The sequence below is a fragment of the Anaerobacillus sp. 63XJN7_5_ISO-PGPR-S23-430 genome (assembly GCF_056173695.1).
In genome coordinates, this window is record NZ_CM149686.1 from 922,747 (window position 1) to 1,148,580 (window position 225,834).

Below are 225,834 nucleotides of genomic sequence, written 5' to 3' on the forward strand. Positions count from 1 at the left end.
GCCAGAGAGAGATTAGGGCTCTTGTCATTGGCATCTCGTGGTATCGTTCTGGCCACATTGTTTTAATATGCTCTTTCACAAGTGGATAATATTTCGGATTCATCCCTGGAAACAGATGATGCTCTGTGTGATACGAGAAGTTGAAATGTAGGATGTCCACTATTTTTGGTACTGTAACGGTGAGACTGTTCGCAAGCGGATCATTGATAGGTGTTAATGGATTTAATCTGTGATTTGTTGAGATATAAGCCATTACGATAAAGTTTGCGATGAGAAGTGGAATAAAATAAGCAAATATCCAATTCCTTATCCCGATCACGAAGATAAGACTGATCCATGTTACCCAGGGCAAAATCATTTGTAGAAAAACGTCACGTTGCTTTTTTGGCGCAAATTCTTTTACATAAGTAAAAAACATTTTAATCGAATGGGCGGTAAATTGAACCGTTAATGAAATAAAAGCAAAGAACGAACGGATAAATAACGGGAGTCCGTAAATCCATTTGAACATTTTCATTCTCGAAATACGTTCTAGGGTTGGCCATGCATCTGGATCATTAGCATCATGCTGAGTATGTACATGGTGATTTAGGTTGTGCCATTTTCTCCAAAGTTTTGGGCCAGTACTTAATGGCCAAAACGCAATCGCGCCTAGAATATCACGTAGCAAGGCATTTCTTACAACTGTTCCATGTAGAATTTCATGGCCAAGAAAACCAAGTCCGGCAAAGCAAGCGCCTATCATAAATGAAAAGACAAGTGCTATGAGGGTAGGTAAAGGATTGGAGGCAATGATTAAGAAACAGGTCAATGTGATGACGAGATATGTAAATCCCCCGAAGAGTCGTACTGGAACAGGCTTAAAAGCTTCAGGTGGAAGGTGTTTCTTAATCCGAGCAGCATACCAGCTGAATGAGTGTAGATCGTTCATCATAATCTCCTTTCGAAATGCGAGAATGCTATAGAGCAACTGTTATTTAAGTGAAGAAATAAGCATATAAGTCAATCATGTACCTGAGTAAGAAGAAATATTCAAATGAAAATCAGGAAATGTATTGATTTCAAATAAGCGTCACGATAGAATAAGAAAAAATAACTAGGCAATGAAGAAGAAGAGTAGTCTTGAGCGGCACTTTAGAGAGCTGGTGGTAGGTGAAAACCAGTGTGCGCAACAGATGAATGGGCTTCTGAGCTACCGAACTGAACAGTAAAGTAGGATTCGGCGGAACGTCTTACCGATACAAGAGACACCTTATTGAAATAGGTTTCATTCTGTAAGGGGTAAGCGCGTTTACGTTTGTAAACGAATAAAGGTGGCACCACGGGTCTCTCGTCCTTTTTAGAGGATGAGGGGCTTTTTGTGTTGTCTAAAATGATGGAGGGACATATGAAAAAGACGATCTTAACAGGTATTAAGCCGACTGGAAGAGTTCATTTAGGCAATTACATTGGAGCGATTAAACCAGCTTTAAAACAAGCGATGAATGAGGAACTTGACCCTGTTTATTTTGTCGCAGATTACCACGGATTGACGAAAATTCGAGATCAGCAGCAGATGGAAGAATTATCGTACGGGATTGCAGCTACGTGGCTTGCACTTGGACTTGATCCAACAAAGGTGATTCTCTATCGTCAATCGGATGTACCAGAAATCTTTGAATTATCGTGGATTTTGGCTTGTTTTAGCCCTAAAGGATTAATGAATCGGGCGCATGCCTACAAAGCAATTGTGGAGAAAAATCGTGAGGGAGATCGCGAAGAGGATGAAGGGGTGAATATGGGGTTATTCACTTATCCCATTTTAATGGCGTCTGATATTCTAATGTTTCAAACCGATTTCGTCCCTGTAGGCAAAGACCAGATTCAGCATGTGGAAATCGCAAGGGATATAGCCGCTGCTTTTAATTTTCAATTTGGAGAAACGTTCACGTTGCCAAGCTATATTGTCGATAAAAACACGTCCGTACTTCCTGGGCTTGATGGTAGGAAAATGAGTAAAAGCTATCACAATACGATTTCATTGTTTGAAGAGCCAGATAAGCTTAAAAAGTTAGTTAATCGTATTACAACGGATTCTTCTGACCCAACAGAACCAAAGGATCCTGATACATCAACGGTATTTGCACTTTATAAAGAATTTGCTAGTGATGCCGAAACGATTGAAATGAGAAAAAAATTCAAAGAAGGGATCGGATGGGGAGAAGCGAAAAAAGAACTTTTTCATGTTATGGATGATTTCTTAGCTGAACCTCGAGAGAAGTACCGTTACTATATGGCTCATAGAGATGAGCTTGACCAAATTCTTGAAGAGGGAGCAAGGAAAGCAAGAGCTAAAGCGCAGCCGTTCTTGAAAGATGTGAAAAGGAAGCTAGGCATTCGACGATAGCAAGCTAGAAAACTTAACGTATTGTTCCTATATGCCGATAAAGATCATATATAGATTTCTTATGATAACTTCGGAGGCACAACACTATGATTGAAATGATAGGAGAATATAATTGGTGGATCGTCTTACTGTCAGTAGTCATCGCGGTCTTTGCTTCATATAGTGCGCTAGATCTCGCAGGTAGAGTTTCTTATTCGAAAGGGATTCGCAAATGGGTATGGGTCATTGGTGGGGCTGGCGCAATGGGAGTTGGAATATGGTCGATGCACTTTATCGGCATGCTTGCTTTTTCAATGTCGATGCCAATGACCTATGATGTTCCCCTTGTTGCTCTATCTACTTGCGCGTCTTTCTTTGGATCTTTCATTGCTCTTGTCGCAGTTGGAGGGAAGGAGCTAACGATTAAAAGGTTAGTTGTTGGAACGATCTTTATGTCTGGGGCTATTATCGCTATGCATTATATAGGTATGGAAGCGATGGAAAATGTTAAGATCGTTTACAATGATTGGTTGCTCGTTCTTTCAACACTTATCGCTATGTGTGCTTCATTTACAGCGCTAAAACTAGCCTTTACCCTTTCTAGATCCCAAAAATACCGTCACTTAATTTTACTAAAGATAGGCAGTGCGGGAATTATGGGAATTGCTATTGCGGGGATGCATTACGTTGGACTTGAAGCTGCGACCTTCTATATGTCTAAAGTACATCATCAACCAGTTATAGAAGGATTAGACACGTCCGCTCTTTCCATTGCTATTGCCGTCGGTACGTTGTGCGTTCAAACGATTTTGATTTTTGGTGTTGTGACTGAACGGAAATTGATTAAGCAGTCAATTGAGATGAAGGGTAATGACTATCGTTTACGATCACTGCTTACATATAGCATTGATGCGATCCTCACTTTGACAGTAGATGGAAAAATCCGTTCGCTCAATCCGGCAGGTGAAAAACTATTCCGTGTGAAAAAAGATGAATTAAGTCATGTAAATCCAATGGATTTTTTCGAAAGTGAAGAATTAGAGAGAGTGAGTCACTATTTTCTTTCGGTGCATGACACAAGGCAGGCTGTCAGTTTCAATACGAAGGTCTTTACGTTTGACGGAGGGGTAAACGATTTAAATGTGACGTTCGTTCCCATTTATTTAAATGATCGTCTTGATCGGATCTATGCTATTACAAAAGATATAACGAAGCAAAGAGCAGCAGAGCAAAAAACCCATCAAATGGCTTATTTTGATGCCTTAACGTCATTACCAAATCGTCGCTCATTTGTTGAATACCTAGAAAACTGCCTTAGGAAAGTAGATGAACCAGCAGATCTTGCTGTTATGATGCTCGATCTTGATCGTTTTAAAGTTATTAATGATGCTCTTGGTCATAACACAGGTGATCTTTTTCTATGCGCAGTTTCCGTGCGTCTGCAAGAATGCGTGGACCCATTTGGTTTTCTCGCACGCCTTGGAGGGGATGAATTTGTGATTGTCCTCGACGGATTTAAGCACATTTATCCTGATGAGCTTGCGAATCAAATTATTGAAGCATTTGAGAAGCCATTTCAGGTTAGTAGCCACGAGCTGTCCACTTCGGTAAGTATTGGCATAGCAGCAGCACCTGGTGACGGAACAAACGTTGAATCATTGATGAAGCATGCCGATATTGCGATGTATTCTGCAAAAGGACGTAATCGCAAGAAATATCAATTCTACTCGACATCCATGGGACAAAAAAGTGAATTGAGATTAATAGAAGAAAGTTCGCTTCGAGCGGGACTTATCAACAAAGAATTTATTCTACATTATCAACCTCAGGTGAAATGCACTGATGGTTCACTGTCAGGAGTTGAAGCCCTCGTTCGCTGGAAAGCAGGAAAGGAAGAACTCCGCTACCCAGGCAATTTCATTTCACTAGCGGAAGAGACAGGTCTTATCGTTGAACTCGGCCGTCAAGTGCTTGATATGGCTTGTGAACAGGCGAAGAAATGGTGTGAGAGCGGTTATCCTCTTCGTGTTTCAGTGAATCTTTCTGCTAAGCAATTTCAGAGTGATGAACTAATTACAACGATTAAAGAAACGCTAACCAAGTATTCTCTTGATCCAACATTGTTAGAGCTTGAGGTGACAGAGAGTATGACAATGGAAAACTCTACTCGCTCATCGTGGATGATTACTTCTCTTAGAGAACTCGGGGTGAGTATTTCTATTGATGACTTTGGTACAGGTCATAGTTCGTTAAGCTATCTCAAAGACTTTTCGATCAATCAGGTGAAAATTGATAAATCCTTTATTGATGAGTTAACACAAAATGTGAAGTCCGATCAAATTACGAGTGCGATTATTGCCATGAGCAAGCAATTAAAACTACACGTTATTGCAGAAGGGGTAGAAACGATTGAACAAGCTGATTTTCTATCATCAAAAGGGTGTGATAGTATTCAAGGCTATTACTACAGCAAGCCGGTTCCACCTCAACAAATTGAAGATACCTATTTGAACTTGGAACCATCACCAGCTTAATCGTTTTATTTTAGCTAATGCTGTGGATTCTCGATTCTTGGCTCAGGCGATTGGTTTTCAATTCTTTTGATACGGGCTTTATAATAATGAAGAGTCATTCGAACATGGCCAAAATGTATGCAGCAGGATGTTTACAAAGATAGAATAAGTTTCTTATTCAAGAAATTCAACATAAAAAACAAAGACTACCAACTGGCAGTCTTTGTTTTTTATTTTTTAATTAAGCTGTATCCGATCCAATGCAAAGCCTGTTGAAGATTTGATTTTACAACAATTTGGTCAAAGTCACTTGAGGCTTGAACCGCTTTTATCGCGAGATCCGGACGAATACCTGTTACGATCATTTGAACTCCGACAAGTTTAAGAGACTCTCCTATTTTAAGAAGATTGGTCGCACTTTGGCTGTGAATATTAACAAGTCCTGATAAATCGAAAATGAGATAATCAAGGTTGTTCTTTGCACTTTCAGCGAGAGCACGTTCCATTAATCGTTCTGTTCGAATTTCATTAACGTCTCCAATGATCGGAAGAATGGCTACTTCTTCTGAAATGGGAACAATAGGCACAGATAGTGATTCGATCTCAGTATTTGCCCTTTCTAATTCAAGGACATTTCCAAGAAGGTTAGCCATCGCTTTAAATAAATCAACGTGATCTTGATTGTAGTGAAATGGTTTAAGATCAAGTCCACATAAAGTACCGTAGTTATCACCGTTACGATAATAAATAGGTACACCAATTAATGAGCCACCACCGAGATTTTTGGTAACTTCCATATTTTTTGTTGAATCATGGGCTGCCAAATCATCAATAATAAGGGGTTCACGACCGCCTTTTACGATGAATTGTCAGTAGGAATCGCGATATAATGTTTCAAAACCTGACTCCAGGATAATTTCATCACGATTGAATGAAGAAATAATATCTACATCTGTCTTATCGTTTTTGGCTACAAAAAATGTATTTACGCCTACGAATTTACTAATAACCTCTAAGACATCTTGAGATGCATCTTCAATGGAAGTATAGGTAGGGATATTAGAATGAATCATATCATACACCTCGTTTCTAATTCATCTAAACAAATCTTATATTTCTATACTATCTTATCATTAAGCTGATAGATAGAAAAATCACTATGAAATATTATTGGAAGTCGAATGATTACTAACGGTGGAGGAGTAAGAAGAGAAGTTATGAAATAAATTTTCATTCATTTCACAATTTCTGGATTAGATTTTGATGATTAGGGTATCAGTAAAATTGGGACATTGAAACTGCAGAAAAGACACTACCCTAAATAGATAGATAAAAGTGTGGATTGTCTCATTCTCCTTTTTAAATGTTTCGATCAATAATGGTAAAGCGTTTAGTTTTCTAGTAGGATAGGGATTTTTTACATAGAAAATATCAGTACGAGAGGTGAGTTAATGAAAAATGCTACATTAGTTTTTTGGTATAGTCTCATTGTATGTTTGCTCGTTGTTTTGTGGGGAGCGATTTGGCCTGAGCATTTACAGGAGGTAACATCTACCGCAACTACTTACATATCTAGTCGATTTGGATGGTACTATCTTCTGATTGTTGTGGCTATTCTAATCTTCTGTATTTATTTGATTTTCTCTAGATTTAAAGACATTAAGCTTGGTGGAAAAGACGACAAGCCAGAGTTCAGCTTGCCAACTTGGTTTGCTATGTTGTTTAGTGCAGGAATGGGAATGGGCATGGTGTTTTGGACAACCGCAGAGCCAATTTCTCACGCCTTCAAAAGCAGCCCGAGTGGTGAATTAGGAACAGAACGAGCTATTGAGGAATCTCTACAGTTTTCTTTTTTTCACTGGGGTGTACACGCATGGGCTGTCTACGCGCTCGTTGCTCTCGTGCTAGCTTATTTTAAGTTTCATAAAGGATATCCTGGATTGATTAGCGCTACGTTAACCCCTTTGTTTGGAGAAAAGAGGATGCAGGGGACGCTAGGGTATATGATCGATACTCTTGCTGTTGTCGCAACAGTAGTAGGCGTTGCAGCTACACTAGGATTCGGATCTGCCCAAATTAATCAGGGTCTTAAATTCTTGTTTAACACACCAGCAAACTTCTCTGTACAGTTGCTTATTCTCGTTATTTCAACAGCACTATTTATTGCCTCTGCATGGTCGGGATTAAAAAGAGGAATCAAATATTTGAGTAACATTAATATGATACTTGGATTTGCGCTTATGATTCTCCTCCTTATTGTAGGGCCAACGCTCTACATTATGAACATGTTTACGGGCTCCTTAGGCGGTTATATCTCAAACTTTTTCGATATGAGTTTTCACATTGAGCCGATCAACAATGATCAACGTTCTTGGGTCGATAGCTGGACGATTTTTTACTGGGCATGGTGGATTTCTTGGTCTCCATTTGTGGGGATATTTATTGCAAGAATTTCAAGAGGTCGAACGATAAAAGAGTTTATGCTTGGGGTTTTATTTGTTCCATCTATTGTCTGTTTTATTTTCTTTGCGGTGTTTGGAGTCTCAGCGCTCGATCTTCAGCAGAGTGGAATTGCAACGATTTCGGATTATTCGATTGAGACGGCAACATTTGCGGTTTTACAAGAGTATCCTCTTGGCACGCTAATGTCCTTTATCACGATTTTCGTGATTGCCATTTTCTTTATTACATCAGCTGATTCAGCAACGTTTGTATTAGGAATGCTCAGTACGACGGGTTCATTAAACCCATCCGCGATGATTAAGATTGTCTGGGGTTTAACTCTTTCCAGTATGGCTGCCATTATTGTGTACTTCGGTGGAACACAAGGATTGCAAAACATGCTTATTCTTGCGGCATTGCCATTTTCCATCGTCGTTCTCCTCATGGGGTATTCCTTCTTTAAGGCAGCAAGCAAGGAAGTATTATCAAAGAGAAAACGAGAAAAGATGCAACAAAAAGCAGTGTAATTGGATGAAGAGCTGTGTACCTGATGAGGGTGCACAGCTTTTTTTTGCAGGGATCAAGTCATTGGATCGGGAATTAGGAACACAGTAAGTCAGATTGTTCGTATAGAAAGGAAGAGGGAAACGTGAAGCAAATTATAGCCATGGGAGGCGGCGGTTTTTCGATGGAACAGGATAACCCACTCTTAGATGCATACATTCTTAATCAAGCAAAGTGTACGAAACCTAAGATATGTTTTATACCAACAGCAAGCGGTGATGCGGAAGGATACATAGCGAAATTCTATGCCTTCTTTGAAAATCAGCTCTGTATTCCTTCTCATTTGTCTCTATTTAATCCGCGTGCAAATATTGAAAAATTTCTATTAAATCAAGACATAATATACGTTGGTGGTGGAAATACCAAAAACTTATTGGTGCTCTGGAAAGAATGGGGCTTAGATCATATATTGAAGAAAGCCTGGGAGCAAGGCGTCATTTTAGCTGGAATTAGTGCAGGGGCGATCTGTTGGTTTGAGGAAGGACTCACGGATTCCTATGGAGATAAGCTCGAGTCACTGAAGTGTCTTGGGTTTTTAAAGGGGAGTTGCTGTCCTCACTATGATGGAGAAGAAGAACGTAAACCAGCCTATCATCAAATGATTAATAATGCGCAAATGCAACCAGGAATCGCCCTTGATGATGGAGTAGCCGCTCATTTTATTGACCAATCGCTTAAAGTAGCTGTCAGTTCAAGAAAAGAAGCGAGTGCATATAAGGTTAATAAAAATGAGTCAACTGAAGAAAAGATTGAAACCATATACCTTGGTGCAGACGGACAATGATAAAACAAGGAAATGATTCTCAGAAAAGCCCCATCTCTTTGCGTGAGATGGGGCTTTTCTGAATTCTTTTTTTACAGTCGGGAGCTTAACCCTCCAACATTCCTAAAGACTTTAATGCACCTTCTAGGTTCTGCTTGATTGTAAGAGATTGCAAATCAAGTCCAAGTGATACTACACCTATAGCGACATCAGAACTTACACCTGTCACAATAATTTCAACACCCATCACTTCAAGAGAATCAACGATTTTAAAGAGATGCTGGGTCATCATCGTATCAAGTGTGGCTACGCCTGATAAATCAAGAATCAGAGAGCGGATTTTCTTCGCACTTGATTCCATTAACGTGCGTTCAAGAATGAGATTCGCGCGTTTTTCATCTATTTCACCAATGATCGGGCAAATGGCTACTTTAGAAGAGATTTTAATGATTGGGACAGTTAGTGCATCGTCTTGAATATACTGTTTCTGAAGGCTACGAGTTTTCTTATCAAGGTAGCTTTCGGTAAAAAGGTTAATGGAATGATCAATCAAGGGATCTATTAATTTCGATATAGTAATAACGTCAGACACTGTTAAAGAAAATGTATGTTGGTGACCTTCCATATAAGTCAGTAACGACTTTTTCATCGCTGTAATGCTCATTAAGATCGTATCTAAATAAGCAGGGAAGTTTTCTTCCTCTTCAAATCTTTGGAGATCTTCAGAGGGATAAGAAATTTCTCCTGCTTCAATGGACTCACCTAGTGAAACTAGAATTTGTTCAGTGAAAGTATATGACTCACCTGGTAGGCTCTGTACTTGAGTGTTCATATCAATTAAATGTCTAGTGTTGGCTGTGATATCATCTATGTTTTGTAGAATAGATTGTCCTAGGCGATGGATAGAGTGAGAAAATTGTTCGGACATAGAAACTCCCTTCTAGCATTACGGTCTACTTGTGGTAAAATAAATTTAATATATGCTTATCTTACTACAATGCACTGTTTTGTGAAGAAGTATATTACTATATACCTGGAGGTGCAGCTTAAATTTGAACAGGTCTGTAGAAGATATGAAAACGACACTTGATGTTGTCTGTGGGAAGTGGAAAGCCGTTTTGCTGCTAGAATTAGTGGAGAAGCCTCTTAGATTTAGTGAGATCAAAAAGGTGATTCCGCGCATACCTCATCAAACGCTTATTAAACATTTGAAAGAGCTTGAAATGGATGGGCTACTTAATCGTAAAGAATCAAAAGATGTCCCTCCCAAGGTAGAGTACTCTTTGACATCATATGGGTATGAGCTTGAACCACTGCTTCACGAAATGGAGAAGTGGGGAAAGATTCATCGCACTCGTTCAGAAGAAACGATTGCAAACTAAAAGGAGCGTGCAGATGCACGCTCCTTTTTGGATATTACGGTTTATCTTGATTCTCTTAATGGAATATCGGGATTTTTATCCTGGAACCATCTTAGAGCAAAGTCGTTTTGGAACAGAAGAACCGGGCGCTTTAGCTGATCATAGACAAGCATATTACGAATGCTATCTACCTTGTCTTCCGGATTATCTGTTTCAATCCAACGTGCATGCTGGTGAGGCATTGTATCGAATTGAATATCAACATTGTACTCACCTTTCATGCGGTATTCAAAAATCTCAAATTGGAGACGTCCGACAACGCCAATAACAATTTCGTCCCAGTGTGCGGTCCGATAAACTTGAATGGCACCTTCTTCAGAAAGCTGTTGCACACCTTTGTAGAAGTGCTTTTGCTTCATCGCTTTTTGTGCCCGTACTTTCGCGAAATGCTCAGGTGGGAATGTTGGTAAAGCTCCGAACGAATAAACGTTTTTAGAGCCTACGAGCGTGTCGCCAATTTGATATGTTCCTGAATCATATAGACCGACAATATCTCCAGGGTACGCTTTTTCAACATTACCTCGGGAGGAGGCAAAGAAAAGTTGGCCTTGAGAGAGCTTCAAACTTTTACCTGTGCGCTCAAGCCATGCTTCCATTCCTTTTTCAAAAGTACCCGATACAATTCGTAAAAACGCAACGCGGTCACGGTGAGCAGGGTTCATGTTCGCCTGGATTTTAAAGATAAAGCCTGAGAATGTTTCTTCATCGGGCTTTACTTCGCCTTCAGAGCTCTCGCGAGGAGCTGGGGAAGGAGCAAGATCAAGAAAGTGATTTAAGAATGTTGGAACACCGAAGCTTGAAATCGCACTTCCGAAGAAAACTGGTGTCTGCTTCCCTGATTGCATTGCTTCTTCACTATAAGTTGCACCTGCTTCATCAAGTAGCATGACGTCTTCTTGAAGTTGATTAACAAGATCTTCGCCAGCTTTTTCTTTAAGGACGGGATCATCTAAATCTGAGATTTGGATCGCCTGTTTATTGTCGCCTTCTGTATCGTAGAATTCAACGGCTTTCTGATGACGATCGTAAACGCCCTGGAACGATTGACCAATACCGATTGGCCAGTTCATAGGGTAAGATTCGATGCCAAGAACTTCTTCAATTTCTTCAAGTAGCTCTAAAGGCTCACGGCCCTGACGATCCATTTTGTTTATGAACGTGAAAATTGGAATACCATGCTCACTAACAACTTTAAAAAGTTTCTTTGTTTGAGACTCAACACCTTTTGCAGCATCGATAATCATTACAACGCTGTCAACGGCTAGAAGCGTACGATACGTATCTTCACTGAAGTCTTCGTGTCCTGGTGTATCCAGAATATTAATCGTGTGTCCCTTGTAGTTAAAGTTCATCACACTCGATGTAACAGATATACCACGCTGTTTCTCGATTTCCATCCAGTCAGACGTCGCGTACTTGGATGATTTTCTTGATTTAACTGTTCCTGTTGAACGGATCTGACCGCCTAGGAACAATAGTTTTTCAGTCAAAGTCGTTTTACCAGCATCGGGGTGAGAGATGATCGCAAAGGTCCGTCTCTTCTTTATTTCTTCTTGTAATTCTTTATGGTTACTCATTATGTCAATTAGTCCTTTCAATATCACTTCTTATGTAATATAACATATTCTTACGGTTGTTCCTATTGCGTGAAGGGTACGAAAATAGTGAGAAAGGATTCGATGAAAATAGATCGAAATGAATAGCGAAAGGGGAATGAGCGATATGAGTGGATTTGAAGGATTTTTAGATGATTTCCTATCAAGCTGGCGGAACTCTTCGTTAGATGAAATAAAGTATAAAATAAGCGATACGTATCAGGCGAGAGAAATCTCAAGCCAATCTGAGCTATATGATTTTGGGTATGAGGAGTCGATTCAAGGCTGGGATCAAGCTTTTTCGGCTTTTCAAAAAGACAGAACGAAGTGGGTACTAAAGAAGCTCGCTGTCACTCCAATTCGACGAAATGAAATGCTTGCGATTATTTTTGCTTCTATTGAGGTAGATGGCAAACAAAGTGAAACTGGGAGTGTCTTTTTTGATACTTTTCGAAAAGGGGTACAAGGGAATTGGAAGCTTGTGAGAAGTTACATTGAAGCTGGGGTTCCGATTGAACACATCGCAGCGTTTCAGACGGAAGAAAAATAGTTAATACATTTGAAGCTCCTGATAAACGGATCCGTTTATCAGGAGCTTTTTTGTGTAGAGAGCTTGTTATGACTCATTAGGCACTTGCAGGTACCTATATTACACCAAAGTGCGTACTTACATAAAGACTTGGAAGGTTGCATAATCAGTTGTACAGCTGAGAGAGAAGACGTCTTTCTACTCGGCACTTAAAAAATTTCAAGGAGGAATTCGCTTTATGAGTTCTCAAACACATACAATGTCACACTCGAAAGAAAAATCTAGTGGTACTCTAGCCCTTTTAGCGCTCGCGATTAGTGCATTTGGAATTGGAACAACCGAATTTGTTCCTGTTGGCCTTCTTTCTTCTATTGCAGATGACTTATCGATTTCGATTACACTTGCTGGCTTATTGATTTCAGGTTACGCCATTGGAGTAGCAATTGGTGCTCCGGTTTTAACGGCTTTAACTGGTAAAATGAATCGGAAAACACTCCTCATGTCATTAATGGTCGTTTTTATCATTGGTAACCTTGTAGCGGGAATATCCACATCCTTCGGTTTACTACTCGTTGCCCGGTTTATTACAGCATTTTCACACGGGATTTTCTTCTCAATCGGTTCAACGATTGCAGCAGATCTCGTTCCAGAAAATAAGCGGGCAAGTGCGATTGCCTTTATGTTTACAGGATTAACCGTTGCAACCGTAACCGGTGTTCCGCTTGGTACATTCATTGGCCAAGCGTTTGGGTGGAGAGCAACGTTCCTTGGTGTCGCTCTTCTTGGTGTGATTGGGATTATCGCAAGTGCGATTCTCGTACCGAAGGATTTAAAAGAAGCACCGCCAGCGAAATTTAGTGAACAGGTGAAGATCTTAACGAATGGAAAATTACTCTTAGCTTTTGCGATTACAGCACTAGGTTACGGTGGTACGTTCGTTGCCTTTACGTATTTAGCTCCGCTACTTGAAGATGTAACAGGACTTAGCGCGAAATTTGTTAGTGTGATTTTACTAGTTTATGGTGTTGCCGTAGCGATTGGAAATGTCATTGGTGGGAAAGCGTCGGATAAGAACCCATTAAAAGCACTGTTTTGGATGTTCTTGATGCAAGCAATCATTCTCTTTATCATGACATTTGCCCTTCCATTTAAAGTGGCTGGAATAATTTCGATTTTCTTCATGGGTTTGTTTGCCTTTATGAATGTTCCTGGTTTGCAAGTACTTGTAGTGAATCTTGCTGAAAAATATGTACCATCTGCCGTTAACGTGGCATCCGCGCTTAATATCGCTGCGTTTAACGTTGGTATAGCGATTGGCTCATTTGTAGGTGGCATCATCGTTGATTCCATTGGTCTGATTCACACTCCGTGGATTGGCGGCATTATGGTTGTCGGAGCGGTTGCGCTTACGGGATGGCTACGAGCTATGGAGAGAAAAGCATAGGAGAATGATGTAGAAAGTTCTTTAGTATTCAAACCTATCTATTTAGCGTCTAAAAAATTTAAGTCAATCTTCATCCAATTTCCGCATTTCGTATTACATTAGTTTGCTAGTGAAGGAACAATTGAATGATTGCTGAACAAAGCGATCCCTACCAGTAGGGATCGTTTATTCATTCATACTGACTTAAGCCTTTTTTAAACGCAGCAAGATGATTTTTTGAGGCATCACCAAGCCTTGTCATAACGGTTTTGACATCCTGCGGCAGGTCGGGTAGATCCGCTAATTTCTCATACATGGCTATGTTGTCAACTTCTCCTTGAACGCCAGATTCGAACGCTTTTTTTAACGTTTTGGGGGTGGTTGTATACTGGCTAGCATTATTTTCGGGCGCGGTTATGTTATACCTTGTAAATAAGGGGAGAAGAGCTGTAATGTGCCTTTGCTCAGCCATTTTAATTTGAGAGAAAGGTCTTATGTCACCGAATTCTTTGATGATAGCATCATATCTTGCCTGTGCCAGATACTCATCCTGAATCGCATACGTTAAGGCTTCCTTCAATGTAATGGAAGAGTCTTGTAGTGCTCCTTTTGCACCGTAGTCTTCTGGAAGAGCTTCTGCATTCGCTTCAATAAGATTGAAGTTGAAGAAAATGAAGCTGATGATCGCAATAATCGCTACTTTTTTCAATTTGCTCACCTTGCCTTTTTGTTGATTAACCTTCCTACAAAAGAGGAGTTTTATGTAATTTTTAATTGGTGAAGTCATTTTGTTTGATTTCCCTTAAAGAACAGCATATGATCTTAACTGTAAAGTGTTAAATTACAGTAGGAGGAACAGTCGTGAGCAAACGTATATTAATGGTTGTTACAACCGCAGATACAATGAAAGAAGGACATAAGACAGGTCTCTGGTTATCAGAGTTTGGGGAAGCGTATATCGAATTTGAAAAGCTTGGCTATCAAATCACAGTAGCTAGTCCGCTAGGCGGAAAAGCGCCTGTTGATGATCGCAGTCTTGAAGGTGGAGAAACGCCTCAAGAAATTCTCGATACTGCCAAATACCTTGAAGATACAGTGAAGCTCGAGAAAATCGTTGGCGCGTCTACTTTTGATGCGATCTTTATGCCTGGTGGGCACGGAACAATGTTTGACCTTCCGGAAAACGATAAGCTTCAGCACTTGATTCGTGAGTTCTATGAATCAAACAAAATTGTTGCTTCTGTCTGCCATGGTCCCGCTGGACTCGTTGGCGTAACTCTTTCAGATGGTAAGCCACTTGTTTCAGGTAAAACGATTACGGCGTTTACAGACGATGAAGAAAGAGAAACAACGCTTGATCAATTCATGCCTTTCTTACTGGAAACTCGTCTTCGCGAACTTGGTGCTGACTTTGTTACAGAAGATAACTGGTCAGATCACATGCAAATAGACGGTAATTTAATTACTGGTCAAAATCCGCAATCAACTACTAGTGTTGCGAAAGAAGTAGTCGAGAAACTTAGCTAATGATTAAGATCCCTAGGAGATAGATAATATAAACGAAAAGGACTCCGAGTTTCGTAGTCCTTTTCGTTTATATTTTTTACTCTTTATCTTTGTCTTTTTTCTTACCGAAAACCTTTTTAGTAGCACCTTTAAATACATTAGAGGCCGTATCAACTGACTTACCAACGACTTTGTTCCCTGTTTTACTCACATTTTTAACAAAGTCTGTTGAAGCGTCAGCGGCTTTCCCTACAAGACCGCCTTCTCCGCTAACTGACTTGACAATATCGTTCGCTGTGTCAGCGGATTTATTCACAAGATCACTTGCGGTTTTTGATGTCTTCTTCACAATATTATCTTCTTTCGTTGAATTTCTCTCAGACATCTCAATCCCCTCCTTCGCGAATTTTGATACAACACTATGCTATGAACGGAATGGTATAAATATGATTTTCAAGTAAAACGTCATTTGAATTTGGAATTTTCTCCACCTAACTGCGAAAAGAGGAGGTGTTCGATAGGAAGAAGTGGAAGAATTATTGAACGACCATTTCTATAAGGAAGTGAAAGGATATATGAATCATCAGTTGGATGTACGTGGGTTATTAAAGGGCATTGCCATATGGGAAGTAGTATTGTTTCTTCCGGCTATTTTGTTGTTTTCTTATCTGCCTGATGATCGACTGATCGACATCTTTATTAACGTATTTATTTTCTTTGGTTGTACAATTGGTCTGTTTACGATATCAAGGTATGTTCAGCGGTTTGTGAAGAGAGGATAATAAATTACTAAAAAGGAGGATGCGCATAGTGCACATCCTTCTTTTTAGTAGTCTATTCGATTCTTATGCTTTTCCCAGCTTTGAAAAGGTTCGTTCTTCTCATCCATTTCAATATGGTGAAACGGAATGGTTCTTTGTTCAGGTTTTTTCTCAATTTCGTTATAAATCACGGCATCATCAAAACCAGCGTCAGCAGCTTCATTTCTCGATGCAGCAAAATATACACGGTCTGGGCGAGACCAGTAGATTGCTCCAAGGCACATCGGGCAGGGCTCGCAGCTTGCGTAAACAACACAGCCTTCAAGCTGATGCGTCCCGAGTTTTTGACAGGCGTTTCGTATTGCGACAACTTCTGCATGGGCAGTAGGATCATGATCCGTTGTCACTTGATTGAATCCTTCGCCTATAACAACGCCATCTTTGACGACGATTGCACCAAATGGCCCGCCGTTATGTTCAGTTACGCTTATAGATGCTAGCTGGATTGCATGTGTTAACCAATCTTTCTCCGTCATTTCATCACACTCCTGTACACTAATAATTAGACATATTCCACAGCATTCCCTATCTGATCAAATAAATTTCCTTACAGGAGATTGGAATGTTAAGGCGAAGTGTTTTCTTAACGACTAAAGAGCGAGGGGAGGTATTTTTGATTAGTGTTATAACAAAATAAGGAGGGAATGAGAATGGAGCTATTAATCCTTGGTGGAACACGTTTTATTGGAAAATATGTAACAGAGAGAGCTTTAGAGAATGGACATACGGTTACGCTATTTAATAGAGGGACTAATAAGCAGCAATTTTCAGAGGTTGAAACGATTATCGGAGATCGTGATGGAGATTTATCCAGTCTAGCGGGAAGAAAGTGGGATGCCGTAATTGATACGTCAGGGTTTATTCCGAGAACAGTGAATAAATCGACGAAGCTATTACAGGATAGGGTTAACCATTATACATATATATCGAGTGTTTCAGCTTATCAAGATTTCGGAGAAAAGCCATGTACAGAAAGTTCGCCTCTTCAGGAAATCTCAGATACGGAAGCGGAACGTATCACGGCAGGAACAGCTGGACCGATTTACAACGAGCATTATGGTGCACTAAAAGCGAAGTGTGAAGCTGTTGCAGAAAAGAATTTGAGTGGCCGGGTTCTTCATATTCGACCTGGACTCGTCGTAGGGCCGTATGATTATTCAGATCGCTTTACTTACTGGGTTAAGCGAATTCACGAGGGTGGTGAAGTTCTAGCGCCAGGAAACCCTGAGCGTCCGGTACAATTCATAGATGTGCGAGACCTTGCTGATTGGGTATTGCGAATGACGGAACAAAGGGTCGCAGGCGCGTACAATGTGACCGGGAGAGAAAGAATGAATACAATGGGGGAAGTGCTTGCGTCATGTAAAAAGGTGAGCGGAAGTAATGCGGTTTTTCGTTGGGTAAACGAAGAGTTTCTTCTTGAAAATGAAATAGCGCCGTGGACTGAATTACCGCTCTGGCTTCCTGAATCAATGAGCGCAGCTGAGACGAATATTGATCGGGCGCTTCGTGAGGGACTGAGCCTTCGTCCTCTTGAAGAAACGATTCACGATGTTTTAAACTGGCTACCCATTCGAAATGATGAGAACCCATTCAAAGCTGGACTTACAAGAGAGAAGGAGAAAGCCCTTTTACGTATGGCAGAATCACGATGAGTTTTCCCCTCCGAAAATGAGGCGATCTTAACCGAGTGAGTTAAAAGGACAGAGCCTGGCGGCGATCCGTCAGGTTTTTGTTGTTATGCTAGAATAATCTATTGTATGTAGTTGAACGATGTGAGGGAAGAATACTCGGTTTCATCAACGAAACAGAAGGAGGTCAAGATGATATCATTTCTTCTTACTTTAAAGAGGATGTTGTCAGCATTATGGAAAGCGATAAAGGATAAAGAATTTCAAGTTCTTTTCTTTCTTACAACGATTACACTCGTCTCAGGAACAATTTTCTATCACACTGTCGAAAGCTGGTCCGTGTTAGATTCGCTTTACTTTAGTGTTGTTACGCTAACAACTGTAGGGTTTGGGGATTTTAGTCCACAAACCGATTTTGGGAAAATTTTCACGATCATTTATTTATTCACAGGAGTTGGTCTAATTCTTGGATTTATTAATAAGCTTGCTTTACATATGGGAAGAAGTAAAAGGAAACAAGATTAATAGATAGTGATGATAAAGGGAGGGCTCAACTGGAAATGAAGTTGGGCTTTTTTTATCATTCATTAGGACGCACTCAATGCGGAGTTTGATTCCTTGCGTTATAACGAATACAAGCATATAATACAAAACGTAATGTTTACGATTTATAAAAAGCGAGCTATTGGTATAGGTTGTGGATAAGTGCTCTATGCACGGTGCCAAAACGAATAGCATAAATTAGAATAGATGAAGGGATGAATTAGGTTGGCTAAGAAATCGAAAGTAGTAAAAGAACAAAAGCGGCAGGAGCTCGTCATGAAGTATGCTGAGCTACGAAATGAATTGAAGGCAAAAGGAGATTTTGAAGCGTTACGAAAGCTCCCACGTGATTCATCACCAACACGCTTGAATAATCGGTGTGAAGTAACTGGTCGTCCGAAGGGGTATTTAAGGAAATTTAAAATGTCTAGAATTGCGTTTCGTGAATATGCTCATAAGGGGCAGATTCCTGGGGTGAAGAAGTCAAGCTGGTAAAAGGGTAGGGGAAGATATGGAGTGCAATGAACATTTGTTGAAGATGCTCGTTCGTGATATCGTGGCGAAGCTCCCTGAGAAGGAGAAAGCCCTCTATCAGTTCATCGATGAACTGGAAGTTAGGTTAATACAATCAGCGGCTACACCGGATCAATACCTTAACCTTCTGAAAAAGTATTCCCCATATCATGAAGCAGCTAATGAGTTTGGTATCTCAGCTTATAAGGCGAGAACAATGATGCATCGGATTGAATGGAAGATTGCCGCAAGATTGGATGAAAAGCTTCAGCGTATGAAATGGTTGGAGCAACCTTCAAGTGGAAAAAGAGTCATAAAAGGTTATCTCACGTTCTAAATGAAGAGAGGCAGCTCGCAATCGAGCCGCCTCTCTTTTTCATTAGGAACTACAGTGATTTGAAGTAGGTACAAACCGTTTCAATTCCTTTTGTGAAATTATCAATGTGAAAATGTTCATTTGGAGCATGCAAGTTTTCTGATGGTAAGCCGAAGCCCATAAGGACGACGGGTGCTTCGAGAACGCGAGCGAACACTTCTACGATTGGTATTGATCCCCCTTCTTTAGGGAAGAGAGCGCGCTCGCCGTATACTTCTTCATAAGCATCGGCCGCTTTTTGAATCATAGGATCATTCGAATCAAGCGAGACTGGGCGTGCTTGAATAAATTGATTAACGGTCATCGTAGTACCTGCAGGTTGATGCTCGAGCAGGTGTTTTTCAATTAATTCGTAGATATGCTGAGGATCCTGCTTCCCAACGAGACGACAGCTAATTTTACCAGTTGCTTCTGATGGAACAATCGTCTTAATTCCATCACCCTGGTAGCCACCTGAAATGCCGTTCAATTCGAGCGTCGGACGAATGCCTGTCCGTTCCTTGAAGGAGAATCCTTTCTCACCAAATAAGGAAGTTAGTCCGAGCTCTTGCTTCATCGCTTCATCATCAGATGGAATACGAGCAATCTCTTCTCTTAATTCTTCTGTTAGTTCTGGTACCCCTTCGTAAAATCCTTCAACAGCAATGGATCCATCTTCGCTATGAAGACTATCGAGTAGCCGAACAAGGGAATGAACCGCGTTTGGAACGCCGCCACCATAAACTCCTGAATGCAAATCAGTATTCGCTGTTTTCACCTTCACCTCCATCGCAAGGGCGCCGCGTAGAGACGTACAAATGGCAGGTAATCCTTCTTTAATAAAAGAAGTATCTGAAATCACAACCGCGTCAGCAGCGAGCTTATCAGTGTTTTCTTCAATAAAAGGTCCAAGATGTGGACTTGCGATTTCTTCCTCACCTTCTATGCAGAACTTCACATTGACGGGTAGCTTGCCATCTTCTTGCATCAGCAGTTCCATCGCTTTGATATGAATAAACAGCTGCCCTTTGTCATCCGTTGCACCGCGGGCATATATCTTATTATCACGAATAACGGGTTCAAATGGCGGTGTTTCCCAAAGTTCGAGTGGGTCAGCAGGCTGTACATCATAATGGCCATAGATAAGAATTGTCGGTTGATCTTCCGCATAAAGCCAGTCGGCGTAAACGATCGGATGGCCGTCTGTTTCGATGACTTCAATGTTTTCCATGCCAGCTTTTTCTAAAGAATTTGCGACCCACTCAGCCCCTTTTTGAACGTCTGACTCATGGGTGGGAACGGCTGAAATACTTTGGATTTTTAGAAATTCTTCTAGTTCGTTAAGAAACGCATTTTTATGTTGTTCGATGGCTTTTTGCATATAGGTTTTCCTCCTCTATTATGTTGTCCTTATTATAGTCGAGTGTGGCTTATTTTTACATTGAAGCGTATTATAATGATGGATAAAAAAGGTAAACTGATAACAGTGCTTTGAATTTGAGATTAAAATTATTACATTCACATTAATCAGTTGTCATATTGAGTGAGTCTAAATACCTCCGTGTGGAATCGATTCCTGATACGAAAGAACTATTTATTTTTGGTTTGGAAACCTTTTCAATACACGATTGCAAACCGCTTTCTTTTCTGTGAGAGTAGGGTTTACGTATCAAAAGTTGTGTATGAAATGTGACTTTTCGAGCTTGTTGACGTGTTCACATATTTTCCATACAGTTATGGCGAACGAAACAATCAACTAAAATTTTGAGGAGTGTGGCAGATGGGGAACGTGAAAAAGTCTTCTGTTTTTAAGGGGATTGCACTATCGACAATTATGCTAGTAAGTGGATTTGCAGGTACACCATTAACAACGAATGCAGCTGAAAATGAAGCTGAAACAGCTGTATGGTCACGTCAAGATGCGCAGGATTATGACTTATCAAAAGATAACACTGCACCTAACATTGACAATGTAGATGAAGTCGCTCCAGACTATTGGGTTTGGGATACATGGCCGCTACGTAACCGTGATGGATCAATTGCTCAGATAAACGGTTACCAGGTTGTTTTTGCACTTACAGCATCTAGAGAATATACATGGGGTGGCCGACATGACGAAGCTCAAATTCGCTACTTCTACTCGAAGAACGGGAAAGATTGGAAGATGGGCGGACTTGCTTATGATTCAGAAGATGCACTAGGTGCTCGCCAATGGGCAGGATCAGCTATGATGGATGACGATGGAAAGGTACACCTTTTCTATACAGCAACTGGACGTAAAGGCGAAGAACAAACAACATTTGAACAGCGTCTTGCGAAAACAACGTTTGATATCGAAGCAGATAAGAAATCAAAATCTGTTGAACTAAGCAACTTTGGCGAACACGAAATTCTTGCTGAAGCAGACGGCGAGTATTACGAAACGCAAGAACAAAAAACAGGTAATATCATTTATTCATTCCGTGACCCATGGTTCTTCCAGGACCCTAAGACAGGAAAAGAATACTTAATCTTTGAAGGTAATACAGCTGGAGATGACAAGTCACTTGATCCAGAAAACATTGGCGATGCTGATTTCCGTTCTTCTCACGATGTACCAGCTGGCGCTGAAGATTACAACGGGAACGTTGGGATTGCTGAAGCACAGAATGAAGATCTAACAGACTTTGAATTGCTTCCACCACTACTTGAAGCAAACGGTGTTAACCAGCAGCTTGAACGTCCTCATCTTCTTGTTAAAGGCGGAGACTACTACCTCTTCACAATCACACATAAATTTACGTTTGCTCCTGGATTAACTGGTCCTGATGGTCTTTATGGCTTTACGAATGATTCTCTTCGAGGAGACTACGAGCCGCTTAACGGCAACGGTCTTGTTGTAGCAAACCCTGAAGATGATCCTTTCATGACATACTCTCATGCAGTTATGCCGAACGGTACAGTTATTAGCTTTGTAAATGAGTATCGTGATGAAAATGGTGAGCTTCAATATGGCGGTACATTTGCACCAACGCTTAAACTTTCGATCCATGGTAACGAAACAAAAGTAAACGGCGCACTTAAGCCAGGGCAAATCATGCCATCACACTAAAACTGGGAAACCAGACTAAAGGAGACTTACAAACATGAATAAGTTTTCAAAAACAGTAGCGACTTCCGTACTCGGATTCGCTACCCTGTTTTCAAGCTTTGCTCCGGCAACAGGCTTTGCGGCTGAGAGCGAAACGTCGAACTGGACAAGAGAAGATGCAGCAAAGATTGTGCAAAACAAGGATAATACAGCACCTGAAATTAATACAAAAGATCTTGAGCAGATTGCGCCAGATTATCATATCTGGGATACGTGGCCTCTTCGAAAAAAGGATGGCTCCATCGCAACTGTGAACGGATATAAAGTGATCTTCTCACTGACAGCACCAAGTGATGTATTGCCTGGTAAGCGTCATGATATCGCTGAAATCCGCTATTTCGTTTCAAAGAATGGTAAGGACTGGGAGCTTGGTGGAACTGTTTTCAATGAAGAACAGGCACTAGGTTCACGTCAATGGGCAGGTTCTGCCATGATTGAAGACGGCGAAATCAATTTCTTCTATACGGCAACTGGTCGTAAAGGCGAAGAGCAATTGACTTATGAACAGCGTCTTGTAAAAGCTTCTGCTGATGTGGATGCATCGAAAAAAGGAGTCGAATTTACAAACTGGTCTGATCATGAAGTGATTCTTGAGCCAGATGGCGAATACTACCAGACAATGGAACAAAGTAAGCAGGGCGACATCGCTTATGCATTCCGTGATCCATGGTTCTTCGAAGATCCTAAAACAGGCGAAGATTATATTTTGTTTGAAGGAAATTCCGGAGGCACGCCTGCAGAGCGCTCGGTTGAACAAGAACACATTGGTTCTGAAGACTTCGCTACTGTAGACGAAGTACCAGAAGTATCAAAGCTCTTTAACGGTAGCATTGGTATCGCAAAAGCAGAGAACGATGACTACACTGAGTTTGAAATCATGCCTCCGTTGATGGAAGCGAACAGCCTGAATCAGGAACTTGAGCGTCCGCATATCGTGACAAAAGGGAATAAATATTACCTTTTCACTGATACGCACAAGAACAAATTCGCTCCTGGAACGAATGGTCCAGATGGTCTCTATGGCTTCGTATCAAACTCTCTAACAGCAGACTATGAACCTCTTAACGGTAGTGGTCTTGTTGTAGCGAATCCAGAGAATGAACCATATCAAACGTACTCATGGATGGTAATGCCGAATGGCACAGTGGTTAGCTTTGCGAACTTCTATGACCTAAATGGCTTAACGATCGATGAACTTGGAGCGCAATCAGAGCAGTACCAATTTGACCACTTTGGTGGCACACTAGCACCATCTCTTAAACTTTCCATTCATAATGATGAAACGAAGATTGTGAAAGAAATGGATGCTGGCGTATTTAAATAATCTTTTATGGTAACTGTCGGGGGACACACTTCGGCAGTTACTTTTTTATTCAGAGATATCCTATTCGTAAACTCGATGGACAGGAGAGCTTGATACGATGAGAAAATGGTTGCTAGCTGTCGGAGCTATCTTAGTAATCGGCATAATTATACTCATAATGAGCTGGAATGAAAACAATGAATCTTCCAGGCAAGACGAAGTAAAAGAAGCGGGGATCCTAGAAGACTACAATCAATCGTATCGACCCCAATTTCACTATACGCCGATGCAAAACTGGATGAATGATCCAAATGGAATGGTCTTTTTTGAAGGACAATACCATTTATTTTATCAACATAATCCTTCTGGAAATGAATTTGGCAACATGGGCTGGGGCCATGCGGTTAGTGAGGACCTTTATAACTGGGAAGAGAAGCCAATGGCGCTAGAGGCGGATGATCAGGGAATGATTTTCTCGGGTGGTGCGGTCTATGACGAGAACAATACGAGCGGTCTTTTTAAAGAAGGAAAAGGGGGTCTCGTAGCGTTCTATACAATCGCTGGTGAAGAACAAACCCAGGCGCTTGCTTATAGTGAAGATGGTGGCGAAACATGGAAAAAGTACGGTGGTAACCCAATACTTCCGAATCCAGGAATCAAAGATTTTCGAGATCCAAAAGTGATCTGGCACGAGGAGTCTGAAAAGTGGATCATGCTTCTCGCTGCTGGAGATAAAGTTATCTTTTACGGTTCGGATAATTTGATCGATTGGCAGCAGCTTAGTGAATTTGGTGTCGATCAGGGAGCGCAGGGTGGCGTTTGGGAAACACCAGAGTTATTTAAACTACCTGTCGATGAGGATTCGGAGAATGAAAAATGGGTGCTACAGGTGGATATGAATCCAGGCAGCATCGCCGGCGGATCCGGTGGACAGTATTTTATCGGTGATTTTGATGGAGAGACGTTCACGAGAGAAGGCGCAAAAGAAGACATTAACTGGGTCGATTATGGAACTGATTTCTATGCGGCTCAAGCCTTCAGCAATCATGAAGGTAATCCGATTTGGATGGCGTGGATGAGCAATTGGAAGTATGCGACTGATTTGCCAACGGATCCGTGGAAAGGGGCGATGTCTTTACCACGTCAGGTTTCTTTGAAAGAAGTGAACGGAGAAACGCGTCTTATCCAAGAGCCTGCGGGTGAGATTGAGTCAAATCGTTCTAAGAAGTTAGTGGATTTATCGGATAAAGAAGTGGAAGGTCGAATGCCGCTTGATGATTTTAAAGCAGATACGTATGAGGTGATCGCTGAATTTGATTTAGACACGTCAGGTGAATTCGGCTTCCGCGTTCGAAAGGGAGATGAAGAGGAAACGATGGTAGGTTATGACTCCAAGAATAATCTCGCGTTTGTTGATCGGCAAAATAGTGGCGATACAGGATTTCATGAACAGTTTCCTGGTGTGTATCGAGCTCCGCTTGAACCAACGGAAGATGGCAAAGTGAAGCTCCATCTTTTTGTTGATCGCTCTTCCGTTGAATTGTTTGTGAACGATGGAAAGCGTGTTATGACAAATCGGATCTTCCCATCTGAGGAAAGTGATGGTTTTGAGATCTATGCGATGAATGGCAAAGTGACACTTGATTCTTTAGAAGTGTATAAGCTTGATTCTTCGTGGAAAACGGGTGGGGAAGAGTAAAGGTTACATGTTGAGAGCGGTCATCTGCGATAAAGATGACCGCTTTTTCGTATTGGAGACTTCTTGTTGAGAGGTGAATCTCGTTATTTCCGCGAATTCTGGAATATATCCGCGATATTTTATTTTATTCCGCGAAATGCTCGATAATCGAAAATAAATAGGTCCATAGAAGGGGTTTCCTTTTCTTGGATTGGGGTACAAATAGCTATCTTGTAAATAATGGGGGATGTATGGAAATGGAATCATCATTTTCAAATTCAGAACAGCAAAAGTTTGTCAGTACTCTTCAGTCATTCAAGGAAAACCGTCAGAATCCAGTTGTGTTAGAAGAACTATTATCAGACGCTGCCGTTCTCATTGACCAGAATAATCTCGAATCCCTTTATCAACTCGCTAGTGACTATGATAAGGCGGGCGTTTTTGAAGGTGGACCATGGGAAGAACCTCGTAAATTACAACCGCCTCTTGTAGGGGGATCTTTTAAAATAGACGGAAACTATTCGATTTTTGAAGTACTAAGTGAGCTTCGTATGCTTGCGATTGCGAAAGAGGAATATACTCATCCAGATGTTTCGAGCGAACAGGCTCGCACTTTTCTAAACAAAGTCATGGCGCTAAATCTCCAAATGATTTTCCCAGCTGAGACGGAGGAAGCAAGAATCAATCAAGGTCAAGAACAAAAGAGGGGCATGAACCTTTTTCAATTTTTAGCTGAAAAGATGTCGCTCGGATCGCTGTCGGCTACGTTTGTGGATGAAATTGATCGACTAACCGCACAGCGCCCGATCATGGTAAAGCGAATTAAAGAAATGATCGGTTACGCTGAAAATCTCTTGTCTTCAGAGGACTTAAGCACAGAAGGACGCGCGAGCATTCAGCGCTATCTCGATAGCGTGCATGCTCCGACGGAACTGAGTCAATCCTATCCGGACTTTATGGACTATCGCGATCAATTCAATGCGTTATCTGAAATGGAGAAAGAGTTAGAAGCGGAACGGTTCGCTGATGTCATGCGTGATACAGGTCTCGTTTCTCCCATTCACGCACAGCTTGCTCGTACCCTTGCTGAGGAGGACGCTTCTCATCTACTCGTCCTCACGCTTGGATTAACTGAAAAAGGTGAAGCTAATTTAAATGAGCATTTTTCTTTGGTAAAAGAGCTCATTTTACTATCCATCTATCCTGTCACAGCTCAGTCCCTCTATGGACTTGCGCGCATGCTTGAGCGTGGGGTTTTATCTTCTCCTCCGGTAATCCCAGGGCTTGAAAGGATCATTGAAATCGATATGCTAGCAGAAGTAGAAAAGGATTTAATGGCTTCACGGAATCATCCTGATGATGTGACGCCTGTAGGGATTTTACTTTCAGGTCTACTGAGTGTGCTAGGGCAACCGCTTGGCATTGGTCAGGGGATGAATCCTACATGTCAATCTGCGCGAGGAATCAGCCTTTGGTCACAGCATGACCCTGGATTCCTTCTAGAACTTGTCGCAAGAGCGTGTCGTGATGGTGAGGTTGATATTTCGTTTGAAGGGGCTGAAATCAATTCTTCTCTCATCTTAGGAGGTCTAGCTCCGGATCTTCACAAAGAACTTGATGCCGTTTCACTTATACTCGTTCCGCATCTTGATCGCGTTTACGATGAAATGATGAAGCGCAGTGCCCTTCGTGGGGAAGATGGTCATAAATTTGTGAATCCAGAATTTTACGGTCAGTGGATATCCAAAGAGTTTTCTTCTGTTATCAATCCGGTTACTGGTGGCGTGTCAGATTATGAGCAGTTTGCTCGGCTTTTTTACGCGACGCATCATCCAGACTACAACGCAGGACATCAGCTCATTTATCCAAACCCGGTCGGAATTTTCGTTACGACGGCTAATGCGGACTTACTCGGGTTGCATGCCATTTCGATTCAACGTATTGCTGCGGATTCATCCGGACAAATGAGAGTTTATTTCTATAATCCGAACAATGATAGCGGTCAAGATTGGGGGCAGGGAATTAAGTCAACGGTTCGGAATCACGGCGAAGAGGAAGGGGAAGCGAGCCTTCCATTTGATCAATTCCTTTCACGTGTTTATGCCTATCACTATAACCCAAACGAGATGGGCGATTTAGCGGTCGTTCCAGATGAATTGATTGATCGGGTGACAACTCTCGCAAAAGAAAGCTGGGGACAGAAATATCAGTGGGCAGATTTAACGAATCCGTTTTTAATTTAAAAGGTTGATGGGTTCCCTTCTTCTTCATAGAAGGTGGACCCTTTTCTTATTAAGGGGTAGAGTAGAGAGAATAGATGATTCACTAATTAGGAGGTACATAATATGGAAGCAAAACTAGTGATTGATGCACGCGCGATACTTGGAGAAGGTCCTTGCTGGGATGATCAAAGCCAGCTTCTCTATTGGGTGGATATTGAAGGGAAGAAGGTTCACGCCTACAATCCAATGACCGCAGGCAATATTGAGACGCAACAGGAGCAAATGGTTGGCACAATTGCTCCGCGAGAATCAGGCGGACTTGTGATGGCGATGGCCGGTGGCTTTTATGCGATGAACCTTTCTACGGAGAGCGTTGAAGCAATCACCGATCCAGAAAGTCATTTACCAGATAACCGATTTAATGATGGCAAGTGTGATCCTGCAGGCAGGTTTTGGGCAGGTACGATGCACTTAGAAGGGTTAAAAGGAGAAGGAGCGCTTTATTGCCTTGATGAAAACCTTGAGGTGACGAAGAAAGTTGATCATGTGAGTACATCAAATGGTTTGGCATGGTCACCTGATACGCGCTACATGTACTTTATTGATACCCCAACGAAAAAAGTTGTCCGCTATGATTATGATTTTTCTACAGGTGATATTCGTAATCCCGTTGAGGTGATCACCATTCCAGACGGAGAAGGCATGCCGGATGGGATGACGAGCGATGAAGAAGGGAATCTATGGATTGCCCACTGGGGTGGGTCCAAGGTAACGAGATGGAATCCTGATACCGGTGAGCGACTGCTAGAAGTAAGCGTCCCTGCACTGAATGTAACATCATGTGTATTTGGTGGAAAAGAGCGGAATGAGCTCTACATTACTACCGCTAGAACAAATACGAGTGAAGAAGAGCTAAAGCAGTTTCCGTATGCAGGCGGAGTGTTTCGAGTGAAAACAAATGTGATAGGCAGTCGAACCTACTCGTTTAAAGGTTAATCCTTTTCCCTTCCTTCTTGTTTAAAAGTCTTCTATAATAGTAGGAAAATAATAGAAAATGAATAAAAAAAGAAGGGGAGGCTGAGTGTGAAACTAAAATCACTCATCGCAATGGGGCTTTTTTTATTGCTGCTTGCGGGTTGTTCGGATCAACCATCAGCGGTTGATGCGTTCGATACATATGTTAAGGACTGGAATAAACAAGAATTTAGCAGCATGTATAAGAAGTTATCACCTGCTATGCAAAAGGAAATATCAGAAGAAGACTTTGTTGATCGCTACAAATCTATTTATGGCGATGTAGAAGTCGAGGATTTGAAAGTTACTTTTAAGAAACCGGAAGAAGAGCCTGAGCCAAATGATGAAGGAGAAGTGACGTTTCCTTTTTCAGTGTCGATGCAGACACTAGCTGGCGAAGTTTCGTTTGATAACGAAGCAACGCTAGTCCTGACTGAAGGAGACGACGCTGATTCTTACGGTGTGAACTGGAATCCTTCGTTTATTTTTAAAGAATTGAAGGAAGGCGATGAGGTCGCCATTCGTTCTTCAGTTCCGGTTCGTGGTGAATTGACCGATCGGAATGGAGAGGGCTTAGCGATCAATGGTACGGTTAAGCAAATTGGCGTTGTGCCGCAGGCCATTGAATCCGATCAAGAAAAGATTGTGAATGAGCTTAGTGATGCGTTGAAGGTGAGCGTAGCGGATATTGAGAAAGAGCTTAATCAGGGCTGGGTACAGTCTGATCCAACACAGTTCGTTCCGCTAAAAAGCGTGATGGAATCAGAGGAAGAGTTACTTGCGGAAGCAAATGAGATTACTGGCGTTCAGATAAACAATACGATTGAAAGAATCTATCCTTTTGGTGAAAGCGCCGCCCACTTAACAGGTTACATTCGACAGATGCAAAAGGAAGATCTAGAGAAGTATGCAGGAAAAGGGTATTCCAGCTATGAAAGCATTGGAAAGGCTGGCCTCGAGCAAGTGTATGAAGACGAGCTTCATGGTGTAACGGGCTGGTCGATTGAAGTAAAGGGAGCAGATCCTGAGAAAGTGATTGCCAGTAAGGAAAAGGTTGATGGCGAGAACATTCAAGTTACGATCGATGGCACTGTCCAACAGAAGTTGTTTGAAGAGCTTGGAAAAGATCCGGGAACTGCGGTAGCGCTCCATCCAACAACAGGTGAGACGCTTGCATTAACAAGCTCCCCTGCCTATAATCCAAATGATTTTACACTTGGGTTTGACGAAGGCGAGTATGCGAAGTTAACTGATAATAAGGATCTTCCTTTTTCAGCGAAGTTTAACAAAACGTATTCACCAGGCTCGACGATTAAGCCGCTTACTGCCTCGATCGCACTACGAGATGGGGAATTAGATCCGAATGCAGTTGAGAAAATTGATGGTTTGAAGTGGCAGCCAGACTCAAGCTGGGGTGGATATAAAGTGACGCGCGTGAAGCCTGCAGATCCGGAAGTAAACCTTGCAGAAGCGCTTATGCATTCGGACAATATTTATTTTGCACGTAAAGCGCTGGATCTTGGCGCAGATAAGTTCCAGAAAGGATTGGAGTCGTTCCAGGTTGGTCAGGAAGTTGAGTTTCCTTTTCCAACTGAAAACTCTTCGATCTCGAACGGTGGGCTCGATGATAATGACATTCTTTTAGCTGACTCTGCCTATGGACAGGGGGAGCTACAGATTTCTCCTTATCAGTTAGCGATGACCTATACGACGTTTGCGAATGATGGCGTGATGCTGAAACCGACGCTTCGAACGGGAGAAGACGAGTCAGCGGAGGAGTATGAAGTGATTTCTCCTCAAATCGCCTCGATTGTGAGCGATGATCTTGCGAAGGTGGTTTCTGATCCTGAGGGTACCGCTTATGATCCAGTGGTTAAAGGCATTTCGCTCGCTGGTAAGACAGGAACGGCTGAGTTAAAAGCGGCAGGCGAAGAAGAAGGCCCAGAAAATGGACTGTTTGTCGCGTATAATACGGACAAGAACGACTTACTTGTCGCGATGATGGTCGAAGGTGCCTCAAGTCACGATATTACAGGCAAAGTAAAAGACGTTTTCGCTGAAATGCAGTGATGTTGGATGGACTTTGGCTGGCTGATCGCGGTTTATTGGCCAAATTCCTGATATATTGGCTAAACTGAGATTTTATTGTCCAAAACGCGAATATATTGTCCAAAATCAACTTTTATTGGCCAAACATACTAAAGCCTCGATTCTCACACAGAATCGAGGTTTTTTTCTGGAAAAGTAAGGAATCTTAAAAGGAATTCTCGGCACTCTCATGGAAAGTAATAAGGATAAGCTAGATTCAATCGAAAGGGGGGGGGGTCGAACGATGCAGCATAATGATCTTTGTATGATAGATCGATTAGAAGGGTTCACGCCTGAGGTTAGTAGATTGGTTTCGATGATGAATTACGCTAGATATACGACGGAAGAGACGATAAAAGGATTAACTACCGAACAGCTCGATTTTCACCTTGATGAAAAGAGCAATTCAATCGGCATGCTGCTACAGCACATGGCTTCGGTTGAAAAGGCGTTTCAAATTATGACATTTCAAGAGCGAGAGTTAAATGACGAGGAATGGGAGGAGTTTGGGACAGGGATTGAGCTTGGAGAAAAGGCAAGATCAGTCATTCGAGGGCGCGATCTGGATGATTATTGGAGTGAGCTCAGTCTTGTGCGTGCTCATACGCTGGATCATCTGCGAAAGAAGGACGACAAATGGCTTGAAAAAGTCACACCGTTTGGTTGGGATGAAAAGGCTAACCATTATTTCAAATGGTTTCACGTGATGGAAGATGAAATTAGTCATCGCGGGCAAATACTCTTAATTAAAAGAAGAATAAAGAGTTAGAGGTGAAACAAAGTGCATAATGGAACACTGATGACAATACGAGACAAAGCATTATATGTAGAAGTGCATGGTTCAAAAAATAACCCGCCTCTTCTTTATCTACACGGAGGACCAGGAGAGAGCTGCTTTGATTTCTCTTACCATCAGACGGATCGACTGAAAGAGAATTTCAGAGTGATTGCGATTGATCAGCGTGGCGTTTGCCGTTCAGAAGCGGTGATTAATGATGAAGAATTTGGCTTGATGGATTTAATCGAAGACTGCGAAGCGATTAGGAAGCAATTTGAATTAGAATCGTGGTCAGTGCTCGGTCATTCGTTTGGTGGCTATCTTGGTGTCCTCTATGCCAGTCTTTATCCTGAATCAATTGATCATTTACTGCTTGAATGTCCGACGTTTGATTTTACGTTAACATCGAGAAGCTTGTTGAAAAAAACGAGTGCGCTCTTAGACAAATATGGGGAGCATCAGAAAGCAAAAGAGAGCTTAGAAATCGCCAAGGATTCTGATATTAAGAATCGAGAACTTGCAGAGCTTTATGGAACATACAGTGATTACCTTGAAGAGAATCGAATGGAAATATACATTTACAATTCGAACGAGCCTACAGACTATAGCTATTATAGTGAGGCGAAATGGGATGAGCTTTATGATAAATCAGAAGTTCACTATAACCTGTTAAGAGAAGAAGGAGAAATCTTTCATTCACTCATTCCACATCTATCAAAGCTTACGATGCCAACTCTCTTATTAACAGGAGAGCACGATCCTGTGACATCTGAAGAACAGATCGACGCTTTCAAGAAGTACGTCGAAAATGGGGAAATCTATCATTTTGCAAACAGCGGCCATACTCCCCATGATGAGGAAGCCGATCACTTTGCTCACGTTATAACTCAATACATAGGTGATAAAAGAGGAGAATAGACACATGTTTACATATCAAATTAATGACGATCTTTACCTAAGAATGTATTCGCTAGAAGATGCAGAAGCACTTTATCATTTAATCGATGAATCAAGAGATTACTTGAAAGAATGGTTAGCGTGGGTTGATTACAATACAGATATTGAGGCTTCACGAGAGTTTATTCAAAGTACGCTAAAAGGCGTTAGTGAAACAGGAGGATATCCGAAAACGCTCGGCATGTTTTATAAAGGTGAGCTTGCTGGAACGATTGGGTTTAATGAAGTGAATCGAACTCATCAGTACGCGACAATTGGATACTGGCTAAGCGAAAAGTTTCAGAAGAAAGGCATCGTAACGGAGGCGTGCCGTGGGATTATTAATCTAGGATTTAATGAAATCGGGCTCAATCGGATTGAGATTCGTGCGGCCTCAGGAAATAAGAAAAGCCAGGCGGTTCCAGAACGACTAGGTTTTACGAAAGAAGCGGTGGTACGGGAGGCGGAGCTCGTTAATGGACAATTCTATGATCACATTGTGTACGGAATGCTAGCGAGAGAGTGGTTAACAAAATAAAAAGAGGCATAAAAAAACTCCAGGGGAGAGAATCCTCTGGAGAAATTAAGGTAGATCAACTTTCCTCATTAAATACTCTAGTTCTTCCATTGTGCACTCATAGAGCTGTTTATCTTTTAATTTATAAATTCCACGGTCTAATAGACGTTGAATGAAGGACTGTTTTTGTTTAGGATCTTGCTCGGCAGTGCTTAGGTGTGACACGTTTCATTCCTCCTGTTAAGTATATCCAGGTAATATGTTCCACTTTGGGTCCATGCTCAAACCTTTATGAGCACATTTCTAAAAAAAGGATAAAGCGCTTTCGTGACGAATGCTAGATGATAACGATTAGGGGGGATACGATATGGCGAAATATGACGTACTACAAGGGGCAGAGCCTTTTTACTTTGAAGGGAATCACATTGGTGTACTTGTTCTCCACGGTTTTACAGGTTCGACGCAAAGCATGCGTTATCTTGGGGAGCAATTGGCTTCAGAAGGGTATACGGTTTGTGGTCCGAGATTGAGAGGTCACGGTACTCACTATGAAGACATGGAGCAGAGTACATATGAAGAATGGATCCAGTCTGTTGAAGAAGGCTACCAATGGCTGAAAGAACGTTGTGATGCATTGTTCATTACGGGTCTGTCGATGGGCGGCACGCTAACGCTTTATTTAGCTGAAAAACATCCTGAAGTGAAAGGGATCATGCCGATTAATGCTGCGATCGATTTACCAGGTCTTGAACAAATGAGAGGAAAAACAGAGCCGCGTTTCCTTGATGCAATTGGATCAGATATTAAAGCGGAAGGTGTCGATGAGCTCGCATACGAGAAAACGCCTACGAAGTCGATTCAAGAGATTCTTGTTTTAACCGAGATTACACGAAAGAGGCTTGAAACAATATCGGCGCCGACATTAATTTTTAAATCACTAGAAGATCATGTTGTGCCGCCAGAGAATTCGACTACGATTTATAATGAAATAGCTTCATCGAATAAAGAAGTGATCGAACTAAAAGATAGTTATCACGTAGCGACGCTCGATCATGATAAAGAGCTGATTGCAGAAAAGTGTAAAGCATTTGTGAAAGCTCTTCTATAAAGGAGGTTTTAAGATGGAAGTCAGACAGCTAACAGCGGATGACGCTGAAGCTTATTGGGAACTTCGGTTAGAAGCGTTAAAGAAAAATCCAGAAGCATTTGCCTCAAGCTATGAAGAGACGATTCAAAAAGATGATCCGATTAAAAGTACAGCGAGAAACATGGAATCTGGTGCCACTTTTGGAGCTTTTGATCAAGAAAAACTAATTGGTGTGATCACTTTTGTCAGAGGCAGCGGCATCAAGGTTCGTCATAAAGCTGATTTATTTGCTGTTTACGTGACGCCAGAATATCGTGGCAAAGGGGCAGGGAGAGCACTTCTATCCCGCGTGATGGATTATGCGAAAAGTCAGGATGCTCTCATTAAATTAAGCGTTTCAGTTGTATCTACGAATGAACGGGCTAAACATCTGTACAAAAGCTATGGCTTTAAAACCGTTTACATTGAAGAGAAGGCCCTTTATGTTCAGGGAAGGTTTCTAAACGAAGAACATATGGTGCAATACTTTTAAGAACTAGCAGACGTCACGATGACGTCTGCTTTGTTGTGAAATCTTCATTATAAAGAGCAACGCTGTAGGGAAAGAGCTCAGCTGTCATCATTCCATCTCGAACAGCGGGATCACTTTTCATAAGCGCTTCTGCTTCTTTTTCAGAAGAAACCTGAATGACAACAATTCCAAAAGAAGAAGGGTCGTTGTTTAACGTTCTGCCAGCCATAATGAGCATATTATTCTTCAACAGCTGCTGAAGGGCATGGAAGTGCTCTGATACAATACTGTTCTCTTTGTCAGTCCAGTTGCTTTCTTCTAGTAGTTCGGGAATGAGCGTTAGCTTGTATAGAAATTGTTTCATTTGTAACCTCCATAACTGGCAAATCAGAGGCACAAGGCTCTTCTGATTAAAAAGTCACCATGTATAGTTTGTTTCTCCATTAAAGAAAGAAATCCTCTATTTTGGGGAAGGTTGTGCTCGCAATTACTAGAAATATGAACAGAAAAATAGCTAGAAACGCTTCATAGCTTAAATTTTTTAAGTCGAACCACTGTTTCCTCTTTCAGAGCAGTGGTTTTTTTTGTGCTTCGGTAACGAAATAAAGCAAAAAAGTGCATAACTTTCTGTTTTTTTTACCGTTGAAACGCTTACAGAACACAGTATAGAATATTAAACAGACATTAAAACGCATACATAACTGTGCGGATCACTTTGATTCCGCTTACAAAAAGGAGAGGCAGCAATGAGTTTATTTACAGTCGGTTCATTTCTATTTTTTACAGGTATGGTAGCCGTAATCTCCTACCTAGTAACGAGAAAGGAAGATTTAGCAACACAGGATGGATATTTTCTAGGAGGAAGAAGCCTAGGCGCATGGGTCATTGCAGGTTCATTGATGCTGACGAATCTATCAACTGAACAATTAATAGGTTTGAATGCTCAAGGGTATTCAGACACTATTGCGGTTATGGGGTGGGAAGTTGGTTCAGCCATCTCACTTGTGATCGTCGCTTTCTTCTTATTGCCACGGTATCTTAAAGGTGGTATTACGACGATTCCAGATTTCCTAGAGGAACGGTATGATTTTGGGACTAAGCAAATTGTTACCATTCTCTTTCTTTTTGGATATGTTTTCAATTTGCTCCCACCTATTCTTTATTCAGGGGCGGTGGCGCTAAATGGACTTTTCAATATTCCGGAAGTTTTAGGTCTTGGTCGAATGGCAAGTCTTTATGTAACCGTTTTTGCAATCGGAATTATTGGTGCGATTTATGCGATCTTCGGTGGTCTTAAAGCCGTTGCTGTATCAGATACGATTAATGGTATTGGTCTTTTAATCGGCGGGTTAATGATCCCGATTATCGGACTGTATGTGCTTGGAGATGGTTCGGTTCTTGGAGGATTTAGCACGATTGTTGAGGACTCTCCTGAGAAATTAAATTCGGTTGGTGATAAAAACAGTCCAGTTCCGTTTGGGACGATGTTTACGGGTATGCTTCTTGTTAATCTATTTTACTGGGGCACGGCTCAGCACATTATGCAGCGAGCGATTGCAGCTAAGAATTTGAAGGAAGGTCAGAAGGGCGTCTTGATTGCTGCCTTCTTAAAACTACTTGGACCTGTGTTTCTTATTTTACCTGGAATTATTGCCTTTAATATGTTTGGACCTGGTCTTGAACCAACGGATGCTTACCCGATGCTAGTGAATGAAGTATTACCAAAGCCGCTTGTTGGCTTCTTTGCAGCAGTGTTGTTCGGTGCAATTCTATCATCTTTTAACTCTGCTCTAAATTCATCGGTGACGCTCATTGCTCTTAACATTTATAAACCTTATTTTAATCCAAAAGCGCCGGACAATATAGTTGTACGAAAAGGAAAATTCGTTGGAATTATTCTCGCTATTTTTGCAATGTGTATCGCTCCAATGATTGATAAAGTTCCTCAAGGATTCTTTCAATATTTACAAATCGTAAACGGTTTCTATAACGTGCCGATCTTTACGATTCTCATTGTTGGGTATTTAACGAAACGTGTCCCTTCGATCGCAGCGAAGGTTTCTCTGTTTGTTTTCATAGCGGTCTATGCGACAACTCAACTTATTTGGGATACAGGAATTCACTTCTTGCATATTCTTGGTATTTTGTTTGTGGCTTGTACGATTCTGATGCTCGTGATTGGAAAAATTGCGCCACGTGATAAGGACTTTGTACTTGAAGAGAATGCGCAGGTAGAAATGTCTCCATGGAAGCTTCTTTATCCTGTAGGTATTGCAGCGACAGTAGCGATGATTATTATTTATACGTTGCTTTCACCAATTGGCATCATTTCGTAATGTTCCATTGGATTTCCATTTGATATAATAGGAACAATGTCAAATGGAATGAAGGATGATGTGGGATGAGTAAGGCGAATGAGCCAATCGAATCGCTATATCACAGCGTTTACGAATCATTAGAAAAGCTACAAAAGGAAGTAACTGAGCAAGAAGAGAAGCTGGATCTTGTGGACCCAGCTGATATAGAGAAGCTTGATCGCACACAGTTTGCACTGCAATTGTCCAAGGATGTTCTTGAGAATTTCGTAGCTTCAGGGAAAAGCATGACCATTAATTATGACAAACGCTCGATTACAATTGAAGTAGCGAAATAGAACAGGACCGCGCTTAGGCGGTCCTGTTTTTCATTTCTGTAACGAGACATTTGTGTTCGTTCGGTATTTTCCTGGTGAAGTGCCTGTCACTTTTTTGAACACTTTATTAAAGTAATTGGCATTTTTGTACCCAATGAGAATAGCGATATCCTCTGAAGAATATTTGGTGTTCAATAGGAGCTCTTTTGCTTTTTTGATGCGAATATCTGTTAAATACTGAATAGGTGTTTGGTTCGTATATTCCTTGAATTGCCTAGTGAAATGATAACGAGACATGCCGGATGAAGCCGCCATTTCATCTGGGCCGATTTCTTCACTATAATGATTCATTGCATACATCGAAGATTCCACGATTGCCTCAGGCCACTCAGACAGTCGCTTTTCTAGGTTTGAACAGTACGTATAAAGCATCATTGTGAATTGATAAGCCTTACCGGAAGCTTGATGAGCATTAGAAATCTGTCGGTTTGAAGCCATACTTAATAGATTAAGTAAGTAGTGAACCGGCTCTGAATTTGGTTGGAAATGGATGATGTGTCCGATTTCATTTTGAATTTCATCCCAATACTTTTTCACGACATCTCCGTAGAGTGTAAGGTATATAAACTCCCAGCGATTACTATCTTCAGGTAAATAGTAGCGGTAATCACCTGGAATATTTACGATAAATCCCTGACCAGGTGTTAATTCATGACTATGTCCATCAATGTCGATGCAGCCCTTACCAGAGATCGTATATTGAAATATGTATTTTCCTGTATCGCGTCGATTTGTCCCGTCCCAATCGTAGAGAGAAGTGGTTTGTTCATCCCATCCGAGTGACCAGATTTGGGCGATGTTCTGAAGTGTAGGATCTGAAAAACGATAGCCGTAAGATCCGTATTGTAATGATTTTTCTTCCATATGATCCCTCCTTAACAAGCAAAATAGTACTATTTATATAACGAGAACGTACAGGTGAATCATACTCTAAATAGCATTTTAGCTTATATAGGAAAATAAGTCTAAGCAATAAAAGGCATTATTTTTAAATTTATTTACCATTGATCAGATATAGGGATTTTTTTAAACTAGATGTGGATACGAAAACGAGGATGTGAAAACGTTTTCGATTAGAAGACGGAGGTACGTTTATGCCAGTAATGATTAATGATCAAACACTTCAGTTTCACTTACAAGGAAAAGAAGTCAGCTATGTATTTCATGTTATGAAAAATGGGCAGCTCGGACAGCTGTATTTTGGGAAAAAAATCCGAAATCGATCAGATTTCAGCCATTTATCTAAACGAGAATCTAGAGTGACATCCTCTTACATTTACGATGATGACTCAACCTTTTCACTAGATTTAATAAAACAGGAATATCCAGGGTATGGAACGTCAGACTATCGAGAGCCTGCTTTTCAAATCGAACATCCAGATGGAAGTCGCATTTCAGATTTCACCTATCAATCATATGAACTAGTAAAAGGAAAGCCTCGTTTATCAGGTTTGCCCGCTACATATGTTGAGGACGAAGAGGAGGCAGATACGTTAGTGATTCATTTGTACGATAAAGTGATGAATCTTTCTCTTTCGCTGATGTATTCTATTTACCATGGAAGAAATGTCATCACTCGCTCAGCGTTGTTTACAAATCATGGAGAAGAGCCTCACGTAATCAAACGAGCACATAGTGCCTCAGTTGATTTTCCAGATGCGGACTATGAAATGATTCAGCTATCAGGTTCGTGGTCGAGAGAGCGTCATATGTCCCAACGGAAGCTTAGCCCAGGTATTCAAAGCATTCAAAGTACTCGTGGAACTAGTAGTGCACAGCACAATCCGTTTCTTGCATTAAAAAGACCAATGACAACGGAACATACTGGAGAAGTCTACGGATTTAGCTTCGTCTATAGTGGGAACTTCCAGGCGCAGGTTGAAGTGGATCACTATCAAACTGCAAGAATGACAATGGGAATTAATCCATTTGATTTCTCATGGACGTTAGGAAGTAGCGCTAGTTTTCAAACACCTGAAGTGGTGATGGCTTATTCCAAACATGGGTTAAATGAGCTCAGCCAAACATATCATGATCTCTATCAATCTCGCCTTGCGCGTGGAAAGTGGCGGGATGCGGAACGTCCTGTTTTACTAAACAATTGGGAAGCGACGTATTTCGATTTCGATGAGAATAAACTACTTAGCATTGCTGAAAAAGCGAAGGAAACAGGGGTCGAACTGTTTGTATTAGATGATGGATGGTTTGGTAAGCGAAATGACGATCGGACCTCTCTTGGTGATTGGTTTGTGGATTCTAAGAAGCTTCCTGAAGGATTATCAAATCTTGCTTCAAAGATGAATGATATGGGGCTACTGTTTGGACTCTGGTTTGAACCTGAAATGGTATCAAAAGAAAGTGAACTCTATCAGAAACATCCAGATTGGGTCATTCAAGTGCCGGGACGCTTAAAGTCTATTGGGCGGCACCAGCTTGTACTTGATTTTGCGAATCAGGAAGTGGTGGATTACATCTATGAACAGATGGCTACGATTTTAAATGAAGCGAACATTGACTATGTGAAGTGGGATATGAATCGCTACATGACGGAGATCGGTTCGCTATCGCTTCTGAAAAATCAGCAGGCGGAAGTACCACACCGCTATATTTTAGGTGTTTATGAGCTGTATGAACGTTTAATCGAAGCTTTTCCACACGTCCTGTTTGAATCATGTGCAAGCGGAGGGGCAAGATTTGATCCCGGTATGCTTTATTACGCCCCACAGGCGTGGACGAGTGATGACACAGATGCAATGGAGCGACTTAGCATTCAATATGGAACATCGTTGGTTTATCCGCTGAGCAGTATGGGAGCGCATGTATCAGCTGTGCCGAATCATCAGGTGAAACGAATTACGTCGCTTGAGACAAGAGCGAATGTCGCTTACTTTGGCGCGTTTGGGTATGAGCTCGACGTGACGAAGATGAATAAAGATGAGTTGAATAAAATGACCGAGCAAATCCGCTGGTATAAAGAGAACCGCCAACTCCTTCAATACGGAACATTCTATCGATTAAAAAGTCCGTTTGAACAGAAAGGAAATGTCACAAGTTGGATGAGTGTATCAGGCGATCGAACGAAAGCTATCGTTGGATATTATCAAGTACTTGCGGAGCCTAACCCGTCATTTAAACGTTTGTACTTAAAGGGGCTTGCTGCAGAGAAAGAATACGAAGTAAGCGGCTATGAAGGAACTTACTTTGGGGATGAATTAATGAGCGCTGGAATTCAATTATCAAGCGGTTATGATGGATCACAAACAGGTGGTTTGGAAGAATCAGGAGATTTTTCTTCTCACGTATTTGTATTAGTCGAGACGGATCAGAATAATAGAGGTGGAGAAGTATGAAGCAACTTGAACAGGAATTTATTAAACAATTCGGAGCGGAAGAAGAGCGGGCTCTCTTTTTTGCTCCTGGGAGAGTGAATTTAATTGGCGAGCATACGGATTATAACGGGGGACACGTCTTTCCATGTGCCTTAAGCGTTGGTACGTATGCCGTTGCAAGAAAACGTGAGGATCAGAAGGTCAGGTTTTATTCCATGAACTTTCCAAGTCATGGAATCATAGAATCTTCATTGGACTCGCTCGTTTATAACGACGAGGATGATTGGGCGAATTATCCGAAGGGAGTCATCGCTCTTTTTCAACAGGACTATTCGATTCCGCATGGCATCGATATTGCCTATTACGGCAATATTCCAAATGGAGCCGGTCTATCATCTTCTGCATCAATCGAGCTAGCCACGTCTGTCGTACTGAGGGATCTTTTTCATGTTCCAATTGAAATGGTTGAAATGGTAAAGCTTTCTCAAAAAGCAGAGAATGAGTTTGTTGGAGTCAATTGTGGAATTATGGATCAGTTTGCAATTGGTATGGGGAAAAAGGATCATGCAGTTCTTCTGAATTGTGACACGCTTACGTATAAGCACACCCCGATCCGTCTAGAAGATCATTCATTGGTTATTGCGAATACGAATAAGCGTAGAGGACTAGCCGATTCCAAATACAATGAACGCCGATTGCAGTGTGAACAGGCTCTCAAAGCTTTGCAAGAAGAGCTTGACGTTAACTCGCTAGGTGATGTGACAGAAGAGCAATTCGAAGCTTATAAGCACTTGATTCTAGATACTAAAACTCGTAAGCGTGCGCGTCATGCGGTTTATGAGAATCGTCGCACGATGAAAGCTGTTGATTTTCTGAACGAAGGCGATGTTGAGGCGTTTGGAAAGCTCATGAATGAATCGCATGTCTCATTACGTGATGATTACGAAGTAACAGGGAATGAATTAGATGCGATGGTGGAAGCTTCTTGGAAGGAAGGGGTCGTTGGGTCACGAATGACAGGCGCTGGTTTTGGAGGCTGTACGATCAGTATTGTGGAGAAGGAAAAGGTCGAGGCCTTCATTAAAAACGTTGGTGAAAGCTACAAACATCAAACAGGTCTTGAAGGAGACTTCTATGTTGTTGAAATCGGTGACGGCGCTCACAAGGTGGTGGAAGGAATATGAGGCATCAAAAGAGACCGAATATTTATTTAGAGATTGAGCGACTTCTACAATACGGTTTGCAAAAACAGCTGATCGAAAGTATGGATGCCGATTACGCTCGAAACGCTCTTCTACACCTTTTTGAATTAAATGGAATTGAATCGTTTCCGCATCCACACGAAGAGCAGCTCGACACACCAACATCTATCCTTGAGAACATGCTTGATTATGCAGTGATGACAGGTTTAATAAAAGAAGACACCGTTACTGAGCGTGATCTGTTCGATCCTAAAATTATGAATACAATCGTTCCACGACCGTCAGAGACCATACGTCAATTTTATGAAGATTACATGTACAGTCCAATTAAAGCGACAGATACTTTCTATCAGCTTTCGAAGGATTCGCAATACATTCGAACGAACAGAATTGCGAAGAATGTGCATTGGTATAGTAAGACAGAGTATGGTGACCTTGAAATCACGATAAACTTATCAAAGCCTGAGAAAGATCCTAAAGCGATCGCAGCAGCAAAAGCCAATCCATCTTCAGCCTATCCGAAATGCTTGCTTTGCAAAGAAAATGTCGGGTATGCCGGAAGACTTGATCATCCAGCGCGCGATCAGCATCGAATCATTCCAGTGAACCTTGAGGGAGAAAATTGGTACATTCAGTATTCTCCTTACGTTTATTACAATGAGCATGCGATCATTTTATCTGAGTACCATCGTCCGATGACGATCTCTAAAGAAGGCTTTGATCGTTTGCTTCATTTTACTGAACAGTTCCCTCATTACTTTATCGGTTCCAATGCGGACCTTCCGATTGTCGGTGGATCGATCTTAAGTCACGATCATTTCCAAGGAGGGCATCATGAATTCCCAATGGCGAAAGCGGAGATTCAGGAAGAAGTTCACATTAACGGCTATCGGGATGTGACGATTGGGATTGTAAACTGGCCGATGTCCGTGCTTCGCTTACGAGGAAGGAATCGGAAGCGTCTAACGGAGCTTGCGAATACAATTCTAACGTCGTGGAGAGGATATACTGATCATGATGTCGATTTAGTATATGAAACAGATGGAGAACCCCATAGTACGATCACCCCAATCGCAAGAATGCGCGGAGATCAATTCGAGCTAGATCTTGTGTTACGAAATAATCGAACGAGCGCGAAACATCCAATGGGGATTTTTCATCCACATGAAGAAGTGCATCATATTAAGAAAGAAAACATTGGCTTGATTGAAGTCATGGGTCTTGCGGTTCTGCCCGGGCGTCTTATAGAAGAAATGGAAAAGCTCGCTTCTTATATAGAAGATCGTCTTCTTGATCGCGCATTTCATGATGAAGTGGTAGCGAAGCATGTACCTTGGGCAAAAAAGGTGATGAAGAAACATGGATCTCTATCGAAGGATCAGTTACGTGACACGCTTAGACATGAAATTGGTGTCACCTTCTCGACTGTTCTAGAACATGCGGGAGTATTTAAACAAGATGAAGCAGGTCAGCAAGCGTTTAGACGTTTCATAAACCAGGTGACTAACTAAATAGATCAAAAAAGTCGTTACCAAAAGGTAGCGGCCTTTTTTGTAGTTCGAACCCCATCATTCCTTCGTTTCTGGTGTCTCAACGTTATGTTGTATATAATGAAACCTGAAACAAATGAGCTATTTTACGCTAAGGCATCCATAGATTTACAACGTTTGAAGGGAGGAGCTAAATGGATGAATTACTTTATCTAGGTGTTTTCCTCATCTACACCATTGCTATTCTTATCTTTGGGAAACACGGTTTCGATAAAACGGATGAGCTGAAAGGTTACTTTCTAGCGGGAAGAAATCTGCCTTTGTTTCCGAGTATTGCGTCCTTTTGCGCGACATGGTTTAGTGCAGCATCGCTTCTTGGTCTACCAGGTTTGATTTATGAAGGGGGTATGTCCGTTATTTGGACAACGGCAATCGCCTGGTTGCTTGGATTAATCGGCTTGTTTTTTATTTCAACAAAACTCTATACATATAACGTTGTAACGGTTCCAGAGTTTTTCTTAGTACGTTATGATTCAAAGCTACTGCAAGTTTGGGTTGGAATTATTCTTAGTGTTAGTTATCTCTTATACGTTGTGATCCAAATCCGAGGGTTTGGTATTGTGGTTAGTCAAATGCTTGAAGTGCCTTATACGGTAAGTGTGTTTTTGATCTATATTTTTGTTCTGTACACGACGTTTGGTGGTCTTCATTCTGTTGCCCGTACGGATATTTTTCATTTCTGTTTAATACTGTTTGGAACGATGCTAGGAGCTCTATTTATTGTGGGTGAAATAGGAGGGCTATCTGAATTGATGACGGGCCTATCAGCGATTGCGGATCGAAGGGATGATTCTTATTTGGCTCTGTTTCCTGAGGGGGGCTTATCGTTCTGGGCGCTAGTGAGTGCGTTCTTATCACTCGGCATTGGTGTTGCGGCAAATCCTCAATACGCCGTGCGGATCCTTTCGTCTCGATCAAAAGAAGTGGCGTTAAAGATGGTCATCTCGAGTACGGTCTTTTTAGTTCTTATCTATTTTTCTATTTTTGTCATTGGGATAGGTTCAAGAGTATTGGATCCTAACGTCTCGTTTAGTAGTACAGATGAAATTTATCCTTTTATTATTACGTATTTACTCCAAACGCCTTTGAAGGGGATTTTGCTTATTAGCGTTGTCGCTGCTGCCATTTCTACGGCTAATTCTCAGCTTCTTATTATGGCGACGAGCTTTGTGTATGATATCACGCTTCCGATCCGCAGGAAAAAAGCGATTGATCTAAAGGTGATTTCATGGACGCGCTGGATGATTTTTATATTTGCGACGTTTTCGCTCATTATTGCATTCACTCCGCCGGAGGGAATCGTTCCATTTAGCGGACATATATGGGGGGTCATTGCCGTTTCGTTGTTTTTCCCTTTATACGGGGGGCTGTACACGAAAGTGGCGAAACGAAATGCCCTTCGTTCATCTTTCGGAGGCTTAATCACCTATCTTATTGCCTTTCTTCTTATTCCGCAGGAAGTTCAGGCAACTTATCATCCCGTTCTACCGTCCCTTGCGATAGCAGGATTTTTCTTCTTTTGGAAAGGGGGGAGATCTTCCTAATGCGTCATTCTATTGAACGTAAAATATTAGTCCCTTTCTTAATTATCGTTCTGCTACCGATCTTTATCATTGGTGCTGTCTCGATGTGGTCGAGCTATCAGTCTGAGAAACAATTAAAACAGGCAACAGCTCAAGAGCAGTTGATTAGTCTTAATCGCTATGCGGATAAGCTGGATGAACGTGTTCAGAACGGAGATATGAGTGAAGAAGATGCGAAGTCATTGATCAAAATCATGATTAATGAAACGAAAGGTTTGTATGTAGAAGAAGAAGATGGCACCCTATCTTCAGAGGGGGAAGTCGTTCAACCGAATGAAATAGATTGGTACAACGGAGAAGCTAGGTCCAATTTATGGACAGAAAACACCGTGCTAACAGAGCAGCTAGAGCAGTGGAACTGGACACTTTATCATCCGCTGACATTCTCTTTCTATTCCGGATCACTCCCGAATATTCAAAAATATACGCTGTTAATTAGCATTTTTACAGGTGTCATTGCCGTTCAGTTTACAATTATTCTTTCGTATCACCTTTCAAAACCAATCAAAAACCTTGCTGCTTTTTGCAAAAGGATTGCTCTTGGTGAGAGAGAGGACGATCTTCATATGAAAGAGAATCGTAAAGATGAAATTGGCGTGCTTTCAACCTCTTTAAAAGAAATGGTGCAAACACTTGATGAAAGAAACGTCCAAATTGAGAAAATAAAGAAGTTGAATGAAACGATTTTGGATAGTGTTCACGTAGGCATCGTTCTTGTAATAGAAGGAGCTAGCTCTGTCTACAATGAAGCGGCTCAGACGATGATGAAGGAAGACCCTCTTTTAAGAGAGCGGTTTGAGAAATTAACGATTCACGAAACGAAAAAAAGAAGTGAAGAAATTTGGAATCATAAACGACATGAAGAGAAAGTGTTTTATGCGGTGAGTTATAAAGTCTTAAACACAACAGAAAAGCAGCGGTCCATTATTACGTTTGAAGACATTACACATAGAAGAAAATTAGAGCAGCGCGTGGAGCGAATGTCTCGCCTTGCTTCATTAGGTGAAATGGCGTCCGGAATTGCTCATGAAATTCGGAATCCACTAGCTGGCATTAAAACGACGACAGAGCTATTAACACGAAGACTTGAGTTGTCAGATAATCAGCTTGCGTTGACAGAGAACATGATGTTAGACATTGATCGTGTGAATAAAATCATCACCAATATTCTCCAATTCTCAAGACCAATGGATACGAATCCTTCTGTCATTCATGTAGATGATGTCTTTCATTCACTCGTCTTACTGATGAAGACAATGGCGAGCGAAAAGAATGTCACGCTAGAGATTGAACGAAACGAAGATGAAATCATCGTAGACCGCGATCATCTTCGTCAAATTCTATTGAATTTAATTCTAAATGGGATCAACGCCATGCCTGATGGCGGCAAACTGACGCTTTCAAGTTACCGAAGCGGAGCGAATGTAACGATGACGGTGTCAGATAATGGCGTAGGTATGGAAGATTCTGTGATGGAGAAGATCTTTGATCCATTCTTTACTACACGTTCTGAAGGAACAGGGCTTGGTTTGTCGATCGTCCATCAGCTAGTCGTTCAGAATAACGGGGAAATGGATGTAAGAAGTACCCTTGGAAAAGGCACAACGTTCTTTATTACATTTCCAACGAGGAAGGGGGAGGTTTAGATGGCTGTGAAAGTAGGGATTATTGACGACGAAACAACGCTTCGTCTTACACTCCAGATGTTTCTTGAAGATGAAGGCTATGAAGTGCGAGTCGCCTCAACGCTTGAAGATGGCTGGAAGCTAGTGGATGAATTTAGTCCTCAAGTGCTGCTATTAGATATTCGTTTACCTGATGGGAATGGTCTTGATTCCCTCCACAAGTGGAAAGAGCAATACCCCGAAATGGCTGTGATGATGCTGACGGCGTATGGTGATGCAAAAACGGCCGTTCGTGCGATCAAGGAAGGGGCTTTTGATTATTTAACAAAGCCCTTTGAACTCGAAGAACTGAAAATCACCCTGGAAAAATGGATGAAGCAGCACCATCTTGAAAAAGAAGTGGAGCGCTATAGAGAAGAGGAGAGGAGAACCAAACTCGTTCGAATGATCGGCGAAAGTGACCAAATGAACGAGTTGAAAGACAAAATTTCTCTTATTGCAGAGAGCAATGATACGACTGTGCTCGTTAGAGGAGAGACGGGGACAGGTAAGGAGCTTGTGGCAAGAAGCATCCATCAACAAAGCCATCGTCATGAGGGACCTTTTGTTGCAGTGAACTGTGCGAGTATACCTTCAGATCTCATTGAAATGGAACTTTTCGGTCGAGAAAAAAATAGTGCACCAGATCAATCTCAACCGAAGATCGGGTTAATGGAATGGGCAGATGGCGGAACACTATTTCTTGATGAAATCGGTGATTTATCACTCGATATTCAGGTAAAGCTTTTGCGCTTTTTAGAAGATAAGAAGATTAAGCGAATTGGCAGTGTGCACGATATTGAAATGGACGTGCGTGTGATTGCTGCAACGAACCGTTCCCTTGAAAAGATGATACAGGAGAAGGAGTTCAGGTCAGATCTTTATTATCGATTGAACGTCGTACCGGTGAAGCTACCTCCCTTACGTGAACGTGAGAATGATATCGTCATGCTAACAGACTATTTCCTAAATGAATTTTGTCAGCAAATGAGGAAAGAAACGCCAATGCTTCGAGCCGATGCGAAAAAGCGACTGTTGAACTATGATTGGCCGGGGAATGTTAGAGAGCTCAAAAACACGATCGAGCGCATTGCCATTTTACACCGAGAAGATGAGCTTGCCGCTCATCATTTTGATTTCTTAAACCCAGTTGAAGGACAAGTAGAAGGATCGAAATCAATTGAAGAGGTCGTCTTCGATAAGGAATTTTCATTAGAAGATCATATTGAATCAATCGAAAAGAAATATATTGAGAAAGCGATTCAAGATGCGAAGTGGAATATTACGCAGGCAAGTAAGCTACTAGGCATTAGTCGGTATGCCCTGCAGCGTCGAATTGATAAATACGATATAACATGAGCGAAATCGCCCGATATGGGCGGTTTTTTTGTGCGGAATCTTATAAAATTATCTGAAAATTAGGTGATATCGTAGAGATAAGAGAAAAAACGCATCGATTCATGTAACGGATGAATCATATAAAAAAGGGGGAATTTGATGGCTTCGAAAAATAAAGACCCATTATCAATAGAGAATGGCCCAACGAAAAGTAAATGGGGTGTCATTCTTGGTGCTGCTTTCTTAATGGGCTCGTCAGCTATTGGACCAGGTTTTCTAACCCAGACGGCTGTCTTTACGGAACAGCTTCTTGCGAGTTTCGGGTTTGTTATTCTTATATCCATTATTCTAGACATTGGGGTTCAAGCAAATATTTGGAGAATCATCGCTGTTTCTAAGAAAAAAGGACAGGACATCGCAAATATGGTTGTTCCTGGACTTGGCTATTTCCTTGCCTTCGCCGTAGCGCTTGGTGGACTTGCCTTTAATATCGGTAACGTCGGTGGTGCTGGACTTGGAATGAATGTTCTATTTGGCATTGATCCACGTATCGGTGCAGCCATTACAGGTGTGATTACGATTGGGATTTTCCTATCGAAGGAAGCTGGCGTTGCGATGGATAAAATCGCACGAATCCTCGGTGGGCTTATGATTTTACTAACATTGTACGTAGCGTTCCAAAGTAATCCACCGGTCGGAGATGCGATTACACATACATTTGCGCCAGACAAAATTGATGTGTTTGCGATTATTACATTAGTCGGTGGAACAGTTGGCGGATACATTACGTTTGCAGGGGGACATCGCCTGCTTGATGCGGGGATTTCAGGTAAAGAAAACCTCCACCAGGTAACGAAAAGTTCCGTTTCAGGAATTTTAATTGCGTCGATCATGCGCGTCTTTCTATTTCTTGCGGTGTTAGGTGTTGTTACAACAGGATTTAAACTAGATCCAGCCAACCCGCCTGCGTCTGTGTTCCAACAAGCAGCAGGGGCCATTGGTTATAAAATGTTTGGTATCGTTCTTTGGGCAGCAGGGATTACGTCAGTCGTTGGCGCGGCTTATACATCTGTATCGTTTCTAAGAACGCTATCGAAGAAAGTGGATCGTCATCATTCAGGAGTAACGATTGGATTTATTGCCGTATCGACGATCATTTTCACCTTCATCGGAAAGCCGGTTCTGTTACTGATCCTTGCTGGAGCTTTTAACGGATTGATTTTACCTGTTGCTCTTGGAACACTCCTTGTAGCTGCTTATAAGAAATCGATCGTAGGGGATTACAAACATCCGCTATGGCTAACGATCTTTGGTGGGTTCGTCTTTCTTATTACAGCCTACTTAGCCATCGTTACGCTTATTGATAAAGTGCCACAGCTTTTTTCTTAATTGTTAGGAGGAACATGTGTGAAACTTGATTATTTTCCGCTTGGTGATACGGGCATTCAGCTTGTATTTGGCACCGAGATATCAGAAGAAACGAATCAGAAAATAAGAATGTTTGCGGACGAACTTGCGCAGCACCCTATTAATGGAGTGGAAGAATGGGTGCCAGCTTATACAACGTTAACGATCTATTATCTTCCAAGCAAAATTTCTTACAGTACACTGAAAGAAAAGCTTGAGGAAATGAACGAACAACAACATGGAAGAGAAGCAGAATCTGCTTCTCTTGTTTATATCATCCCAACCTATTATGGGGATGAAGTAGGATCCGATTTAGAGTTTGTAGCGGAGCATAACGGATTAAGTAAAGAAGAAGTGATTTCAATTCACGCTGATAAAGATTACCTCATTTACATGATGGGCTTTGTCCCTGGATTTCCTTATCTAGGAGGAATGTCTGAAGAAATCGCAACGCCAAGACGTGAAAATCCACGTGCTGAAATAGAGCCTGGATCTGTTGGTATTGCTGGAGCTCAAACGGGCGTCTATCCGCTAGAATCACCAGGTGGCTGGCAGCTTATTGGACAAACGCCGGTTAAGCTGTATGACCCGACAAGTGAGTCACCGATCTTATTAGAATCAGGTCATTACTTACGTTTTGTTTCTGTTAGTAAAACAGAATTTCTAGAAATCAAAGAAGCGATTAAGCGTGGAGACTATGTTGTTGAAACCGAAGAGAAGAAGGTGGGATATCATGAAGTCAGTTGATTTAAATAGTGATTTAGGAGAAAGCTTTGGGGCGTACAAAATCGGTAATGATGAGAATGTTCTTCCTTTTATTTCATCAGCCAATATCGCGTGCGGTTATCATGCGGGAGATCATAATGTCATGATGAAAACAGTCGAGTTAGCCAAGTCTCTAGGGGTATCCATTGGTGCACATCCGGGATTTCCTGATCTTGGAGGGTTTGGCAGGCGAGATATGAACATGTCACCTGATGAAGTATATAACCTCGTCGCATATCAAGTTGGTGCCATTCAGGGTGTTGCGAATGTCCATCAAGCCACTGTTTATCACGTGAAGCCTCACGGTGCGCTTTATAACAAAGCATCGAAAGACGCTGCTATTGCCAAAGCGATTGCAAACGCTATCTATGCCGTTAACCCGAACCTCGTTTTATACGGATTAGCAGGAAGCGAATTAGTGAAGGCAGGAAGAGCATGCGGGTTAACCGTTGCGGAAGAAGTTTTCGCTGATCGCACGTACCAGCAAGATGGTACGTTGACTCCAAGAACGGAGCCGAATGCGATGATTCACGATGCGGATGAAGCTGTGGAACGAGTCATTCGCATGATAACAGAAGGAAAAGTAACCGCCGTCAATGGCAGCGATATTAGCATTCAAGCTGATACGATTTGCGTGCACGGAGATGAGCCTGAGGCGCTGCTTTTTGTTCGAAAATTGAGAGAACGTATCGAGGAAAATGGAATAGAGATCAAGCGTGTTGGAGTGAATGCCAGTGTCTAACTCACTATTTAAAGTAAAGAAATCAGGTCTTTTATCCACCATTCAGGACGAGGGGAGAAAAGGGTATCAGCAGTATGGCATTGTTGTATCAGGAGCCATGGATCCTTTTTCAATGAATATCGCTAATTTTCTTGTTGGTAACAAAGGGAATGAAGCGGTTCTTGAAGTAACAGTTATGGGACCTGTATTAGAAATATTAAATCAGGCTGTTATAGCGATCTGTGGCGGTAACCTTTCCCCAAAAGTGAACGGTGAAGAGGTTCAAATGTGGAAGAGCTTCGAAGTAAAAGAAGGAGATCGGCTTGAATTTGGGCAGCCGCTTTCAGGAGCAAGGTCGTATATCAGTGTAGCAGGCGGCTACGATGTTCCATTCGTTATGGGCAGTAAATCAACCTACTTAAAAGCAGGGATTGGCGGTATTGAAGGACGAGCTCTTGAAAAAGGTGACGTGCTTTGTCGTGCGGAAGAAATCAAGGGAGTTAGCGGACGTGCCCTTCACCATGAAGAAATTCCTGACTACCATAAAGAGCTCGATATACGCGTTGTCATGGGACCTCATGCTTTTACTGAAAAAGGGACCGATACCTTTCTATCTACCCCTTATGAAGTGACGCCGCAATCAGATCGAATGGGCTTTCGTTTGAAAGGTGAGAAAATCGAGCACGCGGGCTCGGCCGATATTATTTCTGAAGCGATTCCGCTTGGCGGGATTCAGGTGCCTGCTAGTGGCGATCCAATCATTCTTATGTCTGATCGTCAGACAACCGGCGGTTATACACGAATCGCCACTGTTATCTCAAGTGACATTCCATATCTTGCTCAAGCGATGCCAGGTAGCACGATTCGTTTTCGTGAAGTAACTGTAGAAGAAGCGCAAGAAGCTTATGAAGAGAATGATCGTTTTATGCGTACGTTAGGTAAAGTGTCTAATCCCCGTCGATAAAGGAGAATACAACATGTTAAGTTCAAAAGAAATTATTGAAATGATTAAATATGTGGATGGTTCAACTGTAGATGAGGTTCATTATGAACATGATAGCTTCGTAGTAAAAGTGAAAAACCAGAATCCTTACGGAGAAGGCCAAGTTAAAAGAGAAGAGCAGTCTGCTCCTGTCACGCCGACGGCCGTAGAGGAGCGCGGTCAGGGTAAAGTTATCCCGAGTCCAGACGAGGAAGAGACCTCAGAAAGCACTCATACTGTTACTTCACCAATGGTAGGGATGTTCTACTCCTCACCTTCTCCTGATGATCCCGCCTTTATCCAAGTAGGGGATGCTGTTCAGGAAGAAACCGTTGTTTGTGTACTAGAAGCGATGAAGATGTTCAATGATGTGCAAGCAGAAGTGAATGGAGAAATCATCGAAATTCTTGTCGAGAATGGTGACCTTGTGGAATTTGGTCAACCGCTATTCTTAGTAAAGCCAGAATAGGAGGGATCAGATGGGTATTCAGAAAGTACTAATTGCAAATCGAGGCGAGATCGCTGTTCGCATTATTCGCGCCTGCCACGAGCTAAACCTTACTGCTGTAGCGGTATATTCAGATGCGGATCGGGACGCGCTTCATGTTCAATTAGCAGATGAGAGCTACTGTATTGGACCAACATCATCAAGTGAAAGCTACTTAAATGTTGGGAATATCATGACGGTTTCCGTAAATAGCGGCGTAGATGCTATTCATCCGGGATATGGTTTTCTTGCAGAAAATGATAGTTTTGCAGAGATCTGCGAAGACTGTGACATTGCGTTTATTGGCCCTAGTAAAGAGGCCATCAATCGCATGGGAACGAAAGATGTTGCACGAGCAACGATGGAAGACGCGGGCGTTCCAGTTGTTCCTGGCTCGGACGGCATTATTGAAACGAAAGAAGAAGCGCTTGAGCTTGCGAATGAAATGGGCTATCCCATTATTATTAAAGCAACCGCAGGCGGTGGCGGCAAAGGAATTCGCGTCGTACATGAGGAAGAAGAACTGATTAAAGCGATTAACATGACACAGCAGGAAGCAGAGAAAGCGTTTGGTAATCCGGGTGTCTATATTGAAAAGTTCATTGAGGATTTTCGCCATATCGAAATTCAAATTATCGCGGATTTGTATGGTAATGTGATTCATCTCGGTGAGCGAGACTGCTCGATTCAAAGACGTATGCAGAAGCTCGTTGAAGAAACGCCATCACCAGCTTTAGATCAATCGATTCGTGAAGCGATGGGAGATGCAGCTGTTCGGGCAGCTAAAGCTGTGAACTACGCTGGGGCAGGAACGGTCGAGTTTATTTATGACGTTAATGGAAACTACTATTTTATGGAGATGAACACTAGAATTCAAGTGGAGCATCCCGTAACAGAGATGGTCACTGGCGTTGATTTGATTAAAGAACAAATTAAAGTGGCCGATGGTGAAAGACTTTCCCTCACACAGGATGAAGTGAGTTTGGAGGGATGGTCAATCGAATGTCGTATCAATGCGGAAGATCCTAAGAACGGATTTATGCCATCACCTGGGAAAGTAGAAACGTATTTACCTCCAGGCGGTTTTGGCGTGAGAGTTGATTCAGCCGTTTATCCAGGTTACGTGATTCCACCGTTCTATGATTCGATGGTGGCGAAGCTTATTACATACGGTGCTACTCGTGAGGAAGCGATGCAGCGGATGAAGCGGGCACTCAGTGAATTTATGATCAAAGGTGTGAAAACAACGATTCCCTTTCATCAAAAATTACTAAGGCATGAGAAGTTCGTTGAAGGTGATTTTAATACAAAGTTTCTTGAGATTTATAAAGAGCTATAAAGGAGATGACGTGTTGGAAACCCCTCATACACAGCGACAGCAGTATCATGAGAATCTAGATAGTGGAACGACCTCAGGTAAATGTGATGGCTACTTACAGGCAAATATGATTACGCTTCCGGCTGAGTATGCGTTCGAGTTTCTTTTATTTTGTCAGCGCAACCCAAAGCCATGCCCTGTCGTGGATGTTCTTGAGGCAGGTCAGGTTACACCTCGTATTGCTGATGCCGACATTCGAACAGATCTGCCCAAGTATCGCATTTATAAAAATGGCGAGCTAGAAAGGGAAGTACTTGATTTAAAAGACGTCTGGCAAGATGATTTCGTTACATTTCTGTTAGGGTGTAGCTTTACGTTTGAGCGAGCGCTCGTTGAAAAAGGGATCAGCTTGTTGCATCAGGAAATGAACCGCGTTGTTCCGATGTATCAAACGACGATTCCTTGTGAAGACGCGGGTCGCTTCAATGGGGAAATGGTTGTAAGCATGAGAGCGATTAAGAAAGAAGAGCTCGATGAAACGATATGCATCACATCGAAGTTTCCGCTTGCGCACGGAGCGCCGATTCATGTGGGCCATCCATCAGAAATAGGCATTGAAAACATTGAGAATCCGGATTACGGGGAATTTACCCCTTTTGACGAAGAAGAGCGAATCCCAGTTTTCTGGGCGTGTGGCGTTACACCTCAGTATGTCGGGTTAAATGTGAAGCCTGAGATTATGATCACGCATGCACCAGGACACATGCTGATTACGGATCAAAAAGAATAGCAGCCAGTATTTTGATGAAAGAAGTTCGATTCGTTAGCGCAGTTAGTAAGCTGTGCTAGCGATTGAACTTTTTTTGATTGTCTTCGTTATGAGAGAGTAGGTCATTTAGATCATATGATAAAATAAAAGAGATCAATTGAACGTTTCGCCAAAAGTGGGAGGGATGTGAATCATGACAATTGTTAGCTTCTTACTTATTGGTTGGATCTTAAGCTGGTTTAAATTTGAGCAACTATTTATTCAAGCCTTTCAAGAGCTTTTTAATAAAACGATTACGAAAGCAAGCTACTACTTTATTTTTTTCTGTATCGGTTTGATCGGAGATATTGTGCTGTTATTGAATGGAACTTTTCTTGAAATGATGTAGTTCTAGATAAAGGGGAAAGCACGAAATGGTGAGAAGATCAATTGTGGACGTAGCTGGGTTATACAATCTATTAATAGCACTCGGAGCCATTTCGACAGGCGTTTATATGTTAGCTGGCATGGGCTTTTTTGCTAGTTATCCACCGGAATGGCAGGGGATTCTTCTTTTTTAAAATTGAGGAGTGCTCGCCCTTATTACGATCGTATTGTTTAGGTTTGGCAATGTTACGGCATTGATAACCAGCTTTACCAGGAAGCATAGTAAATCCTATCAATTCTCTCTTCTAAGAATCATCTAAATGACATTAGGTTCTTTTGTCTTCGCTTTTCAAAAGAATAAATCTTAGTAAAAAGTCACTTCCAAAATAGGAATGGCTTTTTTTATTTTATAACATTACGAATGACAAAATGACGTAAAAGTGAAAAAATGGAAAGAGGAGGTGTTAACTATAATGACAAAAGCTAATCGGCTTTCTGTTGTGATGTTTTGTCTCATTTTGATCAGTTTAGGAACAGTGATGATCTTTTATTGGCGAGATGGATACGCGTATTCAAGCGAAATTGTGCTCGGGTGTTTAGGTGTCTTTTTTCTTTCTATTTTGTACTTTGTAGTTTTAACTATTTGGAAAATGAGACTGCTAAACAAGTACGAATTAAAAGAGAGGGCAGGCACATTTCTCAAATGGTTTGCGGGTCTAAGCGTTATGAATCTATTGTTCTCATATTTTACTTCATCGGATATAACCGGATATGAATTTTTCACCTCATTTGGACTAGCGATGGGCATCGCGTTTAGTGATGTGATGTTTCTCAAAAAGAAATCTTATTAGATAAACATTGAAATTCATTTTAAAAGGAGAATACATAATGAGTGTTACCCTTCGATTGGTTAATAAAGAAGATCTTCCGTTGATTCAAAAGTACGTCTCCTCTGAAGCCGTTTCTAGGATGACAAATGTTCCTGATCCCTACCCTCCGAATGGCGCAGAAGAGTGGTTTGCGATCGTATCAGAAGAACATAATGCAGGAAAGCATTACCCATTCGCCATCGTCGTTGATGGTGAATTTGCTGGAAGTATTTCAGTCAGACGTGAAAGGGAGGGCGTCGGTGCGATCGATTATTGGGTGGCACCACCTTTTTGGAGGCGGGGCATTGGTACAAAAGCAGCTGAGCATGCAATTGAGTTTGGGAAAAAGGAACTTGGCTTGACGATGTTTGAAACGGTTTGTCTTGTTGAGAATAGAGGATCCGCTCGAGTGCTTGAAAAGGTTGGATTTCAGAGAGTAAATGAATTTGAAATTGCGAACGGGGAAAAGCATGAAGGTAAAGTGGCTATAGTCTATCAATGGGTGTAGGATATACTAATGTTTTTCTTATACTAGGAGTAGTTAACTACATATAAAAGCAGAACTTATGAGAATGGGTAACTAAAAAGACGCCAGAAGCAGCTTGCTTCTGGCGTCATCTTTTTTAATATACTTTATCCCCATTAAAAATGGAGTTCTTCACTACGACATAATCTACCGTACGAATTGATTCTAGCTTGTCTCCGCCTGAATAAGAAATCGCCGATTGAAGATCCTGCTCCATCTCTGTAAGCGTGTCTTGAAGATCTCCTTTATGCTCAACGAACATTTTCTTACCTTCAACGTTTTTCTTCTCGCCTTTTTGAAATTCAGAGGCAGAACCGAAGTATTCTTTGTATAGCTTGCCATCTCGTTCGAACGTTTCACCAGGTGATTCTTCGTGTCCTGCAAAGAGAGAACCGATCATCACCATCGAAGCACCAAAACGAACGGATTTAGCGATATCGCCATGCGTACGAATACCGCCATCTGCAATGATTGGTTTTGTTGCTGCTTTTGCACACCAGCGTAGAGCTGCGAGCTGCCAGCCACCAGTACCAAAGCCGGTTTTAATCTTCGTAATGCACACCTTACCAGGTCCGATGCCGACTTTCGTAGCGTCAGCACCTGCGTGCTCTAACTCTCTGACAGCTTCAGGCGTGCCAACATTTCCAGCAATCACAAAGCTTTCTGGGAGGTGCTTCTTAATATGACCGATCATTTCAATGACCGCATTTGAATGCCCGTGGGCGATATCAATCGTAATATAGTCAGGTGCTAGGCCCTGCTCTTTAAGCTGTTCAATAAACGTGTATTCTTCCTCTTTGACGCCCACGCTAATAGAGGTGATGAGCTCACGAGCGTTCATGTCTCGAATAAAAGAGATACGCTTTTCCGGTTCAAAACGGTGCATCACATAGAAATATCCTTTTTCAGCCAGAGTAACGGCGATTGTTTCATCAATAATCGTCTGCATGTTTGCAGGTACGACCGGTAATTTAAATGTATGCTTGCCAAGCTTAATGGAAGTATCACATTCTGATCGACTGTTTACGACACACTTAGCGGGAATTAGTTGAATATCTTCATAATCGAATACGTTTTCCATGAGATTCACTCCTAAAAACGAATAATACGTTTTAATTTAATTTAAATGTTCGTCCATTTGATAATTTACAGGAATTCATTGTAATTGTCAAAGATTTTCTTGAAATCCTTTACATATGAGGAGGAAAAGAAAGGGATTCGAACGAAGAATATGGAAAATTAGAAGAGGAATCAAAAGAAATACGTCTAGTGGAACAGTATAGTAAAAAGTGTTTTCTAGAAAGAGTGAGCATAAAAAGGAGTTGGTCTTATGATACGAGTTGGCAGTATTTTTATACCAGTCACGGATCTTGAAAAATCAGTGAAATGGTATGAAAAGCATCTAGGTATTCATAAAATTCAAGAGTGGGGAGAAGGATTGGCTGAAGGTGTCGGCTTCTATTTTCCAAATGATTCGACTCAGCTTGCGTTAGTGAAAGTGGAGAACGTTCAGCCAACTGAATTTCACATCAAAGCAGAACGTCGGAATAGCTATTTCAATTTTCTTGTTGATGATATTGAAGCTTTTTATGAGAAGCTCAATAAGAGCGGTGTTAAAACGAATGAGCTTGAACAATTCGGGGGCATGACATGTTTTGATTTCTTTGACCTCGATGATAATTCTTTTAGCGTAGTTAGTGAAGTGGTAGATTCCCCGTTTCATGCTGATCAAGTCAAAAAGATGCAGGGTATGAAACGATGAAGGAAAATGAAAAAAGTTGCCCTGAGTGTGGCGAAAAAGAAACGAGAACAGGAGAATTTACTGGGTACGGCTCATTATTTAAGAAAAAAGGATTTGCGAAAAGTTCTCCGGTTGATGCTTGTTTCTGTGTTAATTGCGGTACAATCCTTTCTCTTAAGGTGAGGAACCCAAAGAAGTTTATTTAGTAAAGCTTTTAAGGAGGAGTAAAGATGGCGACTGATTTGTGGATGAACCTTCCTGTGCAAAATGTAGAAAAGTCGAAAGCTTTTTTTACAAAGATCGGATTTGCTGCTCAGGCCATTGGAGAAGGTGTTCAAGTAGCGATCGGTGATCAAGGAACGAAGGTTATGCTGTTTCCTGCTTCAAAATTTGAAACGTTTACCCATCACAGAGTAGCGGATTCTATGAAAGCGACGGAAGTGCTTTTTTCAATTGGAGCGGAAGATCGAGAAGAAGTAGATGCAATGATAAAGAACGTGGAAAAGGCAGGGGGAGCAATCTATGCCAAACCCGGCTTAACAGATGGATGGCTCTATGGAGCAGGGTTCATTGATTTAGATGGTCATCGATGGAATGTGTTGTATATGGACATGGAGAAAATGCCGTAATCAAATGTGCGGGCTTTAAAGGTAACTCTCATCACAGTAGAGTTACCTTTTTGGTTAATTATTGAAACTTCCAAGTAGTTTCCATCGTAAATAAAGTAGGATAAAAGAATATCAGTAAGGAGAATAAGATGTACTTTAAACAGACGAAATGGTTGTCGATCATACTCGTTATTCTGTTAGTGACTGGATGCTCCAGTGGAAATGCGTCGTCGGATAAACAGAGTGTGAAAACGATTGGTGGAATCGATCAGGTGGAATTGCTGAAATTTAGCGGGACATATGTTGGGGACAATTCAGCTGTTCTAGCCATTCTAGCGCAACTTCCGGGAAGCGGAACAGTTAATAAATTTGATTTATCTGATCAAAAGATAAGCGTGACATATGACGAGGAGCGAGCAAGTTCTGAATTAGACTTCAATTCTACCTGGTTTGATGGAGCAAACAGCGCTCAGAGGATTTTCCATTATAACGCGATTTACTTAACGATCTTAGTGCCGAACGCCAAAGAATATGAATTTCGAGTGCAGGATGAGAGCTTCCGTATAACGAGAGATGAAATGGTAGCCACATTAACGAGCAAATTTGGTGAATTTCCAAGCGAGGAGCAGCTTATGGAGGAAACATTCGCCGAGGAATATGTGAAAAAGCATGAAGAAGAATTAGAGAAAATGGCAAATCATTATGAGGACTATTTTAATTGATTAGTGATGTAAAAGTAGGTGTTAAGTAAATGAAGAAAGTTCGTTACATTTTGGTCCTTCCGCTAGCATTTATCCTATTGATAATTGGATTGGCGTCTTATAATAACAACCGAGCTATGGATATGGCGGTTGAAGGATGTAAAGAAGTAGGAGGAAAAGTCAATTTAGAAAAAGATCTTTTGGGCATAAATTGGCGTTTTTCTTGTGAGAAATAAAAGAAATAAGGGAGAAGAGATCATGCCAACTTGTCAGACTTGTGGCTATACATGGAAATGGAAGGAAGCATTAAGATTAATTTATCGCGCAAAGGCCAGGTGTCCAAACTGTGACGCAAACCAATATCTATCTGCAAAATCGAGAAAACGATCGAGTTATACATCAATGCTAGTCGTTATTCCTCTTGCGATTACTTCAATTTATAGGCTTTCCTTATGGTTCTATTTGAGTTTTTCCTTTGCTTTACTAGTACTCATTCTTCTTCTTTCTCCTTTGTATTACCAGTTAAGTAACGAAGAGGAACCACTTTGGTGAATGAGAGGAAGTCAATTGGATTTTCATCAGTTGATGATGCTGCTCACGAGGGTAGATGGAATGTAGTAGGTATAGAAAGGGCATTTAAGAGAGGGTACATATATTAATCAATAAAGGATTAGTAGGTTGTTGTAGTCTTCAAGATAAGGGCAGGTTTATTGAAGACTCAGTTTCGAGATATTCCTTACTCTTCACATCACGCTCCAGTTTGTTTAATATTGTAAATTTTGAAATAATGGGAGAAGAGAGGAAGGTGGATAGATGAAAGTCGAAAAAATTTTCGGTCTTCTTAGTCTAGCTTTTATAATCTTTGCTTTTATTACTCACTCAACTGAACTCTTACCTTATGCTCTCATTGTCGGAGGTATGAATTTTCTTATTGTAGGCTGGAATAGTTTATCGAAGGATAAAGACAAGTGGGGGTACTTCTATCTATTTGTTTCATTATTTTTCGCTGCTTATGGTGGCTTTAAGTTATTTGTATAATATTGTAACGGAGGCGTTTGTGCAATAAAAAGTTAGCGTCCAATGTAGGATTGTGAAGTTATGCTTATTCAAAGGATTAATTTATGAAAAGTAAGGATTACAGCAAACGAAATATCATTCAATGGATTGCATTTGGGATTGTAATGTTTTCTATGGTTATAAGAGTAGTTTTATTTCTATCAGGAATAGCTCGGGAGTTAGAATACAGTACAATTAATGCCATAACTTGGACAGGGCTTACGATTGGTATTATTTTATTATTGGTTTCTTACTTGTTTCCAAAAGAGACCTAAACTATCATTACGTATTTCAACTAAATCGGAGCTTTACTCTAAAACGATTATGCTCTATTTTTTGCTAGTAACTGGGCAGTGTAATGAAAGGATTGAATTCGACATAATTGAGAGTCTTGGAACTAAAACCAAACTTTTACCTATATGGAATCAGAAGGGATTAATATGACCAAAGATAATAAAAGTAAATTGTTAGTTATATTGGCATTTCCGTTTTTTTTCTCTTTTTTTATTTATGATATAAAGGATATCGAGTTTTGGTATTACAATGGTTTCACATTAGTTCTTTTTTTGACTATATTTAATTTAGTTGCAATCAAAGTTTTTTATCCAAGAACTTCTTTTGTAATAGGTGTAATAATTTGGACAACTCTGTGTGCACTTTTATATAATGACACTTTCGTGAGCATAGGAATATCTTTATTTTCATTACTTACTATATTGACTTTCGTGTTTATGTATCAACGACCTAAAGGATTGAATAACGAAAACTAATATATCATTTTTATTCTAGTTCCGTAAAATCGGAGCTATTCAAAAGTAAGCGTTACCTATTTTTTATTCAATACCGAAACTTTATTACAGATTCATCGTAATAACAGTAAACTAAGCTTTTATGGGGAGTGAAAGAGATGTTTGGAAATACACCAAAATGTTCAAATTGCGGGGGAGAAATAAAAGGAAATGATGTTGTTTACATAAAGATGCGATATCCTGAGAGAAAAGGTATGACAGAGATAAAAGCATACTTGAATAATGAAGGTAAGTTCATTTGCGAGGAATGTTTTAACCAAAAGTAATCCATTGATGTTATTCAATATAATCGGAGCTTATCTATAATAAGGTAGCCTCCCATTCTATATGATTATTATTGCCACCCTTAGAATCTTTTGAAATAATCGACGTTGAGCGACTCGGCAACGTACATAAGAAAAAGGTTTTAAGGGAGGTACATATGAATCGTTATATAGGGATATTTATTGAATCGGCTACACTGAGTTAGACAAATAAATTAAGGTCAGATAGACTTGTTTAAAACCTTTATTGAGGAGCGTCTACTATGACCAAACGAACACGCCGTACGTTTACAAAAGAATTCAAGCAACAAATGGTTCAATTACATGAGAACGGTAAGCCCAGAAGTGAGATTATTAAAGAGTATGAACTAACCCCATCATCATTGGATCGGTGGATCAGTCAGTTTACGAAGAGTGGCTCATTCAAAGAAAAAAATAATCGATCATCGGAAGAAACAGAGCTCATGAAGCTGCATAAAGAAAACCAACGCCTGGCCATGGAGAATGATGTTTTAAAGCAAGCCGCGCTGATCATGGGACGAAAGTAAATGTGATTCACAATAACCGTCACAAATACTCGGTATCAGCAATGTGCGACGTCCTACAACTTCCACGAAGCACCTTCTATTATGAGGCGAGAGCAGTCGAATCAAATGACGATGAACTGAAAGAAGTCATCCGAGAAATCTTTTATGAAAACCGTCAAAACTATGGAACACGTAAAATCAAAATTGAACTTAGAAAGCGTGACTGGATTGTATCCAGAAGAAAGATTGGCCGTATCATGAACAAGCTTGGCCTTGTTTCAAAATATACAATCGCTCAATTCAAACCTACGAAAAGCTCGTGCAATGAGTCTGAACAGACGAACGAATTGAACCGAGAATTTCATCAGGATCAAGAGTTGAAAGTCGTTGTCAGTGATTTGACGTATGTCCGTGTGAATCAAAAATGGCACTACATCTGTGTTTTTGTCGATCTCTTTAATCGCGAAATAATTGGTTACAGTGCTGGCCCTCGAAAGGATGCGAAGCTTGTCTATCGGGCTTTTTCTTCTATTAAAGGGAACCTGAATGATATTGAATTATTCCATACAGACCGTGGCAATGAGTTTAAGAACAAATTGATAGATGAGGCCTTAGAAACCTTCCAAATCAAACGATCCTTAAGCTTCAAAGGGTCACCTTATGATAATGCCGTCGCTGAAGCGATGTTTAAGGTTATTAAAACGGAATTTGTGAATCATGCCCATTTTGAAAAACAAGCACAACTAGATATTGAACTTTTTGATTATGTTCACTGGTACAACCACATCAGAATCCATGGAACATTGGGCTATTTAAGTCCAATTGAATACAAGTCTAGGAACCTTAAAATAGCTGTCTAGTTTAGTGTTGACAATCCATAGTCTACTCAACGATATCCTTCTTAATAATAATTTAAGGAGGTGGATACGTCCTCTATGTCTAGTCATACATATTAATTATGGGAGGTTTATGACATGAAGACTGCATTGTTTAGCAAAAAAGTATCTCTTTCTCTTCTTTTCGCAATGTCATTGTTACTACTTATGATTTCTCCCGGGGCCAATGCAGCCAAGGAAGACAATTTGTTGTTTACTTATGCCTCTTTAAGTCCTAACTCTCAAACTGTTAGCTATACAGCTGATTTTAATGCAAGTTGGGGTGGCGGATCTTCAGGAGACTATTACACAGTCCGATTGTATTGTAATGGTGGCAATACACCAAATTGGTATCAAACCACAAGTACGACCTCAGAAAGTTCCTGGTATTGTAAATATCCTACTAATGGAACGTATTACCCAACATTAGCAGTTACTAATCAAAGAACAGGCCAAACTTCTTCAGATAGCGTTAAGGTGACAGTTAATTAAATAAAAAAACAGGCTGTAAAATTTATTACAGCCTGTTTTTTTATTTAGATTTTAAAGAATTTTCTAATTGTTCACTTAGTATGTCGATAGCAATTTGCATTTCTTCGGTTGTACTCTCTTTACTTCCAATACCTATATTTATTTTAATGGAAGAATCATCATCATTATTTATTTCGCTTGCTAAAACCCCTCTTGATAGACCAGGAAAATCTTGTTCTACCCCGTCAGATAAGTCCTTTGCTATAAGCAGGTTGGTTTCAGTTCCATTTCTCTGTACTTCAAAAAGCATTCTCGCAATTTCCCTTCCATTATGAGAGTAAGTTGCATCTTTTTTTCGAACATTAACATCGGAATATATTGAAATAGAATACTCGCTATTAGTTCTTTCATCATCACTTTCATTATAGTTTACATTTATTCCTCTTTCTAATAATTTCTTTTCTAGGTATTTACTATAGTTTATATTCTCAGATTCCTCAAATTCTGTATTTTCGACAATGGATACCGACTTGGCTAAAGAAGTGTTTACTGGCTCCTCAGTTTTTTTGGAAATATCACAACCTACTAGAATTAGTCCAAGTGTTAGAGAGCAAACAAAGGAAATAAATAAATTATATTTCATTTTGGCCTCCTAAAAGAGATTTTAATCAACTGTATGTATTATTCTACCTTATATTACTAGCTTCCTTTAATAAATTTTGAAAAGGGTATTTGGCACGAGTCTATTCAAAGTATTTATAGGTAAAATGTCTGTTATATAATATATTCTTACAAGATAACTTGCACTATATTGTTTATTTTGGGGAGAGTCGTATCTTTAATAAGTTAGGCTCCATTATTAAACGCTGTGCGAAAGAAAGATCAATCCTCTGTCGCAGAAGATCTCAAACCCATTTATCAACCCAATACCCATGAGGAAGCTAGAGAGAGGTTTGAAGCATTCAAGGAAAACTGGCAGAAGAAATATCCGAAGGTCGTGAAATCCTGGGAACAGGATCTAAGCGTTCTCTTAACATTTTTGAGCTATCCTTCCTCCATTCGTCCGATGATTTATACGACGAATATCATCGAACGGACGATTAAAGAGATCAAGAAGCGCACAAAAACGATGAATAGTCTGCCAGGAGAAAAAGCTGCCGAGAAAATCGTTTACCTCCAATCCAAGGACTACAATCAGCGCTGGAGCGAGCGAAAGCTACGTGGTTTTATCACGGCCTTTCCTACTTTACAGGGGATGTTTCTGGAACGGTATGGGGTCATGGAAGAATAAAGTCAAAAGCGACTTTTCTGGCAGGGCTCCTCGGGGCCCTGCCAGAACTTCCCACCTCAATGAAGGCTAGAGGATATCCCTATCTTTTGAATTACACAAACTTATTGACACTACCATTGATAGGGGTCATAAGTATTGCGTTCTCAATATTTATGTTTCAACCAGGAAGTGACGAAATCATTTCAGAACTACTTAATTTTTTTGGAATAGATATATGAGTAATATCCTACTAGGTATTTTCACTAACGGTTGCTAAAGCAAAAGAAAGAACAGTAATCGAGTATTGGAAGTAAAATGGCAATCTTCCACAAACTCGGAGCTTATCATTAATAAGATAGGCTCCTTTTTGTGAAATAAACGATGGATTTATTAGAACTGTTTTGAAATAATTGGTATTGACGAGTAGAGCAGGATTATTGAAGAAGATGATGGGCGGGTATTGGTTTGAAAGCTATTTATGAAGAAACAATAAGAGAGCTTTATCCCGATTTAGAGATAAATCAAATTGAAATGAATGATATCGGTCAAAATAATGATGTGTTAATTGTTAATAATACGCTAGTTTTTAGGTTTCCAAAGTACATAGAAGGTATTAAAAAATTAGAAAAAGAAACTAAAGTTTTGGATCATATAAAGGAAGAAGTTAGTTTATCAATTCCTTATCCTCACTATAGATCTTTTGAATCTAACGAAGTAGGAAAGGTCTTCACAGGCTATAAACTAATTCAAGGTACTCCCTTCTGGTCCAGTGCTATGGAAAAAATTGATGATGAAGACCATATACAAGAGATTGCTACCCAGTTGGTTCAATTTCTAACTGAATTACACTCTCAACCTATCAATAACTTAAATATTAAGAAGCAGAGCGTTGAAAATATCCGTGAATCTATAGAAGAACTATACGATAATTTTAAAGAGAAGCTATTCCCATATATGAATGAGGAATCACAGGCAGAAGTCGCTCAAAACTTTGAAAGTTTTTTATCTAAAAATGACCTTTTGAATTTTAATACAGTTCTTATCCATGGAGATTTTGGATCATCAAATATTTTGTGGGATTCCAAATGTAAAGAGATAACCGGAGTTATTGATTTTGGAGAAACGGAAATTGGTGACGCTGCGTATGACTTTGCAGGTCTTTTAGCGAGTTACGGAAATCCTTTTATCAAAAGGTGTCTAAATTTATATCCGGAAGGCGATAAAGTTTTAGAAAGAATGAACTTTTATAAAAGCACATTTGCTTTACAAGAAGCTCTACATGGAATTGAGAATAATGATAAAGAGGCATTTGAAAATGGAATAAAAGAATATAAATAACTCGTAATAATAAGAGCGATTACAACAGGAATTTTTGAATATTAACTAGGTGTCTTTTTAAAGGAAATACGATTATTCAAACGTGAAATTGTGGAGGTCTAAGATGGATTTATTACAACAATCAATTGATATGGCAGCGGTGTATAATGAAAACCCAAAGATAGAAGCCATCATTCTTGCTGGTTCAGTATCTAAAAACCTACAAGATGAACATTCAGATATTGAGTTACATATTTTATGGTCAAGCCCTCCAACAGATCAGGAGAGACGGTATCCCATTAAGCAAATTGATGGAACTATTCTATCGTATCATCCTTATGAAGATGAAGAGTGGTCGGAGGCTTACTTAAATCAGAATGGCATTAAGTTTGAAATTAGCAGCTTTTTGTTTAAATCAGTAGAACGCTTTATTTCCGATGTGGTGGAAAATCACGAAACTGATTATGACAAGCAATGTATTTTAGCTTCCATTCATAGTGGTGTAGGCCTCTTTGGTAAAGAAAAAATCAATGAATTAAAAAATAGGGTTGCTACATATCCATTACAACTTTCTAAACATATGATTTCTGAAAATCTTTGGTTGAGTAACCGATGGAATAACCGCGAAGCACTTTTAAAACGTAAGGACTGGTTGATGCTCTACGATGTCATTTGTGGGGTGCAAAAGAATTTGTTTGGAGTTTTGTTTGGCCTAAATCATATGTATGTTCATCACCCTGTTTTTAAATGGATGGGGAATAATATTGAACTTATGCAGATTAAACCAGAAAATCTCCATAATCGAATGAACGAAATATTAATAAGGGATCCAAAAAAAGGTGTAATAGAGTTAGAGGGATTAATTGAAGAGGTTATGAGATTGGTTAGAGAATACCATCCTGAATTGGATATAAGCGAACAAGAGAAAAATATAGGGTATGTTAAATAAGCATGAAATCTACCATGTAAACATAAACAAGGCATAACCAGGAAGTATTATATATCTTGAAATTGAGTCTTCCACAATCTCGGAGCGCTTGCTGAATAAAAGGTAAGCGCTCTATGAATGTTTTGAACAGTTTTATGGAATAAAGGGTTATGTTATACTCTGTCTAAATTTTTAAAAAAGGGGAAATCTGTAATGGATTCATTAAGTGTTAAAGAACTACACTCAAAGGCTCAAATTATTGAAGCATTTCCTGTTATGAAACAATTACGAGCTCACTTAGATGAAGATACATTTCTTGACCTAGTATTAGAGGCAAAAGAAATAGAAAGGTATAAAATGTTTGCCTTATTTCATGGGAAAGAAATCGTTGCAGTAACTGGATTTAAACCTATGACCACTCTATATTACGGTAGATTTGTATGGGTTTGTGATTTAGTTACCGACACTAATATGCGGTCAAGAGGATATGGTGAAAAACTACTTACCTACGTTCATAATTGGGCAAAAGAAAATAAATATGAAAGTGTTGCATTATCTTCAGGGTTACAGCGTAAAGACGCACACAGTTTCTATGAAAATAAAATGGATTATGCCAAAGTAAGTTATGTATTCAAAACAAATTTAAAGTAAACCTTATATGTTGCAATCACCCCGAGGATAAAAACCGGAATAAAAAACAGTTATCGTTTTAATGTGACTAAAGCGATTCAAAATGAAAGAGGAGACATTTATAATGATTGAATTGAAACCTTTTGAACGTGCTGACTTTGAAAAACTTATAAATTGGATTGAAACTCCTGAGTTCCTACTACAATGGGGAGGTCCTAATTTCACTTTTCCATTGGATGAAGATCAGCTTGGTGTTTATTTGAAGGATGCTAACAATGATGATTCTGATGTATTGATTTATAGTGTCTTTGATAGAGAGACTGACACAGTAATCGGACATATCTCATTAGGTAAAATCGATAGAGGAAATAAGTCTGCGAGAGTAGGGAAAGTGTTAGTCGGCGATAAGAATGTAAGAGGAAAAGGGATCGGCAAACATATGATGACCGAAATTCTTAAAGTAGCATTTGATGAACTATATTTACATAGAGTCAGTCTTGGTGTGTTTGACTTTAATTCATCAGCAATTGCTTGTTATGAAAAGGCTGGATTTATCAAAGAAGGTTTACTAAGAGATTCGAGAAAAATTGGTGAAGAATACTGGAGTTTGTGGGAGATGAGTATTTTAGAGAGAGAATGGTCCCAACGAAAAATAGATTAGAGAATACGAAAAAACGTTAAAAAAACCATTCCTGTTATCTTGATTTCAAGTCTTCCAGTTAATCGGAGCGTTGATCGACCAAGGATAATGCTCCTTTTTGTTTAACCCATCGACCTGGCAGGAAAAACCTTGAGTAGGGTTCTGTAATTTATGTTAATATCAGAATAGTTTTAAAATAAGGAAGGGGAAATTTTATTGGCATATGAAGAAACCTGTCCTTTTTGTAACCCAGATAAGGACAAGGATCAAAACATATTATTTGAGAATGAATCTTGTTATTTCTTACAACATAACGAACAACAAGATGTATTAGAAGGATGTGGAGTCATTGTTCCTAAGAACCACCACGCTAATGCATTTGAATTAACGAAAGAAGAGTGGAACGATACATATGACCTTTTACAGGATGCTAAGAAATTCTTAGATGAAGAGTTTTCTCCAGATGGTTATACACTTGGTTGGAATGTCGGCGAAGTATCAAATCAATTTATTTTCCATAGTCACCTTCACGTGATACCAAGATATAATGACGAACCATTGTCTGGTAGAGGATTACGTTATTGGCTAAAGCAACCTGAAAATAGAAGAGAAAAACTAAAGGCACTTAAGTAGTAATCTTCCACAAACTCGGAGCTTATCTGTAATAAGATAGGCTCCTTTTAACTAGAATTAAAGATTGAGTAATACAGTTTTATTTGAAATAATTGGTATTAGAGATTTGAGCAGGATTGTTGAATAAATGTTTCTATAAAATAGGAGGGAAACATTTGCGAAATAGGGGTTCAGTAGTTTTGATTAAAGATAAAAAAGTCGGACTGATTAAGAGAGAACGAGAAGGTTCTGTTTATTATGTGTTTCCTGGCGGAGGAATAGAAGATGGAGAGACTCCTGAAGATGGAGCTAAAAGAGAAGCGTTAGAAGAATTAGGTGTTACGGTTAAAGTCGGTGAGTGCTTAGCAACAGTTGATTTTAATGGAACTCAATACTTTTTCCTTGCTGAGATAATGAATGGTGATTTTGGTACAGGGAAAGGAGAAGAGTATACAGATAAGAAAAGGCAAAGAGGAACATATTTACCGATGTGGATAGAAATAACCAAGTTATCCACTATGGACGTTAGACCAAAAGAATTAGCGATAAAAATACAATCTTTATAAAATTAAATCGGAGCAAATCAGGAATAATGGTTTGTTCCTTATTGATCTAACTGAGCACAATATTTATACAAGAAGGGGAAAAGTAAATTGAATAAATAGGTAATGGAGCGGTTTTTATTATGGACAATGAATTTTTGGTCTTTTTATTGTTTTTTATTTTTATTAATCTAATTTCTATTCTATGTTCCACTTTTTTTGTGAAACGAAGAGGATTAAATGAAAAAAAGGTATGGGTTACCTTTGCAACCATTACTGGAGTTATTGCGGGGGGAACGTTGGGCATTTGGTTATCATGGTTTAACCCTAATCTGAATTCTGACATGACTTTATCAGAAAAAATTCTTTCGACAATTATTATGATTGTATTGTTTGCCTTAATGTTTTCTGGCAGTATGTTAGGTTTTTTTCGGCAAAGGGAACTATTTAAACCGATTCGAAAAAATATATTATCCAATTTTATTAAACGTAAAAAATAGAGGGTAATTAAATAAAGTTATTCCTGAAACGGGTACTAAAGAATAGAGCAGTCAGAGATATCTCGAACTCAAGTCTTCACGTAAAGGGGGCAAATCAAGAATATTGAATAGAGTTCATTATTCCGTTAAATCGGAGCGATTATTTAATAATCTACACGATAGAGCATAAAGAAAGAGGAAATTGCATTTGAAAAATAAAAAAACCCAACGAATAATAAGAACCATAATTTTGGTGGTTTCTTTGTACTTTTTACTAATAGAAAACGAGCTTTCATTCTTTATTGGAGGAATAGTAATAGGGACTATTTTTGAAGTCGCTTTTAAAAGTACCAATAAAAGAAGACCATGACCATAATCATGATATTGAAGTTTGGATAAGGAAAAAAGGAGTAGAGAAATTGAAAGATGAAAAAGTGTTCGTAAATAAATGATCTTCCGTAATTTCGGAGCGATTCCCACATAACAATAGAAATTTCACGAAGCTTCTTTGAAGGAGAATCGCGAAAGGAATAATGAACTAGATATGCTAAATTGATGGGAGTTGTGTTATGAAAAAGACGACGTTTTTCTTTCTGATCGTTATTGGAATTGCTATCTTCGTAACAACGTATTTTGCATCAGCGATAGTTGGTAGTTACATAATAAATGATCCACACATAGAAGATCATTTATTTTTCACCGAAGTTCCTTTAGACACCAGTAACATCTCAGATGTTGATAAGATTTTGTACTCTTTTAAGATTTCAGTGTACCCATATTTAAGCGCTTTCTCTCTGATCTTTCTAGTTTTCATTACAATTCATTTTATAAGAACCAAGAATAGAGAAAATATCTTACATTAATGAAATCATTGTTTCTTCTAGAAAATCGGAGCGATAGCTACACAGTGGTTATCGCTTAGCAATCTGGTGCAAGATTTGACGAAACGTTATTCTATTAAGGGGTGAGGTTATGGGGATTTGGTATTTCTTAATATTATTTGTAGGAATATTTTTAGTTGTTAAGGGGCTACTTGGGAATAAAAGAAATGGCTTGGTATTGATAGGGGTCATAAGTATTGCGTTCTCAATATTTATGTTTCAACCAGGAAGTGATGAAATCATTTCAGAACTACTTAATTTTTTTGGAATAGATATATGAGTAATCTCATACTAGGTATTTTCACTAACGGTTGCTAAAGCAAAAGAAAGAACAGTAATCGAGTATTGGAAGTAAAATGACAATCTTCCACAAACTCGGAGCGATTGTTTAGTTTGTGTTCATTCCTTAGTTACATTAAAAAGCTTCTTCTATGAACCAATAGAAGAAGCTTTCACCTTAGAGTATTAAATTTCTGTTTTATAGGGTCTGCCCAGTCAGGTATCTCATCAGTTTCGAAGGTTAATTGGTTATTAGATATTTCTAAAATCAATTCTCCATCTGATTTGCTGTTATCGATAACGACGAGGTTGTTAATGAGTGACAAGTGTTGAAGCAGGTTTTCTTTGGAAGTGATATCTCTTTTCAGGATGTCCTTTGTTGGGATATGATGGCCACCATTCCTCACTCGTAATGCGACTCGCTCAATGTTTTGCGTGACGTGGCTTAATCCAACATAAAACATTGTAATTTCAAATCCTTTTTCCTTGGCTTTGGTCATTTGGTGAATCGCATTTTTTCCAGCGAGCGTCGTTTCAATTGAAAAACTCTTTTCTTCTTCAATGCACTCGTAAATCAGTCTTACGGCTGCTTTACCTGCTGCTAATTGTTTCGTCTCAGGTGATTGTGGATCCAATCTACGCGCAATGGAATCAGGATCAATATTAATGTCTATGCCTAACTTATCAATTAGAAGGTTACGTAGCGTGCTTTTTCCACTCCCATTGTTACCAGCAAAAACATACATCATGGGAGGGAGCTTTGGCTTTGTCATTCAATATCACCATTTGGTTTTTGGTCAAACTTTACAACGGTTCCATCAGGATACTCTTTCACAAGGCCATTTTCTGTATCATAAACGATATAGGTGTTATTTACCTTGGCATCAATTTTTGCACGATCACCAGTCATTTTTGCCCATTTACCTACCCAAGCAAACTTTCTTCCTTGTGATTCACTTTCACGTTCTAACACATAAACCACCACCTTTATTTTGTAATTTAATTATATCAGATGAAATGAATATTTTCATAAGGCTCCACAATAGCTGACTACTGAGGTGCCAGAAATGGAACGACAATCACTTGAGGAAGAAATGTCTTTGAAATAACAGTTATTAAACAATCTCGGAGCGAGATTCTTTAACAAAGAATTGGCTCTCTTTTTTTGTTTAGAGTATTTATATAGAAGGATCAGTTATCAAATAATAGACAGGTTGAAACAAAGTAGGACCTTCTTTCGTAAATGTATTGGAAACGAAATGAAAATATTGAAGTCTGTGTATCAAATCTTAGTGTGAAAAATAGAGGTGGTGAAAGTGTTAAGTTATTTTAAGTTCTTCTTATTCATGATTGTTGGCCTATCAATATGGAATGTGTTGTTCTTATCACATAAGCAGACAGTTGTAAGTATAATTGGCATCTCTTTTTTTGCAACATTTTTTAAATGGTTATATGAGTGGGCTTTTGAAAAATCTTAAAATCAAGATCTTTTTAATCATCATATAGTGGAGCTTATGAAAATGGTTCGAGGTTTCAAAGAAGACTTATTTTAAGTACCGAAGATATCTTGAAGTCTAGTCTTCCATTTAATCGGAGCTTATCTGTAATAAGATAGGCTCCTTTTTAATTTGAAGTAAAAGATTGAGTTATCCGCACTAATTTGAAATAATTGGTATTAAGGGATTAGTCGTATTATAGAAAAATTAATTTTAAGTAAATTGGAAATCTATTCAGAAGGGGGGATGAAATCTTGAGGATAAGATTTTTTATGCTTGTATTGTTGATAGCTATTAGTTTAGCAGGTTGTATTCAGTGGGAAGAAGAAGGTGAAAACAGTCCAGAAAAGGCAATAGATGAGTACGATAAATTTAAAGATGTGAAGATTTATGGTTCTCATCAAGTAGCCGATGATTTAACTTTGGTGGTACTAGAAGGGACATATACACAAAAGGGAATTTGGGTTGCGGAAGTTCATTTCATAGAAAAAGATAATAGGTGGAAAGTGAACAACATTACACACCTAATGGAACCAAATGAAAATTGGAGCCCTTTTGAAATAATGTTAGAGAGCGATGAAGGATATCGTGTAGGCTTTTTAAAGAGTGATTCAAAAAACAAGGAGATTGAAAAAGTTGATAAAGTAATCAACATAGAAGGTTACGATAATTGGAAGGTTTGGATACAAAAAAATTGATCGGTTGAAAGTAGAGATTGATTATAAACTGTTTGGTGACTGATATTCACTGTTCAGCAATCTCGGAGCGTTTGGGGAGTAAGCGCGGCATAAATGAGGGCAGGATTCTGGAGCAAGTAGTTTTGAAATTTCATAAACGGCTTTTAGAAAGGGGCTGACATAATGAAGAGTTTCATTCCTTTACTTCTCATCATTACTATCATACTAGCCTCTTGTAGCAAGGAGCCGTTAATAACAAAACAGTATACTGAAGCTAAAGTGATTAACATTGACTCGGGTGAGACGTTGTATGAAACGAGCGATCAGAACCGAGTTGGAGAAATAGTTGATCAGATAAACACTTCTAAGAGAACTGACACCTGGGATGCCATCGGTTCAAGTTATATGCTTGTTTTAAAAGATGGTGAAGATACTTTAGAAGTTACGTACTATAATGGAAAAACACAGAATGGTGAGGTCACAGTAAAGGATTACTACGTATATACGAAGTTCAGGTTAATTGATTGATTCTAGCTATTGAACAATCTCGGAGCTTATCTGTAATAAGATAGGGTCTTTTTAGTGAAAAAGATGGATTTATTAGCTCTGATTTGAAATAATTGGTATTAAGCATTTTGATTAAAATTAGATGTTAATCGAACTACTTTATGCTCTAGGAGGATTATTATTTGAATACCAAAAAACTTGATTTGATCATCTTATTAACCCTGACCGTTGCAGTTCCGTTATGTATAATTCTACCTTACCTGGGAATAGTTCCGGACCTTTTACTATTCATCATCTTGCCAGTAGGAATTATCTTTTGCCTCATAGGGGTAATGGCTTCTGTTCTAAGGATACAAACCAGTGGTTGGAAACAATCATAACAAATATTAATGTTCCATAATCTCGGAGCTTTTTCTGAAACATCTATGAAAACATTTATTTTGATCTAGAACGATATTCCAGCTTCGGGGAGATTAGCCTATTAGTAAGAGTTGTATATGTCAATTGAGGTGATGTTGTGAGTAATAAAAGCAATAAAGAAAATAATACATCGTTGAAAATTGTTTCATATTGGTTTTCTATACCCAGGATATGGCGTAGAAGTCTATTTTGGGTCATTATGTTCTTTTTAGCAATATTGGGATGGATAAAAATAATAAATAAATATTTCTAAGCAGGCTTTATTTATTCAATTAAATCGGAGCTTATCTTTAATAAGATAGGCTCCTTATTGTGAAATGAAATATGGATTTATTAGAAGTGTTTTGAAATAATTGGTATTGCAGATGTTTGGCGCTTGCTAAATAGAATTTTGAATCTCCATTAAATTTATTAACTTTGTGAAAGGGAAAATACTTATTTAGGAGGAGTGAAAATGACGAATAGAATAGTTGTTGCACTAATAGGTAGCTTTCTTATTTTTGTGGTTGGTTTGTTTAGATTATTTACTGAAACGCTATCCTCAACACCGTTGTTTATTGCCTATGTATTTATTATTACAGGGGCAATTGGTGTTGTTGCTAATGGGTTAAGGTTAGGAAAAACACATAATACCTAATTATCACAGGATTATAGTATCTTGAAGTTTTCCGGAATCTCGGAGCGTTTCCGTAATAAAAAGGAAGCGCTCTATGTAGTTTTGTATAAGAATTATTGAAGATAATACTGAAGAGCCATTAAGGACATAGAGTGTAAAAAGGGGTTGGTCTATGATGAAAACTTGGTTTTCTTTATTAGGCGGTTTAATAATCGCATTTACGCTTTCGTATTTTTTTCTGGGCTACAATGGCTGGACAATTCACCAAACCGGAAAGAACGGTGAAATTACTAAAACAATTAATGAATTAGATTTTAATTTAATTACTAATGCGTTCTTAATAATGATGGCTGCTTCCATATTGATTTATGGAGTTTGGACATTAATTGAAAAGAAAAGAGCTTAATTATAAAAAACAGGAGGATGAGGAAAGAATAGGTTATCTAGAGTTTGTAAAATCAATCTAAATTCATAGATGTCACTAATTCCAACTTTTCAAATGCCACCTAATTGAATATTGAACATTATCAGATTTATGTTTCATTTATTAATTTTTTTATTTTCATTTCAAGCTCTTCTTTTGAGGCTTCACCTAGAATTTTATCAACTATAACTCCATTTTGATCAATAAAGTAGGTAGTCGGTAACGCTATGACTCCATATTCTTTGGATACACTACCTTCAGTATCTAATAATACAGGGAAATTAATGTTGAATTTCTCCATAAATCCTTTGGCATCTTTGATTTTTAGTTCTCCATCAGTGGTGTTAATGCCGTAAAACTCAATATTTTCTCCATATTGTTCGTATAAATCAACGAGAAGTGGTGCTCCATTATTGCACGGTCCACACCAGGATGCCCAAAAATTAATTATCAACGGTTTTTCTTGAAGAACTTCTAATGAGTAGTTTTCACCATTAAAATTACTTAAGTTGAAATCCGCTGCCTGTAAGTTAGAATTTGATACTTCCAATGCTTTCTTCTCTTCAAAATCTGAGGCAGAAAGATGATTTACAATAACTATTATGAATATTAATAGTGCACCTGAAAGTAGAGTTTTTTTCATCCTATACTCCTTAAACTTGATTGTTGTAGATCTGAAATTGAAATCTTTTGAATGAATTATTTCATAGCTCTAAGATAAACGATATATTATTTTTTGTTTCACTAAACATATTGTACCCTTTTTGATTTATCTATATAGAATGTTTTCTGGGTTTTAATTATCTTGATATCGAGTCTTCAACAATCTCGGAGCAACTCAAGAAGATCCATTGATCTATTAAATCGGAGCGATTGTTTAGTTTGTGTTCATTCCTTAGTTACATTAAAAAGCTTCTTCTATGAACCAATAGAAGAAGCTTTCACCTTAGAGTATTAAATTTCTGTTTTATAGGGTCTGCCCAGTCAGGTATCTCATCAGTTTCGAAGGTTAATTGGTTATTAGATATTTCTAAAATCAATTCTCCATCTGATTTGCTGTTATCGATAACGACGAGGTTGTTAATGAGTGACAAGTGTTGAAGTAGGTTTTCTTTGGAAGTGATATCTCTTTTCAGGATGTCCTTTGTTGGGATATGATGGCCACCATTCCTCACTCGTAATGCGACTCGCTCAATGTTTTGCGTGACGTGGCTTAATCCAACATAAAACATTGTAATTTCAAATCCTTTTTCCTTGGCTTTGGTCATTTGGTGAATCGCATTTTTTCCAGCGAGCGTCGTTTCAATTGAAAAACTCTTTTCTTCTTCAATGCACTCGTAAATCAGTCTTACGGCTGCTTTACCTGCTGCTAATTGTTTCGTCTCAGGTGATTGTGGATCCAATCTACGCGCAATGGAATCAGGATCAAGATTAATGTCTATGCCTAACTTATCAATTAGAAGGTTACGTAGCGTGCTTTTTCCACTCCCATTGTTACCAGCAAAAACATACATCATGGGAGGGAGCTTTGGCTTTGTCATTCAATATCACCATCTGGTTTTTGGTCAAACTTTACAACGGTTCCATCAGGATACTCTTTCACAAGGCCATTTTCTGTATCATAAACGATATAGGTGTTATTTACCTTGGCATCAATTTTTGCACGATCACCAGTCATTTTTGCCCATTTACCCACCCAAGCAAACTTTCTTCCTTGTGATTCACTTTCACGTTCTAACACATAAACCACCACCTTTATTTTGTAATTTAATTATATCAGATGAAATGAATATTTTCATAAGGCTCCACAATAGCTGACTACTGAGGTGCCAGAAATGGAACGACAATCACTTGAGGAAGAAATGTCTTTGAAATAACAGTTATTAAACAATCTCTGAGCTTATCTGTAATAGATAGGCTCCTTTTAACTGTAAATAAAGATTGAGTTATGGGGAATTTTTTTGAAATGATTAGTATGAAAATTTGTACGGCATTCTAGAAAACTTGGATTTGAGATAATTTGCGTAGATTTGTTTAATTGTTTGATGTCTGGACCTTAATTTATACTTACTTAAATCCAGATATAGTTTTGAAGGGGAATTAGTCCTGTGTTAGTATAAATGGATTATAGATAGGAGGGATGTTGATGGAAAGTAAATCGGCATGGCTACTGATTGCAATCGGAGCTTCACTATGGGGAGTAATAGGGATTTTCGTAACGTACCTTTATGAGATAGGATTTACGCCGCTTGAAGTCGTAGCAATGCGAGTGTTAACGGCTTCCATCTTCATGGTCCCTTATGTTTTTATAAAGAATCGTCATCTGTTCAAAATAAAGGTGGGGGACTCCGGGTATTTCATAGGTACCGGTATTATTAGTATTGTTCTTTTTAATTGGTGTTTGTTCAGTTCTATGAAAGAGTCTTCTATTTCGATTGCATTCATCTTACTTTATACAGCACCGGCGTTTGTTACGATTCTATCTCGAATTCTCTTCAAAGAATCACTGACCGCTCGCAAGGTCACTGCCCTAATGATTACGTTGATAGGGTGTTCCCTTGTAATTGGAATCTTTTCTAGCTCCACCGCATCCATTTCGCTATATGGATTAATCGTTGGACTAGGATCAGGATTTTTCTATGCCCTTTACAGCATATTCGGAAAAGCAGCACTTTCGAAATATGACTCACTAACCGTTACGGTGTACACGTTTCTTTTCGCTTCATTCGCAATTGTCCCTTTCAGTGGATTAGGTTCGAGAGTTTCTACTTTGACCGATCTAAAAGTGGTAGGACTCGTAATCGGACTTGGCTTTCTTTCTACGATGCTCCCATTCATTTTCTACACGAAAGGTCTTCAATATGTGGAATCAAGCCGTGCCTCGATTATAGCAACGATTGAGCCAGTCGTCGCGTCTGTCATCGGGTTCTTCATTTTCAACGAAACCTTATCGACGTGGCAATATATCGGAATGATCATGGTGATCAGCTCTGTGATCATCGTGCAGGAATCAAAGAACCAAAAAATAAATCGCCCACAGCAATATAACCGTATCGAAGCGTGATTCATTTGACGGTGCCTGTCACGACTCGTTACCAAATGCAGTAAAGCCTATTTGGTGCGTTAGTTGAAAATCTTGAGGATATCTCGAGATCAAGTCTTCAGTAATTTCGGAGCAAGTTTTTAAGAACTAGAAGTACATTTTTTGTGAAATAAGTGTTCAAAATAAAGATTACTGCTGTAAAATAAGGTGTATTATATTGTTGAATAGATTCTCTTGTAAGAGAAGAAAAGTGGTGAGCAAAGTGGGAAGATATCAATTGGATCACAAAAGTAAGGTAGCTGTGACAAAGTTTCATGAGAAACAGCCGTCTGCTAAATTTGATAAAAAGAGTCATCTTGAAAAAATACGTGCGGAGTATTTAAAAAAGAAGCAAAAACAGACAGATAAATAATGTTGTGGAAAACAGAGGGAGATTAAATTCGTCCTATGTTTTTCTTATGACAAGTTATATTTCGATATTTTTTGCAAAGTTGGAGCTTTAATTGAATGAAAAAAAGGGGAACTCCATTCTCATTGGAGTTCCCCTTTTACAATTTAACGGTTTAAGCATGCGTGCCAAGCAAAGCATCGTTTGCTGAAACATAGTCATAACCAAGGTCACGTGCAACGGCTTCGTAAGTAATCGCTCCGTTTGCTACGTTCAATCCTTTTTCAAGTGCCGGGTTGCTTTGGATCGCAGCCGTTACGCCTTTATTTGCGATTTGGATCGCGTAAGGAATCGTTACGTTTGTTAGTGCGATCGTTGATGTTCTTGGAACTGCACCAGGCATGTTCGCTACGGCATAATGAACAACGCCGTGCTTTTCGTAAGTTGGGTTATCGTGCGTAGTAATGTGATCAACTGTTTCAATGATTCCGCCCTGGTCAATCGCAACATCGACAAGAACAGATCCAGGTGTCATGCTTTTCACCATTTCTTCGGTTACAAGCTTCGGAGCTTTTGCTCCTGGAATGAGTACGGCTCCAACAACAAGGTCCGCTTCTTTAACAGCTTGTGCGATGTTGAGTGGATTAGACATAAGCGTATTAATCGCATTTCCGAAAATATCATCAAGCTGACGAAGGCGCTCAGCGCTTAAGTCAAGAATCGTCACATCTGCGCCAAGACCCATCGCGATTTTCGCTGCGTTTGTACCTACAACGCCACCGCCGATAATGGTTACCTTGCCACGCTTCACTCCTGGAACGCCGCCAAGCAAAATGCCTTTTCCGCCTTTAGGCTTTTCAAGAATTTGTGCACCGATTTGAGAAGCCATGCGTCCTGCCACTTCACTCATTGGTGTTAGAAGTGGTAATGTTCCACGATCGACAACTGTTTCGTACGCGATCGCTGTTACGCCGCTATCTTTAAGAGCTTTCGTTAGTTCAGGCTCAGCTGCTAAATGTAGATAAGTGAAGAGAATGAGTCCTTCACGGAAATAAGTATATTCAGAAGGAAGTGGTTCTTTTACTTTCATCACCATTTCTTGATTCCAAACAACGGCTACATCTGTCGCAATTGTGGCGCCAGCTTCTCGATAGTCGATATCCTCGAAACCGCTTCCAATTCCTGCTTCAGTTTCAACTGTTACGTGATGACCAGCCTTTGTTAGTGCGATGACGCCTGCTGGAGTAATCGCTACACGATTTTCATTATTTTTAATTTCCTTTGGAATACCAATATACATCATTTCATCCCCTTAGCCTTAATTAATGATCAATTACCTACGATTATAGACGCCCTATTTGGATTTCACATTGTGTAAATAAAAGAAAATAAAAGGGGGTGTTTGTGTAATTACACAAACACCCTATAATTTCATTTGTTCTATTTTTAAATCGAGATAGATTGTGACTTTTTGGTTAGCGTCTTTTAAATCAAGATTTGCTACATCAGTGATGCGTTTTAACCGATAGTTTAACGTATTCGTATGAACATGGAGAACCTGAGCCGCGGCCTTCACGTTGCTATCGTGCTGCAAATATACTTCTAGCGTTTCAAGTAGCTGTGTGTGATTAATGGCATCGTACTGCTTGAGCTTCTCAATATAATTGTTTTGATAATGCTTGCGCTCTTTATAGAGAAGATCAATAAATTGATAGATCCCAAGATTTTGATAGCTATAAATTGACATCACTTCACGCTTGAATCGTTCTTTAATGGATAACACATGAAGTGCTTCACGGTAGCTATCTTTAATCGAAAGAGGACTTTGGTAAAGCGTACCAGCTCCGCCTTTTAGTGTATCAACACCAAGGCGATTACTAATTTTCTCAACAAACACCTGTACAAATTCTGATAGCTGCTCGGCCGTGTTTTTTTGATCAGTTGGTCGAACGAGCAGAATGAGCTGATTCTGATCCAACGTACTATAGATTAATTCGATTTGGTGAGAAGCCTGAATGTAATAGTTCATATGGCGTTCGAGCGATTGTTGAATTTCATCATTAAACTCAAAGACTACGATCGCCATTTCACCCTTTATCTTAATTTGGTAGGTGGAGGCTTGATCTAGTATATTTGCTTCTTTCGTATAATGTCCCGTAAGCAGTTTCCAGAAAAACTCGCGATGACCTTCTTCTGAATGTCGCTTCTTTATTTCAAGTTTAAGAATTTGATTTTTAACGACTTTAGCCGCTTTTTTTAGAAGCGCTAATTCTTCTTGCTTTACTTCCCAATTAAGTTGAGCCCAAATAAAGCCGAGAAGCTCTTCGTTTTTTCGAACCGATATCGCCACTCTTTGTCCTAGCCCTACTTCTGGGATCGCCGGGATAATAACCGGATCATCACTCTCAAATAGCTGAGGGATAATGCCTTTTTTCCATAGGCTTTTGATCACATCTTCTGGAACTTTTCGTTTCATGATAGTAGCAATACGAGCAGGGTCCACATTTTCATCGTGTGAACTATACGCTAGAATGCGATGATCTGAATCTTCAATCGTGACGGGGCAGCCAAGGTTTTCTCGAATGCAGTCAGCTAAATCTTCTAACGAACGGAATGGCCCCTGAAAAGGGTTATGACGTTCTTGATCGGTATGCATTTTCTACCACTCCTTTCTTATGACTCGTAAACGATGTCCTTACATTCATTACTTCTGATTAAGAGTATACAAGAAAATGAACACCTTTGTGGGATTTCACAAAGAGAAGTTAAGAAATTGTTAGGATTCACAAAGGAAAGTGGGCACGTATCATGGCCGAGGTGAGAAAAAATGACGAAAATAATAACCTATCAACCTATAAGTTCATCATTATTAAACTTTTAAAATAAATAGTATGACATAATTAAATTAATGTGTTATTCTAATAATCGAATCTAGTAGGGAGGCGTTGGATAAATGGTGGAGCAAAGTGCGATTCGATGGTTTCATGAAATAAGAAAGGAAGATATTGCTCTTGTCGGTGGTAAGGGAGCAAATCTTGGAGAGCTTACGCAGAGTGGTGTACACGTACCGCCTGGTTTTTGTGTAACAGCTGAAGCGTATGCCACGTTTATCTCTGAACGAGAACTTGATCAGTCGATTCTTCAAAAAATGAAGACGCTTGATTATGAAAATAATGATCAGCTTAATGAGGTGAGTGCTGAGATCAGGGAATGGATCCTACAGACAGATATGCTTGAATCTCTTGAAGTAGAGATCCGAAATGCTTATGCAGCGTTTAGTGAGGATCTTAACGTAACGGACCCGTTCGTTGCCGTTCGAAGCTCGGCAACGGCTGAAGATCTTCCGGAAGCCTCTTTTGCAGGTCAGCAAGATACATATCTTGAGATTTCTGGGATTACAGCACTTCTTTATCACATCAAGAAATGCTGGGCGTCGCTCTGGACATCACGAGCTATTTACTATCGCGAAAAACAGCAGTTCAACCATTTCGATGTCTCTCTTTGTGCGGTCGTACAACTAATGGTGAATAGTGAAAAATCAGGTGTTATTTTTACAGCGAATCCAATTACGGGTGAACGAGAGCAGATGATGATTAATGCGAGCTGGGGACTTGGCGAAGCGGTTGTCTCAGGGATGGTTTCACCAGATGAGTACATCGTCGATAAGAGAACGTTTAAATTAATCGAAAAGCACGTAGCCGAAAAGAAAGTGCTTGTCGTAAAGAAAGCCAACGCAATCGGAACGGATACGGTTGCCGTGAAAGAATATTTAAGTGAGAAGCACGTCAATCAACAATGCTTAACGCAAGCTGAAATCGCTCAGCTTTCACGTGACGCTGTTCGAATTGAAGAACTTTATCAAACGCCTCAGGATATTGAGTGGGGCCTTGATTGCCAAACAAATGAACTTTACATTCTGCAAGCTCGTCCAATAACAACACTAAAAGAGGAGGAAACAAAAGTGGTTGAAAAGGTTGAAACGCCAAAGAAGATGCTCGTTCGAGGATTAGCTGCCTCACCTGGTTCTGCAAGCGGAAAGGTTCGTAAAATCAAAGATATTAGTGAAGTTTCTCTTGTAGAAGAAGGCGACATTCTAGTGACCATTATGACGAATCCAGATATGATTCCTGCTATGAAAAAAGCGGCAGCGCTCGTTACAGATGAAGGCGGACGGACGTGTCACGCCGCTATTGTTTCACGTGAATTCGGAATCCCGTGTATTGTTGGATCTTCGATTGCAACAGATGTGTTAATGGATGGAATGGAAGTAACGGTTGATGCGACGCGTGGAGTTGTATATGAAGGAATTCTAAATGACGCTGATCCAGCGAGTAAGAAAGAATCGGCTACTGAAGCGACGAACACCAACGAAGGGTTTAACGAAGCACTTCTTCATCAGCTTGCACCGATTACAGGAACAAAGATTTATATGAATCTCGGTGAGCCTGATCTAATCAATAAATACAAACACTTGCCGTTTGACGGCATTGGGTTAATGCGAACGGAATTTATTTTTTCAAATATCGGTATTCACCCGATGCATTTGCTTAAAACCGGACAAGAAGAGATGTTTATTGAAAAAATGAGCGAAGGAATCACGAAGGTGGCGCAGGATATTTACCCGAAGCCGATGGTTGTCCGTCTAAGCGACTTCCGCTCGAATGAATTTCGTGGCCTCATCGGGGGAGATGAAGTGGAACCAGTTGAAGCAAACCCGATGATCGGCTGGCGAGGTGTTTCACGCTATATTTCTCCTCAGTATGAAGAAGGATTCCGTTTGGAGTGTCGAGCGATTAAAAAAGTTCGTGATGAGTACGGCCTAATCAACGTTTGGACAATGCTTCCATTTGTTCGGACAACGTGGGAAGTGGAGAAAGTGAAGAAGATTATGGCAGAAGAAGGACTAGTTCAAAATCAGGAATTCAAGATTTGGATTATGGCGGAAGTGCCGTCTGTCATTTTTGAAGCGGAGGAATTCGCGCAGCTTGTGGATGGCTTCAGCATCGGAAGCAATGATTTAACACAGCTTATTCTTGGATCGGACCGTGACTCTGGCATTCTGAACAGCATGGGTTATTTCGATGAGCGAAATCCTTCCGTAAAACGAGCGATTAAACAGCTGATCCACGGAGCTCATAAGTATGGTAAAACCGTTTCTATTTGTGGACAGGGGCCGTCGACTTACCCTGAATTCACAGAGTTCCTCATTCAAGAAGGAATTGATAGCGTGAGCATTAATCCAGATACGGTGGCAGCGACTAGAAGGTCAGTTGCGTCTGTTGAGCAGCGTATGATTTTAAATAAAATAAGAGGCTTGTAAATAAGCATTTACAAGGTGTAGCCGTACTGGTATTATATAACAAAATCAAGTGCGATGATGAGAAGAGTAGATGATGCGACCTTACACAGAGAGCTCCGGTAGCTGAAAAGGAGTGAAGGTAACATGATTGAACCAAACCTCTGAGCTGTACATCGGAACCGAACGTGGGGATGGTGTAACGGGAGCTCCCGTTAACGAGCTATGGTATAAGCAGCTTCTGCCGTACCTGATAAGAGTGATGTGGCGACACATGACTGAACCGGGGTGGCACCGCGATAAGCAATCTCGCCCCCGGGACTATACGTCCTGGGGGTGAGATTTTTTTATTGGTTAAAACTTATCGCGATCGGAGCTGATGTAAATGAAGAAAGGGAAACGAAACAAAAAGAGTCAAATCATCTTCCTTGCCAGTACGGGTATGGCGAATATTGGGGAATGGGTCTATCACATTGCTATTAATTTAATGATCTTTAATCAAACTGGATCAGCTCTTGCGGTAACAGGTCTTTATTTACTAAAACCGCTCGCAACGCTTCTCACAAACGGATGGTCAGGTAGCATCGTTGACCGGGTAAATAAACGAAAGTTCATGACCTCGTTGCTCTTGTTTCAAGCGATGATTCTTTCGCTACTACCTTTAGTTACTTCGCTGTGGTGGGTTTACTGTCTCGTTCTAGTTGTGAATATGGGGCATGCCCTGTACCATCCGGCATCAATTATTTACATGACAAAGCTTGTTCCTATTCATGAAAGAAAACAATTCAATTCATTTCGAAGTTTAATGGATTCAGGCGCTTTTGTCATAGGGCCTGCGATTGCTGGATTTCTTTTTATCATTAGTACACCTGTGACAGCAATTTATGTTAATGCGATTGCTTTGATGCTCGCTGGATTTCTGATTCTTTTATTACCAAACCTTGAGTCATTCAAAGCAAAAGAAACCACAACTTTTACATTCAAGCAATTAAGAGAAGACTGGCGAATTGTTTATGAGTTTAGTAAAAAGTTTCGTTCCGTCGTTATCATTTACTTTCTGTTTAGTGCCGTTATCGTGATGACCGCGGGTGTGGATTCTCTTGAAGCAGCGTTTTCGAAAGGCGTGCTGAATTTATCGAACACCGAGTATGGGTTTCTCGTTAGTATTGCTGGAGGTGGCATACTGGTAGGTGCCGTTATGAATACGTTCCTTGTAAAAAGGCTTTCTACATCGATGTTGATGGGAGCAGGATCTCTTTTATTAGCTTTAGGTTATGTGGTATTTGCGACTTCTTCTGGTATGACAATGGCGGCAGTTGGCTGCTTTATTCTCTCGTTCTCACTCGCATTTGCAAATACAGGCTTTCTTACGTTTTATCAAGAGCATATTCCTGTTGAGGTGATGGGACGAATTGTGAGTTTGTTTGGGGTTGCGGAGGCCATTGTCATTATCATTGTGACGGTCGCATGTGGAGCTATGGCAGAGTTTGTTTCCATTCGCTTTAGTGTTATTGCGGGTGTTCTGGTGATGGTAGTAATTGCGATCGTTGTTTTTGTGCATTTACTCATTCCGATGAAAGCCTGGAAAACACCTAGACTGAAAAGTGCGCGTTGAACCAAACGATGGTTCAATGCGCTACAAGGGAAACTTTCTAAATCTTAAAATGCTGGTTCTCGAGTAGGAGCACTTTTTCCGTCATTTGGTGAGCTTGTTTTTTCGTATGCTCAACGAGATCATAAATGAGCGGACTGCACTTTTTAGCCCCATTGATGAGAAGCGGTACTCCGAGAGTATCGATGCCAAGCCCTCGAGAAAGACCTCCTCCTATTGACATAACAAACGGGACGGTTGGTGACGTGTTTGAGAGGATAATCTGATCATCTACTTGAAAATGGTCAAATAGCATTAAAGTCATATCATATAAAGCGGGCACGATCAGTTTCGACGATTTTTTACCAATTGTGTAGACTTTATGGCCATCTGAATCCCGACCGTGGAAAAGGAGTCGTCCGGCGTCCTTTTTCGTTAATTTGTTAAAAAAGGGCACGGCAAGAACTTCTTCACTTGTTAAAGGAAGAGAAGAGGGCTTTAAAAGATGTAAATGAAAGGCTGCAGCTATTGATGTGGTGTGTGTCCCACCGTAGTCATGATAAATGTAAATCATATGCTCATCCCTGTAATTGAATTTACTAACAAGTATTACCTGATTAGCGGGAAACAATCCTGTGATCAACCTTTCAATTATAAAAACCGCTCAGTCAAATGACTGAACGGTTGAATGAAAAATGTTCGTTTAAGCATTAACAGACTTAGGCTGATTCCGGTTGTTTGCAACTGGAGCCTCATTCGATTGCTCGTATTCTTGTTGAGGCGCTGTCTTTTTCACAAAAAACGAAAGCACAAGCGCCACAATCGTGAGAGCAAGAATGACGAGAAATGCGATATTTACGCCATAAATATCTGGTCTTGAGATAGATGGCTGCTGCTGAGCTGTTTGAGCGGTCGTTGTCATGACCGTCACTAAAATCGCCGTTCCGACTGAAGCCGCAATCTGTCGCATTGTATTATTCATGGCAGCCCCGTGTGGAATAAGGTGTTTCGGCATTTGATTCAATCCAGCCGTTGTGACCGGCATCATGACCATCGATAAACCAAACATACGAATCGCATACATTACTGTTAAGAACGTAATGGTTGTCGATGTATCGAGAAATGAGAAGCCGAGCGTTGCGCCAGTTACAATTGTTAAACCAACAATTGCAAGGAGACGCGCACCGATTTTATCAAAAATCCGTCCTGTAATCGGGGACATAAATGCTGTAATAACGGCCCCAGGAAGTAGGACAAGTCCGGACTCAAATGCGGTAAAGTCTCTCATGTTTTGCATATATAGTGGGATCAACGTTTCTGAACCAATTAATCCAAGAAACATCATCATCCCGATGATCGTCGTAATGGTGAAAATCTTATCTTTAAACACTCGAAACTCGAGCATCGGCTGTGAAAGACGTAGCTGTCTTAATATGAAAATCGTCAGCGTGACGACACCAACGATAAGAACGACGATCGTTCTCATGCTGCCCCAGCCTATGTTCCCTGCACTCGTGAACGCATAAAGCAATCCGCCGAAACCGATCGATGAAAGAATAATGGAGATCGGATCGACTTTTGGAAACGTGAGCTCTGTCACATTTTTCATAACGAAATAGGCAACTGCAATAATCATTATCGCGAGTGGCAGCATTGACCAAAAGAGTAAGCGCCATGAATAGGCAGCTGTAATCCAACCGGACAACGCGGGACCGATGGCGGGTGCAAATGAAATCACGAGCCCGATGTAACCCATCGCAGCGCCGCGTTTGTTCACTGGAAAAATCATCAGAAAGACGGTTTGCATAAGGGGCATCATAACCCCAGCACCGGCGGATTGAATAACACGCCCAATTAACAACACGCCAAAGTTCGGCGCGAATCCGCCAATCACCGTTCCCACTGAGAAAATACTCATCGCGGAAATAAAAAGCTGTCTCGTTGTAAATCGTTCAAGAAGAAAAGCACTGATCGGTATCATGATTCCATTCACAAGCATAAAGACTGTCGTCAGCCATTGTGCTGTATTCGCGGTAATGTTCATTTCCTCCATGATCGGTGGAATCGCCGTAATCATAAGAGTTTGGTTTAAAATTGTAATAAACGCTCCAGCTAGCAGAAGCGTCGCAATTAACACTTTATTATAAGGTTTGGTGCTCACGATAGGACTCCTCTCGCAATTTTTTATCATTTTCATTAGTAGTAGTTAAGTAGTTTTCCCCTCAATCAATTATCAAATTATACTCTCATCATCGTCTCGTTACAAACGTCTTGATTGTAAAAATTTCATTAAGGTGGAGAGGTATTTGTTCCATATAATGGTATAATTAGGTGTAATGATTCTAGTTAGCCGATAAACTTGGATTTTGGCCAATATATTTCAATTTTGGCCAATAAAACCGCAATATGGCCAATAAATCTTGAATTTAGCCAATAAAACTCCCGTGGGCAAGCTCTCGCATGTTTTTTGGAGGTTCCTCCCTCTCCGATCTAGAAGTCTACAGGAGTGGCTTATGCTTATGGAAGAGAGTTACTAACTATTTTCCAGGATTTCGAGCCCATCGTAATTAAGAGAGCGTATCCTTCTAGTGGAACTTTTAGCGTAGAAGGTCTGTGGGCAGCGTTATTTAGAATACGAGATTAAATTAAAACTAATTGAGGTGACCACAATGAGGAAAGTAGAAGTTCAGGAGTTCAATGAAATTTGGCGTGAGTTGTTTTTGTTAGAAGCTCAGAAGCTTGAACGCGTATATGGCGATAATATGATTGAGGTTCATCATATTGGCAGTACGGCAGTTGAAGGGTTGAAGGCGAAGCCAGTGATCGATATCATGCCAGTTGTAAAAGATCTTAGTCTAGTGGATCAAAAAAATGAGTATATGAAAGAACTTGGATATGAAGCGCTAGGTGAAAATGGGCTGACTGGCCGCCGTTTCTTTCGGAAGGGTGGAGATCAGCGCTCTCATCATGTGCATCTATATGAATTAGGAAATCCGGACATTGATCGCCACCTGGCATTTCGAGACTACTTAATGGAACATCGGAGTGATCGCCTGAAATATGGACAGACAAAGGCTGAGCTAGCAATGCGTTATCCTGAGGATATGGAAGCTTATATCGATGGTAAGAATACACTTGTAAAAGATATAGAAGAGAAAGCACTCGATTGGTATGTATCAAAATAAATAGGTTATTGAAAGAAAGAGAGAAAGCGAGCTAGAAAATTGGCTGCTATTCTCTCTTTTTTATGTTTATTTATTTCTAATGAAAAGACATAAATAGGTTGCGTGACAAAGTGATAATGATTATCATTATAAATTAGATGCGTATGGTAATAGAATTTAGCCAAATCTAGTAAAGGGAAGAGTGAGATGAAGAAAAGATACTTAATCAGTTTATTTATTTTATTATCCTTTATATCCCTGTTTATCGGGGTGAAAAGCATGTCACCTCTCGAGGTGTTTAATTTTACGGATGAGCAGAGTCAGGTGTTCTGGATTAGTCGGGTTCCTCGTCTCGTTAGTATTATTATTGCCGGGGCAAGTATGAGTATTTGTGGACTTATTATGCAGCAGCTTAGTCGTAATAAGTTTGTCTCTCCAACAACGGCGGGTACGATGGATGCTGCTAGACTTGGGATTCTCGTTTCCCTTATCTTATTTTCCTCCGCTAGCTTAATGCAAAAAATGATGATTTCGTTTCTGTTCGCTTTAGCGGGTACGTTCCTTTTTATGAAGGTGCTCGATCGAGTGAAATATAAGGATGCGATCTTCATTCCACTAGTAGGGTTGATGTTTGGGAATGTTCTCGGGTCAATTACTACGTTTTTCGCGTATAAGTATGATTTAATGCAGAGCATCGGTTCATGGCTGCAGGGAGATTTCTCAGTCGTATTAAAAGGACAGTATGAACTATTATACATAAGCGTTCCAGGACTTATCATCGCCTACATTTACGCCAATCGATTTACGATTGCTGGAATGGGTGAAGACTTCTCAGTTAATCTTGGCTTAAAGTATAAACAGATTGTTAACATCGGACTCGTTATCGTTGCTTTGGTGACAACCGTTGTCATGTTAACAGTAGGAGCCATTCCATTTCTCGGTTTGATTATCCCTAATATCGTCTCGATCATGATGGGGGATAATCTGAAAGCGAATCTGTTTCCAACTGCCATGTTGGGCGCAGTATTTGTGTTAATTTGTGATATTCTTGGGCGATTGATTATTTATCCATATGAGATATCGATTGGTTTGATGGTTGGTGTAATCGGAAGTATTCTATTCATTTACTTGTTGTTAAGGAGAAGAGCTTATGTCTAAACGTATGAAAAACAGTCTCCTTTTTGTGCTCAGTCTCCTGCTCATTAGCGCGTTTCTATTGATCGACCTGGGAGGAAATGTAGGCTATATTTTGCCGAGGCGTGCAATCAAAATTGTGGCTATTATTGTAACAGGAAGTGCCATTGCATTCTCTACGGTTATCTTTCAAACAATCACAAATAATCGAATTCTAACACCTAGCATTATTGGGCTTGATTCTCTCTATATGCTCATTCAAACCGTCATTGTCTTCTTATTTGGATCAATGAACATTTTAATCTTAAATAAAAATATTAATTTTCTCTTGTCAGTTGTCTTAATGATGGTGTTTGCAAGTCTATTATTTAAGCTCCTATTTCGAAAAGAAGGACAGAATATCTACTTCCTGCTTTTAATTGGATTAATCTTCGGTACCCTATTTGGAAGTCTCTCATCGTTCATGGAAATGTTGATCGATCCGAATGAATTTCAGGTTGTACAGGATCGGATGTTTGCGAGCTTCAATAATGTGAACACAGATGTCTTACTTGTATCGATTGCTGCTTTCGTCATTGTATTGGTTTATGCCTGGAAATACATAAAGTACTTGGACGTGCTATCACTAGGGCGTGATCATGCCGTGAATCTAGGCGTCGATTATGATCACATCGTGAAACGATTGTTAATTGTCATTTCGATTCTTGTATCAATTTCCACCGCACTAGTTGGCCCAATTACGTTTCTCGGACTACTCGTAGTCAATGTAGCACATGAGTTTCTTAAGACGTATCAACATAGCTATCTCATATCAGGATCAATTTTTATGAGCGTGATTGCTTTAGTCGGAGGACAGCTTATCGTCGAACGCGTTTTTACGTTCTCAACATCGATCAGCGTCATTATTAATTTTATTGGCGGCGTGTACTTTATTTATCTTCTACTGAAGGAGAGGAAATCATGATTGAAATCAAAAATGTCTCAAAATCATATGGTAAGAAAAAAGTTGTTCAGAACGTCTCTCTCACTGTTCAAAAAGGGACGATCACTTCCTTCATCGGTCCAAACGGAGCAGGAAAAAGTACGCTAATCTCAATGGTGAGTCGCTTGCTTTCATGTGATGAAGGAGAAGTTTACATCGATGGGAGTAACGTTACAAAAACGAAAAGCAATGAGCTTGCAAAGAAAATCTCGATATTGAAACAATCTAATGAGCTAAACGTTCGGTTAAAAGTACGTGAATTGGTTTCATTTGGTCGTTTTCCTTATTCACAGGGACGACTAACGAAAGAGGACTGGGCGTATGTAGATGAAGCGATTCGCTATATGGAGTTGGAAGAAATCCAAGATCAATTTATTGATCATTTAAGCGGTGGTCAGAAGCAGCGGGCTTTTATTGCCATGGTTATTGCACAGAATACGGAATACATCATTCTTGATGAGCCGTTAAATAATCTTGATATGAAGCATTCTGTTCAAATTATGAAGGTGTTAAGACGCCTGGCTGATGAATTGGGAAAAACCGTCTTAATTGTGATTCACGATATTAACTTTGCATCGGTTTACTCAGACCAAATCGTTGCGCTTAAAAATGGATCGCTAATAAGAGAAGGGCGAACCGAAGAGATGATTACGACAGAAGTACTGCAAGAAATTTATGATATGCATATTCCTATTGAACAATATGGTGATCACCGTATTGGAATTTATTTCTCATAAAATTCAAAATCTATATTGACAAATGATACTGATAATCATTATCATTAAGTTAAATGATTCTGGTCATTCTTTTTTATTGTAAATGATTGAGAATTGATATCAATTCTATCAACACTTCAAAAAAGAGATAAGGGGAGAAGAATAATGAGGAAATGGATTTTGGTTTTAGCTCTATCAGCTCTAGCACTGATCGTATCTGCATGCGGTACGAATAATTCTGAAGCAACAGAAGCAAATGCAGAAGCGAAGGGATCATCAGAAACAGAAGAAGTAACCGTGAAGCACGACCTTGGAGAAACAACGGTTCAAAAAAATCCAGAGAATGTTGTTGTCTTTGATTTTGGTACACTAGATACTCTCGATAAACTGGGTGTAGAGGTAGCGGGTGTTCCACAAGCTAATATTCCATCTTACCTTTCAAAATATGAATCAGATACATACGAAAACGCTGGCGGTTTGAAGGAACCAGATTTTGAACAAATCGCAGAAATGAACCCAGGGTTAATTATCATTTCAGGCAGACAGTCGGATGCCTATGAAGAATTAAGTAAGATTGCACCAACGATTTATATGGGAGTCGATACAACAGACTATATCCCTTCATTCAAAAAGAATGTCACAACGCTTGGTGAGATTTTTGGGAAAGAAGTAGAAGCGGAAGAAGAATTAGCGAAAATCGATGAAGAAATTTCATCTGTTCAGGAGCTTACATCTTCTTTAGATGAGAAAGGATTAATAACACTCGTGACTGGTGGTAAGGTAAGTGCTTACGGAGCTGGGTCAAGGTTTGGACTCATTCATGATGTGTTAGGGTTACCTGAAGCGGATGGTGATCTTGAAGCATCGACGCATGGCCAAAGCATTTCATTTGAATATATCGCAGAAAAAAATCCAGCTTACCTCTTCGTTGTTGATCGTGACGCTGTTGTAGATGGAGCAGAAACATCGGCGAAAGAAGTAATAGAAAATGAACTTGTGAAAAATACAGACGCTTATAAAAATGATCACATTGTTTATTTAGATCCAAACTTCTGGTACTTATCTGGTGGCGGACTGGAGTCAGTGACAGAAATGATTAGCGAGGTTAAAAAAGGAATCGAGTAACATGAAAGCCCCCTTCGAACGTTCGAAGGGGGTTTTTTGATTAAGGCTGATACACCTTACCATCCGCATCAATGTAAACCGTATGAAGAATGGTTCGCTCAAATGAAGCGCCTTTTTTAGTATCACCGTTCACATCAAGCATGATGTGATAAACGCCTTCACCAGCATTTTTAATAGGAAAGGACTTTTGAGCACTCAATTTTTCCTGTGACACTTTCTTTTGTTTCGTTTTTCCATTTTTACTATATTGAATCACAATATCTCCTTCGATTGAATCTTTCACTACATTGTTTTCGTCGATATTAAGCTTCACTACTTTTGCAGAGCTTTTCAGTTGGAGCTCTTGATTTAGTTCACTTTCATAAGCAACTTGCATCACGTAACTTTCTTTCTTTGATTGCTTTACTTTTAGTTTCCATGTGCCAGATTTAGGGAGGTCTACCTTCAGTTGGTGATGAAACGCTCCTTCAAACATCGCCTCATCTTGAGATGTTTCTGTCACCGCATACGTTTTCTGATCAGGCCCTTGAAGAGTGATCACCGAATCCTCGTTTTGACTCATCCAATCGAGCGTAATGCTTTTCGTATCTTCTTCTACATCAAACTTTTCCACTTGCGTTCCCTTAAATTCACCGCCCCGAATGAGGACATTAGCTTGATCAGAAGCAGCCGTTTCATTGATAGAAGTGCGCGGGGCAAAGGCAGGGATCGACTGTGTTAAGTAAGGTTCAAATAAGTTAAGCGTAGCGCTCCCAGTTCGAATGGACGAGTGATCCCAATTCCCGATGCGAATCTCATTTCCATAGGGAAGTCTCGAACTGTTCACCGTAACGGCGCCATCATTTGAGCCATATTGTCGTAAATACAAACCGCCCCAATAGAGCGCGCCACCGAAACTCCCCCAACTAGTGCCCCCAAACGTGTAGTAAGGTGTGGATGAAATGTTCGGTTTTGCATCAGTAACGGATCGGAAATAGCTCATATAGCCGGTCTGTAGTGAATAGGTGGCGTCATTTCGATTTCCGATAATTGCAGCTAACCACCCGGCCCAGCTGCTGTGGGCAAGATCAGCTAGCTGTGAACCTTTGTGTGGGGTGGAGAGCATAATGACTTTATCAACATATTGCTGCGCATTTGCATGAACGATGGCAGCCTGTGCATCAACCCCACCTTTACTGTGGGTAACAAGAATCACTTTCTTCCCAAAGTACGCGTTGATCTCTGCTAGTTTGCTAGCAAGCAGCTGCCCGTTGTCCCACATGTTTTTCGTAGGGTATAAATCAATGAAAGCCGTTTGGTAGTTCTTGCTGTATGTAAGTTCATCCATATCGTTTTGATCAATCCAGGTGTTTGACGAGCTGTTCAATCCGTGTACAAATACGAGTGGAAGAGAGCCAGGCTTGACGGTCGTGGGTTCATCTCCAATGTACCATTCGCCGGGTGTACCAGTTGCATCACCTTTTCCTATAATGCCGGCTTGTGCGTCGTGAGCGAAAGGGGGAGCGAGCAAGAAGATCATCACCAATAGTGACACCAACCATTTCTTCATAAAACCCTCCTATTTGAAATGAGTCTTATACCACTTCAACTATAAGAATATTCAGTTTATTAAACAAGGAGCGTTTTCACTAACTTACTTAGTTGGAGTATAGGTCAATAGAACGGCAATGGCTGTTCATTCGACGAGTTTCTATGAAGTTCTTACAAGTGTTTCCTCTCTCATTGAAAAGCTGTGTCAAAGGTACTATAACAACCTTCCAGAAAAAACGATCCAGACCTTTAAAGGTCTGAACCGTCAATTCTTAGTTTCTATTCGTTTTCTTTTTCAAGACCATTCTTTTCTATAATCGCATCAGAAAGGCGGAGTTGCTCTGTTACCTTTTCGATTTGACTATCACAATTATCAAGCGATACTTTTTCTTCCGTAGAAACGTTATAGCACGTTCCGTTTCCAGCATCTTTTGTTAAATCAGCTTCGTAATAATAATCACGATATCGGAAAGACCCATCTCGAAATGCAGTGAGGTTTGGCTGATCATCAAGAAGAGAATTTCCCATCATATACGGCATTTCCATATTTAACATGTCGACAATTGTTGGAGCTATATCGATTTGCCCGCCGTTTTCTTTGATCACCTGGCCACCACCATCATTTGGTTTCTTAATGAAAAGGGGGACTTGATGATCGAGTTCAAAAGCATCTACGGCGCTTTCAACATTGGCTTCCTTTCTCATCTCGCTGCCTTCGTTCGTCAGTCCGCTATCATGGTCACCATAGAAGATCACGAGGGAGTCTTCCCACATCCCTTTCTGCTTCAACTCATCAACCATTAACCCAACGGCCTGATCGACATAATAAACAGTTTGATAGTACCGTTTTAACATCGGATCATCATATCCCGATAAATCCAGCTCTCTTTCTTCTTCCGGAATTTCATATGGCGTGTGGCTCGTTAATGCCACCATGAACGCAAAGTAAGGTTCTTTTAACGTTTCCATATGTTCAATAGAGGTGGTCAGAAAGTTTTTATCATTTAAAGCCATACCGATTTTTTTCTGATTAGGGTAATCTTTGTTGCTGAAGAATTGATTAAATCCGATATTCTCATACACTTTGTCGCGATTCCAAAATCCTTTGTCATACGCATGCATGGCTGCTGTGTCATAGCCATTTTCTTCTAGTAGCTCCGGTAATGATCCAAATTCATTTTCCGGAAAACGTGTATAAACGGATCCCGACTTCAAGGGATAGAGGGACGTATTAGTTATAAATTCAGCATCAGAAGTCCTTCCTTCATGTGTTTGATGATAAAACGAAGAGAAGTACAGCGTTTCTTCTTTTAGCTGATTTAAGTTGGGGGTCAGTTCTTTCCCGTTGATTTTCTGCCCAATGAGCGATCCTTGAAACGATTCCAATTGAACCAAAAGGATATTAGGTTTCTTAACGGAACCATCTTTGTTTTCTGCAGCGTTTTTCTCTAGCATTCTTTGTTGCGTTGCGGTTAGATCCTCTTCAGAGTTAAGCACCGCCATTACACCTCTCCAAAGATCAACACCGTGATAGCCCCAGAAACCAAGGTGATAGTAGTCCCGCATATCTGAGACGGATTGATTTGGCGACTGATCTTCTTTAACAGCGCTAAAAATTAACGGTGTCGCAAACAGAACGACTCCGATTAGAAATGTGGCACTTGCTGTTACTCTTCGTTTTTTCTTCGTTACTTCAAATGGTTTCTTTCTCGTGAAAAAGAGTACCAATAGAAAGATCACAACATCAGCGAAAAGGAAAAAGTCTTGAAAGCGAATCAGCGCCATTAAACCACCGCCGACATCACTCATTTGAAGCATTTGTGAAAAGAGTGAGACGGACAGCATATCTTCAAAGTATCGGTAGTACCAGAGATCGGATATAAGAAGAAGACTATGTAAAAACAACAGTGTCAGCCATATCCATCGGCGTTTCTTCCATTGAATCAGAAGTGTCCAGCTAGATAAAAGTAACATGCCGGCAAGATTCATAAGGAGAAAATCCAATGGAAAAGCTGTATTTGTATAGAAGCTAAATAGTACAAATTTTAGAACGGCGAGAAATAAATAGAAAGCATAGCCGAAAAATATCATGGGATCCTCCTAACGTCTGTCATCATTGTCGACTAATCTTTACCCAAAAATGCATGAGGAGGAACGTTAGAATGTGCTATAAGTGTATTTTTTCCATCGAGTGTAAGGAGCATGCGTCTTTTGAGGAGATTTTGAATCTGAATGTAGAGCTTTAATATGCCCTGGCTTGTTTACCCTCTGCCTCATACTGGGAATACCCTTCAAAAAGGAGTGGTACCGATGGCATTTGACTATGATCTTGATTTTGACAATATTAATTTTCGAGAGCAGCCTGAAAAATACCGCGTTGGACGCGGTGAACAGGGGGTTCTGATGATAGAACCTTATAAAAGTGAGATCCTTCCACACTGGCGCTTTAAAACGCCTGATATTGCGAAGAAGTCTTCTGAAAAAATCTATCAAATGTTTCGAGACTACCAGGAAAATGATGATTTCGTAGGGATGGATATGGCGCGCAAATTTATTCAGATGGGCTATACAAGAGCTCGTCGCTATGCGAATTATAAAGGCGGCAAGAAATACGACAGCGACGGTGAGGTGAACGAGCGGGATATTGATGAGGAAAAAGCCGAATCAGCGAGGATTTTTGAAGAGAAGTGGAAGGTTGTCCGTACAGATGAAGCTTATTTAGAGAAGAAGAAGGAGCATCAGAAGAAGTACGGCTGATCCGCGCGATTGCAGTGGTTTCGCGGAATTAATTTAAATATCGCGGAAAAACCGGTGTAATTCGCGGAATTAATGAGAAAAGCGCGGAATAAATTTGATTTTCGCGGAAATCTCCACCAATAGGGTGCTTTATTATGATCTCTCTACTTATTAAGTATTGATAGAGGTAATTGCTGAATGCAATGATAATAAGAAAGCCACGTCCTCAGGACGTGGCTTTTTGGTCGTTATCGTCTTAATTTCTGTAGTAAATGAAGAATCTCAATATATAACCATACGAGCGTAACCATTAGCCCGAATGCGCCATACCATTCCAGGTGCTTTGGTGCACCGCGGTTTGCGCCGTTTTCGATAAAATCAAAATCAAGTACGAGGTTGAGCGCAGCGATGGCAACAATGAATAAACTAATGCCAATTCCAACGACGCCGTTTGAGTGTAAATAAGGAACGTTGGCGTTTAAGAAGAGATTCAGTCCAAGGTCAATCATATATACAACAAAGATCGCGAGCGTTGCGGATACGATCATCAACCGGAAGTTCTTTGTAACCTTTATAATGCGAGCAGCATAAAGGAAAAGCAGAACGCCCATGACTGAGAAAGTTAAAGCTGCGGCTTGAATAACGATTCCGGGATATCTGGCTTCAAGAATCGCGGATAAACCACCAATCGCAAACCCTTCAAGCGTGGCGTAGATTGGACCAGTGATCGGTGCGGCACGATGAAAGAATGCTGTAATCAGTGCAAAGATCAGTCCACCGATCGCACCAATGACCATCATTGTATACACATCTTCTCCTTGAGCATAGCGGTACCAGGTATAGATGGATGAACCGAGTAAAAAGAGGAATAAGAAGAAAGTCTTCGCTACCGTTCCTCCAATTGTCATCGCTTCACCTTGATCACGTGTTTTGTTAAAGGTATTATTTTTTAAAACGGGATTTCCGCTTCGCATCATGTATACTTCATCCTTTTCGTAAGAGTAGATTCATTCTAATAGATATGTTCCCAATTTTAATTCTAATCTAACTTACGATTAAAGAGCTGAGAAAGTTTCAGGTAGTATTTTCCTCATGAGAATGTGAGGGATGCCATCTTCCATAAAAACATCTGACTTTGTTTCGTAACCAAGCTTATGATAAAAGCCCTCTGCCTGTACCTGGCCATGTAGCTTTACATTCGTAATGCTTTTCTTGATGGCAAGTTCTTCAAGTTTATGTACGATTAAATTACCAATCCCAAGCTTGCGGTGTGACTGTAAAATACAAATACGTTCAAATTTCCCCACGCCGTCAACGATGCGCCATCTAGCCGTGCCCACTGCTTTTTCTTCATCAAGAACGAGAATATGTTCGGCTGTATCGAGTGAATCAAATTCGTCATACTCTTCATCCTCTGGCGTTCCTTGTTCGTCGATAAAAACTTCTTTACGTATCTTAAAGGCTTCCTTTAATGCTTCTTCTGTTTCTATTCTTACTGCAATCATTCGTTAATAGCCTCCTCATTCCAACCTATTGTATAGATTGAGTATAATCATTTTCTACGATATCTGTAAATGAAGACGATATGTTGATTTCTCGATTTTTGTTCAAACCGATCGATGATTTGAACCAGGTAGAGCAAACTATAAGAATAGGTATAAATCTAATCAAATTCGTGCATTCCTTATATGAGGAGTGAGCGAAAATGCTATTTAACATTGTTGCTGCGTTTGTAATTCCCTGGATCGCTGGAATTTATCTTGTGAGAAAAGATTTTACGCTTTTTCTTCTGATTGCCCCTTTTGCAGCCTTTGTAGCGATTATTTTTGATGTGCTTGGAATACATTTTGATTTCTGGCGCATTGACCCTGAATATGAAATGGAAACCATTGCAGCGATGCCGATGTATTTTGGTGTTTATCCGATTCTAGCAGGCTTTTTGTTTCTAACTATTAAACGAACTTCCTTTCATCCTCTCGTCATTATCCTACTTTTTTCTCTGATCACCACGATCATTGAGGGGATTGGCGTATGGATTAATCTCGTTCACTATTCTAATGGGTGGACGATCTACTGGACATATGTTTCATACTTGCTTGCCTATCTCGTATGCTATGGATACTTTTTATTATTAAAAAGGCACGTGCCGATATAATGAAACCAAAAGCCCTTCCTACAAAATAGGAGGGGCTTTTGATTTAAGCTAGAGGTTACAACAATTAGAGCTGAACTTTAAGTTCTTCTAGTCCACGTAATAAGAACATATTGCGCCATTTAGCATCCTCAGGAGCTCCTGCTAATTGAATCGAAGGGAAAGCAGAAAGTAATTTTTGATAAGCAATCTTTCCTTCTAACCTTGCTAGTGGAGCACCAAGGCAGAAGTGGATGCCATAGCCAAATGCGATGTGAGGATTTGGTTTACGCGTAATATCAAACTTATTCGGATTGTCGAACTTCTTCTCATCGCGGTTAGCAGATGAGATGGAGGCGAGGATCATATCTCCTTTTGTTAATTGAACGCCTTTGAATTCAAAATCTTCTTCTGCCCAGCGAGCGGTCGAGAAATCGACGGGACTATAATAACGAAGCGCTTCTTCAATGGCGCTCTCTGTTAAAGAAAAGTCGCTTTGTAACAGCTCGAGCTGATCTGGATGTTCGAAAAGAGCGAGCATACCGTTGCCAATTAAGTTAACAGTCGTTTCATGACCGGCAATAATGAGTAGAAAAACCATTGAATAGAGCTCATCCGAACTTAACTTTTCTCCATCTTCTTCATGTTTAATAAGGTTTGAAATCAAGTCATCTTGTGGATCAGCTTTTCTTTTGTTAAAGAGAATTGTAAGATATTCGGTAAACTCCTGAACATCCTTCATGAATTCGCCTTCCATATTGTCGGAAGCGGAGACGATGGAGTTGGACCATTTTCTGAACTTATCTCGATCTTCCGTTGGTACACCAAGCAATTCCGAGATGACGATAATTGGTAGAGGAAAAGCAAAATCGTCAATTAAGTCCACGACATCATTCTTTTGCTTCATTTCTTCAATTAATTGATCAGCAATGGTTTCTATACGGAGAGCTAGTTGTTTAATCGCTTTAGGGTTAAAACCAGGCTGAACAAGTTTTCGTAACCGCGTGTGATCTGGTGGATCAACATCTAGCATCATATGATGAAAAATCTTCGTTTCCATTGGCTCGTCTTCCATACGAGCGCTTTTTGAGAAGAGTTTTGATTGGTCTTTAATAAAGGAAGGACGTTTTAGCAGCTCAAGAACATCATCATAAGATGTGACGATCCACGTATTGTTACCATTGGAGTTTCCAATGGACGTAATCGGCTCATTTTGGCGCAAGTTTTCGTAGAAAGCATATGCCCCTTTTTTAAAGTTGGATTGATAGACAGATTCAACGGATTGCATACAATGTTCCTCCTTTATTGTTTTAAACCATTAGACTGACTGGTCAGTCAATATGGTTAGTATAGATGAAAAACTAAGAATTCTCAATAAACAGTAATAAGTGTCACACGATCCTCAGATTTCATAGAGAAGACGTTTTCATTATGGCGAATTAGGAACAAGTAGAACCAGGAACTGGTTGAGGGATAAAACCAGTCTTACAATTTACCTATATTGTGAAACAATGACCATTAGATTTGAATTGAGAACTATGGAAAAAGAAACATTTGTAGGATTGCTCATTTCCTTTCAAAATGAACCTATAAAAGGAAGTAAACCCAAAGAAAACCAATTATTATGTCGACTACAAAAGTTTCTAATCAAAAATTGTAAAAATTCAGTTTTTCTTATTGGAACAAAGGCGTAAGAGTGGTAGGTTAAAGGATAAGGGAGTGATGCTCCTCTCTTCTCTCATCCAAGAGAGGAAGTGGCCGAAGCTCGATGAGTCAACAGCTATTAAGCAAGTATACAAAGATTATGTATCAAGCAATGGTAGCCATTCAATTCATTAGGCAGCATCAGAAAAAGACATGTGACATAAGACAAATCTCCATATTAACCGGCTTTTCAGAAGAGGCCATATTGGAGGCGATGGAGTTTGGGGATCTTGATCAGCAAAATCGGCACGAGGAAGCTCTTTAACAAACGATCAGGATGAGGAAGAGAATGAGCGTCCTCCTATTATGGGAATGAATGTTTTATTTCATCACAGTATAAGATAATGATAAAAAGAGTTACAATCAAGTTTTGATTGTAACTTTTTTACTGCCATAGAGGTGAGTTATATGACAGCACAAGTTCTTTCCACGAATCGACTGATCTTAAGAAAAATGAGGGAGAAGGATGTTGATTACCTTTTAGAGATTTTTTCTGATAAGGAAGCAATGAGGTACTATCCTGCATGTAAAAGTAGAGAAGATACGATGAAATGGGTGGAATGGACGCTGCATCAATACAGTGTTTATGGTTTTGGCATGTGGATCGTTGAAGAGAAAAGAAGTGGTTGTTTTCTTGGGCAATGTGGGCTTGTACTTCAAAAAATGGACGGCTGTGTTGAAGTTGAGATCGGTTATCTTTTTGCTAGAAGGAATTGGGGAAATGGTTATGCAACGGAAGCCGCGATGGCTTGTAAGAAATATGGTTTTGAGCAAATAGGTCTTTCGAAGCTAATTTCATTAATTGATCCTGAGAACAAAGCTTCTATCAAAGTGGCGAAACGGATTGGGATGTCCTATGAGAAAACGATTCGTAAATGGGATAAAAAGCTTGATCTATATGCCTGTATTCCGAAAGTGGAAGAAAGGTGAGTCATCTATAACAAAGAAAATGCTTCATTATCAATAGAAAAGAATAAGATTACACATTTTGTAAAGAGGAATTAGAAGGAAAGATAAAGAATATTTACTATGACAACCTTACTAATCATTAGAAAAGTGGTGGCAATGACGATGATCCTAACTGCAAAGAGCTTCCTACTAAACTTATTACTCGTTTTTGCACCGTTAAGTATTATTCAGATTCTTTATCTACTGAAGCAAACTTCCTTTTTAAAACGATCATCAGGTTGGTTGCTTGCGATATTTCCCCTCCTTTCCGTTATTCTCTGTATGATGTATCCCATTGTGATTAACGAAAATTTTATATTAGATTTTAGAAGGATCCCTTTTATTCTTGGTGCTTTGTATGGCGGGAAATGGGTGTCGCTTATCTATTTATTCGTTTTATTAAGCTATCGTTTTATGCTTGGAGGTAGCGGTTTTTATCCTACATTGCTTTCATTTTCACTCGTTGCGATATTCACTTCACTAGTATCAAAACACTTTCTTAAATTGGACCTCAAATGGAAGTTAGCGGTTGCTGCTGGGTTAGATGCCTGTCTTGGGAGTATTTCAACTGGAGTGTCGCTTGTTTTTTTTGAGTCGCAAATAAACATAGAAACTTGGATATTATTCAATTTCGTTAGTTTAACTGGTGTCGTTCTAGCAACGCTTATTTATGAAGTATTTATGAACCAATTTAAATTGCTTCATTCGGTAATGGAAAGCCAGAAGTTAGAGGTGGCGAGTCACCTTGCCGCAAGCATCTCACACGAAGTGCGCAACCCCTTAACCGTTAGTCGCGGTTTTCTCCAAATGATCAACAGTGACTTAGAAGATAAGAAAACGAAGGGGTACATGGAGCTTGCTATTGATGAGCTTGATCGAGCAACAGAAATTATTAATGATTATTTAACCTTCGCCAAACCTTTTCCAGAAAAGGTAGAGAAAATAAATGTAAAAAGTGAACTTGAGCAAAGCCTTAGCGTCATTCAGCCTCTTGCTACAATGTCGGATGTGACCATTAACTCAAAAATTGATATATCCCCCACTTATATTCAATCAGAAAAGCGTAAATTTCAGCAGTGTCTGCTAAATATTTTAAAAAATGCCATTGAAGCGATGCCGGATGGAGGAGAATTAACTGTTGATGCTTTACATAAAGGTTTTGAATTAAAAGTTAGCATATCTGACACTGGCATTGGTATGTCGGAAGAGCAGGTAGTAAGAATGGGGGAGCCTTTTTTCACTACTAAAGAAAAAGGGACAGGGTTAGGGATGATGGTCTCGCATAGCATTATGAAGGCCATGAACGGGGAGATCATTTATGAAAGCTCCCCTAATAAAGGGACAACCGTTATCCTTCTTTTTAAAATAGAAAAATGAAGGGGCATAATTGATGAGTCTTCATTCTTTTGGTGGCAAATAGGAAGGTTTCGTTAATGAACAAGAAGGCGCTGGAATCGATGGAGCATAGTGGCTAAGATGAGCTAGGAAATAACAGCTTTCAGGAAAATGATGTTCAAGAAATCGTAATGTCGTATTGTTAAGAACTTCATCGATTTTATAAAGAGACATCACTTCTTCAACAAGAGCGTTTAAATCTTGAATCGAATGAGCGACTTCATCTGCAAATCGTTGCTGAGCTCGAAAGCCAGATGGTGTAAAGCGAAGAAAACCGCGCATGGCTCTGTTTTTTGAGATATACACACGAAATTGGTTTTGAATAGTTTGGGCTTTCGTGATGAATTCGACTTCAATCGGATCGAGAATATCAATTAATAGCGAGGCGTGGCCAACTTGATCAGTTAACCATAAGTCCATTAAGTCGAGAAGAGAAAGAGGGGGCGGCACCTTTCCTTCGATGTAGAAAGTAAGCAGACGCAAATATTCTTCATTCTCATCTAGCGTTCCATTAAAGTAAGATGGACTTAGGTTAATGTTGATTTCGTTCCGAATTCTAAGCCGTTGTATCGTGCCTTCGAAATTGAAATAGGCCCTTGCCAGGTGATAAGCTTTACGTGAAAAGGAAATCATAGCGTCAGAGCTTGCAGGTTCGTCACGCTTAAGAGGTGTGAGTTGCTCGCAAAGCTCTTCGAAGGCCATAGCAAACTGATTCGCTTCATTCACAAATTTATGTTCCGACGGGGATAAGTAATCACGTACAAAGATCGCGTGATCAGCAAGAATTTCAATCCAGAAATGATGTTCTTGCCATGGAGTAAGTGATGTCTGGACCAAGTGGGGTGCCTCCTTTGGGCGTAGTCTTTTAGTTTAAAGTATGAAGCATAGCTCAGGTTATACCAATGAACGCTCTTTCTGATTCATCATTTAACGAATGATTTTGTTGTAATTGAAACTAATTCGCTTTGAATACGTAAAGAATAGTAAGAAACAAAATGAATGGAGAGTGCCGTATGAAGAAAATCTACAAATCAACGACGAATAAAAAATTAGCGGGTGTTTTAGGCGGATTAAGTGAGGTAATGAATGTAGACGCTAATATATTAAGGATTGCTTACATCGCACTAACGCTCTTAACATCTGGAATCTTTGTGCTAGTTTACTTTGGAGCTGCTCTTATGCTCCCTTCAGATCAGGATGTTAAGTTTAAAGATTAACAAGAAGGATGCTTACGTTAGTCTTTCTGTTGGAGGTTTAAATGAAGAAAAACGGTTTTTATTACATCGTGGGAATGATTAGTTCTTTCTTGATATTCTGTTCTGGACTCTTTTCCTTGTTTGGATGGATCGACTTAGTCTCAATCTTTCTTTCTGTGATTTTTGCAGTGATGGGATTCCTCGGGGTTCTTACAAATAGTATGCAGCTGAAGATGGCTTTGAAAGAAAGCTATACAAATCAGCAATAAGGAAAATTGGTTTTGTAATAACGATCATATTTCCTTCATTGTGTAAGATAAGAAAAAGGGCTTAGCGATTATGCTAAGCCTTTTTTAAGTTGAAGATTGCTTGTGAAATGAACATAATGAAGAGAATGAATGATAACTAATTCTGGTTCATTTAATTCATCACAACACGTTAACGATTAGGAGGGAATGGAGCATGGATCATAAGTTTACAATTGGCCAGATGTCAAAACTCCATGATATTCCTGTAAAAACACTTAGATATTACGATGAAATTGGGCTTTTCAAGCCATTTCAAGTCGATGATCAGACAGGTTATCGCTACTATTGTTTAGAACAATTTAAAAAATTGGACATGATTTGGTATTTGAAAAAGATGGGCATTCCGTTAAAAGAAATAAAGAAAAAAGTAGAGCATAGCACCGTTGATGAATTTATTGAAATACTATCTGAATATGAACGAATTAATGATGAGAAAATCAATGAATTAGTAAAGATGAAGAAGCATTTGAAAACGAAGATATTGGATTTAAAGCAATCGAGGGATATTCATTTCATTGGTGAACCGCAAATTCGTACACTCCCTCATCGCTATCTATTAGCCATTCAGGGGCAGTTCCATACGCTAGATGATATTGAAAGCGTGCTTCGCGGTTTAAAGAAGGAAATTGATCATGTTACTCCGATTATGGTTGGGAAAGTAGGGTTTATTCTATCAGTGGATCATATGAAAACACGAGAAACGATGGAATATGACGGATTGTTTATTTTAATTGAAGATGATAGTGAAATAGATCAACAAAAGATTATGACACTTGAAGAGGGGGAGTATGCGAGTGTTTATATGAGAGAAGGGAGAGAGAAAGATAATGCTTATTATCATACCCTATTGAACTTCGTATCTGAACAGGGTTATGAGCCAGATGGACCTTTTTTCATTCGACAAATTGTTGACTCGTTTATCTCACATAAAGAGAATGAACGTTTGCGAGAGATTCAAATAAAAGTACGAGCTGTAGGAGAGAAGAAGTCCTTCCTAAAATAGAAGACACCTCTTATTTTTTTCTTTTGTCCACCTATCCTTAATATATATGTTCGGAAAATATAGCTTGTATAACTAATGGTGTTAGTTATACTTAAACTAACACCATTAGTTTAAGGGGGAGAATAAGACATGAGAATAATAAAGGAACAAACCGTCTATCAGCTTTCTTTCATGGCCAATTGGTTCCCTGTTAATTGTTATTTCGTTGAAGAAGAGGAGAGCTTAACGTTAATCGATGCAGCCCTTTCTTTTAGTAAAAACGCTATTCTAAAGGCGGCCGCTCAAATTGGGAAGCCGATCAACCGCATCATTATTACACATGCACATACGGATCATATGGGAGCACTTGATGGGTTAAAGGCAAGTCTTCCTCATGCGGAAATTCATCTTCCTCAAAGAGAGTTAAAATTGTTAAACGGTGATTCATCACTCGAGCCTGGTGAAGGAGATCTTCCAGTGAAGGGTGGCGTACCTAGAAACAGTAAGACGCAGCCAGATGTTCTTCTTAAAGAAGGAGATATGGTTGGCTCACTGATCGCGATTGAGGCTCCGGGACACACGCCTGGCATGATGGCTTTTATAGATAAACGAAATCAAATACTAATAGCCGCAGATGCGCTCCAAACGAAGGGAGGCATAGCGATAGCTGGTGATTTGCGCTGGCGGTTTCCATTTCCTGCTCTGGCTACGTGGGACAAGGAGCGTGCGATTGCCACAGTGGAAAAGCTAGCTTCGTTTAACCCATCCGTTATTGGTGTGGGGCATGGAGATTTTCTATATGAACCAGAAGCGTTGAAAAACGCTATCCTTCAAGCAAAAAAGCGGGTGAAGGGATAAGTGAAAATCACAAAGGATATCGTGATTCAAGAAGCACTCGCCATTGCAGAGCGAGAAAATTATTCAAAGGTAACGATGGCAACCATTGCCCGTCGTCTATCGATAAAACCTCCTTCACTTTATAACCATTTCGATGGCTTAGATGACATCAAAAATGGTATGGCTGTTTCAGCGTTGAACCAGTTCTTCAATTGGTTGTCAGAGAAGACTGAACACCAGACGGAAGGGAGAGAAACCATTCTAGCCTTAACAGAGGCGTACATAACCTTTGCACTTCAGCACCCAGGTTTGTATGAAGCTACTTTAATGGCGGCGAATCCTCTTCAGTCTGATGTCCAAGAAGCTGGAGAAGCGATTGTCACCTTAACGATGGAGGCGTTTGAGCCATATCACTTGTCAGAAATGGAAAAAATCCATATCGTCCGAGGGCTTCGGAGCTTTCTACATGGCATGGTTGATTTGTATCGTAAAGGCGGTTTTCAGCGACCCATTGCGTTGGAAGAATCTTACCGGATAATTGTTGAGACCTATTTGAGTGGATTAGTAAATCAGAGAACAATAGAATGAGAAAGCATCATAAAAGGAGAAGACCGTGAGGCGGCTTTCTCCTTTTTAGTATGATTTAATTGTTTTAAGAAGGTGTTGCCTCAGCTGAAATGGCCTGCGCCAGGTTTGAAGTGATGCGAATTTCACCGAAGTCGATGCCTAGTTGAACGGCTGTTTGAGCAATTTCGGGACGAATACCAGACAGTGTAGCAGTAACACCAATTAATTTAAGCCCAGTAATCAGCTGGAAAATTTGTTGAGCTACCCGTGTATCGACGAGATACACGCCAGATAAGTCTATGAAAAGGTGATCGACTCGTTTACTTGTACACCCTTCAAGCGTGTTCTCGAAAATGGCCGATGCTCGATCGGAGTCAATGTCACCGACTAGCGGCAGGAGAGCTTTTCCGTTAGGCAGGTCAATCAAGGGGGAGCTTAGTTCATTAATCGTTTGTTGTTGTTCTTCAATACGGGCGTTCAAATGATTTGATTTTTCTTCAACGACGCGGGTCATGAGCACATCAATGGCTTCAATCACAGCATACTTCCAGATATCAATACTTTTCTGTGAGACAAGATCTTCTGCTTCTTTTATATACAGATCAATGAAGTCCATATATTGCTCGCGTACGCGCAGAAATTCCCTCATAATCAGATGAGTGGGAGTGTTCAAATGTTCAGGATCACGTCCAATTTCTCGTACCCAGTCTTCGAATTCCTCAAAGAATTCGTCTTTCTTCATAATGAAGATTTTGCACAAATGTAGGTGGAATTCAAAATTCTGAGCTTTAAGTCCTTTAATGACTTCTGGATCAGTAGAAGAATAAACACCAGTTCCACTTTTATCAAGTGATGCATACCAATCTTCTGTTAATTGTTCTGCTTTATTTAATAAAAATTGATAAAGTTCTTTGTTTCTTTGCATGAATAAGTGCTCCTCTCGATCCTTTATAATTATTTCGATTATTTGGAAGGTAAAGTCGTTGTGCTCACTCTATCTGTAGCAAAATGAGAAATTTCCTTCTTTGTATTCATTATACCAAGCTTTCACCTAATCAACGATTGGATTTACTTATCTAGTTTAAACTATTTCTTAGATTGTCTCAGGAAATAGAAAGATACTCTCTTATAATAGAACATAAAAGGAGTACCTTTTGATGAAGCTCTGTTTTTATTTAATAGTAATTGTTGAATTATGAGACGCTAGAACGATGAGTATTGGTAAGCTTGAGGCAAAGTTTGGTTATGGCTATGGAGAGGTGCTTTTCATTACTAAGTAGTCTAGGCGAGGTCCAAATCTGAGTGAAAAGCTTCGTGATTATTTCTTCGTGATCAGATCGAGGAGTGTCACTATTGCATAGGATGCGAGAGACGTGGTGAATATATGTATCATACAATTCATTCAATGAACTTCTGTCTTTGGAAATAAGCTTTTGAATGAGTTGATTTTGGCTCTGCATGTTTTAGCTCCTTAAAATAATAGTCATAATTTTGTAATTCCACTGCAACAATTATTTCAAACTCTAAATTCTTGAATTCGAGATATATAATGTGCGATTTATGTTTAATAGAGAGTTTATTTTACGGAATTTTCTTGAAATTACAGACAACTATTTGATATAGTGAATGCGGAGATGTATGGAGAGGGGATCATGAACATGTGTGGACAAATCCTGTAATGGTTTAGATTTATTGATAATCCTATTTAAGTAGGGATAGGTATGTCAATGGAACCTATACAGGGGACACCGCGTTCATGATTGATAAATGATCAGGACAGGGCCTTAGGCTGCTGTCCTTTTTCGAATCATCTCCTTTCACATTGGTCAGGTGTTCCTCATAAGGAGGAAATTAAATGAATAACCAAAGGAATCGCATTGCCATTGTTACAGGCGTTAGCCGTCCGAACGGGATTGGTGCTAGCATATGTCGTGAGCTTGCTAGGAAGGGCCATGATATTTTCTTTACTCATTATTTGAAGTATGACGTTAGCACAGGTTATAAGGATGCTACCGAGACGTTCCCAGTCATCTTTAAAAAAGAGCTGCAGGAAATGGGCGTTATAGCTGAAGAAATGGAACTGGATTTAAGTGAGCCTAATGCATCAGAGGACCTTATAGCACAAGTGAAGAAAATGACCGGAGAGCTAGCGATTCTAGTGAACAATGCGACCCATTGTGTAGAAGTGGATCATGATGAATTATCAGCGGAAATCATTGATCAGCACTGTGCTGTTAACGTAAGAGGAACGTGCATGCTGGCTGTTACTTTTGCGAAGCAGTTAAAGAAGCAACAAGCGGAAGGGAGAATCATTAACTTTGTTTCTGGGCAGGATAAAAGCCCACAGCCTGGTAATCTTGCCTATATTACGACAAAAGGAGCGATCTCAGCTTTCACGACATCGCTCTCAACTGAGCTTGCTCCTTACAACATCACGGTTAATGCCATTGATCCTGGACCAACTGATTCAGGGTGGATGGATGATGAACTTCAAACTTTTCTAAAGCCGAAGTTTCCGACAGGACGTATCGGCACGCCTGATGATGCGGCGAGACTGGTTGGTTTTCTAGCGAGTCATGAAGCAAGGTGGATTACAGGACCAATTATTCATTCAGATGGCGGCTTTCGAGACTAACGTTTTTGAGATTATCAAAAAGCGTGCTGACAACAAGTCAGCACGCTTTTCATTAGAACAATACATAGGATACAACAACATATAATAACGCCATTACAAGCGAAGGAGCAGCATAGCGCCACTGACTTCGGAGTGTTTGTGGACGTAGAAGCAAGTACATAATCACGATCGTCATTAACAAACCAAGTCCTGCAATGAAGATGTGAGACAGATCAACTGCAGCTAGAATCGGTCCTTTTCGATAGAGAACATCAGTCAGGGCTAATAGCTGAATGTTAAAGAGATTGCTTCCAAGAATCGAGCCAATCGCCATATTGTAGTTTGCTAGTTTGAAAGCAGCAAGCACTGTGACAAGTTCTGGTAAAGAGGTTGAAGCAGCAATGAGAAAGCTACCGACAAAGCTTGCATTCATACCCGTTGCCTCAGCTAGTCTGTCTCCAGCAATCGATAAAATACTTCCTGATACGAATACAATGAGTGCTGCGACGATAAAGCCAATGACGGCAGTGCGAAGAGAGTAATCTTTTGTAGGGACGTCATCTTGCTCCCCATCGTCGCTTGAAATGTATCTCATTGATAAGACATACAATAATACAATGACAATCATTTCAACCCCGACACCAAATATGGAAATCGTTCCTGGAATTAACAGAGAGACGATTAAAATGACGAGGAAAAGGAGACCGACGAGGGCAGATGGGACATTTGCCTTCGTGTTTACCTTCTGAAACAATCTTCGTCGTCTATAAATTAAGTCTACTACAGCTAAAATTAAAAGGTTAAAAACGTTACTTCCAAGCATGTTACCGACTGCGATATCAGGATTATCGATATACACAGCTGTTAAACTTGTTGTTAATTCTGGAAGTGACGTGGCTCCCGCAATTAAGAATGTCCCTACAACAGCTCCACTTAATGAAGACTTCTTACTAATAACATCACCGAACTGATTCAGGTAAATAGCGGCACCGACAACTACGGCAGCTGCAAGAAGAAAGATAAGAATGATCATGTGTAACTCCTCTCCGCCAGCGCATACAAAAAAACCTGGCACAACAAAATTGTACCAAGGTCTTGCGTACTAAATAGCTTAGCCCGATGAACCAGGTATCGTAATACCGTATTGATGATTCATCAGCCGTTACCGGTCGCTACTCCCCTTGTTACTTTAACTATAGCTCGGTTTAAATTTAAAGTCAACGAGAAGGATTGAACATTGTGTGAGTTTAATAGTAAAAGAAGGGAGGCAGTTTGGATGAATCTAAATTTGTTAGTGATTGGTATTTTAATTCTGATTGTTTCTTATTTGGTAGGCGTAATGAAACAAACGTGGTTATTAGCTGGATTTAATGAAAAAGCGATTCGTGATAAAGCTAGGTTAGGAAGGGTGGTTGGCGGGGGATTTTTACTCCCTTTAGGGGTGATACTTATTCTTCATAGTTTCATTGCTTATCCATATGATCAATGGGTTCTTGCCTTTGCTATGATTAGTTTATTACTGATCGTTTCTGTGTATATCAATCAAAAATTAGTTGAGAAATAGCGGTTAATAGAGAATGGAACTTCCCTCTTCTCCAAAAAAATGAATGAAACTTCTTTCTCATCTCAGTCGTAAAAGAAGAAAGCGATTTATTGAGAGAGGAGGTAGAGAGATGATCGAAGTAATCGTAACGATTATTTTCTCAATCGTCTTTTTAATAGGGATCTATGTACAAGTAACGAGAAGAAAACGGATGGGTTTAACGGGCTTTAAATCAGCTATTTCCCCGAGTTGTTTCTTGATCAGTGCTGCGCTCAATCCTTTAGGCTACTGGTTTGGTTTCCTCGGATTATATAGTTTACTAGGATCAATGCTTTTTCTATTAATAGGAGCTTACTTTGTAAAAGAGATGCAGATGCCAAAAGCACATGAAAGAAGGGAGAACGTATGAAGGGGAAGGCTATACTATTTACAGCATTACTTATGTGCATTACGATGATGAGTTTGCTATCCATTTACTACATACATAAACCTTCCGATGGTATTGCCATTGAAGTAATGATCTCTATGGCTGTTGGTGGAACGTTCATACTACTACAGTGTAAGGGGAGAAGTCGTAGTGGGGAGGACAAAGAATGAAGTTGCTAAGAGTTTTCTTGTTGGTTGTTATCATTGGCGCTGCTAGCAGCATCGCTTGGCTCGGTTTTTCTGGTGGGAACGAAAACCTGTTTCGATTAGTCATCAGCATCACCGTATTCGCATCTCTTTGTTTCTTTTATATAGAAGAAACAAAGAAAAAGCAGCGAAGAGTGACGCTGATTTTCATAGGACTTAGTCTTTTTTCAGTAGTAGCTGGAATTGTTCAATTAATGAATAGCTAACAAGCGCAATAGGTCAACAGAGTCCCTAATGGATTCTGTTGTTGTCTACTTCTCCATCAGATCGATAAATTGTTGCAGCGGTGGTGAAATCCATTTTCGTTTTTTGTATACAATCTGCGTGTAGAGAGTGATGTCATTCGAATGAAATGGAAGCACGGCAACAAGCCCATTTTGAATTTCTCGTTCAACCGCTATTCTTGGTAGAAGCGCAATTCCGAGTTGATCCGCGACACATTGCTTAATGGCTTCAAGACTACTGAATGAAATGATCGACTTCGCTTGTACGTTTGCATCTTTTAGCCATTTTTCTAGAAGAACTCGATAGGCGCAGCCTTCTTCGGTCAGAATGAGCGTTTCCTCCTCTAATTTCTTTAAATCCAATTCATCAAGTTTTGTGAAGTGATGTTGGGGAGGGGCAATTATGACCATTTCTTCCTGACGAATGGGGATCGTTTTTAGATCAGGATGATGTTGTAATTGGTCTAACAAAATAGTGATATCGTACGTGCCATCTACTGTGCCACCAATTAAATTTTGACACTGACCCGATTCAAGTCGGATGCGTAATTCAGGATGCTTTTCTTTGAGCGCTTTAATATAAGGCGTAATATAATACGCCGCAAGTGTTTCGCCAGTTCCAATGCGAATGGTCCCTTTTAAATTGGCATCCGTTCGAAGATGAGCTTCTGCTTCATCTGCAAGCTTGATGATTTCCTTCACGTAATCATGAAGCTGTTCTCCTGATGGCGTTAATCTCATTTTCCTTCCAACACGCTCAAACAGTTTCACGTGATAAAAGTCTTCAAGCTTCTTGATTTGCGTCGTTACACTGGACTGAGCATAACCGAGTTCTTCTGCTGTTTGTGTGTAGCTTCCTGATCGAACGACTTCATTAAAAGTATAAAAGTAATTTAAATCCATCAGACCCTCCATTAATAATTTCGATAGTTAGTATCAATTATTATAGATAACGTTGATGTTTGTTGCAATGATATACTTCTAATGAATAGACGCTTCACTGTAAAAGGAGAGTGTAGTATGAAGATTTTGGCACTATTAGGGAGTACTCGTGAAAATGGTAACTCAGAGTACCTGACAAAAAGAATGCTCGAAGGTACGAACCATACGATCGTTTCTCTTGCAGATAAACACATCAATTCCATTGTCGATGAGAGACATTCAGAAGAAGGGTTCTCACCAGTAGAGGATGATTATGAGGAGTTGCTTGAACTAGTGTTAACGCATGATGTTCTCGTTTTCTCAACACCTCTATACTGGTATGGGATGAGCGGTCCAATGAAGAATTTCTTTGATCGCTGGTCGCAATATTTACGTGATGAACAATTAAATTTAAAAGAAGAGCTAACAAAGAAAAAAGCATATGTGATCGTAACAGGCGGAAGCAGTGCGAAAATGAAAGGACTTCCTCTTATTCAGCAATTTAGCTATATCTTTGAGTTCGTGAAAATGGAGTTCGTCGATTACGTCATCGGTAGCGGTGTGAAGCCGGGGGAAGTAAAGGAAGATCAGTTAGCGCTGGATAAGATAGCGAAGTGGAGAAGTGAGTTTTAGAGAAAGCACGGAAAAGGACGAGATCACTGAGATCTCGTCCTTTTCCGTGTTTTTTTATTGTCCGTTTTGAAACTGCTGATCGAGTTCCCTTAATTTATCGTACGACTCGACTAGGTCATCAGGAACCAATTTCCGCCCAAAATCCCAGGCATTTCGTTCGATTTCAGCAAGAAACTTTTGCTGCTCCTCTTCTTCCTCATACATTAAAATCCTGAGGTCATGTCTGTGCTTCTTAAAATCTAAGTAGTACCCGATCTCATGATATAAAAGGATTTTCGCGATATTTTCTTCGGTTTCTTTTAGTTTGAAATTTACTTTGGCTTGATAGCCGTTCAATTGTAAGTAGTTAAACTTAATTGTATTCGTCGATACGTTATAGCTCATAGGAGCGTTTAGCTCATTGTTAAATTCATAGTTGATTGGTAATTGGTGAAATGCCAATGTGTCTTTAACCAATTCTTCAATATCCCATATATATAGCATGTTTTTAATCACTACCTTTTTTGTAAAGCTTTTCTCGTTAATGCCTTATTTTAAACTATCCACCGCAATACTACCACTATTTTTTCAAGTTGAAACAGTGTGGATTAAAAAAAGGGACATTTCAGCTGAAATGTCCCTTTGTAACGTTATAGAAAGATAAAGTAAAGAATGAACAAAGCACCGAGTGTATACATGATCGGATGAACCTGCTTCCATTCTTTTTTCGCGATCATTGCAAATGGATAAAGAATGAAACCGAGGGCGATCCCTGTTGCCACGCTAAACGTGAGTGGCATCATGATGATGGTGACAAAAGCAGGGATCACTACTTCTAATCTGCTCCAATCAATTTGCTTCACTTCTGTTGCCATAAGGGCACCAACGATAATTAAGGCTGGGGCCGTTACTTCAGGTGTTATCACGCCAAGAATGGGTGAGAAGAAGAGAGCAATAAAGAAGCAAATCGATATTACGACAGATGTGAATCCAGTTCGGCCACCAACGGCAACGCCAGCAGATGATTCTACGAATGAGGCAGTCGTTGATGTACCGAAGATCGCTCCAACAACTCCAGATGTAGAATCAGCAAGTAGCGCGCGTCCCGCATTCGGAATTTCGTTGTTTTTCATAAGTCCGGCCTGACTTGCCACGGCGATAAGAGCACCCGCCGTGTCGAAGAAGGCAACGAATAAGAATGTGAAAATAACTGCTAGAATTTCAGGCGAGAAAATATCTCCTAAATGTTGAAAGACAACACCAAAAGTTGGTTCAAGACTTGGTACCTGTCCAACAACCGAGCCTGGTACCTGCACAAGACCAATAATCATTCCAATAATCGTAGTGATGACAATTCCGTAAAAAATACCACCGCGAATGCCGCGTATCAACATCATTAAGGTAATAACAAACCCAAAAGCAGCTAAAGCCGTCGTAGGATTTGTAAGCTGTCCGATCGAAATAAACGTTTCTTCGTTTCCAACGACGATCCCTGCATTCTTAAGTCCAACAAAAGCGATAAAGAAACCAATTCCAGCTGCAATGGCGTGCTTTAAGTCTTTTGGTATGACGTTAATAATTTTCTCTCGTATTTTAAGTAAGCTAAGAATCATAAAGATAATCCCGGCTATAAAGACGCCTGTGAGTGCAATTTCCCAATCAATTCCCATCCCAATTACAACGGAGAAGGTGAAGAAAGAGTTTAATCCCATACTCGGAGCAATGCCGACAGGGAAGTTTGCGAGTAGGCCAATTAGTAAGGACCCGACGATTGCAGATAGAGCAGTTGCTGTGAAGAGTGCGCCTTTATCAATGCCTGCTTCACTAAGGATAATGGGGTTAACAACTAATATATATGCCATGGATAGAAACGTTGTAACCCCAGCTAACGTTTCTTTTCGGTAATTCGTTTCCCGCTCAGTGAACTGGAAGAAGTTTTTCATGATGGACCCTCCTGATCAATAAAAAAACTCTGGCCAGCAACCAGAGTCAAATCACAAGGAATATGAATGTATTCATTATTCCTTGTAGACAAGCCATTTTCGGTAGCTGGTAGAAACGTTCAGGCCGTATTCCTGAACTTATACAAGGTTTATTTAGATGAAATTTATAACGAGAATCATAACAATGAAAAAAAGGAGGGTCAATCATTTTAATGAATGTTCCAGTATTCAATGTTTTCGCACTTGTATTACAAATGTGTTAATGATTAGCGAAATGTTAAAAATTATGTAATTTGTAAGAATATGAAACAGTCAAGCTTTTTTTGTGGTAATGTAATAAAAAGACAAATTATAAGGGAGAGCGCTATGTTGCTACAAAGCCTTGAAGATGAAATTCATACGCTGCGAATGGTGCTTTATGATCTAGGACAAGAAGCTGACGATTATTCAAGTGGGAAAATACTTCTCTTAAGTAAACGATTAGATGAGAAAATAGTGAAGTATCAAAAGCTGAAAAAATACACACGCAACCATTAAGCTTACATCATATAACAAAAAACAAGCTACCTCATCGAGAGGTAGCTTGTTTTTTGTTTACTTACTACTTATTCATGTAACGGTCAACTTCCCACTGACTTACGTTAAGGGAGTATTCGATCCACTCTTTTTGTTTCTCTTCAATATATACTTTTGAAGTATGATCTCCTAATGCTTCCATAACTACCTTATCTTCACGAAGTGACTTGATTGCTTCTTTCAAGTTAGTTGGAAGTGTTGGAACGTCATCTGTGCTTACTTCATACAGGTTACGCGTTTCTGGTGCGCCAGCATCAAGATCATGACGAATACCTTCAAGTCCAGCGTGGATAACAGCAGCTAGCGTTAGGTAAGGGTTAGCTGTTGGATCTGGGTTACGAATTTCAAAACGAGTACCCATGCCACGAGTTGTTGGTACGCGAATCATACAGCTTCGGTTAGAGTGAGACCATGCCACACTTACTGGTGCTTCATAACCAGGAACGAGACGCTTGTATGAGTTAACGTTCGGGTTCGTAATGGCAGCAAGACCATTTGCATGTGAAAGAATACCAGCCATAAATTGCTTCATTGTTTTAGAAATGCCCTCTGGATCGTTCTCATCATAAAATGCGCTTTCGCCTTCAGTGAAGAGGGAAAGGTGACAGTGCATACCAGAGCCGTTCTCACCTGCGATTGGCTTCGGCATGAAAGTAGCATGATAATCGTGACTTGTCGCAACGTCTTTTACAACGTTTTTGAACGTCTGGATGTTATCAGCTGCTTTAATGACGCTATCGAAACGGAAGTTGATTTCATGCTGTCCCTGAGCTACTTCGTGGTGGGAAGCTTCCATTTCAAATCCAAATTTCTTAAGTGTACGGACGATGTCACGACGTACCTGGTCACCTTTATCTTTTGGTGAAGCATCAAAATAACCTGCGCGGTCATTCATCTTACGAATTGGATAACCGTCTTTATCTAGCTTGAAAAGGAAGAATTCTGGTTCAGGGCCAACGTTTACTGTATAACCCATATCCTCAGCTTCCTTCATCGCTCTTTTCAAAATGTAGCGCGGATCCCCTTCGAAAGGTTCGCCGTCTGGTGTATGAATATCACAGATAAAGCGAGCGATACAATCCTGATCAACAGCGTCCGGTAGGACTTTGAATGTTTCAAGGTCAGGGAAGAGATACATATCACTTTCCTGAATATCAGAAAAACCTGCAATGGAAGAGCTGTCAAACATTGCTTCATTATTCATAACGCTTTCCAGTTCTTCAATTGGAAGTTCAACGTTTTTTGTTTCACCAAGCATGTCCGTAAATTCAAGACGAATAAATTCGACTTTCTTTTCTTTTGCTTCCTTCATGATGTCCTGTTGAATACTATTCTTTGTTAGTGTCATGGATTAAATAACCTCACCTTTAATTTTTTTGTTAGTGTCCATTCTAATGATATTTACAGATAATTGTGTTTTTATGTAAGGATTCCTAACATAAAAGTTAAAACACAACAATTTATTTGAATATGTCAGTAATAATAACCTTAGATAAGAGGGGATAAACCACTTTTTTTCTCACAAAAATTTCATAAAGAGACAGAAAGCGCATACAAAACCTTCTATGAAGACATTTTGAAGAATTAAAATTGTTCGTTGATATCTAGACACATGTATTGAGAAGTGTTATCATTCTAAATGATAATGAATCTCAATATCACCAAAGGGGAGAGGTACATATAATGAAAGTTACAAAAAAGAAGGTTACTTTTATCTTGATGCTTGTGCTCGTTCTTATGTTAGCAGCGTGTGGGAACGAGAATGAGAAAAGCGAATCAAGTGAAGGTGAGAAAACCAATGAGATGAAAACTTTTACGTTGCCTGATGGGCAAGAATTTGATATTCCAGCTAATCCTGAACGAATTGTTGCAACCGATTACGTTGGCTACTTCCTGGCGCTTGGAATTACTCCAGTAGGAGCTCCAGATCAATTTGTTCTTGATAATCCTTATTTTACAGAAGAACAAATTGCGGATATTGAAGATATTGGTACGCCGCCATCTGTTGAGAAAGTAACGTCGCTTGACCCGGATTTAATCATTGTGACGGACCAAGAACAATACGATCTCCTTTCTAAAATTGCCCCAACTGTCCTAGTTCCATTCGGAGCATATGATTCACTAGATGAAGAAGTAACGGCTATGGGAGAAATCGCTGGTAAAGAAGATGCAGCGAAAGAGTGGATTGAACAGTTTGATGAAAAGGCAGCCGCAGCGCGTGAAGAACTAGACGGTGTGATTGGGGAAGACGAGACGGTTGGCATATACGAAGTACAAACAAAAGATTTCTATGTTTTTGGAGATAACTTTGGTCGTGGTGGTCAGGTCATCTACGACGCTCTTGAGTTAAAAGCACCTGAGAAGATTCAAAAAGAAGTGATTGAAGGAGACAACTGGAAACAAATTTCACTAGAGGTATTGCCTGAATATGCAGCGGATCACATGTTTTATACCGAGTATGCCGCTGAGGATAATCAAGATGTACTAAAGGAAACGAAGGAAAGTGCTCTTTGGCAGAACCTCGATGCTGTGAAGAATGGTCATCTCTATGAAATGAACTTTGAAGAAATGTATTACTATGATCCAATTGCAGTAGAAGGTCAGCTAGACCAAATCGTGAAAACATTTAAAGAAAACAATGAATAATGAAGAAATCCTGGTGCCTGGCACCGGGGTTCTTTACTACATAAAGCAAGGAGTTATCACATGTCAAAGAAAGTTGAGCCGACTGCAAAAATAGAAGATCAGCTAGCTGTTCAGTCGCGACCTGTTACGGCTATGCTTATTTTAGTTGCTGGTAGTGCGGCCCTCATTCTGAGTCTTGGACTATCAATCGCGCTTGGAGCAGCGGATATAAAGTTAATGACAGTGTGGCAGGCGATTTTTCAATTTGATCCAACCTCAACAGAACATTCGATCATTCGGGAATTTCGAATGCCGCGTTCAGTTGCAGACATATTAATTGGAGCAAGTTTTGCCGTTGCTGGTGCTATCATGCAAGGGGTAACGCGAAATCCTCTTGCTGACTCAGGGTTACTAGGTTTAAATGCAGGAGCAACTTTGATGATTGCGCTTAGCTTTGCCTTTTTCCCGGGTTTATCTTATAACAATTTGATGCTATTTTCGTTTATAGGTGCTGGTATTGGGGCTGGACTAGTGTTTGGTATCGGTTCCTTATCAAGAAATGGTCTGTCGCCTGTTCGGCTTGTGCTTGCAGGGGCTGCTGTGAGTGCTCTCTTTACTGCCGTGAGTGAAGGAGTCGCCATTCATTTTCAGCTATCACAGGACCTTGCCTTTTGGTTTGCCGGAGGAACAGCTGGTTTGAAGTGGCCACAAATTCAGATTCTATTGCCGTGGATCATTGTAGCCCTCATAGTGGCGCTGTTTCTTTCCAAATCGATTTCGTTACTTAGTCTTGGAGAAGATGTGGCTGTTGGTCTAGGTCAACGTACGAAATTAATAAAAGCGCTAGCAGCAGTTGTTGTACTAGTGTTAGCAGGTGCTGCCGTGTCAGCTGTTGGTCCAATAGGGTTCGTGGGCCTAGTAATACCACATATAGCAAGATTTCTTGTTGGTGTTGATTATCGCTGGATTGTCCCATGCTCAGCCGTTCTTGGAGGACTCTTGATGATTGTTGCCGATATGGGAGCAAGAATGGTTAATGCGCCATACGAAACGCCAATCGGAGCGATATTTGCTCTTATCGGTGTTCCTTTCTTCCTCTTTGTAGCGAGACGTGAAGGGAGGGAGTTATAGTGGATCTAGATTCTTTATTTGACGCACAGCGGAAACGGAATCGCCGCCGGTATTTCATTATGGCGACTTTTCTCTTATTGATCGTTATCACCTTTTTAATTAGCTTGAATACAGGATTAACGAAATTAAGTCCTCTTGAAGTATTGAACACGCTAGTTGGAAATGGAACAGAGCAACAATCGTTGATTCTATTTGAATTTCGCTTACCCAGAATTGTGATTGCTGTTCTCGTCGGTGCTGGTCTTGCCATTTCAGGCTGTATCCTCCAAGGCATCTCCCGAAACGCCCTTGCAGATCCGGGGATCCTTGGAATCAATAGCGGAGCAGCCTTAATGGTCGTGATTTTCATTTCTTTCTTCCCAAAAACAACGGATGCACCCATTCTACTCATGCCGTTTCTTGCATTAATTGGTGGATGTGCAACGGCCATCATCATTTATGCCCTTTCTTATAGTAAAAGAGAAGGGTTGATGCCCCAGCGGTTAATTCTAAATGGAATTGCCATCGCCGCGGGTATTGGTGCCCTTATTACAATCTTAACGCTGCGAATGGATCCATTCGATTACCAGTTCATTGCCATTTGGCTTGCCGGTAAGATCTGGGGAACGACGTGGGTTCATGTTCTAACGTTACTGCCGTGGATTATCGTTTTATTTACGTTCATATTCTATAAAGCGAGGACTCTAGATGGATTAACTTTTGGTGAAAAGCTTGCGACCGGAATGGGTGTGAAAGTAGAGAAAGAGCGTTTCTTGCTCCTAGGTGCTTCTGTTGCCCTTGCATCTGCTTGCGTGTCAGTTAGTGGCGGAATTGGTTTCGTTGGTCTTGTTGGCCCACATCTTGCTCGACAGTTAGTCGGCAATGATCACCGATTCCTATTGCCGTTGTCGGCTCTTGCTGGTGGACTTGTCCTTTTAGTAGCTGATACGATTGGTCGAACGATTCTCGCACCATCTGAGATTCATGCCGGTATTATGGTTGCGATTATAGGAGCTCCATACTTTTTATATTTACTTGCTAGAGCAAAAGCTTAGGAGGCGAACGATGTGAAGAATGAAATATATGACGTGACGATCATTGGCGGAGGACCTATTGGCTTATTTACAGCTTTTTATAGCGGTATGCGCGAGCTTAAGACGAAAGTCATTGAATACCTTCCGCAAGTTGGTGGGAAAGTGACCTACTTCTATCCAGAGAAAATTCTACGAGATATTGGAGCAATTCCTGGCGTCTCCGGAGCTGATTTGATTAAGCAGCTTGAAGAACAGGCGAGCACATTTGATCCAACAATGGTGTTTGGGGAACGAGTAGACGATCTTGAGCGAGCAGAGGACGGAACCTATATCTTAACGAGTCATAATGGAGAAAAGCATTACACACGGACCGTTATTTTAGCGATAGGACATGGGACGCTTGGAGTGAAAAAGCTTCCAGTTGATGGCGCGGAGCATTTTGAAGGGAAGAACCTTTATTATGCCGTCGATCGTGTGGAAAGCTTCAGAGGTAAGCACGTTCTGATTTCTGGAGGAGGCGATTCGGCGATCGACTGGGCGAATCGGCTTGAACCAATTGCAGATAAAGTAACGATTGTTCATCGCAGAGAGGCTTTTAGTGGTCACGAAAGTAGTATCACAGAGATGAACAACTCGGAAACGCACATCAAATGTTCGTGCTACGTATCTGACGTGATTGGTAAGGAGCGTATTGATCAGGTTGTTCTTACTCATGTCGACACAGGTGAAAAAGAAGTAGTTGAAATCGATGCCCTCCTTGTTAATCATGGATTTAATCTCGACTTAGGCGGCATTCAAAATTGGGGAATGACGATGAACGAAGGAAAAGTCGTTACGGATGCAAAAATGGAAACGAGTATACCAGGTGTTTTCGCAGTAGGAGATATCGTCACATATCCCCATCGTTTAACGCTCATAGCAGGCGGTCTTGCGGAAGGACCTAAGGCGTTAAATAGCGCGAAAGCCTTTCTTGATCCTGAGGCTGAAACGATGGCGATGTATTCTACACACCATAAAGATTTTGTAGAAGTATAAGCGGAGGGAGTGAGTGTGGTGATTCAAGCAGAAGATCTTAAAATCGGTTATCAGGAAAACATCATTGTAGATCAGCTGAATTTATCCATACCTGAAGGAGAGATTACGGCTCTTGTTGGAGCGAATGGATCAGGAAAGTCGACCATTCTCAAAACGCTATCTCGATTAATGAAGCCAAAAAGTGGAACGGTTTACCTTGATGGATGTGCCATTCATGAGCAGAAAACGCGCGACCTTGCGAAGGAGTTAGCGATCCTTCCTCAAAACCCCACGGCACCAGAAGGGCTAACGGTTCTAGAACTTGTCACATACGGGCGCTTTCCACATCAGAAAGGACTAAAAGCTCTTACGATAGAAGATAAAGAAAAAATTGCCTGGGCGATCGAAATGACGGGCATCGGAGAGTTTGCCAACCGTCCGATTGACCAGCTTTCTGGTGGTCAGCGCCAGCGCGCCTGGATTGCGATGGCGCTCGCTCAGGATACGAAGATTCTTTTTCTAGATGAGCCAACCACTTTTCTCGATATGGCCCACCAGCTTGAAGTGCTTGAGCTTCTTCAAAAGTTAAATATTCAAGAAAACCGGACGATTGTCATGGTCGTTCATGATCTAAATCATGCCAGCCGCTACGCTGGTCATATGGTGGCGATCAAAAAAGGGAAAGTGAAGAAAACGGGCACTCCGCTTGAAGTGATGAAATCTGATGTATTAGAAGATGTGTTTGGTGTTCGAAGTGATATCATTTACGATCCTCGTTCTGGCCAACCGCTTTGTTTACCTTATGGATTATGTAACGAACTAAGTTATGCTGCTGTGAATGAATGAGCCTGTCCTATTATGGGGCAGGTTTTTTTGATGAGAGACGGAAGGTTATTCTGATAAGAAGGATCAGTTTCTTGTCTGGCGAATGCCTATAGTCATGGAGTTGGGCTGGGGAATACTTTGGTTTCATTATCCATTATTTTTATTCACCGGAGGGATATTCTTGATTAAAGAAATGAAAACGAAGGAACAGTGGCTTGATGTCTATCAGATTATGAAGGAGCTTAGGTCGCATTTGGATGAGAAAGAGTATCTCGCTTTAGTGGAAGAAGCTCAACGTAAGGATATGTACCGACTTTTCGCTCTTTACAAAGGAAAAGAAATCGTGGCGGTGACTGGATTCAAGCCGATGATTACACTTTACTACGGACGGTTTGTTTGGGTATGTGATCTTGTCACTAGTGAACAACATCGTTCGAAAGGGCACGGTGAAAAGCTGCTATCGTTTGTTGAAGAGTGGGCAATTGAAAGTGGGTATGGTGCAGTGGCTCTTTCTTCAGGCATTGCTAAAAAAGAGGCTCATCGCTTTTATCAAGAAAAGATGTCGTATGATCAGGTAAGCTATGTGTTTAAAAAGGTATTGAAGTCATAAACTCTGATCTTAGTAGATTTGTTTCACTGAATGCTATACTTGGTTATAAGACTAATGAAGGATGTGGCAAAGACGTGAGAAGACTAGGACAGACAAATTATGAGATTTCTCCGATCGGCCTCGGAACGTGGCAATTTAGTCAAGGTAGCGGCTTAATTGGAAGCTATTTCTCTACGATTTCTGAAGCCGATATGGACGCAATTGTGAAAATGAGCTTAGACGGCGGGATTAACTGGTTCGATACAGCGGAAGCTTACGGAAAGGGAAAGTCAGAAGAAGCCCTTGCTGGAGCGTTAAATCGTCTTGAAATAAAAGAAGAAGATGCGCTCATCGCGACTAAATGGTGGCCGCTTTTGCGTACAGCAGGATCGATTACAGGAACGATTCAAAAACGAAAAGACGCATTAAAGGGTCGGCGTATTGACCTTTATCAAGTGCACCAACCGTTTTCCTTCTCCTCGCCAGAAAAGGAGATGAATCAAATGGCCTCGCTCGTGAAAGAGGGTCATATTGGCGCTGTTGGTGTAAGTAACTTCAATCGCGATAAAATGGATCGTGCGATTCAAGAGTTGAACCGTCACGAAGCAAGCCTTGCTTCTAACCAGATGAAGTATAGCTTACTCGATAGAAGAATTGAGACAAACGGTGTACTCGATCTTGCGAAGCAAAACGGTGTGACGATCATTGCCTATTCTCCACTTGAACAGGGGATTTTAACTGGAAAATTCCATGATCATCCCGACTTAGCAGCAAACCTTTCTGGACCGAGAAAGCATATGTCTCAGTTCAAACCACAGGGATTAGCTAGAACGCTGCCACTTATTAATGTGTTAAAAGAGATTGGGAATGCTTATGGCGTGGGAGCAGGACAGGTGGCATTAAACTGGCTCGTTCATTTCCATGGAGACACGGTTGTAGCCATCCCAGGAGCTTCGAAATTAAAGCATGCAGAAGATAATGTGAAAGTGTTAGGATTTAAGCTGACACAAGACGAGATGAAGAAAATTGATGAAGAGTCAAGAAAAGTTGCGAAGATGTAATGGAAAGTATGTGTTCTAGCCCGCTCACTTTTATTTTGAGAGCGGGCTATATTTTTAGCATGCTTGTTCTGAAACTAGAGTTACCCTAGTAACGTAAGTAATGAAAAGGGGGGGTTAAATGACTGATCGTCCGATAATTAAAATTGAAAAGTCGATACTTCAGAAACTGTTTGATATAGCTGGATTGGTTTTCTTATGTCTTTCTCTTGGTTATCTTTTGTTAAATTGGTCAGGTCTCCCATCAGAAGTTCCCATTCATTTTGATGTAGCGGGTCAAGCAGATCATTGGGGAAGTAAACTGGTGCTGTTCTTTCTACCTATTTTTGGCATTTTACTGTGGGGTGGATTATCTATGTTAGAGCGCTATCCGCACGTATTTAATTATGTAGTTCACATTACAAAAGGCAATGCTGAGCTACAGTATCGAACGGCAGTTGCTCTTATTCATTTTTTAAAGAACACAATCGCTCTCATGTTTTCAGTTATAACAATCGAAACCATATCAATGGCAAATGGTTCACAGGTTGGCTTAACACCATGGATTCTTCCTGTATTCCTCACGCTTATATTTGGCTCAATTATCATATGTATCATTCAATCAATTAGGTGGAGGTAAAGGGGAAAGTTCCCATCTGATTTGGAGTGAACGAAATGAAGCGTATACATATGAAGAAGAGTAATAAATATGTGGTTTTTGATAGAAATTCCAAAAAAAATCTGCAGAAATTGAGCTTCCGTGTATGGTATAGTGGAGGAGAAGTTTAAACTAAATACATATGTAAATGCTTCATACACAGTTGTATTGTGAATGGAACATTCGTGGGATAAACGAAAGATAAAGGAGCTACGCTATGCTACGCCATGAAGAAGATGTGAAAGTGTTCGCTTTGAACTCAAATCCGGAGTTGGCTCAAGAAATTGTAGAGACACTTGGGGTTAAAGTTGGAAATTGTTCCGTTAAACGCTTTAGTGACGGTGAAATCCACATGAACGTTGAGGAAAGCATCCGTGGTTGCGATACATACCTTGTACAATCGATCGCAGGCTCAGGAAACGACTATTTGATGGAGCTCTTGATTATGATTGATGCATTAAAACGAGCATCAGCTAAAACCATTAATGTTGTGCTACCGTATTATGGATATGCAAGACAGGATCGAAAGACGGGACCAAGACAGCCGATCACAGCAAAATTGATTGCGAATATGCTAGAACGTTCGGGCGCAACGCGCGTGTTAACAATTGATTTGCATGCCAATCAAATTGAGGGATTTTTCAATATCCCAGTTGACCAAGTTTCTGGTATTCCGATCCTTGCTGAATATTTTGAGAACAAAAATTTAGAAAATGTTGTTGTTGTGGCACCCGACAATAGCAGTGCGCTTCGTGCACGTAAATTAGGGTCAATGCTAGACGCGCCAATCGCTTTGATTGATCGTCGCTCTTATGACACAGGAGAACCATCCACTGTGAATGTTATTGGTGATGTTCAAGGGAAAACAGCGATTATTATTGATGATATGATTGATACTGGTAGAAACGTTACGTTTACGTCACGCATTCTTGAAGAGAACGGTGTGAAAGACGTCTACGCGACATTTACCCACGCTGTTCTTTCTGGTCACGCAACGGAAGAAATTGCTGAATCGAACATTAAAGAAGTGGTTGTAACGAATACCATCTCTCTTCCAGATTCAGAAGATCTTGATAAAATTAAAGTCCTATCGATTGCTCCGCTACTTGCTGAAGCGATTCGAATCGTTCAGGAAAAGCTTTCGATTAGTCAAATACGCTAACATGATGAAGGGAACTGATGACTCAGTTCTCTTTTTTTATATGGAATTGTTAATGAATGTTGTTGATCTTGGTCATCAGAGAGCTGAAAGGCGAGTGAAACTATGATTTCACTCGAATGAGCCAAAATCGAGGTATCAACAATATAAGCTAACATAGCTATTTTGTTGCGGCATTTCGAATTAGGGGTAACTCAGGATTGCGAGTCACTCCCGTCATCGACTTGTATTAAACTTGCCTGAATGATGTAACGATCTGGTGCGGAGCCGAGGTAATCAAACGGATAGCACGTGGTGAGTGTGAGAGTGGGGGAATTCTTATCCACAATAACGCTACGATCATGCTCGTCTGTAATCCACGTTTTGCGGATTTGATATTCATATGTTGTATCGTCTAATGTGAGGTAAAGACGATCACCTTTTTTTAGTTGATCAAGGCCGTCAAAAACGGTATCGCGGTGTCCTGCAAGTGCAGTGTGGCCTGCTTGACTTGGTAAAGTTGTGAAATCTGTGTCATACATACCAACTCCCTGTTTCAACGTTTGTTCATCGGTTCCCCAATAGATCGGGTAGAGATATCCTAATTGAGGGATTGTTAATTCACCGATTTTTTCCCCTGTTTTCGCATGAAATGCTTCACTTGATGGTGTAGCATCACTTGTCTGAATCACTTCTCGATTAACTGTCTTTTGATAACCAGTTTCCTCCCAATTCCTTGAAATGGCCTGGGCTTTTTCAGGTTGAAAGGTTGTGACACTCTTCTGACTCCACCATTCATATCCGCTCCAGCCGGTTAAAATCAGACCGATTAAAATGAGTAGAATACTGAGCTTGTTTACCACCATTGATCACCTTCTTTAGAAATCGAGATAGGCGTTCGCCTATCTCGATGGGATGGTATGTGCATTAAGAGTGGACGCGTCTTTTTAATAGTAGAAGAGAGCCGAATGCTGCGATAGCAAGTCCAAGCAACATATAAACAGGATAGCTAGTTGCTGTATCGGCCATTTCAGCGCCTTCGCTGTCAGCTGCTTCTGAGCTTTCTTCACTAGTCATTTCTTCATCGGAAGATTCGCCGCCTGATGTTGCTTCTTCATCAGATGAAGTAGATCCACTATAGGAATGAGTTTCACAAGCTTCTCCATCATTGTCACGGTCAAGGCCGCTTGGGTCCGCATCAGGGTCATTGCTTTCATAATAATTTTGCGCTTCTTCTTGAGAAGAGAAGTCATCACAATTCTTATCATCCGCTGCATACCCTACGTTCGTAAATCCAAATACCAATAAGAAAGTTGCTAACAAAGAAACGAGTTTTTTCATCTTCTTCCTCCCCGGATTAAGTATTTTTTTGCCATCCCTTGTTATATGGTAACAGTTTCCAGTGGATAGTTCATGTAATATGTCAGAATAAATAGAATAAAGAGAATATTTTACTACGGTTAGAAAATGAGTTTCAGTAATGAGGGAATACCTGGGGAATTTAATTTTTCGAGTGAAGAGTGATCTATGCTGATCTTTTTTCCGTTAGCTTTGTATAAAGAGAAACTTCTCTAGGCAGGGAAGTTAGGCGGAAAAGGAGATGGATCGAGTGAAGAGACTATCACTTACTATAGGGATTACCTGTTTGTTAGCGCTAGGCGCATGTTCAGGAGCTGGGGATGAGGCTGGCGGAGGAAATGACGCCACTAATTCTAGTGAAGAGGCGAGCCAATCTAGTATGAACAGTGAAGAGGCTGGTAGTATGTCGAAGAATGAGGAGACTGAGTCTTCAGAAGAAGAACAAATGGATGAGTCTTCCTTTAAGGTTATGATCTCTGAAGAGAAGACAGATGAGCACGAAGGTCATGGTGCACACGTTAGCATCTCTCTTGAGAATGATGAGATGAATCCAGGTGTTCTGATGACAACAATTACTGAAGAGGAAGAGCTCCTTACAGAAGCTAATGTGCGTTTTGAATACTGGAAAGAAGGAGAAGAAAAGCATACCTACACAGAAACAGAAGAGAACGGTGAAGGCATGTATGAGGGGACATCAGAAATCTCCGATCCAGGAACGTACAAGCTGAAAGTTCATGTTGAGAAGGGGGAAGAGCTTCATACACATAAACCTTATGTGCTTGAAGTCACGGAGAAATAAGTGTGGAACGGAAAAGGCGCAGTGGAGAAAATCCACTGCGCTTTTTTCGACATTTATTGAGTTTATTCGGGCGGTGACAGGCACCATTATCCCTTCAATACTTGATCTATAGCGTAAGCAACGCCGTGCTCAGTATAGTCTTTAGTCACCCAGTTTGCGGCTTCTTTGACGCGGTCTTGAGCGTTACCCATTGCGACACCAAAGCCAGCTTCGCGTATCATCGCAATGTCATTCATGCTATCGCCAACGGCCATGACATTCTCCATTGAAAGGTCAAGCCAGTCGCAAACTTTCATGAGTGCTGCAGCTTTATTAACGCCAGATGGATTGATTTCAAGGTTTGTTGGGCTTGAATTCGTTACTTCAAACGCCTCATTCGCTGTGACTTCATCAGTAATGATTTTGCGAATATCATCGTCTTTAATATCAAAGCCAAATTTCAACCATGTGTAGTCATTGATTTCTCGGTCAAACGGCTTTTGTGTATTAAATACGCCTTCTGTTGTAGATGACCAGAAATACACATCATGCTTCACTTTTAGTTCCCACAAACGTTCAACAAGTTCATAATCCAGGTGAGAGCTATCAACTAGGTTTAGTTCTTTATCAAAAATCTGTCCGCCGTTTACTGTAACTAAGTAAGCGGAGTGTCCAAGTTGTTCTGCGATATCTCGGCAGAAAGGCAGTGAGCGTCCCGTGCTTAACACGACGTGAATGCCTTTCTCTTTCGCGCGCTGAACAGCCGCTTCATTTTCTTCTGACACGTCTCCGTCATGATTGACAAGAGTGCCATCCATATCTAATGCAATTAGTTTGATTTCTTTTTCCATCTCTACCACTCCTATTTTTCGCTATCTCTATTTTAATACACTTTTTTGTCGAACTGTAGTCGTGATCCCTAAGACCTGATATTGCATTTAACGATTATAACATGATTGTGCCTAAGAGGTTAGAAAGCAGGGATATTAAAGCTTTATCTCATTTGTTAGGAGGGTGCGTAGCCATAATCTCGTTTTTTCATCGGAAAATAGATGAAAAATTTTAAATTTTCACAACGTATTTCTACAAAAAAACCTATAACTAATTTCCAAAAATAAGTTTTATCGTTTCTTTTTCGAGGAACTGAAAAAGTGGACTGTTCGTATCACCAATTTGGTGAAGCAGCTGCCTCATTAGCTGAGGAATCATAAAAACCAAAGAGGTGAAAGAAATGAATCCGGAACAAATTGGATTCGCGTTGTTGTATATCGGTGTTTTTCTTCTAATAGGGAAGATCATTCGTTTGAAAGTAAAGGTCTTACAGAACTTATTCTTACCTTCCTCCATTATCGGTGGATTTATCGCATTGCTTCTCGGGCCACAAGTGCTTGGGAAAATTATGCTGAACTTCGTTTCTGAAGATCATTTTCTCGCAAATGGAATTATGACGGGCACAATTATAGAAGTATGGTCAGCATTACCAGGTTTAATGATTAATGTTGTCTTTGCATCACTATTTCTTGGAGCAACAATGCCAAAGCTCCGAGATATTTGGACATTTGGTGGTCCACAACTAGCATTCGGTTGGGCGATTGGCTGGGGACAATATGTGATCGGTTTACTCGTCGCCATTCTAATCTTAACCCCATTCTTCGATATACCGGCTATGGCTGGGGCGCTGATTGAAGTAGCGTTCGAAGGTGGTCACGGTACGGCTGCAGGTATGGCAAGTACATTTGAAGAGCTCGGATTTGAAGAAGCATTTGACCTCGCTATCGGTCTTGCGACGGTAGGTGTGCTTTCAGGTGTTATCTTCGGTATTATTCTAATTAACTGGGCCGTTCGTAGAGGTAAAACCAAAGTGATCAAAGACGTGAATGGCTTCTCTGATCTACGTAAGCAGGGCATTATGGAATATCAAAATCGTGAACCAGCGGGTAAAATGACGACTCGCCCTGAATCAATTGAACCTCTATCGTTTCACTTATCAATTGTGATGCTTGCGATTCTGATCGGTTGGTTAATTCTTCAGGGGTTAATTGGTCTAGAAAGTATTACGATTACAAATTGGACAGGCTCAAGCTTCATGAAGTATATACCGCTATTCCCGATCGCGATGTTCGGTGGTATTATTCTTCAAGTCTTCTTCAGCAAGAAAGATAAATACAATCTTGTTGATCGTCGTATGATCAATCGTATTCAAGGACTTGCGCTTGATGTGTTAATCATCACAGCCATCGCAACAGTTTCCCTTGATGTCATTGGTGAGTATCTCGTGCCATTCTTAATATTGGCTGTAGCAGGAATTTCATGGAACTTATTTGGTTTCCTTACCCTTGCTCCAAAAATCATTCCAGACTACTGGTTTGAACGAGGTATCGGTGATTTCGGTCAATCAATGGGTGTTACAGCAACTGGATTGCTACTAATGCGCATCGTTGACCCTGATAATGAATCTCCAGCATTTGAAGCATTTGGTTACAAGCAGCTCGTCTATGAGCCGTTCCTTGGCGGTGGACTAGTAACGGCGCTATCTGTACCATTCATCGTTCAATTTGGTGCGGTAGCTGGCCTGATTTTCTCGATCATTATGGTGATCGTAGGGATCTTATCAGGTATCTTCTATTTTGGTAAAGGAAAGCATATTAAGAATAAATAAAAGCAAGCGCCATTCCTATTTTTGGGAATGGCGTTTTTTTCGTGAGAAAAGTGAGCAACAGTTGGGATCGTGTGAACCTTATGAAACGATCTCCCTTTTGAGAAATGAAGTTCTAGTAAATTAGAAACTTTTCCCTAATTGCGATATAATTAACAGAATATATCGAATTTGCAACATATCATTTAAACTCTCCCAAAGGAGGCATCATTGCATATGGTCACTTCCCATAATCGCCTTCAACCAATAACCGTAACCCCGCCTTCGCTCCAAGATATTTGGATCGCTAAGAAGCGCATTGCATCATTTATTAAAACAACCCCTCTCGTTCAATCAGAAAGACTTTCAAGTGTAAGTGATACAGCGGCTTATCTTAAATTAGAGAACCTTCAGGAAACGGGTTCGTTTAAATTGCGGGGAGCAGCCAATAAGATTCTGAGTTTGTCAGAGGAAGAACGGAAGAAAGGTGTTACGACGTTCTCTACCGGTAATCACGGATTAGCGGTGGCTTATGTAGCAAGGCTGCTTGGAGTGAGAGCACATATTTGCATCTCGAATCGCGTTCCTATAAATAAAGTGAAGAAGCTTAGTGAGATGGGAGCGGAAGTTCGAAAAGCTGGTCAAAATCAAGATGATGCTGAGGCGTTTAGCTATGAACTGCGAGATCGGGAAGGGATGACGGTTATTAAACCATTCGATGATCCTGAAGTCATCGCTGGACAAGGAACGATTGCACTTGAACTACTTGAAGAACTTCCGAACCTCGATACGTGCGTGATCCCTTTGTCAGGAGGAGGCCTTCTATCAGGAATTGCACTCGGATTGAAAGCGACGAATCCGAACATTCAGGTAATCGGAGTTTCAATGAAGCGTGCAGCTGTGATGTACGAAAGTGTTCGCGCGAATCGTCCCGTGATTATACCTGAAGAAACAACGCTAGCTGATAGTTTACTAGGTGGGATAGGGACGGATAATCGATACACGTTCACGATGGTGAAGAATTACGTGGATGATATCGTGTTGCTTTCAGAAGAAGAGATTGCGCGTGGCATGTCCTTTCTATTCCGACACCATCAGATTGGAGTTGAAGGAGCTGCAGCAACAGCTGTTTCAGTCCTTTTACATAAAAAAACGAGAAAAATAGGGTTGAGAACAGCGGCGCTTGTAAGCGGGAGTAATGTGGATGTTGACCGTTTGCTTGAGATCATTTCCGCACACAAGGATGATGAAGATGGCTGTTAATCTTTGGGAAATCACAACGTTACCAATGCTTGCGGATGCAAGAGTCCTTTCTGGAAAGTCTCATCTCGAACAAAAACAAGTCGAGTGGGTCTCAGTAATTGAAACACCTGTTGAAAATTTTGTGCGTCAGTATGAGTTCGTTCTTTCCACTGGCGTGGGTCTTGGCAACGATTCAGATGCTTTGCTTCGTTTTGTCCAGGATGTTTATGAATCAGGCGCTTCAGCCCTTGCCCTTGCAACAGGTCGACATTTATATGATATTCCAAAACGGGTGATTTCCTTCGCAGAACAGAGGGGTTTTGTTCTTATTGAAATGACCTGGGAAATTCGGTTTTCCGATGTGATTCATTCTTGTATGGAGAAAATTAATCACTATCAGCAGGAAGAGCTGAAGCGATCAGAAGAGGTACAGCAACGTCTCTTAGAAATGGTTCTTCAAGGCGGGAGCTTTTCAGATATAGCTCGTTATGTTCATAAACATCTCAGCTCTCCTGTCCTGATCACTGACCCTTTAGGAAGAGTGAAAGGCAAAGCAGGGTGTACCACTGAACATGTTATTCATTGGCAACGCCACTGTGAGTGCCATGTGACCGTTGTTCATGATGGAAATCTTCATCCTCTTCATAAAAAAATGGAGAAAATCGTCATTGGTGATACTCCTGGACTGTTGATGAGAATTCAGTCTGCAGGTAAGGAACAGGGTCAAATGGTGATATTTTCCGTTAATCATCCGAACAATTTGGATACGAATCTTCTTGAGCATGCCACAACTGCTGCGGCCCTTTCTTTTCTAAAAGATAGCGCGATTGAAGAGACGGAAATACGATTAAAGGATGATTTTATTCTTAGTTTAGCAAATGGAGAATTTGTATCGAAAGAGCGTCTTCTTTCAAGAGGAAAACTCCTCGGATATAACCTCACGCTACCCTATGTTTGTGTTGTAGGGGAACTTGATAATCTTGAGGAGCTATTCAGAAAAAATCAAGATGGATTTGCTTCTTACCAACACTGGTTTGAAAGTATGATCTATTATGTGAGCGAGGAAATTCTTCTTGCTGGAGAAACGATTCAGAAGAGAGTTCTGACAACCGTTCAAGAATCGAAGCTACTTATCTTTCTAGAAACGACCCCTGGAACGAATGAACTTGTGAATCAATACCTCGACTTATTGGAGAGGAGGTTGAGCCGATTGCTTCCTGGGGTCTTGCTTACTTGGGGGATCGCGCAGCATGGTGATGGCGTGATTGTTTTCGAAGACAGCTACAGTAAAGCATGCGTAGCTCTAGAGCTTGGAAGAAAACAAAAAGGCGCGGGCAGTCGAATTGATTATGAAGATACGAAAATCAATCGTTTGTTGCAACGTCTCTCGTATGATAAGGATGTGCAGGAGGTTACGATGTCAACGATCACCCCGCTCGTTGATTACGATGAGAAGCGAAAGATGGATCTTATCGGTACGTTCACTGCCTATCATTTAAATAATGGGAACGTAAGTCAAACCGCTCGAAAGCTCAATCTTCATAGGCAGTCTCTTCTGTATCGACTAAGAAAAATTGAATCGTTGACAAGGCTATCTTTAGTGAATCCTGATGACGTGTTTTTACTTGATTTAAGCATCAAAATTTGGTCGGTTGGGTTAAGAGATTCCGACGTTTTAAAGGAGGGACGCTTTTGACTTCAACGGAATTAAGTCATGATCATTTGAAGCTGAATGAATTAAGCTATATTAAGATAAATGCGCTTCTCCTACTAGCTATTCTTCCGTTATCAATTATTGGATACTTTCTAGCGGTATCGAACGAATCGTTGTTTTTTGTTTACGAATGGTCCCTTGTCGTCCTACTTTCTTGTACTTTCCTATTGTCGATTGTTACTGCATTGGTGTACAAAAGTTCCTTACTATGGCTATCATTCTCTTTTTTAGCTTTCATTCTTCAGTTTGCAGTGTTCTGTCTGTTTATAGGCCCTTATACATTTTATCCGCTGTTCTTTGCTTACTATGCAATGGCTACTATTTCGTTTATTGTTTCGATTATCACTTTTAAAAAAGGTCTACCTTATAGGTTTATTACGGTGATTTTCATGATTGTAACGGTCATTATGACATTTTATATGATTCTATTGCACAGTCTATGGGGAGTGAACTGGATTTAGGAGCTGTCTTATTTGAACATACTTTAAACGTAATGGAGGCGAATGAGTGATGGCGACTGCGAAAGGCAAATTACTTCAGGAGTTTAACGAAGCATTTATACGAGGGAATAAGGAAATTGTTTTAAATAGTGTGACAGATGATATTAAGTGGAATATGGTAGGCGAAGATGAAATTAGTGGAATAGATGCATTCGAGAGAGCGTTTCAGGAGATGCCTCGAGAAGGAAAGATTGAATTAACCATTAAGACGATTATTACGCATGGCATCACTGCCGCTGTCGAAGGAACAATTCATACAACGAATGACTTAGAAGAGAAGAAAGTCTATGCTTTCTGTGAAACCTATCGATTTAATAAGTTCAAGGATGGAAGAATTAAAGAAATAACAACTTATATTATTGAAGTAAAATCGTAATGTTCAGAAGGTGGTACCCGGGTGGGGGTACTGCCTTTTTTGTTTACAAGAGAACTCTCATGATTAAAATTGTCTAAACCGAAAAGGTAAACTTCATACAATTTAGCGGATGTCTTAAAAACCTCCTGTTAGGTATGATGAATGTAATTAATTAACTAAATATTCAGAAATAAAATAGCGGGAGGGGGAATGATCTCGATGCAATCATTTGAGATGAGTGAATTTCAGGAGCGGATTCAGCGCACGAAGAGACGGATGGAAGCGGAAGGGCTTGAAGTGTTGTTGATCACTGATCCAGCAAATATGAATTATCTCTCTGGTTATGACGGTTGGTCCTTCTATGTTGATCAGATGGTCGTTGTCATCATTGATGAAGAGCATCCGCTCTGGATCGGCAGAAAAATGGATGCGAATGGTGCGAAAGCGACGACGTGGCTCTATCGTGAGAACATCATTTCCTATACGGATGACTATGTTCATTCAGACGTCAAGCATCCAATGGATTTTGTAGCAGATATTCTGCGACAAATTGGTCAGGGAAATCGCGTCATTGGTGTGGAGATGGGGGCTTATTATTTCTCGGCCCTTGCGTTCGAACATCTAAAAAAAGGACTACCGAATGCGGTTTGGAAAAACGCGACGCTGCTCGTCAATCATGTGAGGATGATCAAGTCAGATCAGGAAATTGCGTATATTCGCAATGCGGCAAGACTTGTTGAAGGTGGCATGACAAAGGCGATTCAGTCCATTGCAGAAGGGGTTCGTGAATGTGATGTGGTTGGCGATATTTATCAAAGTTTGATTCGTGGTACGCCTGAGTTCGGCGGTGATTATCCTGCTATTGTGCCCATGCTCCCTTCTGGTGAAAACACATGTACACCGCATCTAACTTGGTCTGATAAAAAGTACCGAGATAAAGATCTCGTTATTATTGAGCTGGCTGGCTGTTATAAACGATACCACTGTCCAATGGCTCGAACGGTATCGATCGGTCCTCAGGAAGATCGAGTGAACGACATCGCAAGTGTTGTCGTTGAAGGATTGAATGAAGCTCTTGCATTTGCGAAGCCAGGCGTCACGTGCGAGGAATTGGAGGAAGTTTGGCGCAGAACAATTGCGAAGTACGGTGTTATCAAGGATTCGCGGATTGGGTATTCCATGGGGTTGAATTATCCGCCAGATTGGGGTGAACATACGGCGAGCATCAGACAGGGGGATCGAACAGTATTGAAGCCGAATATGGCTTTTCATATGATTCCAGGAATCTGGTATGACGATTTTGGTATTGAAATTAGTGAGTCTTTTTACGTCACTAATTCAGGCATTGAGGTGCTGGCAAACATGCCGCGAAAACTAATTACCGCAACAAATCTTTTTGCGATGGATAATGATGCGGTGTAGGAGTGATGTGATGATTCTTTTAACAGAGGAAGAGATTCGAAAGCATGTTGGTCTGAATGCGGAGACCATTCAAGTAGTGGAGGATGCGTTCACGAGTCTTGCTACAAAGCGAGTAGAGATGCCTCCGATTATGCGGATCGATATTCCTTCTTACAACGGAGAAGTTGATGTGAAATCAGCTTATGTGGAAGGACTAGATTATTTCGCGATCAAAGTATCAACGGGTTTTTTTGATAATGACAAACGAGGATTACCTAGTGGAAATGGTCTCATGATGCTTTTTGACTCACAAACAGGAAAGCCTGAGGCGCTCCTTCTCGATAATGGATATTTAACGGATATTCGAACTGCAGCCGCAGGGGCAGTGGCGGCGAAGCATCTTTCAAGAGAAGACGCACGAACGGCAGGAGTTATTGGATCAGGAAGTCAGGCGCGCTATCAGCTTGAGACGATTTCACGCGTACGTCCAATTGAAAGACTACTAGTGTATGGGCGGAAGGAAGAGAACGTTGCGCGCTATATGAAAGACATGGAGGCTGGGCTTGGGATAAAGGTTGAGGCAGCGAGCGCGGAAGACGTTGTACGGAATAGCGATATTGTGGTGACAACCACCCCTGCGACAACCCCGATTATCAAAGAGGAATGGCTGCACAGCGGCCTTCATATTACCGCGATGGGATCAGATGCCGAAGCGAAGCAGGAGCTTGAAGCGGGAGTTCTAGAAAGGGCGGACCTTCTTGTATGTGATGTGAAAAATCAGTCTCGTATACTAGGAGAAATTCACCATGCGGTTAATAAGGAACAAATGATGAAGAAGGCAATTGAAATTGGTGAGATTACGGCGGGGCGTATGAAAGGCAGAGTGACTAACGAGCAAGTAACGGTATGCGATTTAACTGGAACGGGTGTCCAGGACACAGCGATCGCTCTGTATACGTACAACTTGCTTAAGGAAAAGAAAGCATGGGCATCCATTCACTAGTTAGAAAAAGGAGATGATGAAGATGAAGAAAACAAACAATGGGACAAAAGCGGTATGGGCAGGGGAAAAGGATTATCTTGTACATGGGGCCACTCAGGTTCCGGTCGTTCTTAGTGTAGCTTATGGGTATGACGATATGGACGAATGGTATGAAGTTGCGGTTGGAAACAAGAAGGGACATATTTACGGACGAAATACGAATCCAACTGTTCAGGCTTTTGAAGACAAAGTGAAAGCTCTTGAAGGGGCTGAGTCAGCTACTAGTTTCTCGACGGGGATGGCCGCCATCAGCAACACTCTCTCGACTTTTCTTTTGCCTGGCGACCGTATCGTATCCATTAAGGATACATATGGAGGTACGAATAAAATCTTCACCGAGTTTCTGCCAAGGTTGAACATCGAAGTCGTGTTATGTGAAACAGGAGATCACGAGATGATTGAGGAGGAAGTAGCAAAGGGATGTAAGATTCTCTATCTCGAGACGCCAACAAATCCAACGGTAAAAATTACGGACATCAAGCGCATGGCGAAAGCAGGTCACGATGTTGGTGCACTTGTCGTGGTAGATAATACGTTCGCTACGCCAATTAATCAAAATCCGCTCGAGCTCGGTGTTGATCTTGTGCTTCATAGCGCAACGAAGTTTCTCGGTGGCCATGCCGATGCACTTGGAGGCGTTATTTGTGGAAGAAAAGAACTGATCGAGAAAATCTACCACTACCGAGAAATCAATGGAGCGACAATGGATCCGATGGCCGCATATCTCCTTTTAAGAGGTATGAAAACATTGCATCTAAGGGTGAAGAAACAGTGTGAAAACGCGATGAAGGTTGCGAGATATCTCCAAACTCAGGAGCTTGTAGAAGCCGTTTTTTACCCGGGGCTTGAAACGCACCCAGGCCATGAGATTGCGAAGAAACAGATGAAGGATTTCGGAGGAATGTTCAGCTTCTCTGTGAAAGGCGGCGTTGAAACGATGCGTCAGTTACTTCCAAAATTAAAATATGCCAACCGAGCGGCGAATCTCGGGGCGGTGGAAACGACAGTAGGACCTTCTCGTACAACGAGCCATGTTGAATGTACGCCAGAAGAGCGGGCACTTATGGGCATTCCAGAAGGTCTCGTCAGATATTCAGCGGGAATTGAGGATGTTGAGGATTTGATTGCTGATCTTGAACAGGCGTTCCAATCCGTATCCAGCGAGGCGAAGGTGTAGACAGAAGGCAAAGGAGGGACGGTCATGGCGCCGAAGCATACGGAAATGGAGCGAGCGGAGGCGATGAAGGAGGAGTTAGTAAGGTTTCGGCGAACGCTTCATGCGCATCCTGAACTGAGCTTTCAAGAGAAGCAAACGGCTGAATTCGTTGCTACAACTTTACGGGAAATCGGTGTGCCTCACATTCACGCGTGTGGGGGGCATGGAGTAGTTGGAACAATTAGTGGAGGAACAGGACCAACCATTGCCATTAGAGCTGACATGGATGCCCTCCCTATTCACGAATCAGGTACTCACGCCTATTGTTCGAAGCACGATGGCGTGATGCACGCCTGTGGTCATGATGCTCACACGGCGATGTTACTTGGCGTTGCGAAGCTGCTAGTTGAGGATCTGCGTAATGGAAGTCTTCAAGGTACGGTGAAGCTCATTTTCCAACCTGCTGAAGAAGCAACGGATGAGAGCGGCCTTTCAGGTGCTTCTTATATGATTTTGGATGGGGTGTTAGACGACGTGGAAGCAGCTGTTGCGCTTCATGTATGTCCATGGCAGCCGGTAGGTGTTATTCAAGTAAATGATGGAGATAGCATGGCGAATGTCGACATATTTGAAGGAGTGATAACTGGCTCAGGGGGGCACGGAGGGTATCCTCATTTGGGATCGGATCCGATCTGGATGTTATGTTCTGTGCTTCCAGCGCTCTATAGCATTGTGAATCGTCGCATTTCGCCCCTTGAGACAGCAGTGGCAAGCATTGGTGAGATTCACGCTGGCAGTGCTAGCAACGTTATTCCAGATGAAGTGAGGATAGTTGGAACATTTCGGTCTTATTCTTCAGAAGCGAGAGAGAAATTAACCATAGAGCTTGAAAAAGCATTTAAGATAGCGGAGGCACTTGGCGGGACATATGAGTTTCATGTTGAGCATGGCGAGCCTGCTCTCAGAAATTCACCGCGCGTGAATCGCATCATTGAAAAGGTTGTGACTGAGTTAGATCCAGAAATGGAAATTGCGCATGGACCATTTGGCCTGGGCGGTGAAGATTTTGCCTATATGGCAGAGCGAGTGCCGGCAGCGATGTTTTTCCTTGGTAGTGCAATAAGAGACGGGATTAGTAGGGAGCTTCATACACCTATATTTGATATTGATGAACGCTGTCTTCCGATTGGAACAGCGATTCTAACGAAAACAGCGCACGAAATGCTTCAATCAATCTAAACGGAGGTGTCACAAGTGGCGCATCGCATCGCCTTCATAGGCTTTGGGGGAGTTGGTCAGGGACTCGCCGACATTATTTTGAATTAAGGTCGATTATCAGGGTTTTATAGTAGAGCGCTATTTATTTCCCTTAGAAGGCACCATAAGGAAAAGGAGCGCTCTCTGATCGAAACGACTTCTGCACAAATTGCTGCTTCCAAGCAGGAAGATGATCACTAAGACTTTCTAAGCTCTAGTCTAGTAAAATAGTACAAAATTCGACTCCATTTATTAGAATCTTCTAAACTATTGTTTAAATTTCGTAAAAATCGGTTAAACTGTAATTAATCGCATAGAAAACGTTAACACGTTTCTATAAATATGAATGGAGGATTGGATGATGGAGAATCGAAACGTCTACCAAAATCAGATTTCGGAAAAGAGACAGGAAATGGTCGAACAGCTCATCGCACACATCAATGCTTCCAGTATCGAACAAAAACAGGACATTCTAAAGAAAGAAATTGACCAGGCCCTTGATTCTCGTGACCGCGAGTCATTCATGCAGCTAACCGATCGCCTTAATTCACTCACATAATGAAAAAGTTGGTATATATTCCAAACCGCTTGCTTATAATCTAGTAATCAAACACTCTGGAGGAGATGTGGATGCTAGATTTGGCAGCGGTTTTTTATGTTGTGATGGACTGGATGACCGAAAACAAAGGGTACAAACTTCAATCAGTCTTTCTCTTCGGTGGGCTAGGTCTATCTTTTGTAACTTATTTCTTATGGTACTTAAAAAAGGGATATAAAACGGTATGAAGTAGGAAGATGAACTGAATCTGATAGGGAACTTAACAGCTTATTTCCGCGGAAATTGAAATAATTCCGCGATAATCGGTTTTTTTCCGCGAAAACATCACTTAATTCCGCGAAACGCTCTTTTTATCCGCGAAATATAAAAAGACACCCCGTAGGGCATCTTTAAAAAGGAATCGTGATCTCCTTACTATTCGTGATCGTTTCTTTCTGGTCATCGAATACGTTGCTCGTGTGAATCGTAAGCGACTGGAGATTCTCAACGTCAGTTTCGTTCAATACGAAACCGAGCTGACCGATCCGTTCTTCACCCGGAGCAAAATCTCCGTAAAGACTCTCCAAGTAAAAATCATCGTCGTATCCTTTTTTCTCTCCATCACTCGTTTCAAGTAAGGAAACAGGAGCGAAGTTAACCGTTTCATCCGATGTGTTTTTCATATTGACCCGAACCTTCACATAGTTGAATTTCTCTTCATTCGTAGAATATCCGTGGAAGAAATCAATCAAGTCAGGGGAGGGCTCGTATTTCATTACTTTAACATCTGAAATGGTTAACTCAACATCACCAATTTCTGTTTTCTCGTTATAATCAGAAACAGCTTTTAACTTAATGGAACCGTCTGCATCCTGGAATGTTTGACCAACTTCTGTTAGCGAGCTGTCATCAGGCGCCTGAGGGCTGTCGATTACAATAGTATTCTCTTTTTGTTCACTCTTCGTTTCAGACTTTTCGGTAGTTGTAGAATTCTCTGTTTGTGATTCCGCACCCTTTTCAGTATTGTTCGCTGCACACCCTCCGAGAAAAAGGGATGCTGATAAAAGCGCAACAAGTACATAATTCACTTGAACCAAACTCCTTCATCAGTAAGAAAAGTCCCGATGCATTTAAAGCAACGGGAGTTTCTTCCTTATTTGTCTTTCTTGTGGTGATCGTTGTCATGGTCACGATCGTCATCTTCATCATGATCGTCGTCTTTCTCGTGATCGCCTTTCTGTTTCGCATTTAGAAGATCCATCACCAATTGCCCTGTTTCACTATTGTCGTGAAGACCTGCGAACTTTTCAGATTGTGGACCGTAAGCATAGACGTTCACGTCAACACCAGTATGTCCGGCAGTTGTCCAGCCAGTACCTGAACGGAGATCAAAGATTTTTTCAATGGCATTGTCAATTTCTACAACGTCATTCGTTTCAGTGGCTTTTTTGACAGAAGTGATTTCTTCAGATGTTAAGTCAAGATCGATGTTTTCGGTAAGTGTTTTCTCAACATCAGCGCCATCAGCGATCTGTGCTGCCATGTAGTCAGGTGTCTTTTTCGCTGCTTTTAGTGGGGCAGGATCCCATTTGTATTCACCGTCACGTCCCATTGCGAAGCCACCAGTAGAGTGGTCAGCCGTTGTAACGACGAGCGTATGCTTGTCCTTTTTCGCAAATTCAATCGCTGCTGCGTAAGCTTTCTCGAAGTCTTCCATTTCACTCATCGCTGCCACAGCGTCGTTATCATGACCAGCCCAGTCAATTTGACTACCTTCTACCATAAGGAAGAAGCCATCCTTATCTTCACTTAAGCGGTTAAGCGCGGCATCAGTCATTTCTTCAAGAGATGGTGTATCTTCTGTACGGTCGATCGCTTTATCCATTCCTTTTGGAGCGAAAAGGCCAAGGATTTGTTCGTTATGATCTTGATTAAGCTCATCCTTCGATGTTACATAGCTGTAGCCATCTTCTTGAAATTCTTCTGTTAGGTTGCGATCTGAGCGCTCGAAGTAAGATGTTCCTCCGCCAAGTAGTACATCTACTTTATGCTCACCGTTAATCATCTCATCATAATAATCGTCAGCGATGTCGTTGTAGTTATTGCGATCTTCATCATGCGCACCGAACGATGCTGGCGTTGCATGGTTAATTTGAGAAGTAGAGACAAGACCAGTTGCTTTCTTATTTTCCTTAGCTTCTTCTAGAACGGTCTTTACTTCGTTTTTGTCCACGTCAACTGATATCGCGCCGTTATAAGTTTTTACCCCTGCAGCCATTGCCGTTCCTGCTGCAGCAGAGTCCGTTACGCTTTCTTCAGGATCCCATGAATACGTTTCTTGAGCGCCTACTAGATACTCATCAAAAGCTGTTTTTTCCATATAAGGTGTTGTTTTATCATCCATAAATGAGCGGTAAGCCGTTGTATAGCCCGGCCCCATACCGTCACCGATTAAGAAAATGACATTCTCGATTTCATTCTTATTTTTTTTGATGTTATCGGATTTCGCTTCTGTATCTGTAGATACACCAGCATATCCTGCAACGGCTAATGATGAAATCACAGCGAATGGAATGAGTTTCTTTTTAACATTTTTAGTAAACATGTGTAGGTTCCCCCTGAATCATTTTTTCTCACAGCCCATAGTCTACGTGATAGATTTGAAGTGAATGTTAATAGATTGTAAGGATGCTATTAAGAAAATCGGGATTAAATAACTAGTCGTAATAAGATAGTGACCTGCGAATGACCGAATAAACTTGCGGTTTCGAGACTATTTTCACAGAACTAGTTATTTGAAGAGTACTTAGGAGTTAAGCGAATAAAGTAGTCAAGGACGGTTTCAAACTGTTAAAATTATCTTAATAATGAAACAGTTGGAGGAATGCTAAATGGATTTACTTATGAACGATTCTGTTATTTATGATTTTAATAAGTCTCATAAGCCAGTAAAAGTTGTTCCATCAGGCGCGACGATAGAAATTGTGACGTATGACTGTTTTGAAAATCAGCTTCAAACCGAAGAAGATGAGATTAGCGGGATTGATTGGAACCGAGTGAATCCAGCGACTGGGCCAATCTATGTGAATGAAGCAAAACCTGGAGATGTGTTAAAAGTGACGATTGAAAAGCTCGAGATTGGAGATCAGGGTGTTATGGTCGTTGGACCGGAGCTTGGTATTATGGGGCACCGTTTGAAAGAGATGGAGTCTAAGATTATTCCTATTCAAGATGGCGTAGCCCACTTCAATGGCCTTATGATTCCGCTCAATCCGATGATCGGAGTGATTGGAGTTGCGCCTGAAGGAGAAGGCATTTCATGCGGCACCCCTGGGGCTCACGGTGGAAACATGGATAACAAGATGGTAACAGTAGGAGCCGTGCTGTATTTCCCAGTATTTGCGGAAGGAGCACTGTTTGGATTAGGTGATTTCCACGCGGCAATGGGGGATGGAGAAGTCAGTGTATCGGGCATTGAAGTGCCTGGAAGAGCGACCGTTAAGCTTGAAGTGTTAGAGGGAGAGCCACTGGTTCAACCAATGTTAGAAAACAAAGAGGTTGTGACACAGATTGCCTCGGCCGAAACGCTTGATGATGCCGTGAAGCTTGCGACAGAGCTAATGGTTGAGAGGGTTGCTGAAAAAACAGGCATGTCCATTGGGGAAGCAACAATGCTGATGAGTGCCGTTGGTCAAGTGGAAGTCTGTCAGGTAGTGGATCCATTAATGACAGCTAGGTTCGCTGTACCGAAATGGCTAGAGAAGCAGCTTGGGGTGCGCTTGATTTGATTCGACAGCATTCGAGGGGATTCGGGTGGTGCCTGTCACTCGTAATGTCACGTAAAACAAAGCTTGCGATCTTATCTCTCATTGGCGCGCTGGTGCTTTTCTTCGCTATCATCACCTGGTTTTACCCTTATTCTTCTCTTAGTTTGCATCGATCGATCTCCTACAGCCCGGATCCTTATCTTGTAGAAGATTATACCGAGAAGATGAATGGATTAAGCAAGAAGTATGCTGAAGGCTCAGGGGATGATCTAACAATGGATCGTCTTCAATATATACTGCAGATGTATGACCAAGAATGGCTTATGAGTGAGAAGGCGTTCGTCTTGACGAAAGAGGATCTTGATAATGTAGCATTTGATGTCAAGCAAGCGAGAAATGTATTAATCGATTTGTCTTTTGAAGAGACGTATTCTGCTGATGTCGAGAAACAATTGCGTCTTTCCATTGAGAACTGTCTTGCGATTGAAGAAAGTGTAGAAGAGCTGAAAGATACGAATTTCTTAACTCGAGAATTGCTACAAATTCAATACGGTAATCTTCATGGTACATTTGATAGTAGCTTGAGGACACTGGAAACGATGTATGATAGGTATGAAAGGGAAATAGAACAAAGCGAATAAACTAACGCAATGCTTATGCAGCATTGCGTTTGTTTGATTCATTTCCATTGAAACGATGCACGGACAGCGTTAAACTAAATCTAATTACATAATGTGACACATTTCGGCGTAAGGCGGGCGGTGCCTGTCACCTGTCGAACAAAATAGGAGGAATACGATGGTACGTTTTGGTGTGGTTGGCACGAATAAGATTACGGATAATTTTCTCGCTGGGGCAAATGAGCTTAGCGAATTTAAGCTAACGGCAGTTTACTCTAGAACTGAAGAGAAGGCGCAAGCTTTTGCTGAGAAGCATGGAGCAGAAGCGACGTTTACGAGTCTCGAGGAGATGGCTAACAGCGATGTGATCGACGCGGTCTATATCGCGAGTCCGAATTCGCTTCATGCAGAGCAGTCGGTTATTTTCATGAATGCTGGGAAGCACGTGCTTTGTGAGAAGCCGATGGCGTCAAATAAGCGCGAGGTTACACAGATGGTTGAGGCTGCTTCTCGGAACGGGGTTCTTCTAATGGAAGCAATGAAGTCTACTGTTATGCCAAACATGCAAATGGTGCGAGAGAACTTGCATAAGATTGGACAGGTACGTCGCTTTGTTGCAAATTACGGTCAGTATTCATCTCGCTACGATGCTTATAAAGAAGGAACGGTGTTAAATGCCTTTAACCCGAAATTCTCCAATGGTTCACTGATGGATATCGGTGTATATGGTGTGTACCCCGTTGTCTCAATGTTAGGAATGCCACAGTCGATTAAAGCAGAAGGCGTTATGCTTGAGTCTGGTGTTGATGGAGAAGGTAGTATTTTGCTTAGTTATGAAGACAAAGAAGCGGTGATCATGTATTCCAAAATCACAGATTCTCATCTTCCGTCCGAAATTCAAGGAGAGAATGGTAGCATTCTAATCGATAAAATAGGTTCACCGTTTGATGTGAAAATCCACTATCGAGATGGATCAATTGAAGATCTCACACAGAACCAGTCTCATACGATGATGTATGAAGCGAAGGAGTTTATTGAGCTCATTCAGTCTGGTCAATTGGAGTCTTCGATTAATTCACATGAAAATTCTCTTCGGTCAGTGGAAGTCATGGATGAAGCACGTAAGCAAATCGGCGTCGTCTTTCCGGCGGATCAACGTTAAAAGAATCAGATCTTTAAATTCCAAGCCTGGCATGAGCGTTTTCCGCCTCATGCCAGGCTTTTTTTTATCAAGCGTTGCTAGGTAGTACGGTGGATTTTTTGATTGTGTTAAAAAAATTAGTAAGCCTTTTCATCCAGCCCGTTTGAACTAGTTTCAAAAGGGTACGATATTAATAGACTAGAAAATAATGGAGGGATGAAATTGGCTAGTAAATATGGAGAAGTTGTTCAAGAATCATTAAATGCACTACTCGAAGATGAATCGTTTTTACCAAATTTCAAGGACGAAGATCGTGAGAATGCGTTCAAGTCGCTTGAATCGATTCTCTCTACACCGAACCAAATTCAAAAATCATTTCTTCGCGTTCCTCTTGAGAACGGCAAGATTTTACGAATTCCCGCTTTCCGCGTACAGCATAATAATGCTGTCGGCCCGTATAAAGGTGGTATTCGATTCCATGAAACAGTTGAAGAGGATGAAGTGATTAACCTCGCGACGCTGATGACGCTTAAGAATGCGCTTCACGATGTACCATTTGGTGGAGGAAAAGGCGGCGTAGTGATCAATCCTCGTGAATTCTCTGAAAAAGAATTACATACGATTTCGAAAACGTACGTTCAAAATTTTTGCGATATATTAGGTCCGGATAAAGATATCCCTGCGCCAGATGTGGGAACAGGTGAACGAGAAATGGACTGGATGATGGGCGAATACAAAAACATTCATCAAGGTCGTCCTTATCGCGGAAGCTTTACTGGAAAAAGTCAGGTGAACGGTGGGTCGCTTGGTCGAAGAGAAGCGACTGGAAAAGGGGTTTACTATACGCTTCGTTACATGCTTCATAATTTTGTGAAGGAGAATGAAGAGTGGTTTAAGAAAAATGAGAACCGATTTGCGAAGACGGCGCTTGAGCATTCGAAACGCCCTCTCACGATTGGTATTCAAGGGTTCGGTAACGTTGGGTCTGTTGCGGCACTTGAATCCTACAGCTGTAACTATTTAGATACTAAAGTTGTAGCGGTAAGTGATCGTAACGTTACGCTTTATAATGAAGATGGACTTGATGTGAAGGCGCTTATTGAGTTCACTTCTAATCATGATGGAGATTTGCCGACAACGGATGAAGCGTTGAGCCAAAATAATATTAAAGCTGACATTCAAGATCGGGAGGATGTGCTTTATCTTGATACAGATATTCTGATTTTAGCTGCACTTGAAGACCAAATCCATGAAGACAACGTCGATAAAGTGAAAGCGCGTATGATCGTAGAAGGAGCGAATGGTCCGATTACCCTTGGCGCCGACCGAAAGCTTAGTGAAGATGGTGTGCTCGTTATTCCAGATATCCTGGCGAATGCCGGCGGTGTTATCGTATCGTATTTTGAATGGCTACAAGGAAGAGAAACACAGTTCTACAGTGAGGAAGAAGTATTCTCGCTTCTCTTTAAGAAAATGAAGGAAACGATGGACGAAATTTATCCGCAGTTCTTTAGTGATCCATTTGCCCTTAGACAGAATTGTTATATTCACACCGTGATGAAGCTTTCGAATATTCTTTATCGTCATGGGAAGCTCTATTAATTTAGGAAGAGAGCCCTCTGTTATTTTCGACGGAGGGCTTTTTTTGTTTTGTGATGCCTTCATTCGCGAGTAGATCGTGTCTTCTTTCTCACAAAAAAATACGAAATGAAAATAATCGCCATTATCCCAATGCTAATAAATAGTCCAATCCGTTCACTTTCTTGAAAAGCAGCCCCTGCTATAACGATGAAAATGAGAACAATGCCGAGGACGGAGGTGAAGGGCGCTCCAATCATTTTAAAGTATCTTTTCTTCGTTGGTGTTTCAATGTAATGACGGCGGTTTTTGATTTGGGAAGAGAGGATGACCACCCAGTTTAGAATCAACATAATCCCTGCTGCTGTTGTTAAGTATTCATACACTTTATCGGGTAACACGTAAGATACGAAAATCATGATGCCGAGTGCGATAGCATTCAAGGCCAATGCCCGTGTGGCAACGCCCTTTTTCGTGTGTTGATCAAGTAATTTAGGAGCATCTCCAGCGTGACTAAGAGAGACAAGCACCTTCGTAATGGAAAATAAGGCTCCAACCATAGTGGAAAAAGCTGCGGTGATTAAAATGATCGTAAATATCGATCCGATAAAAGGAATTTGAAACTGCGAAAGGGCGGTGACGAATGGGCTTTCCTCTTCGCTAATCACCGTCCATGAAACCATATAGAGAATAAAGAAAATCGATAACAAATAAAGAACGGTCAGAATCACAACGGTAGCGAGTCCGGCTTTGGGTGTTTCATCTTTATGTTTAAGCTCGCTCGACATTAACCCTACGACCGCAATCCCACCAAATGAGAAAAGAACGAAGATCATCGCAGACCATGTACCCATTAAGCCGTTTGGAAAAAGGGAGATCATCTTCACTGTGTCGGTTTGAACAGAGGACGCTGGTGCAACTACATCAAATAAAAAGAGTAAGCTAAAGCCAATAAATCCGATGAGTGTGGCTAGTTTTACTACAGCAAACAGTGATTCTAGCGTACTGAAATTGTTCACCCCTAAGAGATTAATCCCTATCCCAAGTGCTGTATAGAGGATCATCAATAGCCAGAGCGGTGCAGACGGGAACCAATACTGGGTGAAAAGCCCTAGCGCTGTAATTTCACTCGCCATAATGAGCAAGCCTGACACCCAGTACATCCATCCGCTCATGAATCCCATTGAATGACCGAAAGCCATTTGAGCATACTTTCTAAAAGAACCCGTCTCTTTGTCATGGACAGACATCTCAGCGAGTGCGCTAAACACGAGAAAGGCGATAACACCGGCAATTAAGTAGTCGATAAGAACAGAAGGACCTGCTCGTTCAATGGATAGACCGGTACCAAGAAAAAATCCAGCTCCGATAATAGAGCCTATTCCAATGAGCGTTAATTGCCACCAGTGAAGCTGATGGTCATCGCCTTTGTTCGCTTTCTTTTCCTGAGCACGCTGAACGGTTTGCTGAACAATGTGTTCATTTCTCATACGGACTACCTACTTTCTCAATCAAATGAATCACCCTATTACTACTATCTTGAGAAAGAAACTGATAAAATATCCAACAAGACATAATGTGACAAATATCGGGTGGTGACAGGCACCGCCCTCTGCTGAATGGAGGAAATAAATGAATGAAAGCAGTTCAAGTAATGGGGTACGGTGATGTGGATCAATTAGAGGTGGTGGAGCAAGCGATACCTGAACCAAAAGCGGATGAGGTGCTCGTTAAGGTGAAAGCATGCGCCATCAATAACACGGAAATTTGGATGAGAGAAGGAGCTTATGGAACAGGTAAGAAATCTGGATGGCGTCCAGAAGGAGTTCAGTTTCCAAGAACGCCAGGGTCTGATATTACCGGAACAATCATAAAAGCCGGCAATGAACATAACGAGAAGATGATCGGAAAAGATGTTGTGCTTTTTCCATTTACCTCTAGTGGAGAAGAAGGATTGGAGCATATTTCTGAAGATATGTCATTCATTGGCTCTGAATACGACGGTGGCTATGCTGAATACGTCGTTTGGCCGGCGGAATTATGCTTTGATATGCCTCTTCCAGACTTTACAGAAAGCGCTGTTTTCTCTGTAAGTGGAATGACGGCCTGGCACATGGTTGAACAAATTCAAGCCAAGCCAGGTGAAACGATCATGGTAACTGGGGCGAACGGTGGCGTTGGATCGCTCAATGTTCAAATCGCTTCTCGCGTATTCGGAGCTAAGGTGATTGCGATCGTTGGCGACCTTGCCCTAGAAGATCAGCTTAAAGAACTCGGTGCCACTCATGTGCTTTCCTATAAATCGAAGCAGCTCGCTGAAGAAATCATCGAAGCAAACGGTGGTCCGATTGATTCGGTATTAGACGTAGTAGGAGACGCTCTGTTTGCAACGTCGCTTCAAGTATTAAAGAAAGGCGGCAAGTTTTGTACATCAGGATCAGCTGGTGGCCAGAAGACAGAACTTGATTTTAGAACAATGTACTTAAAGCACATTACTCTTTACGGCTCTGTTCTTGGGAAGAGAGACGAATTCAAACGCATGCTTGAAGCGATAGCGGAAGGTAAAATCAAACCCGTTATAGATCGAACTTTTCCGTTAGAAAAGGCGAGAGATGCGCAGGTATATTTTAAAAAGGCGGGTAAATTAGGCAAGATTGTTCTACTTCCAGAAGAATAGAGCGTTTGAAACACCTATTTCCAATTTGGAAATAGGTGTTTTCTTGAATTGAAGGGAAACGCTTTGTACGAGCACACCAATTTCAGGAAAATACAGGAATATTCACCTTAGTCATCGAATAAATACAGTATAAAATCATAGAGGTGATGGTGTGAAAAAAAGGGGTTTCTTAAAACTTTACTCGATGCTTTGTCTCGTTACTGTCTTTGGGTATTCGTACTGGGCTACCTCCTGGACGGCAAGTCAATTATCGACTCTGTCAGATTGGAAAAGCCATCTCATTTTCACGCCAGGCACAGTCGTCGCTTCGAAAGATATTTATGAAATTGACATGTTTCTCTATGCTTTTAAAGTGGCTCCACTCATGACTGGGGTTTGTCTGCTGTCGTTCTGTTTGATCGTCGGCCTACTAGTTTACTTTGTGAAAAAGCAGCTTTCTTATGTAGAGAGAAAGAATATAGCGAGTTCATAACGGATGAATAGGTAAAAGCATGCCTGCGATGGGCATGCTTTTTGATTCGCCGAGTTCTCTAAACCCATCCCATTCCTCTTACTAATTGAGCAACAGCAAATGTAACGCCTAGCGCAATAACGGTTGGAATGATGAAGGCAACAAACGTCCATTTGTAGCTTTTTGTTTCTTTATAAATGTTAATCAACGTTGTGCCACATGGATAGTGAAGCAAGGAAAATAACATCATGTTAAGAGCCGTTAACCAAGTCCAGCCTTGATCAAGAAAAATGTTCTTTAAGTCGGCCAAATTATCAACTTCTAGCATCGATCCAGTGTCAATGGTTATTACTAAAGAAAGCGGGAATGTTTCGATATTTTTTACTTTTTTGAATTTCGTTGAATAGGAGATAAAAGTGATAAATAGCGTTTTACATTGAAAATTAACGGGTAACATCATTCGAGTGAATTCGAGTAAATGCGGGTGGTGACAGGCACGCGCAAGTCGGCTTATGTCGATTTAGATTTGCCTGGATTGGACATAGTAAAACAGACAGAAGATTTTTGAGGAGGCAAATCAGCTATGATTAGTATTCTTGTAGGGCTCGCTCTTTTGATGCTCTTAGCTTACCTCGGATGGTCGATTATTTGGATCGCCCCGTTGGTATCAGGTATTGTAGCAATTTTGAGCGGTATGAACATTCTCGAAGCCTACACTGGAACATACATGCAGGGCTTCGTTGATTTTGCGAAAGCATATTTCCCGATTTTCTTATTTGGTGCCATTTTTGGGAAATTAATGGAGGACACAGGAGCAGCACAGTCTGTTGCTTATAAAATTTCAAACTTGATTGGTGAGAAACGTGCGATTCTCGGTATGCTTATCTCAGCAGCGATTCTTACATACGGAGGCGTAAGTCTTTTCGTTGTTGTATTCGCCGTTTACCCACTAGCCGTAGCGATGTTCCGTCAGGCCAACGTCTCACGTAAATTACTTCCATCAACATTCGTTCTTGGGGCCTTTACGTTTACGATGACAGCACTGCCAGGAACGCCGCAGATCCAAAACATTATCCCAATTAATACGTTCAAAACGTCTACAATGGCCGCGCCTATTCTTGGGATTATAGCTGGCTTAATTATGGCAGTTGGCGGTTATTTCTATTTGAAGTTCCGCGAGAAACAACTCACGAAAAATGGTGAGGAATTTACAGAGCCTAAGGGCTCGAACGAAGTAAAAAGCATTAACGAAGATGAGCTTCCAAACTGGATTCTTTCCGTTATTCCGTTAATTGCTGTAGTTGTAACATTAAACGCTTTTGAAAACTTAAGTATACTCGTTGCGTTAGGTATCGGAATTCTACTCATCATGCTCTTTAATATTAAAAATTACAAGCAATTTATAAAAGCGATCAACGGAGGCGCATCTGGTTCCGTTATGGCGACGATTAATACAAGTGCTGCTGTTGGTTTCGGCTCTGTCGTGACAGCATCACCTGGGTTTGAAGCAGTGAAAGACCTCATTTTCGCTATTCCACTCAGTCCGTATTTCTCAGAGGCCTTTGCAGTACAGCTCCTGGCCATGATTACTGGATCAGCTTCTGGTGGTATGGGAATCGCACTTGAAGCCCTCGGGCCGGAATATTACGATATTGCGATTAATAACAATCTTAGCTTAGAAGCTTTCCACCGGATCACGGCAGTAGCTTCAGGAGCGTCGATTCTCCCGCATAACGGTGCACTGTTAACATTGTTCACTGTTACTGGACTAACACATAAAGACTCTTACAAAGACGTATTTGTCGTTGGGTTGATCATCCCGATGATAGCGACCATTGCGATTATCTTCCTTGCAATGATGGGTGTTAACTAATTGTCTCAAATGTAAAAAGTGAAAACCCCCGGTCTCCTTATCAAAAAAGGAGACCGGGGGTTTTTTGTGATATTTTATTGTGCTGTATATCCACCATCAATAACAGCTGCTTGACCTGTAATGCTCTTCGCTTTTTCACTCACTAGAAAAATCGAATAGTCGGCTACTTCTTGAACTTGAATTAACCTCTTCTGAGGGACGAGTGGATAAATCACTTGCTCAAGAGCTTTCTCTTTCTCGATGTTACGAGTTTTGGCAAGATCCTCAAGCTGATTCTGAACGAGTGGTGTATCAACGTACCCAGGACAGATCGCATTAACAGTAACCCCATAATCAGCGCCTTCAAGGGCTGCAACCTTCGTTAACCCTATCACGCCGTGCTTCGCGCTATTGTAGCCAGCTTTACCAGCAAAACCAATTAGCCCATTAATCGAAGCCATATTAAGAATGCGGCCATATCCCTGTTCCTTCATTATAGGGAAGGCATGCTTGATACCGTAAAAAGGTCCTTTGAGCATAATATCAAGAATTAAGCTATATTTCTCACTAGGGAATTCTTCGATAGGGGCAACATGCTGGATGCCAGCATTGTTCACGAGAATATCGATGCGACCAAACTTCTTAACTGTTTCATCAATCGCATTCTTCACATCTTCTTCTTTCGCAACGTTAGCTACGACACCTTCAACGGTAAACCCTTGAGACGTTAAACTTTCAACGGACTCTTTAAGCGTATCCTCGTTAATATCATTTAACATCACTTTCGCTCCGGCCTTCGCAAACTCTGTTGCAATCTCTAGTCCAATACCTTGACCAGAACCAGTAATTAACGCACATTTACCTTCAAGCATAGTCATATCCTCCTTAAATATCATAACTCAGCTCTTAGGATACCCAATTTCACCGCATATATTTCGACTTTATTCGAGCTAAAGCGGGCGGTGACAGGCACCACAACACCAAAAAGGCGCACTATCGTAAGATAGTGCGCCTTCTCAATTCTTCTCTTATTTTATGATGTTCTGATCTCTCGCCATTTCTCTGGCTACTTTAGGAGCGAGCCAAACCATCGGCAGGAGAATGAGAGAGACGGGAACAGCTGTTACAACAATGAAGTTCTGTAGCTGTGTAATACCGCTGTCTCCAGTAATGAGTAGGATAACGGCAACAGTTCCCATAAGAATAGCCCAGAATACGCGAAGCCATCTTTGTGGATCGCCTTCGCCTGTAACGGCCATCGCAATCGTATAAGACATAGAATCACTTGTTGTGACAACGAAAAGAATCGTTAGAATCAAGAACAGTGGTGAAACAATGCTTGCAAGTGGGAATTGTTCTGTAATGGCAAACATCGCCGCTGGGTTACCAGCAGCATTCAATGCTTCTGAAATGGAACCTGGGTTAGAAATTTCAAAGAAAATCCCTGATCCGCCAAGTACCGTGAACCAGAACGTTGAAATAACTGGTGCAAAAATAGAAACGGCAATAATGATGTCGCGGATCGTACGTCCTCTTGAAATACGACTCACAAGAATGGCCATCATTGGACCGTATCCGATAAACCAGCCCCAGAAGAAGACTGTCCAGAATGAAAGCCAGCCAGTATCAGCACGGAATGTGCTCATTGTGACAAATTGATCGACATAAACACCAAATCCAGAGATAAAGTGGTTAAAGATAAAGCCACCAGGTCCGAAAATGACGATAAACACCATTAATCCAATAGCGAGTCGAACGTTAAAGCTACTTAAATATTGAATTCCTTTGTAAAGTCCAGTTACCGCTGAGATCGTGGAAACCACGACAACCGCTAAAATAATCGAGAACTGCGTGCTGAACTGATTTGGAATTCCGAAGATTTCTTGCAATCCATAGCTTGCTTGTAATCCCAAGAATCCAATTGGTCCAATCGTTCCTGCTGCAACTGCGATAACAGAAAACGCATCAATAAGCGTTCCAAACCAGCTGTGGCGAAGTCTTTCACCAAAAATAGGATAGAGAAGCGTACGTGGCTTCATCGGCATCCCTTTATGATAGTGACCATACATCATAACAACAGCACTGATCGTTCCAAGGATTGCCCATGCGAGAAAGCCCCAATGCATGAAGCTTTGTGCAAGTGCCGTATCAATCGCGCCCTGTGTACCTGCTTCAATGCCTTTCCCATCTTGAGAAGGGGGAACAGTTAAGAAGTGATACATCGGCTCAGCCGCTGCCCAGAACACACCGCCACCCGCAAGTAGCGTCGCCATAATAATGGATAACCATTTATAGAGGCTTAGTTCAGGCTTGTCCATACCGCCAAGTTTTATCTTTCCATATTTTGAGAAAGCCAATCCAATACCTACGAAGAACGTCGCTAGCATTAATACTTGCCAAAAACCTCCGAAAAATCTCGCAGACCAGGCAAAGCTTGAGCTAACAATGTTTTCTACCAATGAAATATCAAAAAGTGCAAGAATAACGAAGAGAATTAACACTCCACCGCTTATTCCAAAGACGGGCCAATCAATACGCCCATTTTCTTTATTGTTCATAGAAGACTCCTTTAATCGCTTTTTAAACACAATTACTTACTCTATCACTACCGTTAGTATGGTGTAAAGAGAGAAGTTTTAATCTGATTAGTTACTTTATTAATGTAAGGTGAATTTTCAGGTAATCGATTCCATTAACCCCCTTTTCTGTAAAATAAAATCGAATTCAGTCGAAATTGTGTTTTCAATTCATAAATACCCCATGGAAATAAAATAAAACCGGAAAGAAACAGCTATTTCTTCCGGTTTTACAACTCCTATTTTCAGTTATTTAGACCAATGACCATCCTTCAATCGATATCCGTAATTTTTCATTTTAAAATAGTAGACGCCGAGCACCACCACAAAGCTAAAGAAAAAGTTAATGAGCGTTATAATTAGAGCAGTGATGAGGCTATCATCATAGCGAACATAGTTTCCGACGAAAAAAAGAATAAAGAGAGGAATGCCGACAAACCATGGGTGTTTCTTCATATTGAATTTGCGATCAGTTGGTGTAAGAAAGTTTTCGTCAGATTGTTTAATGACTCGCCTTGATATGTAAGCGATAAGAATCAGTAGAGCGAGGGCAATGGGAAACCCAATGTTAAAACCCAAATAATAAAAGGCAAGAAATCCGCCACCGAAAAGAACCCCAAACAGTGAGAACATACCGAGAAACTCTTTAAAAGGTGATAACACTTTTTTCTTCAGCATTTTCAGCCCTCCAAATAGATTAATTTATGATCGTTAGTGACGTAACCATCTCCAAAGAAATATGCAGACGTTGAAAGTTAGAATACCAAGAAAAAGGGAGATGTTTTTTGAGGAGAAAATCGGTTCATTGTTCAAAACAGTCAAGATGGGAATGAAGAGCATCCCAATTAACAGCAATTCTAAAACTTTACGCCAAGAGGATTGCATCATCTATCATCCTTTTCATATGTAAATAAATACCTTTTAAAACGAGAAAGTAAACCAATTTTGCCCATATAAAAACCGCCTCTCGATTAAGTGGCGGTTTAGTGATTATTAAAAAGCGACACAAAAAGGATGCTGCGCTTCATTTAAACAGTATTCAATTCGCTGTCTAAAGTTTTTCCACGTTACCATTTCGAGCGCTGTAGGAATGGGAAAGAAGCCAACTTCAAGACTTTCGGGTGTAGTTGTGAGTTCCCCGCCAACAAACCTGGCTAAGAACATATTATTTGAGATCGAGGACTTTACATTTTGGAACACACCACAGAATTTAACGACTTCAATATCTGCGCCGGATTCTTCCTTCGCTTCACGTACAGCCGCATCGATCAAGGATTCTCCTTCTTCAACCTGACCTCCAGGCATCTCCCATCCTCTACGCGGGCCTTTGATTAAAAGCATTTCATTCTCTTCATTTAAAATAACAGAAGCTGCGGACACGATATGTTTTGGCGGGTGATACGTATAAGGTTCAGCTGTTGAAGTTAGCATTTCCTCTCGGCTATCGAGGTAAAGTTCTCCTAATTCGGCTCTTCGTTCTTGTGCTTTTGTATGTAAAGAGCTTTGTCTAATGCTACGTTCGATCTCCTTATATTGCTCGATGCTATCATACTGCCATGTGGCTGTAATTTCATTTTCGCTTTCATTAACCCATCGCCCAATGAGCTTTGCACCATGCTTCAGTTGATTAGGGTAGAGGTAAGTATGAAAAAACTCATTGAACTCGTTAAGCTTTTCGGGTTGTATAGCATACGTTTTTCTTCTGTAAATCAATGGAATGACCCCTCGTTTCATATAAAATAGTTAATGTAATTATTTTACTGTTCACTATATTATTTCAAATAGTAGCTATTTTCGCAATATTAATAGAGGTTTCTTACTCCGCTCCGTAGTAGTAATGAAGATGTATAGCTATATCGAATGTAAGTGGAGGCTTTTATATATATATTAAGTAAAAGTTGATTCATTTTCTTGAGAAGCCTAAATGCTGTGAAAAGAAACTTTTCATCATTTCGATGCGTACTTGTAATTGGATAGAAGACAGTAGTCTTTATGATCTTGAGAGGAGGGAGTTTGGCGAATGATTGATGTGATAAACGTAAGTAAACAATACGGTCCCATTCGGGCGCTAGATGACATTAGTTTTAGCATAAAGGAAGGAACGTGCTTTGGTCTTGTTGGTCCCAATGGAGCTGGGAAATCCACGTTAATGAAAATACTTTCGGGCATTTTAATGCAGTTTGAAGGAGAAATGTCGGTGAATGACCATTATGTATCGAAAGACCGGCAGGCGATCAAGAAGGAAATCGGCTACGTGCCACAGGAAATTTGTTTAGAAGAAACCCTCACAGCAAGAGAAAATCTGAGTTTATTCGGTCATCTTTATGGGTTGAAAGGGAGAAATCTTCAGGCTCGGATCGATGAGGTGCTTGATCAGATTGGTTTGAAAGATCGGGGAAAAGATAAGGTGCTTACTTATTCTGGGGGAATGAAGCGCCGATTGAACATTGGATGTGCTTTGCTTCATAAACCGTCCATTGTGATTATGGATGAACCCACAGTCGGTATTGATCCTCAATCGAGAAATTCAATTTTTTCGATTATCCATCATTTAAAGTTAGAAGGAAGCACGATTATTTATTCGAGTCATTATATGGAAGAAGTGGAACAGCTGTGTGATAGCATCGGCTTAATCGATAAAGGTAAGCTGATGGAATACGGAGAACTGGCTGAATTACTTGAGAGACATAGTAAGCCTTCGCTATTCATTTCTGGAGAAGGCATTGCAGAAGAAAGCTTATCTCCTTTCGGACACCCTGAAAGAAAAGGAAATGGCTACTTATTAACATCAGAGAATCCACTTGCTACGCTTGAACAAGTTATTGGACGTTTTCGAGAAGAGGGGATTGAGCCTCGAAGATTGGAATTATATCAACCGAGATTAGAAGATATTTTCTTTCATTTAACAGGAACTCAGCTGCGTGATGTCTGAAGGAAAGGAGGAATGCTCATGTGGGCTATTGTTAGAACTGAACTAAAGAAGACAGTGCAGGATAAAGGGTTATGGTTTTGGACGTTTATCTTACCGATTGTGTTTATTGTGGCGTTTGTCGGCATCTTCTCTGGTAGCGGAAACTATAAAGAAGTGGTTACACAAATTATTCCAGGATATACGATCATGTTTGCTTTCTATATTATGATATCGATGGTCATCACTTTTGTTAAAGATAGGGAGAGGGGCATGGTTGCTCGAATTGCGAGTACGCCGATTTCGATCATCCATTATTTTATTGGAAAATGGATACCGTTCGTTATTATTGTCTTGATTCAGATTACGGTATTGTTCGGGTTTGGAATTCTTGTTTATGACCTTTCGTTAGGAGATCCGTTTGCCATCATTATTTTATCTCTCGCCCTTTCCTTCATCGTCACGTGTTGGGGAATGGCGATGGCCGTGCTAGTGAAAACGGAAAACATGGGGATTGCTCTCACGCAAATCATTGCACTCGGCGGAGCTTTGCTCGGAGGACTGTGGATGCCAGTTGAAACGATGCCAGAATTTATGCAGAACATCAGTAAAGGATTTCCCCAATACTGGGCGCTTGATGGGTATAAGGAAATCATTCTTCAGAACGGTGTAGTAAGCGATGTTTGGTTTAATCTGCTTATCCTGTTTCTAGCTGGTACCGTAGGCGCAGCTATCGCTTTCTCAGGCTATCCACGGTTTTTGAAAAATTCTCGAAGCTAACATAAAGCTATGGCGGGCGATTTTCGTTCTGTCGTAGCTTTTTCCATGTGCCTTTGTATGAATTGTAGAGTTATTTCGTGTAAACTTTAGTTAAAATGCTGAAGGAGAGAGAGAAATGCCAGAGTTGAACGGCGAAGTCATTTTAATTACAGGCGGTAATCGCGGGCAAGGAAAGGCCATTGCCGAGCATCTCGCTTCATTAGGAGCACGTGTTGTTATTGGAGCTCGTCAGTATGAAAGCGCAAAGGATGTGGCTAGTTCTATTGGGGAAAGCGCCTACCCTGTGCAATTAGATGTTACGAAGCAAGCGGATTGGGAAGCAGTGATGGATGAGATTGATGAGGAATTTGGGCGCTTAGACTCGCTCGTTAATAATGCCGGTATATTAAAAAGAAAACCATTTACCAACTTAACGATCGACGATTATCAGGAAATGGTTAACGTAAACCAGTTCGGAGTATTCCTTGGAATGCAGTCTGTCGTTCCTTTCATGGAAAAGCAGCAAAAAGGTTCAATCGTAAACAACGTTTCAATATCAGCTTTTGCTCCGATTGGGCAATCTACTGCCTATGCGGCCACAAAAGCAGCTGTTGTCGCTATGTCGAAAGCAGCGGCGATTGAGTTAGGCCCAAAAGGGATTCGGGTTAATATGATCCATCCCGGAGGCGTTGAGACGGAAATGGCTACCCAAGGGGAAGGGGTTCCTGATTTTTATCAGTCCATACCACTTGGTCGGATCGGTCAGCCGGTGGAAATTGCCAGAGCCGTCGCATTTTTTGCTTCGAACGAGAGCTCCTATTGTACAGGAACCGAAATGGTAATCGATGGGGGGATGACGCTCGGTTCTGCTGATGTATAAGGTTTTGTAGAGAGGGTTTTGATCCCTCTCTTTTTTAATGAATTTCACAGGCAATTGTCTGCAAATCCGTCGTAACATCGTCATATAGAGCGATTTTTTTTGAGATTCTTTTTAAATATTTTTGTTGCAGCTTCACTTCTTCTGCAACTTTTTGCTGATGATCGTGAAGAAGCTTTCTTCTTTCTTCTATCGTTTCCTCCCCTTGATGATAGAGATTTACATACCATTTAATTTCAGCGATAGACATATTCGTTGAGCGAAGAGCTAGGATAAAGTGAATCCATTCAAGGTTTTGATCATTGTATCTTCTTACACCTTTCTGATTTCGTTCAATGAAAGGTAAGATTTTTTCTTTTTCATAGTAGCGAAGGGCTGATGCGGTAATTCCGGTTTTCGATGTTATTTGCTTCATAGAGTAGTGATTATTCATTAGAACCTCCTGTCTCGAGCCAAATCATTTGTGTTAAACCGCACTTTAACCTATAGAGTGTGAAATATCAATTGTACTGATTGATGAATATAATGTATGGAGGTTCTACCAATGGCACAAGAGAAAGTTGTTATCATTACTGGAGCATCCAGTGGAATTGGTGAAGAAACGGCGAAGCTACTATCTGGAAAAGGTGCAAAGCTTGTTCTAGCTGCTCGTCGTGAAGAACGTTTGAAAGAGCTTAAGCAACAAATTGAAACGAGCGGTGGTGAAGCGATCTATCAGGTCACAGACGTGACGTCTTCTGAAGAGATGGAGTCATTAGCCAAATATGCGTATGATACATTTGGTAAGATTGATGTTATTGTGAATAACGCTGGTTTAATGCCACTCTCTCTCCTACACAAGAAAAAGTATGATGAGTGGGACAAAATGATTGATGTAAACATCAAGGGTGTACTTTACGGTATTGGGGCAGTTCTTCCTTATATGAGAGAGAAAAAGGAAGGGCATGTTATTAACATTTCATCCGTGGCTGGTCATGAGATTTCCCCAGGTAGCTCTGTATACAGTGCAACGAAATTTGCTGTAAGAGCCATTACGGAAGGGCTTAGAATGGAAGAATCCGTTGGAAATAACATTCGAGCAACGATTATTTCTCCAGGTGCAGTTAGCACTGAGCTAACTGAAACGATCACAGATGATGATGTGAAGTCCTCGATCGATGCAGTATATAGCGGTGCGATTAAAGCAGACAGCATTGCACGTACGATTGTGTTTGCAATTGAAGAGCCTGCTGAAGTAGCGATCAATGAAATCCTAGTTCGTCCTACTAATCAAGAGTGGTAAGGAAAGAAGGAGAAGCTGAATGTGGCTTCTCCTTTTTCCTTGCATTTTTTTAACTTGTGCCGTTACAATGGATAACTGAGACTGAAATAAAATGTTTGGTCTTTTAAAGCACGACTTTTACAGCAAACTCATCTCGGTGATGTGGTGCACAACTTGTATCTTCATACTCATGCTTAAATCACCAGGTTGAGCAATTTGATATACTGACAACCAAACTCAAAGAGAAACAAACATATATGTAAGGTAGCAATGATCTGGACAATTAGCATCAGACATAAGCCGAAAAGGAGAACGACTCCTTTTCGGCTTTTTTTATGCCTTAAAAACGAAGAGATGGTCAGTTTTGTGGAAGTCATTTTGAGCCAACATCATGTAAAAGCGTATTTGCAAGATTACTAAAATGGGCTAACATAGGCCGAAATTAATGGAGGTTATACATGTTTACGTTAAGCGACATCCCGATGTTTTTTGTGAATTTCTTTATTATTTTGCCAATCGTTACATTGGTCCACGAAGCTGGTCACGTACTAGTAGCGAGAATCTTTGGTGGGAGAATTAAATTTTGTATCGGAACTGGTAAGAAATTATTTGATATAGGGCCTCTAGAGGTCAGGAAGAAATATTTTATGGAAGGCTGGTGTCAATACGATAAGTTAACTTACAACCAAACATGGGCACACGTAGCCATTTATCTTGGTGGTAGCCTCTTTAACGTTTTACTCATACTGATTATTAATTATCTCATTCTCATAGAAGTGCTACCGAAAGCTCTCGTATTTAGACAGTTTGTTTACTTTTCTTTCTATTTTGTCTTTTTCTCTTTAATGCCTTATAAAAACGATGATGGAAAACCAAGTGATGGCATGGCGATCTACGATGTTATTCGCTATGGCAAAGCAGAAGATCCAATTGACTAACTAAAGGCGCGCCGACAGCGTTCGACAAGAAGCGGGAGGTGACAGGCACCCGCTCCGAGCTACTTCTCTTCATAGAACGTAATCCGGTTTAAGAAAGGATCGGTGACGGTCATTTCGATTGTTTTCCAGGGAGTGTGTTTCATGCCAGGGTTGGCATAGGCGTATTCTTTTTGAGTAAGGGTGTGATGATAGTCTTCGACGTTGGTTAATTTCACCCTTATTGAACTTCCTGGAGAAGCATCTCCATGGTGTTCTGTAAGGTGAATAAGGGCGTCATGGAAGGAAACCTGAATGTATTCGGGCATATTATCTTCGTATCGATGCCTCCAATCAACGTTGAAGCCGAGGAAATCTCGATAAAAGTCAGTGGCCTTTTCAGTATCAAAGATTCGGAAAATCGGTGTAATCATAAGTAGAAAGAACCTGCCTTTCTTCGTAGTTTACAACATATTCCATTATCTAAATAAGGTTATCCACCAAAATAACTGAGTGGGATGTCTAACCTTATTCTTATCATATAACGAATGAGGAACTATAAAAAGGGGATGTCAAAAAAAGGGTGAAGAAGTTATGAAAGCCTCCCTGTTGGGCAATCTTCAAATTTCTAACGAAAAGATAGTGATGGGCGCATAAGTAAAGAGCCCGGCTGAGTGTATACACCGGACTCTGAAATTTCGCTATTAACCTACTGCTTCTTCTTTTTTAGATTCCTCTTCATCTTCTTCCTCATCTTCGATCCAAGCATCTGCATCCTTGATGCCAAGCTTAGTTGGGTTGAAGTCTGGGTTTTTGCCTTGCTTGCGCTGATTTTCATAGTCTTTCAATACTTTGAATGCAATCTTACCTAGTAACCCGATTGCAATTAAGTTAATGACTGTCATCAATGCCATGAATAAATCGGCCATTTTCCAAACAAGACTTAAGCTAGAAACGGAACCAATAAGCACAAATGCCATCGTTGCGAGACGGAAAATAAATAGCGCAGGCTTGCTTTCTTTAATAAACTCAATGTTAGTTTCACCATAGTAGTAAGAGCCGATGATTGAGCTGAAAGCAAATAGAAAGATAGCTACTGAAATAAAGATGCCTGACCAACCGCCAACGTGGCTGTTTAGTGAGTTCTGAAGCAATTCAATACCCGTTACATCACCCGTTTGGAAAACAGGGGCAAGTAAGATGATAAACGCTGTTGACGAACAAACTAAGATTGTATCGACAAATACACCTAATGATTGAATCAAACCTTGTTTAGCCGGGTGTGAAGTCGTTGACGTAGCCGCTGCGTTCGGGGCACTACCCATACCAGCTTCGTTCGAGAATAGTCCTCGTTTCACACCGTTCATAATGGCTGCACCAATGGCCCCACCTAAAGCTTGTTCAAATCCGAATGCACTCTTAACAATTAAAGCAATAACTGACGGTAATTCAGCTACATTCATAATGAGAACAATCATCGCAATAACAATGTAAAGAATCGCCATAACAGGAACAATCACACTAGATAAATTCGCGATGCGATGAACGCCGCCGAAGATCACAAGACCTGTAATCGCTGTAATGATTAATCCGATCACAAGACGATTAATACCAAAGGCATTCTCAAATGCTAGTGAGATTGTGTTACTTTGTACTGAATTGAAGATTAGTCCGAAAGTAATCGCGATTAGAACGGCAAAGATAATGCCAAGCCATCTTGCTTTAAGTCCCTTTTCAATATAGTAAGCTGGTCCACCGCGAAACGCGTTTTTCCCTTTCACTTTATATACCTGAGCGAGTGTGCTTTCAATAAAGGCAGTCGCCCCACCTAGAAGTGCCACAATCCACATCCAGAAAACAGCACCAGGACCACCGAGCGTAATGGCCACTGCCACACCTGCTAAGTTACCTGTTCCAATACGCGTTGCTGCACCGACGCAAAATGACTTAAAAGGGGAGATGTTTTTGGAGTCATCTTTGTAATCGGGTTTTTCTCCTAATACGCGGAACATTTCTCCGAAAAATCGAAATTGAACAAATCGTGAAGCAACTGTAAAATAAATTCCGATTCCTAGTAATCCTGCAATTAATACATAACTCCATAGAATGTTATTTGAAAAATCAATAATACCGGATAGAAATTCAGCCATAGTTGTGTCGCTCCTCTAGTTGTTTGTTATTTTCTGAAAATTCAAATCTATTTTTAATTATACAGTAAATCGACAAATTATCAATAAATTCCGACAAATTACAACATTTATACAATATGTAGTAATCGTTACCAGTAACTTGGCTTGAAGGGGAAGTCTCCTTATTTATTAGGTTTATTAAAAGTACACAAAAAAACCGTTAAGAAGCCACCTGACTTATTTAAGGTGGTTCTTAACGGATGATCCATTAGGCTTACTCATCCATGTTCACTTCATAAGCTGCCCGCAGGCCAGATTCGATGGCGCCTTCCATCCAACCGTGAAAAGAGGATGTGTGCTCTCCGGCAAAATGGAGCTTTCCCTCAGGCTGCTTAATAATGTCACCGAGGTTGTTTTCTTGACCGGGGGTAAAAAGGGTGAAGCACCCAGCAGAGTAAGGGTTTTGACTCCAATTAAAAGGAACGACTTTGATGAATTCTGTGTACACTTCGTCGCCGTATATTTTGGCGAGGTCCTTTAGCAAGATACGCGTCAGTTCTTCATGCGGTAAACTTCCCCACAGAACAGCATCTTCTCCCCAGGAATAGCTTGCTAATAAGACAGCAGGTCCTTTTGAACCAATCCCTTCACTCGGCACATAACTAAATCTTGTCGGTAAATCCGCTATAGCATTTCCAACGTTGTTTTTCTCCCAAAAGCGATGACGAAATTCAATTCCAATTTTCACTGCAGGAACATTGACGAGTTCACGTATAGCCTGCCATTTTTTAAAGGAGACGGAGTTGTAGGGAACAATGTCAATAAATTGAAGAACGGAAAAAGGAACGGTAACGATAGCGAGATCGCCTTTCACCCGGTACCGTTCATTCGTTTCTGGATTGAGTGTTGTAACAGTAACGCCTCGCTTTGATTGTTTGATCTTAATTACTTTTTGATTAAGGTAGATTTGATTTTGCAACTCGTTTGCGAATGAGTAAGGTAGGCGATCATTGCCACCATCAATTTGAAAGAACTGAATTTCTTTACTGAAAATCGGATAGATGATGTCCGTTAGAATATCTGTGAAAGAAAACTCTGGAAAGCCTTCAATCCCAAGCATCACACCAATGTAACGAATGGCGTTAAGTGATAATGGTTTACCTAGTGGATTGTACTGGAGAAATTCGCCCATTGAATATTCTCCGTATTCCGCTACGAGCTTTTCTTGCTCTTCAGGTGTACTTTGCTTGTAAAGGTCGATGAAGGGCTTTGTTGCTTCAAGAAACAGAGCAGCAGCTGTCTTTCCTTTCTCGCTTTCTTCTACAGGAAACCTGAGAATATCGGGATTTTTTTCGTATTCCGCTCGCGTTGTTAGCACATTGTTCATGAAAATTAAGTCTTCTGGTGTGGCATTAATAAATGAATGAGTAGGGAGCTGAAAACGTCGGATGTATTCATGTGCAAGAGCATGATTATCTGGAATTCTCATTGCACCGGCGTCCATGTATTGTCCCGGTGTAAAGGGTTCTCGTAATGTATAAACCCTTCCCCCAATGCGATCATTCCCTTCTAAAATGGTCACATGATGTCCTTGTCTCTGTAGCAATGAACCTGCGACTAATCCGGACAGTCCAGCTCCAATTATGATGACGTGTTTTGGACTGCTTTTTCCCGGTAGACCATGTTGAATGAGAGACAGCAAGTCTTCTGGGTAGCGTAATGAAGAGAACGGTTGATCCATACTTTAGCCAAGCCTCCTCTTGAATGCTATGAATCCCTCTAATATTTTCCTTTCTTAATGTATGTGATAGAAAAATAGGTTATGAAAAATAGGGCATTCGTTGAAAGAATTAGGTGGATTGCGGCAAGACTGATCACTAAGAAGCACCGTTTACTGGGCGCTTACATAGACTACGGAATAGAGCGTTAAGGGTTATTTGAAGGAGGAACGGAATTATGAGGAAAGATCATTCGAAGCCTCGCACCTCTCTTTTTACAAAACGGTGTAAAAAGCCGAATTTTCTTATATTAATGGTGGATGAGCAACGCTATCCCTCTATTTATGAAAATGAGGATATAAAGAAGTGGAGCAAGGAAAATCTGTTGGTGCAAGAGTTGCTGCGAGAAAATGGATTCGAATTTAAAAATCACTACGCTGGAAGTACGGCTTGTTCACCAAGTAGAACGACATTATATACAGGACAGTATCCTTCTCTTCACGGAGTCACGCAAACGAGTGGTGCAGCAAAGACGCCGTTTGATCCAGATATGTTTTGGCTCGATCCCAATACTGTTCCAACAATGGGAGACTATTTGCGTAAAGCGGGATACCGTACGTACTGGAAAGGGAAATGGCACGCTTCTGAAGTGGATATTATTATTCCGGGGACAAACAATGCCCTACCAAGCTATACTTCTACGGGCGTGCCTGATAAAGAAAATGTTCAGGAGTACCTTGAAGCAAGTCGGTTAGATGGATTTGGCTTTAACGGATGGATTGGACCTGAACCACATGGTGCGAATCCTCGTAATTCCGGTTCATCGGCTGCCATCGGGGTCAGCGGACGAGACGTAGTGTATGCTGCTGAAGTGGTGGACTTAATTCAGTGCCTTGAGCAGGAAGAAAAAGAGGAAACGCCTCCGTGGATGATCATGAGCTCGTTCATTAATCCACATGATATTGCTCTCTTTGGCGTGATCGCTGAGCAACTTCCTCTTTATAACTTTGAAATCGATCCCTCTGTTCCGTTCATCCCTAAAGCTCCTACATCTTTAGAATCTCTTCACACAAAACCTCGTGCACAAAGGAGCTATCGCGACGTGTATCCTAAAGCCTTACAGCCTTTGATCGATACGCCTTTTTATAGAAAGCTCTATTATTCCCTACAGAAACAGGCAGATAACGAGATGATGAAAGTTTTTCAAGCGTTGAAAAAATCGATATTCTATGAAGATACGATTGTTCTATTCCTTTCAGACCACGGCGATCTCCTTGGCGCGCACGGAGAACTTTATCAAAAATGGTATAACATGTATGAGGAATCGATTCATGTTCCACTGATTATTCATAGTCCGTCTCTTTTCTCAGGTAAAGAGAGCACAACGATGCTAACGAGTCACGTGGACGTTCTGCCAACTATGTTAGGGCTTGCGGGAATCGATGAGGAAGAGGTTCAAGAGATGCTAAGTCTTGATCATACAGAAGTTCACCCTCTTGTTGGAAGAGACCTCACCCCATTATTGTCAGGTAGGAAACGATTTTATCGTGCTAATGAACCACTATACTTTATGACGGATGATGACGTGACGAGGGGTCCGAATCAAGTGACCGTAACTGGTGAGTCTTATGAGTCCGTTATTCAACCGAATCATATTGAAGCCGTTATTACTACGCTTCCTACTGGAAGCGATAAAAAGAAGGAAATCTGGAAATATGGAAGGTATTATGATAATCCGCAGTTTTGGAGTAACCCTGGAGTCTCGGACGTTACGGTCACTCAATCCGACCCTGTTCCACCAAATGCAGATGAACAGTTTTCGGAGTGCATCACGACAACGAAAACAACGCCGGTGCCAGATGAATTCGAATTGTATAACTTAACACTTGACCCGCTAGAGGAGAAAAACCTCGCTCACCCTGACTTTGAAACACCGAAATCAAAAGAAGTACAGAAAATCTTAAATCTCGTATTAGAAGAACAATGTCGCCAAAAACGCCTCTCCCCGTCGAGTGGAGCAGTACCGGGGATGCCGCCATGTGAGTTTACTTAAGAAAGAGCTTTAATGTTGCTATGTACTAGAAAACGAAGGAGGAAGAGCAAATGCTCTTCCTCCTTCGACATGAAACGCCAAATAACGGGTGGTGACAGGCACCCTCCACTTCTAAAATGCGTTTAACGTGATTTTCTCGATGAGAAGATTTAAAATTACATTTACGGGTAAACCAATGAATGGAGTATTGAAAGGAGTTAATTATAATGTCTGTTCAAACAAAAACACTAAACAACAATATTGAAATGCCGGAACTAGGTTACGGCGTATTTAGAGTAGAGGAAGGCCAAGAATTAGTCGAATCAGTGAAGACGGCTATTAAGAAAGGCTACCGCAGCATTGATACAGCAGCGATCTACGGCAACGAGGAAAGTGTAGGTCGCGGTGTGAATCAGGCGATTGAAGAAGGTCTCGTAACAAGAGATGAGCTCTTTATTACTTCGAAAGTATGGAACGACGGGCTATCTTACGATGAAACGATTCAAGCTTATGAAACAAGCCTATCTAAGCTAGGTCTTGAGTATTTAGATCTTTACCTCATTCACTGGCCAGGAGATAACAAATACCAGGAGCCTTGGAAAGCACTTGAGACGCTATACAAAGAAAAGCGTGTTCGTTCAATTGGTGTTAGTAACTTCCACGTGAATCATCTTGAAGATCTTCGTAAAAACTTCGAGATTACACCGGTGATTAACCAAATCGAATTCCACCCTCGTCTGACACAGCTAGAAGTCAGAACGTATTGCGAAGAGCACAACATTCAAGTGGAAGCATGGTCTCCGCTAATGGCTGGTGAGTTGTTAAACAATGAAACAATCTCAGGTATTGCTGAGAAGTACAACAAGTCTGTAGCGCAAGTCATTCTTCGCTGGGATCTGCAACATAACGTGATTACAATTCCAAAATCAATGAACGAGAAGCGCATCGAAGCGAACATCGATCTCTTTGATTTTGAACTCACTTCAGAGGAAATGAAGCAGCTTGATGCATTGAATGACAATGCTCGTAGCGGCCCACACCCTGATGAATTTGATTTTAAAATGTAATAGCGATGATAAAAGAAGGACCGCATTTTTGATGCGGTCCTTTTGTTTGGACGTATTCACAGATTCCTAATAGCATCTTTTAACGAAGCCGGTCCCATTGTGGGGTCGGCTTTTTCTCGTTCTAGAAAATTTTATTTCCTCCCAATGTCCCTTTTTCCACTTTCCAAACGATATATAAGGTGAAAGGAGGTGATCGACATGGCAACATCATCCCTCATGGATACGCAGCTTCGCATGGTTCTTGAAGTAGGCGTTGATGAAAACGGCAAATCCATTTTCCGCAGCAAGAATTTCAACAACGTGAAAACATCCGCTACGCCTGATGCGCTTTTTGCAGTCGCATTGGCACTAGCACCGCTTCAACAGCACAATTTGTTCGCGGTTGAGCGCAATGATTCATCTGATCTTCAATCGTAAGCCGTCACCAATAAAGGTAAGAAAGGAGGGAACCCCAAATGGCTAAAACACTAGAACTTCAATTCAACACGCGTGACAACAAACCGTTTTCCATCACTCTAAGTGATCCAGTCGAGCCCGTAAATCCAGCTGCAATCGCAGCGGCGATGGATACGCTTATTACGCAGAACTGTTTTACAACGAGCGGAGGCGATCTTGTTTCGAAAAAAGGCGCTCGCATCGTTGAACGTAATGAGAACGACATTATCATCGGTTAAGTAATTCAGAGGAAGGGCAATTGTCCTTCCTTTTTAGTAAGTCTATTAAACGAACGAGGAGGGGGAAGGAATGGAGTCCTGGATGTCTCTTATTAGCGATGTAGGCTTTCCCGTTGTGGTGACGCTTTATTTGCTGCACCGCATTGAACAGAAGCTCGATACACTCAACGATACGATTCTGCAGCTGCCAGATCACTTAAACGCTCGAAGTTCGAATCAACAGACAGGGTGATGTATTGCACAGGAGAGAAGGTGAATGCCTCTCTCCCATTTTTCCTATTACATAATGGCGCGACCCAACTCCATACAGAACAGCGGCTTCCCAATCTCTTTTTAAAATCCAGGGATGGTGAGGTTTCTTAAAGTGCGCCGCTGATCAGAACGTGGAACGCCTACCACACGTTCGAAAACAAAACTTGTCAGGTGAGCTGATGCCGATGCAGAAAATTCAGCGTTCTCAAAGATACACAGTTCCCGGTTTCTGTGGTGAGAAGCTATGGCGCGAACGGCCTTTAACGGTTCGGGTAGGTAACCAGGCGTACTACGGTACGGTAGCAGCGCGAAGATGACGCACATTGGGCTGGTTTAATGTGTAGAAAGCGCGCTGTTGAAGAAATTCAAGCGTTCAAATCGGGTGATACGGTGGAAACCTCAGAAGGTCTCAGTATACTTCAGTAGTAATGAGCGGCTACTTTTACAGCGCTGATGCTTCTTGTCGGCGCTGTAAAGGTAGTCATTCTCTGTCCAATGTTTCCTATCTGATCTAGTGCCTTCAGTGGTTGAAGAGCCTAAAAGATATGAAAGATAAATAGAGAAGAAAGGTGATAGGGAAGCAGGGGGAAGCGGATCAGAGTTTGACGTTAGGTGAAAAAAGAAAATGGCTACCTCTTATTTTGATAGCGGTGTATTAGTCGGTAATATTCATCAGCTGAAGTTCATTGCACTTATTTAGCATCAATTGGGAAGTATCATGGGCCAGGACGGGAATATCTTCATATAGATAGTGGGTTATGTACACATTGTGTTTATCATGGAGGTGTTTTCCGTAATTACCTATATTAATGAATGGTACATTTAAGAGTGTCTATATGTTTCATCTGTTTCGAGGGACGATTAAAATCTTACACTTGAGAGCAAAGGGATGGAAGAAGATTTTAGAGCAAACACATTATCAGTAATTCTAGTAGTTGTATCCAGGTTTTCCTGAATGACTTCTTACAAAAGTAGTTCTCGTTTGAGTATGATATTTACTTGAAAGTAGTTTGGAGGAAAGTTAGGAGGGGCAATGAAAATATGGATATAACCTTAAATAATGAAAGAAAGATCCCTTCTTTCGGAGGGATCTCTTTTCATTTCAGTACACTCGACAAAATCTATAACCATTCGAGTGGTTTTGGGTGGTGACAGGCACTATTCTCAAGGAGTTTAAATTGTTGTAATAATGGTTGCTGTAGCACCATCTTGTAATGCTTCTCCGCTACTATGTGTTACTCTTACTGATAAAAGATCACATTGATTAATTGATAAATTACCAATTGCGGTAGCACAGCAATTAGGTGTATTTGCATTATTTGGTCCCATAACTGTTGCGATTATTCCAGTAGGGGTAGAAGTGAATCCACAATCAGAACTTTTATAAATTTCAGCTGTTACACTTTCATTTGCAGTTAATATCTCATCACGAATACTAAAGACTAATCCAGTGATAAGACCGCTAAATGGAACGACTACAGTTGTTTCTTCAAAGTTAAGATCAGCTGTCCCAACTCCAATAAAGTGTCCGCTCGGTACTGTTTCTGCAGCTAAATAAATCGTGTTTAAGCTAGGCCCTGTAGGTCCAGGAGGCCCAGGAGGTCCAGGAGGTCCAGGAGGTCCAGGAGGTCCAGGAGGCCCAGGAGGACAGATGCATTTGCAACAGTGACACTTTCTACATTTACAATGTTTTTTATATGTTGAGCTCCCTTTGCATTCATGATTACAAATAAGGGAACAACATTTCGGGCATCTTATGCTATCTATTTTTAATCACCTCTTTCATTCATAGATGAAATAGTATATGAGTTTTTAGAGGGAAATGATATAAAGACAAGCTAAATTGGGGGGGAGTCATTCTAATTATTTTGCTTCATTTTCTGGAAATTGAGTGAACCTTTGAGATGAAAAAATGAATGATGATCCTCTTAATAAATGTCGGTGTTAAGTTTTTGTTAAGAAAAACCGTTCTTTTTTCCACTGGAAAATATCGGTTGATTTCTATCTATTGGCCCCCGCGAAGTGTCGAACCCATGTGATAGATTAGGAGATGTGTTAAAAATACTTCTCAGGGGGAACACGTATGAAACGTAAAGGACTTGTAGCATTGACGCTTGCATTATCAATCGCTATCGTACCAGTATTCGGGGAAACAAGTGCAAAAACAGCAGAGCTAGATTCACAGGGGTCAGAGGTTACGATCGGTCATGAACTTCCCAAAGCCAAAACAAAAGGGAAAGAGAAGTTTGATCGTCCAGCTGAAGTGGAGAGTTCTTCAGTAGCGGATGTTTTGGATGAAAAAGGTAAGAAAATAGGAGAAAAGAAAATCAAGAAAAATGCGGATGAAAAAGCAGACAAACTAGCAGACAAACAAAACAAAAAGAATACTAAAAAACAGGTTAATGAAGAAGGCGAATTGTGTATTCTATTATGCGGTAACGGAGGATCAACTGGAGGTTCAGGCGGAACCACAACACCAACTGCAACTGGCGCTAGCGTAGTGACCGTATTGATTGCTGCGGATGAAGAGTATCGTGCTGCACATAGCGACTGGCAAACGCTCACGCAAAACATTGTTGAGAACGCGGATAATGGGTTTACACGTAATCATAACATTGATTTTGAGATCAAAGCTCTTGGTGAGTGGACTTCTGAAGGGGCAAATGCATCTGAAATTCTTCAGGACATGGACAAGGACTGGAATGGAAATGGATACGACTTTGTAGTGGGCTTCACGAGAGATGCTAATTTCAACTCAGGCGGTATTGCTTATGTTTATCCGAACTCTCCTTATGGTAGTGCAGTATCAGTTAACCTCGATCAGGGCGCAACGAATACATGGCACGCGGCTCAGCACGAATTCTCTCATAACTATGGACTAAGTCACGATGCTCAAGGCAGTGGGATTAAATGCATTATGAACTATGACTATTCTTATAGTGTTGATTATTGGGACGAAGATCATGATAATTTAATAGAAGCACATAAAGGTTGGTATGGAAATTAATACATATCAGTAGCAATAGGTGAGAGCGCTCAAACGATTCGTTTGAGCGCTCTTTTCATTTAAAAGGCGTAGATTAGCCGAATTATCAGGTGGTGACAGGCACTATTTAAGAAACTGATCCACCTTCTTACGTAACTCTTCTGCGATTTCTATGTTTGTGCTGTAATAAAATGTGTTCCGCTTATCCCTGACGTGAATATTCAATAATCCAGCCCCTCTTAAAATGGAAAGATGATGATGGATATTCCCTTTCGCCATGCCAAATTCCGAAACGATATTGGTGAAAGTAGTGGGTTCGTGAGATAAAAATTTCATTATCTTCAATCGTTTTTCATCCCCGAGCGCTTTCGTTAAACGAAGAACTTCAGTTAGTTCATCTTTCGCATCTTTAATAGGATAAGTGATGTATAGCGTATCTTTCAAATGATCGATAAACGACATAGGTTGAAGGTGAATCGCAGGAATCAAACAAACGCTTTTCACACTAGGCGTTTCAATGATGTAACGACTAGCTTCCAAAATAACATCCTCTTGCGATTGATTCTTAAGCTTATGTTCCTTCTCTTTTGCGTCACGATTTAATCGATCAGAAATATCGCAATCTAGGAGTTGAAAATATTGCTCATTCCAGGCTTTTAACAACGTGAGTGATTGATCTCTTTGTGATGATAGATCAGCAGGAAGTGTTCGATCAACGTCTAATAAAGGAGCGATTCGTTCAAAAAGCTCACCGCCAGATAGATTTCCTAACCAATCAAAAAAGAGATCGATTTTGTCTTTGTATGGTGATTGTTCAATCAATAAAACTAATATGTCTTCAAAGAACATGTACTCTTTTGAAGCAATCAAAGAATGTAACTCAGGGGAAATGGACAATTCAATATCCTTAGGCCACTTTGCGCCAAGATCTAAATATTTCATTAACGTTTGTCTTTTATATAACGAAATGCTTAATAAGAGTTCATAAACAGGTGAAGAAAGCGTTCTAACTTGCAGTGTCATAGGTGCCCCTCCATATCTCTCTTTTTTTCATATCTTACCATACGTTGTTCTTAATTAGAATGATCAGAATATTAATCATCTATTCATTGACTTAATATATTAGTTCAATTAGTATTGAACTAATTAAGTTATTGGGAGGTTTTTACAATGAGGTTTGCTGATCTACAAAATCGGGTGATAGAACTTGCTGATAGTAAAGAAAACGAAGAAGCTTTGCGTGTTATGGAAGAAGCGAAAGAAATGTTTCCTCATAAAAGAGATCGGTTGGGTCATTGGAAAGCGAATATTTATGTAATGGAAGGAAAGCACGAAGAAGGTGTTGCTGAACTAAAAGAAGTTCTCAAACATGGACTGTGGTGGAACCCAGAAATTCTAACATCTGATCCAGAGTTGAGCCCCTTGCAAGCCTACCCAGAATTTAAGTCTATCGTAAGTCAATGTCATTCGATCTTTGAAAACACAAAAGCATCTGCACATGCGGAGTTAACCATTCAGGGGCATTCTGAAGCGGATACGGTCATTTTCCCTTTGCACTGGAAAGGCTCTAATGCAAAAGACTTTGCGGAGCAGTGGTCTGATGAGAAACTCGTCACCAAGTACTTGATGGGATTTCCTCAATCTTCTCAACTTTTCAGCTACCAATGTTATTCATGGGATGATGAAGCGGTTGCTTATAATGATGTAAAAAAGACGTATTATGAATTTACTAAACGTGTTGATGTGTCAGATAAAAAACGAATACTAGCCGGTGCATCTCAAGGAGGAAGTATCGCAACTCAAATGAGCTTAAGTAATGATATGGAAGAATTTAATTTATTTATTGCTGTTGCACCAGCTTTCGATCTCCATTCACTAAAAGAAATCTTGCAAAATCAGCTGAACCCTCATGCAAGAGGCTGCATCATTACAGGAGATCAAGATCCTTTCTATGAAAATGCATTGGAAGCTGCTCAACTTTTTGAAGCTTATCAGATCCCTTGCAAACTAATTGTAAATGAAGGAATCGGGCATGAATGGCCGAATGAATTTCCCAATGTGTTAGAAGAGGCGATTTGTTTTGTAACGAGGCAGTAAGGACGTTGCTCAAAAATGACTTATACAATTATTTTTTATATGGAAAATGAAATCGTACAAGTAGTATAGAAAGTCATTGATCATCGAAAAAGGAGTGGGGAGATGGAATCTAGAAAACATCTATTATCGGAACCTTATTGGATGATAAATACACTGGGTCTCATACTTTTTATACTTGTAGGTATGCTCTTAATTTTGAATGACAATCTCATTGCTTTCACGATCGTAGCAGTTTGCTATGGATTTGCTATGTTTATCGGTAACTCGTTGTATCGCTCATATCGAAAGCGAAAGCAAAATAATGCTTAAATGATTTTACGAGACTCATAGTGAAATTTCCATGAGCAGCTAGACAAGCCAGGGACAGGCATGGAATGAATTCTCTACTCTCACAAAAAGGTGTTTGTTACGTAATGAAAAAAAGCTGGATCATTTCCACTACGATCACCATCGCACTCATTTTTCTCTTAATGATTTCATCGTCTAAAAATATTCTAGAAGAATTAAAACTCGGACTAGATTTGCAGGGGGGATTTGAAGTTCTAGAACGAAAGGGCGAAATAAATGAAAAGCATAGCCTTTAAACCTATTATGATTCCATTAAGCATGATCGGAATTATCGCAATGATACTGTTCATCGGATTAATGTATTCTCTCTTTTCAATTAGTGAAGTATTCCTGTATGTGATTGCGATTGTGTTTCTATTCGTCGTGATAGGTGACATAAGGAAAGCATCGTCAAACGAAAAAGGATCACAGTTTCCACTAAAGTATATTTTGATCGGGATAGCCTTTTTACTAGTAAGCTTTCTCTCTTGATTTTGAGAGGAAGCTTTATTTCTATTTTTATAATGAAAAAAGATGAGATATTGCCCAACATGTAACTCCGTAATTAGTTCAAATGTCATGTGAATTTCTATGATTTGAGAGCAAATTCACTATAAAAGTATAGGTTTAGTTCACCGTTGAAAAGGAATAAAGAGTAGAAGATAGAAGCAATAGTTTGAGACGGTCGAGTGACGGACAGAAGTCACTTTAAGATAACAGGAGGAAATGCAATGAACGTACTAAAAGAGCAATATGATTTAGTTAAACACACGCGTAAAGTTCTCTTTCATTTCTGTGAGCAAATCAATCAGGAGGATTATTTAAAAGAAGTAGATGGATACGGATGGGGTTCGATTCGTAATTTACACGTTCATATCGCAGAGTGCTATGAAAGCTGGTTAGGTCGCTTTGCTTTGGAAATGCAAGAGCCAATCGTAGAAGTGAGCGATGTAACGGATGTAAATGAAATGAGAACCGTGTTTGAGCTTGTTGATCAGCTCGTCTATCGTTTTCTAGAAGAATACGACGAGCGATTTGATGAGAAAATAAGTCGCAAGGTATCATGGCAAGAAGAGGAAGAAGAGCTGTCTCCGCTATGGTTAATGACGCATACAATCACGCATGAGTTTCATCACAAAGGGCAGATCGTAACACTTGCTCGAGCTCTCGGTTACGAACCGACGGACACCGATCTCTTAACGCCATCTGACATCAACCGTTATTTGGACTATCCTGAGCAAGGATGATTTCTCATAAGGATAATAGAAGCGACGACTCGTAAAGGGCTATAGCCATTATGAGTCGTCGTTTTTTTATTTTTCTCAATGGAAATTACCTTAATAATGAGAAAATGAGTGAAACAGAATCATTGGAAAAATGGTAAAATTAAGGTGGGGATCGAGGGGGATGTTATGAAATTCATGTTGGCCGGCTTTTTAGGCTTATTCGGAATGATTTTACTTGGATTATCCTTTGAGAGTTTTGGCGAAGTGGGGAATATGTTACTCAAGTTTATTGCCATCATAAGTGTAGTGGCTAGTGTTCGTATTGCGATGAATAAAAAAAGTATGCGTAAGTAGCTATTTCATACTACTAGAGAGGCGGGGTTTTCCGATGGGAGATATTCTCTTTCAACTTGTAGCATTTCTTTTAATGTTTGGCGTTCTGGGTGGGATTGTCTTCATCGTTGTGAGTTTCAGAAAGAGAAACTCAAAGCTTGATCGATTAGAACATAAGGTTGATCAGCTGCTTGAGAAAGACAAATCTCAGTCTGATAGATAGAAAGGGAGAGGAGTATGGTTTGGGCAAAAGCGATAGAGGGTTTGTTCCTTTTTTCTATCACAACGTTATTGATCTATGATTATTTTCCAGATATGAGTTTACAAGAAACCTTTCCTTCATCCATTCTACTCCTGCTTATGTTTGGGACTGTTGTTGCATCGTTTCTTTTCAAACGCTTGAGAGAATATACAGTAAAAGAGTTATTTCAGTCTCAGCTGTTTATGATCGTCTATTTGCTGTTTCTACTAGCTGTTTTGAAATTAGCCGGGGGTGAATCGACTTTAGGCATTTCATTTAGTAATCTCGGTGTTTGGGCTATCGTCATCATCTCACTTCTTCAGTTAGTCGTTCTGTGGAAGAAGTTAAAAAGGGAGAGAGAATTTCAGTGAGCCGAATAGCTCAATTAAAAGTATTTTCATTGTTGTTGGTGTTATATAGCGTGATGTGTCTCATTCTATGTCCGATCCTATTCTTTAACGGCATGTTTCTGATGAATGATGGGGTGGTTTATAGTAAAGGTGTGGAGAGTAGCCTGCTGGTAAAACTTTATCTTTTATTAATGCTACCGAACGCTGCGATCCTGTTGGTTATTCATAAACGTTATGGTAAGTCACAGCAAATCCGTGTCATGAATCTTGTTTTCTTCATAGTTGTAACCTTAACATTCGGCTACTTTTCATTAAACTTTCCGTTTGATTACATTCAGCAGTTTGATTAATAAGCAATCAGTATGAAAAAGATCAATAGGAGGAGATCGATGAAAAGAGTTCAGATCATCATTGCGATTCCTTCCTGCTTTTTATTGTTATTCTCCCTTCTAACCAGCTATAAAGCGGGATTAATCATCGCGATGGCTGGTCTTTTTGTTGGGCTTATACTAAGGCAAGTTCGCCTGTGGAAATATCGAGCGATTCTCGACCATCCGAGTCGACGGTATAGTAGCGAGGAGAGCTTCGGTGATTCAGAAGAATAGAGCGTTCAGTTGGAGGTGTGAACATGAGTCAAGTGCAAGGAGTGATGTTGGGACTTGTCATAGGCATTGCGTTAGCGATTGGATTTGCCCTTGGGCAAGAGTGGACGGATAACACGGTTATCAGTATCGTCATCGCTTTAATCGCTGGACTCCTCGCTCGAGTAGTGGGGAAGAATTTGATCAAGAAAATGAAATAAGTGAACTTGGAGCGAAGGGAGATGGAAATGAAGGTAAATCATCAGGGGAAGAAACTCCGCAAAATAGTAATGGGACTCATTTATTCCGCTCTTTTCATTGGAGCTATTCAATTTTTGTTTGATTCCGATCCATTTAATGATTATATAGGCTGGGGTTTTTTACTAACGTTTTGGTTTATTCGATTGCTCCTTACTGGATTAAAAAACATAGTGGATGGTCAAAAAAATCTTGCGATGTTAAACATCGGTTTGTCTATTATTGCTGGTATCGCCGTCGCTGCCACATGGATAACTTATTTCTTCGGTATTTAGACTATAGCAACTATTGTCTAATCCATTTTTACTCTTTTTGATTTGGATTCGCTTACAAAAGTTTACACTTTTTCCTTCCGTGGTATTTCATTAAAACAGCATAAAAAACTCACTTAATGAAGAGAGAAGGAGAGAGATCACGTGAACAATCAAAATGGACAACCAAAACAAACGCAGCCTGAACAGCCTGGTATTGAATCTGAAATGACGCCAATGCCGGATCAACCCCATGATTACATAGGCAGTCACAAATTGGATCAAAAAGTAGCGCTCATTACTGGCGGTGACAGTGGAATCGGTCGCGCGGTTGCGATTGCTTATGCGAAAGAAGGTGCGAACGTTGCGATTAACTATCTTGAGAAGGAACAGAGCGATGCCGATGAGACGAAGAAGTTTGTTGAGAAGGAAGGCGTCAAATGTCTGTTGATTCCGGGGGATGTCTCGGAAGAAAAAGAATGCAAGGATTTAATCGATAAGACGCTCGATCACTTTGGTAAGCTTGATATTCTCGTCAATAACGCGGCGATTCAGTATCCAACGGAAAGCATTGAAGACATTTCCTACGAGCAGTGGGATCAAACGTTTAAAACAAATGTTTATTCTGTTTTTAACATGACGAAGTACGCAGTGCCACACTTGCAAAAAGGAAGCTCGATTATTAACACGACTTCCATTAATCCTTATACAGGAAATAAGGTGTTAATTGACTATACGTCAACAAAAGGTGCGATCGTGGCGTTCACGCGCAGTATGGCTGCGAACCTTGTAGACAAAGGCATCCGTGTGAATATGGTGGCACCAGGGCCGATCTGGACACCGCTCATTCCATCTACATTTGACGAAGATTCCGTTGCAGAATTCGGAACGGATAATCCGATGGGACGCCCAGGTCAGCCGTCTGAACTGTTCGGTCCATACGTTTTACTAGCATCTGATGACGGTTCTTACATGACAGGCCAGTGCATTCACGTAAACGGTGGGGACTATATGTCCTCCTAATGCGTGTAGACGGCCCGGCGTTAGGCCGGAAGCTCCGTTTATTGGCCAAAAATGAAATATATTGGCCAAACTGAGATTATATTGGCCAAATTCGAGATATATTGGCTAAAATCACAATTTATTGGCCAAACCGCCTTTACTAAGAAAAGCCGCACACTCATGGATCAGCATTCATGAGTATGCGGCTTTTTTAAGCGAATAAAAGATTGTATTCAGTCTGTTAAAACTCTATAATTGATAATGGATCTCAATTGTGAAAAGTTTCATTGATTCGATCATGTTATAGGGAGGTTTTTCTTTGCTCAAACGCTTCTTTTCTTATTACCGGCCATACAAATGGCTATTTATTCTTGATTTCGTATCAGCCATCATCGTCGGAGTGTTGGAGCTTGCTTTTCCACTTGCGGTGAACCAGGTAATCGATCGGTTACTTCCTGAGGGGAATTGGGGCATCATTCTTCTCGCGTGTGCAGGATTGCTCCTCATTTACTTAATAAATACAGGCCTGCATTTTATCGTCACCTACTGGGGACATAAGCTCGGGATTAACATTGAAACAGATATGCGTCAGAAGCTGTTTACGCATATGCAAAAGCTATCATTTGGTTACTATGATAATAGTAAAACGGGTCACAGCATCTCAAGACTTACAAAAGATCTCGAAGAAATTGGCGAGGTAGCACATCACGGCCCAGAGGATGTATTTGTGGCGCTTATGACGCTGCTTGGTTCATTTGGATTAATGCTGATGATTAACTGGAAGCTTGCCGTTCTTTCCTTTATCGTTATTCCACTTCTTATTATTCTAGCCATCTACTTTAATAAAAAGATGACGAAAACGTTCAGGCGCATGTTTCAAGATGTCGCTGAAATTAATTCCCGTGTAGAAGATAGCATCGGAGGGATTCGCGTCGTTCAGGCATTCGCGAATGAACACCATGAACAGGAGAAGTTCCGTCAAAACAATGAGAGCTACCGTTCAACTAAGCTTCAATCGTATAAAATCATGGCGCAGAACGTCATGTCGAACTATTTGTTAATGAGAGTCGTTACGCTATTTACGCTGCTGTTCGGTACCTTTTTCGTTATATCAGGGGAGCTCACGTATGGTGAATTCGTTGCGTTTATTTTATTATCAAATATTCTCATCGGACCGATTCAGAAAATTAATGCCGTTATTGAAAGCTATCCGAAAGGGATCGCTGGGTTTAAGCGTTATACCGAAATCATTGATACTGATCCAGACATTCAGGATTCGGAAGATGCGATTGAAATGGCGCTTAGCGGAGAGATTCGCTATCAAGATGTTTCATTTGGCTATGAGGGCTATGCGCCTGTATTAAATCAAATCAACTTATCTATAAAGCCGGGTGAGACGGTGGCGTTTGTTGGCCCGTCTGGAGCTGGCAAAACAACGCTTTGTAGTTTGCTGCCTCGCTTTTATGAAATACAGGGTGGTTCGATAACGATTAATGGCATTGATGTAAAAGAACTAAAGCTATCCTCTCTCAGAAGTCAGATTGGAATCGTGCAGCAGGATGTGTTCCTGTTCTCAGGAACGTTTCGCGAGAACATCGCTTATGGAAATCTTTTAGCTGGAGATGAAGAAATTCTAGAAGCAGCGCGGAAAGCAAAGCTAGATGAGTTTATTTATAGTCAGCCGGACGGATTGGATACGGTGATTGGTGAAAGAGGTGTGAAGCTTTCTGGTGGTCAGAAACAGAGGCTTGCGATCGCGCGCATGTTCTTGAAAAATCCACCGATTCTTATTTTAGATGAAGCGACTTCTGCCCTCGACACGGAAACGGAAGTAGCGATTCAAAAGTCACTGGAAGAACTAACGGAAGGGCGCACGACGCTTGTGATTGCCCATCGACTTGCAACAATTAAGAATGCTGATCGGATTATGGTTGTGACGAAAGATGGGATTGCCGAGCAAGGAAACCATGCGGAGCTTATCGAATCCAGCGGTATATACAGCCGACTTCATAAAGCCCAGTTTGGATGATGAATGACACGATTCCTATGATACGTAGGAATCGTTTTTCTTTTCCAAATCGGGGTCTTATCAATTGTAATGAAAATGCTCGTTTGCTAAAATCTATTGGACGACTAACTGATGCATAGTGCAAGAAAGGTGTTAACATTCATGCTTCAAAACCCAACAGGAAAAGAACGGTTTGGTCTCGCGTTATTGCTTGGGATGCTCGGAATATTAGGTCCGCTTAATATTGATATGTACCTACCGAGTTTTCCAGGAATTGCGAGTGATTTAAATGCGAGCGCTTCGCTTGTTCAGCTTAGTTTAACGACCTGTCTGATCGGATTAGCGGTTGGACAAATTGTCGTTGGACCCTACAGTGATGGACAGGGGCGACGCAAGCCGTTGCTCATTTTTATTTTCTTATTTGCGGTCGCTTCGATTCTATGTGCCGTGGCACCGAACATCATAACACTAGTCATTGCCCGGTTTATTCAGGGCTTTACAGCTTCAGCGGGAGTTGTGCTCTCACGTGCTGTCGTTCGTGATGTTTTTAGCGGGAGAGAATTAACAAAATTCTTCGCTCTTCTTATGGTTATCAATGCGACAGCGCCAATGATCGCGCCCATTGCGGGAGGGGCGATTTTACTATTGCCGTTTGCGACTTGGAACACGATCTTCTATTTCCTTGGAATTCTTGGACTCATTATCGTGACGGTTATCGGTTTCCGACTACCAGAAACGTTACCGCCTGAGAAACGGCTGCCAAGCACGGTGAAGCAATCAGTGCGAACGATGGGAAGTCTGCTTAAGGACCGCTCCTTTATCGGATATGCGTTAACGATTGGATTTGTTCACGGTGGTAGCTTTGCATACGTATCTGGCACTCCATTCGTTTATCAAGGTATTTATAACGTTTCACCTCAAGCCTTCAGTATTCTGTTTGGAATTAACGGACTTGCGATTATTTCTGGGAGCTTCATGATTGGCAGGTTAAGTGCTTATTTTCATGAAAGAAGTCTTCTTCGTACGGCGGTTATTACAGCAGTCACGGCTTCATCGTTTCTTCTTCTCATGACGATTATTGAAGGGCCACTTGCAACGCTCGTCATCCCGATCTTTATTTACATGACAGCTATGGGAATGGTACTTACAAGTACTTTCACGCTTGCGATGGAAAAGCAGGGCCACCGCGCCGGAAGTGCAAGTGCGGTATTAGGCATGCTGCCGCTGTTATTCGGTTCGATGGTGTCACCGCTTGTTGGAATTGATGAATCAACTGCGGTTCCAATGGGAGCGATTTTGTTCACAACGTCTTCAATTGGTGCGATCATCTTTTTTACACTTACGAAAAAAAATCAAGTTCAAGCGACTTCCTAATCGGAGTCGTTTTTTCTTGCTTTTTTATTGTGGAAATTATATAGTGTATAAAGTAGATAAAGATTATCCAGTTTAAGAGAGGTGTTTCTATGCAAATGAAAACAGGTGTGGAGCAGGGCGTTTATGCCATCCTCATGCTGACGTTTTTACCGGAGAAAGCAGTTCTACCTGGAGAGGTGATTAGCTCTCAACTTGGTGGGTCTCCCACTTACTTTCAGAAAATATTAAGGCATCTCGTTAATGCGGACTTGATTGCATCAGTGCCAGGTAAAAAGGGTGGTTTCAAGCTTAAACAAAAAGCGAGTGATATTCGAATCTATGATGTTTACCTTGCGATCGAAGGAAAGCAATCGCTGTATTCGTCGACGGGACTTTTTCAAGATTTGCTGAACATAAAGGAAAAAGAGGTTGATCTGCTATCGAATTTAATGGATGAAGCAGAAGGTTCCTGGCAGTCTATTTTAAAAAGGGAAACGATTGGGTCGCTTCATGAGGAAATCATGAAAAAGTGTCCCCCTGAAAGTCTTGAACAATTACGAGCTTCGATTTACGAGAAAATGGTTTTATAAACAAGGAGGAGCAATAATGGAAAATCTAAATAAATATTTTGATCTTTTTGATCAATCGAGAACGAGTGACAAAGCAATGGAAGAATTAAACGGACTTTTCTCAGATGATATGGTGTTCGTGTTAAATGGCCAAAAAAAAGAAGGGATTGAGAATTGGAAGCTCTTTATGGAGCGCGTGTTTAGAAATAATAGTGATATTAAACACATGTATGAGGGATGGAAAAAGGTCGAGGGAAGCGATTTGTATGAAACTCCATGGGCTGTTTGTGGCAAGCTCTCCACAGGAAAGGTTTACACTCAGACCGGGAAAGACATCGCGAAATTAAATGAAAACGGGCAGATCACGTATTTAGAGAATGTTCCCGATCAAAAAGATATGTTTCAATCGTATAAAGAGTTATAAAAGTGGAACATGCGTGTGACGCGGGTTTGGTTATATCTTGTCTAGTACTATGTGAGAGCAACCGTCGTTACACGTTCTATTCATTCCAAACGCATCGTTCACTAAAAAAGAGGTAAACCAGAGGGCTATTATCACCTCTCTGAATTTACCTCTTTTTTATTCATTTTAGTAGGGAGAGGCGTCTCCTCTTGTTGGGAATTCTTGTCTTCATTCTTCGAGTCATTCGCTGTCTTGTATCGCTGCTGCTGTCGGTATCCGTATGTTGAGGAAAGAACTACTTCTTCATCTTCAAGGGCGGATCCAAGTGCGCCGATAATAATCGAGATGCTCGTAGCTGTCCACGTAATGTAGAAATAATTATCGTATCCAACGGAACCTGATAATTGCGATTCTAGCAGTCCCATCGGAATAAACGCTATGACCGCTACGGCGAACATAAAAAATAGTATAATATAATAGAAACTAACCGTCACAAGAAGCGTCAGGATCGTTGCTATATTATAGAGGTTTCGAAGATATTTCGCTCGATCCTGTCTTGGTTTTTCCCATAGATTATGAGCTAGGACAAGCCAGCCAACCATTAAGAACGAGGAGACAATCATAAGCATAAACATTCTCCATAAACCGTAACTGTTGCTTAACTGCCAGAGGGTAGGAAACACGAGAGCATAGGAGCCAGTCGCAAAAGCAAAAATAATTACCTTTTTAAAAGCGGGGAAGATCGCCCACGGTCGGTTTGCTCTTACCATTCCAGTTAAGATGCGAATGGCGCCACTTAACCGTGACTTTACGATATATCTCACATCAATAGATGTTTCTTCTCCAGGCCTTACACGTTTAATAGGAGAAAACCGTTCGAATCCCCCTTTTTTAAAGAGCCTCTTCGACCCTTTTTCCTTCAAGTATTCGTATTCTTCATTTTCTTTAGCTTGTAATCGTCTTTGCGCTTTTTCTCGATCTTCTTCTGGGCTACCATAGTACATTTCGTTGACTAATTGTAGAATAGATTGCCTGATTCTTTTTACCATAGGGGTTGATCCTAATCCTGGAAGACTGATAATGGCTACTTTTTTATTTGTAGAAGCTTCTGCCAAAATAGGTTTTCTATCTTGAAAGAATGGTAAGTCTGTTAAACAAACGATGTAGTCCCAATCTTCTTCTTCCTTTCTCTTATAACCTGCTTCTAGAACTTCTTCAGGTTTTTCAGTGACTCCTGTGAGAGGATCAACGGTTGAATCTACATGCCATTCACACTCATCTTCTACGTAATAGCGAAGGAGCTTAGGCAATTCGCTACTTAATTGTTTACTTAGCTTTTCTGGATATCCAGGTGGGGTAACTAATCCAACCGACATCTTAGCTTGACTCACTTTTTCTTCCTCCCACTCCAATTTTATGTAACTATCTAGAAGAATGAATTCCCTATTTTATCAGAGTAAAACTGTTTCTTAACTGAATGTCGTAAGTTTACCATTTATCATTGAAATGGTTCCTTATATTTGAAATGATAGTAGGGAATAAATGGAATGAGGAGTGTGCTTGTGAGTAGTACCGTCGATTCAATTGTTACACTAAGCCTGATATACGGCTTTCCTATGGTTGCGGTCATAATCAGGTATAAAAAGATGAATGCGGAAGAAAAAAGAGAAGTTCGCGAAAGTTTTGGCACACTAGAGTTTTTGTGCACTGGTGGCTTTCTCATAATTGGAGCGTTTCTATTATCAGTTGGCAATGTTTTTGAGTTTTTCATTGCAAAAGTAATGGGGCTCGTCTTTATTGTCCCTGGTGCGATCTTAATGACCATTAGCGTTTGGAAAAGAAGCAAAATGCGAAGTATCATCTTCCTTCTTTTCTTTAGTGTGATGATCTTTCTAGGAACGTGGTTTTAAAGTATTTGAAGCGAGAAACAATAAATGTTGGTGTTCTTAGTAAGGCAATTTGCTTCTACATACGTTGGGCTATCTCCTACAGCTGGAGACGGCCCTTTATTTTATTCACAAACAACCTCTACCCGGCCATACTCTCCCACCCAGAGACCAATGACCCAAACTGGAAATCCCCATGATTTAACAACTTGGGTGGAAGCAGCGATATCTGCAAAGTGTTGGCGCTTGCTTACGGGATTGGCAGCACAGTCGAAATGACCAACGACCGCAATAACCTGAGAAGCATGAGCGGTAAGTGATATGAGCGTATTTTCTCTTATGCGCTCGATGTCACATCGTGGACCATGGGACAATACGCGGTCCATACCTGGCTCAGTAATGAGATCAACGTAATCGAGACAATATTGTGCTTTTAGCCACTGTGTGACAGGGATTTGTGTTCGTCCATCTATGCAGTTCAATGCCGTTCCGAATCGTTTCTCCATGTTACACCTGTCTTTCATGCGCAATTCTTTCATTGCCAAATTGTATTATTAAGGGCGGTGAAAGGTGCTCTGGCTGTGGTGAAAGCCATAGCCAGGATGGTAAGTTGTTTGCCCGTGATGGTAACCATAGCCAGGATAATAACTTCCGTGTCCGTGATGATAGCCGTAGCCGGGATTGTAACTGCCATGGCCATGATGATACCCGTAACCAGGATAGTAGCTTCCATGTCCGTGGTGATAATATGGTCGATACACGATCGTTTCCCCCTTAATTAGTTGTACGATAGTGTATGAGAACAAGAATATGATCGTATAGGCATTGGACCGTAAGTGCCTGTGACATATGCTAAAATGGAACTAGAAAACGAGTGGATAAGATAGAAGCGACCATCACGTTATTTATTTATGAAGGATCGGGATAACATGGATATTCAACTAAACAAAAATCGAATCAAAGAAATGTGTGGGGATCTCTCTTTCAAAAAAGGGGAGGCTTATTACCGTTCAAATAAAGTATCCTTTCAAAGTGATCAATCTGATCAATGTGAGGCCACCGTTCATGGAACAGAAGATTTTTTCGTATCGGTAATCAGGGATCAAGATGGCCAGCTTCAAACGGAATGCAGCTGCCCTTCCCTTGCAACTTTCCAAAAAGACTGTCAGCACATTGCGGCTGTTCTCATTGCGATCCAACAGCTTCAGCAAGAACAAGAGGAAAACAAGACTCATAATAGAGAGCTTACAGAAGACTTTATGACGCTGTTTACGAAGGATGGTTCTAAAAAGAGTGGCTATCAACGCTATTTTGAAAAAAGAAAGATGCTTGATGCGGTATTTACATGTAAACCTGTTTCGCTAAACGATCAGGCTATGCTTGGGATAGAAGTAGCGATTGAACAAACAAAAGTGCCTGGCATTCGCGACTTTCTTTCTCATGTGAAACAGGGGAAGCCTAGTGAAATCTCCGCGAACTTTACATATGATACAAATCTTCACTGTTTTTCAATTGAAGCAGATGCGATTCTTCATCACCTTATTCGAGTCGCTAGTGATGAGGAGGCCTTTCTAGAATCAGCGCCATACACATCCACCGATCACACGTCGAGAGAAACCTTGATCATCTCGCCATCTTCGTGGCTCAGTCTGATCCCTTTGTTAACAAAGGCGCCTAACGTTAAACTCCAACATAACGGTCATTCCTTTGAGCGTCTCAACGTGATCGACGGCTCACCACCGATCCGGTTTATCGTAGATGAGTCGGATGCGGACAGTTGCCAAGTCACGATTAAAGGACTCGAACGCATGACCATTTTGAATGCGTATCAATCGATGATCTATCATGGAACGGTCTTTCAATTAGAAGAGAGAGATTTTCATCGAATCGTTGAATTGAAGCAGATGCTCCCGTCACCCGGGACAAATTCTATTCCCATTCCTTACACACAGATTGATCATTTTCTTGAAAAAGTTGTACCTGATTTGAAACGAATGGGAAATGTAGAACTTTCGAGAGCCTTCCGTGAAAAATTTATGAAAACACCGTTAAAGGCGAGACTTTACTTAGATCGCATTAGAAATCGTCTGCTAGCAGGGCTTGAATTTCAGTATGAAGAAGTAGTGATTCAGCCGTTAGAGAATCGCGATGTGCCGGGTTCAACGATCATTCGAGATGTTGAGAAGGAAGAAGAAATTCTTGCGATGATGGAAGAGAGCGGATTTTCCAAAACGGACGGTGGCTATTTGATGCAAAATGAAGAGCTTGAGTATGAATTTCTCTACCATACCGTTCCAAAGCTTCAATCGCTGCTACAGTTATATGCGACGACTGCTGTTCGAAATCGTCTTGTTCAAAAACCAACTTATCCTAAAATCAACGTGAAGGTGAAGAAGCGAGAACGAACAAACTGGTTAGAGTTTAAATTTGAAATGGACGGCATATCCGACAATCAAATTAAAGAAATCCTAGCTGCATTAGAAGAAAAGCGGAAATACTATCGTCTTCGAAGTGGATCACTCTTATCGCTCGAAACGAAAGAAATGGAGGACATTCACAACTTTTTAACGACCGTTCCTCCTCAAGAACAACTGGAACCGTATTTTTCGCTCCCCGTTACGAAAGGCGCAAATTTGATGGATGCGATTGAGCAGAAGAACATTTTTCAAGCAGACAAATCGTTTCGTGAATTTCTCGATTCCATGCGGCATCCGAGTAAATTGGAATTTGAAGTACCGCCCGAATTAGAAGGGGTTTTACGTGATTATCAAATTCAAGGATATGAGTGGATGAAAACACTTGCGAGCTATGGATTTGGCGGGGTACTCGCAGATGATATGGGACTCGGAAAAACGCTGCAGAGCATCACCTTTATCGTATCTGAGCTTACAGCCATTCGTGAACAGAAAAAGCCTGTTCTTATCGTCTGTCCATCATCTCTTACGTATAACTGGTACAATGAAATGAAAAAATTTGCTCCAGAGCTTCAAACGCTGATCATTGACGGCAATCAATCAACACGTGACAAGCTTCAGCAAACGGTCGAAGGAATGGACGTTATCATCACGTCTTATCCGTTACTTCGTCGCGATGTGAAATGGTATGAAACGAAATCCTTCCACACCGTCTTTTTTGATGAAGCACAGGCATTCAAAAACCCTTCAACTCAAACCGCCCGTGCGGTAAAGAAAATCAACGCCGATCATCGCTTTGGACTCACGGGTACGCCTGTTGAAAATGCGATTGAAGAGCTCTGGTCGATTTATCACGTTGTTTTCCCTGACCTTTTCAAGGGGATAAAAGCTTACGGTAACTTAACGAAAAAAACGATCGCGAGAAGAGTGCGACCGTTCTTACTTCGAAGAATGAAAGAGGATGTTTTAGCAGAGCTACCGGATAAGCTCGAATCTCTAGAGTTAACAGATTTATTACCAGAGCAAAAGAAACTATACGCCGCTTTCCTTGCGAAGTTAAAAACCGATACGCTCAAACACCTTGATCGAGATACGATTAGTAAGAATCGCATCAAAATCTTAGCTGGCTTAACAAGACTGCGCCAAATTTGTTGTCACCCCGCCTTGTTCGTTGATGGATATAAGGGGAGCTCTGCTAAATTCGAGCAGCTGCTTCAAATTGTCGAAGAATCAAGGCGTTCTGGTCGGAGAATATTAATTTTCTCTCAGTTCACGAAAATGCTTCAAATCATTGGGAGGGAGCTAGCCGCTCGTGGACAAAACTTTTTCTATCTTGATGGGGAGACGCCATCTATGGAAAGAGTGGAGAAGTGCAATCGGTTTAACAACGGCGAACGAGATGTTTTTTTGATTTCTTTAAAAGCTGGTGGCACAGGACTGAACCTAACTGGAGCGGATACGGTTGTGCTTTACGATCTTTGGTGGAATCCAGCCGTTGAAGAGCAAGCGGCAGATCGTACGCACCGTATTGGCCAGGAGAAAGTTGTCAACGTCATGAAGCTAGTAGCCCGCGGCACGATAGAAGAAAAGATGAACGACCTTCAGGAGAAAAAACGCGAGCTCATCGGGGAGATCATAGATTCAGACGAAAAGGCCAACACAAACTTAACGGAAGAAGATATACGAGAAATATTGATGGATGTATAAATGGAATAAAGGTAACATGCTAAATCCTCGCGTACGATGCGGGGATTTTTTTAATAAGATGAGGAATGAAAAATCTACCAATTGGCAACGCGTTCAAATTCAAAAAAGCATTCATTGTATTTTCATTATCCAGGTTTTAGGTTGGTTGTGATAGGGAAGAAAGACGTAAATGCAAGATGGAGGTAAGGGACATGAGCGAAGTAGCGATCAAACAAAGCATAAAGTGTAACACTGAATATACGAGTCTAAAAAAGGTATTAGTCGTAAAACCATCCTTTATGAAAATAACTGAAATTATAAATGAAACGCAAAAGCATTATGAAAGAAGTAACATTAACGTTCCTAAAGCATTACAGCAGCACAGTGAATTTGTTCACGTTCTTAAAGATCACGATGTTAATGTTCATGAACTTGAGGCGAACCCCGATCTTCCCGAGCAAGTCTTTACTCGGGACATTGGGTTTACCATTGGTCAAGAGCTATTCGTCGCTTCAATGAGTGAACAAGTTCGCCAGCAAGAAACCAATACACTAAAAACATGGCTGAAGGAAAGCTCGATCACTTATCAAGAAGGATTGCCACTCTCAATGGAAGGGGGCGATGTTGTCATTGATAGGTCGACCGTTTATGTTGGGGAAAGTGGACGAACGTCTAACTTAGCCATTCAAGAACTACAAAAGCGCCTACCTGATTATCAAATTGAACCGCTAACGTTAAAGGATGATATTCTTCATCTAGATTGTGTGTTCAACATCATTAGTGAAAAGGTTGCGCTCGTCTATCCGCACGCTTTTACTAGTGAGGATTTAAAGAAGTTAAATGCTCGTTTTCATTTGATTTACGTGTCAAAAGAAGAACAGTTTTATATGGGCCCAAATGTTCTTTCGATCGGTCAAGGTAAAGTCGTTAGCCTCTCGCAAAACAAACGTTTAAATCGCGTATTGGAGTCTGAAGGCTTTACCGTACTACCTGTAGACTTCTCTGAAATCATTAAATCAGGAGGTTCGTTTCGGTGCTGTACTCTTCCACTTAAACGAGGTTAAGTCACATAACAAGCTTCGTTTTTAAAGTGAAGTTTTTATTCAAAGGAGAGAAACCCATGCTAAAAACAGAAAGTCGCTTCTTGTTAACAAAGGAGGATATTGAGAATCGTAAAGATCTTCCAGAATGGCTCTTAACAGAATATAAGACGTTCAGTGAGTTAGTTACAGATCCAACATTTCCTTGTTTTTTCGGTAGAACAGCTCAACTTAAAGGGGAGCTGCGCTATTCTTACATTGAACACGATGATTGGGCCAACTTGCCTGACGCGGTGGAAAGCTTTCTTAGCTTATTTCGTGAACCTACGAAAATAAGACATGGATTATTTATTTTTGTAGAGCCGGAAAGGGAAGAAAAGTCGATTGACTACTATCGTTCTTACTTCTGGGACATTCTACAGTATCTACATAACCAGGATCGTTTTCCATGGCCAAGTGAAGCACCAAAGGATCCCGAGCACTTTTTATGGGATTTTCACTTCGCGGGAGAGCCGATCTTTACTTTTGGAAACGCACCTGCCTATAAACAACGCAAAACGCGTAACCTTGGCAACAGCCTGATCTTAGGATTTCAGCCTAGAACGATTTTTCAAGGATTGGAAGGAACCGAAAAAGGCGGCATCATGTCGCGTGACAAAGTGCGTGCGCGTGTAGAGAAATGGGATAACCTTCCGAAGCATCCGGATATTAGCCACTTCGGAGATCCTAACCATAATGAATGGAAACAGTCGTTTATCGGGGATGACATAGAGCCAATCGTCGGAAAATGCCCTTTCCTTCATAAAAATAGTTAAGTTGAATTCTAGATGAATATGAAATAAGTAACCTTAACGACACATGAGCCGGCTCATGTGTCGTTTTATTAATAACCTATCATTCTTTTGGATTCCCACGTGGAATAATATGTTAAAATGAAACGTAATAAATCCAGCGGTATTAAGAAAAGAGATGTAAATAATGTAAGGGTTACCAAAGTGAATATAAAGCTCCTGGAAATGGATTGACTATTTTGCGGTTTCATTTGGGAGGTACTCAGATGAAGGGTCAAAAGAAAGAGAAGAATAGTTTCTTTAAAATTCAGAATGAGTATAGACAAAAAATAAGGAAGAAACAGGATGAACCTTCACCGGTAGCGGAAATGAAAAACATCCTACTAATCTTATTTACTTTGCTTTTTATGAAATTTTTATATTTATGGATGTAAGCAGAGTAATGAATCGAAACACAGCATTAAGATATGAATAGGTGTTCGATTGAATACGAAAATATGGATTTAATCAATGTTCTTTAAAAGAATGTGTTCCTGAAAAAATACGTTACATCGTCATAGAATGGGGGGCTAATTATTGAATTCTTTAAAAATACCACAGTTAGAAACGGAACGCTTGATTCTACGAAAAATCACCGAGGGTGATCTTCAAACTATTTATCAATACGGCTCCAATCCCAATGTATCACAGCATGTAAGCTGGGAAACGCATCAATCTATAGAGGATACGAAAGGCTTCGTTGAGATGATCCTTGAGGGTTATCGTCAAGAAACCAAAGCACTATGGGGCATGGAGCTAAAATCTTCTGGTCAGCTTGTCGGTACGATCGATTTTGTAACCATTGAGAGTAAACATCGAAAAGCAGAAATAGGCTATGTACTTGCTGAAGATTGTTGGGGTAAAGGATATATGACTGAAGCGGCTAAGCAAATCATAGCTTATGGATTTCATGTATTAGAATTAGAGCGAATTCAGGCCAGATGTTTTGTCGCGAACGAAGGATCGGCTAGAGTGATGGAAAAGGCGGGCATGACGTTTGAAGGCATTATGAGAAAAGCGATGTTTGCGAAGGGGAAGTTTCATGACTTTAAGATGTATTCAATTCTTTCGGATGAATTCAATCGAAGAGCAAAAACGTCTCAAATAAATTCACTACAATAATTAATTTAATAGACGAGGTGATTTCAGGTGAATGCCTCTACAATTGTAAGTCTTGTCATTCTATTTGCTGTATACATATGGGTTAGTGAGTATTATTTTAAAAGGCGTCTTGGTATTAAAGACCAAACGAAGTGGATGATGTCTAAGGATCGCAATAAAGTTGCCATGGTCATTGATCTAGTATTAGTTGTTCTATTCATTTATTGTAATTTTGATTGGAATGTGGGACCTAATAGCGAAAACTATCCTGTTATGATGAAAATCAGCCCTATTTTTGCGTTGTTTTTTCTACACAATATGAATCAAGGAATCGAGGAACTTCTTAAAAATCGCTCTGGAAAATCGTATTACCATTATTGGTTAGGCTCTTTGATGAGCGTTCTATCTTTTTTGATTTTGTGTATAGATCAATATTCATAACCTATTCTCACTACATAATAAAATTAAATATGAAAAGTGGTGAACAAAGTGAAAGGCAAATGTCTCATTCTGTTAACAATTTTCTTGGCCTCTTGCTCTAATCCATCCTCATTATCAAATCTACCTGATGGGATTCTAGCTGGAACGAGCGAAAATTGGACTGTTCAATACGATCTCCGTGAAGAGAATGGAGAAGAGTTTAGAGGAATAATGCTAGAATATATTGGCGATGGTGAAATTCCTTCTACAAATATTACATATGCTTTTAGTGGTGAAACAGCTTACGATGTTGATTGGCAGAAAACCGGAGAAGTAGAAATGAATAACTCTAAGATCGAGATTGAAGATACATTAGGCTGTGCCTACCCCTGTGATGAGCTTCAGCTCGACAAGGGAATCCATACAGTCATCGAGTGGGACGGTCAAATGGAAGAGTTCGTTTTAAAAGGGAACAAGTAACGCCATTATAGAGACATGAAAAAAGGTTGAGCATTATACTCAGCCTTTTTGTTTACGGAAAAGCGAAACGATTCTAAGGTGAACTTCGTATAGTTAGTAAGGGAATACGGAACTTCTTTGTGAGAGGGAGAGGATGATAACAATCGAATTAAGAACAGGATCGCTAAAAGGATGTGAGAGTTGAATGGGGATGGGAGGTTTGTCCATTGCGGTAGTGGCGTTTCTATTCACCGTACTTGGCGCTTTAGTCGTCTTTTCTTTAATCAAATGGATTGTGAAAAAATAGTTGGCTCCATTCATGATCTTAGAGAATTCATTGAGCCAAACGTATGGAGTAGCGCTGATTGAGAAGTCGATCGGGAAGCAGCATTAACTGTATTGAGGTGATAACTTGAAGCGAATCTTCTTTTTTATCTTTGAAATTGCTGTGTTTGTTTTAATCCTCTGGTCAAATATTCAAGAAGGTATTAAGTTCGATGATTTTACTGGCGTCTTTGTAAATGTAGTTGGCATTGTAGGAGTATTTGTTTGTATAGGTGGGATTGTGAGTGAACTACGGAAAATAAGAACGAGCGAATGAAAGTATTCCTTCATTAATTTGTTAGTGCAATCATACATATCCAAACCATGTTTCAACTCTATCAAAAGGGGCGAATGGAATGATGTTTATAACGTTAACACGCTTAGGAAAAGCCAATTTTGCAGCAGGTGTTTTCTTTATCATCGCTGGGGTTATTTTGTTAGCAATAAAGCTAATTGAAGGCAGTGCGAAAGAGGACCAATCGATGATCGTAGCCTCCATATCTCTAGGACTAGCGCTGTTTTTCTTATCACTTCTTTCTAGAAAGAACCAACAGGAATAAACCGATAAGAGAGGGCTAGGGAAAAGTTGAAAGATAGTTATGAATTCTATGTTCATGTTTTGTTACTTTAAGATTTGAGGGTGATGTAGTGGAAACGTTTTTCCCGAAGGTCATCATAGTGATGACGGTTGCTGGATTTGCACTTTATTTCATAAATAAAGCCCTAAGAAAATGGCTTAAGGTTGAAAAGAAACAAATCTTCTCGTATAACCATGTGAATGAACTACATAAGAAATGGGATTGGGGCATTCGGATTAGTTTTATCGTTTTATTGATCATTAGTTTTGTCGTTCATATTTATCGAGGTTTTCATGATCCTATTTGGTACCTACAAACACATATTCTTTTGTTTGTTTTTATTATTGCGTCGGAAGCTGTTCGAGTCATTATGGAGAAGAAGTATGCAGCTAATAAAAATGATTATATTTTCACATCGATTCAATTGGCGCTCATCATTATCTTCTTAACATCAATGTTTTCAACAAACTTTTTTGGGATTATTTGATGAAAAGGATACCCGATATATGACTAGACTGGAGGGGATCTACTGGGTAGTAAAGCAGCTTTCATTGAAAACATAAAAAGAAAAATCGTTGCTGGATCGTTCACGATTCTTCTGTTATCAAGTATTTATTTCATTGTTTCTGCGGTTCTTATAGACGCTACGCTAAGTAGCGGTCTCGCAGAGCTTCAAGAAGATACGGCGTATATATACATCATTCTGTTCTATGGAGTCTTTTTTTACGGAGTGCCGGTTTCGCTAATAAGTGATTCGTTGGCTAAGTCGATTGCAATCACAACTCGTCAAAAGGATATATATATGACGACTATTCTGCACTTGCTAGCTGGCTCTATAGTAGGCTTAGGTAGCCTCATTCCTGCCGTAACGTTTTTGGTTATCGATCGATTATTAATAAGGAAACCTATCCACTTTCGGTTTGGTGCAATCATGTTCATTTCCTTATGTGCGATGACATATATGATCGATGTCAGCATTAAGGAAGTGTTTGGACTTAGCTGAATGATAGGTGAAGGAATGGTTTCTCTCAAATGAGTTAAAATCGAGAAACAACTCAGGGTGTGAATTTTCATAAGACGTAAGGGGGATGGCATATGACGAAACGTTTATTACTCTTCCTTCTGATTGCATTACTAACTGCTTGCAGTGGGGAGTTGAACGGTGAGGAAGCGCCTAAACCAAAAGTGGAAGTGTGGAATCTTGATAAACAAGCGAAAACTGAAATAGCGCACAGCGCAAAAACGGTGTGCTGGAATGACTGTGTCATGGTAACAAAAGCTAATAATGAATCACAGAAAAACCCCGAAATTGTCGATATCGGCAAGCAATCCATAGGCATCAGTTTTGACGAGATGGAGCCAGCGCCATCTACGATCAATCTCATAAATGAAACGACGGGCGAACATATTAAATTGGATTCAAATAATATTACCATTAGCCCTTCGACTAATGGTGAAACAGTCTATCGTCTTCATTTCTTCTGGAATGGGAAAGGCGGTAAGTCTTTAGGAGAATCAACTTATCGGTTTGGTGTAAAAACGAGTAATGATTACCAGGTGAAGTAAAGGTTGGCTAGTAAAAGAAATAAGGTATTGCAACAAATAAATGCGATTAAGCAAAGGGGAAGAGAATGTCTATGGTATCAGCATGCTTAGGCTGTCAATTGGCAAACAAAATCGAATCGGTACATGTTGTATACGAAGATGATGATGTTTGTTGCTTTTTAGATATTGAGCCGTTTAACGAGGGTCATACGTTAATTGTACCTAAGAAACACGTTTTAGATGTGGAAGAGTTAGACATGAAAACAGCCAATGCGATCATGCTTGCTTCAATGAAAATTTCCCGAGCAATCAAAGCACTTTACGCGCCTGATGGAATCACAGTTTGCCAAAATGGCGGGACTTTCAACGATTTGAGTCATTACCATATGCATGTGATCCCGAGATATGAAGGACAAGCTTTCTATCATGAAGAAGAGAGCGAGAATGGTAAAGAAAAAGCTAGCTTAGGAGTCACGAAAGAGAAGTTAATGAAACAAATGGAAATGATGTCGTAAAGTGAAAAGTTGGTTTTTCATTAGAAGAACTTAAATGGCACTCCTGTGAAATGATTGAATTTAATTGTTTGTTTTGAAATAATTGGAATTGTATATTAATGAAAAATTTTGTTCAAACCATTGCTACGGATAGGAGGGAAATTCCTGAAAACAGAAAGATGTTATCTCCGCTTATTTTCGGAGAGAGATTATGAGTCTGTTAAAAAGCTTTATGAGAACGAGGATGTGCGAAAATACTTAGGTGGAACGGTGGAGGAAGAGGCGTTTAAGCATCACTTCACACATATGCTTCACGCAAAGAAGGGCCGCTACTGGGCGATCTTTCTAAATGACAGTCATGCATTTATCGGTTTTGCTTTTCTTGATTCTTATCATGATGGTGCTCGTACAGAGGTCGGATATCAGTTTCTACCACAGTACTGGCGGAACGGTTATGCGAGCGAGGTCGTTACTCGTGTGATCAAGCATGGATTTAGTGAATGGCAGCTACAAGAAATCGTCGCTGAGACACAAACGCGAAATATGGCGTCATGTAAGCTTTTGCGAAAAGTGGGTATGACGTGTGAAGCCCAATTGAAGCGATTTGGTGAAGAACAATCGGTGTTTAAACTCTTCAATCCTACCGCGAGCTAGATACATAGTGTGAAATCACTGCAATAGAGGAGCTTGCGAAATGAAATGGAATAGAAAAATGGTTACACTGAGCGTGGTTACTTGTTTGATGCTAGCTGCGTGTGGAAATAATTCAGCCGGTGAGCAAGCCGAGTCGAATGGCTCGAATGAAATGGTTAATAGTTCGAGTGAAGAATCCGACACTTCGATGAATGAAGAAGCAAGCACCGAAACGAGCGATGAAGCTTCTACTGATGAAGAAGGAACGGAAGAAGGCGAAGCAACATCTGATGATCCGAGTGACGAGGGTACAGAAGAGAATACGAATGATCATACAGAAGGTGATTCTAAGGAGGAGACTTCAGAATCGAGCGAGGTCACTATTACTTCTGGTACTTCGGCTGTCGATTATTTGAAGCGTGAATTAGAAGCTGATGAAACACAAAACATTGATTTTGCAGATATCGTTTTTAGAGAGATGGGACCGATTCAAACAGATGACGGGGGACCTTATTATACTGTGCAACTTACTTCCAAATCCCTTAAGGAAAAGGGTGGTTCTGGAACGGTAGGGTTGTACAAAGTGTATGAAGATGGAACATATGAATTGAACTGATCAGTCGTTTGATTTCTAACACGATGAAATTTCTAAGGAAGAGCTTTTCCGGGACGAGGAGAAGCTCTTGTTTTATAATCACAAGCATTTGTACGGAGGAGGATGAACAGTTAGTGAATCGAAATATTCTCATATGGGATCTCATTTGCTACGTTGTATTTCCGATTGGCATTTGGCACCTGTCTCGAGACATCATTGGTGACTACTATGCTATGCTTATATCAACTATCCCTGGGTTGATATATAGTATCATCCGCTTTATTCTACTGAAGAAAATAAACTTTTTTGGGATTTTTCTCATTGTGACGTTAGCAACGAGTACGTTAGTTGACGTTCTTTCCGGGTCTGCCATTCAAATGCTTTGGAATCACGTGGTCTATTCTTATGTAATCGCATTGATTATGATCATTAGTATTTTGATCAATCGACCTATTTATTTATTGTTTACAGTCGATATTATGGAGCTCCAAGGAAGGAGCCGTCGCATTCTAAAACAGGAGTTTTACCAGAAGAAAATCTTAACGATATTTAAGCTCATCACTTTTGGTTTTGCGTGTAAGGATATCATCGTAGCGTCGATTAATGTTTGGCTAATCTTGCAATATGGGGTAGATTCTTTTGATAAAGGTATTCTTCTGAAACAAATAGTCGGTTGGGGGATTACGCTTATCTCCGTCTACGGGTTTTTCCATATTGCCAAATTACTACAATACAAAAGCAACAAAGAATTGGAACAAACGTTATAGCAAAATTGTATGAGAGAAGGCTTCGTAACAAAGGGGTAAGAAGAGAAAGGCGGCTAAACAGTGTACTGGTTTATAGCACTATTTGATGAGAAGACGGAACAGCAGGTGAAAGACATATGGAATGACCTGAGTGAGCAATCCATTTCTTTCTACGCAGAGGAAGTGAAGGATGGTAGACCGCATATTACATTAGGAAGCTATGAAAGCTTAGATAAAAAGAAGTTCATAGACGAAGTGGATGATTATTATAATGAAAAAGGTGGTTTTGAGATTACGTTTAATACAATCGGATCTTTCCTAGATTATGGAGCGATCTTTCTAACGCCTACAGTGACGCAGGAATTGCTTACGTTTCATGCGGATCATTATCAAAACCTTGGCGAATTCAATGAAACAGCTAACTCTTTATATTTACCTGGAAAGTGGATTCCTCACTGTACGTTAGCTAATGATCTTTCTCATGAAGATTTAGCGAAGGTCTATCACTACTGTATTGAACGGAATGATACGATCTATGGCAGAATCGAAGAAGTGGCACTGATCGAATTGGTTGAGGAAGATGAGGACGGAATGAACGCGCCGATTATTTACTCAAAAAGGTTAAAATGATAGGCTTCTATGAAAATCATAAGAAAAAGCAGGTCACACTAAATTGATGTGCACCTGCTTTTTCTTATGTATTTTCTTGTCCGCTTATTTCATGACCTTGCTCTTTGGAAACCAGAAAAGGAACGAGCATTGGAATAATTAACACAAGCACGAGCAAGCGAATGACCTGCATGGCAGCGACGATGCTGGCATCTAAGTCAAGAGATGCTGCAACAGAAGACATTTGCGGTGCGCCAGCTGGAACGATCGCGAGTAGACTTGTAATGAAATCGAGCGGTGTCATGAGATAGAACACAAACGTTACGACAAATGTTAAGAAAAAGAATGAGAGAAGAATCCAAACACTTGTCCACCCAATTTCTTTGATTTCCTTTAAAGCTTTGCGATCAAATCGCACTCCGATGATGACGCCTAGCATCGCCATCCCCAAACCTACAAGGAGATTCGGCATGGTTGGAAGCGGTTGGATAAACGTGTGAAAGAGAAATCCAATGATAATGGCGTATAGAAAAGGGGCGATCGGAATGCGCCATTTCTTTGCGAGGAAAAGGGTGATTCCAATTAACAAAAGGTAGAAAAGACTGGCGAGTCCTATCGGCATATTCACTTGAGATGTGGCTTTCATCGCAGCACCCTGTACTTCATCTGTTGATAGAAAGGAAGACATAAAACCAGCGACGAGCGGGATAGTTGAGACGAGCATCATGATGCGAACCGTTTGAAAGGCAGCAACCATACCTAGGTTCGCCTTGTATTCGCGGCTCAGAGCCATCATGACCGATGCACCGGCTGGTAAACAGCAGAATAGCGCTGTTTTTGAATCAAGATTTGAATAGTTATTTAGAATTTTTCCTAAAACCCAGCTTGCAATTAATAAGATGATCATTGAGACGGCTAGAGGGAGTAGGTAACTTGCGACCTCCTGAAACATTTTCGCTTTAATACTTAAGCTGATGCTGACACCGATCACGGCTAACGAGAGGTCAAACAATAAATTCGGATATGCCATATCATCAATCATAAGTCGATAGAAGGCTCCAACAAGCATTGCACCTAGTAACCATCCAGCTGGAATGTTGATAAGATCAAAGAGATACCCAACGGTAAAAGCTATGAAGAGTAGTAGTCCTTTTTTCATTCAAACAGCACCTTCAAAAAACAATATCGTTGTATGTCGAGAAGACCAGATCGTAACAGTCTTTCTCTTGAATCGAGAACAGTGATTTTCATCAGTGTAGCATATCTTCATTAGCATATTCATGCGATACGGCTCGCTTTAAATGTTCACAAAATGTTCACTTACGAGCGCGAATTGAAATGACTATACTTGTCACTATGCTAGAAAGAAAGGATGAGTTGTTTTGCCAGAAACGAAAAAAGAAGGTTTTTATTTTGGATTAATGATGTGTTTTGGAATGGTATGTGTGATGACATTCTATAACTTATCTACGAATGGATTATTGAGAGAAATGGCTCTTATAGAATTGCTGATGAGTCTATTGCTTGGCTATATTATCGCTTTGTCATTTGAATTTATTGTGGTAGCTCCCATTGCGAAGAAAATTACGTTTCGTTTGCCTTTTAACAAATCTCATAAATGGAAGGTCATTTTAATTCTTTCAACTTGTATGGTTATCGGTATGGTATTCTTTATGTCTTTTTACGGATTAATAATGTCATATGCTAATATCGGATCTATGGAGCATTCCTTCCTAAGAGAGTATGTTTCGTTATTTATGAAGAATGTCATTGTAGCCTTCCCGTTACAGCTCCTTATTATGGGCCCACTCGTTCGGTGGTTGTTCGTGAAGTATGTAAAAACGAATAAACCAATGAGTGCTAGAGCGCAGTAATGGAATAAGTAGCGGTGAATTTGGTTTATTGGGGAAGTGAACAACTTCGTAAAGAAAAAAGGATGCGCTTCTGGAGTAACGGGTTATGTTTTAAGGTGAAAATCATCATTTATAAGCTATTTTAGAACAGAAAATAACTCTAATAAAAGTCTCACAATTATATCCTTAAAATAACTCTTGAAAAATCACCGTTAGGTGGTTTTTTGCGTCTAATAATGAATTAAGTACCTTAAAAAACCTAGGAGGATTTACTGCATAAAAGTATAGCTTGTTTTATAATAAAAGCAACTAGTTTATAACTATAGGAGGAGAGGCAATTGCAATCGATTACGTATGAAGATTCATTCCAATTCATCGAATTTTTCGAAGCAAACATCCAAGTCTTTACAGATACGCTACTAAAAGAAGCTGTCAACGTTAAAGATAAGATCTATGAAATACTAAGAGTAGGCAATATCGATCTTGTTACTAATGCTCAAACACTCGTAGTTTATATCATTGAAGAAAATGATCAGGACCTACATGCATTTGCGGAACAAGAAGGAATTGCCTGGGCAACACATTCCCTTGCTATCTCTTTTAAATTAGAGTGGGTACAAGCTATACGTCGAACACTGTGGATGTTTTTTCAAAAATATACCGAGGAAAGTAATGATAAGGGTTTTAATTTCTTTGAAATGGAAAAACAAATTAACAACCGAGTAGACTACTTTTTGAATTCCTTTTTCATAAGTTATACGAAATATAAAGATTCGCTTATAAAGGCTCAGAGAGAACTAGTTGAAAATCTTTCAGTACCAATTATTCCAATAAACCACTCGGTAAGCATTCTCCCTTTAATAGGAGCAATTGACGCTCAACGAACCGAAATACTTGAGGATAAGGTATTATCCGTAATAAGCGAAATGCGTATCCAAACTTTGATTATGGACTTGTCCGGAGTTGCAGAAATAAGGCGTGAAGAGGTTTACCGATTGATTCAAATCATTGATGGCGCCTCACTAATGGGGTGTAACACTGTCATAACCGGATTAAGGAAGGAAGTTGTAAGGAAAGTAACGGAGCTTGGCATTAAATTAGGTGAAGAAATCAAAACGTTAGGTACGTTACAGCAGGCATTAGGGAAATATTTTATTGCTTAATGATGCTTACCTGTGTTTATAGATACTATGATAATAAATTAAAAGACGGACCCAAAAGAACGATCCGCCAATTATATATCTAGTTATTCTGTTTTTTAAAGCAACCGTTCGTAATATAAAGTTAGCCAGACTTTTCTGGTTAACTTTTTTATATGTTCTTACTATAGCGGTGATGGGGGCTGAACGTTGCGCATCTGAGGCGCTATTCCCGTTAGGTAAACAGTTCACTCCCTACTTGTACATACATAAGGCTTAAAATCCAAGCTCCCTTTAACTAACCTTCGAGTTAATCGAAGAATAGAAGTTTCTCTCTTTTTACATTTCACCATATAATTTCCATATTATCCATTCATTATCTACCGAAATTGAAGTCGATTTCAAGTACTAATTCTGAAGCGTACAATGGATGTCTAAATGATATTCTAAAAATGGTTGAAAGATACAACCAAAACAGCAACACCATGGAAAAGTAAAGAGTCTGATTTAGCTATCAAATCAGACTCTAGAACAGTATATATTTGTATATTTGCAGCTCTAAACAGAACCTGTTATGGCTGCAGGGCATCCTATTCTAGTTGGTTAGTTGAATCGTTAGATGGAGAAATTTAAAATTCTTCATAAGTAGCTGGATCTTGATCATTCAATCGTCCATTTGGTTTCGTTAATTCAGCCATCATCGCCATTTCTGTTTCATTTAAAGAAAAGTCAAAAATAGAGAGGTTCTCAAGCTGACGTTCTGGAGAAGAAGATTTAGGAATCGGGATGGATCCTAATTGATAATGCCAGCGTAAAATCACCTGAGAGACTGATTTGTTATGTTGATTTGCAATTTGACTGATCGTTTCATTTTCTAAAATGTCAGTCACTCGAGCTAGCGGACTCCAGGATTGTGTTTTGATGTTGTTTTGTTGATGAAATCTTCTCTGATCTTCCTGGTTGAAGAAGGGGTGTAGTTCGATTTGATTGATGCTTGGCTTTACGCCGGTTTCCTTTTCCAATTGCTCTAGATGCTCCGGAAGGAAATTACATACGCCAATCGAGCGAATGAGTCCCCATTTCTTAGCGTCAATTAAAGCTTGCCAAGCTTCTGGATAAAGACCTTGTTTAGGGTTCGGCCAGTGAATGAGGTACAAATCGTAATAATCCAGGTTGGCTCTATATAACGACTCTTGAATGGCTGTAACAGCTTTCTTATATTCTTGATAGCGACCTGGTAATTTAGAAGTGACGCGCAGTTCATTTCTAGGAACTGTACTTCGACGAATGGCTTCGCCTACGGTTCCTTCGTTTTCGTAATTGTAAGCTGTATCGATGAGGCGATAGCCAACGTCAATCGCACTATTAATAGCGGTTGCCCCTTCATTTCCATTTAGCAAGTAAGTACCGAAACCGATAGCGGGTAGTGTAAGTCCATCATTCAACGTTAGTTCTGGGATTGATTCCTTCAACAAAGATCATTCCTTTCAATAATAATTAACTTTTTTATCTCACTTTAAATCTACCACTTCCTAAAAAATGCAAACATATGTAAGCGTATTAACAGTAAATTTATTTGTGAAGGGAGATGAAATCAATTAGAATTCATCAAAAAAAGCTTATTGGCCAGTTGTGACCAGATAAGCTTTTTTTATATAGCGTCATGAGAGGCTGTCTCATCAAGTGAAATTGGCGATTTGTTCGTAACACTCCGTACGTGTTTGGGGAGGATTGATGCCTCTTCGGATGATTTCGCTCGTTAACATTTCAATAAAAGCTTCATCTAATTGAAGAGTATACGCATCACAAAATGCAATTAGTAAATCCTTAGTTGATAAGAGTCGCAATCTATTCGCCCTCCCTATTGTATTTGGTTTTGTTTAAACGGTTATTGAATAGCGCTGCTTAATTTTGACGTTTGGTATAATCAAAATAATGAAGCAGAACCTTTTTCCCTTTTAGCCGTTTTTCCAAATAAGAGATAAACAAGGAGGTAGTGGATGGCTCATAGAAGTTATTCCGATGAACGTTAATTTCATGAATGGCTGATTGGTCAGAACGTTTTGGACGATAAGCTCGATCAGACGTCATCGCAATGAAGCTATCGATGACTCGAAGAATCGAAACAAATCGAGGAATTTGCTCATATTGTAATTGATAAGGATAGCCAGTACCATCGCTATTCTCATGATGATTTAGTATAAGAGACGGCTCAATATCAATCTCTGGAAAATCATTAAGTAGCTCTATTCCAAACTCTGGATGCCGCTCGACATACTCTTTCTCATAAAGGGTTAGTGGGCTCTTTTTTTGAAGAATTTCTGTTGGGACAAGTAGTTTACCGATGTCATGTAGCAAAACAGACTCAAGAAAGCGCCGTTTCAACAGTGATCGGAAATTGTAATGCAAACAGAAATCAATAAAGTAGCTCGTAGTTTGTACTGAATGGAGAAAGCTATGAGGGTCGTGACGTCTTAGGAGTTCCATCATTCGCAGTGTGTGTGATGAAAATAAATTAGCGTGCCCGTACAATGTACACTTTTCCATGTTCATTCTCCTTTTTAAGGAGCCGGTTGCACTACTTGCTCCCTATCACTCAAGTGCCCAGGCTAGAATGATAGTTCATCGCATTCTCTTTTTTTGTGGTTCTCTTACTGAGGTATCTTGACATAAGGATATACTTATATAATAAATACCATAAAAAGGTGAATTTGTTAACTGTTTTCTTTGATTTTTCAGTTTTTTTATTTGGAACGCCAATGAAAGGAGATTGGGAAATGAATTCTGACGTACTAATTGTTGGCGCAGGTCCTACGGGTCTTGTATTAGCACTCCACCTAGCGAAATATGGAGTTTCATTTCGGATCATCGAGAAAAATGAGGGACCCGGAGAAGCATCGCGTGCGCTAATTGTACACGCTAGAACCCTAGAATTTTATAACCAAATGGGCTTCGCAGAAGAAGTCATCCACCGGGGGATTAAAGTGAAGTCTATCCAATTTCGAGAAGGAATGAAAGCAAAAGCCAACATCAATTTTCACGATCTTGGAAAAGGATTAAGTCCTTTCCCATTTGCCCTAAGCTATCCGCAAGATGACCACGAGCAGCTGCTAATTAACAAATTAGCCGACGAAGGCGTTGAGGTAGAATGGAAGACAGAGTTGGTTTCATTTATGGATGAAGGGGACCATGTTCAAGCTGTTATTAAAAAAGATAATAAGGAAGAGCGGAGTGAGTTTTCATATATATGCGGGTGTGATGGGGCACACAGTACCGTTCGAAGAGAACTTGCTTTTGATTTTCCAGGTGGAACGTATGAGGAACGTTTTTTTGTGGCGGATGTTAAAGCGAACACTGGCCAGTTATCTGAAAGTAGTTTAAATGTGTATTTAGATTCTGACACCTTTTACCTGTTCATGCCAGTTAGAAGCACGGGAATGGAGCGGATTATTGGAATAGTTCCTCACAATTTAACCGATCAAAGCTCAGTTGCGTTCAAGGATTTCCAGTCGCTGATCGAGCAGAGAACAGGCTTAACGATTCAGCATGTGAACTGGTTCCAAACGTACAAAGTCCATCATCGCGTTAGCAGTCACTTTAGAAAAGGACGTGCCTTTATTGCCGGAGATGCTGGACACATTCATAGCCCGGCTGGCGGACAGGGCATGAACACCGGGATTGGGGACGCGGTGAACTTAGCGTGGAAGCTAGCCGCAGTGCTGCTTCAGAAAGCGGATGAAGCTATTCTTGATACGTTTGAAAAGGAGCGCATTGGCTTTGCGAGAACGCTAATCGATACAACAGATCGAGCATTTACTTCTATTATAGGCGATCACATGACGAGCAGATTACTGCGCAAAATCGTTATACCGAACGTGGCTCCATTTGCGCTTCGTTCCTTTTCAATTGCTCGAAAAGCAGCCTTTAGAAGGCTTTCTCAAATCAACATTCATTATCGCAACAGTCAACTTAGTGATGGTACAGCGGGGAAAGTTAATGGTGGAGATCGTCTGCCATGGATTCAAACAAATTCATGCCATAATTATGATGCACTTAAGTTAATGGATTGGCAGCTTCACGTATACGGCCAGGCAAATGAAGCTGTTAAGGATTTTTCCAGGGTATTTGGATATGCTCTATATGAGTTTAGCTTTGAAAAAGCAATGACGAAAAAAGGATTGCAGGAAAATGCGCTGTACCTGATCCGGCCTGATGGTTATGTAGCTTTAGCGGATAGTGAACAGAACGTGGAAAGATTGAAACAGTACGTATCAAAATTCAACATTTTATCTTTAGACAAGGAGATTTAAGGGCATGATTCAGTTTCTTTTTTCCTTAAGTCTCCCTGCTTTGTTTAGACATTTTGATAAAAATATCCGTTATCACTTTCGCTACATATGTGACGAATAAATAGGCTGCTAATAAAACAAACCAATTCGTGTATAGTTCAAAGAGATCGAGCCAAATTAAAATCGGCTTAAAAATAAACGTGAATCCTAATGCAGAGAGCGTGCCATATAACCAGTAATTTTTCTTATGTGATAAGCACCACTGATAAAGCAAAATGAAATATACCGGGACAAGAGCTCCATCGATACTAATGCTTGCTGGTAATTGCGGAATCGCAATGTAAGGATAATCCCACCAGGATTTACGAACACCTAATGCATCCACATAAGCAGCTATGACGTGAACGGAATACCCAAAAAATCCAAGCAGAAAAATGTTGCGCCGATCGATTCGAAAATAAAGAACCACAAGCGGCACTAAGATGAACGCTAAAATAAGCCAGAACTGCCAGGTTGTATAGTCAGAATAACTTTGCCAATAATGATTCGCTTTCTCTTCAAGCTCTCTTCGCAACGATACAAGTTGATCAAACTGCTGTTGTCGATCCATGATGAACACCACCTTTAGGGATAGTATTCATCGGACAAATAGTTGTTATTACGATTTTCAGAAAAATTTTTATGGCAAGCACTTAACAGTGAAAGTGGTGATTTTTCTTATTTTTTGTGAAAAATCATTTATGCATAAGGAGTTTGAGTTTTTATAGCGAAATGATTTAGAAGTGGAGTTTCATTATTCTAAAGGGAGTGATCGAATGGTTCAAACGGCGAAGCACGTGTTTGTGAATTTACCAGTCAAGGATCTCGATAAATCCATCGCTTTTTTCTCTGAAATTGGCTTTGAATTTAACCCACAGTTTACAGATGAGAATGCGACGTGCATGGTGATCAATGAAAATACATTTGTTATGTTACTTGTAGAGGAATTCTTCAAGACATTTACGAAGAAGAACCTTACGAACGCCAGAGAATCAACGGAAGTCATAATGGCCCTTTCTGCAGAAAGCAATGATGAGGTGGATCAAATGGTGAATCGTGCGCTTGCAGCTGGAGGTAAAGCTTCGAATGATCCCATCGATCATGGATTCATGTATGCCTGGAGTTTTCAGGACATTGATGGGCACTTGTGGGAAGTGATGCATATGGATGAAAGTGCAATTGAGCAGGGAGAATAGCTTCATAAACCAAAACACCTCATCCGTTAGGGGATGAGGTGTTTCCGTATGCTTTCACTTATTCAGCTACAACAAACTCAAAGTTACCTTCGAATTTCACGTCTTTCCCAAGCAAGAACCCGCCTGTTTCCATCGCTGCATTATACGTCATGCCGTAAGCTTCACGATTCACCTTACCGGAAACGTCAAAACCAGCTACTGTGCTACCGTCAAGTGGGCTTTTGGATTTGCCGTTATATTCGACTGTGAACGTTTCTTCTTTCGTTACGCCTTTAATCGTGAAATCTCCTGTTACATCGTACTCTTCGTCAGATTTCTTAGTAATCGACTTACTTTGGAAGACCATATTTGGGTATTGATCCGCTTCAAAGAAATCGCCAGAGCGAAGATGACCGTCACGATCTTCGTTACCTGTATCGATTGATTTTACAGAGATAGTGACTTTAATGTTTGCGGAAGTCAGGTTATCAAGATCGCCGTTGAAATCGACGTCAAAGTCAGTAAATTCACCTTTTGCTTTTGATACCATCATATGCTTGATTTGAAAATCTAAACTGCTGTGAACCTTATCTAGTGTTAAAGTAGCCATTGAAAAATTCCTCCTCAGGATTGTTGCTTTTAGTATAGATTAAAGATAACGTAATTTTATCTCGAAGTCAAGATACTTTAAGTTAAGACATTATAAATATTCTTTCAATATTTCGTGGAACTTTTTATCCATGTTTAAAACGTCTTGCCTCATACTAAAGCCTCTTTTTAGTCATAATCCGGTAGTTAATTGGAAGGAATTTGGATTTGTCGGGTTTACTGAATGAAAAGTGGTGTCATGATGGTAAGTATAAAGGGAGAAAAGGAGCTGTTTCGATGAAAAGATGGACGATTCTTTTACTAATGATGAGTGTACTACTTGTGTTAGCCGCCTGTGGAGGAGGTAACGAAGAAGGAACAACAGATAACGAACCGGAAACGACAACGGAAAATGCTGGTGAAAGCGAGCAGGAGCAAATGGATACGATCACTGTGACTATGAAGAATCAGGACGATGAAGAGATTGGGACGGCCGAGTTGATGGAACATGACGGCGCAACGATGATCAGTCTTGATGTTAGTGATTTACCAGAAGGAGAGCACGGTTTTCATATTCATGAGACTGGATCATGTGAAGCGCCAGATTTCAAATCGGCAGGCGGTCATTATAATCCAGGGGATAAGGAACATGGTACAGAATCTGATGATGGACCACACGCAGGAGATATGGAAAATATCGAAGTGGCCGAAGACGGAACATTACAAACCGATATTATGAATGATAAAGTAACCCTAAAAGCAGGAGAAGAAAATTCGTTGCTAAAAGAAGGCGGAACAGCCATTGTCATTCATGCTGGTGCAGATGATATGGAATCACAGCCATCAGGAGATGCCGGAGATCGTATTGCGTGCGGTGTGATAGGTGAATAAGTGAGAAAAGGTGAAAAAGGATTTCATGGGTTTTGAGCCGTGGATCCTTTTTTATGTATTTCAAGCTATGGAAAACAGAGGACAAGTAGGTGGAAGGGCGTTTGTGAGCCACCCTTATTTGTTGTTTGGCCAATAAAATCATATTATAGCCAATATACAGCGATAAGCATCGCAAAAGCCACTGATTCCGTGGTGGGAGAGCGCTACTTTATTAAAATGTAAGATTTTCACACATGAAAATTAAAAATTCGCAGAAAATTCAGGGTTAGTACTTTGGCATTAGGGTATTAAGTTAGAGTTAACTCGAAAACATTATTAAAAACAAATGTTTGTCAATACGAGCGAAAGAGACAGTTGATCAAAGAGGGTGAAAGTTCGTTCGTAGGTTGGTAATTTGTACCTAATTTGATACAATGATGAAATTGAATGAAAAAGGAGGTTATCGTATTGGACAAGTGGATGAAATTTCTCGAGGTAAACGCTCCTCGTATTTTTGATTTAGCGATTGAGCACGCGATACTCGTCGGATTAGCGATCATTGTTGCGCTTATCATTGGCGTTCCTCTAGGCATTTATTTAACAACAAATGATTATCTAGCTGAGACGATTCTGCAAATTGCTTCTGTCATGCTTACGATTCCGAGTATTGCTTTATTCGGTATTATGATTCCGGTCTTCTCGATCGTCAATCAGGGAATTGGTTTTGTTCCAGCTTTTGTAGCACTGGTTCTGTATTCGCAGCTCCCCATTATACGTAATACATATACCGCCATTCGTAACGTAAACCCTGAAATGCGAGATGCAGCAAAGGGTTTAGGGATGAAAACGAGTCAGCGACTGCTTCGCGTCGAAATTCCGAATGCGTTCCCCATCATAATGGCAGGTATTCGAACAGCCGTTGTACTTAACATCGGAATCGGTGTCATCGCTGCTTATATTGGTGCAGGAGGACTCGGTGTTCTTATCACTCAGGGCATTTCACGTGGGGACAATTACTTAATTATTAGTGGCTCAATTGCCGTTGCCATTCTTGCTATGATCGCAGATGGTATCTTGTTATGGATTCAAAAACGCTATACACCAAAAAGCATTGCGAATTAAGGAGTGAGGTGAAGAAATGATTACATTTGATCAAACAACCAAAACATTTGAAGGCGGCGTAACAGCTGTGAATGGTGTAGACTTCACCGTTGAAAAAGGACAAATTGTGGTTTTATTAGGACCGTCAGGCTGTGGGAAAACAACCCTGCTTCGAATGGTGAATCGTTTGGAATCGATTTCAGATGGAAAGATCACTATTGATGGTGAAGATTCTATGTCTTTAGATCAAATTGCTCTTCGAAGAAAAATTGGCTACGTCATTCAAAGCAATGGTCTATTTCCGAATATGACGATTGAAGAAAACGTGATGATTGTTCCCGACCTTTTAGGTTGGAAAAAGAAAGAGAAGCGCAATCGTTTTAATAAATTGATGGAAATGATCGGATTAAGCGGTGAGAAATTTGGTAAACGTTATCCGCATGAGCTTTCTGGAGGACAGCAGCAGCGTATCGGTGTTATTCGCGCATTAGCAGCTGACCCGCCCGTTATGCTAATGGATGAGCCATTTGGCGCACTTGATCCGATTATTCGTGAGAAAATTCAAGATGAATTTCTTCAAATTCAGCGTGAAGTAAAGAAAACAATTCTTTTCGTTAGTCATGACATTGACGAAGCGATTAAAATGGCAGACAAAATCGTTCTATTACGCGGTGGGGAAGTAATGCAATACGATACGCCATCTGAAATGCTTGTTCGTCCTAAGAATGAATTTGTTCGTGAATTCTTCGGGAAAGACCGTGCAATCAAGAGCTTAAGTCTTCATACTATTCAAGATATTCAAGAAATCATTGGTCTTGTTAATGAAGATGAAACGATTGAGGATACCATTACGATTAATGTTCACCACGATTTACGAAATACGTTATCAATGCTTCTAAATCAAGAAGCGGATCAAGTCATTGTAGTTGATGATGACGGTAACAAACTTGGCGCCATTACGATTGATCTCGTTCAAAAGTATCTTCATTTTGAAATTAAGGCAAAGCCTACCCTGGTGCAGAAGGGGTGATTTGATGAATAAGAAAAAAGTTATGAGCCGTATTGTAAGCTTTCTCGTCTACGGAATAGTGGCCGTGTTCTTTATTTGGGCCATCAGCAACAGCTATTTTGACTATATTTTCAGTCAAACTAGTACGTTTCTTCACTTATTGAAGCAGCATATGCAGCTTGTACTTGTTTCTTCTTTCCTAGCGGTTATCGTAGCGCTACCTGTTGGTATTCTTGTCACGCGTAAAAGCTTTCGAAGAGCCGAGTGGGTCGTTTCAAATACGGTCAACCTTGGTCAAACGATTCCAAGTCTTGCTGTTCTTGCTTTGATGATTAGTATTCTAGGTATCGGATTTAACACGGCAGTATTTGCCCTATTTATCTACTCGCTGTTACCGATGTATCGGAATACGGTTGCGGGAATTGATTCCATCGATGAGAATTTAATCGATGCAGCAAGAGGAATGGGCATGAAGCCAATCCAAATACTCTTTCGAATTGAATTACCGAATGCATCGTATTCGATTCTTGCAGGTATTCGTACAGCCGTCGTATTAAATATCGGAACGGCTGCACTTGCTTATGTTGTCGGCGGTGGCGGACTAGGCGTATGGATCTTTACCGGCATCCAGTTATTTGATAACGGTTATTTAATTTCTGGTGCTATTCCAGTAACCTTACTAGCTATTTTTGTAGACTATCTTCTTCGATTACTTGAACGAAAGATTGTACCAAAGGGATCTAGACCACCACAAGAAACGTAACGATAGGAGGTGTTTGTATGAAAAGAAAACTATTTCGTATTATCGGAATCATTTCCATCCTTTCCATGCTAGCCTCGTGCTCAAGCGTAGGGATTGGCGGGAAACAGATTTCGGTTGGTGGCAAGAACTTTACAGAGCAATACCTACTTTCCGAAATGACCGCTTTTCTTCTAAAGGAGGAAGGGTTTGACGTGAAGCAAATGAACAACCTGGGGAGTACCGTTGTTCGTAAAGCGCTCGAAAATAGTCAGGTTGATATGATGTGGGAATATACCGGAACGGCACTCATTACATATATGGGCGAAGAGCCGATTGCTGATCCAGTGGAAGCATTTGAGAAGGTCAAAGAGTTAGATGCCAAGAATAATGATATCCATTGGATGAACATGTCTAATGTTAACAACACCTATGCTCTCGCTATGAAGAAAGAGCAGGCAGAAGAATTAGGGATTGAATCGATTAGTGATTTAGCGAAGTACGTGAATGAAAACCCAGGAGAGCTAACGATGGCCTCAGACGCAGAGTTTGCGAATCGACCTGATGGATTGCCTGGCGTAGAGAAAACATACGGGTTTGAATTTGATTCCAGTCAAATTAAGCTGATGGACCTTGGTTTAACACAAAGGTCTTTAGACAATGGGCAGGTCGATGTCTCGGTCGCATTTGAAACAGATGCTACTATTGTCGAGTATGACCTTGTTACCCTGAAGGACGATAAAACCTTCTTCCCGCCATATAGAGCGGCGGTTAGTATCAATGAGGATGTATTCGAAAAGTATCCAGAAGTGGAAGAAATCACAGCGCGTTTAGGTGAAAAACTAAACAGTGATATTATGCGTGAGTTGAATTATAAAGTCGATATTGAAGGAAACAGCGTCTCTGTTGTTGCTCATGATTGGTTAGTAGAGAATGGTTTACTAGATGAATAATAGTAATAAAAGCTCATCCTGAAAAAAGAATCAGGATGAGCTTTTTTATGTATGATGGAGAATACGCTCAATTATTGGCGAATTCCTAAGTTATCGTATAATTATTAAACTATTATGGCGTTGTAGTAAAAAGTATGGAATATGAACGGGTTTGCATGATTTTGGTTTTAGTGTTTAAGAGAGTGGGAATTTCCTCCAAACAGGTCATAAAGGCTTCATTTTAGGAGGGTATAAAATGCATTTATATAATATAGGCTATGTTATCATGGCAGCCGTTTTGTGGGGGATTTCCGGGGGATTAGCCGGCATATTAATGGATAAAGGTTGGGATCCGCTGGTGATCTCATTCTATAGAGGATCGATAGGGTTTGTTTGTATTTTTGTATGGCTACTTCTTCATCGAAAAGGAAATAAAATAAAGTATTCAACGAAGACGATGGTGTGGTCAGTACTAGCAGGATTAGCGGTCGCTGGGAATTTCAGTTTTTACTTTCTTAGTATTTCGGAATCTGGTGTAGCGGTAGCGTCAACTTTGATGTACACGGCACCATTGTTCGTGCTGTTTAGTTCATTTCTTTTTCGAATAGAGACCGTCACCCCATTTAAGGTCATTGCAATGGTTATTGTGATGGGGGGAATCAGTTTATTAACAAACGTTTATGAAACGGGACTTGGTAGTTTAAATATTCTTGGAATTACGAGTGGACTATTATCAGGTCTTTCGTACGCTCTGTTTATTTTTGGTTTTAAGAACGCTTCTAAAGAAGGCCGCCCGCCTTTTGTCCTTAGTATGGCTTTTGCGACATTTACCATTGTAATGTTTCTATTTATTGACCATAAGGAAGCGCTCGACGCCTTGTTTTCAGAGGATCTGATTTGGTTCATCACTCTCGGTATCATCGGCGCAGGTATTTCTTTCTACTTATATATAGAAGGTTTGAAGAAAACGTCAGCATCCGTTGCGGCGATCATCGCGATGGTCGAACCGGTTACGGCTTCTCTATTTGGATTAGTTATTTTGGGAGAGGTTTTGACTTTAACGCAAAGTATAGGGCTAGTGATCATCCTTATTACGATTACACTTTTGAGTCGAAAACAAAAAAGTTAACAAAGGATCAGTGGGAGTAGTTTGGATAAACGAGATCTTATTACTAAAAATGGCCGGCACATCAATCGAGTGTGCCGGCCATCTTCACTATATTTTATACTTATGAAAATAGGTGTGGTTATGTGTCATCATCTTAACTAGCCCTTATTTCGTATTCGTAAACCCACCATCAATGCGAATGACTTCACCATTGATGTATTGCGCTTTTGAAGTTAAGAGGAACGTTACGAGCTCAGCTACTTCTTCAGGAGTACCGAGACGCTTCTGAGGAATGCCGGATTCCGCATTTTCTTTCATTTTAGGATTCGCTTCATAGAAGTCCTTCACCATTGGAGTTGCCGTTGGTCCCGGAGCGATTGCGTTTGCGCGTAATCCGTCCTTCGCATATTCAGCTACGATACTTTTCGTTAGTCCAATAATACCGTGCTTTGTGGCAGAGTACGTGACTACAGAATCTTGACCAATCACACCGGCACTTGAAGCTGTGTTCACAATAGAACCTCCACCATTTTTGATCATAACATCCGCTACGTAACGAACACCATATAAGGCGCCCATCAAGTTAATGTCTACGATTTTTTCAATTTCTTCTACTTTCGTATTTAAGTAATATTCACCGCTACCGGAGATGCCGGCGTTATTAAAGAAATAATCAATTGAACCAAAGGCTTCAACTGTTTTATCAACATAATTCTTTACTTCATCTGCTTTGGATACATCAGCTTTTATGAAAAGCGCATCAACACCCGCTTTTTTCGCCAGGTCTACCGTTTCATTACCGCCTTCTTCGTTAATGTCTACTGCAACGATATTAATCCCTTCATCTGCTAAACGAACAGCAGCTGCTTGTCCTAATCCACTTCCTGCACCTGTAATAACTGCGACTTTACTCATGCATAAAACCTCCTGATTAGTTGATTGAAGATGATATCTTGTTGCTATAGTACTAGTATAGACCTTTAGATTTTGAAAATAAAAGAAAGCGACTTGAGGGAAGCATATTGCGAGCTACCTCGATACATACGGGTTTCCAGTCACCCAGAATCTCCACGGATAGTCACGAGCTTCTCCTGAGTTATCAATTCCGATTCGTTTTCCTTCAGAAATGTGATCCGGCGTATAGCCATGTTGAATATATAGGGGAGGGCGCACTAAGGCGTGCCCATAATCGCTTGGATCAATCCCTAACGCTTTCGTTAATTTGCCGGGACCATCCGTCCATTCCTTTTGTTTACGTCCAGGTCTTCGCTGCTCCATTAAGTCTAATCCTTTGAGAGGTTCAACGGCGCGAACGAGAATGGCTTCAGGGACATCGGTGTCAGCACTGACCACATTGAATAAACAGTGCGTGTGCATCACGTACGTATAAGCATTCCCTGCAGGCCCGAACATCACTTCAGTGCGTTTCGTTCGTTTGTTGTTGAAGCTATGGGCGGCTTGATCCTGTGCGCCCAAATATGCTTCTGTTTCCACAATATAACCGGAGGCAACTCCTTCATCCGTTTCCTTCACTAACTCGCATCCGAGGAGAGCCTTCGCTAGTTCTAATGTCGGTTTTTGGTAGAATTCTCTAGGTAAAATAGACATGTTCGTTTCCTTTCGTAAGTCGTTATAGTTGAAAGAGGGTCTTCTTTTTTTGTAAGCTCTACCCATTAGTTTTCCACAAGCCTACGTTGGCTAAACGAAGAGCGGCGTATGGTTCGAATGGTTCATAAAGGATCATAGAAATACAAATTGTGAAACATTCAACATACTTATGAATTAAAGCTAGATTATAAAAGGAAGTGAAGATCATGGATTTATTTAAAAACACCGGGAAAGTTTCGATCGTAACTGGTGGCGGTAGCGGAATCGGTCGCCTTATGGCAGAAACGCTTGCAGAAAGCGGATCAAAAGTCGTTCTGCTTGGACGTTCACTAGAAAAGGTTGAAAATGCAGCTGCGGAAATCGCTGATCAAACTGGCGCAGAAGTTAAAGCCTATTCATGCGATGTGACAAGTAAGCAGGACATTGAGAAAGTAACCGCAGCAATCAATGAAGAGTATGGTCAAATTGATATTCTTGGGAACAATTCAGGAACGAATGCACCCGGCACGATCGAAAATCTCGACGAAGATGGCTGGGACAAAGTGATGGATACAAATGTGAAATCTGTCTTCTTTATGAGTCAGGCAGTTGTGCCATATATGAAGAAACAGGAATATGGTCGCATCATCAATACCGCTTCCGTTGCAGGAGATGTAAGTCTCTTCTTCAGCTCAGTCTATGGGACAAGTAAAGCAGGCGTTATTCACTTAACGAAGCAGCTCGCTAACGAATTAGCTGAAAACAACATTACCGTGAATGCGATCAGCCCATGGATGTTTAAGACGGATTTCATTAAAGATTCCTTAGAAGACCCAGAGTTTAAAGAAATGATTAATAAGAGAACGCCAATGAAACGAATTGGAGAGTTGGATGAACTGAAAACATCCGTTCTTTACTTCGCTTCTAAAGGATCAAGCTACATTACCGGACAAAATATTTTCGTTGATGGTGGCGTCACAAATTACGGATTGTAAAAAGAAAACGGATTTCCTCACTTATGAGGGAATCCGTTTTTTTAATGAATTATTCCTTAGTACCTTCAACAGAATTCAAATAATGGTCGTGCGATTAATCGATCGTCGCCCACATTTCTTCTGGATTTAGTTCGTAAATGTTATTTTCTCGGTACATAAAATGATTGATAATAAACTCTCGCCGAATGGTTGCGAAGTCGGGATGGAACTTTTTGATATACTCATTCATTTCTTTCTCAGGGTACTTTTTCCCCCGTTCTAATCCGTTGATTAAGTGCTTAAGAATAATGATTTTTTTCTTTCGTTGAGAAGGGAGGTGCTTGAGCGTACCATCTGATGCTAAGAAATTATTGATAACAGCTTGCGTTTTCACAGAATCGTCCTCCTTATCGTGTTCAGACTGATAAAGCATAGTCGGCAGGGCTTCTGAATAAGAGCGGAATTTCTTCTCATCTATGTAGTAATAGATGGTGTTTTTATCCTTACGTGGATAAACAATGCCGGTGTCTCTTAATTTCGTCATATGATGCGTGATCGTAGGTGCTTTTAATCCAAGCTTGCCAGCGATGGCCTGGCCGTGGAGAGGACCTTTAGCGAGCAACGAAAGAATGCGAATCCGAGTTGGATCCCCGAGTGTTTTATGGAAATTAACTAATCGGTTTAACTGCAATATACGACCCACCTTCCTATAAGTTAGATTAGTATCTAATTAGATACTAATCTAACTAGAGTTGTTCGTCAACCAATGGACCGTTCACATATTGCCTGAACTGGTTTCCAATTCGTTACATTGAAACCTCTATATTGTCTTAACTGAAATGATATTGAAATAATTATTATTGAAATGTATTGTGTATTATTTGTTGCGAATGAAAAGGAAAAATACCTCTTAGAAGGTTGGGTACCAATCTTGTAGTACGAAATGACTGCCCTTTACACTCAATTATATCAAGTGATCAGACGATAGATGGTTAGATTTTCATGTGATTTCTATAAAAAGAATATTTTTCCAATCACTAAACGTTCTAGGTTAAGCTTATCACTTAAATCTCTAGAAAGTTATTGGGAAATGTTATGGCAACATAGTGAGTATATAGGCGTATCGTCTAACAGATTTCCCAATACAACCTTCAGAAATTCTATGATAGGCTACTAGTGTATTCAAAATTCAAAACATTCCGAGAAGGGGAGGAGATTTTTTGAAAAAGGGAATCGCCGTCGCACTTGCGACAGGACTTGCATTTGGGGGCGCACTACCAACCGCATCAGCCGCATCGCCAAAGGATTTGAATGTGGATCAGAAGCAGGCACTTGAAAAGATGGAGATTGTAAAGGAGAGCTGGGAAAAGGAACGGAAAGTGCCATCTTTCTTATCTGGTAAACTATCAGAACAAAAGGTTGCGAGTGAAGGAGATGTCCAGCAATATCTACAGGAAAATGAAGCCTTGTTCCAGGTGAATGAGAATGATCTTAAGCTGATCGATCAATCGAAAGATAAGCTAGGCATGACTCATTACACATATGTTCAAACGGTAAATGGAGTACCACTTGATGGAGCGACATTCATCGTACATACAGATAAAGATGGGGAAGTTGCAGCCGTGAACGGCAATTTGCATCCAGACGCTGTAAAGAAATTTGAAGGAAGTAAGAATGCGAAGGTATCTGAGGAAGAAGCGGTTAACACGGCATGGAACCATGTTGATGTACAACCTGAAACAAGTCTTCGTGATAATAAAAACATGACGGATAAGGGAGAAAAAGTCGTTTATAAGGACGGCGATCGCTATGTTCTTGCTTATAAAGTGCAGCTGAACTTTATTGATCCTTATCCTGCGAACTGGCAAATCTATGTGGATGCTCGCGATGGTTCCGTTGTAGAAGCGTATAATGCACTAGCTGACGGCGCCGAGACAGGAACAGGAACGGGCGTATTGGGTGATCAGAAAACGCTAAATACAGTATCACAAAATGGTAGCTATCTTCTTCGTGACGTGACAAAAGGTGGCCTCATAGAGACGTATAGTGCGAATAATGGATCAAGCCTTCCTGGCGCGATCGTAACAGATGATGACAATCAGTTTGTTTCTTCAGATCAAGCGGCAGCTGTTGATGCGCACTACAATGCAGGCGTTGTTTATGACTATTATGAGTCGACACATAATCGCGATAGCTTTGATGATAACGGTGCAACAATTCGTTCTACAGTTCACTATGGCTCAAACTATAACAACGCTTTCTGGGACGGAACGCAAATGGTTTATGGTGACGGCGATGGGACCACTTTTGCTCCATTATCAGCAGCGCTAGATGTTGTTGGTCATGAAATAACGCACGCGGTAACAGAACGCACAGCGGGACTACAGTATCGTAACCAATCAGGAGCACTGAACGAATCAATGTCAGATGTGTTCGGATATTTTATCGAGCCTGAAGATTATCTTATGGGGGAAGACGTCTATACGCCTGGTACACCTGGAGATGCGCTAAGAAGTCTATCGAATCCAGAAGCATACAACCAGCCGTCTCATATGGATGACTACGTTCAAACGTCTCAAGATAATGGTGGCGTTCATACGAACAGTGGTATTCCAAACAAAGCGGCATATTACACGATCGAAAGCATTGGGGATAGCAAAGCAGAGCAAATTTATTACCGTGCTCTCACCACATACCTCACTCCAACGAGTGACTTTAGTGACGCAAGATCGGCTTTCCTACAATCAGCAGGTGATTTATACGGCGCCGGATCTACTACGTACAATAGTGTCGCGTCAGCCTGGGATCAGGTAGGCGTTACTGAATAAAGATTTACGCAAAAAAAGGGCTCATGGCGAGCTCTTTTTTTGCGTGCAAGTGAAAGTTATTTCATAATGAGCTGCGTTTCAGCTTGTAGGTAACGATCAAATGAATCGGGTGTTTGATAAGGATCCCCGTTCACCAACTGATTGATATCAATGCTGAATTCATACGGGAATAAGCGTACGCTCCAATTCTCATCAGGGTGAATTTGATGACTATAACCCCCATTAACGTGAAGAGCATGTGTATTTAGTTCCTCGCTCTCTTGAATCACACCAGTAAGCGTTTGGATGATGCTACGAACCTTGTAGTCGCCCCAGTCATTTTTTAAGTTTTGACTTAGAACGACTCGTTCCGCTGGAGAAACATAAAAGGAATTTGCCTTTTCCGACGGGGTATTCGTATACTCGTAAGCGATCGTTCTAGTCTCCCCGGTTTCAATGTTCTCCGCAACGACAAGCTGCTTTCCGGTTAACGAGTTTGCCTCTATGTTGTAATCATCTCCAAGCTCAGGCAAAGCGAAGCTAATCACATCATGTAATCGCTTCTTGGGCACTTTCTTCCATTCCATCACAACATTTACGCGGTATTTCCCGTTTTCTAGTGCCTGTACATGTGTGGTCAAAAGCTTATGTGAGGTCTCAGCGCTATTCCATGTGGTTTTACTAGTTTGAGTGGATAATAGAAGGGTGTTTGTTTTCTCTCTATATTCTCTAGCATTGGATTGCCGGTTGTTTTCCGGTGAAGTTTTCGTTTTTTCAAGGGAGAATTCTTTGTTCACATTAGCGGCAAGCGTGTCTTCTATAGGAAAGAAGACAAATAAACATACTAAAAGCAGGGATAATAACTTCTTCAAACAATCAACCTTTCATTTATTTCTTTATCAAGTTTAAAGGAAAATAAGGGAGGGTTCCAGGTCTAATCGAAAATGTTTGTGCAATAGTGCTTTCATTAATTGTCTCGAATGAAAAATAATAATTGGCGAAAGATGGTATTATTTAGGTTGAGGGTTTTTATGATTAATATGGCAAACGGGAGGGGCGCATTTGAGGTATTTTATCGTGATACCACTAATCTTGTTAGGTAGTTTTTTGATAGGATTAAGAGTAAACGACTTCGGCAACATCGGTAATTTCCTCATGAATCTTATAGGATTTGGCTTCGTGGGGTTAGGAGTTTTAATAAGCAGACGTAAGGGGTGGAAAGCTAGTTTATAAATGATAGAAGTACGTATGAAGAGGAGGTGGATGAGATATTAAAAAGAACTAGGATCGGTTTAGCGGTCGTAACGTTTTCTATAATTGTATATGCGAGTATTACGGAGGATTATGCGGCAATACCTTATATGCTGCTGTTTCTAGGCAGTCTTAAGTTGGTTATGGGGATAGAATGTTGTAAAAAAGAGGCTACGCCCTACTTAGGTTATTTCTTTTTCGTTACCGCACTCTTTAATTTTTATGTATCTATCAAGAGTTATCTAATAGGTTAGTGTTTTTAAGCGCTTTACGAAAGTGGAGGCACGGGAGCAATTCAATCTTTCTTGCTAGTGCGGTGACTTATTTTAAAAATAAGAAGGAGATGAACCATGCAATATGAAGCGAAAACACCAGAGGAATATTTCGAAAAGCTAGAGGATGATTGGAGGAAGGAAAAGCTCCTTACAGTACGACAGTATATACTCGAAAATGCTCCAGAGCTTGAAGAAGGCATTCAATATAAAATGCTTTGCTATAAGGGGAAATCGAGCGTGTTGTTTAATCTTAATGCTCAAAAGTCCTATGTAAGCCTTTATGTAGGAGATATTAAGAAAATTGATCGAGCAAGTGAATTATTGAATGGTTTGGATTGTGGGAAAGGATGTATCCGGATTAAAAAATCAATTGATTTACAGGAAAGCGGCGTGGAGGAATTTGTGAAAGAAGCGATTAATCAATGGCGAGCTGGTGAGGATCTTTCTTGTTAGAGGGTGGGGATAAGGGCTAGCCTGTGATAAGGTGTGAAACTTTCATTAAATCGATTCGTAAGTAGTAGTGTAACAAAAATGGAAATTTTGTTAATCATTGGATTGTGTTTGGCGAGAAAGGAGTTCATTTTGGGTAAACTACTTTTACTATTTGTTGTAGGGTTTATAGGGTTAGCTCTACGTTATTTGTTTCTAGGGAAATTCGAGATGAATCAGCTCTTGTTGCTAATGGTTTTTCCGGTGGCGGCTATATTGATTCTTTTTGTGATGAAGTGGCAGCATAAAAAGGATCTTGCTTTTCAGCCAGAAGCGGATGAAGAACGTATGGTGACACGCTTAGGAGATCGAGTCTCAGCAGCGCCGAAGCGAGTGTTTGACGGACAGGAACTTGTTGGAGAATACAAGCGATTTTATCACAAGCCGTGGAAGCGAGTTGTCGCAGATATTATGGACAGCCCAGGAAGATGGTTTCTTAATCTAGCGTTTTCGTCAGAAGATGGTCATCACATCGTTTTAAAAGGTAAAAATGAAAATAGCATTCGCGGAACAAATGAATGGCTGATTTTCTCCAATAACGATGAAGTAGGCAGCATTCAAATGGACTACTCAGTCAAAAATGTCGCCAAGTTAAAGGAAAGTCTCTATCTTAATTATTATGATCACACCTATCATTATCAGTCATTTGGAATTGGGTCTAAAACAGTGATTCGTAGAGATGACCATAAGATTGCTGAAGGGAAAAGAGCGGAATTAGGAAATTCGATTTACGAGTTAGATATGGTAGATACATATAAGGAAGAAGCTGACGTTTTATTTATGGGATTTGTGCTATTTAACTATCATTTTAGTCAGTGAGCTAGTTTTAAAAAGTGCTTTGGTGGTGAAGCTTGTGAACAATCATTTAGGATTGCTTTTTTATACTGCGATAGGATCTGTTGGCATGGCGTTTGTAGGATTAGGAATAATCAAGCTAGCCATCGTTTACGATGATCAACAAGGCTTCTGGATCGGTTTCTTAGGACTTTCGTGCTGTGCCATGTACTTTAGACATTTAGAAAGCCGGGTTGGTATTCATAGGAAATATCGCTGGTTAGGACACGGTTTATTTATCGTTGTGTTCAGTGTGCTATCAGTATGGTTGTATTTATAGCTGTTTGAAATGAGGAATGGGGGAATGTTGACGTGATGGAGATTGCACTTGTAGGCTTGTTAGCAGCTGTTTTTTATCTCGTTTTTCGAGTAAGTTCTCAAATGAATAGCCTTAGCGTACGAATGAAAAGTATGCACGATCACTTAAATCGTATGGCTCAGCATATGGATTTACCTGAACATCCGATTAATGATGAATTGCGAGAACTCATGAAGGAAGGAAAAACGGTAGAAGCCGTGAAAAAAGCGCGAGAAGTATTTGGGTTATCGCTGTTGGAAGCGAAGGAGTATGTGGACGGGGTTTGAAATTGTAGATGAATAATGAATCCTATTTTATAAGATTGCAGGTGAATGATCATGGGCTTGTTTTTTGAAAACAGGAAATCTACTAAAAGTGAAAATGCTTTTATTGTGATCATGTTAGTGAATGCTATTATTACTGGGGTCGGTTATTTTTGGGACATCCAATTTACCTGGCTTAACATTTTTATGCTCGTTGTCACGGCTAGTGCCTTGATCGTCGTTTTGATGGAGAGAAAGAAGTGACGAGTAGAAAGGTAGAAATTGTTTATAGTGTAATTAAAAAACTCCGTAGCGATTTACGGAGTTTTTTTGTGATTAGAAAATGTGAATGAATCAGTATGGATTTGTTAATCTAACGTCTTCAAAATCCGATCGATCAACGCCATCGTACGAATGTTATCTTTTCCATCTGAGCGGGGCGTCTCATTTGTTGTACAGCATGAGACGAAGTGTTGCATTTCACCGACAAAGCCGCGGAGATAGAGATCTCTCATAGAGCCTGATATCGTTGAGGCGGAAGGGCTGTAGACGGAATCGGATTCAGCCGGTGCTTTCCACGGGAGTTCGTTAAAGGGTTGAGATTTGTGCACGGTTAGGGTGTGAATCTCATCGGCTGAGGCGAACCCGTGATCAAACGTAACCGTCAGTTTCTCGCTTTCTCTAGACCAGGCTGTCATTCCGGTGAACGAAAGGGTGCCGACTGTTCCGCTTTCGAATTGAAGACTAATGCTTTGATTGACGTGTGAACTTGAGCTATTTTTAAATCCACTTACAGCTGCTGTTTCTCCAAATAGGTAGCGAACTAAATCAACGATGTGAATGGCAGCAAACTTTAGGAATTCTTCATCATTCTGGCAAAAGGGTGTTGTATCAACGGCGAATCGTGCTTCGAATGAACGAACTGATCCTAGTTCTTCACTTGTAATAAGCGAGTGAAGCTGCTCATAAATCGGCGCATAGCGCTTCATAAAGCCAACCATGAGCTTTACGCCAGCTTTCTCCGCAGCATCTGCCGCTAGTTCTGACTCTTCCGTTGTCATGCCGAGCGGCTTTTCGACATATACATTCTTTCCTGCTTGAATACAGTCCATAACAAGGGCTGCCTGATCTGTTGGCTGTGCGACAACGATGACGCCGTCACATGATTCTTGTTCTAGTATTTTCTTGTGATTATCATACGGCGTTCCTTTGCTTCCAAAACGAAGGAGTGTTTGCTCTGAGCGTTCTAAGTTTCGTGTAGCGACAGCCGTAATCGTTGCACCTGTTTCGACAAGAGCGGGATAAATGTTCGTCGTTGCATGAAAGCCTGCGCCAATCACGCAAATAGATGGGTTCGTCATATGTAGGCTCCTTTTATGTAAGCTATTATCGGTATAAGAATACCATTATGAGGTGGAGAAATACAAAGAGGGGGGTCAGGTACGTACCTGACCCCCCTCTTATTTTTTGACCACTACATAAGGTCGCATCATTTCATAATCTTCATGCTCGAGAATATGACAGTGCCATACAAACAAACCTGCATAAGGTACGAACTTCATGATGATCCGAGTAATTTCTTTTGAGTTTGCTCGCACGGTATCTTTCCATCCCTGTTCATTGGGATCTGGCTTCATGCGTGGGCCGGTTGGTACGACTTTTCCTTGCTTTTCATACAGTTTCTGATCAAAAGGCTGCCGATCAAGAATTTGGAAGCGAATGAGGTGAAGATGAATCGGGTGAGTTGCGTGTGTGACATTGACTAAACTCCATATTTCTACATCACCTAACTGTGGTTTTTCACTGATTGGATCAGACCATAGCTGATTGTTTAATAGGTGAATCGATCGTTTGTATTGATCAGGTCTCATGTTAAGGAGAAGGTTTCGTTGGTTGTTTGATTGTTGTTCGTTTATGAGCTGGTACCGAGACAATGTCCGAGGAACGACGCTTTGATCGGGACGAGAGAGCTTCTTCTTCACACGGAACTGCATGATTACTCCCGTTGTTTTTGGATTCGGAGATTTCCCTTGAGGATATGGGGATGCGGCATCGTTCATTAAGGTAATGGTTTCGCCTGCCGAGCGACTGAAATCAATAACGACGTCGACACGTTCAGCAGGAGCGATCAAAACGCGGGTGACAGGCACCGGCTTTCCTAGCAGCCCCTGATCTGTGCCGATTTGAACGATTGGGAGCTGTTTGGATAGGGAGAATCGATAGAATCTTGCGTTTGATCCATTTAGGATTCTAAATCTGTATTTCCTCGGCTCGACTTCCAGATAAGGCCATACCATCCCGTTAACAAGATTGGCTTTACCGAAGAAATCTGGAAGGACCGATGGCGTAACGCCTTCGACAGGAGGGTCTGGCTCAGCAGGATAGTACAAAGAGCCATCACGATGGAAAGAACGATCTTGAAGAAGAAGTGGGATATCAAACTCACCTTCTGGTAGCCCGAGGGATCGCTCTTCTTCGTCATGAACGATATACATTCCAGCGAGACCCGCATAGATATTTAATCGGGTAATCCCCATCGCATGGTCGTGATACCAGAGGGTCGTAGCTGCTTGATGATTTGGATATTCATAAATGGGATCGGTGAAATAGGGTCCTCCCTGTTGAAATCCTCGAGTGAACCACGCCTCAGGATAACCATCGCTCGTATCAGGTGTTACCCCACCGTGAAGATGCACAACAGTACGAACGTCAGGAACGTTTGTGCCAGCCCCATGAACGGTGTGGTCAATTGGGAGAAAATGCTTTTCAGGTAGCTCGTTTTTCCAAAGAACACGAATCGGGTGATTTCGGTGAACTTGAAACGTAGGTCCAGGGTATTGCCCGTTATATCCCCAAACGCGTGTAGGTGGCAAATCGCGATGAAGCTTCTGAAAACTTTCCTTCATCGCCACTTCATAATAGGGAATCCCGTGATTTATCTTTACGGGTTGAATGATTGGCATGATAGGGAGGCGATCTACGAATTTTTCGAGCATCTGGACCACTCCTTTCGAAACGATGCATTTGTTCATCTTATGTTACAGAGAGAGGATCTTTCATTTCTTTTCCTCTTATTGAAGCTGAGAATCTTGTGAGATTAAAAAATAGAAGAACCCCTGCGTCTTGAAGAAACGGAGGGGTTTAGATAAGTTATAGATCTGCTCCTAGCGGAAGATCTACATAAGGTTCGTACCGCTTGCTGCTAGGCTTTAATTCATAAATTCGAATGGATTCTACTTTGAAGGTAGGATAGGGCGTGAGTTCCTGTTCTGCTAAAAGCTCCATATCCTTTAAATCAGATTTCGATATACCGTACTGTTCTTTGCCGAGAGTTAGATGCCCAACGTAGTCATCTAATTCAAAGTATTGCTTAATGAGCTCTTCGGGTGGAGAAATCGCCTTTACAATGGCTTCATGGAGCGAAAATAACGAATCGGAAATGACACTTAGATAGAGGATATTGTCACCGAAGTAGTGAGGTTCTGCTAATGCTACTGTGAACGGCTGTATCCTTTTACATACGTTCTCCACTTTTTTGATCCATTTCTTGTCGGGAGTTAGTCCGCCCTGTGCCTTCAGAGTAATATGTGGTTCTACTCCTAGGAAGTTGATCCATTTTCTTTGGAAATGTTCAACTTTGGCAAGATAGTCAGATGGTGGTGTGATACCGATAAAATATTGATTGGGCATGGGATTCAGTCCTTTTTGCACATTTCCTTTTATTGTATTTTATCACGAAGCATGCTTGGTTAGGATGTCCTTTTGTTAGAAAGAGAATAGATTTAAGGCGTGTCCGCATATGGAAGCTGTCCATAAACAAGCGTCTTCCCATCCGTAAAAGGGAAGACGCTTGTTTTGTTTAGTGATTTTTTATGAGTGACGCTTTTGGTTTATATTCAATCAGCTTATGCTAGCCGAAGACCCACATAGATAAAGTAAGCGATTACAGCGATGTTGAAAAATGTAAGCAGCAATCCGATCGTAGCCCATCCTTTTTTCTCATCGCTTGTTCGATAAACAACGAATGCCATTAATATCGAGAGCGCACACCCAACTAAAATAAAAATCATAATATATAGAGCGGCAGATTCGCCGGAGCTAGAAGATACCGGATCAATCAAAAACATGGCAAGCGTTGTAAGCGCGCTGATAAAGATGAAGAAAACCGTTCTCCAGGTTGTCATT

General features: G+C 40.6%; 250 protein-coding genes, 3 pseudogenes, 2 riboswitches and 2 other annotated features (2 of these 257 cut by a window edge). Of the genes and pseudogenes, 184 read left to right on the forward strand and 69 right to left on the reverse strand.

The genetic code is table 11. The features are described from left to right. On the reverse strand, positions 1–931 hold the 5' portion of the coding sequence (gene desB, locus AC0VYJ_RS05000) for a Delta(10) desaturase DesB (protein ID WP_475366697.1). The gene continues 122 nt to the left of window position 1, outside the view; 931 of the gene's 1,053 nt are visible here — the first part of the coding sequence; its start codon is at positions 929–931; the stop codon falls past the left edge of the window. A 163-nt stretch (positions 932–1,094) separates the two neighbouring features. Continuing rightward, positions 1,095–1,341 (forward strand) — a binding site (T-box leader). Positions 1,342–1,387: 46 nt separating this feature from the next. On the opposite strand from desB, the gene AC0VYJ_RS05005 reads away from it, so the two are divergent. Together AC0VYJ_RS05005 and AC0VYJ_RS05010 are read left to right on the forward strand one after the other, a co-directional pair. After that, a complete protein-coding gene (locus tag AC0VYJ_RS05005; protein ID WP_475366698.1) occupies positions 1,388–2,386 on the forward strand; it encodes a tryptophan--tRNA ligase in 999 nt (332 codons plus the stop codon). 86 nt (positions 2,387–2,472) lie between these two features. Then, the gene (locus AC0VYJ_RS05010; RefSeq protein WP_475366699.1) at positions 2,473–4,899 is read left to right on the forward strand and encodes an EAL domain-containing protein; all 2,427 of its coding nucleotides are present in this window, start codon (positions 2,473–2,475) and stop codon (positions 4,897–4,899) included. Positions 4,900–5,108: 209 nt separating this feature from the next. Here AC0VYJ_RS05010 and AC0VYJ_RS05015 read toward each other — a convergent pair whose 3' ends face one another. Both AC0VYJ_RS05015 and AC0VYJ_RS05020 read right to left on the reverse strand, forming a co-directional pair. After that, positions 5,109–5,741 (reverse strand): STAS domain-containing protein, encoded by a 633-nt coding sequence (locus tag AC0VYJ_RS05015; RefSeq protein WP_475367457.1) that lies wholly within the window; start codon positions 5,739–5,741, stop codon positions 5,109–5,111. 6 nt (positions 5,742–5,747) lie between these two features. After that, positions 5,748–5,951: a hypothetical protein gene (locus AC0VYJ_RS05020; RefSeq protein WP_430243679.1), complete on the reverse strand. Its 204-nt coding sequence runs from the start codon at positions 5,949–5,951 to the stop codon at positions 5,748–5,750. 378 nt (positions 5,952–6,329) lie between these two features. Here AC0VYJ_RS05020 and AC0VYJ_RS05025 point away from each other — a divergent pair, with 378 nt between their 5' ends. Both AC0VYJ_RS05025 and AC0VYJ_RS05030 read left to right on the forward strand, forming a co-directional pair. Beyond that, positions 6,330–7,847: a BCCT family transporter gene (locus tag AC0VYJ_RS05025; RefSeq protein WP_475366700.1), complete on the forward strand. Its 1,518-nt coding sequence runs from the start codon at positions 6,330–6,332 to the stop codon at positions 7,845–7,847. Between the two features lie 122 nt (positions 7,848–7,969). Beyond that, the gene (locus AC0VYJ_RS05030; RefSeq protein WP_475366701.1) at positions 7,970–8,668 is read left to right on the forward strand and encodes a Type 1 glutamine amidotransferase-like domain-containing protein; all 699 of its coding nucleotides are present in this window, start codon (positions 7,970–7,972) and stop codon (positions 8,666–8,668) included. Positions 8,669–8,753: 85 nt separating this feature from the next. Here the strand turns inward: AC0VYJ_RS05030 and AC0VYJ_RS05035 are convergent, their stop codons facing one another. After that, positions 8,754–9,575 carry an STAS domain-containing protein gene (locus AC0VYJ_RS05035; protein ID WP_475366702.1) on the reverse strand — a complete coding sequence of 274 codons (822 nt, stop codon included), beginning with the start codon at positions 9,573–9,575 and terminating at the stop codon, positions 8,754–8,756. A 124-nt stretch (positions 9,576–9,699) separates the two neighbouring features. Here AC0VYJ_RS05035 and AC0VYJ_RS05040 point away from each other — a divergent pair, with 124 nt between their 5' ends. Further along, entirely contained in the window at positions 9,700–10,029 is a 330-nt protein-coding gene (locus AC0VYJ_RS05040) for a winged helix-turn-helix transcriptional regulator (RefSeq protein WP_475366703.1), read from the forward strand. A gap of 41 nt (positions 10,030–10,070) precedes the next feature. On the opposite strand, the gene AC0VYJ_RS05045 is transcribed toward AC0VYJ_RS05040, so the two are convergent. Then, positions 10,071–11,645 (reverse strand): peptide chain release factor 3, encoded by a 1,575-nt coding sequence (locus AC0VYJ_RS05045; RefSeq protein ID WP_475366704.1) that lies wholly within the window; start codon positions 11,643–11,645, stop codon positions 10,071–10,073. Positions 11,646–11,790: 145 nt separating this feature from the next. Here AC0VYJ_RS05045 and AC0VYJ_RS05050 point away from each other — a divergent pair, with 145 nt between their 5' ends. After that, positions 11,791–12,213, forward strand: a complete 423-nt coding sequence (locus tag AC0VYJ_RS05050; RefSeq protein ID WP_430243667.1) for a flavoprotein — start codon at positions 11,791–11,793, stop codon at positions 12,211–12,213. A gap of 217 nt (positions 12,214–12,430) precedes the next feature. Further along, the gene (locus AC0VYJ_RS05055; RefSeq protein ID WP_475366705.1) at positions 12,431–13,636 is read left to right on the forward strand and encodes an MFS transporter; all 1,206 of its coding nucleotides are present in this window, start codon (positions 12,431–12,433) and stop codon (positions 13,634–13,636) included. Positions 13,637–13,805: 169 nt separating this feature from the next. Here the strand turns inward: AC0VYJ_RS05055 and AC0VYJ_RS05060 are convergent, their stop codons facing one another. Continuing rightward, positions 13,806–14,324 carry a DUF2202 domain-containing protein gene (locus AC0VYJ_RS05060; RefSeq protein ID WP_475366706.1) on the reverse strand — a complete coding sequence of 173 codons (519 nt, stop codon included), beginning with the start codon at positions 14,322–14,324 and terminating at the stop codon, positions 13,806–13,808. A 152-nt stretch (positions 14,325–14,476) separates the two neighbouring features. Between AC0VYJ_RS05060 and AC0VYJ_RS05065 the strand changes: the two genes are divergently transcribed. Then, the gene (locus AC0VYJ_RS05065; protein ID WP_475366707.1) at positions 14,477–15,142 is read left to right on the forward strand and encodes a type 1 glutamine amidotransferase domain-containing protein; all 666 of its coding nucleotides are present in this window, start codon (positions 14,477–14,479) and stop codon (positions 15,140–15,142) included. Between the two features lie 76 nt (positions 15,143–15,218). Here AC0VYJ_RS05065 and AC0VYJ_RS05070 read toward each other — a convergent pair whose 3' ends face one another. After that, complete coding sequence (locus AC0VYJ_RS05070) at positions 15,219–15,506, reverse strand: hypothetical protein (RefSeq protein ID WP_194220463.1); 288 nt, start codon at positions 15,504–15,506, stop codon at positions 15,219–15,221. A 142-nt stretch (positions 15,507–15,648) separates the two neighbouring features. Here AC0VYJ_RS05070 and AC0VYJ_RS05075 point away from each other — a divergent pair, with 142 nt between their 5' ends. Then, complete coding sequence (locus AC0VYJ_RS05075; RefSeq protein WP_475366708.1) at positions 15,649–15,903, forward strand: DUF6007 family protein; 255 nt, start codon at positions 15,649–15,651, stop codon at positions 15,901–15,903. A gap of 44 nt (positions 15,904–15,947) precedes the next feature. Here the strand turns inward: AC0VYJ_RS05075 and AC0VYJ_RS05080 are convergent, their stop codons facing one another. Beyond that, positions 15,948–16,418, reverse strand: a complete 471-nt coding sequence (locus AC0VYJ_RS05080; RefSeq protein ID WP_475366709.1) for a nucleoside deaminase — start codon at positions 16,416–16,418, stop codon at positions 15,948–15,950. 174 nt (positions 16,419–16,592) lie between these two features. On the opposite strand from AC0VYJ_RS05080, the gene AC0VYJ_RS05085 reads away from it, so the two are divergent. From AC0VYJ_RS05085 to AC0VYJ_RS05100, 4 genes are all read left to right on the forward strand, one after another. After that, positions 16,593–17,597 carry an SDR family oxidoreductase gene (locus tag AC0VYJ_RS05085; RefSeq protein ID WP_475366710.1) on the forward strand — a complete coding sequence of 335 codons (1,005 nt, stop codon included), beginning with the start codon at positions 16,593–16,595 and terminating at the stop codon, positions 17,595–17,597. Positions 17,598–17,765: 168 nt separating this feature from the next. Continuing rightward, entirely contained in the window at positions 17,766–18,098 is a 333-nt protein-coding gene (locus AC0VYJ_RS05090) for a potassium channel family protein (RefSeq protein ID WP_194220467.1), read from the forward strand. Positions 18,099–18,341: 243 nt separating this feature from the next. Then, entirely contained in the window at positions 18,342–18,611 is a 270-nt protein-coding gene (gene rpsN / locus AC0VYJ_RS05095; protein WP_404682878.1) for a 30S ribosomal protein S14, read from the forward strand. A gap of 16 nt (positions 18,612–18,627) precedes the next feature. Further along, positions 18,628–18,966, forward strand: coding sequence for a hypothetical protein (locus AC0VYJ_RS05100; RefSeq protein WP_430243650.1), 339 nt, complete (start codon positions 18,628–18,630; stop codon positions 18,964–18,966). Positions 18,967–19,015: 49 nt separating this feature from the next. Here the strand turns inward: AC0VYJ_RS05100 and AC0VYJ_RS05105 are convergent, their stop codons facing one another. Further along, positions 19,016–20,365: a dipeptidase gene (locus AC0VYJ_RS05105; RefSeq protein ID WP_475366711.1), complete on the reverse strand. Its 1,350-nt coding sequence runs from the start codon at positions 20,363–20,365 to the stop codon at positions 19,016–19,018. Positions 20,366–20,764: 399 nt separating this feature from the next. On the opposite strand from AC0VYJ_RS05105, the gene AC0VYJ_RS05110 reads away from it, so the two are divergent. The 9 genes from AC0VYJ_RS05110 to AC0VYJ_RS05150 all read left to right on the forward strand — a co-directional run bounded on the left by AC0VYJ_RS05110 (position 20,765) and on the right by AC0VYJ_RS05150 (position 32,671). After that, positions 20,765–22,075, forward strand: a complete 1,311-nt coding sequence (locus AC0VYJ_RS05110; RefSeq protein WP_430243647.1) for a glycoside hydrolase family 68 protein — start codon at positions 20,765–20,767, stop codon at positions 22,073–22,075. Positions 22,076–22,109: 34 nt separating this feature from the next. Next, positions 22,110–23,438, forward strand: coding sequence for a glycoside hydrolase family 68 protein (locus tag AC0VYJ_RS05115; protein WP_475366712.1), 1,329 nt, complete (start codon positions 22,110–22,112; stop codon positions 23,436–23,438). Positions 23,439–23,535: 97 nt separating this feature from the next. After that, positions 23,536–25,116 carry a glycoside hydrolase family 32 protein gene (locus tag AC0VYJ_RS05120; RefSeq protein WP_475366713.1) on the forward strand — a complete coding sequence of 527 codons (1,581 nt, stop codon included), beginning with the start codon at positions 23,536–23,538 and terminating at the stop codon, positions 25,114–25,116. Between the two features lie 236 nt (positions 25,117–25,352). Then, positions 25,353–27,338: a ferritin family protein gene (locus AC0VYJ_RS05125; protein ID WP_475366714.1), complete on the forward strand. Its 1,986-nt coding sequence runs from the start codon at positions 25,353–25,355 to the stop codon at positions 27,336–27,338. Positions 27,339–27,440: 102 nt separating this feature from the next. Next, entirely contained in the window at positions 27,441–28,313 is an 873-nt protein-coding gene (locus AC0VYJ_RS05130; RefSeq protein WP_303530210.1) for an SMP-30/gluconolactonase/LRE family protein, read from the forward strand. Between the two features lie 87 nt (positions 28,314–28,400). After that, complete coding sequence (locus tag AC0VYJ_RS05135) at positions 28,401–30,401, forward strand: penicillin-binding transpeptidase domain-containing protein (RefSeq protein WP_475366715.1); 2,001 nt, start codon at positions 28,401–28,403, stop codon at positions 30,399–30,401. Positions 30,402–30,663: 262 nt separating this feature from the next. After that, on the forward strand, positions 30,664–31,188 hold the full coding sequence (locus AC0VYJ_RS05140; RefSeq protein WP_475366716.1) for a DinB family protein: 525 nt from the start codon (positions 30,664–30,666) through the stop codon (positions 31,186–31,188). 30 nt (positions 31,189–31,218) lie between these two features. Continuing rightward, on the forward strand, positions 31,219–32,115 hold the full coding sequence (locus tag AC0VYJ_RS05145) for an alpha/beta fold hydrolase (protein WP_475367458.1): 897 nt from the start codon (positions 31,219–31,221) through the stop codon (positions 32,113–32,115). Between the two features lie 4 nt (positions 32,116–32,119). After that, positions 32,120–32,671, forward strand: coding sequence for a GNAT family N-acetyltransferase (locus AC0VYJ_RS05150; RefSeq protein ID WP_475366718.1), 552 nt, complete (start codon positions 32,120–32,122; stop codon positions 32,669–32,671). Positions 32,672–32,716: 45 nt separating this feature from the next. Here AC0VYJ_RS05150 and AC0VYJ_RS05155 read toward each other — a convergent pair whose 3' ends face one another. Further along, a complete protein-coding gene (locus tag AC0VYJ_RS05155) occupies positions 32,717–32,875 on the reverse strand; it encodes a Fur-regulated basic protein FbpA (protein WP_404682866.1) in 159 nt (52 codons plus the stop codon). A gap of 142 nt (positions 32,876–33,017) precedes the next feature. Between AC0VYJ_RS05155 and AC0VYJ_RS05160 the strand changes: the two genes are divergently transcribed. Then, positions 33,018–33,758, forward strand: coding sequence for an alpha/beta hydrolase (locus AC0VYJ_RS05160; protein WP_475366719.1), 741 nt, complete (start codon positions 33,018–33,020; stop codon positions 33,756–33,758). A gap of 13 nt (positions 33,759–33,771) precedes the next feature. Next, positions 33,772–34,269 carry an N-acetyltransferase family protein gene (locus AC0VYJ_RS05165; protein ID WP_475366720.1) on the forward strand — a complete coding sequence of 166 codons (498 nt, stop codon included), beginning with the start codon at positions 33,772–33,774 and terminating at the stop codon, positions 34,267–34,269. Positions 34,270–34,282: 13 nt separating this feature from the next. Here AC0VYJ_RS05165 and AC0VYJ_RS05170 read toward each other — a convergent pair whose 3' ends face one another. Next, entirely contained in the window at positions 34,283–34,612 is a 330-nt protein-coding gene (locus AC0VYJ_RS05170) for a YciI family protein (RefSeq protein WP_430243632.1), read from the reverse strand. A 382-nt stretch (positions 34,613–34,994) separates the two neighbouring features. Here AC0VYJ_RS05170 and AC0VYJ_RS05175 point away from each other — a divergent pair, with 382 nt between their 5' ends. Then, on the forward strand, positions 34,995–36,584 hold the full coding sequence (locus AC0VYJ_RS05175) for a solute:sodium symporter family transporter (RefSeq protein WP_475366721.1): 1,590 nt from the start codon (positions 34,995–34,997) through the stop codon (positions 36,582–36,584). 65 nt (positions 36,585–36,649) lie between these two features. Next, entirely contained in the window at positions 36,650–36,901 is a 252-nt protein-coding gene (locus AC0VYJ_RS05180; RefSeq protein WP_430243630.1) for a hypothetical protein, read from the forward strand. Positions 36,902–36,931: 30 nt separating this feature from the next. Here AC0VYJ_RS05180 and AC0VYJ_RS05185 read toward each other — a convergent pair whose 3' ends face one another. Beyond that, positions 36,932–37,804, reverse strand: a complete 873-nt coding sequence (locus tag AC0VYJ_RS05185) for a helix-turn-helix domain-containing protein (protein ID WP_475366722.1) — start codon at positions 37,802–37,804, stop codon at positions 36,932–36,934. A gap of 230 nt (positions 37,805–38,034) precedes the next feature. Here AC0VYJ_RS05185 and AC0VYJ_RS05190 point away from each other — a divergent pair, with 230 nt between their 5' ends. The 17 genes from AC0VYJ_RS05190 (at position 38,035) to AC0VYJ_RS05270 (ending at position 55,798) form a co-directional block, all read left to right on the forward strand. After that, positions 38,035–40,290, forward strand: a complete 2,256-nt coding sequence (locus AC0VYJ_RS05190) for an alpha-galactosidase (RefSeq protein WP_475366723.1) — start codon at positions 38,035–38,037, stop codon at positions 40,288–40,290. Continuing rightward, on the forward strand, positions 40,287–41,453 hold the full coding sequence (locus AC0VYJ_RS05195; protein WP_475366724.1) for a galactokinase: 1,167 nt from the start codon (positions 40,287–40,289) through the stop codon (positions 41,451–41,453). Before AC0VYJ_RS05190 ends, AC0VYJ_RS05195 begins: the two co-directional genes overlap by 4 nt. Beyond that, positions 41,450–42,982, forward strand: a complete 1,533-nt coding sequence (galT, locus tag AC0VYJ_RS05200; RefSeq protein WP_475366725.1) for a UDP-glucose--hexose-1-phosphate uridylyltransferase — start codon at positions 41,450–41,452, stop codon at positions 42,980–42,982. Before AC0VYJ_RS05195 ends, galT begins: the two co-directional genes overlap by 4 nt. Positions 42,983–43,155: 173 nt before the next feature. Further along, positions 43,156–44,565, forward strand: a complete 1,410-nt coding sequence (locus AC0VYJ_RS05205; RefSeq protein WP_475366726.1) for a sodium:solute symporter family protein — start codon at positions 43,156–43,158, stop codon at positions 44,563–44,565. Then, entirely contained in the window at positions 44,565–46,250 is a 1,686-nt protein-coding gene (locus AC0VYJ_RS05210; RefSeq protein ID WP_475366727.1) for a sensor histidine kinase, read from the forward strand. The genes AC0VYJ_RS05205 and AC0VYJ_RS05210 overlap by 1 nt, the downstream gene beginning before the upstream one ends. Continuing rightward, complete coding sequence (locus AC0VYJ_RS05215; protein ID WP_475366728.1) at positions 46,251–47,627, forward strand: sigma-54-dependent transcriptional regulator; 1,377 nt, start codon at positions 46,251–46,253, stop codon at positions 47,625–47,627. Between the two features lie 138 nt (positions 47,628–47,765). Then, positions 47,766–48,995: an NRAMP family divalent metal transporter gene (locus AC0VYJ_RS05220; protein WP_475366729.1), complete on the forward strand. Its 1,230-nt coding sequence runs from the start codon at positions 47,766–47,768 to the stop codon at positions 48,993–48,995. An 18-nt stretch (positions 48,996–49,013) separates the two neighbouring features. Further along, a complete protein-coding gene (pxpB, locus tag AC0VYJ_RS05225) occupies positions 49,014–49,760 on the forward strand; it encodes a 5-oxoprolinase subunit PxpB (protein ID WP_430243616.1) in 747 nt (248 codons plus the stop codon). Then, positions 49,747–50,520 (forward strand): LamB/YcsF family protein, encoded by a 774-nt coding sequence (locus AC0VYJ_RS05230; RefSeq protein WP_475366730.1) that lies wholly within the window; start codon positions 49,747–49,749, stop codon positions 50,518–50,520. The genes pxpB and AC0VYJ_RS05230 overlap by 14 nt, the downstream gene beginning before the upstream one ends. Then, positions 50,513–51,463: a 5-oxoprolinase subunit C family protein gene (locus AC0VYJ_RS05235; protein ID WP_430243612.1), complete on the forward strand. Its 951-nt coding sequence runs from the start codon at positions 50,513–50,515 to the stop codon at positions 51,461–51,463. The genes AC0VYJ_RS05230 and AC0VYJ_RS05235 overlap by 8 nt, the downstream gene beginning before the upstream one ends. Before the next feature lie 13 nt (positions 51,464–51,476). Next, a complete protein-coding gene (accB, locus tag AC0VYJ_RS05240) occupies positions 51,477–51,950 on the forward strand; it encodes an acetyl-CoA carboxylase biotin carboxyl carrier protein (RefSeq protein ID WP_475366731.1) in 474 nt (157 codons plus the stop codon). Positions 51,951–51,960: 10 nt separating this feature from the next. Further along, positions 51,961–53,307 (forward strand): acetyl-CoA carboxylase biotin carboxylase subunit, encoded by a 1,347-nt coding sequence (accC, locus tag AC0VYJ_RS05245; protein ID WP_475366732.1) that lies wholly within the window; start codon positions 51,961–51,963, stop codon positions 53,305–53,307. 13 nt (positions 53,308–53,320) lie between these two features. Continuing rightward, a complete protein-coding gene (locus AC0VYJ_RS05250; RefSeq protein WP_475366733.1) occupies positions 53,321–54,076 on the forward strand; it encodes a putative hydro-lyase in 756 nt (251 codons plus the stop codon). A 172-nt stretch (positions 54,077–54,248) separates the two neighbouring features. Continuing rightward, complete coding sequence (locus AC0VYJ_RS05255) at positions 54,249–54,443, forward strand: hypothetical protein (protein WP_283152833.1); 195 nt, start codon at positions 54,249–54,251, stop codon at positions 54,441–54,443. A 25-nt stretch (positions 54,444–54,468) separates the two neighbouring features. Further along, positions 54,469–54,615, forward strand: coding sequence for a hypothetical protein (locus AC0VYJ_RS05260; RefSeq protein WP_475366734.1), 147 nt, complete (start codon positions 54,469–54,471; stop codon positions 54,613–54,615). 279 nt (positions 54,616–54,894) lie between these two features. After that, complete coding sequence (locus AC0VYJ_RS05265) at positions 54,895–55,272, forward strand: hypothetical protein (protein WP_475366735.1); 378 nt, start codon at positions 54,895–54,897, stop codon at positions 55,270–55,272. Between the two features lie 37 nt (positions 55,273–55,309). After that, complete coding sequence (locus tag AC0VYJ_RS05270) at positions 55,310–55,798, forward strand: GNAT family N-acetyltransferase (protein WP_475366736.1); 489 nt, start codon at positions 55,310–55,312, stop codon at positions 55,796–55,798. A 115-nt stretch (positions 55,799–55,913) separates the two neighbouring features. Here AC0VYJ_RS05270 and guaC read toward each other — a convergent pair whose 3' ends face one another. After that, entirely contained in the window at positions 55,914–56,897 is a 984-nt protein-coding gene (gene guaC / locus AC0VYJ_RS05275; RefSeq protein WP_475366737.1) for a GMP reductase, read from the reverse strand. 249 nt (positions 56,898–57,146) lie between these two features. Here guaC and AC0VYJ_RS05280 point away from each other — a divergent pair, with 249 nt between their 5' ends. The 9 genes from AC0VYJ_RS05280 to AC0VYJ_RS05320 all read left to right on the forward strand — a co-directional run bounded on the left by AC0VYJ_RS05280 (position 57,147) and on the right by AC0VYJ_RS05320 (position 62,888). Then, positions 57,147–57,578 carry a VOC family protein gene (locus tag AC0VYJ_RS05280; RefSeq protein WP_475366738.1) on the forward strand — a complete coding sequence of 144 codons (432 nt, stop codon included), beginning with the start codon at positions 57,147–57,149 and terminating at the stop codon, positions 57,576–57,578. A 209-nt stretch (positions 57,579–57,787) separates the two neighbouring features. Beyond that, positions 57,788–58,186, forward strand: coding sequence for a VOC family protein (locus AC0VYJ_RS05285; protein ID WP_475366739.1), 399 nt, complete (start codon positions 57,788–57,790; stop codon positions 58,184–58,186). A 128-nt stretch (positions 58,187–58,314) separates the two neighbouring features. Beyond that, entirely contained in the window at positions 58,315–58,887 is a 573-nt protein-coding gene (locus AC0VYJ_RS05290) for a DUF4825 domain-containing protein (protein WP_475366740.1), read from the forward strand. Between the two features lie 29 nt (positions 58,888–58,916). Then, positions 58,917–59,102, forward strand: coding sequence for a hypothetical protein (locus AC0VYJ_RS05295; protein ID WP_194220510.1), 186 nt, complete (start codon positions 58,917–58,919; stop codon positions 59,100–59,102). A 22-nt stretch (positions 59,103–59,124) separates the two neighbouring features. Continuing rightward, the gene (locus AC0VYJ_RS05300) at positions 59,125–59,418 is read left to right on the forward strand and encodes a TIGR04104 family putative zinc finger protein (protein WP_430243594.1); all 294 of its coding nucleotides are present in this window, start codon (positions 59,125–59,127) and stop codon (positions 59,416–59,418) included. Positions 59,419–59,679: 261 nt separating this feature from the next. Next, on the forward strand, positions 59,680–59,904 hold the full coding sequence (locus tag AC0VYJ_RS05305; RefSeq protein ID WP_475366741.1) for a hypothetical protein: 225 nt from the start codon (positions 59,680–59,682) through the stop codon (positions 59,902–59,904). A 925-nt stretch (positions 59,905–60,829) separates the two neighbouring features. After that, positions 60,830–60,997, forward strand: a complete 168-nt coding sequence (locus tag AC0VYJ_RS05310) for a Fe3+ hydroxamate ABC transporter substrate-binding protein (RefSeq protein WP_305911335.1) — start codon at positions 60,830–60,832, stop codon at positions 60,995–60,997. Positions 60,998–61,257: 260 nt separating this feature from the next. After that, a protein-coding gene (locus AC0VYJ_RS05315; RefSeq protein WP_475366742.1) for an IS3 family transposase occupies positions 61,258–62,381 on the forward strand; the annotation gives its coding sequence in 2 pieces (ribosomal slippage) (positions 61,258–61,507 and positions 61,507–62,381; 1,125 coding nt in all). Between the two features lie 114 nt (positions 62,382–62,495). Further along, a complete protein-coding gene (locus tag AC0VYJ_RS05320) occupies positions 62,496–62,888 on the forward strand; it encodes a hypothetical protein (protein WP_475366743.1) in 393 nt (130 codons plus the stop codon). Positions 62,889–62,928: 40 nt separating this feature from the next. Here the strand turns inward: AC0VYJ_RS05320 and AC0VYJ_RS05325 are convergent, their stop codons facing one another. Next, positions 62,929–63,510, reverse strand: a complete 582-nt coding sequence (locus AC0VYJ_RS05325) for a stage II sporulation protein P (protein ID WP_475366744.1) — start codon at positions 63,508–63,510, stop codon at positions 62,929–62,931. Positions 63,511–63,726: 216 nt separating this feature from the next. Between AC0VYJ_RS05325 and AC0VYJ_RS05330 the strand changes: the two are divergent. The 9 genes and pseudogenes from AC0VYJ_RS05330 to AC0VYJ_RS05370 all read left to right on the forward strand — a co-directional run. Then, a pseudogene (locus AC0VYJ_RS05330) lies at positions 63,727–64,158 on the forward strand (transposase); the annotation flags it as partial. 444 nt (positions 64,159–64,602) lie between these two features. Then, a complete protein-coding gene (locus tag AC0VYJ_RS05335; protein ID WP_475366745.1) occupies positions 64,603–65,475 on the forward strand; it encodes a phosphotransferase family protein in 873 nt (290 codons plus the stop codon). Positions 65,476–65,578: 103 nt separating this feature from the next. Next, positions 65,579–66,403 carry a DUF4037 domain-containing protein gene (locus tag AC0VYJ_RS05340; RefSeq protein ID WP_475366746.1) on the forward strand — a complete coding sequence of 275 codons (825 nt, stop codon included), beginning with the start codon at positions 65,579–65,581 and terminating at the stop codon, positions 66,401–66,403. A 192-nt stretch (positions 66,404–66,595) separates the two neighbouring features. Continuing rightward, a complete protein-coding gene (locus tag AC0VYJ_RS05345) occupies positions 66,596–67,033 on the forward strand; it encodes a GNAT family N-acetyltransferase (protein ID WP_475365784.1) in 438 nt (145 codons plus the stop codon). 103 nt (positions 67,034–67,136) lie between these two features. Beyond that, positions 67,137–67,673, forward strand: coding sequence for a GNAT family N-acetyltransferase (locus tag AC0VYJ_RS05350; RefSeq protein WP_475365783.1), 537 nt, complete (start codon positions 67,137–67,139; stop codon positions 67,671–67,673). A gap of 195 nt (positions 67,674–67,868) precedes the next feature. Next, complete coding sequence (locus AC0VYJ_RS05355) at positions 67,869–68,285, forward strand: HIT family protein (RefSeq protein ID WP_475365782.1); 417 nt, start codon at positions 67,869–67,871, stop codon at positions 68,283–68,285. Between the two features lie 155 nt (positions 68,286–68,440). Next, positions 68,441–68,830 (forward strand): NUDIX hydrolase, encoded by a 390-nt coding sequence (locus tag AC0VYJ_RS05360; RefSeq protein WP_475366747.1) that lies wholly within the window; start codon positions 68,441–68,443, stop codon positions 68,828–68,830. Positions 68,831–68,949: 119 nt separating this feature from the next. Then, entirely contained in the window at positions 68,950–69,306 is a 357-nt protein-coding gene (locus AC0VYJ_RS05365) for a hypothetical protein (protein WP_475366748.1), read from the forward strand. A gap of 951 nt (positions 69,307–70,257) precedes the next feature. Beyond that, the gene (locus AC0VYJ_RS05370) at positions 70,258–70,446 is read left to right on the forward strand and encodes a hypothetical protein (protein ID WP_475366749.1); all 189 of its coding nucleotides are present in this window, start codon (positions 70,258–70,260) and stop codon (positions 70,444–70,446) included. Positions 70,447–70,618: 172 nt separating this feature from the next. Here the strand turns inward: AC0VYJ_RS05370 and AC0VYJ_RS05375 are convergent, their stop codons facing one another. Then, entirely contained in the window at positions 70,619–71,218 is a 600-nt protein-coding gene (locus tag AC0VYJ_RS05375; protein ID WP_430243582.1) for an ATPase, read from the reverse strand. Beyond that, positions 71,215–71,418, reverse strand: coding sequence for a hypothetical protein (locus AC0VYJ_RS05380; RefSeq protein WP_475366750.1), 204 nt, complete (start codon positions 71,416–71,418; stop codon positions 71,215–71,217). Before AC0VYJ_RS05380 ends, AC0VYJ_RS05375 begins: the two co-directional genes overlap by 4 nt. A 777-nt stretch (positions 71,419–72,195) precedes the next feature. Between AC0VYJ_RS05380 and AC0VYJ_RS05385 the strand changes: the two genes are divergently transcribed. From AC0VYJ_RS05385 to AC0VYJ_RS05400, 4 genes are all read left to right on the forward strand, one after another. Further along, the gene (locus AC0VYJ_RS05385; protein WP_475366751.1) at positions 72,196–72,639 is read left to right on the forward strand and encodes a hypothetical protein; all 444 of its coding nucleotides are present in this window, start codon (positions 72,196–72,198) and stop codon (positions 72,637–72,639) included. 162 nt (positions 72,640–72,801) lie between these two features. Further along, positions 72,802–73,146, forward strand: coding sequence for a hypothetical protein (locus AC0VYJ_RS05390; RefSeq protein WP_475366752.1), 345 nt, complete (start codon positions 72,802–72,804; stop codon positions 73,144–73,146). An 853-nt stretch (positions 73,147–73,999) separates the two neighbouring features. Continuing rightward, positions 74,000–74,182, forward strand: a complete 183-nt coding sequence (locus AC0VYJ_RS05395) for a hypothetical protein (protein WP_475366753.1) — start codon at positions 74,000–74,002, stop codon at positions 74,180–74,182. A 154-nt stretch (positions 74,183–74,336) separates the two neighbouring features. Beyond that, positions 74,337–74,567, forward strand: coding sequence for a hypothetical protein (locus tag AC0VYJ_RS05400; protein WP_475366754.1), 231 nt, complete (start codon positions 74,337–74,339; stop codon positions 74,565–74,567). Positions 74,568–74,694: 127 nt separating this feature from the next. Here AC0VYJ_RS05400 and AC0VYJ_RS05405 read toward each other — a convergent pair whose 3' ends face one another. The 3 genes from AC0VYJ_RS05405 to AC0VYJ_RS05415 all read right to left on the reverse strand — a co-directional run bounded on the left by AC0VYJ_RS05405 (position 74,695) and on the right by AC0VYJ_RS05415 (position 76,326). Continuing rightward, complete coding sequence (locus AC0VYJ_RS05405; RefSeq protein ID WP_475366755.1) at positions 74,695–75,228, reverse strand: TlpA family protein disulfide reductase; 534 nt, start codon at positions 75,226–75,228, stop codon at positions 74,695–74,697. A 298-nt stretch (positions 75,229–75,526) separates the two neighbouring features. Then, entirely contained in the window at positions 75,527–76,126 is a 600-nt protein-coding gene (locus AC0VYJ_RS05410; RefSeq protein WP_475366756.1) for an ATPase, read from the reverse strand. Then, complete coding sequence (locus tag AC0VYJ_RS05415; protein ID WP_098443859.1) at positions 76,123–76,326, reverse strand: hypothetical protein; 204 nt, start codon at positions 76,324–76,326, stop codon at positions 76,123–76,125. The genes AC0VYJ_RS05410 and AC0VYJ_RS05415 overlap by 4 nt, the downstream gene beginning before the upstream one ends. A gap of 405 nt (positions 76,327–76,731) precedes the next feature. Between AC0VYJ_RS05415 and AC0VYJ_RS05420 the strand changes: the two genes are divergently transcribed. Together AC0VYJ_RS05420 and AC0VYJ_RS05425 are read left to right on the forward strand one after the other, a co-directional pair. Next, the gene (locus AC0VYJ_RS05420; RefSeq protein WP_475366757.1) at positions 76,732–77,649 is read left to right on the forward strand and encodes a DMT family transporter; all 918 of its coding nucleotides are present in this window, start codon (positions 76,732–76,734) and stop codon (positions 77,647–77,649) included. Between the two features lie 256 nt (positions 77,650–77,905). Then, a complete protein-coding gene (locus AC0VYJ_RS05425; RefSeq protein WP_430243909.1) occupies positions 77,906–78,040 on the forward strand; it encodes a hypothetical protein in 135 nt (44 codons plus the stop codon). A gap of 151 nt (positions 78,041–78,191) precedes the next feature. Here AC0VYJ_RS05425 and ald read toward each other — a convergent pair whose 3' ends face one another. Together ald and AC0VYJ_RS05435 are read right to left on the reverse strand one after the other, a co-directional pair. Next, a complete protein-coding gene (gene ald, locus AC0VYJ_RS05430; RefSeq protein WP_430243572.1) occupies positions 78,192–79,316 on the reverse strand; it encodes an alanine dehydrogenase in 1,125 nt (374 codons plus the stop codon). 123 nt (positions 79,317–79,439) lie between these two features. Next, the gene (locus AC0VYJ_RS05435; RefSeq protein ID WP_475366758.1) at positions 79,440–80,672 is read right to left on the reverse strand and encodes a PucR family transcriptional regulator; all 1,233 of its coding nucleotides are present in this window, start codon (positions 80,670–80,672) and stop codon (positions 79,440–79,442) included. Between the two features lie 297 nt (positions 80,673–80,969). On the opposite strand from AC0VYJ_RS05435, the gene ppsA reads away from it, so the two are divergent. Both ppsA and AC0VYJ_RS05445 read left to right on the forward strand, forming a co-directional pair. After that, positions 80,970–83,336, forward strand: a complete 2,367-nt coding sequence (gene ppsA / locus AC0VYJ_RS05440) for a phosphoenolpyruvate synthase (protein WP_475366759.1) — start codon at positions 80,970–80,972, stop codon at positions 83,334–83,336. 45 nt (positions 83,337–83,381) lie between these two features. Continuing rightward, positions 83,382–83,632: a binding site (T-box leader), on the forward strand. A 65-nt stretch (positions 83,633–83,697) separates the two neighbouring features. Next, positions 83,698–84,927, forward strand: a complete 1,230-nt coding sequence (locus tag AC0VYJ_RS05445) for an MFS transporter (protein WP_475366760.1) — start codon at positions 83,698–83,700, stop codon at positions 84,925–84,927. A gap of 37 nt (positions 84,928–84,964) precedes the next feature. Here the strand turns inward: AC0VYJ_RS05445 and AC0VYJ_RS05450 are convergent, their stop codons facing one another. Further along, complete coding sequence (locus tag AC0VYJ_RS05450; RefSeq protein ID WP_475366761.1) at positions 84,965–85,477, reverse strand: DUF3189 family protein; 513 nt, start codon at positions 85,475–85,477, stop codon at positions 84,965–84,967. A gap of 129 nt (positions 85,478–85,606) precedes the next feature. Beyond that, positions 85,607–87,064: an MDR family MFS transporter gene (locus AC0VYJ_RS05455; protein ID WP_475366762.1), complete on the reverse strand. Its 1,458-nt coding sequence runs from the start codon at positions 87,062–87,064 to the stop codon at positions 85,607–85,609. Positions 87,065–87,572: 508 nt separating this feature from the next. Between AC0VYJ_RS05455 and AC0VYJ_RS05460 the strand changes: the two genes are divergently transcribed. The 5 genes from AC0VYJ_RS05460 (at position 87,573) to AC0VYJ_RS05480 (ending at position 92,024) form a co-directional block, all read left to right on the forward strand. Further along, positions 87,573–88,088 carry a GrpB family protein gene (locus AC0VYJ_RS05460; RefSeq protein WP_475366763.1) on the forward strand — a complete coding sequence of 172 codons (516 nt, stop codon included), beginning with the start codon at positions 87,573–87,575 and terminating at the stop codon, positions 88,086–88,088. A gap of 186 nt (positions 88,089–88,274) precedes the next feature. After that, on the forward strand, positions 88,275–89,225 hold the full coding sequence (locus tag AC0VYJ_RS05465; RefSeq protein WP_475366764.1) for an ABC transporter permease: 951 nt from the start codon (positions 88,275–88,277) through the stop codon (positions 89,223–89,225). Continuing rightward, positions 89,218–90,165 carry an iron chelate uptake ABC transporter family permease subunit gene (locus tag AC0VYJ_RS05470; protein ID WP_475366765.1) on the forward strand — a complete coding sequence of 316 codons (948 nt, stop codon included), beginning with the start codon at positions 89,218–89,220 and terminating at the stop codon, positions 90,163–90,165. Before AC0VYJ_RS05465 ends, AC0VYJ_RS05470 begins: the two co-directional genes overlap by 8 nt. Then, positions 90,162–90,920, forward strand: coding sequence for an iron ABC transporter ATP-binding protein (locus tag AC0VYJ_RS05475; protein ID WP_475366766.1), 759 nt, complete (start codon positions 90,162–90,164; stop codon positions 90,918–90,920). Before AC0VYJ_RS05470 ends, AC0VYJ_RS05475 begins: the two co-directional genes overlap by 4 nt. Before the next feature lie 144 nt (positions 90,921–91,064). Further along, positions 91,065–92,024 carry a siderophore ABC transporter substrate-binding protein gene (locus tag AC0VYJ_RS05480; RefSeq protein ID WP_475366767.1) on the forward strand — a complete coding sequence of 320 codons (960 nt, stop codon included), beginning with the start codon at positions 91,065–91,067 and terminating at the stop codon, positions 92,022–92,024. 40 nt (positions 92,025–92,064) lie between these two features. On the opposite strand, the gene AC0VYJ_RS05485 is transcribed toward AC0VYJ_RS05480, so the two are convergent. Both AC0VYJ_RS05485 and AC0VYJ_RS05490 read right to left on the reverse strand, forming a co-directional pair. Continuing rightward, a complete protein-coding gene (locus AC0VYJ_RS05485) occupies positions 92,065–93,573 on the reverse strand; it encodes a PGAP1-like alpha/beta domain-containing protein (RefSeq protein WP_475366768.1) in 1,509 nt (502 codons plus the stop codon). A 260-nt stretch (positions 93,574–93,833) separates the two neighbouring features. Further along, the gene (locus AC0VYJ_RS05490; RefSeq protein ID WP_475366769.1) at positions 93,834–95,645 is read right to left on the reverse strand and encodes an LTA synthase family protein; all 1,812 of its coding nucleotides are present in this window, start codon (positions 95,643–95,645) and stop codon (positions 93,834–93,836) included. Between the two features lie 219 nt (positions 95,646–95,864). On the opposite strand from AC0VYJ_RS05490, the gene AC0VYJ_RS05495 reads away from it, so the two are divergent. Then, on the forward strand, positions 95,865–96,311 hold the full coding sequence (locus tag AC0VYJ_RS05495) for a DUF4385 domain-containing protein (protein ID WP_430245684.1): 447 nt from the start codon (positions 95,865–95,867) through the stop codon (positions 96,309–96,311). Positions 96,312–96,538: 227 nt separating this feature from the next. On the opposite strand, the gene AC0VYJ_RS05500 is transcribed toward AC0VYJ_RS05495, so the two are convergent. Beyond that, positions 96,539–97,264, reverse strand: a complete 726-nt coding sequence (locus tag AC0VYJ_RS05500) for a Bax inhibitor-1/YccA family protein (protein ID WP_475367459.1) — start codon at positions 97,262–97,264, stop codon at positions 96,539–96,541. An 81-nt stretch (positions 97,265–97,345) separates the two neighbouring features. Then, positions 97,346–97,792, reverse strand: a complete 447-nt coding sequence (locus AC0VYJ_RS05505) for a GNAT family N-acetyltransferase (protein ID WP_475367460.1) — start codon at positions 97,790–97,792, stop codon at positions 97,346–97,348. 203 nt (positions 97,793–97,995) lie between these two features. Here AC0VYJ_RS05505 and AC0VYJ_RS05510 point away from each other — a divergent pair, with 203 nt between their 5' ends. Then, a complete protein-coding gene (locus tag AC0VYJ_RS05510; protein ID WP_475366770.1) occupies positions 97,996–98,445 on the forward strand; it encodes a CBO0543 family protein in 450 nt (149 codons plus the stop codon). A gap of 64 nt (positions 98,446–98,509) precedes the next feature. On the opposite strand, the gene AC0VYJ_RS05515 is transcribed toward AC0VYJ_RS05510, so the two are convergent. Further along, complete coding sequence (locus tag AC0VYJ_RS05515) at positions 98,510–99,709, reverse strand: cytochrome P450 family protein (RefSeq protein ID WP_475366771.1); 1,200 nt, start codon at positions 99,707–99,709, stop codon at positions 98,510–98,512. 480 nt (positions 99,710–100,189) lie between these two features. Here AC0VYJ_RS05515 and AC0VYJ_RS05520 point away from each other — a divergent pair, with 480 nt between their 5' ends. From AC0VYJ_RS05520 to AC0VYJ_RS05530, 3 genes are all read left to right on the forward strand, one after another. After that, a complete protein-coding gene (locus tag AC0VYJ_RS05520) occupies positions 100,190–100,390 on the forward strand; it encodes a hypothetical protein (RefSeq protein WP_475366772.1) in 201 nt (66 codons plus the stop codon). 143 nt (positions 100,391–100,533) lie between these two features. Beyond that, positions 100,534–101,055, forward strand: a complete 522-nt coding sequence (locus AC0VYJ_RS05525; RefSeq protein ID WP_430245693.1) for a GNAT family N-acetyltransferase — start codon at positions 100,534–100,536, stop codon at positions 101,053–101,055. Between the two features lie 99 nt (positions 101,056–101,154). Further along, on the forward strand, positions 101,155–102,450 hold the full coding sequence (locus AC0VYJ_RS05530; RefSeq protein ID WP_475366773.1) for an ATP-binding protein: 1,296 nt from the start codon (positions 101,155–101,157) through the stop codon (positions 102,448–102,450). Positions 102,451–102,471: 21 nt separating this feature from the next. Here the strand turns inward: AC0VYJ_RS05530 and AC0VYJ_RS05535 are convergent, their stop codons facing one another. Beyond that, a complete protein-coding gene (locus tag AC0VYJ_RS05535; RefSeq protein WP_475366774.1) occupies positions 102,472–103,305 on the reverse strand; it encodes a DUF2935 domain-containing protein in 834 nt (277 codons plus the stop codon). Positions 103,306–103,481: 176 nt separating this feature from the next. Between AC0VYJ_RS05535 and AC0VYJ_RS05540 the strand changes: the two genes are divergently transcribed. The 5 genes from AC0VYJ_RS05540 to AC0VYJ_RS05560 all read left to right on the forward strand — a co-directional run bounded on the left by AC0VYJ_RS05540 (position 103,482) and on the right by AC0VYJ_RS05560 (position 106,379). After that, positions 103,482–103,685 carry a PspC domain-containing protein gene (locus AC0VYJ_RS05540; protein ID WP_430245699.1) on the forward strand — a complete coding sequence of 68 codons (204 nt, stop codon included), beginning with the start codon at positions 103,482–103,484 and terminating at the stop codon, positions 103,683–103,685. Positions 103,686–103,726: 41 nt separating this feature from the next. Continuing rightward, positions 103,727–103,933, forward strand: coding sequence for a hypothetical protein (locus AC0VYJ_RS05545; RefSeq protein ID WP_371018103.1), 207 nt, complete (start codon positions 103,727–103,729; stop codon positions 103,931–103,933). A 193-nt stretch (positions 103,934–104,126) separates the two neighbouring features. Next, positions 104,127–104,975, forward strand: a complete 849-nt coding sequence (locus tag AC0VYJ_RS05550) for a MerR family transcriptional regulator (RefSeq protein WP_475366775.1) — start codon at positions 104,127–104,129, stop codon at positions 104,973–104,975. Positions 104,976–105,104: 129 nt separating this feature from the next. Further along, the gene (locus AC0VYJ_RS05555; protein WP_475366776.1) at positions 105,105–105,812 is read left to right on the forward strand and encodes an MBL fold metallo-hydrolase; all 708 of its coding nucleotides are present in this window, start codon (positions 105,105–105,107) and stop codon (positions 105,810–105,812) included. Further along, complete coding sequence (locus tag AC0VYJ_RS05560; protein WP_475366777.1) at positions 105,813–106,379, forward strand: TetR/AcrR family transcriptional regulator; 567 nt, start codon at positions 105,813–105,815, stop codon at positions 106,377–106,379. 64 nt (positions 106,380–106,443) lie between these two features. Here AC0VYJ_RS05560 and AC0VYJ_RS05565 read toward each other — a convergent pair whose 3' ends face one another. Beyond that, the gene (locus tag AC0VYJ_RS05565; protein WP_475366778.1) at positions 106,444–107,283 is read right to left on the reverse strand and encodes an STAS domain-containing protein; all 840 of its coding nucleotides are present in this window, start codon (positions 107,281–107,283) and stop codon (positions 106,444–106,446) included. A gap of 930 nt (positions 107,284–108,213) precedes the next feature. On the opposite strand from AC0VYJ_RS05565, the gene AC0VYJ_RS05570 reads away from it, so the two are divergent. Continuing rightward, complete coding sequence (locus AC0VYJ_RS05570; protein WP_475366779.1) at positions 108,214–108,993, forward strand: SDR family oxidoreductase; 780 nt, start codon at positions 108,214–108,216, stop codon at positions 108,991–108,993. A 52-nt stretch (positions 108,994–109,045) separates the two neighbouring features. On the opposite strand, the gene AC0VYJ_RS05575 is transcribed toward AC0VYJ_RS05570, so the two are convergent. After that, positions 109,046–110,005 (reverse strand): sodium:calcium antiporter, encoded by a 960-nt coding sequence (locus AC0VYJ_RS05575; protein ID WP_430245711.1) that lies wholly within the window; start codon positions 110,003–110,005, stop codon positions 109,046–109,048. A gap of 243 nt (positions 110,006–110,248) precedes the next feature. Here AC0VYJ_RS05575 and AC0VYJ_RS05580 point away from each other — a divergent pair, with 243 nt between their 5' ends. The 4 genes from AC0VYJ_RS05580 to AC0VYJ_RS05595 all read left to right on the forward strand — a co-directional run bounded on the left by AC0VYJ_RS05580 (position 110,249) and on the right by AC0VYJ_RS05595 (position 111,354). Beyond that, a complete protein-coding gene (locus AC0VYJ_RS05580; protein ID WP_430245713.1) occupies positions 110,249–110,536 on the forward strand; it encodes a DUF3784 domain-containing protein in 288 nt (95 codons plus the stop codon). A 109-nt stretch (positions 110,537–110,645) separates the two neighbouring features. Next, the gene (locus AC0VYJ_RS05585; protein WP_430245714.1) at positions 110,646–110,924 is read left to right on the forward strand and encodes a hypothetical protein; all 279 of its coding nucleotides are present in this window, start codon (positions 110,646–110,648) and stop codon (positions 110,922–110,924) included. Beyond that, positions 110,921–111,112, forward strand: a complete 192-nt coding sequence (locus AC0VYJ_RS05590) for a hypothetical protein (protein ID WP_475366780.1) — start codon at positions 110,921–110,923, stop codon at positions 111,110–111,112. The genes AC0VYJ_RS05585 and AC0VYJ_RS05590 overlap by 4 nt, the downstream gene beginning before the upstream one ends. Further along, entirely contained in the window at positions 111,109–111,354 is a 246-nt protein-coding gene (locus AC0VYJ_RS05595) for a hypothetical protein (RefSeq protein WP_427392234.1), read from the forward strand. Before AC0VYJ_RS05590 ends, AC0VYJ_RS05595 begins: the two co-directional genes overlap by 4 nt. A gap of 45 nt (positions 111,355–111,399) precedes the next feature. Here the strand turns inward: AC0VYJ_RS05595 and AC0VYJ_RS05600 are convergent, their stop codons facing one another. Then, on the reverse strand, positions 111,400–112,275 hold the full coding sequence (locus tag AC0VYJ_RS05600; protein ID WP_475366781.1) for a LysR family transcriptional regulator: 876 nt from the start codon (positions 112,273–112,275) through the stop codon (positions 111,400–111,402). A gap of 117 nt (positions 112,276–112,392) precedes the next feature. Here AC0VYJ_RS05600 and AC0VYJ_RS05605 point away from each other — a divergent pair, with 117 nt between their 5' ends. Then, positions 112,393–112,926: a flavodoxin family protein gene (locus tag AC0VYJ_RS05605; protein WP_475366782.1), complete on the forward strand. Its 534-nt coding sequence runs from the start codon at positions 112,393–112,395 to the stop codon at positions 112,924–112,926. A gap of 54 nt (positions 112,927–112,980) precedes the next feature. On the opposite strand, the gene AC0VYJ_RS05610 is transcribed toward AC0VYJ_RS05605, so the two are convergent. Beyond that, positions 112,981–113,409, reverse strand: a complete 429-nt coding sequence (locus AC0VYJ_RS05610; RefSeq protein ID WP_194220553.1) for a hypothetical protein — start codon at positions 113,407–113,409, stop codon at positions 112,981–112,983. Between the two features lie 146 nt (positions 113,410–113,555). After that, positions 113,556–114,848, reverse strand: a complete 1,293-nt coding sequence (locus AC0VYJ_RS05615) for an NCS2 family permease (protein ID WP_430245720.1) — start codon at positions 114,846–114,848, stop codon at positions 113,556–113,558. A 65-nt stretch (positions 114,849–114,913) separates the two neighbouring features. Then, positions 114,914–115,014, reverse strand: a riboswitch (purine riboswitch). A gap of 200 nt (positions 115,015–115,214) precedes the next feature. Between AC0VYJ_RS05615 and AC0VYJ_RS05620 the strand changes: the two genes are divergently transcribed. Further along, a complete protein-coding gene (locus AC0VYJ_RS05620) occupies positions 115,215–115,385 on the forward strand; it encodes an aspartyl-phosphate phosphatase Spo0E family protein (RefSeq protein ID WP_194220555.1) in 171 nt (56 codons plus the stop codon). Positions 115,386–115,449: 64 nt separating this feature from the next. On the opposite strand, the gene glnA is transcribed toward AC0VYJ_RS05620, so the two are convergent. Further along, complete coding sequence (gene glnA, locus AC0VYJ_RS05625) at positions 115,450–116,772, reverse strand: type I glutamate--ammonia ligase (RefSeq protein WP_430245722.1); 1,323 nt, start codon at positions 116,770–116,772, stop codon at positions 115,450–115,452. Between the two features lie 335 nt (positions 116,773–117,107). Here glnA and AC0VYJ_RS05630 point away from each other — a divergent pair, with 335 nt between their 5' ends. The 9 genes from AC0VYJ_RS05630 to AC0VYJ_RS05670 all read left to right on the forward strand — a co-directional run bounded on the left by AC0VYJ_RS05630 (position 117,108) and on the right by AC0VYJ_RS05670 (position 125,478). Next, the gene (locus tag AC0VYJ_RS05630; protein WP_475366783.1) at positions 117,108–118,070 is read left to right on the forward strand and encodes an iron-hydroxamate ABC transporter substrate-binding protein; all 963 of its coding nucleotides are present in this window, start codon (positions 117,108–117,110) and stop codon (positions 118,068–118,070) included. Positions 118,071–118,130: 60 nt separating this feature from the next. Beyond that, positions 118,131–119,180 (forward strand): FecCD family ABC transporter permease, encoded by a 1,050-nt coding sequence (locus tag AC0VYJ_RS05635; RefSeq protein WP_430245726.1) that lies wholly within the window; start codon positions 118,131–118,133, stop codon positions 119,178–119,180. Then, complete coding sequence (locus tag AC0VYJ_RS05640) at positions 119,180–120,214, forward strand: FecCD family ABC transporter permease (protein ID WP_475366784.1); 1,035 nt, start codon at positions 119,180–119,182, stop codon at positions 120,212–120,214. The genes AC0VYJ_RS05635 and AC0VYJ_RS05640 overlap by 1 nt, the downstream gene beginning before the upstream one ends. 12 nt (positions 120,215–120,226) lie before the next feature. Continuing rightward, the gene (locus AC0VYJ_RS05645; protein WP_475366785.1) at positions 120,227–121,228 is read left to right on the forward strand and encodes an NAD(P)/FAD-dependent oxidoreductase; all 1,002 of its coding nucleotides are present in this window, start codon (positions 120,227–120,229) and stop codon (positions 121,226–121,228) included. 15 nt (positions 121,229–121,243) lie between these two features. Continuing rightward, the gene (locus AC0VYJ_RS05650) at positions 121,244–122,053 is read left to right on the forward strand and encodes an ABC transporter ATP-binding protein (RefSeq protein WP_475366786.1); all 810 of its coding nucleotides are present in this window, start codon (positions 121,244–121,246) and stop codon (positions 122,051–122,053) included. A 172-nt stretch (positions 122,054–122,225) separates the two neighbouring features. Continuing rightward, positions 122,226–122,642, forward strand: coding sequence for a GNAT family N-acetyltransferase (locus AC0VYJ_RS05655; protein ID WP_475367461.1), 417 nt, complete (start codon positions 122,226–122,228; stop codon positions 122,640–122,642). A 74-nt stretch (positions 122,643–122,716) separates the two neighbouring features. Beyond that, entirely contained in the window at positions 122,717–123,682 is a 966-nt protein-coding gene (locus tag AC0VYJ_RS05660) for an aldo/keto reductase (RefSeq protein WP_475366787.1), read from the forward strand. Between the two features lie 118 nt (positions 123,683–123,800). Then, on the forward strand, positions 123,801–124,298 hold the full coding sequence (locus tag AC0VYJ_RS05665) for an SdpI family protein (RefSeq protein ID WP_475366788.1): 498 nt from the start codon (positions 123,801–123,803) through the stop codon (positions 124,296–124,298). A 235-nt stretch (positions 124,299–124,533) separates the two neighbouring features. Continuing rightward, entirely contained in the window at positions 124,534–125,478 is a 945-nt protein-coding gene (locus tag AC0VYJ_RS05670) for a ribose-phosphate diphosphokinase (RefSeq protein ID WP_194220564.1), read from the forward strand. Between the two features lie 191 nt (positions 125,479–125,669). On the opposite strand, the gene AC0VYJ_RS05675 is transcribed toward AC0VYJ_RS05670, so the two are convergent. Then, positions 125,670–126,320 (reverse strand): class D sortase, encoded by a 651-nt coding sequence (locus AC0VYJ_RS05675; protein WP_475366789.1) that lies wholly within the window; start codon positions 126,318–126,320, stop codon positions 125,670–125,672. Between the two features lie 61 nt (positions 126,321–126,381). Next, on the reverse strand, positions 126,382–126,795 hold the full coding sequence (locus tag AC0VYJ_RS05680; RefSeq protein WP_303530082.1) for an excalibur calcium-binding domain-containing protein: 414 nt from the start codon (positions 126,793–126,795) through the stop codon (positions 126,382–126,384). Between the two features lie 268 nt (positions 126,796–127,063). Between AC0VYJ_RS05680 and AC0VYJ_RS05685 the strand changes: the two genes are divergently transcribed. Next, a complete protein-coding gene (locus tag AC0VYJ_RS05685; protein ID WP_475366790.1) occupies positions 127,064–127,612 on the forward strand; it encodes a FixH family protein in 549 nt (182 codons plus the stop codon). A gap of 86 nt (positions 127,613–127,698) precedes the next feature. Here AC0VYJ_RS05685 and AC0VYJ_RS05690 read toward each other — a convergent pair whose 3' ends face one another. Beyond that, on the reverse strand, positions 127,699–128,457 hold the full coding sequence (locus AC0VYJ_RS05690; RefSeq protein ID WP_371018191.1) for a Cof-type HAD-IIB family hydrolase: 759 nt from the start codon (positions 128,455–128,457) through the stop codon (positions 127,699–127,701). Positions 128,458–128,822: 365 nt separating this feature from the next. On the opposite strand from AC0VYJ_RS05690, the gene AC0VYJ_RS05695 reads away from it, so the two are divergent. The 11 genes from AC0VYJ_RS05695 (at position 128,823) to AC0VYJ_RS05745 (ending at position 139,679) form a co-directional block, all read left to right on the forward strand. Continuing rightward, positions 128,823–130,250, forward strand: coding sequence for a sodium/glutamate symporter (locus AC0VYJ_RS05695; RefSeq protein WP_430244659.1), 1,428 nt, complete (start codon positions 128,823–128,825; stop codon positions 130,248–130,250). 213 nt (positions 130,251–130,463) lie between these two features. Further along, positions 130,464–131,489: a pyridoxal-phosphate dependent enzyme gene (locus AC0VYJ_RS05700; RefSeq protein WP_475366791.1), complete on the forward strand. Its 1,026-nt coding sequence runs from the start codon at positions 130,464–130,466 to the stop codon at positions 131,487–131,489. Next, complete coding sequence (locus AC0VYJ_RS05705) at positions 131,479–133,164, forward strand: PucR family transcriptional regulator (protein WP_475366792.1); 1,686 nt, start codon at positions 131,479–131,481, stop codon at positions 133,162–133,164. Before AC0VYJ_RS05700 ends, AC0VYJ_RS05705 begins: the two co-directional genes overlap by 11 nt. Then, positions 133,161–133,643: a hypothetical protein gene (locus AC0VYJ_RS05710; RefSeq protein ID WP_430244650.1), complete on the forward strand. Its 483-nt coding sequence runs from the start codon at positions 133,161–133,163 to the stop codon at positions 133,641–133,643. Before AC0VYJ_RS05705 ends, AC0VYJ_RS05710 begins: the two co-directional genes overlap by 4 nt. A gap of 49 nt (positions 133,644–133,692) precedes the next feature. Next, positions 133,693–134,058, forward strand: a complete 366-nt coding sequence (locus AC0VYJ_RS05715; RefSeq protein ID WP_475366793.1) for a nuclear transport factor 2 family protein — start codon at positions 133,693–133,695, stop codon at positions 134,056–134,058. A gap of 198 nt (positions 134,059–134,256) precedes the next feature. Beyond that, positions 134,257–135,459, forward strand: coding sequence for a M24 family metallopeptidase (locus AC0VYJ_RS05720; RefSeq protein WP_430244643.1), 1,203 nt, complete (start codon positions 134,257–134,259; stop codon positions 135,457–135,459). A 10-nt stretch (positions 135,460–135,469) separates the two neighbouring features. Further along, positions 135,470–136,441, forward strand: a complete 972-nt coding sequence (locus AC0VYJ_RS05725; protein ID WP_475366794.1) for a cyclodeaminase — start codon at positions 135,470–135,472, stop codon at positions 136,439–136,441. Between the two features lie 13 nt (positions 136,442–136,454). Then, positions 136,455–137,657: a cystathionine gamma-synthase family protein gene (locus AC0VYJ_RS05730; protein WP_430244637.1), complete on the forward strand. Its 1,203-nt coding sequence runs from the start codon at positions 136,455–136,457 to the stop codon at positions 137,655–137,657. A 24-nt stretch (positions 137,658–137,681) separates the two neighbouring features. Next, the gene (locus tag AC0VYJ_RS05735) at positions 137,682–138,875 is read left to right on the forward strand and encodes a M20 metallopeptidase family protein (protein WP_475366795.1); all 1,194 of its coding nucleotides are present in this window, start codon (positions 137,682–137,684) and stop codon (positions 138,873–138,875) included. A 379-nt stretch (positions 138,876–139,254) separates the two neighbouring features. Then, positions 139,255–139,452: an IDEAL domain-containing protein gene (locus AC0VYJ_RS05740; RefSeq protein WP_427392031.1), complete on the forward strand. Its 198-nt coding sequence runs from the start codon at positions 139,255–139,257 to the stop codon at positions 139,450–139,452. A 71-nt stretch (positions 139,453–139,523) separates the two neighbouring features. Further along, a complete protein-coding gene (locus AC0VYJ_RS05745; protein WP_194220587.1) occupies positions 139,524–139,679 on the forward strand; it encodes a hypothetical protein in 156 nt (51 codons plus the stop codon). Positions 139,680–139,841: 162 nt separating this feature from the next. Here the strand turns inward: AC0VYJ_RS05745 and AC0VYJ_RS05750 are convergent, their stop codons facing one another. Beyond that, on the reverse strand, positions 139,842–140,519 hold the full coding sequence (locus AC0VYJ_RS05750; protein WP_475366796.1) for a DUF4352 domain-containing protein: 678 nt from the start codon (positions 140,517–140,519) through the stop codon (positions 139,842–139,844). 65 nt (positions 140,520–140,584) lie between these two features. Then, positions 140,585–142,036 carry an alkaline phosphatase gene (locus tag AC0VYJ_RS05755; RefSeq protein ID WP_475366797.1) on the reverse strand — a complete coding sequence of 484 codons (1,452 nt, stop codon included), beginning with the start codon at positions 142,034–142,036 and terminating at the stop codon, positions 140,585–140,587. A 286-nt stretch (positions 142,037–142,322) separates the two neighbouring features. On the opposite strand from AC0VYJ_RS05755, the gene AC0VYJ_RS05760 reads away from it, so the two are divergent. From AC0VYJ_RS05760 to AC0VYJ_RS05775, 4 genes are all read left to right on the forward strand, one after another. Next, complete coding sequence (locus AC0VYJ_RS05760; protein WP_475366798.1) at positions 142,323–143,219, forward strand: acetamidase/formamidase family protein; 897 nt, start codon at positions 142,323–142,325, stop codon at positions 143,217–143,219. A 44-nt stretch (positions 143,220–143,263) separates the two neighbouring features. Continuing rightward, positions 143,264–143,839: a hypothetical protein gene (locus AC0VYJ_RS05765; RefSeq protein WP_475366799.1), complete on the forward strand. Its 576-nt coding sequence runs from the start codon at positions 143,264–143,266 to the stop codon at positions 143,837–143,839. Positions 143,840–143,996: 157 nt separating this feature from the next. Continuing rightward, on the forward strand, positions 143,997–144,980 hold the full coding sequence (locus AC0VYJ_RS05770) for a Gfo/Idh/MocA family protein (RefSeq protein WP_475366800.1): 984 nt from the start codon (positions 143,997–143,999) through the stop codon (positions 144,978–144,980). A 201-nt stretch (positions 144,981–145,181) separates the two neighbouring features. Then, on the forward strand, positions 145,182–146,561 hold the full coding sequence (locus AC0VYJ_RS05775) for a Glu/Leu/Phe/Val family dehydrogenase (protein WP_475366801.1): 1,380 nt from the start codon (positions 145,182–145,184) through the stop codon (positions 146,559–146,561). A 59-nt stretch (positions 146,562–146,620) separates the two neighbouring features. Here the strand turns inward: AC0VYJ_RS05775 and AC0VYJ_RS05780 are convergent, their stop codons facing one another. Next, positions 146,621–148,027, reverse strand: a complete 1,407-nt coding sequence (locus AC0VYJ_RS05780) for an amino acid permease (RefSeq protein WP_475366802.1) — start codon at positions 148,025–148,027, stop codon at positions 146,621–146,623. Between the two features lie 146 nt (positions 148,028–148,173). Here AC0VYJ_RS05780 and AC0VYJ_RS05785 point away from each other — a divergent pair, with 146 nt between their 5' ends. Together AC0VYJ_RS05785 and AC0VYJ_RS05790 are read left to right on the forward strand one after the other, a co-directional pair. Then, positions 148,174–149,214, forward strand: a complete 1,041-nt coding sequence (locus tag AC0VYJ_RS05785) for a zinc-binding dehydrogenase (protein ID WP_475366803.1) — start codon at positions 148,174–148,176, stop codon at positions 149,212–149,214. Between the two features lie 151 nt (positions 149,215–149,365). Then, a complete protein-coding gene (locus tag AC0VYJ_RS05790) occupies positions 149,366–149,686 on the forward strand; it encodes a DUF4306 domain-containing protein (RefSeq protein WP_475366804.1) in 321 nt (106 codons plus the stop codon). 58 nt (positions 149,687–149,744) lie between these two features. On the opposite strand, the pseudogene AC0VYJ_RS05795 reads toward AC0VYJ_RS05790, so the two are convergent. Continuing rightward, positions 149,745–149,975 (reverse strand): annotated as a pseudogene (locus AC0VYJ_RS05795) (hypothetical protein); the annotation flags it as partial. A 273-nt stretch (positions 149,976–150,248) separates the two neighbouring features. On the opposite strand from AC0VYJ_RS05795, the gene AC0VYJ_RS05800 reads away from it, so the two are divergent. Beyond that, positions 150,249–151,538: a GntP family permease gene (locus AC0VYJ_RS05800; protein ID WP_475366805.1), complete on the forward strand. Its 1,290-nt coding sequence runs from the start codon at positions 150,249–150,251 to the stop codon at positions 151,536–151,538. Between the two features lie 74 nt (positions 151,539–151,612). On the opposite strand, the gene AC0VYJ_RS05805 is transcribed toward AC0VYJ_RS05800, so the two are convergent. The 5 genes and pseudogenes from AC0VYJ_RS05805 to AC0VYJ_RS05825 all read right to left on the reverse strand — a co-directional run. Continuing rightward, positions 151,613–152,389, reverse strand: a complete 777-nt coding sequence (locus tag AC0VYJ_RS05805) for a 3-hydroxybutyrate dehydrogenase (RefSeq protein WP_430244605.1) — start codon at positions 152,387–152,389, stop codon at positions 151,613–151,615. Positions 152,390–152,545: 156 nt separating this feature from the next. Then, positions 152,546–154,075 carry a BCCT family transporter gene (locus AC0VYJ_RS05810; protein ID WP_475366806.1) on the reverse strand — a complete coding sequence of 510 codons (1,530 nt, stop codon included), beginning with the start codon at positions 154,073–154,075 and terminating at the stop codon, positions 152,546–152,548. Between the two features lie 267 nt (positions 154,076–154,342). Then, positions 154,343–154,771, reverse strand: coding sequence for a hypothetical protein (locus AC0VYJ_RS05815; protein ID WP_475366807.1), 429 nt, complete (start codon positions 154,769–154,771; stop codon positions 154,343–154,345). Between the two features lie 315 nt (positions 154,772–155,086). Then, complete coding sequence (locus AC0VYJ_RS05820) at positions 155,087–155,524, reverse strand: NUDIX hydrolase (protein WP_475367462.1); 438 nt, start codon at positions 155,522–155,524, stop codon at positions 155,087–155,089. Between the two features lie 72 nt (positions 155,525–155,596). Next, positions 155,597–155,827, reverse strand: a pseudogene (locus AC0VYJ_RS05825) (NIPSNAP family protein); the annotation flags it as partial. A 286-nt stretch (positions 155,828–156,113) separates the two neighbouring features. On the opposite strand from AC0VYJ_RS05825, the gene AC0VYJ_RS05830 reads away from it, so the two are divergent. The 3 genes from AC0VYJ_RS05830 to AC0VYJ_RS05840 all read left to right on the forward strand — a co-directional run bounded on the left by AC0VYJ_RS05830 (position 156,114) and on the right by AC0VYJ_RS05840 (position 158,640). Then, complete coding sequence (locus tag AC0VYJ_RS05830) at positions 156,114–157,025, forward strand: ABC transporter ATP-binding protein (protein ID WP_475366808.1); 912 nt, start codon at positions 156,114–156,116, stop codon at positions 157,023–157,025. 18 nt (positions 157,026–157,043) lie between these two features. Further along, positions 157,044–157,781 (forward strand): ABC transporter permease, encoded by a 738-nt coding sequence (locus tag AC0VYJ_RS05835; RefSeq protein ID WP_430244593.1) that lies wholly within the window; start codon positions 157,044–157,046, stop codon positions 157,779–157,781. Positions 157,782–157,896: 115 nt separating this feature from the next. Then, positions 157,897–158,640, forward strand: a complete 744-nt coding sequence (locus AC0VYJ_RS05840) for an SDR family NAD(P)-dependent oxidoreductase (RefSeq protein ID WP_430244590.1) — start codon at positions 157,897–157,899, stop codon at positions 158,638–158,640. 34 nt (positions 158,641–158,674) lie between these two features. On the opposite strand, the gene AC0VYJ_RS05845 is transcribed toward AC0VYJ_RS05840, so the two are convergent. Next, positions 158,675–159,070, reverse strand: coding sequence for a MerR family transcriptional regulator (locus AC0VYJ_RS05845; RefSeq protein ID WP_430244587.1), 396 nt, complete (start codon positions 159,068–159,070; stop codon positions 158,675–158,677). A 111-nt stretch (positions 159,071–159,181) separates the two neighbouring features. Between AC0VYJ_RS05845 and AC0VYJ_RS05850 the strand changes: the two genes are divergently transcribed. Together AC0VYJ_RS05850 and AC0VYJ_RS05855 are read left to right on the forward strand one after the other, a co-directional pair. Next, complete coding sequence (locus tag AC0VYJ_RS05850) at positions 159,182–159,919, forward strand: SDR family oxidoreductase (protein ID WP_475366809.1); 738 nt, start codon at positions 159,182–159,184, stop codon at positions 159,917–159,919. A gap of 437 nt (positions 159,920–160,356) precedes the next feature. Beyond that, a complete protein-coding gene (locus AC0VYJ_RS05855; protein ID WP_475366810.1) occupies positions 160,357–160,836 on the forward strand; it encodes a site-2 protease family protein in 480 nt (159 codons plus the stop codon). 59 nt (positions 160,837–160,895) lie between these two features. Here AC0VYJ_RS05855 and AC0VYJ_RS05860 read toward each other — a convergent pair whose 3' ends face one another. From AC0VYJ_RS05860 to AC0VYJ_RS05870, 3 genes are all read right to left on the reverse strand, one after another. Further along, the gene (locus AC0VYJ_RS05860; protein ID WP_430244579.1) at positions 160,896–161,246 is read right to left on the reverse strand and encodes a glyoxalase superfamily protein; all 351 of its coding nucleotides are present in this window, start codon (positions 161,244–161,246) and stop codon (positions 160,896–160,898) included. A gap of 270 nt (positions 161,247–161,516) precedes the next feature. Next, positions 161,517–162,962 carry an alanine/glycine:cation symporter family protein gene (locus tag AC0VYJ_RS05865; RefSeq protein ID WP_475366811.1) on the reverse strand — a complete coding sequence of 482 codons (1,446 nt, stop codon included), beginning with the start codon at positions 162,960–162,962 and terminating at the stop codon, positions 161,517–161,519. A 253-nt stretch (positions 162,963–163,215) separates the two neighbouring features. Further along, a complete protein-coding gene (locus tag AC0VYJ_RS05870; RefSeq protein WP_475366812.1) occupies positions 163,216–164,682 on the reverse strand; it encodes a flavin monoamine oxidase family protein in 1,467 nt (488 codons plus the stop codon). A 215-nt stretch (positions 164,683–164,897) separates the two neighbouring features. Between AC0VYJ_RS05870 and AC0VYJ_RS05875 the strand changes: the two genes are divergently transcribed. The 7 genes from AC0VYJ_RS05875 to AC0VYJ_RS05905 all read left to right on the forward strand — a co-directional run bounded on the left by AC0VYJ_RS05875 (position 164,898) and on the right by AC0VYJ_RS05905 (position 171,691). Continuing rightward, positions 164,898–166,712, forward strand: a complete 1,815-nt coding sequence (locus AC0VYJ_RS05875; protein WP_475366813.1) for a sulfatase-like hydrolase/transferase — start codon at positions 164,898–164,900, stop codon at positions 166,710–166,712. Between the two features lie 206 nt (positions 166,713–166,918). Beyond that, positions 166,919–167,758: an aldo/keto reductase gene (locus tag AC0VYJ_RS05880; RefSeq protein ID WP_430244567.1), complete on the forward strand. Its 840-nt coding sequence runs from the start codon at positions 166,919–166,921 to the stop codon at positions 167,756–167,758. Positions 167,759–167,956: 198 nt separating this feature from the next. Further along, complete coding sequence (locus AC0VYJ_RS05885) at positions 167,957–168,175, forward strand: DUF1659 domain-containing protein (protein ID WP_194220615.1); 219 nt, start codon at positions 167,957–167,959, stop codon at positions 168,173–168,175. Between the two features lie 38 nt (positions 168,176–168,213). Further along, positions 168,214–168,432 (forward strand): DUF2922 domain-containing protein, encoded by a 219-nt coding sequence (locus AC0VYJ_RS05890; RefSeq protein WP_194220616.1) that lies wholly within the window; start codon positions 168,214–168,216, stop codon positions 168,430–168,432. Positions 168,433–168,502: 70 nt separating this feature from the next. Beyond that, positions 168,503–168,664 carry a YvrJ family protein gene (locus AC0VYJ_RS05895; RefSeq protein WP_226616646.1) on the forward strand — a complete coding sequence of 54 codons (162 nt, stop codon included), beginning with the start codon at positions 168,503–168,505 and terminating at the stop codon, positions 168,662–168,664. Positions 168,665–168,869: 205 nt separating this feature from the next. Next, the gene (locus AC0VYJ_RS05900; protein WP_273833864.1) at positions 168,870–169,001 is read left to right on the forward strand and encodes a hypothetical protein; all 132 of its coding nucleotides are present in this window, start codon (positions 168,870–168,872) and stop codon (positions 168,999–169,001) included. Positions 169,002–170,767: 1,766 nt separating this feature from the next. Further along, positions 170,768–171,691 (forward strand): zinc-dependent metalloprotease, encoded by a 924-nt coding sequence (locus AC0VYJ_RS05905; protein WP_475366814.1) that lies wholly within the window; start codon positions 170,768–170,770, stop codon positions 171,689–171,691. 102 nt (positions 171,692–171,793) lie between these two features. On the opposite strand, the gene AC0VYJ_RS05910 is transcribed toward AC0VYJ_RS05905, so the two are convergent. Beyond that, positions 171,794–172,693: an ArsR/SmtB family transcription factor gene (locus tag AC0VYJ_RS05910; protein WP_475366815.1), complete on the reverse strand. Its 900-nt coding sequence runs from the start codon at positions 172,691–172,693 to the stop codon at positions 171,794–171,796. Between the two features lie 147 nt (positions 172,694–172,840). Between AC0VYJ_RS05910 and AC0VYJ_RS05915 the strand changes: the two genes are divergently transcribed. The 17 genes from AC0VYJ_RS05915 to AC0VYJ_RS05995 all read left to right on the forward strand — a co-directional run bounded on the left by AC0VYJ_RS05915 (position 172,841) and on the right by AC0VYJ_RS05995 (position 182,690). Further along, positions 172,841–173,767, forward strand: a complete 927-nt coding sequence (locus AC0VYJ_RS05915) for an alpha/beta hydrolase (RefSeq protein WP_475366816.1) — start codon at positions 172,841–172,843, stop codon at positions 173,765–173,767. A gap of 102 nt (positions 173,768–173,869) precedes the next feature. After that, a complete protein-coding gene (locus tag AC0VYJ_RS05920; protein WP_475366817.1) occupies positions 173,870–174,076 on the forward strand; it encodes a hypothetical protein in 207 nt (68 codons plus the stop codon). Between the two features lie 104 nt (positions 174,077–174,180). After that, entirely contained in the window at positions 174,181–174,351 is a 171-nt protein-coding gene (locus AC0VYJ_RS05925) for a hypothetical protein (protein ID WP_475366818.1), read from the forward strand. Beyond that, positions 174,332–174,586, forward strand: a complete 255-nt coding sequence (locus AC0VYJ_RS05930; protein ID WP_475366819.1) for a hypothetical protein — start codon at positions 174,332–174,334, stop codon at positions 174,584–174,586. The genes AC0VYJ_RS05925 and AC0VYJ_RS05930 overlap by 20 nt, the downstream gene beginning before the upstream one ends. A 239-nt stretch (positions 174,587–174,825) precedes the next feature. Then, on the forward strand, positions 174,826–175,341 hold the full coding sequence (locus tag AC0VYJ_RS05935) for a DinB family protein (protein WP_430244550.1): 516 nt from the start codon (positions 174,826–174,828) through the stop codon (positions 175,339–175,341). A 108-nt stretch (positions 175,342–175,449) separates the two neighbouring features. Beyond that, entirely contained in the window at positions 175,450–175,674 is a 225-nt protein-coding gene (locus AC0VYJ_RS05940; RefSeq protein WP_430244547.1) for a hypothetical protein, read from the forward strand. A gap of 34 nt (positions 175,675–175,708) precedes the next feature. Continuing rightward, positions 175,709–175,876: a hypothetical protein gene (locus tag AC0VYJ_RS05945; RefSeq protein WP_475366820.1), complete on the forward strand. Its 168-nt coding sequence runs from the start codon at positions 175,709–175,711 to the stop codon at positions 175,874–175,876. A 14-nt stretch (positions 175,877–175,890) separates the two neighbouring features. After that, complete coding sequence (locus tag AC0VYJ_RS05950; protein WP_475366821.1) at positions 175,891–176,265, forward strand: hypothetical protein; 375 nt, start codon at positions 175,891–175,893, stop codon at positions 176,263–176,265. Continuing rightward, positions 176,262–176,594 (forward strand): hypothetical protein, encoded by a 333-nt coding sequence (locus AC0VYJ_RS05955; protein WP_430244535.1) that lies wholly within the window; start codon positions 176,262–176,264, stop codon positions 176,592–176,594. Before AC0VYJ_RS05950 ends, AC0VYJ_RS05955 begins: the two co-directional genes overlap by 4 nt. A gap of 39 nt (positions 176,595–176,633) precedes the next feature. Continuing rightward, entirely contained in the window at positions 176,634–176,849 is a 216-nt protein-coding gene (locus tag AC0VYJ_RS05960; protein ID WP_194220630.1) for a hypothetical protein, read from the forward strand. Between the two features lie 23 nt (positions 176,850–176,872). Beyond that, positions 176,873–177,046, forward strand: a complete 174-nt coding sequence (locus AC0VYJ_RS05965; RefSeq protein WP_194220631.1) for a hypothetical protein — start codon at positions 176,873–176,875, stop codon at positions 177,044–177,046. Between the two features lie 21 nt (positions 177,047–177,067). Beyond that, on the forward strand, positions 177,068–177,358 hold the full coding sequence (locus tag AC0VYJ_RS05970; protein WP_475366822.1) for a hypothetical protein: 291 nt from the start codon (positions 177,068–177,070) through the stop codon (positions 177,356–177,358). A gap of 141 nt (positions 177,359–177,499) precedes the next feature. Next, positions 177,500–178,357 carry an SDR family oxidoreductase gene (locus AC0VYJ_RS05975; protein WP_475366823.1) on the forward strand — a complete coding sequence of 286 codons (858 nt, stop codon included), beginning with the start codon at positions 177,500–177,502 and terminating at the stop codon, positions 178,355–178,357. Positions 178,358–178,655: 298 nt separating this feature from the next. Continuing rightward, positions 178,656–180,365 (forward strand): ABC transporter ATP-binding protein, encoded by a 1,710-nt coding sequence (locus AC0VYJ_RS05980; protein ID WP_475366824.1) that lies wholly within the window; start codon positions 178,656–178,658, stop codon positions 180,363–180,365. Positions 180,366–180,506: 141 nt separating this feature from the next. Continuing rightward, positions 180,507–181,718 (forward strand): Bcr/CflA family efflux MFS transporter, encoded by a 1,212-nt coding sequence (locus AC0VYJ_RS05985; protein WP_475367463.1) that lies wholly within the window; start codon positions 180,507–180,509, stop codon positions 181,716–181,718. An 89-nt stretch (positions 181,719–181,807) separates the two neighbouring features. Next, positions 181,808–182,287: an RrF2 family transcriptional regulator gene (locus AC0VYJ_RS05990; RefSeq protein WP_475366825.1), complete on the forward strand. Its 480-nt coding sequence runs from the start codon at positions 181,808–181,810 to the stop codon at positions 182,285–182,287. Between the two features lie 16 nt (positions 182,288–182,303). Continuing rightward, a complete protein-coding gene (locus tag AC0VYJ_RS05995) occupies positions 182,304–182,690 on the forward strand; it encodes a nuclear transport factor 2 family protein (RefSeq protein WP_475366826.1) in 387 nt (128 codons plus the stop codon). Between the two features lie 131 nt (positions 182,691–182,821). Here the strand turns inward: AC0VYJ_RS05995 and AC0VYJ_RS06000 are convergent, their stop codons facing one another. Further along, entirely contained in the window at positions 182,822–184,060 is a 1,239-nt protein-coding gene (locus AC0VYJ_RS06000) for an acyltransferase family protein (protein ID WP_475366827.1), read from the reverse strand. Positions 184,061–184,231: 171 nt separating this feature from the next. Here AC0VYJ_RS06000 and AC0VYJ_RS06005 point away from each other — a divergent pair, with 171 nt between their 5' ends. Beyond that, positions 184,232–184,579 (forward strand): hypothetical protein, encoded by a 348-nt coding sequence (locus AC0VYJ_RS06005; RefSeq protein WP_475366828.1) that lies wholly within the window; start codon positions 184,232–184,234, stop codon positions 184,577–184,579. 101 nt (positions 184,580–184,680) lie between these two features. Here AC0VYJ_RS06005 and AC0VYJ_RS06010 read toward each other — a convergent pair whose 3' ends face one another. Both AC0VYJ_RS06010 and AC0VYJ_RS06015 read right to left on the reverse strand, forming a co-directional pair. Continuing rightward, positions 184,681–185,061: a carbonic anhydrase gene (locus AC0VYJ_RS06010; protein WP_475366829.1), complete on the reverse strand. Its 381-nt coding sequence runs from the start codon at positions 185,059–185,061 to the stop codon at positions 184,681–184,683. Between the two features lie 48 nt (positions 185,062–185,109). Continuing rightward, positions 185,110–185,316 carry a hypothetical protein gene (locus tag AC0VYJ_RS06015; protein WP_475366830.1) on the reverse strand — a complete coding sequence of 69 codons (207 nt, stop codon included), beginning with the start codon at positions 185,314–185,316 and terminating at the stop codon, positions 185,110–185,112. Positions 185,317–185,484: 168 nt separating this feature from the next. Between AC0VYJ_RS06015 and AC0VYJ_RS06020 the strand changes: the two genes are divergently transcribed. From AC0VYJ_RS06020 to AC0VYJ_RS06100, 17 genes are all read left to right on the forward strand, one after another. Further along, positions 185,485–188,676 (forward strand): DEAD/DEAH box helicase, encoded by a 3,192-nt coding sequence (locus AC0VYJ_RS06020; RefSeq protein WP_475366831.1) that lies wholly within the window; start codon positions 185,485–185,487, stop codon positions 188,674–188,676. Between the two features lie 191 nt (positions 188,677–188,867). Next, entirely contained in the window at positions 188,868–189,719 is an 852-nt protein-coding gene (locus AC0VYJ_RS06025; RefSeq protein WP_475366832.1) for a dimethylarginine dimethylaminohydrolase family protein, read from the forward strand. 56 nt (positions 189,720–189,775) lie between these two features. Then, positions 189,776–190,510 (forward strand): YqcI/YcgG family protein, encoded by a 735-nt coding sequence (locus tag AC0VYJ_RS06030; protein WP_283152737.1) that lies wholly within the window; start codon positions 189,776–189,778, stop codon positions 190,508–190,510. Positions 190,511–190,752: 242 nt separating this feature from the next. After that, positions 190,753–190,920, forward strand: a complete 168-nt coding sequence (locus AC0VYJ_RS06035) for a hypothetical protein (protein ID WP_475366833.1) — start codon at positions 190,753–190,755, stop codon at positions 190,918–190,920. A gap of 142 nt (positions 190,921–191,062) precedes the next feature. Next, the gene (locus AC0VYJ_RS06040; RefSeq protein ID WP_475366834.1) at positions 191,063–191,647 is read left to right on the forward strand and encodes a GNAT family N-acetyltransferase; all 585 of its coding nucleotides are present in this window, start codon (positions 191,063–191,065) and stop codon (positions 191,645–191,647) included. A gap of 27 nt (positions 191,648–191,674) precedes the next feature. Next, complete coding sequence (locus tag AC0VYJ_RS06045) at positions 191,675–192,067, forward strand: DUF4181 domain-containing protein (RefSeq protein WP_475366835.1); 393 nt, start codon at positions 191,675–191,677, stop codon at positions 192,065–192,067. A 48-nt stretch (positions 192,068–192,115) separates the two neighbouring features. Next, positions 192,116–192,526: a hypothetical protein gene (locus tag AC0VYJ_RS06050; RefSeq protein WP_430244502.1), complete on the forward strand. Its 411-nt coding sequence runs from the start codon at positions 192,116–192,118 to the stop codon at positions 192,524–192,526. 391 nt (positions 192,527–192,917) lie between these two features. Then, positions 192,918–193,106: a hypothetical protein gene (locus AC0VYJ_RS06055; protein ID WP_430244500.1), complete on the forward strand. Its 189-nt coding sequence runs from the start codon at positions 192,918–192,920 to the stop codon at positions 193,104–193,106. Between the two features lie 79 nt (positions 193,107–193,185). Then, a complete protein-coding gene (locus tag AC0VYJ_RS06060; RefSeq protein WP_475366836.1) occupies positions 193,186–193,389 on the forward strand; it encodes a hypothetical protein in 204 nt (67 codons plus the stop codon). 88 nt (positions 193,390–193,477) lie between these two features. Next, positions 193,478–193,894, forward strand: coding sequence for a DUF4181 domain-containing protein (locus tag AC0VYJ_RS06065; protein ID WP_475366837.1), 417 nt, complete (start codon positions 193,478–193,480; stop codon positions 193,892–193,894). A 315-nt stretch (positions 193,895–194,209) separates the two neighbouring features. Next, positions 194,210–194,410 carry a hypothetical protein gene (locus tag AC0VYJ_RS06070; RefSeq protein ID WP_475366838.1) on the forward strand — a complete coding sequence of 67 codons (201 nt, stop codon included), beginning with the start codon at positions 194,210–194,212 and terminating at the stop codon, positions 194,408–194,410. Positions 194,411–194,502: 92 nt separating this feature from the next. Then, positions 194,503–194,973, forward strand: coding sequence for a hypothetical protein (locus tag AC0VYJ_RS06075; protein WP_430244496.1), 471 nt, complete (start codon positions 194,503–194,505; stop codon positions 194,971–194,973). Positions 194,974–195,038: 65 nt separating this feature from the next. Beyond that, on the forward strand, positions 195,039–195,467 hold the full coding sequence (locus AC0VYJ_RS06080; protein WP_475366839.1) for an HIT family protein: 429 nt from the start codon (positions 195,039–195,041) through the stop codon (positions 195,465–195,467). Positions 195,468–195,587: 120 nt separating this feature from the next. Further along, complete coding sequence (locus AC0VYJ_RS06085; protein WP_475366840.1) at positions 195,588–196,100, forward strand: GNAT family N-acetyltransferase; 513 nt, start codon at positions 195,588–195,590, stop codon at positions 196,098–196,100. 40 nt (positions 196,101–196,140) lie between these two features. After that, positions 196,141–196,695, forward strand: a complete 555-nt coding sequence (locus AC0VYJ_RS06090; RefSeq protein ID WP_475366841.1) for a hypothetical protein — start codon at positions 196,141–196,143, stop codon at positions 196,693–196,695. Positions 196,696–196,808: 113 nt separating this feature from the next. Then, the gene (locus AC0VYJ_RS06095; RefSeq protein ID WP_475366842.1) at positions 196,809–197,441 is read left to right on the forward strand and encodes a VC0807 family protein; all 633 of its coding nucleotides are present in this window, start codon (positions 196,809–196,811) and stop codon (positions 197,439–197,441) included. Between the two features lie 60 nt (positions 197,442–197,501). Next, positions 197,502–198,050, forward strand: a complete 549-nt coding sequence (locus tag AC0VYJ_RS06100; RefSeq protein WP_430244484.1) for a 2'-5' RNA ligase family protein — start codon at positions 197,502–197,504, stop codon at positions 198,048–198,050. A gap of 64 nt (positions 198,051–198,114) precedes the next feature. Here AC0VYJ_RS06100 and AC0VYJ_RS06105 read toward each other — a convergent pair whose 3' ends face one another. Further along, positions 198,115–199,188 (reverse strand): AbrB family transcriptional regulator, encoded by a 1,074-nt coding sequence (locus AC0VYJ_RS06105; RefSeq protein WP_475366843.1) that lies wholly within the window; start codon positions 199,186–199,188, stop codon positions 198,115–198,117. Positions 199,189–199,411: 223 nt separating this feature from the next. On the opposite strand from AC0VYJ_RS06105, the gene AC0VYJ_RS06110 reads away from it, so the two are divergent. Further along, positions 199,412–199,903: a DUF2798 domain-containing protein gene (locus AC0VYJ_RS06110; protein WP_475366844.1), complete on the forward strand. Its 492-nt coding sequence runs from the start codon at positions 199,412–199,414 to the stop codon at positions 199,901–199,903. A gap of 317 nt (positions 199,904–200,220) precedes the next feature. Beyond that, positions 200,221–201,045, forward strand: coding sequence for an STAS domain-containing protein (locus tag AC0VYJ_RS06115; protein ID WP_475366845.1), 825 nt, complete (start codon positions 200,221–200,223; stop codon positions 201,043–201,045). A 605-nt stretch (positions 201,046–201,650) separates the two neighbouring features. On the opposite strand, the gene AC0VYJ_RS06120 is transcribed toward AC0VYJ_RS06115, so the two are convergent. From AC0VYJ_RS06120 to AC0VYJ_RS06130, 3 genes are all read right to left on the reverse strand, one after another. Beyond that, a complete protein-coding gene (locus AC0VYJ_RS06120; protein WP_194220660.1) occupies positions 201,651–202,493 on the reverse strand; it encodes an aldo/keto reductase in 843 nt (280 codons plus the stop codon). 207 nt (positions 202,494–202,700) lie between these two features. Continuing rightward, on the reverse strand, positions 202,701–202,868 hold the full coding sequence (gene sda / locus AC0VYJ_RS06125) for a sporulation histidine kinase inhibitor Sda (protein ID WP_430244475.1): 168 nt from the start codon (positions 202,866–202,868) through the stop codon (positions 202,701–202,703). Positions 202,869–202,926: 58 nt separating this feature from the next. Further along, positions 202,927–203,568, reverse strand: coding sequence for an HD-GYP domain-containing protein (locus AC0VYJ_RS06130; RefSeq protein WP_475366846.1), 642 nt, complete (start codon positions 203,566–203,568; stop codon positions 202,927–202,929). A gap of 11 nt (positions 203,569–203,579) precedes the next feature. Further along, a riboswitch (cyclic di-GMP riboswitch) is annotated at positions 203,580–203,663 on the reverse strand. Between the two features lie 135 nt (positions 203,664–203,798). Between AC0VYJ_RS06130 and AC0VYJ_RS06135 the strand changes: the two genes are divergently transcribed. Continuing rightward, the gene (locus AC0VYJ_RS06135; RefSeq protein ID WP_475366847.1) at positions 203,799–205,331 is read left to right on the forward strand and encodes an FAD-dependent oxidoreductase; all 1,533 of its coding nucleotides are present in this window, start codon (positions 203,799–203,801) and stop codon (positions 205,329–205,331) included. Positions 205,332–205,356: 25 nt separating this feature from the next. Here the strand turns inward: AC0VYJ_RS06135 and AC0VYJ_RS06140 are convergent, their stop codons facing one another. Continuing rightward, complete coding sequence (locus tag AC0VYJ_RS06140; RefSeq protein ID WP_475366848.1) at positions 205,357–205,920, reverse strand: CBO0543 family protein; 564 nt, start codon at positions 205,918–205,920, stop codon at positions 205,357–205,359. A 205-nt stretch (positions 205,921–206,125) separates the two neighbouring features. On the opposite strand from AC0VYJ_RS06140, the gene AC0VYJ_RS06145 reads away from it, so the two are divergent. Continuing rightward, the gene (locus tag AC0VYJ_RS06145) at positions 206,126–206,545 is read left to right on the forward strand and encodes a VOC family protein (protein ID WP_475366849.1); all 420 of its coding nucleotides are present in this window, start codon (positions 206,126–206,128) and stop codon (positions 206,543–206,545) included. Positions 206,546–206,603: 58 nt separating this feature from the next. Here AC0VYJ_RS06145 and AC0VYJ_RS06150 read toward each other — a convergent pair whose 3' ends face one another. After that, positions 206,604–207,134: a YceI family protein gene (locus AC0VYJ_RS06150; RefSeq protein WP_283152717.1), complete on the reverse strand. Its 531-nt coding sequence runs from the start codon at positions 207,132–207,134 to the stop codon at positions 206,604–206,606. Between the two features lie 275 nt (positions 207,135–207,409). Here AC0VYJ_RS06150 and AC0VYJ_RS06155 point away from each other — a divergent pair, with 275 nt between their 5' ends. The 6 genes from AC0VYJ_RS06155 (at position 207,410) to AC0VYJ_RS06180 (ending at position 212,892) form a co-directional block, all read left to right on the forward strand. Next, positions 207,410–208,003 (forward strand): superoxide dismutase family protein, encoded by a 594-nt coding sequence (locus AC0VYJ_RS06155; protein WP_475366850.1) that lies wholly within the window; start codon positions 207,410–207,412, stop codon positions 208,001–208,003. A 447-nt stretch (positions 208,004–208,450) separates the two neighbouring features. Continuing rightward, complete coding sequence (locus AC0VYJ_RS06160) at positions 208,451–209,104, forward strand: ABC transporter permease (protein ID WP_276511837.1); 654 nt, start codon at positions 208,451–208,453, stop codon at positions 209,102–209,104. Positions 209,105–209,120: 16 nt separating this feature from the next. Further along, on the forward strand, positions 209,121–210,113 hold the full coding sequence (locus tag AC0VYJ_RS06165) for an ABC transporter ATP-binding protein (protein WP_303529872.1): 993 nt from the start codon (positions 209,121–209,123) through the stop codon (positions 210,111–210,113). 4 nt (positions 210,114–210,117) lie between these two features. Beyond that, positions 210,118–210,855, forward strand: coding sequence for an ABC transporter permease (locus AC0VYJ_RS06170; RefSeq protein WP_430244460.1), 738 nt, complete (start codon positions 210,118–210,120; stop codon positions 210,853–210,855). 17 nt (positions 210,856–210,872) lie between these two features. Then, positions 210,873–211,784, forward strand: coding sequence for an ABC transporter substrate-binding protein (locus AC0VYJ_RS06175; RefSeq protein ID WP_430244458.1), 912 nt, complete (start codon positions 210,873–210,875; stop codon positions 211,782–211,784). A 235-nt stretch (positions 211,785–212,019) separates the two neighbouring features. Beyond that, positions 212,020–212,892 (forward strand): DMT family transporter, encoded by an 873-nt coding sequence (locus AC0VYJ_RS06180; RefSeq protein ID WP_475366851.1) that lies wholly within the window; start codon positions 212,020–212,022, stop codon positions 212,890–212,892. 144 nt (positions 212,893–213,036) lie between these two features. Here the strand turns inward: AC0VYJ_RS06180 and AC0VYJ_RS06185 are convergent, their stop codons facing one another. Together AC0VYJ_RS06185 and AC0VYJ_RS06190 are read right to left on the reverse strand one after the other, a co-directional pair. Next, positions 213,037–213,786, reverse strand: a complete 750-nt coding sequence (locus tag AC0VYJ_RS06185; protein ID WP_475366852.1) for an SDR family NAD(P)-dependent oxidoreductase — start codon at positions 213,784–213,786, stop codon at positions 213,037–213,039. Positions 213,787–213,900: 114 nt separating this feature from the next. Beyond that, positions 213,901–214,479 (reverse strand): DNA-3-methyladenine glycosylase, encoded by a 579-nt coding sequence (locus AC0VYJ_RS06190; protein WP_475366853.1) that lies wholly within the window; start codon positions 214,477–214,479, stop codon positions 213,901–213,903. 206 nt (positions 214,480–214,685) lie between these two features. Here AC0VYJ_RS06190 and AC0VYJ_RS06195 point away from each other — a divergent pair, with 206 nt between their 5' ends. Next, positions 214,686–215,453, forward strand: coding sequence for an SDR family NAD(P)-dependent oxidoreductase (locus tag AC0VYJ_RS06195; protein WP_475366854.1), 768 nt, complete (start codon positions 214,686–214,688; stop codon positions 215,451–215,453). 94 nt (positions 215,454–215,547) lie between these two features. On the opposite strand, the gene AC0VYJ_RS06200 is transcribed toward AC0VYJ_RS06195, so the two are convergent. Further along, positions 215,548–216,123, reverse strand: coding sequence for a DUF2087 domain-containing protein (locus tag AC0VYJ_RS06200; RefSeq protein WP_475366855.1), 576 nt, complete (start codon positions 216,121–216,123; stop codon positions 215,548–215,550). A gap of 529 nt (positions 216,124–216,652) precedes the next feature. Between AC0VYJ_RS06200 and AC0VYJ_RS06205 the strand changes: the two genes are divergently transcribed. Next, positions 216,653–218,260, forward strand: coding sequence for a M4 family metallopeptidase (locus AC0VYJ_RS06205; RefSeq protein WP_475366856.1), 1,608 nt, complete (start codon positions 216,653–216,655; stop codon positions 218,258–218,260). A 56-nt stretch (positions 218,261–218,316) separates the two neighbouring features. On the opposite strand, the gene AC0VYJ_RS06210 is transcribed toward AC0VYJ_RS06205, so the two are convergent. Then, positions 218,317–219,111, reverse strand: a complete 795-nt coding sequence (locus AC0VYJ_RS06210; protein WP_475366857.1) for a hypothetical protein — start codon at positions 219,109–219,111, stop codon at positions 218,317–218,319. Between the two features lie 489 nt (positions 219,112–219,600). Here AC0VYJ_RS06210 and AC0VYJ_RS06215 point away from each other — a divergent pair, with 489 nt between their 5' ends. The 6 genes from AC0VYJ_RS06215 (at position 219,601) to AC0VYJ_RS06240 (ending at position 221,913) form a co-directional block, all read left to right on the forward strand. Next, positions 219,601–219,744, forward strand: coding sequence for a DUF3953 domain-containing protein (locus AC0VYJ_RS06215; RefSeq protein ID WP_475367464.1), 144 nt, complete (start codon positions 219,601–219,603; stop codon positions 219,742–219,744). 96 nt (positions 219,745–219,840) lie between these two features. After that, complete coding sequence (locus AC0VYJ_RS06220) at positions 219,841–220,218, forward strand: iron chaperone (protein ID WP_475366858.1); 378 nt, start codon at positions 219,841–219,843, stop codon at positions 220,216–220,218. Between the two features lie 129 nt (positions 220,219–220,347). After that, positions 220,348–221,073: a tubby C-terminal domain-like protein gene (locus tag AC0VYJ_RS06225; protein ID WP_475366859.1), complete on the forward strand. Its 726-nt coding sequence runs from the start codon at positions 220,348–220,350 to the stop codon at positions 221,071–221,073. A 34-nt stretch (positions 221,074–221,107) separates the two neighbouring features. Beyond that, the gene (locus AC0VYJ_RS06230; protein ID WP_475366860.1) at positions 221,108–221,368 is read left to right on the forward strand and encodes a hypothetical protein; all 261 of its coding nucleotides are present in this window, start codon (positions 221,108–221,110) and stop codon (positions 221,366–221,368) included. A 35-nt stretch (positions 221,369–221,403) separates the two neighbouring features. Further along, positions 221,404–221,673, forward strand: a complete 270-nt coding sequence (locus AC0VYJ_RS06235; protein WP_475367465.1) for a hypothetical protein — start codon at positions 221,404–221,406, stop codon at positions 221,671–221,673. 51 nt (positions 221,674–221,724) lie between these two features. Next, a complete protein-coding gene (locus tag AC0VYJ_RS06240; RefSeq protein WP_475366861.1) occupies positions 221,725–221,913 on the forward strand; it encodes a hypothetical protein in 189 nt (62 codons plus the stop codon). 104 nt (positions 221,914–222,017) lie between these two features. Here the strand turns inward: AC0VYJ_RS06240 and AC0VYJ_RS06245 are convergent, their stop codons facing one another. From AC0VYJ_RS06245 to AC0VYJ_RS06260, 4 genes are all read right to left on the reverse strand, one after another. Next, complete coding sequence (locus AC0VYJ_RS06245) at positions 222,018–223,010, reverse strand: Gfo/Idh/MocA family protein (protein WP_475366862.1); 993 nt, start codon at positions 223,008–223,010, stop codon at positions 222,018–222,020. A gap of 99 nt (positions 223,011–223,109) precedes the next feature. Continuing rightward, positions 223,110–224,645, reverse strand: coding sequence for a multicopper oxidase family protein (locus AC0VYJ_RS06250; RefSeq protein WP_475366863.1), 1,536 nt, complete (start codon positions 224,643–224,645; stop codon positions 223,110–223,112). A 154-nt stretch (positions 224,646–224,799) separates the two neighbouring features. Beyond that, positions 224,800–225,339 (reverse strand): 2'-5' RNA ligase family protein, encoded by a 540-nt coding sequence (locus AC0VYJ_RS06255; RefSeq protein ID WP_475366864.1) that lies wholly within the window; start codon positions 225,337–225,339, stop codon positions 224,800–224,802. Positions 225,340–225,554: 215 nt separating this feature from the next. After that, a protein-coding gene (locus tag AC0VYJ_RS06260) for a hypothetical protein (RefSeq protein ID WP_475366865.1) crosses the window boundary here: on the reverse strand, positions 225,555–225,834 show its 3' portion. 23 nt of this gene lie beyond the right edge of the window; the window shows 280 of its 303 coding nt (coding positions 24–303); its start codon lies beyond the right edge, outside the window — the gene reads right to left on this strand; the stop codon is at positions 225,555–225,557.

What these genes read in the sequence shown, in the direction of transcription:
- AC0VYJ_RS05700 (WP_475366791.1), top strand. Translation starts at nt 130,464, where the DNA reads ATGGTCACTTCCCATAATCGCCTTCAACCAATAACCGTAACCCCGCCT.
- AC0VYJ_RS05445 (WP_475366760.1), top strand. Translation starts at nt 83,698, where the DNA reads ATGAAGAAAGGGAAACGAAACAAAAAGAGTCAAATCATCTTCCTTGCC.
- AC0VYJ_RS05540 (WP_430245699.1), top strand. Translation starts at nt 103,482, where the DNA reads ATGAAGAAAATCTACAAATCAACGACGAATAAAAAATTAGCGGGTGTT.
- AC0VYJ_RS06150 (WP_283152717.1), bottom strand. Translation starts at nt 207,134, where the DNA reads ATGGCTACTTTAACACTAGATAAGGTTCACAGCAGTTTAGATTTTCAA.
- AC0VYJ_RS05325 (WP_475366744.1), bottom strand. Translation starts at nt 63,510, where the DNA reads ATGAAATATAATTTATTTATTTCCTTTGTTTGCTCTCTAACACTTGGA.
- AC0VYJ_RS05370 (WP_475366749.1), top strand. Translation starts at nt 70,258, where the DNA reads ATGGGGATTTGGTATTTCTTAATATTATTTGTAGGAATATTTTTAGTT.
- AC0VYJ_RS05220 (WP_475366729.1), top strand. Translation starts at nt 47,766, where the DNA reads ATGGCTTCGAAAAATAAAGACCCATTATCAATAGAGAATGGCCCAACG.
- AC0VYJ_RS05820 (WP_475367462.1), bottom strand. Translation starts at nt 155,524, where the DNA reads ATGCTAACTTCAACAGCTGAACCTTATACGTATCACCCGCCAAAACAT.
- AC0VYJ_RS05170 (WP_430243632.1), bottom strand. Translation starts at nt 34,612, where the DNA reads ATGAAACAATTTCTATACAAGCTAACGCTCATTCCCGAACTACTAGAA.
- AC0VYJ_RS05595 (WP_427392234.1), top strand. Translation starts at nt 111,109, where the DNA reads ATGAAGTTGCTAAGAGTTTTCTTGTTGGTTGTTATCATTGGCGCTGCT.
- AC0VYJ_RS06250 (WP_475366863.1), bottom strand. Translation starts at nt 224,645, where the DNA reads ATGCTCGAAAAATTCGTAGATCGCCTCCCTATCATGCCAATCATTCAA.
- AC0VYJ_RS05140 (WP_475366716.1), top strand. Translation starts at nt 30,664, where the DNA reads ATGCAGCATAATGATCTTTGTATGATAGATCGATTAGAAGGGTTCACG.
- AC0VYJ_RS05840 (WP_430244590.1), top strand. Translation starts at nt 157,897, where the DNA reads ATGCCAGAGTTGAACGGCGAAGTCATTTTAATTACAGGCGGTAATCGC.
- AC0VYJ_RS06035 (WP_475366833.1), top strand. Translation starts at nt 190,753, where the DNA reads ATGAAGGGTCAAAAGAAAGAGAAGAATAGTTTCTTTAAAATTCAGAAT.
- AC0VYJ_RS05085 (WP_475366710.1), top strand. Translation starts at nt 16,593, where the DNA reads ATGGAGCTATTAATCCTTGGTGGAACACGTTTTATTGGAAAATATGTA.
- AC0VYJ_RS05515 (WP_475366771.1), bottom strand. Translation starts at nt 99,709, where the DNA reads ATGCAATCCGTTGAATCTGTCTATCAATCCAACTTTAAAAAAGGGGCA.
- AC0VYJ_RS05495 (WP_430245684.1), top strand. Translation starts at nt 95,865, where the DNA reads ATGGCATTTGACTATGATCTTGATTTTGACAATATTAATTTTCGAGAG.
- AC0VYJ_RS05610 (WP_194220553.1), bottom strand. Translation starts at nt 113,409, where the DNA reads ATGCTATATATATGGGATATTGAAGAATTGGTTAAAGACACATTGGCA.
- AC0VYJ_RS05930 (WP_475366819.1), top strand. Translation starts at nt 174,332, where the DNA reads ATGAAAAGCATAGCCTTTAAACCTATTATGATTCCATTAAGCATGATC.
- AC0VYJ_RS05970 (WP_475366822.1), top strand. Translation starts at nt 177,068, where the DNA reads ATGGAAATGAAGGTAAATCATCAGGGGAAGAAACTCCGCAAAATAGTA.
- AC0VYJ_RS06020 (WP_475366831.1), top strand. Translation starts at nt 185,485, where the DNA reads ATGGATATTCAACTAAACAAAAATCGAATCAAAGAAATGTGTGGGGAT.
- AC0VYJ_RS06075 (WP_430244496.1), top strand. Translation starts at nt 194,503, where the DNA reads ATGACGAAACGTTTATTACTCTTCCTTCTGATTGCATTACTAACTGCT.
- AC0VYJ_RS05885 (WP_194220615.1), top strand. Translation starts at nt 167,957, where the DNA reads ATGGCAACATCATCCCTCATGGATACGCAGCTTCGCATGGTTCTTGAA.
- AC0VYJ_RS05405 (WP_475366755.1), bottom strand. Translation starts at nt 75,228, where the DNA reads ATGAAAAAAACTCTACTTTCAGGTGCACTATTAATATTCATAATAGTT.
- AC0VYJ_RS05210 (WP_475366727.1), top strand. Translation starts at nt 44,565, where the DNA reads ATGCGTCATTCTATTGAACGTAAAATATTAGTCCCTTTCTTAATTATC.
- AC0VYJ_RS06030 (WP_283152737.1), top strand. Translation starts at nt 189,776, where the DNA reads ATGCTAAAAACAGAAAGTCGCTTCTTGTTAACAAAGGAGGATATTGAG.
- AC0VYJ_RS05120 (WP_475366713.1), top strand. Translation starts at nt 23,536, where the DNA reads ATGAGAAAATGGTTGCTAGCTGTCGGAGCTATCTTAGTAATCGGCATA.
- AC0VYJ_RS06105 (WP_475366843.1), bottom strand. Translation starts at nt 199,188, where the DNA reads ATGAAAAAAGGACTACTACTCTTCATAGCTTTTACCGTTGGGTATCTC.
- AC0VYJ_RS05460 (WP_475366763.1), top strand. Translation starts at nt 87,573, where the DNA reads ATGAGGAAAGTAGAAGTTCAGGAGTTCAATGAAATTTGGCGTGAGTTG.
- AC0VYJ_RS05925 (WP_475366818.1), top strand. Translation starts at nt 174,181, where the DNA reads ATGAAAAAAAGCTGGATCATTTCCACTACGATCACCATCGCACTCATT.
- AC0VYJ_RS05105 (WP_475366711.1), bottom strand. Translation starts at nt 20,365, where the DNA reads ATGCAAAAAGCCATCGAACAACATAAAAATGCGTTTCTTAACGAACTA.
- AC0VYJ_RS05470 (WP_475366765.1), top strand. Translation starts at nt 89,218, where the DNA reads ATGTCTAAACGTATGAAAAACAGTCTCCTTTTTGTGCTCAGTCTCCTG.
- AC0VYJ_RS05570 (WP_475366779.1), top strand. Translation starts at nt 108,214, where the DNA reads ATGAATAACCAAAGGAATCGCATTGCCATTGTTACAGGCGTTAGCCGT.
- AC0VYJ_RS05045 (WP_475366704.1), bottom strand. Translation starts at nt 11,645, where the DNA reads ATGAGTAACCATAAAGAATTACAAGAAGAAATAAAGAAGAGACGGACC.
- ppsA (WP_475366759.1), top strand. Translation starts at nt 80,970, where the DNA reads ATGGTGGAGCAAAGTGCGATTCGATGGTTTCATGAAATAAGAAAGGAA.
- AC0VYJ_RS05390 (WP_475366752.1), top strand. Translation starts at nt 72,802, where the DNA reads ATGAAGAGTTTCATTCCTTTACTTCTCATCATTACTATCATACTAGCC.
- AC0VYJ_RS06135 (WP_475366847.1), top strand. Translation starts at nt 203,799, where the DNA reads ATGAATTCTGACGTACTAATTGTTGGCGCAGGTCCTACGGGTCTTGTA.
- AC0VYJ_RS05295 (WP_194220510.1), top strand. Translation starts at nt 58,917, where the DNA reads ATGAAGAAAGTTCGTTACATTTTGGTCCTTCCGCTAGCATTTATCCTA.
- AC0VYJ_RS05010 (WP_475366699.1), top strand. Translation starts at nt 2,473, where the DNA reads ATGATTGAAATGATAGGAGAATATAATTGGTGGATCGTCTTACTGTCA.
- AC0VYJ_RS05830 (WP_475366808.1), top strand. Translation starts at nt 156,114, where the DNA reads ATGATTGATGTGATAAACGTAAGTAAACAATACGGTCCCATTCGGGCG.
- AC0VYJ_RS05745 (WP_194220587.1), top strand. Translation starts at nt 139,524, where the DNA reads ATGCTAGATTTGGCAGCGGTTTTTTATGTTGTGATGGACTGGATGACC.
- AC0VYJ_RS05720 (WP_430244643.1), top strand. Translation starts at nt 134,257, where the DNA reads ATGCAATCATTTGAGATGAGTGAATTTCAGGAGCGGATTCAGCGCACG.
- AC0VYJ_RS06190 (WP_475366853.1), bottom strand. Translation starts at nt 214,479, where the DNA reads ATGTCTATTTTACCTAGAGAATTCTACCAAAAACCGACATTAGAACTA.
- AC0VYJ_RS06220 (WP_475366858.1), top strand. Translation starts at nt 219,841, where the DNA reads ATGCAATATGAAGCGAAAACACCAGAGGAATATTTCGAAAAGCTAGAG.
- AC0VYJ_RS05340 (WP_475366746.1), top strand. Translation starts at nt 65,579, where the DNA reads ATGGATTTATTACAACAATCAATTGATATGGCAGCGGTGTATAATGAA.
- AC0VYJ_RS05800 (WP_475366805.1), top strand. Translation starts at nt 150,249, where the DNA reads ATGATTAGTATTCTTGTAGGGCTCGCTCTTTTGATGCTCTTAGCTTAC.
- AC0VYJ_RS05760 (WP_475366798.1), top strand. Translation starts at nt 142,323, where the DNA reads ATGGATTTACTTATGAACGATTCTGTTATTTATGATTTTAATAAGTCT.
- AC0VYJ_RS05945 (WP_475366820.1), top strand. Translation starts at nt 175,709, where the DNA reads ATGGGAGATATTCTCTTTCAACTTGTAGCATTTCTTTTAATGTTTGGC.
- AC0VYJ_RS05765 (WP_475366799.1), top strand. Translation starts at nt 143,264, where the DNA reads ATGTCACGTAAAACAAAGCTTGCGATCTTATCTCTCATTGGCGCGCTG.
- AC0VYJ_RS05875 (WP_475366813.1), top strand. Translation starts at nt 164,898, where the DNA reads ATGAGGAAAGATCATTCGAAGCCTCGCACCTCTCTTTTTACAAAACGG.
- AC0VYJ_RS05695 (WP_430244659.1), top strand. Translation starts at nt 128,823, where the DNA reads ATGAATCCGGAACAAATTGGATTCGCGTTGTTGTATATCGGTGTTTTT.
- AC0VYJ_RS05780 (WP_475366802.1), bottom strand. Translation starts at nt 148,027, where the DNA reads ATGAGAAATGAACACATTGTTCAGCAAACCGTTCAGCGTGCTCAGGAA.
- AC0VYJ_RS05880 (WP_430244567.1), top strand. Translation starts at nt 166,919, where the DNA reads ATGTCTGTTCAAACAAAAACACTAAACAACAATATTGAAATGCCGGAA.
- AC0VYJ_RS05435 (WP_475366758.1), bottom strand. Translation starts at nt 80,672, where the DNA reads ATGCATACCGATCAAGAACGTCATAACCCTTTTCAGGGGCCATTCCGT.
- AC0VYJ_RS05855 (WP_475366810.1), top strand. Translation starts at nt 160,357, where the DNA reads ATGTTTACGTTAAGCGACATCCCGATGTTTTTTGTGAATTTCTTTATT.
- AC0VYJ_RS06165 (WP_303529872.1), top strand. Translation starts at nt 209,121, where the DNA reads ATGATTACATTTGATCAAACAACCAAAACATTTGAAGGCGGCGTAACA.
- AC0VYJ_RS06255 (WP_475366864.1), bottom strand. Translation starts at nt 225,339, where the DNA reads ATGCCCAATCAATATTTTATCGGTATCACACCACCATCTGACTATCTT.
- AC0VYJ_RS05395 (WP_475366753.1), top strand. Translation starts at nt 74,000, where the DNA reads ATGACGAATAGAATAGTTGTTGCACTAATAGGTAGCTTTCTTATTTTT.
- AC0VYJ_RS05865 (WP_475366811.1), bottom strand. Translation starts at nt 162,962, where the DNA reads ATGGCTGAATTTCTATCCGGTATTATTGATTTTTCAAATAACATTCTA.
- AC0VYJ_RS05035 (WP_475366702.1), bottom strand. Translation starts at nt 9,575, where the DNA reads ATGTCCGAACAATTTTCTCACTCTATCCATCGCCTAGGACAATCTATT.
- AC0VYJ_RS05890 (WP_194220616.1), top strand. Translation starts at nt 168,214, where the DNA reads ATGGCTAAAACACTAGAACTTCAATTCAACACGCGTGACAACAAACCG.
- AC0VYJ_RS06070 (WP_475366838.1), top strand. Translation starts at nt 194,210, where the DNA reads ATGACGACTATTCTGCACTTGCTAGCTGGCTCTATAGTAGGCTTAGGT.
- AC0VYJ_RS05785 (WP_475366803.1), top strand. Translation starts at nt 148,174, where the DNA reads ATGAAAGCAGTTCAAGTAATGGGGTACGGTGATGTGGATCAATTAGAG.
- AC0VYJ_RS05160 (WP_475366719.1), top strand. Translation starts at nt 33,018, where the DNA reads ATGGCGAAATATGACGTACTACAAGGGGCAGAGCCTTTTTACTTTGAA.
- AC0VYJ_RS05080 (WP_475366709.1), bottom strand. Translation starts at nt 16,418, where the DNA reads ATGACGGAGAAAGATTGGTTAACACATGCAATCCAGCTAGCATCTATA.
- AC0VYJ_RS05960 (WP_194220630.1), top strand. Translation starts at nt 176,634, where the DNA reads ATGAAAAGAGTTCAGATCATCATTGCGATTCCTTCCTGCTTTTTATTG.
- AC0VYJ_RS05665 (WP_475366788.1), top strand. Translation starts at nt 123,801, where the DNA reads ATGACTGATCGTCCGATAATTAAAATTGAAAAGTCGATACTTCAGAAA.
- AC0VYJ_RS05350 (WP_475365783.1), top strand. Translation starts at nt 67,137, where the DNA reads ATGATTGAATTGAAACCTTTTGAACGTGCTGACTTTGAAAAACTTATA.
- AC0VYJ_RS05305 (WP_475366741.1), top strand. Translation starts at nt 59,680, where the DNA reads ATGAAAGTCGAAAAAATTTTCGGTCTTCTTAGTCTAGCTTTTATAATC.
- AC0VYJ_RS06090 (WP_475366841.1), top strand. Translation starts at nt 196,141, where the DNA reads ATGAAATGGAATAGAAAAATGGTTACACTGAGCGTGGTTACTTGTTTG.
- AC0VYJ_RS05895 (WP_226616646.1), top strand. Translation starts at nt 168,503, where the DNA reads ATGGAGTCCTGGATGTCTCTTATTAGCGATGTAGGCTTTCCCGTTGTG.
- AC0VYJ_RS05920 (WP_475366817.1), top strand. Translation starts at nt 173,870, where the DNA reads ATGGAATCTAGAAAACATCTATTATCGGAACCTTATTGGATGATAAAT.
- AC0VYJ_RS05730 (WP_430244637.1), top strand. Translation starts at nt 136,455, where the DNA reads ATGATGAAGATGAAGAAAACAAACAATGGGACAAAAGCGGTATGGGCA.
- AC0VYJ_RS05465 (WP_475366764.1), top strand. Translation starts at nt 88,275, where the DNA reads ATGAAGAAAAGATACTTAATCAGTTTATTTATTTTATTATCCTTTATA.
- AC0VYJ_RS06140 (WP_475366848.1), bottom strand. Translation starts at nt 205,920, where the DNA reads ATGGATCGACAACAGCAGTTTGATCAACTTGTATCGTTGCGAAGAGAG.
- AC0VYJ_RS05125 (WP_475366714.1), top strand. Translation starts at nt 25,353, where the DNA reads ATGGAATCATCATTTTCAAATTCAGAACAGCAAAAGTTTGTCAGTACT.
- AC0VYJ_RS05270 (WP_475366736.1), top strand. Translation starts at nt 55,310, where the DNA reads ATGAGTGTTACCCTTCGATTGGTTAATAAAGAAGATCTTCCGTTGATT.
- AC0VYJ_RS05165 (WP_475366720.1), top strand. Translation starts at nt 33,772, where the DNA reads ATGGAAGTCAGACAGCTAACAGCGGATGACGCTGAAGCTTATTGGGAA.
- AC0VYJ_RS05005 (WP_475366698.1), top strand. Translation starts at nt 1,388, where the DNA reads ATGAAAAAGACGATCTTAACAGGTATTAAGCCGACTGGAAGAGTTCAT.
- AC0VYJ_RS05530 (WP_475366773.1), top strand. Translation starts at nt 101,155, where the DNA reads ATGACAACCTTACTAATCATTAGAAAAGTGGTGGCAATGACGATGATC.
- AC0VYJ_RS06245 (WP_475366862.1), bottom strand. Translation starts at nt 223,010, where the DNA reads ATGACGAACCCATCTATTTGCGTGATTGGCGCAGGCTTTCATGCAACG.
- AC0VYJ_RS05100 (WP_430243650.1), top strand. Translation starts at nt 18,628, where the DNA reads ATGGAGTGCAATGAACATTTGTTGAAGATGCTCGTTCGTGATATCGTG.
- AC0VYJ_RS05260 (WP_475366734.1), top strand. Translation starts at nt 54,469, where the DNA reads ATGGTGAGAAGATCAATTGTGGACGTAGCTGGGTTATACAATCTATTA.
- AC0VYJ_RS05860 (WP_430244579.1), bottom strand. Translation starts at nt 161,246, where the DNA reads ATGATTACACCGATTTTCCGAATCTTTGATACTGAAAAGGCCACTGAC.
- AC0VYJ_RS05835 (WP_430244593.1), top strand. Translation starts at nt 157,044, where the DNA reads ATGTGGGCTATTGTTAGAACTGAACTAAAGAAGACAGTGCAGGATAAA.
- AC0VYJ_RS05950 (WP_475366821.1), top strand. Translation starts at nt 175,891, where the DNA reads ATGGTTTGGGCAAAAGCGATAGAGGGTTTGTTCCTTTTTTCTATCACA.
- AC0VYJ_RS05320 (WP_475366743.1), top strand. Translation starts at nt 62,496, where the DNA reads ATGAAGACTGCATTGTTTAGCAAAAAAGTATCTCTTTCTCTTCTTTTC.
- AC0VYJ_RS05280 (WP_475366738.1), top strand. Translation starts at nt 57,147, where the DNA reads ATGATACGAGTTGGCAGTATTTTTATACCAGTCACGGATCTTGAAAAA.
- AC0VYJ_RS05985 (WP_475367463.1), top strand. Translation starts at nt 180,507, where the DNA reads ATGCTTCAAAACCCAACAGGAAAAGAACGGTTTGGTCTCGCGTTATTG.
- AC0VYJ_RS05635 (WP_430245726.1), top strand. Translation starts at nt 118,131, where the DNA reads ATGTCAAAGAAAGTTGAGCCGACTGCAAAAATAGAAGATCAGCTAGCT.
- AC0VYJ_RS06195 (WP_475366854.1), top strand. Translation starts at nt 214,686, where the DNA reads ATGGATTTATTTAAAAACACCGGGAAAGTTTCGATCGTAACTGGTGGC.
- AC0VYJ_RS05485 (WP_475366768.1), bottom strand. Translation starts at nt 93,573, where the DNA reads ATGAAGAAATGGTTGGTGTCACTATTGGTGATGATCTTCTTGCTCGCT.
- AC0VYJ_RS05910 (WP_475366815.1), bottom strand. Translation starts at nt 172,693, where the DNA reads ATGACACTGCAAGTTAGAACGCTTTCTTCACCTGTTTATGAACTCTTA.
- AC0VYJ_RS05025 (WP_475366700.1), top strand. Translation starts at nt 6,330, where the DNA reads ATGAAAAATGCTACATTAGTTTTTTGGTATAGTCTCATTGTATGTTTG.
- AC0VYJ_RS06185 (WP_475366852.1), bottom strand. Translation starts at nt 213,786, where the DNA reads ATGAGTAAAGTCGCAGTTATTACAGGTGCAGGAAGTGGATTAGGACAA.
- AC0VYJ_RS05285 (WP_475366739.1), top strand. Translation starts at nt 57,788, where the DNA reads ATGGCGACTGATTTGTGGATGAACCTTCCTGTGCAAAATGTAGAAAAG.
- AC0VYJ_RS06130 (WP_475366846.1), bottom strand. Translation starts at nt 203,568, where the DNA reads ATGGAAAAGTGTACATTGTACGGGCACGCTAATTTATTTTCATCACAC.
- AC0VYJ_RS05510 (WP_475366770.1), top strand. Translation starts at nt 97,996, where the DNA reads ATGCTATTTAACATTGTTGCTGCGTTTGTAATTCCCTGGATCGCTGGA.
- AC0VYJ_RS05705 (WP_475366792.1), top strand. Translation starts at nt 131,479, where the DNA reads ATGGCTGTTAATCTTTGGGAAATCACAACGTTACCAATGCTTGCGGAT.
- AC0VYJ_RS05375 (WP_430243582.1), bottom strand. Translation starts at nt 71,218, where the DNA reads ATGACAAAGCCAAAGCTCCCTCCCATGATGTATGTTTTTGCTGGTAAC.
- AC0VYJ_RS05525 (WP_430245693.1), top strand. Translation starts at nt 100,534, where the DNA reads ATGACAGCACAAGTTCTTTCCACGAATCGACTGATCTTAAGAAAAATG.
- AC0VYJ_RS05215 (WP_475366728.1), top strand. Translation starts at nt 46,251, where the DNA reads ATGGCTGTGAAAGTAGGGATTATTGACGACGAAACAACGCTTCGTCTT.
- AC0VYJ_RS05185 (WP_475366722.1), bottom strand. Translation starts at nt 37,804, where the DNA reads ATGGAAGAAAAATCATTACAATACGGATCTTACGGCTATCGTTTTTCA.
- AC0VYJ_RS05205 (WP_475366726.1), top strand. Translation starts at nt 43,156, where the DNA reads ATGGATGAATTACTTTATCTAGGTGTTTTCCTCATCTACACCATTGCT.
- AC0VYJ_RS05480 (WP_475366767.1), top strand. Translation starts at nt 91,065, where the DNA reads ATGAGGAAATGGATTTTGGTTTTAGCTCTATCAGCTCTAGCACTGATC.
- AC0VYJ_RS05995 (WP_475366826.1), top strand. Translation starts at nt 182,304, where the DNA reads ATGGAAAATCTAAATAAATATTTTGATCTTTTTGATCAATCGAGAACG.
- AC0VYJ_RS05900 (WP_273833864.1), top strand. Translation starts at nt 168,870, where the DNA reads ATGCAGAAAATTCAGCGTTCTCAAAGATACACAGTTCCCGGTTTCTGT.
- AC0VYJ_RS05580 (WP_430245713.1), top strand. Translation starts at nt 110,249, where the DNA reads ATGAATCTAAATTTGTTAGTGATTGGTATTTTAATTCTGATTGTTTCT.
- AC0VYJ_RS05410 (WP_475366756.1), bottom strand. Translation starts at nt 76,126, where the DNA reads ATGACAAAGCCAAAGCTCCCTCCCATGATGTATGTTTTTGCTGGTAAC.
- AC0VYJ_RS06175 (WP_430244458.1), top strand. Translation starts at nt 210,873, where the DNA reads ATGAAAAGAAAACTATTTCGTATTATCGGAATCATTTCCATCCTTTCC.
- AC0VYJ_RS05845 (WP_430244587.1), bottom strand. Translation starts at nt 159,070, where the DNA reads ATGAATAATCACTACTCTATGAAGCAAATAACATCGAAAACCGGAATT.
- AC0VYJ_RS05345 (WP_475365784.1), top strand. Translation starts at nt 66,596, where the DNA reads ATGGATTCATTAAGTGTTAAAGAACTACACTCAAAGGCTCAAATTATT.
- AC0VYJ_RS05150 (WP_475366718.1), top strand. Translation starts at nt 32,120, where the DNA reads ATGTTTACATATCAAATTAATGACGATCTTTACCTAAGAATGTATTCG.
- AC0VYJ_RS05630 (WP_475366783.1), top strand. Translation starts at nt 117,108, where the DNA reads ATGAAAGTTACAAAAAAGAAGGTTACTTTTATCTTGATGCTTGTGCTC.
- AC0VYJ_RS06155 (WP_475366850.1), top strand. Translation starts at nt 207,410, where the DNA reads ATGAAAAGATGGACGATTCTTTTACTAATGATGAGTGTACTACTTGTG.
- AC0VYJ_RS05805 (WP_430244605.1), bottom strand. Translation starts at nt 152,389, where the DNA reads ATGCTTGAAGGTAAATGTGCGTTAATTACTGGTTCTGGTCAAGGTATT.
- AC0VYJ_RS05600 (WP_475366781.1), bottom strand. Translation starts at nt 112,275, where the DNA reads ATGGATTTAAATTACTTTTATACTTTTAATGAAGTCGTTCGATCAGGA.
- AC0VYJ_RS05490 (WP_475366769.1), bottom strand. Translation starts at nt 95,645, where the DNA reads ATGATATTTTTCGGCTATGCTTTCTATTTATTTCTCGCCGTTCTAAAA.
- ald (WP_430243572.1), bottom strand. Translation starts at nt 79,316, where the DNA reads ATGTATATTGGTATTCCAAAGGAAATTAAAAATAATGAAAATCGTGTA.
- AC0VYJ_RS05810 (WP_475366806.1), bottom strand. Translation starts at nt 154,075, where the DNA reads ATGAACAATAAAGAAAATGGGCGTATTGATTGGCCCGTCTTTGGAATA.
- AC0VYJ_RS05300 (WP_430243594.1), top strand. Translation starts at nt 59,125, where the DNA reads ATGCCAACTTGTCAGACTTGTGGCTATACATGGAAATGGAAGGAAGCA.
- AC0VYJ_RS05290 (WP_475366740.1), top strand. Translation starts at nt 58,315, where the DNA reads ATGTACTTTAAACAGACGAAATGGTTGTCGATCATACTCGTTATTCTG.
- AC0VYJ_RS05500 (WP_475367459.1), bottom strand. Translation starts at nt 97,264, where the DNA reads ATGCGAAGCGGAAATCCCGTTTTAAAAAATAATACCTTTAACAAAACA.
- AC0VYJ_RS06170 (WP_430244460.1), top strand. Translation starts at nt 210,118, where the DNA reads ATGAATAAGAAAAAAGTTATGAGCCGTATTGTAAGCTTTCTCGTCTAC.
- AC0VYJ_RS05175 (WP_475366721.1), top strand. Translation starts at nt 34,995, where the DNA reads ATGAGTTTATTTACAGTCGGTTCATTTCTATTTTTTACAGGTATGGTA.
- AC0VYJ_RS05090 (WP_194220467.1), top strand. Translation starts at nt 17,766, where the DNA reads ATGATATCATTTCTTCTTACTTTAAAGAGGATGTTGTCAGCATTATGG.
- AC0VYJ_RS05715 (WP_475366793.1), top strand. Translation starts at nt 133,693, where the DNA reads ATGGCGACTGCGAAAGGCAAATTACTTCAGGAGTTTAACGAAGCATTT.
- AC0VYJ_RS05115 (WP_475366712.1), top strand. Translation starts at nt 22,110, where the DNA reads ATGAATAAGTTTTCAAAAACAGTAGCGACTTCCGTACTCGGATTCGCT.
- AC0VYJ_RS05145 (WP_475367458.1), top strand. Translation starts at nt 31,219, where the DNA reads ATGACAATACGAGACAAAGCATTATATGTAGAAGTGCATGGTTCAAAA.
- AC0VYJ_RS05070 (WP_194220463.1), bottom strand. Translation starts at nt 15,506, where the DNA reads ATGTCTGAGAGAAATTCAACGAAAGAAGATAATATTGTGAAGAAGACA.
- AC0VYJ_RS05605 (WP_475366782.1), top strand. Translation starts at nt 112,393, where the DNA reads ATGAAGATTTTGGCACTATTAGGGAGTACTCGTGAAAATGGTAACTCA.
- AC0VYJ_RS05255 (WP_283152833.1), top strand. Translation starts at nt 54,249, where the DNA reads ATGACAATTGTTAGCTTCTTACTTATTGGTTGGATCTTAAGCTGGTTT.
- galT (WP_475366725.1), top strand. Translation starts at nt 41,450, where the DNA reads ATGAGGCATCAAAAGAGACCGAATATTTATTTAGAGATTGAGCGACTT.
- AC0VYJ_RS05575 (WP_430245711.1), bottom strand. Translation starts at nt 110,005, where the DNA reads ATGATCATTCTTATCTTTCTTCTTGCAGCTGCCGTAGTTGTCGGTGCC.
- AC0VYJ_RS05850 (WP_475366809.1), top strand. Translation starts at nt 159,182, where the DNA reads ATGGCACAAGAGAAAGTTGTTATCATTACTGGAGCATCCAGTGGAATT.
- AC0VYJ_RS05265 (WP_475366735.1), top strand. Translation starts at nt 54,895, where the DNA reads ATGACAAAAGCTAATCGGCTTTCTGTTGTGATGTTTTGTCTCATTTTG.
- AC0VYJ_RS05365 (WP_475366748.1), top strand. Translation starts at nt 68,950, where the DNA reads ATGGACAATGAATTTTTGGTCTTTTTATTGTTTTTTATTTTTATTAAT.
- AC0VYJ_RS05965 (WP_194220631.1), top strand. Translation starts at nt 176,873, where the DNA reads ATGAGTCAAGTGCAAGGAGTGATGTTGGGACTTGTCATAGGCATTGCG.
- AC0VYJ_RS05545 (WP_371018103.1), top strand. Translation starts at nt 103,727, where the DNA reads ATGAAGAAAAACGGTTTTTATTACATCGTGGGAATGATTAGTTCTTTC.
- AC0VYJ_RS05615 (WP_430245720.1), bottom strand. Translation starts at nt 114,848, where the DNA reads ATGAAAAACTTCTTCCAGTTCACTGAGCGGGAAACGAATTACCGAAAA.
- AC0VYJ_RS05740 (WP_427392031.1), top strand. Translation starts at nt 139,255, where the DNA reads ATGGAGAATCGAAACGTCTACCAAAATCAGATTTCGGAAAAGAGACAG.
- AC0VYJ_RS05110 (WP_430243647.1), top strand. Translation starts at nt 20,765, where the DNA reads ATGGGGAACGTGAAAAAGTCTTCTGTTTTTAAGGGGATTGCACTATCG.
- AC0VYJ_RS05450 (WP_475366761.1), bottom strand. Translation starts at nt 85,477, where the DNA reads ATGATTTACATTTATCATGACTACGGTGGGACACACACCACATCAATA.
- AC0VYJ_RS05055 (WP_475366705.1), top strand. Translation starts at nt 12,431, where the DNA reads ATGAGTTCTCAAACACATACAATGTCACACTCGAAAGAAAAATCTAGT.
- AC0VYJ_RS05755 (WP_475366797.1), bottom strand. Translation starts at nt 142,036, where the DNA reads ATGTTTACTAAAAATGTTAAAAAGAAACTCATTCCATTCGCTGTGATT.
- AC0VYJ_RS05590 (WP_475366780.1), top strand. Translation starts at nt 110,921, where the DNA reads ATGAAGGGGAAGGCTATACTATTTACAGCATTACTTATGTGCATTACG.
- AC0VYJ_RS05520 (WP_475366772.1), top strand. Translation starts at nt 100,190, where the DNA reads ATGAGTCAACAGCTATTAAGCAAGTATACAAAGATTATGTATCAAGCA.
- AC0VYJ_RS05735 (WP_475366795.1), top strand. Translation starts at nt 137,682, where the DNA reads ATGGCGCCGAAGCATACGGAAATGGAGCGAGCGGAGGCGATGAAGGAG.
- AC0VYJ_RS05675 (WP_475366789.1), bottom strand. Translation starts at nt 126,320, where the DNA reads ATGGTGGTAAACAAGCTCAGTATTCTACTCATTTTAATCGGTCTGATT.
- AC0VYJ_RS05400 (WP_475366754.1), top strand. Translation starts at nt 74,337, where the DNA reads ATGAAAACTTGGTTTTCTTTATTAGGCGGTTTAATAATCGCATTTACG.
- AC0VYJ_RS05050 (WP_430243667.1), top strand. Translation starts at nt 11,791, where the DNA reads ATGAGTGGATTTGAAGGATTTTTAGATGATTTCCTATCAAGCTGGCGG.
- AC0VYJ_RS05680 (WP_303530082.1), bottom strand. Translation starts at nt 126,795, where the DNA reads ATGAAAAAACTCGTTTCTTTGTTAGCAACTTTCTTATTGGTATTTGGA.
- AC0VYJ_RS05550 (WP_475366775.1), top strand. Translation starts at nt 104,127, where the DNA reads ATGGATCATAAGTTTACAATTGGCCAGATGTCAAAACTCCATGATATT.
- AC0VYJ_RS06180 (WP_475366851.1), top strand. Translation starts at nt 212,020, where the DNA reads ATGCATTTATATAATATAGGCTATGTTATCATGGCAGCCGTTTTGTGG.
- AC0VYJ_RS05230 (WP_475366730.1), top strand. Translation starts at nt 49,747, where the DNA reads ATGAAGTCAGTTGATTTAAATAGTGATTTAGGAGAAAGCTTTGGGGCG.
- AC0VYJ_RS05190 (WP_475366723.1), top strand. Translation starts at nt 38,035, where the DNA reads ATGCCAGTAATGATTAATGATCAAACACTTCAGTTTCACTTACAAGGA.
- AC0VYJ_RS05195 (WP_475366724.1), top strand. Translation starts at nt 40,287, where the DNA reads ATGAAGCAACTTGAACAGGAATTTATTAAACAATTCGGAGCGGAAGAA.
- AC0VYJ_RS05130 (WP_303530210.1), top strand. Translation starts at nt 27,441, where the DNA reads ATGGAAGCAAAACTAGTGATTGATGCACGCGCGATACTTGGAGAAGGT.
- AC0VYJ_RS05620 (WP_194220555.1), top strand. Translation starts at nt 115,215, where the DNA reads ATGTTGCTACAAAGCCTTGAAGATGAAATTCATACGCTGCGAATGGTG.
- AC0VYJ_RS05420 (WP_475366757.1), top strand. Translation starts at nt 76,732, where the DNA reads ATGGAAAGTAAATCGGCATGGCTACTGATTGCAATCGGAGCTTCACTA.
- AC0VYJ_RS06145 (WP_475366849.1), top strand. Translation starts at nt 206,126, where the DNA reads ATGGTTCAAACGGCGAAGCACGTGTTTGTGAATTTACCAGTCAAGGAT.
- AC0VYJ_RS06215 (WP_475367464.1), top strand. Translation starts at nt 219,601, where the DNA reads ATGCTGCTGTTTCTAGGCAGTCTTAAGTTGGTTATGGGGATAGAATGT.
- AC0VYJ_RS05585 (WP_430245714.1), top strand. Translation starts at nt 110,646, where the DNA reads ATGATCGAAGTAATCGTAACGATTATTTTCTCAATCGTCTTTTTAATA.
- AC0VYJ_RS06080 (WP_475366839.1), top strand. Translation starts at nt 195,039, where the DNA reads ATGTCTATGGTATCAGCATGCTTAGGCTGTCAATTGGCAAACAAAATC.
- AC0VYJ_RS05770 (WP_475366800.1), top strand. Translation starts at nt 143,997, where the DNA reads ATGGTACGTTTTGGTGTGGTTGGCACGAATAAGATTACGGATAATTTT.
- glnA (WP_430245722.1), bottom strand. Translation starts at nt 116,772, where the DNA reads ATGACACTAACAAAGAATAGTATTCAACAGGACATCATGAAGGAAGCA.
- AC0VYJ_RS05935 (WP_430244550.1), top strand. Translation starts at nt 174,826, where the DNA reads ATGAACGTACTAAAAGAGCAATATGATTTAGTTAAACACACGCGTAAA.
- AC0VYJ_RS05180 (WP_430243630.1), top strand. Translation starts at nt 36,650, where the DNA reads ATGAGTAAGGCGAATGAGCCAATCGAATCGCTATATCACAGCGTTTAC.
- accB (WP_475366731.1), top strand. Translation starts at nt 51,477, where the DNA reads ATGTTAAGTTCAAAAGAAATTATTGAAATGATTAAATATGTGGATGGT.
- AC0VYJ_RS05475 (WP_475366766.1), top strand. Translation starts at nt 90,162, where the DNA reads ATGATTGAAATCAAAAATGTCTCAAAATCATATGGTAAGAAAAAAGTT.
- accC (WP_475366732.1), top strand. Translation starts at nt 51,961, where the DNA reads ATGGGTATTCAGAAAGTACTAATTGCAAATCGAGGCGAGATCGCTGTT.
- AC0VYJ_RS05815 (WP_475366807.1), bottom strand. Translation starts at nt 154,771, where the DNA reads ATGCTGAAGAAAAAAGTGTTATCACCTTTTAAAGAGTTTCTCGGTATG.
- AC0VYJ_RS06060 (WP_475366836.1), top strand. Translation starts at nt 193,186, where the DNA reads ATGATGTTTATAACGTTAACACGCTTAGGAAAAGCCAATTTTGCAGCA.
- AC0VYJ_RS05555 (WP_475366776.1), top strand. Translation starts at nt 105,105, where the DNA reads ATGAGAATAATAAAGGAACAAACCGTCTATCAGCTTTCTTTCATGGCC.
- guaC (WP_475366737.1), bottom strand. Translation starts at nt 56,897, where the DNA reads ATGGAAAACGTATTCGATTATGAAGATATTCAACTAATTCCCGCTAAG.
- AC0VYJ_RS05310 (WP_305911335.1), top strand. Translation starts at nt 60,830, where the DNA reads ATGTTTGGAAATACACCAAAATGTTCAAATTGCGGGGGAGAAATAAAA.
- AC0VYJ_RS05565 (WP_475366778.1), bottom strand. Translation starts at nt 107,283, where the DNA reads ATGCAAAGAAACAAAGAACTTTATCAATTTTTATTAAATAAAGCAGAA.
- AC0VYJ_RS05915 (WP_475366816.1), top strand. Translation starts at nt 172,841, where the DNA reads ATGAGGTTTGCTGATCTACAAAATCGGGTGATAGAACTTGCTGATAGT.
- AC0VYJ_RS05020 (WP_430243679.1), bottom strand. Translation starts at nt 5,951, where the DNA reads ATGATTCATTCTAATATCCCTACCTATACTTCCATTGAAGATGCATCT.
- AC0VYJ_RS06240 (WP_475366861.1), top strand. Translation starts at nt 221,725, where the DNA reads ATGGGCTTGTTTTTTGAAAACAGGAAATCTACTAAAAGTGAAAATGCT.
- AC0VYJ_RS05905 (WP_475366814.1), top strand. Translation starts at nt 170,768, where the DNA reads ATGAAACGTAAAGGACTTGTAGCATTGACGCTTGCATTATCAATCGCT.
- AC0VYJ_RS05870 (WP_475366812.1), bottom strand. Translation starts at nt 164,682, where the DNA reads ATGGATCAACCGTTCTCTTCATTACGCTACCCAGAAGACTTGCTGTCT.
- AC0VYJ_RS05725 (WP_475366794.1), top strand. Translation starts at nt 135,470, where the DNA reads ATGATTCTTTTAACAGAGGAAGAGATTCGAAAGCATGTTGGTCTGAAT.
- AC0VYJ_RS05655 (WP_475367461.1), top strand. Translation starts at nt 122,226, where the DNA reads ATGAAAACGAAGGAACAGTGGCTTGATGTCTATCAGATTATGAAGGAG.
- AC0VYJ_RS05990 (WP_475366825.1), top strand. Translation starts at nt 181,808, where the DNA reads ATGCAAATGAAAACAGGTGTGGAGCAGGGCGTTTATGCCATCCTCATG.
- AC0VYJ_RS06235 (WP_475367465.1), top strand. Translation starts at nt 221,404, where the DNA reads ATGGAGATTGCACTTGTAGGCTTGTTAGCAGCTGTTTTTTATCTCGTT.
- AC0VYJ_RS06025 (WP_475366832.1), top strand. Translation starts at nt 188,868, where the DNA reads ATGAGCGAAGTAGCGATCAAACAAAGCATAAAGTGTAACACTGAATAT.
- AC0VYJ_RS06010 (WP_475366829.1), bottom strand. Translation starts at nt 185,061, where the DNA reads ATGGAGAAACGATTCGGAACGGCATTGAACTGCATAGATGGACGAACA.
- AC0VYJ_RS05670 (WP_194220564.1), top strand. Translation starts at nt 124,534, where the DNA reads ATGCTACGCCATGAAGAAGATGTGAAAGTGTTCGCTTTGAACTCAAAT.